This is a genomic window from Corynebacterium glutamicum ATCC 13032 (assembly GCF_000011325.1).
Lineage (GTDB): Bacteria > Actinomycetota > Actinomycetes > Mycobacteriales > Mycobacteriaceae > Corynebacterium > Corynebacterium glutamicum.
The window spans coordinates 1,381,790-1,612,475 of sequence record NC_003450.3; the positions used below are offsets into that span (position 1 = coordinate 1,381,790).

Annotated in this window: 210 protein-coding genes, 4 tRNA genes, 3 rRNA genes, 1 pseudogene and 1 riboswitch (2 of these 219 cut by a window edge); of the genes and pseudogenes, 117 read left to right on the forward strand and 101 right to left on the reverse strand. The window is 53.7% G+C overall.

Annotated elements, in window-relative coordinates; genetic code table 11:
* Together leuC and leuD are read left to right on the forward strand one after the other, a co-directional pair.
* On the forward strand, positions 1-96 hold the final stretch of the coding sequence (gene leuC, locus CGL_RS06555) for a 3-isopropylmalate dehydratase large subunit (protein WP_011014281.1). The gene continues 1,350 nt to the left of window position 1, outside the view; the window shows 96 of its 1,446 coding nt (coding positions 1,351-1,446); the start codon falls outside the window, past its left edge; the stop codon is at positions 94-96.
* Positions 97-112: 16 nt separating this feature from the next.
* Positions 113-706 (forward strand): 3-isopropylmalate dehydratase small subunit, encoded by a 594-nt coding sequence (leuD, locus tag CGL_RS06560; RefSeq protein ID WP_011014282.1) that lies wholly within the window; start codon positions 113-115, stop codon positions 704-706.
* 346 nt (positions 707-1,052) lie between these two features.
* Here leuD and CGL_RS06565 read toward each other — a convergent pair whose 3' ends face one another.
* Positions 1,053-2,063 carry an NUDIX hydrolase gene (locus CGL_RS06565; RefSeq protein ID WP_011265722.1) on the reverse strand — a complete coding sequence of 337 codons (1,011 nt, stop codon included), beginning with the start codon at positions 2,061-2,063 and terminating at the stop codon, positions 1,053-1,055.
* A 277-nt stretch (positions 2,064-2,340) separates the two neighbouring features.
* Here CGL_RS06565 and CGL_RS06570 point away from each other — a divergent pair, with 277 nt between their 5' ends.
* The gene (locus CGL_RS06570) at positions 2,341-3,339 is read left to right on the forward strand and encodes an NAD(P)H-dependent glycerol-3-phosphate dehydrogenase (protein ID WP_003858849.1); all 999 of its coding nucleotides are present in this window, start codon (positions 2,341-2,343) and stop codon (positions 3,337-3,339) included.
* A gap of 24 nt (positions 3,340-3,363) precedes the next feature.
* Positions 3,364-4,446, forward strand: a complete 1,083-nt coding sequence (locus CGL_RS06575; RefSeq protein ID WP_011014285.1) for a D-alanine--D-alanine ligase family protein — start codon at positions 3,364-3,366, stop codon at positions 4,444-4,446.
* A 54-nt stretch (positions 4,447-4,500) separates the two neighbouring features.
* On the opposite strand, the gene CGL_RS06580 is transcribed toward CGL_RS06575, so the two are convergent.
* Complete coding sequence (locus tag CGL_RS06580) at positions 4,501-5,481, reverse strand: DUF3515 domain-containing protein (RefSeq protein ID WP_011014286.1); 981 nt, start codon at positions 5,479-5,481, stop codon at positions 4,501-4,503.
* A gap of 67 nt (positions 5,482-5,548) precedes the next feature.
* Between CGL_RS06580 and CGL_RS06585 the strand changes: the two genes are divergently transcribed.
* From CGL_RS06585 to CGL_RS15640, 8 genes are all read left to right on the forward strand, one after another.
* The gene (locus CGL_RS06585) at positions 5,549-6,538 is read left to right on the forward strand and encodes a thiamine-phosphate kinase (protein WP_011014287.1); all 990 of its coding nucleotides are present in this window, start codon (positions 5,549-5,551) and stop codon (positions 6,536-6,538) included.
* The gene (locus CGL_RS06590; RefSeq protein ID WP_011014288.1) at positions 6,538-7,287 is read left to right on the forward strand and encodes a uracil-DNA glycosylase; all 750 of its coding nucleotides are present in this window, start codon (positions 6,538-6,540) and stop codon (positions 7,285-7,287) included. The genes CGL_RS06585 and CGL_RS06590 overlap by 1 nt, the downstream gene beginning before the upstream one ends.
* An 11-nt stretch (positions 7,288-7,298) precedes the next feature.
* Complete coding sequence (locus CGL_RS06595; protein ID WP_011265725.1) at positions 7,299-9,002, forward strand: DAK2 domain-containing protein; 1,704 nt, start codon at positions 7,299-7,301, stop codon at positions 9,000-9,002.
* A 4-nt stretch (positions 9,003-9,006) separates the two neighbouring features.
* Positions 9,007-11,130 (forward strand): ATP-dependent DNA helicase RecG, encoded by a 2,124-nt coding sequence (locus tag CGL_RS06600; protein WP_011014290.1) that lies wholly within the window; start codon positions 9,007-9,009, stop codon positions 11,128-11,130.
* 19 nt (positions 11,131-11,149) lie between these two features.
* On the forward strand, positions 11,150-11,365 hold the full coding sequence (locus CGL_RS06605) for an acetyl-CoA carboxylase biotin carboxyl carrier protein subunit (RefSeq protein WP_003858832.1): 216 nt from the start codon (positions 11,150-11,152) through the stop codon (positions 11,363-11,365).
* A complete protein-coding gene (gene rsmD, locus CGL_RS06610; RefSeq protein WP_003858829.1) occupies positions 11,365-11,949 on the forward strand; it encodes a 16S rRNA (guanine(966)-N(2))-methyltransferase RsmD in 585 nt (194 codons plus the stop codon). Before CGL_RS06605 ends, rsmD begins: the two co-directional genes overlap by 1 nt.
* Positions 11,950-11,952: 3 nt before the next feature.
* Complete coding sequence (coaD, locus tag CGL_RS06615) at positions 11,953-12,435, forward strand: pantetheine-phosphate adenylyltransferase (RefSeq protein WP_003858828.1); 483 nt, start codon at positions 11,953-11,955, stop codon at positions 12,433-12,435.
* Positions 12,436-12,507: 72 nt separating this feature from the next.
* Entirely contained in the window at positions 12,508-12,747 is a 240-nt protein-coding gene (locus CGL_RS15640) for a hypothetical protein (protein ID WP_074495633.1), read from the forward strand.
* Between the two features lie 260 nt (positions 12,748-13,007).
* Here CGL_RS15640 and CGL_RS06625 read toward each other — a convergent pair whose 3' ends face one another.
* Genes CGL_RS06625 through CGL_RS06635 form a run of 3 tightly spaced genes read right to left on the reverse strand, consistent with a single transcriptional unit; the run spans position 13,008 to position 15,773 of the window.
* Positions 13,008-13,772 (reverse strand): amino acid ABC transporter ATP-binding protein, encoded by a 765-nt coding sequence (locus tag CGL_RS06625; RefSeq protein ID WP_003858826.1) that lies wholly within the window; start codon positions 13,770-13,772, stop codon positions 13,008-13,010.
* A gap of 3 nt (positions 13,773-13,775) precedes the next feature.
* Positions 13,776-14,726, reverse strand: coding sequence for an amino acid ABC transporter permease (locus CGL_RS06630; RefSeq protein ID WP_003858824.1), 951 nt, complete (start codon positions 14,724-14,726; stop codon positions 13,776-13,778).
* A 42-nt stretch (positions 14,727-14,768) separates the two neighbouring features.
* Positions 14,769-15,773, reverse strand: a complete 1,005-nt coding sequence (locus tag CGL_RS06635) for an ABC transporter substrate-binding protein (protein WP_011014291.1) — start codon at positions 15,771-15,773, stop codon at positions 14,769-14,771.
* A 99-nt stretch (positions 15,774-15,872) separates the two neighbouring features.
* Here CGL_RS06635 and CGL_RS06640 point away from each other — a divergent pair, with 99 nt between their 5' ends.
* A complete protein-coding gene (locus CGL_RS06640; RefSeq protein WP_003858818.1) occupies positions 15,873-16,682 on the forward strand; it encodes a DUF1266 domain-containing protein in 810 nt (269 codons plus the stop codon).
* 82 nt (positions 16,683-16,764) lie between these two features.
* On the opposite strand, the gene CGL_RS06645 is transcribed toward CGL_RS06640, so the two are convergent.
* Together CGL_RS06645 and CGL_RS06650 are read right to left on the reverse strand one after the other, a co-directional pair.
* Positions 16,765-17,745, reverse strand: a complete 981-nt coding sequence (locus tag CGL_RS06645) for a DUF368 domain-containing protein (protein WP_011014292.1) — start codon at positions 17,743-17,745, stop codon at positions 16,765-16,767.
* Positions 17,746-18,392: 647 nt separating this feature from the next.
* Complete coding sequence (locus CGL_RS06650; protein WP_003858814.1) at positions 18,393-19,082, reverse strand: site-specific integrase; 690 nt, start codon at positions 19,080-19,082, stop codon at positions 18,393-18,395.
* Between the two features lie 461 nt (positions 19,083-19,543).
* Between CGL_RS06650 and CGL_RS06660 the strand changes: the two genes are divergently transcribed.
* From CGL_RS06660 to CGL_RS06680, 4 genes are all read left to right on the forward strand, one after another.
* Positions 19,544-20,290, forward strand: a complete 747-nt coding sequence (locus CGL_RS06660; RefSeq protein WP_003861519.1) for a hypothetical protein — start codon at positions 19,544-19,546, stop codon at positions 20,288-20,290.
* A 192-nt stretch (positions 20,291-20,482) separates the two neighbouring features.
* Positions 20,483-20,917 (forward strand): MepB family protein, encoded by a 435-nt coding sequence (locus CGL_RS06665; protein WP_003858809.1) that lies wholly within the window; start codon positions 20,483-20,485, stop codon positions 20,915-20,917.
* A gap of 421 nt (positions 20,918-21,338) precedes the next feature.
* Positions 21,339-22,205, forward strand: coding sequence for a DUF4258 domain-containing protein (locus CGL_RS06675; RefSeq protein ID WP_011014295.1), 867 nt, complete (start codon positions 21,339-21,341; stop codon positions 22,203-22,205).
* A gap of 2 nt (positions 22,206-22,207) precedes the next feature.
* Positions 22,208-22,429 (forward strand): DUF2283 domain-containing protein, encoded by a 222-nt coding sequence (locus CGL_RS06680; protein ID WP_003858801.1) that lies wholly within the window; start codon positions 22,208-22,210, stop codon positions 22,427-22,429.
* A 1,098-nt stretch (positions 22,430-23,527) separates the two neighbouring features.
* Here CGL_RS06680 and CGL_RS15645 read toward each other — a convergent pair.
* From CGL_RS15645 to CGL_RS06730, 8 genes and pseudogenes are all read right to left on the reverse strand, one after another.
* Positions 23,528-24,334 carry a DUF6973 domain-containing protein gene (locus CGL_RS15645; RefSeq protein ID WP_231838289.1) on the reverse strand — a complete coding sequence of 269 codons (807 nt, stop codon included), beginning with the start codon at positions 24,332-24,334 and terminating at the stop codon, positions 23,528-23,530.
* 740 nt (positions 24,335-25,074) lie between these two features.
* Positions 25,075-25,326 (reverse strand): annotated as a pseudogene (locus tag CGL_RS06695) (integrase core domain-containing protein); the annotation flags it as partial.
* 48 nt (positions 25,327-25,374) lie between these two features.
* Positions 25,375-25,746 (reverse strand): hypothetical protein, encoded by a 372-nt coding sequence (locus tag CGL_RS06700; protein ID WP_003858795.1) that lies wholly within the window; start codon positions 25,744-25,746, stop codon positions 25,375-25,377.
* A 20-nt stretch (positions 25,747-25,766) separates the two neighbouring features.
* Positions 25,767-26,072 carry a hypothetical protein gene (locus CGL_RS15525; RefSeq protein WP_011265729.1) on the reverse strand — a complete coding sequence of 102 codons (306 nt, stop codon included), beginning with the start codon at positions 26,070-26,072 and terminating at the stop codon, positions 25,767-25,769.
* 1,563 nt (positions 26,073-27,635) lie between these two features.
* On the reverse strand, positions 27,636-28,013 hold the full coding sequence (locus tag CGL_RS06715; RefSeq protein ID WP_003861526.1) for a hypothetical protein: 378 nt from the start codon (positions 28,011-28,013) through the stop codon (positions 27,636-27,638).
* Positions 28,014-28,271: 258 nt separating this feature from the next.
* The gene (locus tag CGL_RS06720; protein ID WP_227747764.1) at positions 28,272-29,174 is read right to left on the reverse strand and encodes a trypsin-like serine protease; all 903 of its coding nucleotides are present in this window, start codon (positions 29,172-29,174) and stop codon (positions 28,272-28,274) included.
* A gap of 152 nt (positions 29,175-29,326) precedes the next feature.
* Entirely contained in the window at positions 29,327-29,635 is a 309-nt protein-coding gene (locus CGL_RS06725) for a hypothetical protein (RefSeq protein WP_003858787.1), read from the reverse strand.
* Between the two features lie 9 nt (positions 29,636-29,644).
* Positions 29,645-30,211, reverse strand: coding sequence for a hypothetical protein (locus tag CGL_RS06730; RefSeq protein WP_003858785.1), 567 nt, complete (start codon positions 30,209-30,211; stop codon positions 29,645-29,647).
* Positions 30,212-30,570: 359 nt separating this feature from the next.
* Between CGL_RS06730 and CGL_RS06735 the strand changes: the two genes are divergently transcribed.
* Positions 30,571-30,786: a hypothetical protein gene (locus tag CGL_RS06735; RefSeq protein ID WP_208396117.1), complete on the forward strand. Its 216-nt coding sequence runs from the start codon at positions 30,571-30,573 to the stop codon at positions 30,784-30,786.
* Between the two features lie 47 nt (positions 30,787-30,833).
* On the opposite strand, the gene CGL_RS06740 is transcribed toward CGL_RS06735, so the two are convergent.
* Together CGL_RS06740 and CGL_RS06745 are read right to left on the reverse strand one after the other, a co-directional pair.
* On the reverse strand, positions 30,834-31,094 hold the full coding sequence (locus CGL_RS06740; protein WP_003858781.1) for a hypothetical protein: 261 nt from the start codon (positions 31,092-31,094) through the stop codon (positions 30,834-30,836).
* A 681-nt stretch (positions 31,095-31,775) separates the two neighbouring features.
* Positions 31,776-31,852 (reverse strand) — tRNA-Leu (locus CGL_RS06745).
* A gap of 178 nt (positions 31,853-32,030) precedes the next feature.
* Between CGL_RS06745 and polA the strand changes: the two genes are divergently transcribed.
* Positions 32,031-34,673: a DNA polymerase I gene (polA, locus tag CGL_RS06750; protein ID WP_011014298.1), complete on the forward strand. Its 2,643-nt coding sequence runs from the start codon at positions 32,031-32,033 to the stop codon at positions 34,671-34,673.
* On the opposite strand, the gene CGL_RS06755 is transcribed toward polA, so the two are convergent.
* Positions 34,670-36,070: an MFS transporter gene (locus CGL_RS06755; protein WP_011014299.1), complete on the reverse strand. Its 1,401-nt coding sequence runs from the start codon at positions 36,068-36,070 to the stop codon at positions 34,670-34,672. The two genes, polA and CGL_RS06755, sit on opposite strands and share 4 nt — an antisense overlap.
* A 36-nt stretch (positions 36,071-36,106) precedes the next feature.
* Here CGL_RS06755 and CGL_RS06760 point away from each other — a divergent pair, with 36 nt between their 5' ends.
* Together CGL_RS06760 and CGL_RS06765 are read left to right on the forward strand one after the other, a co-directional pair.
* Entirely contained in the window at positions 36,107-37,084 is a 978-nt protein-coding gene (locus tag CGL_RS06760) for a helix-turn-helix transcriptional regulator (RefSeq protein ID WP_011014300.1), read from the forward strand.
* Between the two features lie 2 nt (positions 37,085-37,086).
* Positions 37,087-37,962 (forward strand): aldo/keto reductase, encoded by an 876-nt coding sequence (locus CGL_RS06765; protein WP_011014301.1) that lies wholly within the window; start codon positions 37,087-37,089, stop codon positions 37,960-37,962.
* Positions 37,963-38,278: 316 nt separating this feature from the next.
* On the opposite strand, the gene CGL_RS06770 is transcribed toward CGL_RS06765, so the two are convergent.
* The gene (locus tag CGL_RS06770) at positions 38,279-39,058 is read right to left on the reverse strand and encodes a class I SAM-dependent methyltransferase (RefSeq protein WP_011014302.1); all 780 of its coding nucleotides are present in this window, start codon (positions 39,056-39,058) and stop codon (positions 38,279-38,281) included.
* Between the two features lie 251 nt (positions 39,059-39,309).
* On the opposite strand from CGL_RS06770, the gene rpsA reads away from it, so the two are divergent.
* From rpsA to CGL_RS06795, 4 genes are all read left to right on the forward strand, one after another.
* Positions 39,310-40,770, forward strand: a complete 1,461-nt coding sequence (rpsA, locus tag CGL_RS06780) for a 30S ribosomal protein S1 (protein WP_011014303.1) — start codon at positions 39,310-39,312, stop codon at positions 40,768-40,770.
* Positions 40,771-41,427: 657 nt separating this feature from the next.
* Positions 41,428-43,479, forward strand: coding sequence for a glucose PTS transporter subunit IIA (locus CGL_RS06785; RefSeq protein ID WP_011014304.1), 2,052 nt, complete (start codon positions 41,428-41,430; stop codon positions 43,477-43,479).
* A gap of 10 nt (positions 43,480-43,489) precedes the next feature.
* Positions 43,490-44,092 carry a dephospho-CoA kinase gene (gene coaE / locus CGL_RS06790; RefSeq protein WP_011014305.1) on the forward strand — a complete coding sequence of 201 codons (603 nt, stop codon included), beginning with the start codon at positions 43,490-43,492 and terminating at the stop codon, positions 44,090-44,092.
* A 375-nt stretch (positions 44,093-44,467) separates the two neighbouring features.
* The gene (locus tag CGL_RS06795) at positions 44,468-45,568 is read left to right on the forward strand and encodes a hypothetical protein (RefSeq protein ID WP_011014306.1); all 1,101 of its coding nucleotides are present in this window, start codon (positions 44,468-44,470) and stop codon (positions 45,566-45,568) included.
* Between the two features lie 15 nt (positions 45,569-45,583).
* Here CGL_RS06795 and CGL_RS06800 read toward each other — a convergent pair whose 3' ends face one another.
* From CGL_RS06800 to CGL_RS06825, 6 genes are all read right to left on the reverse strand, one after another.
* Positions 45,584-46,021, reverse strand: coding sequence for a hypothetical protein (locus CGL_RS06800; RefSeq protein ID WP_011014307.1), 438 nt, complete (start codon positions 46,019-46,021; stop codon positions 45,584-45,586).
* Positions 46,012-46,248, reverse strand: a complete 237-nt coding sequence (locus tag CGL_RS06805; RefSeq protein WP_003861547.1) for a hypothetical protein — start codon at positions 46,246-46,248, stop codon at positions 46,012-46,014. Before CGL_RS06805 ends, CGL_RS06800 begins: the two co-directional genes overlap by 10 nt.
* Positions 46,249-46,431: 183 nt before the next feature.
* Complete coding sequence (locus CGL_RS06810; protein ID WP_011014308.1) at positions 46,432-47,370, reverse strand: nucleoside hydrolase; 939 nt, start codon at positions 47,368-47,370, stop codon at positions 46,432-46,434.
* Between the two features lie 31 nt (positions 47,371-47,401).
* Entirely contained in the window at positions 47,402-48,853 is a 1,452-nt protein-coding gene (locus tag CGL_RS06815; RefSeq protein ID WP_011014309.1) for an MFS transporter, read from the reverse strand.
* A 13-nt stretch (positions 48,854-48,866) separates the two neighbouring features.
* Complete coding sequence (locus tag CGL_RS06820; protein WP_011014310.1) at positions 48,867-49,790, reverse strand: ribokinase; 924 nt, start codon at positions 49,788-49,790, stop codon at positions 48,867-48,869.
* Positions 49,783-50,823: a LacI family DNA-binding transcriptional regulator gene (locus CGL_RS06825; RefSeq protein ID WP_011014311.1), complete on the reverse strand. Its 1,041-nt coding sequence runs from the start codon at positions 50,821-50,823 to the stop codon at positions 49,783-49,785. Before CGL_RS06825 ends, CGL_RS06820 begins: the two co-directional genes overlap by 8 nt.
* A 278-nt stretch (positions 50,824-51,101) precedes the next feature.
* On the opposite strand from CGL_RS06825, the gene CGL_RS06830 reads away from it, so the two are divergent.
* The 4 genes from CGL_RS06830 (at position 51,102) to CGL_RS06845 (ending at position 54,989) form a co-directional block, all read left to right on the forward strand.
* Complete coding sequence (locus CGL_RS06830) at positions 51,102-51,761, forward strand: hypothetical protein (protein WP_020948571.1); 660 nt, start codon at positions 51,102-51,104, stop codon at positions 51,759-51,761.
* 49 nt (positions 51,762-51,810) lie between these two features.
* The gene (locus CGL_RS06835; RefSeq protein ID WP_011014313.1) at positions 51,811-52,143 is read left to right on the forward strand and encodes a hypothetical protein; all 333 of its coding nucleotides are present in this window, start codon (positions 51,811-51,813) and stop codon (positions 52,141-52,143) included.
* Positions 52,144-52,315: 172 nt separating this feature from the next.
* Complete coding sequence (gene uvrB / locus CGL_RS06840; RefSeq protein ID WP_020948572.1) at positions 52,316-54,415, forward strand: excinuclease ABC subunit UvrB; 2,100 nt, start codon at positions 52,316-52,318, stop codon at positions 54,413-54,415.
* Between the two features lie 130 nt (positions 54,416-54,545).
* The gene (locus CGL_RS06845) at positions 54,546-54,989 is read left to right on the forward strand and encodes a universal stress protein (protein WP_011014315.1); all 444 of its coding nucleotides are present in this window, start codon (positions 54,546-54,548) and stop codon (positions 54,987-54,989) included.
* An 87-nt stretch (positions 54,990-55,076) separates the two neighbouring features.
* On the opposite strand, the gene CGL_RS06850 is transcribed toward CGL_RS06845, so the two are convergent.
* Complete coding sequence (locus CGL_RS06850) at positions 55,077-55,460, reverse strand: winged helix-turn-helix transcriptional regulator (RefSeq protein ID WP_003861566.1); 384 nt, start codon at positions 55,458-55,460, stop codon at positions 55,077-55,079.
* Between the two features lie 106 nt (positions 55,461-55,566).
* Here CGL_RS06850 and CGL_RS06855 point away from each other — a divergent pair, with 106 nt between their 5' ends.
* Positions 55,567-56,415, forward strand: a complete 849-nt coding sequence (locus CGL_RS06855) for an SDR family oxidoreductase (RefSeq protein WP_011265735.1) — start codon at positions 55,567-55,569, stop codon at positions 56,413-56,415.
* Positions 56,416-56,419: 4 nt separating this feature from the next.
* On the opposite strand, the gene CGL_RS06860 is transcribed toward CGL_RS06855, so the two are convergent.
* The 3 genes from CGL_RS06860 to CGL_RS06870 form a co-directional block, all read right to left on the reverse strand.
* Positions 56,420-58,687, reverse strand: a complete 2,268-nt coding sequence (locus CGL_RS06860; protein ID WP_011014317.1) for a HelD family protein — start codon at positions 58,685-58,687, stop codon at positions 56,420-56,422.
* Positions 58,688-58,882: 195 nt separating this feature from the next.
* Complete coding sequence (locus CGL_RS06865) at positions 58,883-59,797, reverse strand: DoxX family protein (RefSeq protein ID WP_011014318.1); 915 nt, start codon at positions 59,795-59,797, stop codon at positions 58,883-58,885.
* 203 nt (positions 59,798-60,000) lie between these two features.
* Positions 60,001-60,603: an MBL fold metallo-hydrolase gene (locus CGL_RS06870; protein WP_003858732.1), complete on the reverse strand. Its 603-nt coding sequence runs from the start codon at positions 60,601-60,603 to the stop codon at positions 60,001-60,003.
* A gap of 94 nt (positions 60,604-60,697) precedes the next feature.
* Between CGL_RS06870 and uvrA the strand changes: the two genes are divergently transcribed.
* Entirely contained in the window at positions 60,698-63,547 is a 2,850-nt protein-coding gene (gene uvrA / locus CGL_RS06875) for an excinuclease ABC subunit UvrA (RefSeq protein WP_011014319.1), read from the forward strand.
* Here the strand turns inward: uvrA and CGL_RS06880 are convergent.
* A complete protein-coding gene (locus CGL_RS06880; RefSeq protein WP_011014320.1) occupies positions 63,531-65,657 on the reverse strand; it encodes a membrane protein in 2,127 nt (708 codons plus the stop codon). The two genes, uvrA and CGL_RS06880, sit on opposite strands and share 17 nt — an antisense overlap.
* A gap of 345 nt (positions 65,658-66,002) precedes the next feature.
* On the opposite strand from CGL_RS06880, the gene infC reads away from it, so the two are divergent.
* The 3 genes from infC to rplT are packed head-to-tail and all read left to right on the forward strand — an operon-like array spanning position 66,003 to position 67,239.
* Complete coding sequence (gene infC / locus CGL_RS06885; RefSeq protein WP_011014321.1) at positions 66,003-66,572, forward strand: translation initiation factor IF-3; 570 nt, start codon at positions 66,003-66,005, stop codon at positions 66,570-66,572.
* Between the two features lie 28 nt (positions 66,573-66,600).
* The gene (gene rpmI, locus CGL_RS06890) at positions 66,601-66,795 is read left to right on the forward strand and encodes a 50S ribosomal protein L35 (protein ID WP_003858721.1); all 195 of its coding nucleotides are present in this window, start codon (positions 66,601-66,603) and stop codon (positions 66,793-66,795) included.
* 60 nt (positions 66,796-66,855) lie between these two features.
* Positions 66,856-67,239, forward strand: a complete 384-nt coding sequence (gene rplT / locus CGL_RS06895; RefSeq protein WP_003858719.1) for a 50S ribosomal protein L20 — start codon at positions 66,856-66,858, stop codon at positions 67,237-67,239.
* An 87-nt stretch (positions 67,240-67,326) separates the two neighbouring features.
* On the opposite strand, the gene CGL_RS06900 is transcribed toward rplT, so the two are convergent.
* Positions 67,327-68,139, reverse strand: coding sequence for a GIY-YIG nuclease family protein (locus CGL_RS06900; RefSeq protein WP_011014322.1), 813 nt, complete (start codon positions 68,137-68,139; stop codon positions 67,327-67,329).
* Between the two features lie 275 nt (positions 68,140-68,414).
* On the opposite strand from CGL_RS06900, the gene CGL_RS06905 reads away from it, so the two are divergent.
* The 5 genes from CGL_RS06905 to CGL_RS06925 all read left to right on the forward strand — a co-directional run bounded on the left by CGL_RS06905 (position 68,415) and on the right by CGL_RS06925 (position 73,552).
* Positions 68,415-68,906: a DUF6508 domain-containing protein gene (locus CGL_RS06905; protein WP_011265736.1), complete on the forward strand. Its 492-nt coding sequence runs from the start codon at positions 68,415-68,417 to the stop codon at positions 68,904-68,906.
* Between the two features lie 195 nt (positions 68,907-69,101).
* Positions 69,102-70,034 (forward strand): carbohydrate ABC transporter permease, encoded by a 933-nt coding sequence (locus tag CGL_RS06910; protein WP_011265737.1) that lies wholly within the window; start codon positions 69,102-69,104, stop codon positions 70,032-70,034.
* The gene (locus CGL_RS06915; RefSeq protein ID WP_011014325.1) at positions 70,031-70,867 is read left to right on the forward strand and encodes a carbohydrate ABC transporter permease; all 837 of its coding nucleotides are present in this window, start codon (positions 70,031-70,033) and stop codon (positions 70,865-70,867) included. The genes CGL_RS06910 and CGL_RS06915 overlap by 4 nt, the downstream gene beginning before the upstream one ends.
* 101 nt (positions 70,868-70,968) lie before the next feature.
* Positions 70,969-72,285 carry an ABC transporter substrate-binding protein gene (locus CGL_RS06920; protein ID WP_011014326.1) on the forward strand — a complete coding sequence of 439 codons (1,317 nt, stop codon included), beginning with the start codon at positions 70,969-70,971 and terminating at the stop codon, positions 72,283-72,285.
* Between the two features lie 40 nt (positions 72,286-72,325).
* Positions 72,326-73,552: an ABC transporter ATP-binding protein gene (locus tag CGL_RS06925; protein ID WP_011014327.1), complete on the forward strand. Its 1,227-nt coding sequence runs from the start codon at positions 72,326-72,328 to the stop codon at positions 73,550-73,552.
* A gap of 5 nt (positions 73,553-73,557) precedes the next feature.
* Here CGL_RS06925 and CGL_RS06930 read toward each other — a convergent pair whose 3' ends face one another.
* On the reverse strand, positions 73,558-74,265 hold the full coding sequence (locus CGL_RS06930) for a glycerophosphodiester phosphodiesterase (RefSeq protein WP_011014328.1): 708 nt from the start codon (positions 74,263-74,265) through the stop codon (positions 73,558-73,560).
* A gap of 81 nt (positions 74,266-74,346) precedes the next feature.
* Between CGL_RS06930 and CGL_RS06935 the strand changes: the two genes are divergently transcribed.
* The 19 genes from CGL_RS06935 to tyrS all read left to right on the forward strand — a co-directional run bounded on the left by CGL_RS06935 (position 74,347) and on the right by tyrS (position 96,023).
* A complete protein-coding gene (locus CGL_RS06935; RefSeq protein WP_003858706.1) occupies positions 74,347-75,162 on the forward strand; it encodes a TrmH family RNA methyltransferase in 816 nt (271 codons plus the stop codon).
* Between the two features lie 56 nt (positions 75,163-75,218).
* Positions 75,219-76,280 carry a phenylalanine--tRNA ligase subunit alpha gene (gene pheS, locus CGL_RS06940; RefSeq protein WP_011897202.1) on the forward strand — a complete coding sequence of 354 codons (1,062 nt, stop codon included), beginning with the start codon at positions 75,219-75,221 and terminating at the stop codon, positions 76,278-76,280.
* A 42-nt stretch (positions 76,281-76,322) separates the two neighbouring features.
* Positions 76,323-78,830, forward strand: coding sequence for a phenylalanine--tRNA ligase subunit beta (gene pheT / locus CGL_RS06945; RefSeq protein WP_011014330.1), 2,508 nt, complete (start codon positions 76,323-76,325; stop codon positions 78,828-78,830).
* 537 nt (positions 78,831-79,367) lie between these two features.
* A complete protein-coding gene (locus tag CGL_RS06950) occupies positions 79,368-80,342 on the forward strand; it encodes an SGNH/GDSL hydrolase family protein (RefSeq protein ID WP_003858702.1) in 975 nt (324 codons plus the stop codon).
* A 2-nt stretch (positions 80,343-80,344) separates the two neighbouring features.
* Positions 80,345-81,730, forward strand: a complete 1,386-nt coding sequence (locus tag CGL_RS06955) for an acyltransferase family protein (RefSeq protein ID WP_011014331.1) — start codon at positions 80,345-80,347, stop codon at positions 81,728-81,730.
* A 13-nt stretch (positions 81,731-81,743) separates the two neighbouring features.
* On the forward strand, positions 81,744-82,148 hold the full coding sequence (locus CGL_RS06960; RefSeq protein ID WP_003861594.1) for a hypothetical protein: 405 nt from the start codon (positions 81,744-81,746) through the stop codon (positions 82,146-82,148).
* Positions 82,149-82,293: 145 nt separating this feature from the next.
* Positions 82,294-83,337, forward strand: coding sequence for an N-acetyl-gamma-glutamyl-phosphate reductase (gene argC, locus CGL_RS06965; RefSeq protein WP_003858698.1), 1,044 nt, complete (start codon positions 82,294-82,296; stop codon positions 83,335-83,337).
* A gap of 83 nt (positions 83,338-83,420) precedes the next feature.
* A complete protein-coding gene (gene argJ, locus CGL_RS06970) occupies positions 83,421-84,587 on the forward strand; it encodes a bifunctional glutamate N-acetyltransferase/amino-acid acetyltransferase ArgJ (RefSeq protein ID WP_011014333.1) in 1,167 nt (388 codons plus the stop codon).
* A gap of 45 nt (positions 84,588-84,632) precedes the next feature.
* Complete coding sequence (gene argB / locus CGL_RS06975; RefSeq protein ID WP_003858695.1) at positions 84,633-85,586, forward strand: acetylglutamate kinase; 954 nt, start codon at positions 84,633-84,635, stop codon at positions 85,584-85,586.
* Positions 85,587-86,762: an acetylornithine transaminase gene (locus tag CGL_RS06980; protein ID WP_011014334.1), complete on the forward strand. Its 1,176-nt coding sequence runs from the start codon at positions 85,587-85,589 to the stop codon at positions 86,760-86,762.
* Positions 86,763-86,775: 13 nt separating this feature from the next.
* Positions 86,776-87,735, forward strand: a complete 960-nt coding sequence (gene argF / locus CGL_RS06985; protein ID WP_011014335.1) for an ornithine carbamoyltransferase — start codon at positions 86,776-86,778, stop codon at positions 87,733-87,735.
* A gap of 3 nt (positions 87,736-87,738) precedes the next feature.
* A complete protein-coding gene (locus CGL_RS06990) occupies positions 87,739-88,254 on the forward strand; it encodes an arginine repressor (RefSeq protein WP_003858683.1) in 516 nt (171 codons plus the stop codon).
* 167 nt (positions 88,255-88,421) lie between these two features.
* Positions 88,422-89,627, forward strand: a complete 1,206-nt coding sequence (locus CGL_RS06995) for an argininosuccinate synthase (RefSeq protein ID WP_003858678.1) — start codon at positions 88,422-88,424, stop codon at positions 89,625-89,627.
* A gap of 60 nt (positions 89,628-89,687) precedes the next feature.
* Positions 89,688-91,121, forward strand: a complete 1,434-nt coding sequence (argH, locus tag CGL_RS07000; RefSeq protein ID WP_011014337.1) for an argininosuccinate lyase — start codon at positions 89,688-89,690, stop codon at positions 91,119-91,121.
* Positions 91,122-91,187: 66 nt separating this feature from the next.
* Positions 91,188-92,333: a hypothetical protein gene (locus CGL_RS07005; RefSeq protein ID WP_011014338.1), complete on the forward strand. Its 1,146-nt coding sequence runs from the start codon at positions 91,188-91,190 to the stop codon at positions 92,331-92,333.
* Positions 92,330-93,907, forward strand: a complete 1,578-nt coding sequence (locus CGL_RS07010) for a substrate-binding domain-containing protein (protein ID WP_011014339.1) — start codon at positions 92,330-92,332, stop codon at positions 93,905-93,907. Before CGL_RS07005 ends, CGL_RS07010 begins: the two co-directional genes overlap by 4 nt.
* Complete coding sequence (locus CGL_RS07015) at positions 93,894-94,508, forward strand: hypothetical protein (RefSeq protein ID WP_011014340.1); 615 nt, start codon at positions 93,894-93,896, stop codon at positions 94,506-94,508. The genes CGL_RS07010 and CGL_RS07015 overlap by 14 nt, the downstream gene beginning before the upstream one ends.
* Before the next feature lie 45 nt (positions 94,509-94,553).
* A complete protein-coding gene (locus CGL_RS07020; RefSeq protein ID WP_003861608.1) occupies positions 94,554-94,733 on the forward strand; it encodes a Trm112 family protein in 180 nt (59 codons plus the stop codon).
* 27 nt (positions 94,734-94,760) lie between these two features.
* On the forward strand, positions 94,761-96,023 hold the full coding sequence (gene tyrS, locus CGL_RS07025) for a tyrosine--tRNA ligase (protein WP_011014341.1): 1,263 nt from the start codon (positions 94,761-94,763) through the stop codon (positions 96,021-96,023).
* A 113-nt stretch (positions 96,024-96,136) separates the two neighbouring features.
* Here tyrS and CGL_RS07030 read toward each other — a convergent pair whose 3' ends face one another.
* Positions 96,137-96,604: a universal stress protein gene (locus tag CGL_RS07030; protein ID WP_011014342.1), complete on the reverse strand. Its 468-nt coding sequence runs from the start codon at positions 96,602-96,604 to the stop codon at positions 96,137-96,139.
* A 968-nt stretch (positions 96,605-97,572) separates the two neighbouring features.
* Between CGL_RS07030 and CGL_RS07040 the strand changes: the two genes are divergently transcribed.
* From CGL_RS07040 to xerD, 14 genes are all read left to right on the forward strand, one after another.
* A 16S ribosomal RNA gene (locus CGL_RS07040) occupies positions 97,573-99,096 on the forward strand.
* A 391-nt stretch (positions 99,097-99,487) separates the two neighbouring features.
* Positions 99,488-102,574: ribosomal RNA gene (locus CGL_RS07045) — 23S ribosomal RNA — on the forward strand.
* Positions 102,575-102,689: 115 nt separating this feature from the next.
* Positions 102,690-102,806 (forward strand): 5S ribosomal RNA (rrf, locus tag CGL_RS07050).
* Together the 16S, 23S and 5S rRNA genes form the textbook arrangement of a ribosomal RNA operon.
* 130 nt (positions 102,807-102,936) lie before the next feature.
* Positions 102,937-104,241: a tetratricopeptide repeat protein gene (locus tag CGL_RS07055; protein ID WP_011014343.1), complete on the forward strand. Its 1,305-nt coding sequence runs from the start codon at positions 102,937-102,939 to the stop codon at positions 104,239-104,241.
* A gap of 11 nt (positions 104,242-104,252) precedes the next feature.
* Positions 104,253-105,239, forward strand: coding sequence for an HAD-IIA family hydrolase (locus tag CGL_RS07060; RefSeq protein ID WP_011014344.1), 987 nt, complete (start codon positions 104,253-104,255; stop codon positions 105,237-105,239).
* A gap of 3 nt (positions 105,240-105,242) precedes the next feature.
* Positions 105,243-105,407 (forward strand): hypothetical protein, encoded by a 165-nt coding sequence (locus CGL_RS15440; RefSeq protein ID WP_003856298.1) that lies wholly within the window; start codon positions 105,243-105,245, stop codon positions 105,405-105,407.
* A gap of 41 nt (positions 105,408-105,448) precedes the next feature.
* Positions 105,449-106,270 (forward strand): TlyA family rRNA (cytidine-2'-O)-methyltransferase, encoded by an 822-nt coding sequence (locus tag CGL_RS07065; protein ID WP_003856296.1) that lies wholly within the window; start codon positions 105,449-105,451, stop codon positions 106,268-106,270.
* Positions 106,270-107,232 carry an NAD kinase gene (locus CGL_RS07070; RefSeq protein WP_011014345.1) on the forward strand — a complete coding sequence of 321 codons (963 nt, stop codon included), beginning with the start codon at positions 106,270-106,272 and terminating at the stop codon, positions 107,230-107,232. The genes CGL_RS07065 and CGL_RS07070 overlap by 1 nt, the downstream gene beginning before the upstream one ends.
* 81 nt (positions 107,233-107,313) lie before the next feature.
* Positions 107,314-109,095 carry a DNA repair protein RecN gene (recN, locus tag CGL_RS07075; protein ID WP_011014346.1) on the forward strand — a complete coding sequence of 594 codons (1,782 nt, stop codon included), beginning with the start codon at positions 107,314-107,316 and terminating at the stop codon, positions 109,093-109,095.
* A 59-nt stretch (positions 109,096-109,154) separates the two neighbouring features.
* Entirely contained in the window at positions 109,155-110,348 is a 1,194-nt protein-coding gene (gene steA, locus CGL_RS07080) for a putative cytokinetic ring protein SteA (RefSeq protein WP_011014347.1), read from the forward strand.
* A gap of 9 nt (positions 110,349-110,357) precedes the next feature.
* The gene (locus tag CGL_RS07085) at positions 110,358-111,323 is read left to right on the forward strand and encodes a copper transporter (protein ID WP_011014348.1); all 966 of its coding nucleotides are present in this window, start codon (positions 110,358-110,360) and stop codon (positions 111,321-111,323) included.
* A gap of 400 nt (positions 111,324-111,723) precedes the next feature.
* Positions 111,724-113,388 (forward strand): CTP synthase, encoded by a 1,665-nt coding sequence (locus CGL_RS07090; protein ID WP_003856281.1) that lies wholly within the window; start codon positions 111,724-111,726, stop codon positions 113,386-113,388.
* Positions 113,389-113,403: 15 nt separating this feature from the next.
* Positions 113,404-114,075 carry an NUDIX domain-containing protein gene (locus CGL_RS07095; protein WP_011014349.1) on the forward strand — a complete coding sequence of 224 codons (672 nt, stop codon included), beginning with the start codon at positions 113,404-113,406 and terminating at the stop codon, positions 114,073-114,075.
* Entirely contained in the window at positions 114,072-114,986 is a 915-nt protein-coding gene (gene xerD / locus CGL_RS07100) for a site-specific tyrosine recombinase XerD (RefSeq protein WP_011014350.1), read from the forward strand. Before CGL_RS07095 ends, xerD begins: the two co-directional genes overlap by 4 nt.
* A 16-nt stretch (positions 114,987-115,002) precedes the next feature.
* Here xerD and CGL_RS07105 read toward each other — a convergent pair whose 3' ends face one another.
* Positions 115,003-116,535, reverse strand: coding sequence for an ATP-binding cassette domain-containing protein (locus CGL_RS07105; protein WP_011014351.1), 1,533 nt, complete (start codon positions 116,533-116,535; stop codon positions 115,003-115,005).
* 451 nt (positions 116,536-116,986) lie between these two features.
* Between CGL_RS07105 and CGL_RS07110 the strand changes: the two genes are divergently transcribed.
* Positions 116,987-117,859 (forward strand): ParA family protein, encoded by an 873-nt coding sequence (locus CGL_RS07110; protein ID WP_011014352.1) that lies wholly within the window; start codon positions 116,987-116,989, stop codon positions 117,857-117,859.
* An 84-nt stretch (positions 117,860-117,943) separates the two neighbouring features.
* Complete coding sequence (locus CGL_RS07115) at positions 117,944-118,909, forward strand: segregation and condensation protein A (protein ID WP_003863780.1); 966 nt, start codon at positions 117,944-117,946, stop codon at positions 118,907-118,909.
* Between the two features lie 209 nt (positions 118,910-119,118).
* Here the strand turns inward: CGL_RS07115 and CGL_RS07120 are convergent, their stop codons facing one another.
* Positions 119,119-119,682 (reverse strand): GNAT family N-acetyltransferase, encoded by a 564-nt coding sequence (locus tag CGL_RS07120; RefSeq protein ID WP_011014354.1) that lies wholly within the window; start codon positions 119,680-119,682, stop codon positions 119,119-119,121.
* A 238-nt stretch (positions 119,683-119,920) separates the two neighbouring features.
* On the opposite strand from CGL_RS07120, the gene CGL_RS07125 reads away from it, so the two are divergent.
* The 5 genes from CGL_RS07125 (at position 119,921) to der (ending at position 124,787) form a co-directional block, all read left to right on the forward strand.
* Positions 119,921-120,790: a sulfurtransferase gene (locus tag CGL_RS07125; RefSeq protein ID WP_011014355.1), complete on the forward strand. Its 870-nt coding sequence runs from the start codon at positions 119,921-119,923 to the stop codon at positions 120,788-120,790.
* A 21-nt stretch (positions 120,791-120,811) separates the two neighbouring features.
* The gene (gene scpB / locus CGL_RS07130; RefSeq protein ID WP_011014356.1) at positions 120,812-121,390 is read left to right on the forward strand and encodes an SMC-Scp complex subunit ScpB; all 579 of its coding nucleotides are present in this window, start codon (positions 120,812-120,814) and stop codon (positions 121,388-121,390) included.
* A 99-nt stretch (positions 121,391-121,489) separates the two neighbouring features.
* Positions 121,490-122,452 carry a pseudouridine synthase gene (locus tag CGL_RS07135; RefSeq protein WP_003863777.1) on the forward strand — a complete coding sequence of 321 codons (963 nt, stop codon included), beginning with the start codon at positions 121,490-121,492 and terminating at the stop codon, positions 122,450-122,452.
* Positions 122,449-123,159 (forward strand): (d)CMP kinase, encoded by a 711-nt coding sequence (cmk, locus tag CGL_RS07140; protein ID WP_003863776.1) that lies wholly within the window; start codon positions 122,449-122,451, stop codon positions 123,157-123,159. The genes CGL_RS07135 and cmk overlap by 4 nt, the downstream gene beginning before the upstream one ends.
* Before the next feature lie 14 nt (positions 123,160-123,173).
* Positions 123,174-124,787, forward strand: a complete 1,614-nt coding sequence (der, locus tag CGL_RS07145) for a ribosome biogenesis GTPase Der (RefSeq protein ID WP_172769660.1) — start codon at positions 123,174-123,176, stop codon at positions 124,785-124,787.
* 82 nt (positions 124,788-124,869) lie between these two features.
* On the opposite strand, the gene CGL_RS07150 is transcribed toward der, so the two are convergent.
* From CGL_RS07150 to CGL_RS07160, 3 genes are all read right to left on the reverse strand, one after another.
* On the reverse strand, positions 124,870-125,538 hold the full coding sequence (locus tag CGL_RS07150; RefSeq protein ID WP_011014358.1) for a pentapeptide repeat-containing protein: 669 nt from the start codon (positions 125,536-125,538) through the stop codon (positions 124,870-124,872).
* A 74-nt stretch (positions 125,539-125,612) separates the two neighbouring features.
* Positions 125,613-126,113 carry a GyrI-like domain-containing protein gene (locus CGL_RS07155; RefSeq protein WP_011014359.1) on the reverse strand — a complete coding sequence of 167 codons (501 nt, stop codon included), beginning with the start codon at positions 126,111-126,113 and terminating at the stop codon, positions 125,613-125,615.
* 11 nt (positions 126,114-126,124) lie between these two features.
* Positions 126,125-126,940, reverse strand: coding sequence for a class I SAM-dependent methyltransferase (locus tag CGL_RS07160; RefSeq protein WP_011014360.1), 816 nt, complete (start codon positions 126,938-126,940; stop codon positions 126,125-126,127).
* 83 nt (positions 126,941-127,023) lie between these two features.
* On the opposite strand from CGL_RS07160, the gene CGL_RS07165 reads away from it, so the two are divergent.
* The 3 genes from CGL_RS07165 to zupT are packed head-to-tail and all read left to right on the forward strand — an operon-like array spanning position 127,024 to position 131,191.
* Positions 127,024-128,580 carry an ABC transporter transmembrane domain-containing protein gene (locus CGL_RS07165; protein WP_011265741.1) on the forward strand — a complete coding sequence of 519 codons (1,557 nt, stop codon included), beginning with the start codon at positions 127,024-127,026 and terminating at the stop codon, positions 128,578-128,580.
* Between the two features lie 20 nt (positions 128,581-128,600).
* Complete coding sequence (locus tag CGL_RS07170; protein WP_011014362.1) at positions 128,601-130,346, forward strand: ABC transporter ATP-binding protein; 1,746 nt, start codon at positions 128,601-128,603, stop codon at positions 130,344-130,346.
* Positions 130,347-130,384: 38 nt separating this feature from the next.
* Positions 130,385-131,191, forward strand: coding sequence for a zinc transporter ZupT (gene zupT, locus CGL_RS07175; RefSeq protein ID WP_011014363.1), 807 nt, complete (start codon positions 130,385-130,387; stop codon positions 131,189-131,191).
* On the opposite strand, the gene CGL_RS07180 is transcribed toward zupT, so the two are convergent.
* The 5 genes from CGL_RS07180 to CGL_RS07200 form a co-directional block, all read right to left on the reverse strand.
* Positions 131,188-132,738 (reverse strand): cation:proton antiporter, encoded by a 1,551-nt coding sequence (locus CGL_RS07180; protein ID WP_011014364.1) that lies wholly within the window; start codon positions 132,736-132,738, stop codon positions 131,188-131,190. The genes zupT and CGL_RS07180 overlap by 4 nt on opposite strands.
* Before the next feature lie 443 nt (positions 132,739-133,181).
* Entirely contained in the window at positions 133,182-133,370 is a 189-nt protein-coding gene (locus tag CGL_RS07185; RefSeq protein ID WP_003863766.1) for a hypothetical protein, read from the reverse strand.
* Positions 133,371-133,436: 66 nt separating this feature from the next.
* Positions 133,437-133,510: transfer RNA gene (locus CGL_RS07190), tRNA-Pro, on the reverse strand.
* 105 nt (positions 133,511-133,615) lie between these two features.
* Complete coding sequence (locus tag CGL_RS07195; RefSeq protein WP_011014365.1) at positions 133,616-134,005, reverse strand: YchJ family protein; 390 nt, start codon at positions 134,003-134,005, stop codon at positions 133,616-133,618.
* A 1-nt stretch (position 134,006) separates the two neighbouring features.
* Entirely contained in the window at positions 134,007-135,146 is a 1,140-nt protein-coding gene (locus CGL_RS07200; RefSeq protein WP_003863764.1) for a bifunctional alpha/beta hydrolase/OsmC family protein, read from the reverse strand.
* 234 nt (positions 135,147-135,380) lie between these two features.
* On the opposite strand from CGL_RS07200, the gene secA2 reads away from it, so the two are divergent.
* From secA2 to CGL_RS07225, 5 genes are all read left to right on the forward strand, one after another.
* Positions 135,381-137,672 carry an accessory Sec system translocase SecA2 gene (secA2, locus tag CGL_RS07205; protein WP_011014367.1) on the forward strand — a complete coding sequence of 764 codons (2,292 nt, stop codon included), beginning with the start codon at positions 135,381-135,383 and terminating at the stop codon, positions 137,670-137,672.
* 139 nt (positions 137,673-137,811) lie between these two features.
* Complete coding sequence (gene odhI, locus CGL_RS07210) at positions 137,812-138,243, forward strand: oxoglutarate dehydrogenase inhibitor Odhl (RefSeq protein WP_003856253.1); 432 nt, start codon at positions 137,812-137,814, stop codon at positions 138,241-138,243.
* 157 nt (positions 138,244-138,400) lie between these two features.
* Positions 138,401-139,159 carry a transcriptional regulator FtsR gene (locus tag CGL_RS07215; RefSeq protein ID WP_003856252.1) on the forward strand — a complete coding sequence of 253 codons (759 nt, stop codon included), beginning with the start codon at positions 138,401-138,403 and terminating at the stop codon, positions 139,157-139,159.
* An 8-nt stretch (positions 139,160-139,167) separates the two neighbouring features.
* Positions 139,168-139,803, forward strand: coding sequence for a bifunctional nuclease family protein (locus CGL_RS07220; protein WP_003863762.1), 636 nt, complete (start codon positions 139,168-139,170; stop codon positions 139,801-139,803).
* A 178-nt stretch (positions 139,804-139,981) separates the two neighbouring features.
* Entirely contained in the window at positions 139,982-140,557 is a 576-nt protein-coding gene (locus tag CGL_RS07225; RefSeq protein ID WP_003856248.1) for a MerR family transcriptional regulator, read from the forward strand.
* Between the two features lie 82 nt (positions 140,558-140,639).
* Here CGL_RS07225 and CGL_RS07230 read toward each other — a convergent pair whose 3' ends face one another.
* From CGL_RS07230 to CGL_RS07255, 6 genes are all read right to left on the reverse strand, one after another.
* Entirely contained in the window at positions 140,640-141,152 is a 513-nt protein-coding gene (locus CGL_RS07230; protein ID WP_003856246.1) for a DUF1707 SHOCT-like domain-containing protein, read from the reverse strand.
* Between the two features lie 107 nt (positions 141,153-141,259).
* Positions 141,260-142,651 (reverse strand): hypothetical protein, encoded by a 1,392-nt coding sequence (locus tag CGL_RS07235; protein WP_011014368.1) that lies wholly within the window; start codon positions 142,649-142,651, stop codon positions 141,260-141,262.
* A gap of 124 nt (positions 142,652-142,775) precedes the next feature.
* On the reverse strand, positions 142,776-143,624 hold the full coding sequence (locus CGL_RS07240; protein WP_020309556.1) for a hypothetical protein: 849 nt from the start codon (positions 143,622-143,624) through the stop codon (positions 142,776-142,778).
* A gap of 56 nt (positions 143,625-143,680) precedes the next feature.
* Positions 143,681-144,745, reverse strand: a complete 1,065-nt coding sequence (locus CGL_RS07245) for a hemolysin family protein (RefSeq protein WP_011014370.1) — start codon at positions 144,743-144,745, stop codon at positions 143,681-143,683.
* Positions 144,742-146,124 (reverse strand): hemolysin family protein, encoded by a 1,383-nt coding sequence (locus CGL_RS07250; protein WP_011014371.1) that lies wholly within the window; start codon positions 146,122-146,124, stop codon positions 144,742-144,744. The genes CGL_RS07245 and CGL_RS07250 overlap by 4 nt, the downstream gene beginning before the upstream one ends.
* A 70-nt stretch (positions 146,125-146,194) precedes the next feature.
* Entirely contained in the window at positions 146,195-147,541 is a 1,347-nt protein-coding gene (locus tag CGL_RS07255; RefSeq protein ID WP_003856236.1) for a DEAD/DEAH box helicase, read from the reverse strand.
* Between the two features lie 155 nt (positions 147,542-147,696).
* Here CGL_RS07255 and CGL_RS07260 point away from each other — a divergent pair, with 155 nt between their 5' ends.
* A complete protein-coding gene (locus CGL_RS07260) occupies positions 147,697-148,434 on the forward strand; it encodes a siderophore-interacting protein (RefSeq protein ID WP_011014372.1) in 738 nt (245 codons plus the stop codon).
* A gap of 114 nt (positions 148,435-148,548) precedes the next feature.
* On the opposite strand, the gene gndA is transcribed toward CGL_RS07260, so the two are convergent.
* Complete coding sequence (gene gndA, locus CGL_RS07265; RefSeq protein WP_003863756.1) at positions 148,549-150,003, reverse strand: NADP-dependent phosphogluconate dehydrogenase; 1,455 nt, start codon at positions 150,001-150,003, stop codon at positions 148,549-148,551.
* A 140-nt stretch (positions 150,004-150,143) separates the two neighbouring features.
* On the opposite strand from gndA, the gene CGL_RS07270 reads away from it, so the two are divergent.
* From CGL_RS07270 to CGL_RS07285, 4 genes are read left to right on the forward strand one after another with little or no spacing between them, the layout of a single operon-like run.
* A complete protein-coding gene (locus CGL_RS07270) occupies positions 150,144-150,608 on the forward strand; it encodes a PaaI family thioesterase (protein WP_011014373.1) in 465 nt (154 codons plus the stop codon).
* A gap of 17 nt (positions 150,609-150,625) precedes the next feature.
* Complete coding sequence (locus tag CGL_RS07275) at positions 150,626-151,210, forward strand: class I SAM-dependent methyltransferase (RefSeq protein WP_003856229.1); 585 nt, start codon at positions 150,626-150,628, stop codon at positions 151,208-151,210.
* Positions 151,211-151,251: 41 nt separating this feature from the next.
* Entirely contained in the window at positions 151,252-151,995 is a 744-nt protein-coding gene (locus CGL_RS07280) for an ABC transporter ATP-binding protein (protein WP_011014374.1), read from the forward strand.
* A complete protein-coding gene (locus CGL_RS07285) occupies positions 151,992-152,735 on the forward strand; it encodes an ABC transporter permease (protein WP_011014375.1) in 744 nt (247 codons plus the stop codon). The genes CGL_RS07280 and CGL_RS07285 overlap by 4 nt, the downstream gene beginning before the upstream one ends.
* Position 152,736: 1 nt before the next feature.
* On the opposite strand, the gene CGL_RS07290 is transcribed toward CGL_RS07285, so the two are convergent.
* From CGL_RS07290 to CGL_RS07330, 9 genes are all read right to left on the reverse strand, one after another.
* Complete coding sequence (locus CGL_RS07290) at positions 152,737-153,612, reverse strand: MurR/RpiR family transcriptional regulator (protein WP_011014376.1); 876 nt, start codon at positions 153,610-153,612, stop codon at positions 152,737-152,739.
* A complete protein-coding gene (gene phnE / locus CGL_RS07295; protein WP_011014377.1) occupies positions 153,590-154,438 on the reverse strand; it encodes a phosphonate ABC transporter, permease protein PhnE in 849 nt (282 codons plus the stop codon). Before phnE (CGL_RS07295) ends, CGL_RS07290 begins: the two co-directional genes overlap by 23 nt.
* Positions 154,435-155,241, reverse strand: coding sequence for a phosphonate ABC transporter, permease protein PhnE (phnE, locus tag CGL_RS07300; RefSeq protein WP_011014378.1), 807 nt, complete (start codon positions 155,239-155,241; stop codon positions 154,435-154,437). The genes phnE (CGL_RS07295) and phnE (CGL_RS07300) overlap by 4 nt, the downstream gene beginning before the upstream one ends.
* A complete protein-coding gene (gene phnC / locus CGL_RS07305) occupies positions 155,238-156,044 on the reverse strand; it encodes a phosphonate ABC transporter ATP-binding protein (protein ID WP_011014379.1) in 807 nt (268 codons plus the stop codon). Before phnC ends, phnE (CGL_RS07300) begins: the two co-directional genes overlap by 4 nt.
* Before the next feature lie 33 nt (positions 156,045-156,077).
* Positions 156,078-157,130: a phosphate/phosphite/phosphonate ABC transporter substrate-binding protein gene (gene phnD / locus CGL_RS07310; RefSeq protein WP_011014380.1), complete on the reverse strand. Its 1,053-nt coding sequence runs from the start codon at positions 157,128-157,130 to the stop codon at positions 156,078-156,080.
* A gap of 40 nt (positions 157,131-157,170) precedes the next feature.
* Entirely contained in the window at positions 157,171-157,830 is a 660-nt protein-coding gene (locus tag CGL_RS07315; protein WP_230471393.1) for an HAD family hydrolase, read from the reverse strand.
* A 197-nt stretch (positions 157,831-158,027) separates the two neighbouring features.
* Positions 158,028-160,319: a bifunctional hydroxymethylpyrimidine kinase/phosphomethylpyrimidine kinase gene (locus tag CGL_RS07320; protein WP_011014382.1), complete on the reverse strand. Its 2,292-nt coding sequence runs from the start codon at positions 160,317-160,319 to the stop codon at positions 158,028-158,030.
* A 7-nt stretch (positions 160,320-160,326) separates the two neighbouring features.
* The gene (gene thiM / locus CGL_RS07325) at positions 160,327-161,133 is read right to left on the reverse strand and encodes a hydroxyethylthiazole kinase (protein ID WP_011014383.1); all 807 of its coding nucleotides are present in this window, start codon (positions 161,131-161,133) and stop codon (positions 160,327-160,329) included.
* A riboswitch (TPP riboswitch) is annotated at positions 161,127-161,234 on the reverse strand. It overlaps the preceding gene by 7 nt.
* 127 nt (positions 161,235-161,361) lie before the next feature.
* Entirely contained in the window at positions 161,362-162,765 is a 1,404-nt protein-coding gene (locus CGL_RS07330; RefSeq protein WP_003863745.1) for an NAD(P)/FAD-dependent oxidoreductase, read from the reverse strand.
* A gap of 421 nt (positions 162,766-163,186) precedes the next feature.
* Between CGL_RS07330 and CGL_RS07335 the strand changes: the two genes are divergently transcribed.
* Entirely contained in the window at positions 163,187-164,503 is a 1,317-nt protein-coding gene (locus tag CGL_RS07335) for an SAM-dependent methyltransferase (protein WP_011014384.1), read from the forward strand.
* 11 nt (positions 164,504-164,514) lie between these two features.
* On the opposite strand, the gene CGL_RS07340 is transcribed toward CGL_RS07335, so the two are convergent.
* Both CGL_RS07340 and CGL_RS07345 read right to left on the reverse strand, forming a co-directional pair.
* Positions 164,515-165,903, reverse strand: coding sequence for an MFS transporter (locus CGL_RS07340; RefSeq protein ID WP_011014385.1), 1,389 nt, complete (start codon positions 165,901-165,903; stop codon positions 164,515-164,517).
* 271 nt (positions 165,904-166,174) lie between these two features.
* A complete protein-coding gene (locus CGL_RS07345; RefSeq protein WP_003856205.1) occupies positions 166,175-166,651 on the reverse strand; it encodes a phosphoribosyltransferase in 477 nt (158 codons plus the stop codon).
* Positions 166,652-166,990: 339 nt separating this feature from the next.
* Between CGL_RS07345 and CGL_RS07350 the strand changes: the two genes are divergently transcribed.
* The 5 genes from CGL_RS07350 to CGL_RS07370 all read left to right on the forward strand — a co-directional run bounded on the left by CGL_RS07350 (position 166,991) and on the right by CGL_RS07370 (position 172,186).
* Positions 166,991-167,563 (forward strand): manganese efflux pump MntP, encoded by a 573-nt coding sequence (locus CGL_RS07350; RefSeq protein WP_011014386.1) that lies wholly within the window; start codon positions 166,991-166,993, stop codon positions 167,561-167,563.
* 50 nt (positions 167,564-167,613) lie between these two features.
* Positions 167,614-168,612 carry an arsenic resistance protein gene (locus CGL_RS07355; protein ID WP_011014387.1) on the forward strand — a complete coding sequence of 333 codons (999 nt, stop codon included), beginning with the start codon at positions 167,614-167,616 and terminating at the stop codon, positions 168,610-168,612.
* A 67-nt stretch (positions 168,613-168,679) separates the two neighbouring features.
* Positions 168,680-169,165: a hypothetical protein gene (locus tag CGL_RS07360; RefSeq protein ID WP_003863742.1), complete on the forward strand. Its 486-nt coding sequence runs from the start codon at positions 168,680-168,682 to the stop codon at positions 169,163-169,165.
* Positions 169,166-169,785: 620 nt separating this feature from the next.
* On the forward strand, positions 169,786-170,451 hold the full coding sequence (locus CGL_RS07365) for a DNA alkylation repair protein (protein ID WP_020948576.1): 666 nt from the start codon (positions 169,786-169,788) through the stop codon (positions 170,449-170,451).
* A 346-nt stretch (positions 170,452-170,797) separates the two neighbouring features.
* On the forward strand, positions 170,798-172,186 hold the full coding sequence (locus CGL_RS07370) for a SulP family inorganic anion transporter (RefSeq protein ID WP_011014389.1): 1,389 nt from the start codon (positions 170,798-170,800) through the stop codon (positions 172,184-172,186).
* 91 nt (positions 172,187-172,277) lie between these two features.
* On the opposite strand, the gene CGL_RS07375 is transcribed toward CGL_RS07370, so the two are convergent.
* From CGL_RS07375 to CGL_RS07390, 4 genes are all read right to left on the reverse strand, one after another.
* Entirely contained in the window at positions 172,278-172,895 is a 618-nt protein-coding gene (locus tag CGL_RS07375) for a hypothetical protein (RefSeq protein WP_003856199.1), read from the reverse strand.
* Positions 172,896-173,098: 203 nt separating this feature from the next.
* The gene (locus tag CGL_RS07380; protein ID WP_003856198.1) at positions 173,099-173,290 is read right to left on the reverse strand and encodes a hypothetical protein; all 192 of its coding nucleotides are present in this window, start codon (positions 173,288-173,290) and stop codon (positions 173,099-173,101) included.
* A gap of 3 nt (positions 173,291-173,293) precedes the next feature.
* Positions 173,294-174,046 (reverse strand): YceI family protein, encoded by a 753-nt coding sequence (locus CGL_RS07385; RefSeq protein WP_003863737.1) that lies wholly within the window; start codon positions 174,044-174,046, stop codon positions 173,294-173,296.
* A complete protein-coding gene (locus tag CGL_RS07390; RefSeq protein ID WP_011265749.1) occupies positions 174,046-174,393 on the reverse strand; it encodes a hypothetical protein in 348 nt (115 codons plus the stop codon). The genes CGL_RS07385 and CGL_RS07390 overlap by 1 nt, the downstream gene beginning before the upstream one ends.
* A 193-nt stretch (positions 174,394-174,586) precedes the next feature.
* On the opposite strand from CGL_RS07390, the gene CGL_RS07395 reads away from it, so the two are divergent.
* Complete coding sequence (locus CGL_RS07395; protein ID WP_003863735.1) at positions 174,587-174,985, forward strand: RNA polymerase-binding protein RbpA; 399 nt, start codon at positions 174,587-174,589, stop codon at positions 174,983-174,985.
* A 236-nt stretch (positions 174,986-175,221) separates the two neighbouring features.
* Here the strand turns inward: CGL_RS07395 and CGL_RS07400 are convergent, their stop codons facing one another.
* From CGL_RS07400 to CGL_RS07415, 4 genes are all read right to left on the reverse strand, one after another.
* Entirely contained in the window at positions 175,222-176,034 is an 813-nt protein-coding gene (locus CGL_RS07400; RefSeq protein ID WP_003856192.1) for a polyprenol monophosphomannose synthase, read from the reverse strand.
* Positions 176,035-176,066: 32 nt separating this feature from the next.
* The gene (gene lnt, locus CGL_RS07405) at positions 176,067-177,704 is read right to left on the reverse strand and encodes an apolipoprotein N-acyltransferase (RefSeq protein ID WP_011014392.1); all 1,638 of its coding nucleotides are present in this window, start codon (positions 177,702-177,704) and stop codon (positions 176,067-176,069) included.
* The gene (locus CGL_RS07410) at positions 177,705-178,268 is read right to left on the reverse strand and encodes an FxsA family protein (protein WP_003856190.1); all 564 of its coding nucleotides are present in this window, start codon (positions 178,266-178,268) and stop codon (positions 177,705-177,707) included.
* A 376-nt stretch (positions 178,269-178,644) separates the two neighbouring features.
* Positions 178,645-179,952, reverse strand: coding sequence for a lipase family protein (locus tag CGL_RS07415; RefSeq protein WP_020948578.1), 1,308 nt, complete (start codon positions 179,950-179,952; stop codon positions 178,645-178,647).
* Positions 179,953-179,990: 38 nt separating this feature from the next.
* Between CGL_RS07415 and CGL_RS07420 the strand changes: the two genes are divergently transcribed.
* Complete coding sequence (locus CGL_RS07420; protein ID WP_011014395.1) at positions 179,991-180,767, forward strand: nitrite/sulfite reductase; 777 nt, start codon at positions 179,991-179,993, stop codon at positions 180,765-180,767.
* On the opposite strand, the gene cbiE is transcribed toward CGL_RS07420, so the two are convergent.
* Complete coding sequence (gene cbiE, locus CGL_RS07425) at positions 180,733-182,013, reverse strand: precorrin-6y C5,15-methyltransferase (decarboxylating) subunit CbiE (RefSeq protein ID WP_011014396.1); 1,281 nt, start codon at positions 182,011-182,013, stop codon at positions 180,733-180,735. The genes CGL_RS07420 and cbiE overlap by 35 nt on opposite strands.
* A gap of 75 nt (positions 182,014-182,088) precedes the next feature.
* Here cbiE and CGL_RS07430 point away from each other — a divergent pair, with 75 nt between their 5' ends.
* Both CGL_RS07430 and CGL_RS07435 read left to right on the forward strand, forming a co-directional pair.
* Positions 182,089-182,451 (forward strand): hypothetical protein, encoded by a 363-nt coding sequence (locus CGL_RS07430; RefSeq protein WP_148235595.1) that lies wholly within the window; start codon positions 182,089-182,091, stop codon positions 182,449-182,451.
* Complete coding sequence (locus CGL_RS07435; protein WP_080558828.1) at positions 182,448-182,696, forward strand: Fic family protein; 249 nt, start codon at positions 182,448-182,450, stop codon at positions 182,694-182,696. The genes CGL_RS07430 and CGL_RS07435 overlap by 4 nt, the downstream gene beginning before the upstream one ends.
* A 76-nt stretch (positions 182,697-182,772) precedes the next feature.
* On the opposite strand, the gene CGL_RS07440 is transcribed toward CGL_RS07435, so the two are convergent.
* Positions 182,773-183,513, reverse strand: a complete 741-nt coding sequence (locus CGL_RS07440) for an SDR family oxidoreductase (protein WP_011014397.1) — start codon at positions 183,511-183,513, stop codon at positions 182,773-182,775.
* The gene (locus CGL_RS07445; protein WP_011014398.1) at positions 183,510-184,649 is read right to left on the reverse strand and encodes a M24 family metallopeptidase; all 1,140 of its coding nucleotides are present in this window, start codon (positions 184,647-184,649) and stop codon (positions 183,510-183,512) included. The genes CGL_RS07440 and CGL_RS07445 overlap by 4 nt, the downstream gene beginning before the upstream one ends.
* Positions 184,650-184,678: 29 nt before the next feature.
* Here CGL_RS07445 and CGL_RS07450 point away from each other — a divergent pair, with 29 nt between their 5' ends.
* On the forward strand, positions 184,679-185,320 hold the full coding sequence (locus CGL_RS07450) for a trypsin-like serine protease (protein WP_003859992.1): 642 nt from the start codon (positions 184,679-184,681) through the stop codon (positions 185,318-185,320).
* Positions 185,321-185,324: 4 nt separating this feature from the next.
* Here CGL_RS07450 and CGL_RS07455 read toward each other — a convergent pair whose 3' ends face one another.
* The 11 genes from CGL_RS07455 to CGL_RS07505 form a co-directional block, all read right to left on the reverse strand.
* Positions 185,325-188,114 carry a DEAD/DEAH box helicase gene (locus tag CGL_RS07455; protein ID WP_011014399.1) on the reverse strand — a complete coding sequence of 930 codons (2,790 nt, stop codon included), beginning with the start codon at positions 188,112-188,114 and terminating at the stop codon, positions 185,325-185,327.
* A 25-nt stretch (positions 188,115-188,139) separates the two neighbouring features.
* On the reverse strand, positions 188,140-189,084 hold the full coding sequence (gene tatC / locus CGL_RS07460; protein WP_011014400.1) for a twin-arginine translocase subunit TatC: 945 nt from the start codon (positions 189,082-189,084) through the stop codon (positions 188,140-188,142).
* Between the two features lie 191 nt (positions 189,085-189,275).
* Positions 189,276-189,593: a Sec-independent protein translocase subunit TatA gene (gene tatA, locus CGL_RS07465; RefSeq protein ID WP_011014401.1), complete on the reverse strand. Its 318-nt coding sequence runs from the start codon at positions 189,591-189,593 to the stop codon at positions 189,276-189,278.
* A gap of 120 nt (positions 189,594-189,713) precedes the next feature.
* Positions 189,714-190,697 (reverse strand): helix-turn-helix transcriptional regulator, encoded by a 984-nt coding sequence (locus CGL_RS07470; protein ID WP_011014402.1) that lies wholly within the window; start codon positions 190,695-190,697, stop codon positions 189,714-189,716.
* A gap of 2 nt (positions 190,698-190,699) precedes the next feature.
* Positions 190,700-191,674: a helix-turn-helix transcriptional regulator gene (locus CGL_RS07475; RefSeq protein ID WP_011014403.1), complete on the reverse strand. Its 975-nt coding sequence runs from the start codon at positions 191,672-191,674 to the stop codon at positions 190,700-190,702.
* A gap of 24 nt (positions 191,675-191,698) precedes the next feature.
* On the reverse strand, positions 191,699-193,111 hold the full coding sequence (gene pafA / locus CGL_RS07480) for a Pup--protein ligase (RefSeq protein WP_227747724.1): 1,413 nt from the start codon (positions 193,109-193,111) through the stop codon (positions 191,699-191,701).
* 41 nt (positions 193,112-193,152) lie between these two features.
* Positions 193,153-193,347 carry a ubiquitin-like protein Pup gene (locus tag CGL_RS07485; protein ID WP_003856167.1) on the reverse strand — a complete coding sequence of 65 codons (195 nt, stop codon included), beginning with the start codon at positions 193,345-193,347 and terminating at the stop codon, positions 193,153-193,155.
* Between the two features lie 266 nt (positions 193,348-193,613).
* The gene (dop, locus tag CGL_RS07490; protein ID WP_011014405.1) at positions 193,614-195,158 is read right to left on the reverse strand and encodes a depupylase/deamidase Dop; all 1,545 of its coding nucleotides are present in this window, start codon (positions 195,156-195,158) and stop codon (positions 193,614-193,616) included.
* Positions 195,159-196,742, reverse strand: a complete 1,584-nt coding sequence (arc, locus tag CGL_RS07495) for a proteasome ATPase (protein WP_011265753.1) — start codon at positions 196,740-196,742, stop codon at positions 195,159-195,161. It abuts the gene before it with no gap.
* 32 nt (positions 196,743-196,774) lie between these two features.
* Positions 196,775-197,611 (reverse strand): tRNA (adenine-N1)-methyltransferase, encoded by an 837-nt coding sequence (locus tag CGL_RS07500; RefSeq protein WP_003860005.1) that lies wholly within the window; start codon positions 197,609-197,611, stop codon positions 196,775-196,777.
* A 45-nt stretch (positions 197,612-197,656) separates the two neighbouring features.
* On the reverse strand, positions 197,657-198,919 hold the full coding sequence (locus CGL_RS07505) for a M18 family aminopeptidase (protein ID WP_003860006.1): 1,263 nt from the start codon (positions 198,917-198,919) through the stop codon (positions 197,657-197,659).
* A gap of 98 nt (positions 198,920-199,017) precedes the next feature.
* Here CGL_RS07505 and CGL_RS07510 point away from each other — a divergent pair, with 98 nt between their 5' ends.
* Positions 199,018-199,854, forward strand: coding sequence for a RecB family exonuclease (locus CGL_RS07510; RefSeq protein WP_003856159.1), 837 nt, complete (start codon positions 199,018-199,020; stop codon positions 199,852-199,854).
* Between the two features lie 213 nt (positions 199,855-200,067).
* Entirely contained in the window at positions 200,068-200,328 is a 261-nt protein-coding gene (locus tag CGL_RS07515; protein WP_011265754.1) for a HigA family addiction module antitoxin, read from the forward strand.
* 152 nt (positions 200,329-200,480) lie between these two features.
* Here CGL_RS07515 and CGL_RS07520 read toward each other — a convergent pair whose 3' ends face one another.
* The 6 genes from CGL_RS07520 to metH all read right to left on the reverse strand — a co-directional run bounded on the left by CGL_RS07520 (position 200,481) and on the right by metH (position 209,446).
* Entirely contained in the window at positions 200,481-201,692 is a 1,212-nt protein-coding gene (locus tag CGL_RS07520) for an MFS transporter (RefSeq protein WP_011014408.1), read from the reverse strand.
* 428 nt (positions 201,693-202,120) lie between these two features.
* Positions 202,121-203,701, reverse strand: a complete 1,581-nt coding sequence (gene aspA / locus CGL_RS07525) for an aspartate ammonia-lyase (protein WP_011014409.1) — start codon at positions 203,699-203,701, stop codon at positions 202,121-202,123.
* 109 nt (positions 203,702-203,810) lie between these two features.
* Positions 203,811-204,656, reverse strand: a complete 846-nt coding sequence (gene hisG, locus CGL_RS07530) for an ATP phosphoribosyltransferase (protein ID WP_003856149.1) — start codon at positions 204,654-204,656, stop codon at positions 203,811-203,813.
* Between the two features lie 16 nt (positions 204,657-204,672).
* A complete protein-coding gene (locus CGL_RS07535; RefSeq protein ID WP_011897259.1) occupies positions 204,673-204,945 on the reverse strand; it encodes a phosphoribosyl-ATP diphosphatase in 273 nt (90 codons plus the stop codon).
* 74 nt (positions 204,946-205,019) lie between these two features.
* Positions 205,020-205,715 (reverse strand): HAD family hydrolase, encoded by a 696-nt coding sequence (locus CGL_RS07540; RefSeq protein WP_011014410.1) that lies wholly within the window; start codon positions 205,713-205,715, stop codon positions 205,020-205,022.
* 65 nt (positions 205,716-205,780) lie between these two features.
* The gene (metH, locus tag CGL_RS07545) at positions 205,781-209,446 is read right to left on the reverse strand and encodes a methionine synthase (RefSeq protein ID WP_011014411.1); all 3,666 of its coding nucleotides are present in this window, start codon (positions 209,444-209,446) and stop codon (positions 205,781-205,783) included.
* Positions 209,447-209,553: 107 nt separating this feature from the next.
* Between metH and CGL_RS07550 the strand changes: the two genes are divergently transcribed.
* A complete protein-coding gene (locus CGL_RS07550; protein ID WP_011014412.1) occupies positions 209,554-210,126 on the forward strand; it encodes a hypothetical protein in 573 nt (190 codons plus the stop codon).
* Positions 210,127-210,148: 22 nt separating this feature from the next.
* On the opposite strand, the gene CGL_RS07555 is transcribed toward CGL_RS07550, so the two are convergent.
* Together CGL_RS07555 and CGL_RS07560 are read right to left on the reverse strand one after the other, a co-directional pair.
* Positions 210,149-211,177, reverse strand: a complete 1,029-nt coding sequence (locus CGL_RS07555) for an ArsO family NAD(P)H-dependent flavin-containing monooxygenase (RefSeq protein WP_011014413.1) — start codon at positions 211,175-211,177, stop codon at positions 210,149-210,151.
* Positions 211,174-211,533, reverse strand: a complete 360-nt coding sequence (locus CGL_RS07560; protein ID WP_011265756.1) for an ArsR/SmtB family transcription factor — start codon at positions 211,531-211,533, stop codon at positions 211,174-211,176. The genes CGL_RS07555 and CGL_RS07560 overlap by 4 nt, the downstream gene beginning before the upstream one ends.
* A gap of 80 nt (positions 211,534-211,613) precedes the next feature.
* Here CGL_RS07560 and arsB point away from each other — a divergent pair, with 80 nt between their 5' ends.
* The 3 genes from arsB to CGL_RS07575 all read left to right on the forward strand — a co-directional run bounded on the left by arsB (position 211,614) and on the right by CGL_RS07575 (position 213,882).
* Entirely contained in the window at positions 211,614-212,726 is a 1,113-nt protein-coding gene (arsB, locus tag CGL_RS07565) for an ACR3 family arsenite efflux transporter (RefSeq protein ID WP_011265757.1), read from the forward strand.
* A 16-nt stretch (positions 212,727-212,742) separates the two neighbouring features.
* Positions 212,743-213,165, forward strand: a complete 423-nt coding sequence (locus CGL_RS07570) for a low molecular weight phosphatase family protein (protein ID WP_011014415.1) — start codon at positions 212,743-212,745, stop codon at positions 213,163-213,165.
* Positions 213,166-213,240: 75 nt separating this feature from the next.
* On the forward strand, positions 213,241-213,882 hold the full coding sequence (locus CGL_RS07575; protein WP_011014416.1) for an arsenate reductase ArsC: 642 nt from the start codon (positions 213,241-213,243) through the stop codon (positions 213,880-213,882).
* Positions 213,883-214,051: 169 nt separating this feature from the next.
* Here the strand turns inward: CGL_RS07575 and CGL_RS07580 are convergent, their stop codons facing one another.
* From CGL_RS07580 to CGL_RS07590, 3 genes are all read right to left on the reverse strand, one after another.
* Entirely contained in the window at positions 214,052-214,432 is a 381-nt protein-coding gene (locus CGL_RS07580) for a hypothetical protein (protein WP_003856129.1), read from the reverse strand.
* A 24-nt stretch (positions 214,433-214,456) separates the two neighbouring features.
* The gene (gene mshC / locus CGL_RS07585; protein WP_011014417.1) at positions 214,457-215,719 is read right to left on the reverse strand and encodes a cysteine--1-D-myo-inosityl 2-amino-2-deoxy-alpha-D-glucopyranoside ligase; all 1,263 of its coding nucleotides are present in this window, start codon (positions 215,717-215,719) and stop codon (positions 214,457-214,459) included.
* A 233-nt stretch (positions 215,720-215,952) separates the two neighbouring features.
* On the reverse strand, positions 215,953-216,834 hold the full coding sequence (locus tag CGL_RS07590; protein ID WP_003856127.1) for an undecaprenyl-diphosphate phosphatase: 882 nt from the start codon (positions 216,832-216,834) through the stop codon (positions 215,953-215,955).
* 55 nt (positions 216,835-216,889) lie between these two features.
* Here CGL_RS07590 and CGL_RS07595 point away from each other — a divergent pair, with 55 nt between their 5' ends.
* From CGL_RS07595 to CGL_RS07605, 3 genes are read left to right on the forward strand one after another with little or no spacing between them, the layout of a single operon-like run.
* The gene (locus CGL_RS07595; RefSeq protein ID WP_011265758.1) at positions 216,890-217,828 is read left to right on the forward strand and encodes an aldo/keto reductase; all 939 of its coding nucleotides are present in this window, start codon (positions 216,890-216,892) and stop codon (positions 217,826-217,828) included.
* Positions 217,829-217,865: 37 nt separating this feature from the next.
* The gene (locus tag CGL_RS07600; protein ID WP_011265759.1) at positions 217,866-218,891 is read left to right on the forward strand and encodes a hypothetical protein; all 1,026 of its coding nucleotides are present in this window, start codon (positions 217,866-217,868) and stop codon (positions 218,889-218,891) included.
* Between the two features lie 11 nt (positions 218,892-218,902).
* Positions 218,903-220,018, forward strand: coding sequence for a quinone-dependent dihydroorotate dehydrogenase (locus tag CGL_RS07605; RefSeq protein ID WP_011014420.1), 1,116 nt, complete (start codon positions 218,903-218,905; stop codon positions 220,016-220,018).
* 120 nt (positions 220,019-220,138) lie between these two features.
* On the opposite strand, the gene CGL_RS07610 is transcribed toward CGL_RS07605, so the two are convergent.
* Entirely contained in the window at positions 220,139-220,492 is a 354-nt protein-coding gene (locus CGL_RS07610; protein WP_011265760.1) for a hypothetical protein, read from the reverse strand.
* Positions 220,493-220,870: 378 nt separating this feature from the next.
* On the opposite strand from CGL_RS07610, the gene CGL_RS07615 reads away from it, so the two are divergent.
* Both CGL_RS07615 and CGL_RS07620 read left to right on the forward strand, forming a co-directional pair.
* The gene (locus CGL_RS07615; protein WP_011014422.1) at positions 220,871-221,680 is read left to right on the forward strand and encodes a hypothetical protein; all 810 of its coding nucleotides are present in this window, start codon (positions 220,871-220,873) and stop codon (positions 221,678-221,680) included.
* Between the two features lie 2 nt (positions 221,681-221,682).
* Positions 221,683-222,843: an IS3 family transposase gene (locus CGL_RS07620; protein WP_011014423.1), complete on the forward strand. Its 1,161-nt coding sequence runs from the start codon at positions 221,683-221,685 to the stop codon at positions 222,841-222,843.
* Positions 222,844-223,037: 194 nt separating this feature from the next.
* Here CGL_RS07620 and CGL_RS07625 read toward each other — a convergent pair whose 3' ends face one another.
* The 4 genes from CGL_RS07625 to CGL_RS07640 are packed head-to-tail and all read right to left on the reverse strand — an operon-like array spanning position 223,038 to position 227,479.
* Entirely contained in the window at positions 223,038-223,472 is a 435-nt protein-coding gene (locus CGL_RS07625) for a hypothetical protein (RefSeq protein ID WP_003856120.1), read from the reverse strand.
* A gap of 16 nt (positions 223,473-223,488) precedes the next feature.
* On the reverse strand, positions 223,489-224,022 hold the full coding sequence (locus CGL_RS07630) for a YbhB/YbcL family Raf kinase inhibitor-like protein (protein WP_003856119.1): 534 nt from the start codon (positions 224,020-224,022) through the stop codon (positions 223,489-223,491).
* Positions 224,023-224,068: 46 nt separating this feature from the next.
* Positions 224,069-225,868, reverse strand: a complete 1,800-nt coding sequence (locus CGL_RS07635; protein WP_011014424.1) for an ABC transporter ATP-binding protein — start codon at positions 225,866-225,868, stop codon at positions 224,069-224,071.
* Entirely contained in the window at positions 225,869-227,479 is a 1,611-nt protein-coding gene (locus tag CGL_RS07640; RefSeq protein ID WP_020948580.1) for an ABC transporter transmembrane domain-containing protein, read from the reverse strand. It lies immediately after the preceding gene.
* Between the two features lie 153 nt (positions 227,480-227,632).
* On the opposite strand from CGL_RS07640, the gene CGL_RS07645 reads away from it, so the two are divergent.
* From CGL_RS07645 to CGL_RS07655, 3 genes are all read left to right on the forward strand, one after another.
* Positions 227,633-227,718 (forward strand) — tRNA-Leu (locus tag CGL_RS07645).
* Positions 227,719-227,804: 86 nt separating this feature from the next.
* Positions 227,805-227,890: transfer RNA gene (locus CGL_RS07650), tRNA-Leu, on the forward strand.
* Positions 227,891-228,446: 556 nt separating this feature from the next.
* Positions 228,447-229,058 carry a GNAT family N-acetyltransferase gene (locus tag CGL_RS07655; RefSeq protein WP_003862331.1) on the forward strand — a complete coding sequence of 204 codons (612 nt, stop codon included), beginning with the start codon at positions 228,447-228,449 and terminating at the stop codon, positions 229,056-229,058.
* A gap of 299 nt (positions 229,059-229,357) precedes the next feature.
* Here CGL_RS07655 and meaB read toward each other — a convergent pair whose 3' ends face one another.
* Together meaB and scpA are read right to left on the reverse strand one after the other, a co-directional pair.
* Entirely contained in the window at positions 229,358-230,449 is a 1,092-nt protein-coding gene (gene meaB / locus CGL_RS07660) for a methylmalonyl Co-A mutase-associated GTPase MeaB (protein WP_011014426.1), read from the reverse strand.
* On the reverse strand, positions 230,442-230,686 hold the 3' portion of the coding sequence (scpA, locus tag CGL_RS07665) for a methylmalonyl-CoA mutase (RefSeq protein ID WP_011014427.1). Its footprint extends 1,969 nt past the window's final position; 245 of the gene's 2,214 nt are visible here — the last part of the coding sequence; its start codon lies off the right edge, out of view; the stop codon is at positions 230,442-230,444. The genes meaB and scpA overlap by 8 nt, the downstream gene beginning before the upstream one ends.

Here is a 230,686-nt window from a genome sequence, read left to right on the forward strand (position 1 = left end):
CGCCAAGGACCAGGAGGCCGCACCCACCTGGTATCCCCAGCAGTCGCAGCCGCCACCGCAATCCGCGGCACCCTGTCCTCACCTGCAGATATCTAAGGAAGGCTAGAAAACAATGGAAAAATTTACCACCTACACCGGCGTTGGCGTTCCACTGCAGCGATCCAACGTGGACACCGACCAGATCATCCCAGCCGTCTACCTCAAGCGCGTCACCCGGACCGGCTTCGAAGACGGACTGTTTTCCAACTGGCGCCAAAACGACCCCAACTTTGTCCTCAACACCGACACCTACAAGAACGGCTCCGTTCTCGTAGCAGGCCCTGACTTTGGCACCGGCTCCTCCCGCGAGCACGCCGTCTGGGCACTCATGGACTACGGCTTCCGCGCTGTCTTCTCCTCACGATTCGCCGACATCTTCCGCGGCAACTCCGGAAAAGCGGGCATGCTCACCGGCATCATGGAACAGTCCGACATCGAACTTCTGTGGAAGCTCATGGAACAAACCCCAGGCCTCGAACTGACCGTGAACCTGGAAAAGCAGATCGTCACCGCAGGCGACGTAGTGATCAGCTTCGAAGTTGACCCCTACATCCGCTGGCGTTTGATGGAAGGCCTCGACGACGCTGGCCTGACCCTGCGCAAGCTCGATGAAATTGAAGACTACGAGGCTAAGCGCCCTGCGTTTAAGCCACGCACTAACGCTTAAGTTTCAGTCTGATAGCGAAAGCACCCCGTGATCTTCCGTCGCGGGGTGCTTTTGTGCGTCTTGGTGGGCGAGTGGAGTGGGCATGTCTGGAATAGACCAAGAGGCCCTGGATTCCCTTAAGGTCTTGGTCTTTTTCGTACGTTTTGAGGCCTGGGAAGTGCATATCCAGACCAAGGGACCCCGGTAAGCCAAGACCCTTGGTTTAATATGACGCTCCGCCCCGAGCAAGCCGAAACCATTACCTAGAACGCATGAAAAGTGCCCCTCCAGAATGGGTTCTAAGCCCCTAACAGGCTCAAACCCAAGCCCATACCCACTCGCCAAACTGGAGGCCTTAAACGCGCTCCTATTTAACCGGCAGGGAACTCGCCAGGTAATCAGCGCCGGTGAACACACCGTCGTGAAAGCTCAACACCCACACGCTGCCCTTTTTCGCCTTGATCTTCTCATCGATAGGGAGGGTGCCGTTCTCGGAGAACCATTTGATCATTTCCGGAATGATGTCGCCCTGCCCAACGATCATCGGCACGCCACCTTGCGCGACCACGTCGGTGAAGCGCTTCTTGCAGGCCTCGGGATCGGTTTCCCAGGCGTCGTCGCCGAACAGTCGGTTGACGGACACGTCGAGGCCGAGCTCATCGGCAAGGGGGAGCGCGGTGGCTTGGCAGCGATCGGGCACCGCCGAGTAAATTGCGGTGGGTTTGAAGGGCAACAACATGGGTACGAGCATTTCTGCTTGTCGACGCCCCTTTTTGTCCAATGGGCGCTTATTGTCGTCGCCACCCCAGGTTTGGCGACCATGTGCATGAGCATGGCGAACATACAGCACCCGAGTGGTGGAAGGAGTGCGGAAACGCTTTGCTGCCTTGGCCAGAACTTCGGTATCTACTTGGTAGCTGAGCAACTCGCATGCTTCATCAACAGACAGCCAACGGATTTCATCAACTTCATCGTTGGGGACAAACTCTCCACCAAGAACCTGGGCAGTCCAGTAGTAGACCACTTTGGTTCGGTCGAGCACAGGGTAAGTAACCTTGCCGATCAGCTTGCCCAGACGGATGTCGTAGCCAGTTTCTTCAAGGATTTCACGGGCCGCGGTTGTCGGAATAGACTCGCCGGGATCGACTTTGCCCTTGGCCAGGGACCAGTCATCATAGTGCGGGCGGTGGATGACAGCGACCTCGATGCTGTCCGGGTTGGTGATGTCGCCGCGCCACAGTACTGCACCTGCTGCAAGAGTTGGGCGGGTGAATTCCTCAGTGGGACGCGCCGGGATCTGTTGCAGGCGACCGTTGATCAGCATGGCTGAATCTTGGTCTTTGTCCACCTCATGAGGCTTATTGTTCTTATTTGCCATTGGGTGCGATTCACCTTCCGCGTTGTGGTGCACACAGTTCTTGGTAGAAACCAGATTAAAAACGCGCACATAAGTGAATGAAAAACTACTTCCATCTATTGTTCACCAGCGACCCGCTCATTGCACATTCTGGACTCGGCGTGTGGCGACATTTTTGGATGATTCCTGGCAAATTCTGGGCAGCAGCGGCAGGTTTCCAGGAGGTTTCCATGCGGGTGGCTTGGGACATGGGCTAACCTGAGACGGTTAAATATCGTTTTCGAAAGGTGGGTTTCGCGTGGTTTCTGTAAGCGTGATGGGTGCAGGTTCCTGGGGAACCACGTTGGCCAAGGTCTTCTCTGATGCTGGCAACGCTGTGACGTTGTGGGCGAGGCGGGAAGAGTTGGCAAGCACCATCCGTGACAGCCATGAAAACCGTGATTACCTTCCGGGGATTACGTTGCCGGAGTCGCTGCAGGTCACATCATCGGCAACGGAGGCTTTAGAGGGCGCAGCCATTGTGGTGTTGGCGATTCCTTCGCAGGCGTTGCGTGGCAATTTGGCGGAGTGGAAAGAGACGATCCCGCAGGATGCGACCTTGGTGTCCTTGGCTAAAGGTATTGAAAAGGGCACGCACCTGCGGATGAGTGAAGTGATCGCGGAGGTGACGGAAGCGGATCCTTCACGCATCGCGGTGTTGTCGGGGCCAAACCTTGCTCGTGAGATCGCGGAGGGGCAGCCTGCAGCTACGGTGATTGCTTGCCCTGATGAAAACCGAGCGAAACTTGTGCAGGCTGCAGTGGCTGCGCCGTATTTCCGCCCGTACACCAACACTGATGTGGTGGGCACTGAAATCGGTGGTGCGTGTAAGAACGTCATCGCGCTGGCCTGTGGTATTTCCCATGGTTACGGCCTGGGTGAGAACACCAATGCATCGTTGATTACTCGTGGCCTTGCAGAGATCGCACGCCTCGGTGCCACATTGGGTGCGGATGCGAAGACTTTTTCTGGCCTTGCGGGAATGGGCGACTTGGTGGCTACGTGTTCATCACCGCTGTCGCGTAACCGCAGCTTCGGTGAGCGTTTGGGTCAGGGTGAATCCCTAGAGAAGGCTCGCGAGGCAACCAATGGTCAGGTTGCGGAGGGTGTTATTTCCTCGCAGTCGATTTTTGATCTTGCCACCAAGCTTGGTGTGGAGATGCCGATCACCCAGGCTGTCTACGGTGTGTGCCACCGAGATATGAAAGTAACTGACATGATTGTGGCTCTCATGGGCAGGTCTAAGAAGGCTGAGTAGTCTTAGGTTGTAAGCTTCAATGCTGTGAGCAACTCTAATTCTGGAAAAGTCCGCGTCGCAGTCGTTTATGGTGGTCGCAGTTCTGAGCACTCCGTCTCCTGCGTCTCCGCTGGTGCTATCATGGCCCATCTCGATCCTGAGAAGTACGATGTGATTCCCGTCGGCATTACTGTCGACGGCGCGTGGGTTGTTGGTGAAACCGATCCACAGAAGCTAACTCTCATCGATCGCACCATGCCTGAGGTGGAGCATCATGAAGAGGTTCGCCCAAGCCTGGATCCCGCACACCGTGGAGAGTTCCACTTTTCCGATGGCAGCTTGTATGCCACCGCTGATGTGATTTTCCCTGTGCTGCATGGTCGTTTTGGTGAAGACGGCACTGTGCAGGGTCTGTTTGCACTGTCTGATATTCCGGTCGTTGGCCCAGGTGTGCTGGCCTCTGCTGCGGGAATGGACAAGGAATACACTAAGAAGCTCATGGCAGCGGAAGGGCTGCCCGTTGGCCGTGAGGTGATTCTACGTGATCGTACCGAGCTGACCGAGGCAGAAAAGAACCTGCTGGGCCTGCCTGTATTTGTGAAGCCTGCGCGTGGTGGCTCATCGATTGGTATCTCTCGTGTTACTGCGTGGGAGGATTTTAATAAGGCTGTGGGGCTTGCTCGTGCCCATGATGAGAAGGTCATTGTGGAATCAGAGATCGTTGGCTCTGAGGTGGAGTGTGGCGTGCTGCAGTATCCAGACGGTCGTATCGTGGCGTCTGTTCCTGCGTTGCTGTCTGGCACCGAATCAGGCGCTGGTGGATTCTATGACTTTGATACCAAGTACTTGGACAACGTTGTTACTGCAGAGATCCCAGCACCGCTTGATGAGAAGACCACGGAACTGATCCAGTCTTTGGCTGTGGAATCTTTCCAGGCTCTTGCGTGTGAAGGCCTTGCTCGCGTGGACTTCTTTGTTACCGCCAATGGTCCTGTGCTCAATGAGATCAACACCATGCCAGGATTTACCCCCATTTCCATGTACCCACAGATGTTCACTGCATCAGGCGTGGCTTATGAGGAATTGTTGGATGTGTTGGTGCAGCAGGCATTGCACCGCGACAACTAGCATCAAATAAAAACAGCCCCACCTCTCAAACAAGGTGGGGCGATTTTTTATGTCTTATTCCGCAGGAACCGTGTCTTCAATGAAACCGGAGATAGTAATCAGGGAAGAGGAAGCAGCCTGAGGCAGAGACACGGCGATGTCGATCTCGCGTCCAAGGGCATACCAGGTAGACGAGGTGGTACCGGAGGCCAAAATGGTGTCCTCGAACCACGGGATGTCATCGATCTGCTGCAACATGGCACCGGCTGCGTAGTTCTCAGAAGGCTCCACGCCGCAACGGATCACAATGGGTTCTAATCCCGGCGTGTCCCACGCGACTGCGTCGTCGGAGTATCCGGCGGCCTGCATGCGGTCCTCCTCGATGCGTTCGTACGTTGTGCCGTCGTCGCCGCCGACTTCGAGTTGGCGGGGGAGGGCGTCGAAAAGCGAAGTGCATGTGGTGCCGGCTGAGCTCAAGCCGGTAAGTGGGGCGTCGAAGGGCTGGCCGTCGCGCTTTTCTAGCTTGTCGACGGCGCTGCTGAAGGGGGCGACGGGGTTGTCGGCGCTGTCGGTGCTGATGTCATCGGCGGTGATGGCGACGACGGGGAAGCGGTTGACGGAGTACCAGGTCTCCAGGGAGGAGCCGGGGGTCATGTCGGAGACAGGTAGCCAGGTGGTGCCGTCGACGTCGACGGTGTTGGCGAGCGCGGTGTACTGGAATGGCATATCGACGCCACAACGCAGCGTCACACGCTCGAGGTCTGAGGTGGACCAGGCGGCAGCGCCCGGTGGAACAGGATCCATGATTTCTGCACGGGTGTGCCCGAAGGCCTCGCCGGGGAGATCCTCGAGTAATGCGGCGCACTCAGCAGATTCTGCGTCTGGGGCGGGAAGCCCACTCATGGCTATCTGTTGCTGGCCGGCGGGGCCAAGGAGGACTCGGGCGCCGAACAGCACCGCCAAAACCAACACAATAGATAACACTAGGGCAATAATCATGGGGGTTTTGTTAATTCCCCCGTTGGCTGGGCGACCAGCACTGTTCACGGCACTCATGTGTCCTGAGCCTACCTGTGGGGCGATAGACTAGAAAAATACTGACACTTGAACCAAGGAGTTGACTTTGGCGCACTCACTTTCATTCCCGGATTCGCTTCGCGACGGGCCAACCGTTGGAGACCTCGGGGAATTTGAAGTGATTCGGGTAATCACGGAGCAAGCTGGATCATCTCTCAACGGCGATGACGCAGCTGTGCTTCGGCATGCATCACCCAATTCCAGGGCTGTTGTCACCACCGACATGTTGGTTGCGGGTAGGCATTTCCAATTGGATTGGTCCACCCCGGAACAAATAGGGCAGAAGGCGATTGTGCAGAACTTTGCTGATATTGAGGCGATGGGTGCACGTCCAGTAGCCGCATTGTTGGCGATTTCCGCCCCCACACACACCCCCGTGGAGTTTGTCCGAGGCTTAGCCCGTGGCATGAATCAACGCTTGGAGGAGTACTCCGCGGAACTTGTTGGCGGAGACATCACCAGCGGGGACTCCTTGGTTATTGCTGTAACTGCAATTGGTCAACTGGGTGGATCCTTGCCAGAGCTGACGTTGGGACGTGCCCGACCAGGACAGACCCTGGTGGCCCACGGAAAGATCGGTTACTCCGCAGCAGGCCTTGCTCTACTGCAGCACTTTGGTCCAGACAACGTTCCAGAGCACCTTCGCCCCTTGGTGGATGCACACTGCGCACCAGTTCTCACCCCAGGCCGAGGCATGGTGGCACGCGCTGCTGGAGCGACCGCCATGACTGATAACTCGGACGGACTGATTGTGGATCTTAACCAAATGGCCATGAAGTCTGGTGTGCGCATCGATGTGGATTCCTCTAGCATCAGCCCCGATGAACTCCTTAGCGAAGCCGCTTCCGTACTCGGAACAGACGCCTGGCGATGGATCTTAAGCGGCGGGGAAGACCACACCCTGCTCTCTACGACGTTTGGCGATGCCCCCTCTGGATTCCGCACCATCGGCCAAGTCACCAAAACACGCCACGAAGACCTCGTCACCGTAGATAAGAAAACCCCCGCATTTTCCGATGGATGGAGAAGCTTCTAATGACCAACACCCTATGGAATTCAGTAGACGAACTCCCCATCCACGACTCCTGGAAACCAGTACTCAAACCAGTCGAAGACGCCATCCGAAAACTCGGTGTATTCCTCGCGGAAGAAGAATTCCTTCCACCAGTAGATGACGTATTCAGAGCATTTAGCTACCCCTTTGACGCAGTAAAAGTACTGATCATGGGACAAGACCCATATCCCACCCCAGGACATGCCATGGGACTGAGCTTTTCCACCCAACCAGACGTACGACCACTGCCACGGAGCCTGAACAATATCTTCAAAGAGCTGGTGAGTGATGTCGGCTCTTTAGGCGATTCGGCGTCAGAGCAGGGGGCCTTGGACTTAGGTATTAACGCGCCGGGCTCTGTCGCTGGCACACAAGTTGCCTTGCCCGCGGACGGCGACCTCCGTGCATGGAGCAACCAAGGCGTCGCATTGTTCAACCGCGTACTCACCGTCCACCCAGGCCAGGCCGGAAGCCACAAGGGTAAAGGCTGGGAAGCGGTAACCGAACAGGCGATTAAAGCCTTGGCGGAGCGGGATCAACCCTTGGTGGCAATCCTGTGGGGTAAACAAGCCCAAGAGGTACAGAAATTCCTTGGAGATACGCCGTGTATCTGCTCAGTGCACCCATCACCGCTGTCGGCGTCGAGAGGCTTTTTTGGCTCTAAGCCTTTTAGTCGTGCGAACGAAATCTTAAGCAGCCTCGGTGCCACCGAGATCGATTGGTCGCTGTAAGGTATCTGATTATGTCCAGTTCCGAAAGCTCGCGTTCCGAAGGCTCGCAGCCAGCACCGTCTGTACAGCCTGAACGCCGTGCTGATTCAACGGGGGCTCCTGCGGCAGCTTCCAAGGAAGCTTCCCAACAAATGGACGCTGCCGGAGTTCTTGAGTGGGCCAGGACCGCTGTCGAGCAGCTTTCTGAACGTCGTGCAGAGATCAATGCACTGAATGTCTTTCCTGTTCCAGATGCAGACACTGGATCAAACATGACCTACACCATGACAGCTGCGTTGGATGAAGCGCTGAAACTGGGGGAGTTGGGTGATGTCGCAAGGATTACTGAGGCTTTGGCTGTTGGTTCTGTGCGTGGAGCCCGAGGAAATTCTGGAGTAGTCCTTAGTCAGGTCCTTCGCGCTATTGCTCAGGCAGCTGCTGACGGGGTTATTGATGGCCACACAATCCAAGAAGCGCTATCCATTGCTCGCTCCCTAGTTGATCGCGCAATTACAGATCCTGTGGAGGGCACTGTTGTCACTGTGTTGCGTTCTGCAGCTATTGAAGTAGAACACCTCGTGGAGGCAGGACACGCCGCGTTGCCCGATGTCGTCAACGCAGCAGTGAAAGCAGCACGCACCGCGCTTGCCAGGACGCCATCCCAACTAGCTGTTCTCCGAGAAGCCGGAGTTGTTGATGCCGGGGGACAGGGCCTAGTTATTCTCCTGGAGTCCCTGGCCGAACAAATCAACGGAAACCCACCTCACCATCCATCGCACCACAGTGAACCAGCCGAAGAACCCTCCTTCCACGGCAAAACCGGCGACCTAGAAGTGATGTTTTACATTGCATGCGACTCCGCGCAAACACTCGATGCTCTCCACAACGAACTTGAAACACTAGGCGACAGCCTGCTCATCGCCCGAGAAACCAATACCCGCGGCACCGTTCACATCCATTCGCGCCGGGCAGGCGAGGTCATCCAAAAAGCATTTGCCGCAGGAGACGTCAGCGAACTCCGCCTTGAAATCCTCCCCGATACTTCCGGCAGCTTCACGGAAGAACCACGCCGGGTCCTCATGGCTGTCGCACCTGACGGCCTGGTGGCGGAGCTGTACCGCAGCGCTGGAGTGAAGGTGGTGGCCCGCAACATCGCGCAATCCAAGTCTGATGATGTGGTGGCAAAGATCGTTTCCATCGCGCGCAAGTCTGGTGCCGATGAGGTGATCTTGCTGCCCAACGGTCTTTTGACCAAGCGTGAGCTGGTTTCCATTGAGCGTTCCAGCCATGCTTTTGAGCAAAGTGTGGTTATTTTGCCTACTGCCACGTTGGTTGCAGGTCTTGCAGCGGTGTCCGTTCATGAGCCAGCGCAACCCCTGGCGGTGGATTCCTATGCCATGGCAGAGGCCGCCGGTTCCATGCGCACGGCCACGATCCGCGCCGCCACCAGCGCCGCGCTCACCCAGGCCGGCGCATGCTCCAAGGGTGATCTATTAAGCTTCATCGGCCCGGAGATAGCTCTGGTCTCCGAGGAGCTCAACGACGCGCTATCGCGCACCGCTTTAAGGCTTCTCGACGGCTCCAGCGAGCAAATTACCCTTCTCATAGCGCAAGACCGTCAGTCCGCCTTCGACGAAGATGTTTTCCGCCGTGGCCTGGGAACTCACACGGATGTGGAGATCACGGTCTATCCTGCTACTGGAATGGAGAATCTGGTAGAGATCGGAGTGGAGTAGCCACATGTTGGGTTGGCATGACGAGCGTTTGCTCAAAGACATCCTTCCGGCAAAGGAAGCCACAGCGATTAAAAAGGCGCTGGGCTACACCACTGCGGAAGAGTTGCTCCGCCACCATGTGCGCAAATACTCCCACCACGGCTCTGGCGTGGGAATTGGTGATGCCACTGAGGGCGATCTTGTTACCATCGTGGGTCAGGTCGCCTTTGCCAAGCAGTCCTATACCCAGTCCGGCAAGATGCTGTACAAGGTTACAGTCTTGACTGAGACGGAACGCATCGGCATTTCCTTCTTCGGAGCCAAGCACATTCCGCGTCTTCTCCCAGAAGGCACTCGTGCGCTTTTTACCGGCAAGGTGAAGTTTTTTCGCAACGAACCTCAGCTATCTCATCCAGAGTTCATTGTGATCCCAGATCCTGGATCAGGCCGCCGACTCACCGCCACTGGCGGTATGAAATCTCTGGCTGCCTACGGCGATGTGGAAGAAGTGGCACTTCGTTTGGTGGATCGCGAATACATCCCGATCTATGCCGGCACCGCCACCATGACTACCTGGCGGATCATGGCTGCAGTGCAACGGGTACTGGAAACCATGCCGGTGATCAAAGAACCACTGAGCGTGGTGCCCGAAGGCATGCCCAGTTTCGACGAGGCCATCCGCGGCATTCACGATCCAGGCCATGAATCTCCCAGCACGTTTATCAACCGTCTGAAATACAACGAAGCACTATCGCTGGCCACGGTGATGGCGATCCGGCGTGCCGATACCAAGAACCGCAAAGCACCACCCATGCCGCGCGCACTCAAAGGGCATCAGCACATGCTCATCGATGCACTCAACTTTCAGCTCACAGTGGGACAGAAGCAAGTGATCCGTGAGATCAGCGCGGACATTGAACAACGCGTTCCCATGTCTCGTCTGCTCCAAGGTGAGGTTGGTTCGGGTAAAACCATCGTGTCGTTGATCGCGATGCTGCAGGCAATTGATTCCGGTAGGCAGTGCGCCATGCTCGCCCCGACGGAAGTGTTGGCCACCCAGCATGCCCGCAGCCTGAGCAAAACTCTCGACGACGCAGGCCTTGATATCAATGTTGTGCTCTTGACTGGCTCGATGCCCACGGGAGCCAAGAAGGAGGCTCTGCTGGAAATCATCTCCGGTGACGCAGACATTGTGGTCGGCACGCATGCGCTGATCCAGGACACCGTGGAGTTCTTCGACCTTGGCCTCGTGGTGGTGGATGAGCAGCACCGTTTCGGCGTGGAGCAACGCGATCAACTGCGGACCAAGGGCAGGGAAGGCCTGACCCCGCACCTATTGGTTATGACTGCGACCCCAATTCCGCGCACCATCGCCATGACGGTGTTCGGCGACTTGGCGGTGTCCACGTTGCGTGAACTTCCAGGCGGGCGCCGGCCGATTCAAACCTCGGTGATACCCGATCACAAACCTGGCTGGGTTAAACGCGGTTGGGAACGCATCGGTGAGGAAGTCCTCGCCGGACGCCAAGCCTATGTGGTGTGTCCGCGCATTGAAGGCGAAGGCGGCGTGCTGGAAATCCACGCCTATCTTTCCGAACAGGTATATCCAGGATTGAATGTTGGAATGCTGCACGGTCGCATGGACACGGATCTCAAAGATTCGGTCATGCAGGAATTCGCCCAAGGTGAGATCGATATTTTGGTCGCCACCACGGTCATTGAGGTCGGTATTGACGTTGCCAACGCCACCGTCATGCTCATCCGCGAGGCGGAACGCTTCGGCGTTTCCCAGATCCACCAGCTGCGCGGCCGTGTTGGCCGTGGGCAGCACGATTCCCTCTGCCTGCTGCACACCACCTTCGACGAGGACTCCCCACAAGGCCAACGCCTCGCCGCAATTTCCACCACAACCGACGGTTTTCAACTCTCTGAACTTGATTTGCAGGTACGCCAAGAAGGCGACGTGTTGGGCACCCGCCAGTCCGGCAGCGACACCAAACTCCGTCACCTCTCGTTTATCAGCGACCAAAAAATCATCGAGCGTGCGCTTATCGACGCCACCGAGCTGGTTGCCGCCAGCCGTTCCAGGGCGCTTGAGCTGGTCAGCGACATCGCAATGATCAACCAGGAATACCTGGAAAAGAGCTGATATTGATAGGGTTTAAGTCATGAAGATCTACGCACCTTTTGCTGGAATCGTCCACTATTTTGTCGATGAAGGCGATCCCGTGGAAACCGGCATGCAACTGGGAACGGTAGAAACCATCAAACTCGAGGCACCAATCATGGCACCGGGACCTGGCATCGTAGCTAAGGTTTCTTTTGATGATTTCTCCGACGTCACCGGCGGCGATGAACTCCTCGAATTGGAGGCAAAGAACTAATGGGTCAAACCCGCATCATTTCCGGCGACGCACGCGGCCGCAAGATCGAAGTACCACCAGCAGGTACCCGCCCCACCTCTGACCGCGCACGCGAAGGTCTCTTCTCCTCACTGCAGGTCCGTTTCGGATTTGAGGGCCAGCGCGTCCTCGACATTTTTGCCGGCTCCGGCGCACTCGGATTGGAAGCTGCCTCCAGGGGTGCCGATGAGGTAGTTCTGGTCGAGTCGAATCCTAAGGCCGTAGAGGTAATTCGACGGAATGTGGACGTCGTAAAGCATCCTCGCGTAACCGTCGCAGAGATGAAAGCATCCACCTACCTTGCGTCCGCACCCGATAAGTTTTTCACGATGGTGCTCGCCGACCCGCCCTATGAGCTTGCCGACGACGCCGTCACCGAGATGCTCACCGCATTGACGCCTAAGCTTCTCGACGGCGCCGCCGTGGTCGTGGAACGCCACGTAGACTCGCCAGAAACCGCATGGCCCGCCTGGCTGGTACCCACCACCCAGAAACTTAAAAAACGAACCTACGGCATAGCACGCATGGACATGGCCGTTTTCGACGAATCTCTGCTTCAGGAGTAACCAATGAAAGCTGTTTGCCCAGGATCATTCGACCCCATCACCCTCGGCCACCTCGACATCGTGACCCGCGCCGCCGCGCAATTTAGCGAAGTCACCATCTTGGTCACCGCCAACCCCAACAAAAACTCAGGACTGTTCACCGTCGCAGAACGCATGGATCTCATCCGCGAATCCACCGCACACCTCGACAACGTAAAAGTAGACACCTGGGCCTCACTGCTCGTGGATTACACCACCGAACATGGCATCGGCGCCCTAGTCAAAGGCCTGCGAAGCTCCCTCGACTACGAATACGAGCTCCCCATGGCACAGATGAACAGGCGACTCACGGGCGTAGACACCTTCTTCCTCCTCACCGACGAGAAATACGGCTACGTCAGCTCCACACTGTGCAAAGAAGTTGCCCGCTTCGGTGGCGATGTCTCCGGCCTCCTACCTGAGGTAGTGGCAAAAGCCGTGACAGAAAAATACAGCAACCAGCACTAGTTTCTTTTGCATCAAGCGTCTAGACTATGGAACCGACTTATCACAGACACGTGAAATAAGGAGGTGACAGCGATGGGTGTGGACCGACGGATGTGGAAAATGAGTCCTGAACGACTTCAGGAACATCTGCAACTGAAAAACCGCGCACGACAAATCCCGGACAAGAAGAAGCAACAAAACAAAAGGGCCTGCCGAGACAATTCTCGGCGGGCCTCCCGCAATTCTGGGGTATTTCCACGTGGTCGCTTGTTGCCTTCACCCTGTTGGGTGGGGCAGCTTTCCGCAACCGTCAGAATTAGGCCAAATCCCTAAGTGACTGAGCGTCCCTTGGTCTGAAAATCGCGTTTACAGGCTGAAATACTGCAGATCGAGACCAAAACCTCGTCGGCAGTAAGCTCCCTTGGTCTCGATGGGACGGTTAATGGATTCAAAAACCCGTCCAGTGTGAGTTCGAGTCTCACCAGGGGCGCCAGTATCAGTGGGATGCCTTCATTTCCGAGTTCTTGGGTTATCTTGAACGCAAAAACCTGCGAGCCGATAATGACTCGCAGGTTTTTTAAGACCCGAAAAGGTTAGAGCAGAGAAGACAGGAAGTCTTTGGTGCGCTGTTCCTTTGGATTGTCCAGAACTTGTTCGGGGGTTCCGGCTTCAACGACAACTCCATCGGCCATGAACACGACCTGGTCGGCGACTTCGTGGGCGAAGCCCATTTCGTGGGTGACAACAAGCATGGTCATGCCGTCGTCGGCGAGCTGTTTCATCACTCGCAGGACTTCACCGACGAGTTCAGGGTCCAAAGCGCTGGTGGGTTCGTCGAAAAGCATGAGCTTTGGCTCCATGGCGACGGCGCGGGCAATTGCAACGCGCTGCTGCTGACCACCCGACAGTTGGACGGGGTAGGCGTCCGCCTTGTGGGCGAGGCCGACCTGCTCAAGCAGCTCCATGGCACGTGCGCGGGCCTTGCTTTCGGGCTGCTTCTTCACGTGGATGGGAGCTTCGATGATGTTCTCGATCACCGTGCGGTGGGGGAAGAGGTTGAAGTTCTGGAACACCATGCCGATATCGGAGCGCTGCTTGGCGGCGTCCTTCTCAGAGATTTCGTACAGCACGCCATCGCGCTCGCGGTAGCCAATGAGATCGCCATCGACATACAAGCGACCCGCGTTGACCTTTTCCAGGTGGTTAACGCAGCGCAGCATGGTGGATTTACCGGAACCAGAAGGACCGATCAAGCAGGTGACGGTACCTTTAGGAACCTGCAAGTCAATGCCCTTGAGCACTTCCAAGCGTCCGTAGTTTTTGCAGACCTGCTGAGCATCAATCATCAGTTGCGACATTTGCTAGTTCTCCTTGGAAGTTTCAGGAACAACGGTGACATTGCCCGGGATTGCGCCTTCAGCATCAGCCAACGCAGCGAGCTGACGTGCGGTCAGGGTGCGGGTGCTGCCCTTTTCGAAGTGCTTCTCCAGGTAGTACTGACCAACCATAAGAATAGAGGTGATGACCAAGTACCAGCTCGCAGCAACCAGAAGCATTGGAACTGGCTCGAAGAGGGAGTACGCAATATCCATGCTGCGGCCGTACAGCTCGAGAGAATAAGGAATCGCAACAACCAGAGAGGTGGTCTTGAGCATGGAGATCAGTTCATTGCCGGTTGGCGGAATGATGATGCGCATGGCCTGCGGCAAGATGGTGCGACGCATGGTCATTGACCAGTTCATACCCAAAGCTTTCGACGCCTCCATCTGGCCCTCAGGCACCGCTTGGATGCCCGAGCGCACGATTTCCGCCATGTACGCAGCCTCGTTGAGACCCAGACCGATCACCGCGAGCAGGAACATATTAGACAGCAAGCTTTGCAGATCGATCTCTGCGAAACCGAGGTTGATCGACTGGTACAAGGAACCCAGCAGGCCCCAGAACACCAACTGCACATAAATTGGGGTGCCGCGGAAAATCCACAGGTACAGCCACGCTACGCCCTGCATGACAGGGTTGCCGGACATACGCATGACGGCCAAGATTGCGCCGAGAACCACACCCAAGATCATGGACAGCAAGGTCAGCGCAATGGTGTGAAGTGCCGCGGTGGCAATGCGGGTGTCAAAAAGATACGAGCGGTAGGTATCCCAACCGTAGGCCTCATTGTTGAGCGCGCTGATGATAAACCATGCGAGCAGTGCCACGATGATAGCGGCTGCGACCCACCGGCCAGGGTGGCGTAGTGGCTTGGCTTCAATCGGTTTCGGTTGGGCCGTTGAAGCTCCAGGCCCTTGATTAAGATCTGACATCTGTGAAGTAATCCTTTAATTGTTTTTAGTTGCTGGAAGGCTCTAGTTGAGTGGCTGTTCGTTGATCAGGGCCTCATCAAGAAGGCCTTCTTCAATGCCCCATTGCGCCATGATGCGCTGGTAATCGCCGGTGTCAATCAAGTGTTGGAACGCCGCAGCTGCTGCTGGGGTGAGGTCAGATTCCAACGGGAATGCGAAACCAAATGGCGCAGCCAAGTACATATCGCCCACAACTTCGATGCGGCCTTCGGAGCGCTCTGCAGCCCAAGCTGAAACAGGGGAGTCCGCAGCAAGTGCGTCTGCGCGTCCCAGGATCAATGCGGTAGCTGCAGTATCTGCGGTTTCATAAGACAAAATGGTGATCGGCTCTTTGCCTTCGGCTTCACATTGAGCTGAGCGAGGACGGACATCGTCGGTCTCTGCCACGGTTGTGCGCTGTACAGCAACGGTGAGACCACAGGCGTTTTCCGGATCGATTGGGGTTTCACGATCAGTTGCCTGCGCCCACTGCACACCTGCGAAGAGGAAATCGATGAAATCAAAGTTCTCGCGGCGTTCCTCGTTGTCAGTGAAGCCAGAGGCTCCGATATCAAGGGTGCCAGCTTGAACCGATGGAAGGATGAGGGAGAAATCCTGCTCCTGAGGGCTGAACTCCAAGCCCATCACCCCCGCCATTGCACGCACGAGGTCCATTTCCACACCGATAATCTGACCATCGGAATCTTTAAACTCAAACGGTGGGAAAGGTGGGTTGGCACCGGCGGTGAGCACACCGCGCTGAGCCAGAGCTTCGGGAACCATCGCCTGAATCTCCGGTACAGGATCTGGAACGATCTGCTCCCAGCCATCTGGGTTGCCCTGCTCCTCATTGGTGACACAAGAAGCCAAGGTGAATGAGGTTGCCACGATGCCGACGGTCGCCGCTACAGCGCGCTTGGGGATTTTGGGGAAACGCAAAGTGCTATGCAGTAGCCGTTTCAGAGGCGGTGTCTGCGAAATTCGCAATCGGGTGAAACTCTCAATCATGGGCAAAATACTACCTGCCATGGTGCAATAACCTTAAGTGAGGCTGGATTTTGCGTTGGCAGGCGCTCGGGTTTTGTTTTATCCGGCATGGGCTCGGGAGGGACTTTAAAATAAACAGCTATGTCGAGCCAACAAACGATCTTCATCATTTTGCTCTTTGCCGCAGTGATTCTCATTTCCATAGTAATGATTACAGCTGCCTTCAAAACCCGGAAAAAGCGCTTTGCCGCGCGGGCTGAAGGAATGGCCAACCCTACAATTCCTGCGCCAACTGTGCCGTGGCAGCGCTTCGCCGGAGCACTTGCAGCCTTGTACGCTAGGCCTGAATGGCACAAGACCCGCGGAGCGAAACGAGTGTACTCAGCTGAACAGACTTATTTTGGGTTTGTCTCAGCAATGCCACTGGGGATGGTGCAAAACATGCTGCAAACAGACTGGGGTGTGAAAAAGTCTGAGCATGCAGTTGATCAGCTTTCTAAAGGAGTGGAAGTGATCGTTGGGGTAGCCGCAGGCAACTGGCGTAAAAACGGAGTATCACCCGCACAAGTGGAAGAGGCAGGCCAGCGGTTAGCAGCTGAAGGATTGGCTCATCCACACTTTGTTGTATTCCAAAAGCAGCTTCAACAGGCAGATCCAAATGCAGAATATGATCTCGATGTGCTCGCATTTGATATCGCACGCGTAGCCAACCTCCTTCGCTGGGCTGCTTATACAGATCTGTTGCTCCCTGCAGAAGCCCGTTGGTTCCAAGACCAGCTGGGAATTGCGGCTGCTGTGTCCTTTGGGAGCTGGGAAGAATACGGAGAGCGATACGTCCGTGGACTACAGAAGAACTTCAAGGGCGGAAACAAGCCATATATCGAAGGAGAACGCTGGCTCAACACTGAGGCTGAAAGTCCATGGAAGACCCAAAAGTGGATTAGCGCCTAACTGCTCATGAGCTAAGCGGCAAAAAGCCCCGAGTCTGCCTTCAAACGGCAGATTCGGGGCGATTTCTTTGTGGAGTTCTTATTTAGCGCGGGTGCTCTTCTGCCACGGTCTCAGAATCAATGTTCTTGGAAGACACACGCTCAGCAAACATCAAAGCAGCGACAATCGCGCCACCAAGAATGATGATGCTGAAAATCATCACGGCGTTATCGCCAGGAGCAAGTAGATTAGCGTCACCGTCCTGCCAAGGCCACAGCGCACGAAGTGAACCCAGCATGAGACCAGCCATGATGGTCAGCGTGATGGTGCGGTGGTGCTCGAGAACATAAGACAAAACCTTCACAAACAAGATCACACCGGTGAGCGCGCCAAGCAAGAACACGCCGATGACCGACAAGTCACGGTTGGACAGAGATTCCATGATTGGCGCGTACATACCGACCGCCAGCAAGAAGAATGATCCTGAAACACCAGGAAGAACAAGAGCACACACAGCGATCGCAGCACAGATGAAGACAAAGATCAGTGAAGGATCGGTGCGAGGCGCACTAGTGAAGGATGTTCCAAAGAATCCCAGCATGGCGCAGATTATAAATAGCGGGATGACGATTGCGAGGCGCTTCTTGGCATCCCGCATATCCATCATTCCCAACGGAACAAGGATAGACACGGCAACCATTCCAAGGAACAGACCGCGAGTGATCTCTGGGTAGTCCTCAACAACTGTATGCAAAATCGATGACATCGAGAAGACCATCACGACCATGCCAACGCCGATAGCGCCGAGGAACCACCAGTCGATTTTCGCCGCAGCTTCCTTAACCTTCGAGCGGTCCTTGATCAACACCTTGATCAGATCAATGAGGAGATCACCGTTGTGCAGTGCGCGCTCATAAATTCCAAGAACCAAAGCGACAGTTCCGCCGGAAATTCCTGGCACCAACTCCGCCATTCCAATCAAACCACCGCTAATGATGTTGAAAATCACCGCAAGTGGAGTCTTTTTCGTCTTGATGGGATAGACGTGCTGCACGTCTAGGGCATCAGGGTTGGTGGCGCTCATAGGTAATCCAATTATCTTTCTTTGGCGTCTGGCAAAACGCCTCCCACTATACGTGTTACGAAACTAAGTCGGTAGCTGGCAAAGGGTGATCTGTGCTGAAAACTGGGCGTAGGGTGCAGAAAGTTGGGTCTCTCAACTCAGACGCATTTGTGGCCAATTTGAAGGCTCTAATGCTTCGCACGGGCAAATAGTCGGGGAGAGGTTTTACAGGCCGTTAGATTGGATTCTGTGGCCTCATGATTTTTCGGCATCGAAGCATCAACTCGGGCAGACCAGACTGGTTATAAGTGGTCGAAACCAGCCAGGGGTGACAAGAGAAGGCCGAAATCCAAAGTTTTGTCACGTGTGTCCGGTTTGGGGAGATTGCACTAGTCGATCTTGAAACTACCCCCAAGTTTCTGGGCGATTTTTGTCGAGTTACCCCAAAAATGAAGAAATCCCACTGCTTTAACCGCAGTGGGATTTGATTTCTAGAACATCTTGGCCGAAATCACTTCTCCAAGTCGGAGTTTCCGCTGGTAGTGGTGCCCCTGGTGAGACTCGAACTCACACTGGACGGGAGTGAGACCAGATCATTTCTGTCATGTAATTGAGTGTTTATTGCTGTTGTTGCAGCTCGATGTTAACTAAAAATGCAACTATTGCGTCTATTCTTCTTCTTTAGCTTCTTTATTTGGAGACTTTTTGGAGACTTTTCGTGCCTCTTTGAGCGCTTGGTTGACGACATCACCAATCGGAACGTCTTTGTCAGTTTTAGCGATGTAGACCCGTTCTGTGAGTCGTGAGTCAGCATGGCCGAGTACGTCTGATGCGGCCTTGGAATCAAGGTTCTCAGAGACAATTGATGCAAGGGTTTTCCTGATGCTGTGCACGGTCACCCAATCATATGCAGTACCCTTTCGGTGTTTTCGCAACAATTTGTTGAAATTGGACTCATAAATATATGTGCCTCTAGCGGAAGGGAACACCATTTCGAGATGTTCGGCGTAGAGTGCATGTCTTTTGCGTAAGACGTCTGAGGCAATTTCTGGCAACTGAATGACACGCCTACTGCTGGTCGTTTTTGTTTTATCTTGTCTGTGGTTACCTTTTTCTTTGTTGTAGACAATGGTGCCTCGGATAAAGATTCTTGGATGCTCCTCGTCAAGCACCACGTCTACCCATCGCAGGCTCAGTGCTTCCCATGCTCGCAACACTGTTCCAAGGCAGACATCGACAACGTCGATGAGAGTCAATTGTTTTGAGGCCGCAATAACAGCGTGAAAGGGTTGAATGTCAGCAACCTGCAGTGCTTGGGGCTCGTTGGTTTGTGCTTTTACAGGTCGCACTTCAGCCATAGGGTTAACATGTACAAGCCCGTAGGGGGTTTCCCCACCGAGTTCAGATTTGTCGTGAGAAAAGGGCATTATGACCGTTACAGGAATGAAGGCTGGGGATATTTAAAAAACTATTGCAAACACAACTTCGCCAACCACGCTATGGCTGAGGCCGTAGTAGATAAAGCGGTGATTGATTATGGCTCATCGCCAGGAACCAGCTATTACAAGTTCGAGAAAACGGTGTACTTTCTAGATTGCAGAACTTATACATTCAATAAGAACTCAGGATGTAAAGAAATGCACGCTCCGCAATGGGTGACTATTATTTACAATCCTCATACTTTCACTGGAGCAAATTCGAACAGACCCAAGGGGGTAATTTCAGCATGGTGTAACTCAACCCCACCTGGTGGAATCGAACACGAGCCGGAAATTTCCCAATGTCCTGATCATGTGAATCTTTATAATAAGCTTCGCATATGACAGAACCCCATCAACTGTGCATCTACACTAAAGGCCATAAAACTTCCGGATTTCGCTTTATCGGGCCATCGCTAAGTCTAGATTTTCTACTCATCAACATCATGGGAAAGTGGAATGCATTTTCTAGAGTGACAAAAAGGGACGGTAGTTCATTACCTTTCCCAGGTAATGTATTTACTAATCAGCGCATAGTCGGAGCTGTTCGGCAGTGTCTTTTTCAAGCGATCGTTGCTGAAAAATGGTCACTTTTCTCGTCCAATATAAGATCCTTAGTAGCTGATCTACCGGATGTGCTCACTGTATCTGAGTTACAGGAATGGTTAGAGTTCTTTGTGCAGCACACCGGAATTGGTGTCAAGGTTGGGCGTGCGCTGATTGTTGATCCTGATCAGGAGTGGACGCAGCTAGCTGGACGTTGTGAGCTTGTGGGATATTGTGCACTGAGTCCTGGTTGGCCCAGTCCTATTAGCTCGGTTTTCGAAAAGACAGATCTTGAATTGTGGGAGTCAGCATTAGCGACGAGTTGGATGATGCTGGGGCCTTTTATAGCTGAACGTTATACCTATCAAATGCCGGTTGAGGAGTTTTATTGGCGTCATGATGCGGAGTTGCGGTGGTGGGAGAGCTTTGTCAACGGCTGTTTTGACGATTTAACAAGTTTGCAGAAGCTTTTGAGTCTGTTACTGGCTAAACACTATTTATCGAGAGATTACCTAATGGTGCGCGTTTTCACAATTGATTAGTGCGCCGGGTCAAAGATAATAGTCGCAAGCGCCGTCGTTTAAAAGTATTGTCGTTCAGTAGCCGGATATACCCTCCGACTGCTGACGGTTAAACAAGAGCTGAGGTGAGTTCCCCAACGAGAGTGGAGAGTGAAGCTTGAAAAGAGGCAGGAGAGGTAGGCTTCCTGCGGCTGAAGTTGATAAGTTGAGCTCATGGGATTTAGCGCGTTGGAGCTGTGGTCGACCGAGCTAGGCATAACTGTTTCGGTCACGCCTGAGCCACAGAACAGTGATTATGAATCAGGATTAGCACAGGTTGAAGGCCATGAGTGGCATGTCCGGACTGCACGGAACACGCCGTCGAAGCCGGGTGCCTTTGTTGCCTTTTGGCAGCGAGGCGTAGGAGGACAGACCCAGCCGTTTAGTGACGACGGGATGAATGCCGGTCTTCTTGTCTTTGTGAGGAACGATGTTCGGCGCGGAGTGTTTAGGTTTTCCGCTGGTCATCTTGCAGAATTGGGGATTACCGCAGCAGACGGACAGCCGGGCAAACGTGGATTTCGCGTTTACCCCTCCTGGTGCGAAGGGCTCAATTCGCAGGCGAGGGCCACGCAGCGAGCACAATCTAGCGCATTCGAGGAGTATTGAGATCACGTCGTGCTCACCCCCAGTGGAGGGTGGCGACGATGTTGTGACTCTGGAGGTTTTTCTGCAAGAACTGCTGACATCGTTAGTAAACTTAGGTCTGTTCTGCCGGTGGGCTATCTGAGGTTTATATAGCAGGAAACAACGCGCTGAGCACAGCCCAGATTTCATTGGCGATCACGTCTCACTGCATGCACATGAGCGTTTAGTGCAGGAACTCCAAAACTTTTGGTCACACACTCTAGCGTTTTTGGGCACGGTATTGTTGTGCGGTATGAACAACGCGAGTTAATACACGGAAAGCTCCTGAGAATAGTTCTTTCTCAGGGCTTGAAGCTTGAGGGCTTGAAGCTTGAGGGCTTCTAGAAAGCAGGTATGAGGAAAGTACTTTCCCACATGAATCAGAAGAAAGGCATGGACTGGGATGAACAAGGCTGATGAAATATTCCTTTGCGAAGGCGATATTTTTGCTCCCTTGATTGCGGGTTTAAGTAGCGTTAACAGCGCGATCCGCTCTGCCGCAGTTCATCATGCGTTTAGATCTATGGATCGCGCTGCAGCAACGGGTACAACTTATGGAGCGAGTATCGTTCAGTCACTGTGTGACATTGTTGTTACGCATATGTATGTCGAATCAGATTCTCAAGTTTCAATTGATTCTGGGGTTGTAAGTGCATTGACGATTGACGGGAAAGAAGTCTCTCTCGATCTCCCCAATAAGGAACTTGAATCATTAGGGTTAGATGAATACTCAACCTCGCCTAGCGGTGCTTCCATTGCAGTTACGAATGAAGGAGGGGGAGCTTTCCGATCTCTAATTCATATTCCTAACCTGGAATCAAATGGTGAGTTCGAATTTTCATTTTCTAATGATATGACTCTTAGTTCCTTGCCTGATGGCGGAGTCACAGTTCGAGATAATAAGGGGGATATCTTAGGCACCCTTGATGCACCTTGGGCTATAGATGCGACAGGGGCCTCGGTTAAAACATGGTATGAAATTCGTCAAAGCACGATAGTTCAACATGTCGCACCAACTTCTTCAACGCAATTTCCCGTCGTAGCAGATCCCTTCTGGATCCCATTCTTAGGTATCATGGGTGGCCATCTCACGCGTCATGCGTTAACCCAGATGGCTAAGCGAAAGATCACTAAAGAGCTAGTTGAGCACGTTATAAAAACAGGCAGAGGAAGCAAGGGCAACGGGAATACTACAGTATTTAACGGCAACGGGATTCGAGTTATTGTCGATAATGTGAGCGGAAATGTGATTACTGTTACGAAAGGCTAATTATGAATTTTGAGTATGACCCAGAAGCTGATGCAGCCTATCTAACCCTAACGCAGTCGGGTGTCCTTCCAGAACAGCAGATATCAGCAATAACTACAGAAGGAATGGAAGGAGAAATAGAGATAGACGTTGATGAAAATGGCAAAGTTATTGGTATTGAGTTCGTGAATGCTTCTTTGATTCTTCCTTCAGATTTCCTCAAAAAATCAAACCGGATATCATAATCCCATCTAAAGGGTTGCCACCAGACAGAAGATCTGTCCCCTGCTCAGGTTACTGTAAAAAATAGCGTGGAATCACGACACGGCCATAGTAGTGGACGAAGCTGGTATGGGTTCTGGCCCTTATTTATGGAGTTACAACACCCATAAATAAGGGCCAGAACCCATTACTGCCTGTATAAAGAGCACTACAAAGCCACAGACTAACCCGGCTTACAGGCCCATCCCATGATCATGGCTACGGCTCGGATTCATCCTGAATTGCTGATCCGCACTCCGACCAGCACCCAATGACTTAGAATCTGACGACGCATTCACATTAAACGTCCTCGGCTGTAGCTCTTCCGTAAACGCCACCGTTGTCCGTGCACAGACGTGCTTCCCGTTCTTCACGCGGCGTAAGGAACCAACTTCCTGATAGTGGACACAAGGGTCTAATTAGGTAGCAGATTTCAGGATAGCAGGACCGCGCTCCTCAAAACACTGCTGGTGCGAGATATTTACACCAGGAATGTCGGCGTACCGTGTTGTAACGGGTACACCAGCGCAAGGCGTCCGGGCAGCGGATCGACCGGGGAACCAAAAGCAGCACGTTTAAAGCCCTGCGCTGGTTTAAACCAGTGCGGGGCTTGATGTGTTGAATGCTTAAAGCTAGTTGGTAGGTTCCCAAACATTGTTTTTCAGGTTGAAGACAAAATCGAGCGTAGAGTCCGTGGGTCGAAATGATATGTCGTAGTCAGACAGCACAGGGCAAAGATCAACAATGTGGGTCCTTTTGAAACTAATCCACTCGGTATTACTGCTAGTGGATTTCAGAACAAGTATGCTTTGCGTCTCATCAAATCCAAATCTAGGTACAGGCGTGTCTTCTAACTGAAGTTCTGCCTCGACAGTATCTTTTGGCGCATATGGGCAGACTATAGCGAATTCAACCCATTCATCGCCATAAATACTTCTAAGATTGAGAGACTGATGGGACGACTGATCTGCTGAGCTTAGATGACTCTCCAGGGCATTTTCTGTGCTGCAACTAGCGAGGGTCAGAGCTGTTAAGGGGATGATGACTGCTAGTCGCTTTTTTAGCATCAGAGGGCACCTTGCTTATTTTAGAGTTTTTAGTCTACCGAGATTTGTCCACAGCGCGCATATCGCGAGCGCGCTAGTTTCATCCTTACTATTAATGAATCCGGCTCCGATCTGTCGGCCTTGTGCATTATTGAATAGGTCCATTGCATTTTCATCGGCCGGACCGTCCCCGATTGTCTCGTGGTTTGTTGCAATTCTTTCAGCTCCATTGCTCCCGATTCGTATCGTCATCAGAGCGTTCCATGAGCAATGCCGAAATGCATCGCCTTTGCCGTTGCGAAGGGAATCGCCTGGGTATCGTGCGACAGCCTCATTATTTGCTTTGGTTGCTGCTTGGTTTGCAATCCCGCATGATACAACATCAACTAGATTGATGCATGAAAGCATTTCGAGGCCTGATATGTAAATTTTGTAGGGGTCGGACTGTGCCGCGAGACGGGTTTCTTGGCGTTGTTGGAGTGAACTCGGATCCCGTTTAAGCGCTGCTATTATTGAACGCTGTTCGATGTCGGTGAGGGTATCGAAGTACTCGTAGGGGTCATGAGAATCGTACATAGTTGTGATTTCATCTTGAGCACCAAGGATCTGTTCAGCTGAAATGTCGCTTGTGTTTACGTGAATCTCGGCGTTGAGGTCGATTGCAGATTCAGGTAAAGGGGTGATCTGTTCGAGGCTTTGTGCAGTGGAAGTAGGGCTTAGTATTGTGGTTAAGCCGATGCATAGTGTGATTGCAGAAGCGCCTGCAATACGACTGACTCTGTTTAACAAAAAGAGCTCCTGATCATGTAGGTGTCCTGAAACGCGATTAGATTGTTTCAGCACAGACGCTAACACCGATTTCGTTCGGAATCTATTATTAAATTCATATTTCAATATTTATCTAAGGGTTTTTCCAATGTGCAACTTCCGGAAGCCTGTGGTGTAGTGAAATAGATCTTCTAGTTAATGGCGCATGACTAAAGAACTCAAAAATACGTATTTCGCTATGGAAAAAAATGACGCTTAAAGTGCTTATTCGATGCTGTTTAAAAGCAACATAATAGTGCCTTAAACACCGCTAGTCAGGCTTACTAAAAGGCCAGAAACGAGCACGTAGGGGACACTAGAGTTTATGGCGTATCGCACCTTAGCAAAAGAATTTCCAAGCTCACCGCACGATAGTGCGCAATCTCGTGTTGATGCGCTTTATGAGCAGAGGCTGCAGCATGTCAGCACTATTAATACAGGCATTGATGTTGGTGGTTATCCAGTATTTTGCGTTGTTGATGCAGAAGTGACCTCTCGGTATACGCGCAAGCCCCGCACGTCGAGGGCGGGGAGGATGTCAAGCAACGCCATTCGTGATCGGTGTACTGGAACTTATGCGCGATTTTCTAGTAGGGGGCTCAGAGAATCCACCTAGCTGGATTTCATGGAAGGAAGTGAAAAAACCATTTGTTTCTGCAGTATGTCCGCACTCGCTTAGTTGATGTCATCCAATGTGGAGAAGTTCAAAAGCTGAAGCGGGGGAGCGCAGTTCTACTTCGAGCCCGACCCCCGGAGAGTAGACACAGGGGATTTAATCAGGAAGCAGATTTCAGGATAGCAGGACCACGCTCCTCAAACACCGCAGGCGCAAGATATTTACACCAGCAATCTCGGCGCACCGTGTTATAGCGGGTACACTAGCGGAAAACATCCCGGCGGCAGATCAACTAGTTCGCAAAAGTCTTAGAATCTTGGAGGACTTCCCGCCTGAGTGCGGCGTTGAACGACTCCGCTAACGCGTTGTCAGCACTGGTGCCAATTGATCCCAATGACTGCCTCATTCCGAGGCTGTCTATATAATATTTGTAGGGTTATATTTGTTGTCTATTTCCCTTCTAAAACAGCACCTGTTCGAAAGCGTCGACGCGACTGGGGAAAGCATCAACGCTTACGTCTCGGTCATCCATGATCAAGAGTTCAGCAGCTTCTTCAAATTTCTCTATGTCATTTAGAATGACCACAGTGTAAACATCGCACAGTATATGGTTTTCTGGATATTTACCGTTATGCTCCATCTGATATTGGTCGGAAAGTGACTCCCATCCATAAGCTTTTTCAGCCTGCTGAAGGTTTTTAGAAACTGAAATTACATCAACACCGTCCAGAGCCAATAGATTCTGAACTCGTTCGCGATATCTGCTGTAAGCGTTACTTTCATTGCCGTTTTCTACAATAAATTGAGTTAGAAAAACATAAGTCTTTCGCATGAGTTGATTCGCCTAGTCCTTTAACTTCGGTTAAGACCTTCAAACGGAAAGCGGTCAATAGGTACCGGAAGGCAATGGCGTTTAGTATGACCAAATGGGACGAAGGTATTGGCCCTTTTTTCAGCCTCAACCTTAGAATAGGCATGACCAACTACGACCCAACCGTCATAGTTGTTCAAGCTTGGAACCGACCAAATTTTGTGGACATTGCACTTTACTGCAATTCGATCCATGGCTTGAGGCGCGATTATTTCATTCGCCTGAATAGTAGGGGTGATTGCAAGTGATAATGCTATTGCAATACCAATCGAAGCTAGTTTCCTCATGTCACATTCCAATCGGTGTGGTGAGTGTGTGGAGTTGGCAAGTTGCGGAACGATCTTGCCTGATTTCTACTGTTGCATATATTTTCGCGAAATGAGCCTTAACCTATAAAATCCCCTAATTGTTATAGGAATGATATTGTTTTATTTTGTTTTGGCATTGTTTCGTCTTATTAATCCATGCTTGCAATTGGTTAGATTCGGGTCGTGGCTAACCTAAGTGAGGTTGTGTAGATTTACTGGGTTATTCAATAATGAGTGTTTGGTGGTTGAGTGGCTTATCCCTTAATAATTCTCCTTGCAGCCTATAAGCGTTAGGCTTTACCTACACACCCGGAACACCCTTACACCAGCGCGAGCTACAGAAGATTCACAGATTGGGAGCCCTTCGATGAGATTCTATGTGACCAATAGGGACACCGATCCTCCCATGGGATCGAGGGGAACCTGGGTTAATCTACTCCGGGACAATTGGGATGACTATGGGTTCAAAACTTCTTTTCATGTAAAACTATATCGGGACAATGGCGAGACAATACAGCTCGGAATGGTGAAGATCCTGCGTGCCGGACAAATTGAGTTTTTACTGACCTAGGGGACCGACTGAGGAAGTCGCACAGTGCCTTTTGTCATGCAGGGCGCTGAAGAATAAATTTGTTTACAATTTTAGTGTAGGAAATGCGCGCGAACAGCGTCGAAGGTATGCTCATTTACGTATCCTTGCCCTCGTAGCCATCCCCCGAGCGCTATGCCTGAGGCAGGGGCACGTCTGGTTTCTGCTCAAGAATTTTTCGTAGCATTCCATAGTTGCGTCAGATGGAAGCTGGCGTTGCTGAGTTAGTCAGTCGAAGGGGAAAGGTTCAATCGTCCAGTTTGATGTGGAGATATTACCGTCATATGGAATCCAGCGTTCATCATCCCACGGTGCAGCTGAAGGGGGTTCCGGGCTGTCCCATCTCCACTGCTGCCAGTCAATAGGTAGTCCCGATCCCAAGCGTCGTGAACCTGCAGCTAGATGATGCCCTGAGGGAGTGCTATAGGACCACCAGTAGGAAGTCGAATCGGCTGCTCCCCGGGTAAAATTGCTGCGACTTAGGTTCCGTTGTTCTATGAATTCGAAAGCCTTTTTCTGCCATGCGTCCGGTTGTGAAGTCGGAAAAATCACTTGGGAATGGATGAAACTGTCGAGGTCCGCAGCCAGAAAGTAGAGTTGGTCAAGGTGCCTATCGTCTCTTAGGCGTCCTTCTTCGTTAGTTCCGGTTAGTTTCGAGACTTCGAGCTCATGCTTTCTGCGATGTCGCTTGGCTACTTGTGCTGCGCGTTCCTCAAGATATTCGACGAGGGCGCCGAGAAGGACGAGCGTTTTCGTCGAATTGGTCTGCGTACCGAAAGAGAGGTCACGTCCGTGAGCCGCGCCGTGTCTTGAGAGCTTGCCGTAAAACCCGGTGGCGTTGATGGCCTCTTTGAACAGGTCGCGAACAATCGGCAGATTCGAAGCTATACCTGCGAGAGTCGAATCGTCCAGATATGGGTCATTAGACGAATTAGAGAAGAATGTTGCTCCGGTTATATCTCGGGTAAGCCCATCGATTTGGGAAAAGTCAGAAGGATAGCGGCTGCGTAATTACCATTCTCATGACACTTCACTGCCTGGTCGATGAGATTTCCTCGTTGAAATTGAAGTCGCTGAAAGCTGTAATCAATACCTCGGCCATAACGCCGAAGTGGAATGGCTACATGGTGAAGAAAGGATTCACTGGTATTGTTCCACTGTTGTGTAACAAGGGCATCGATCTCCGCGCTGTCAGTACCACGGCGAGCAAGCTCCACAATCTGCTCAGTGCCGCGCCGATGCCACAGCCCGTATGACGCCCATCCAAGAGGTGCAAGGATTTCTACTGCAGGTCCGATGAGGTTGTCTCGGTTTAGTGCAAAGTATTTCATTTACTCATCCTCCCAGTTTTGACCAAAGTGTGCACCTACTGGTGCCACTGGAAGAGCGCCGGAGAGGAAGGGCTAAGTGGCTATCCGATGCTACTGTGTACTATCACCCACAAAATATCAAGGATCTTGTTGCACTGGCATAATGCGACGGGGTATGGCTGCACCCAAGGATTAACGAGATCGCCCATGGTTAGCAACCATGATAGAGCCCTCTAATCTTGATGATAAACCTCAGGGATTGCTCCTGAGGCAATTGGATTAGGAACTGAGAGGGGATAAAGAACTCGAAAAAGTTGCCGAAGGTTGATCCTCAGCGATTCGGTATCGAGATCGAAATCCCTCGAACGCTCGTTGTTCTTCTTCTACAGAAGTACTATTTTCCGAACTCATAATTTGATGTATCCATGCAGTGTGGGGCGAAATAGCAGAATGCCACATTTTTTTACCTTCCCCCGGTGAGCAGTCAAAATTGATCGCTCCGGCTGTATGTACTGCATGAATCGTATTCCCTGCAAAGACTGCTCCTCCGGAATCACCGTTACAGCTTCTAGAATCAGTTAAAGAAACAGTTTCCAGTACATCCAAATAATAGGTACTGAAACCTACATTGAATTTATCTAAGTGCGCTACTGACTCAACTCTCGCAATTGAAGAAAAATCGTTGCTACCGCCGTACCCAATGAGCGTCAGAACTTTTCCTATAGCGATCTTTTCTTCGGGGAGATCAAAAGTTTGAGCAGAAATACCTCTCCCCACCTTGATTAAAGCTAAATCATGGTGCTCTGAAATTGTGTAGGTATTTTCAACACCTGCGACTTCACCATCGGATTGCTCCAGGTATCCAAGGAAGTCTTTCTCGGAGGTAACGCAGTGCCGTGCGGTTATCCAAAATTTTCCCTCGATGTGATTAGCAGTACAAGAACGAACAACCTTTTTGGTATCTTCGGCCTCAGGATCGAACTGCCACAGCGCGGCGATTCTATTGTCCACTACAGGATGAGTGCTAGTGGCTTCCAGATTAATATTTGAAAGATTAAAAGGAGGATATGCCTCCGGGTTCTGCTGCAATTCGCGGTATTCAGAAATAGTATTCGGCCATTTTCCACCACTATCCTGCTCTTTCGTTATCTCTTGCGCATGTACCGGAATGGTGAACGGCATCAGCCCTATCAACAGAGCTCCGACAAAAGAGAAAAAGCGACTACACATACAACGTGCTCAATTCGACTACATTATGGGATGAAAACCGCCATGACCTCTAGAGGAAAATGTCAGAGGTCATGGCAGCTAAGGAATGGATCTCGCTAGGGGATTTAACCGTTTTGAGGCGGGGAGAGTTCGTCTTTCGTCTTTTCACGCTGAGCCTCAATTTTTCTTTGAAGCTGAACGAAAACTGGCTGCATCAAGATCGTAAGTATTACTAATGCGATGAGAGAGCCGGTAATTCCTATGGAATCAGACTGTAAAGCTCCAGAGAAAATCACAACCGAGAGCACAATGATCGTTGTCACTGCAAGAGCTGTGTACGCTTTCACATTAAGAGTCTGCTTGTTGCCCCGCGCTAGTAACTGGACCCCAAAAAAGAGAACCACCGCTACTGCCAGCATGATTACAATTCCCATTATTTCTCCTTAGCAGTTGGCGACAGCGCCAGTGCCATATCCAGCAAGTCCCCCTGCTGCAAGCACAGCAAACCCCGTGCCACCTGTGGCAACTCCCAAAGCGGCGAGAGCTAGACCAGTTGCCACCACACCTGCTACCCCGCCTGACAAAGCGCCGACTCCGCATCGCCAGTCCTGTAAATCTGGCACCTCATCTGGATTCATGGTCAACAAAGCAGTATGGGAATCGACTTTCTCGATTGAGAAGCCTGGTTGGGCTTGAAGTTCAGCTGTCAAATTCTCCAGAAGAGTGCCCTTATTATCTTTCATTAAGATTTCGCCGTTAACATCTTCGACGACGGCGTTAGAAAGCTTAATAAGTAGTTGGTTTTCTGCCACGTAAAGCAGGTCTGCGGTAGCTTCACTGGTGTTTGCTTCTGCGTCTGCTTCTGGAGCCGATGATGAAGAGAATGCAGGTGTAATCGCTTGAAAGCTAGTTGGAGATTCAGCTGCAGTAGCTACGGATGTGAGAATAGATGCTGAAACGGTAATGCCAGCAATTAAAGCAATAGGACGATAAAACCCGAAGAACTTCATAAGTATTCCTTTGAGCTAGATAAGCGGAGATTACACGAGCCGGAACTTCTGTGACCGGTGTGTTACTAACTTCAGGTGAACCGGAAGATAGCCTAGTGATTCTTTTATGTCGATCTTCAGTGTGGTCGAGAACAAATAAGAATGTTTTTATGCTAGCAGTATGTACGTATTCAGGTATTAAGTGGATATGCTTAAGCTCTGGTTCACTTATGGTGCGCCCTTTTAGATAAAGGTTGGAAAGGGTGCTGGTGTAATTATCCCAGCAGGCGGAGAGAAGATAGACAGTGAGCTCATTGTGAGTTGAGGGTTTCACAGCTATTGCTGCATGTGCCAGGATTTAGCACGGTACAGTGCTAAAAATGGACGGACTGTTTACCCCGTTTTCAGATGCGTCATTAAACAACACGGTAAAAACTGATGGAGATTCAGTACCTGGTCAAGACTTACCTATTACGAAGATCTCTGAGGATCGATTCGAGCGTTCTGCGTATGCAGCCCAGCTAGCGAAGATCACGTGCGATGTGGCCTCTCAGGGAGAGTACACAGTTTTCGGTCTCACTGGTCAGTGGTGTTAATTATGGTGTTCATGTTCTGCTTCTTTGCGTTGTCGGAGGTGCTGAACTTAGCCACGGCGCTCTGAATCCCGGATCTCTCGGATAGCCCAGATAGTGCTGCCGGTGATAAGAACTGCCTGCAGTAGCATCGCAATAAGGAAGCGGGTAGTAGTATCCGCTGTTTCTGGCCAGGATGGTACTGCTACAAGCCAGAGCATGGTCTCGGCTAGCACATCTCCGCCCAAGGTTATTGAGATAACTGTCCACAGCACGGTTGCAGCGATAGCTACCCCTGATCCGAAGCGGATTCGTAGGGCGGTAGAGACCATAGCCAGTAAGATTCCGGTCAACACCCACAACACCAGTCGGGCAGTTTGAGTGACATCACCACCGGCCAGCAGATAGGCACCACCTGTACCTAGCGCAAGTAGTAAGAGAACAATCGCCTGCCAGGTAAGATATATGCCTCTGATACGGTGATTCTCGATGACAGTAATAAGCTAAGTGTCAAGCCCGTGTACTGCTTATATTGTACGGAACTGATTCCGTCCGTATAGCTCAGACACGTGAACGAGTTAGTAATTTTTTTATGCTTTTTTGTACTGCCGGGTGGTTATCTCGCAGTGGAATATAAATTCGATTGCGAGTTTTTTTCAGGCTCTCAGAATTGCCCCCATGTGGGCGGAAAAAAGGTGAATAAATTCCCTTTTTTACCCCAGAATTTTCAGCCACAAGAGGGGTGCGGATTGGGGTCAAGAATCATATTTCAGTCACAGCTGCGGGTGTAAAAAAATGGCTCATGTCCGGTGATGGAGCTACGAAACCGGGGTAGCGGTGGCGTTCTAAAATGTGATGCAAATCATAATAATACCCCCGTAACATGAAGATGTTACGGGGGTATTATTGCGCTTAATGCCCATTATCGCTGATTATCATGCGATTAATATTTAGACACTTTTTGGACACCTAAGCCCTATTTGATCTTATATTGTCAGCGTTTCCGCTGGTAGTGGTGCCCCTGGTGAGACTCGAACTCACACTGGACGGGTTTTGAATCCGTTGCCTCTGCCAATTGGGCTACAAGGGCATCAATCAATTGCAGAACTAACCCGGTTGTTTCCGAGCCAGTCTGAATGACTGAAAGCAATATTAGACCATCAATGATTAGGAATGGAAATTAGGGGTCTGGTTTGGGTGAATGTGTCGCTAATTTTTCCACTCGCCTACACTCGGGAGGCGTGACTGAGAAGACTGACCAGACCTTAATGCTTATCGACGGCCACTCGATGGCTTTCCGCGCATTCTTTGCTTTGCCGGCTGAGAATTTCTCCACGTCGGGCGGGCAGGCCACCAATGCTGTCTATGGCTTTCTCTCGATGCTGTCCACGTTGTTGAAGGATGAGCAGCCTACTCATGTGGCGGTGGCTTTCGATGTGGGGCGTAAGACGTTCCGTACCGATATGTTCCCGGCGTATAAGGCGCAGCGTGAAGCAACGCCACCTGAGTTTAAGGGCCAGGTGGAAATCCTCAAGGAGGTGTTGTCCACTTTGGGAATTACGACTATTGAGAAAATCGATTTTGAGGCTGATGATGTGATCGCCACGTTGTCTGTGGCGGCGAAACCTTTAGGCTTTAAGACGCTGATTGTTACGGGTGACCGTGATTCCTTCCAGTTGGTCAATGACACCACCACGGTGTTGTATCCGATGAAGGGCGTGTCTGTGCTGCACCGTTTCACGCCGGAAGCAGTGGAGGAGAAGTATGGACTGACACCGAGGCAGTATCCGGAGTTTGCAGCGCTGCGTGGTGATCCTTCCGATAACTTGCCTAATATTCCTGGCGTGGGCGAGAAGACTGCTACCAAGTGGATTGCCCAGTATGAAACTTTGGATAATTTGCTTGATCACGCTGATGAGATCAAGGGCAAGGTTGGCGCCAGCCTGCGTGAGCGCATTGAGCAGGTCCGGATGAACCGCAAGCTCACGGAGATGGTGAAGGATCTGGAGCTGCCGCTTGGTCCGGACGATTTTGAGATGAAGCCTGTGCAGGTTGCGGAGGTTGCGGCGAAGTTTGACGATCTGGAGTTTGGTACCAATTTGCGTGAGCGGGTGCTGGCGGTGGTGAAGGCCGAGGGTTCCGCTGCCCCCGTGGAGGAAGTGGAAGCGGAACAGGTTGTCGTCGATACGCAATCTTTGGCGCAATGGCTGCCTGCTAGGGCTGGCCAGGCGCTTGCTTTAGCGCTGGCTGGAGTGGCTAAACCTGCTGCTGGCGACACGTATGCGCTAGCGATTGCGGATACCAAGCGCCATGCGGTGTTGGTTGATGTGGCTGATATTTCAGCGGAGGATGAAAAGGCGCTGGCCACGTGGTTGGCGTCGGAAGATCCAAAGATGCTGCACGGCGCTAAGGCCGCCTATCATATGCTCGCTGGGCGCGGTTTTGAGCTGCACGGCGTGGTGCATGACACGGCGATCGCGGCATACTTGCTGCGTCCGGGCCAACGCACCTATGAGCTTGCCGACGTCTACCAGCGGCATCTTCAACGACAGTTGTCTACAAACGACAATGGCGGCCAGCTCACGCTGCTCGACGCAGCTGATGACCAATCGCTTGTTGATGATGTCATTGCAATCCTTGAGCTGTCTGAAGAATTGACCAAACAGCTTCAGGAGATTCAAGCTTTTGAGCTTTACCATGACCTGGAAATTCCGCTGTCGGGAATTCTGGCGCGCATGGAGGCCATCGGTATCGCTGTTGATGTTGCCACTTTGGAAGAGCAGTTGAAGACTTTCATTGGTCAGGTTGCTCAGGAAGAGGAAGCAGCTCGCGAGCTCGCTGAGGATCCAACCCTGAATCTCTCGAGCCCGAAGCAGCTGCAAGTGGTGCTTTTTGAGACGTTCGGAATGCCGAAAACCAAGAAAACCAAGACCGGCTACTCTACGGCTGCCGCGGAAATTGAAGCCCTAGCGATCAAGAATCCGCACCCATTCCTAGATCACCTGTTGGCACACCGTCAGTACCAAAAGATGAAGACCACTCTGGAAGGTCTCATCCGTGAGGTGGCTCCTGATGGCCGTATTCACACCACCTTCAACCAGACGGTGGCGTCTACGGGACGTTTGTCATCCACTGATCCCAACCTGCAAAACATTCCTGTGCGCACTGAGGCTGGCCGAAAGATTCGTTCGGGATTCGTCGTAGGCGAGGGGTATGAAACCTTGCTGACTGCCGACTATTCGCAGATTGAAATGCGCGTGATGGCTCACCTTTCCCAGGACCCAGGCTTGATTGAGGCGTACCGCGAAGGCGAAGACCTGCACAATTACGTGGGTTCCAAGGTGTTTAATGTGCCCATCGATGGCGTGACCCCTGAGCTGCGTCGCCAGGTCAAGGCCATGTCTTACGGTCTGGTGTACGGCTTGTCCGCGTTTGGTTTGTCTCAGCAGCTGAGCATTCCTGCTGGCGAAGCGAAGCAGATCATGGAGTCCTACTTCGAGCGCTTCGGCGGAGTACAGCGCTACCTCCGGGAGATCGTGGAGGAGGCTCGAAAAGCTGGCTACACGGAAACGCTGTTTGGGCGTCGTCGCTACCTGCCGGAACTGACCTCGGATAACCGTGTCGCTCGTGAAAACGCTGAACGTGCCGCACTGAACGCCCCGATTCAGGGAACTGCCGCAGACATCATCAAGGTGGCCATGATCCGGGTGGACCGTTCACTCAAGGAAGCTGCCGTGAAATCTCGCGTGCTGCTTCAGGTGCATGATGAATTGGTCGTGGAAGTAGCGGCCGGTGAGTTGGAACAAGTCCGTGAGATTCTGGAACGCGAAATGGATAACGCCATCAAGCTGTCCGTTCCTTTGGAAGTTTCAGCTGGTGATGGCGTTAACTGGGATGCTGCAGCGCACTAAGAGGTAACTGCCTTTTCGTCGACGAGCTGGGTTGGGCGCTCGCTACTCTTTCGGGTTTCGTGGCGCTTCAGCAGTGTGACCGCAAAGATGGTGGCCAGCGTCAGCGTCACGGTGGAGAGCAAGAATCCGAAGTGTGCGCGGTCGCTGATCATCTCTGATGTTGCATCATGTCCGATGACAGCGACAGCCAAGGAGGAGAACACACCCAAACCGAAGGTGCCGCCGATTTGGTGAAGGGAATTCACCAGGCCAGAAACGGCGCCGGATTGGTCCTTCGGTGCACCTTGAACTGCCAGAGCTGTCATTGGTCCGAAAGCGAAGCCTTGGCCAAATCCCACCAAAACTATTGGTAGGATCAGCGCGATCATCGTGTTTGGTACAAATGCGAGGCCTGCCATGCCGATGACCATGATGGCGAAACCGATGACGGTGAGCATGGAATCAGATACGCCTGCTCGGGAAAGCCGTGGCACCATCGCGGCGCTGGCAAACTGCAGCAGAGATAGCGGCATGAACGCAAGGCCTGCCTGGAGAGCATTCATTCCCATGGTGTCCTGGAACAGCTGGGTGGCAAAGAAGAAGAATGACATCACGGAGCCAACCAGAAGAAAGCGGCTGGCCAAGATGGTGTTTCGCCTGCGGTTTTTAAAGAGCCCCAGGGGCAGAAGTGGTTCTTTGGCTGAGGATTCATGGCGCAGGAACCAGATGAACACTGCGATGCCCAGCACGAGGGAAATCAACACAAACGGATCTGTCCAGCTGTAATCGGCGCTGCGGACAATTGCGTAGAGCACCGCGGCGATACCTGCCGTGGAGGTAATTGCTCCGAAGATGTCGAGTGATCCAGGCCTGCTGAAGGTTGCGGGAATGGCTTTGTGCACTATGTAGGCCAACACTGCGGCGATGGGGACGTTGATAAAGAAGCCGATGCGCCACGACAAAAGATCAGCAAATACGCCGCCGATCACTAGGCCTGCTGCCACACCGATGCCGGCAACAGCACCATAAGCAGAGGTAGCACGAAGGCGAGCTGGGCCTTCGGGGAAGAACTCAGTAATCAACGCAAGTGTCGCTGGAGCGATAATCGCAGCTCCCGCGCCTTGAACTACGCGTGCTCCAATGAGGACCGCAGCATTTGGAGAAAGCGCAATTGCCAACGATGAAGCCGCAAACAACGCGAGACCAATGTAGAGCACTTTCTTTCGGCCGAAGATATCACCGGCACGAGCTCCCAGCAGAAGAAGTGCGCCGAAGACTAATGTGTAGGAACTCTGCACCCATGACAGGTGCACGGGATCGATGCCAAGTTCACTGCCGATGGCAGGTAGACCCGTAATGACGATGGAGGTGTCAAGCAGAATCATGAAGTAGCCCAAAAGGACGATGCTTAAAATCATGTGACTAATTTTTGATGGCAGCAAGAAAACGCAACAGTGATCGCTTATGCCGGTACTACTGGTACCTGTTTAAAAGTCAGCCCCAACGCCTATGTTGAAGATATGGATGTACACGCAGATACTCGAGAATTCCTCACTGCGCGCCGCAATCGTCTCACTCCAAAAGACGCCGGATTGCCTATTTACCAAGGCAAAAGGCGAGTTCCGGGGCTTCGACGTGAAGAAGTGGCCATGTTGGCTGGCGTGAGCGTGGACTATTACACACGTCTTGAACGAGGCAACTTGAGTGGTGTGTCAGAACAGGTGTTAAGCGCGTTAGCTACTGCCTTACAGCTGGATGATGCGGAGACGCAGCATCTGTTTGATCTGGCCAAGCTCAGTAATTCACCGGCGTCACGGCGTAAGCGTACCCCTGCACCGAAGTCTGTGCTGCGCCCTGAGGTGCTGCGAATTCTCAATTCGATGCACGATATTCCAGCATATATTCGTTCTGAAAGCCGTGACCTTCTGGCAGCCAACACTTTTGGTCGTGCGCTATATGCACCGTTGTATGAAAGCACGGTCTCCGATGGAATTAGTGGGGAACCGGGGTCAATCAATGTTGCACGCTTTACATTCCTCGATCCAGCAGCGCGCGAATTTTTCCCTGAGTGGGAGAGAACTTCGGCAGATTTGGTAGCCAGCTTGCGCACCGTTGCAGCACAGCGGCCCAACGACACGTTGTTTAGCAATTTGATCGGTGAGCTGGTGACCAAGTCAGAAGTCTTCGCGCAAATGTGGGCCGACCATAATGTCCGCATGCATCGAACAGGTTCCAAGAAGATCGTGCACCCGTTGGTGGGGGAGATGGAGCTGGATTTTGAAACGCTTGATCTTCCAGCAGATCCCGATATTGCCCTCGTGGTGTACTCCGCTGCGGAAGGTTCGACATCTGCAATGAACCTTCAACTTCTGGCCAATTGGACAGGTAATGACAGCCCCTCCCTCAGCACAGAACTTGGTGACACTATTTAATTATGACTTTCACACTGAACAACGGACTCGCCATTCCCGACATTGGATTTGGTGTATTCCAAACCCCACCCGATGAAACCCGAAACTCCGTTAACGCTGCTCTTGAAGCCGGCTATCGCCACATCGACACCGCCGCCGCATACGGCAATGAACGTGAAGTCGGTGAAGCAATCGCAGCATCCGGCATTGGCCGCGACGAGATCACCATCGAAACCAAAATCTGGGTGACCGACTACGGCTTCGAGGAAACTCTCCACGCATTCGACAAGGCCACAGGCAAGCTTGGTGTCGATACACTGGACATTTTGATCTTGCACCAGGCAGTGCCAAGCAGCTTTGATCGCACCATCGCCGCCTACAAGGCGCTAGAGAAGCTGCTTTTCGACGGCGCGGTGCGGGCAATCGGAGTCAGTAATTTCATGCCAGAGCACCTGGACAAACTCCTTTTGGAAACCTCCATTGTCCCAGCTCTGAACCAAATCGAATGCCACCCCTACTTCCAGCAGCGTGACGTGCTTGCCCGCAATGAGCAGCTTGGCATTTTGACTCAGGCGTGGTCACCAATCGGTGGCATCACCTTCTACCGCGACGGACAGCTTCCAAGCACTCTAGAAAATGAGGTCATCGCTGGAATCGCCGCAGAAGTTGGCAAAACACCAGCTCAAGTAATGCTGCGCTGGCACCTACAGCGTAGACGTCACGCAATTCCAAAGTCTGTGACCCCATCACGCATTGTGGAAAACTTTGAGATCTTTGATTTCGAACTCTCCGATGAGCAACTACAGCAAATCGATGCCCTCAACACCGATCTGCGCGGTGGCCCAGAACCAGAGAACATCACCATGGAAAACTACTACCGAGAAATCCCAGAAGCCTAAAGGCCCTTAGAGGCGAATGTAGGCCTATGTATTTTATGCCTATTCCGGCGGGATTTAGACCTGACCAGAACATGTGGCCAATGAGAGGGGTAAAGGGGAGCTGTCGGCCATATGGGATGGTTACTAGTCGTCGAAACCAGACCATATGGCCAGCGACCTCTCAATTTCGACTTCATTGGTCACCTGGTTTGGTCGGTCCATCCAGAGACCAAAAGCTCGGAAATTAGGGGAGCGCTTGGTCTGATTCGACAGTTTTGAGCACCAAAAACGTGCATTCGAGACCAACAGCAGCTTAAAAATGAGCGCCGTTGGTTTTTTAGGGGCGGTACGTGGCGAGGAAGATTGCTGTCCCGGGGAAGAGCTTTCCTCGAAGTGGTGACCATTGGCCCCAGTTTTCTTCCAACTCATCTGGCCATTCTGGTTCGATGAGGTGATCTAAGTGGAGGGAGGCGTCGATAAGCTCATTGATCCGCGCGCCCATGGTGCGGTGCTGTTCCGCATAGCTTAAAGCACCGGTTTCCTCGTCTTCTTCGACGTAGCCGCGCTGGTCGAAGTAGCTGGTGATCGCGGTGAGGCCTGCGGGGCCGGGATCGTCGAGGAAAATCCAGCGCATCGGGTGGGTGATGGAGAAAATGAGGCGTCCGCCGGGTTTGAGGACGCGCGCGATTTCCTTCATGAGTGCGGCGGAATCCTCCACAAAGGGGATGGCGCCGAAAACGGAAAAGACCACGTCAAAGGAACTGTCGGCGTAGGGGAGTGACATTGCATCGGCCTGTACGAGGTGTACGTTATGGTCGTGACCTGCGTATTTGAGCATTTGTGAAGAAATGTCGAAAGCGGTGACAAAGGCATTCGGAACATCATTGGCCAGCCACCGAGCACACGGTGCCGAGCCGCAACCGATCTCTAAAATTTTCTTGCCGGAGAGTGCTGCGGGAGTGCCAAGAAGACGTACATCTTTTTCATGCAGCATCTCGGGGCACCAGTAGAACTCGCCGTGAGCGGAATCCGTGCCTAAATAAGAAGGGTGGCGTTCGTGATAGTCGGCCGCGTCCACATCCCACCAGTATCGGTTTGCTTGAGAGAACTGGCTCAATTGGTGGCTTGAGGTTTTCCCATTGGTCCCATCAGTATCGTATGTGCCCATTTTTGCCATTCTATTTGCTCTAGCTGCGCAAACGGCGTACTGTTTATTAGGCGTGTCGTTGCGTCATGTATCGGTGTGTTCATGTAGGAAAGCACATTGAGCCTGAACGTGAGATCAAAACCCCGTCTATACAGGGCATTTGAAAGATACTGCATCCTGTCCATTATCTAATTTCCTATCCATTTCGGAGCAATTTACATATGCCCACCAACAATGCACCTCAGGTAGCCATCAACGACATTGGCTCTGCTGAGGACTTCCTTGCAGCAATCGACGCAACCATCAAGTACTTCAACGATGGCGATATCGTTGAAGGCACCGTGGTAAAGGTCGATCGTGACGAGGTACTTCTCGACATCGGATACAAGACCGAGGGTGTCATCCCATCCCGCGAGCTGTCCATCAAGCACGATGTCGATCCAGACGAGGTCGTCGAAGTCGGCGACCAAATTGACGCACTTGTCCTCACCAAGGAAGACAAAGAAGGTCGTCTGATCCTTTCCAAGAAGCGTGCTCAGTACGAGCGTGCTTGGGGCGCCATCGAGGAGCTCAAGGAAAAGGACGAGCCAGTTACCGGTACCGTCATCGAGGTCGTCAAGGGTGGCCTCATCATCGACATCGGTCTCCGTGGCTTCCTGCCTGCATCCCTCGTTGAGATGCGTCGCGTCCGCGACCTGGATCCGTACATCGGCCAGGAGCTCGAAGCTAAGATCATCGAGCTGGACAAGAACCGCAACAACGTCGTTCTGTCCCGTCGCGCATTCCTCGAGCAGACCCAGTCTGAGGTCCGCTCCGAGTTCCTGCACCAGCTCCAGAAGGGCCAGGTCCGCAAGGGCGTCGTCTCTTCCATCGTCAACTTCGGCGCATTCGTCGATCTCGGCGGTGTCGACGGACTGGTTCACGTTTCCGAGCTGTCCTGGAAGCACATCGACCACCCATCTGAGGTTGTCACCGTCGGCGACGAAGTCACCGTTGAGGTTCTCGAGGTCGATCTCGACCGCGAGCGCGTCTCCCTGTCCCTGAAGGCTACCCAGGAAGACCCATGGCGCGTCTTCGCTCGCACTCACGCTGTGGGCCAGATCGTTCCAGGCAAGGTCACCAAGCTGGTTCCATTCGGTGCGTTCGTTCGCGTCGAAGAGGGCATCGAAGGCCTCGTCCACATCTCCGAGCTGGCTCAGCGCCACGTCGAGGTTCCGGACCAGGTTGTCGCAGTTGGCGAAGAGGTCATGGTCAAGGTCATCGACATCGATCTCGAGCGTCGTCGTATCTCCCTGTCCCTCAAGCAGGCTGACGAGGACTACACCGAAGAGTTCGACCCATCCAAGTACGGAATGGCTGACTCCTACGACGAGCAGGGTAACTACATCTTCCCTGAGGGCTTCGACGCCGAGACCAACGAATGGCTCGAAGGCTTCGATGAGCAGCGTCAGGCTTGGGAAGCTCGCTACGCCGAGTCCGAGCGTCGCTTCACCGCTCACACCGCTCAGATCGAGCGTCGTCGTCAGCAGGCTGAAGAGGCAGCTGCCGAGGCTCCGGCCGGCAACTACTCCACTGATTCTGCAGAAGATGCACCTGCAGCAGAAGCAGTTGAAGAGTCCGCTGGCTCCCTCGCTTCCGATGAGCAGCTCGCTGCTCTTCGCGAGAAGCTCGCAGGTAACTAATAGTTCCTGCACCTCTTAAGAGGGCTCACTGACGTTGACAGTGAACCCTCCCAAAGAGTTTGCTCCGCATAAACACCCCGCACTTTTTAACCTTCACGGTTTGGGAAGTGCGGGGTGTTTTGTTGTGAGGCTTGGTTTTCGTACGGTGTGGTTAAGCTTTTGGCGGGCGCTTCGGCGAAAATACATGGGCCTACAACGCCGTCTAAGCGTGAAACTGGGGGATGGGGATACCTGGAATCATTCGGGGACGTGATGCGGTGGAGGGGTGGTGCGGGCATAATCTGACAGTGTGTCCGTTTTCATTTTCAAAAAATGCAGGTCGGACATATTCAAAAGTATTACCTTTTTGGTTTGTCTGTATTCAGCTTGTTTTGGGTGGGTTTCCGGCTTATCATGATGGGTGACTTACCGCTTAATTGGAAAAAAGTGTGATCCACCACAAATCTATTGCGGGGGAGCCTGGGAAACTAGGTAAAAATTTTTGCCAAATTGTGCAATCGTTTTCACAACCTGAGAATGTCACAACACATTAAGTGGTAGGCGCTGAGGAATCGAATCCGATTCTTTTTCGGCCCAATTCGTAACGGCGATCCTCTTAAGTGGACAAGAAAGTCTCTTGCCCGCGGGAGACAGACCCTACGTTTAGAAAGGTTTGACATGGCGTCCAAACTGACGACGACATCGCAACATATTCTGGAAAACCTTGGTGGACCAGACAATATTACTTCGATGACTCACTGTGCGACTCGCCTTCGCTTCCAAGTGAAGGATCAATCCATTGTTGATCAACAAGAAATTGACTCCGACCCATCAGTTCTTGGCGTAGTACCCCAAGGATCCACCGGTATGCAGGTGGTGATGGGTGGATCTGTTGCAAACTATTACCAAGAAATCCTCAAACTTGATGGAATGAAGCACTTCGCCGACGGTGAAGCTACAGAGAGTTCATCCAAGAAGGAATACGGCGGAGTCCGTGGCAAGTACTCGTGGATTGACTACGCCTTCGAGTTCTTGTCTGATACTTTCCGACCAATCCTGTGGGCCCTGCTTGGTGCCTCACTGATTATTACCTTGTTGGTTCTTGCGGATACTTTCGGTTTGCAAGACTTCCGCGCTCCAATGGATGAGCAGCCTGATACTTATGTATTCCTGCACTCCATGTGGCGCTCGGTCTTCTACTTCCTGCCAATTATGGTTGGTGCCACCGCAGCTCGAAAGCTCGGCGCAAACGAGTGGATTGGTGCAGCTATTCCAGCCGCACTTCTTACTCCAGAATTCTTGGCACTGGGTTCTGCCGGCGATACCGTCACAGTCTTTGGCCTGCCAATGGTTCTGAATGACTACTCCGGACAGGTATTCCCACCGCTGATTGCAGCAATTGGTCTGTACTGGGTGGAAAAGGGACTGAAGAAGATCATCCCTGAAGCAGTCCAAATGGTGTTCGTCCCATTCTTCTCCCTGCTGATTATGATCCCAGCGACCGCATTCCTGCTTGGACCTTTCGGCATCGGTGTTGGTAACGGAATTTCCAACCTGCTTGAAGCGATTAACAACTTCAGCCCATTTATTCTTTCCATCGTTATCCCATTGCTCTACCCATTCTTGGTTCCACTTGGATTGCACTGGCCACTAAACGCCATCATGATCCAGAACATCAACACCCTGGGTTACGACTTCATTCAGGGACCAATGGGTGCCTGGAACTTCGCCTGCTTCGGCCTGGTCACCGGCGTGTTCTTGCTCTCCATTAAGGAACGAAACAAGGCCATGCGTCAGGTTTCCCTGGGTGGCATGTTGGCTGGTTTGCTCGGCGGCATTTCCGAGCCTTCCCTCTACGGTGTTCTGCTCCGATTCAAGAAGACCTACTTCCGCCTCCTGCCGGGTTGTTTGGCAGGCGGTATCGTGATGGGCATCTTCGACATCAAGGCGTACGCTTTCGTGTTCACCTCCTTGCTTACCATCCCAGCAATGGACCCATGGTTGGGCTACACCATTGGTATCGCAGTTGCATTCTTCGTTTCCATGTTCCTTGTTCTCGCACTGGACTACCGTTCCAACGAAGAGCGCGATGAGGCACGTGCAAAGGTTGCTGCTGACAAGCAGGCAGAAGAAGATCTGAAGGCAGAAGCTAATGCAACTCCTGCAGCTCCAGTAGCTGCTGCAGGTGCGGGAGCCGGTGCAGGTGCAGGAGCCGCTGCTGGCGCTGCAACCGCCGTGGCAGCTAAGCCGAAGCTGGCCGCTGGGGAAGTAGTGGACATTGTTTCCCCACTCGAAGGCAAGGCAATTCCACTTTCTGAAGTACCTGACCCAATCTTTGCAGCAGGCAAGCTTGGACCAGGCATTGCAATCCAACCAACTGGAAACACCGTTGTTGCTCCAGCAGACGCTACTGTCATCCTTGTCCAGAAATCTGGACACGCAGTGGCATTGCGCTTAGATAGCGGAGTTGAAATCCTTGTCCACGTTGGATTGGACACCGTGCAATTGGGCGGCGAAGGCTTCACCGTTCACGTTGAGCGCAGGCAGCAAGTCAAGGCGGGGGATCCACTGATCACTTTTGACGCTGACTTCATTCGATCCAAGGATCTACCTTTGATCACCCCAGTTGTGGTGTCTAACGCCGCGAAATTCGGTGAAATTGAAGGTATTCCTGCAGATCAGGCAAATTCTTCCACGACTGTGATCAAGGTCAACGGCAAGAACGAGTAACCTGGGATCCATGTTGCGCATTGGACTAACAGGAGGGATCGGCAGCGGTAAATCTACCGTTGCCGATCTTTTGTCATCTGAAGGATTTCTCATCGTCGACGCGGACCAAGTTGCCCGCGATATCGTCGAACCCGGACAACCGGCATTAGCAGAGCTAGCTGAAGCTTTTGGCCAAGACATCTTAAAACCCGACGGCACTCTAGACCGCGCGGGATTAGCAGCCAAAGCATTTGTCAGCGAAGAACAAACAGCGCTGCTCAATGCCATTACCCACCCTCGTATCGCCGAAGAGTCAGCTCGTCGATTCAACGAAGCCGAAGATCAAGGCGCCAAAGTTGCGGTTTATGACATGCCTTTGCTTGTAGAAAAAGGCCTTGACCGCAAGATGGACCTTGTCGTCGTAGTTGATGTTGACGTAGAGGAACGCGTCCGCAGACTTGTGGAAAAACGTGGCCTCACAGAGGACGACGTGCGGCGTCGAATCGCTTCTCAAGTGCCCGACGACGTCAGACTTAAAGCCGCTGACATCGTTGTGGACAATAACGGCACGCTAGAGGACCTTCATGCTGAAGCAAGCAAGCTGATTGCTGAGATTCTTAGTCGCGTGAATTAGCACTAAAACATCGTCAAAGTCGATCTACCAAGAAAGCCCTCGGAACAATGCAATTACATCAGTTCCGAGGGCTTTTTCGTTTGAGTGCTGGTGATGAACGAGTGATGAGCGAGGGCAGTACCCATTTCCTCAGTTTCAACCAATCGCGGAAGTAAGGGGCTGGGGGATTCCTCAGGATAGTTTTATCTTGAAGCTGGGAGATCCGTGGCTTGAAAAGGTAACTTGACCCGTTTACTCACAAGGGGAACCGGATTACATACCAGAAGATTAATACTTGAAAGTAGGGTTAACCGCGCTCTGATCTGGTACTTCTGAGATAGTCAGCAAATCTGATATAGGAAAACTCCTTATCAGAGGAAGTATAGATTGTGAATTTTGAAGGATTACGCGGTGCATACTCGTGGGTTAGTTTCTCTCTTAAGTCTTATTTTTCTTTTCGTTCTTTCAGGGTGTGGAGGGAATGCCACTACCGCTGATGAAGCTGCTGAAAGTGACGTTGTTACTTCAAGTAGCGCACCTCCAAGTAAACGAGCTCTAGATGTTGGAGAAGCAGTAGAGATCCCAGGGGTCGTGCTCACGGTAAACAGCGTCACACAGTCCGATCAGCTCATGTTGTACTCAGAAGGCAGTGCGCGTGGATCTGAGCCGAGAGAACAGCGGAATGCTGCGTCCGGAGAAAAGTTTGTTTCGGTGGACACTACCGTGAAGAATTCGAGCTCTGATCCTTGGGATCTTTCATGTGGTCACGTATTACAGACATGGCTCCTCGAGGACGAACTAGATGATCAACAAGGTGACCAAGAAAAGAAATTTAGCCCTATCGACAATCTTGATCAGATTTCTGGTAATCCGGAGTGTGGTGTGCTTTTAGAAGTGGGTACAGAAATTGAAATGACGTGGTCTTTTACTATTCCAGATGACATAGAAATCACTCACTTTGGTTTTTCTCTTTCGGATAGCACTTCCAATGACTTGGCCATTATCAGCCTTGGGGGTGCAATAGAGACATCGTCGGCCATCACAACAACTGAAGTTATAGCACCGGAAAATGACACGGAAACGCTGCTAGAGATAACTCCGGTTGACTGTCAGGTCGGCCTTGGCCCCATCGTTACTTCTTGGTCGGATGGAACGGTCGGAGGTTGGTCTCAGCACTGTCAGGACGTGCATGATGAGGTACTTGCCGGTGAAGTCGCAGCGAATACCCCAGTATGTGACGGAGTTGTATGCACTTACCCCAGTGGCGCCACAATGCCGGATCCAAATGCACCTCAAATCCCTTCAGATACGAGTGGTGCAGTGTGCGATGAAAATCAGTGTGTTTACCCTAACGGTTATATCGCCCGAATTGGGGATCCGAATGTTCCGAACTATCTCAAGCCTGGCAACTCTCCGTGGGTACAAGGACAGATTGATTTTCAGAATTGCCTAGACAGTGGGAAAACTATTGAGCAATGCCGTGAAGAACTGAACTAGGTCAGTCTTAAGAAATCACCCAGCCCGAAGCTCAGCAGTATGCGATTGCAGTCTTACCTGAATCGCACTGATGAGGGTTGCGTGGTGTTGATTGCAGATCTCAATCTCATGAGCCAGGTCCGTAAGATCCACCTGAGCAGAGGCTTTGATACGCTGTTCCACTTCGAGTGCTTTATCGCGGACCTGCTCCAATTGGAGCCCAAGTTCAGCGGAGGAACGCAAAATGTCGGAGTTATCGCTGTTGGAGGTGAGGAATTCTGACCAAGTTCCCAACACAGTGGTTAGGTGATTTTGCTCTTTGAGTACGGAGTTTCGGAGTTTTTCCAAGTCTTGATGAATAGCGTGGGCGTCAGTAGAGGTCGGGACAGTAAAGGCCCGCGGTACGATGTCTTCCCGGCTGAGGTCACTGTGTTTTTTATCTGCAAGCTGGTGCAAAAGTGAAGTCAAGGCCATGTGGGTGACTGGCGCCCAACGTTTTTCAACGCTGCGCTGGTGAAATCGACCAATAAATACCGTCGTGAGCAAAAAGTGACTAAACCAGCGGCAAGTCCGGACAGAATCACGATTTCTTGCCAGAATCCTGTGGAGATATCGATCCACAAAATGATGACAATGAGCGCCAGCGCGCCAATCACCGTGACAACGTGCAGAGCGGAAGCCTTGCTCAGGAGAGTACGCATCGATTGCCTCATTTCAATTTGTGCCAGCTAGCAGGAATGACCTCGACCATATCCGACTTGGCCCGGGTGCGAGCGCAAAAGATTTTTGCTTTTCGACGTCCACTAGCAGCGATATCCACAAAAGGAGGGCGTACCCTCACCAATCAGGTGCGGATACGCCCTCTAACAACCTTGTGAACAGGTCTATCCGATGCGCTTTACTGCATCGATCACCATGTTCCAGAATTTATCAAAGTCCAGGTCAACAGCTACTTGGGTGGTGCAATCTGCTGGAGCCGGTGCGCGGAAATCAGCAACGGTCATGCCTGTGGTGAGTGCGCCGTACAGCTCCACATCGAGTGGTGCTTTGCGGGTGGTGAATACGGTTGGGTCAACAAGGTATGCAACAGCACAAGGGTCGTGTACTGGTGGGTTATCAAAACCCTGTGCGTCCTGGTAATTCTTGCGGAAAGCGTCGAAAAGCGCGACGACGAAGTCGGCGACGTCGGTGCCCAGCTCGTTGAACTTGGCTTCGATCTCAGGTGTTGCGAGCGCCTGGTGGGTAAGGTCGAGGCCGACCATAGTCAGTGGCCACTTTTCGTTGAATACGATGTGGGCTGCTTCGGGGTCGATCTTGATGTTGAATTCAGCTACGGCGGTCCAGTTTCCTACGTGGTAGCCCCCGCCCATGAGGACAACTTCCTTGACTCGCTCGGCGATGCGTGGTTCTTTCCGGACTGCCAGCGCGATGTTGGTCAGTGGTCCGGTGGGAACCAGCGCTACGCTGCCGGGCTCGTTATTCATGATGGTATCGATGATGAAATCCACCGCGTGGGTGTCTTCTACCTGCTTGGTTGGTTCAGGCAGTTCGTACTTGTGGATTTCCATGCCGGTATCGCCGTGGATATCTTCGGCTACCTCAACGGGGCGCACCAATGGTCGGGTGACACCGCGGTAGATGGGCGCATTGATATCAGCGATGGTGGCTACGACCTGCGTATTGTGGGTGACCTTGTCCAAGGTCTGGTTGCCGCCGACCGTGGTGATTCCAAGCAGTTCAATTTCTGGGCTGCCGGCTGCGAGCAGCATGGCTACAGCGTCGTCGTGTCCTGGATCGCAGTCGAGGATGATCTTGGTGGTCATAGGGTAAAACTCCTTAGTTCAGTTTGTGGATTTAGCTGGCGGCTTGAGCGGCTTCTTCAGCCTGGACTTTGGCTGCCACTGTATCGGTGATTGATTCTGGGCGTGGGATCAGCAGGGAGCAGAGGAAGGCTAGGACCAAGATGATCACGCCAGCCCACATGCCTGCGGCGTATCCTCCGCCGTTGTCACTGAATGCCGTGGAAACTGCGAAGAGGATGGCGAAGGAAATACCTGCACCTAGGTTGAAGGCACCTGCGTTCATGCCAGGCAGATAGCCTTGGTTGTTAGCAGGGGAGAGCACGATGCCCAGGCCGTTGAGCATGATGTTGGCAATACCTGCATAGGTAATACCCACGAAGATGGAGATGCCGAGGTACGCGAGATGCGAGGTGCTTCCGACTAAGAAGGTGGCTCCGGCAACGCCGATGATGGTGGCAGCGATACCAATTTGCAGGACGATCTTGTATCCAAATTTTCCGGCGAGAATTCCGGCGATTGGACCGAATACCAAGCCAGCCAGCGCATATGGGGTAAGTGTCCACCAGGACACCACGCTCGCTGACATGCCGGCACCGTTGGCAGCATCCTGCGCAAGGTTGGGCAGCAGACCATTCATTACGGCGAATACACCGGTCATTGTGAGAAGGGTGCTCAGCAGCAATGCCCAGGTGCGTCGTTGACCGAGGTATTCAACACTGACCAGCGGGTGCTTAACGCGCTTTTCAATGTTGTAGAAGAAGATGACTCCGGCGATACCGATGATGAACAGCACAACCACCAGAATCCAGTTCGCGGCACCGAGTTTGCCGGCCTCGTTGAAAGCCATGAGCAAAGATCCAATGGACACCGCCAGTGGCAGCACACCAAGCCAGTCCATCTTCGGGGTTTCTTCAGCGGTGGATTCCTTCACGCTGAAAGGCAGTGCGAGGGCAGCGACAGCGCAGAAAGCAGCCATGACCCAGAAGATGGAACGGAAACCAAGTGTTTCAGCCAACCAGCCACCAGCAAGCGCGTCCACGCCGCCGATACCACCGTTGACAGAGGTAACAATTCCGAGAAGTAGCGCATATTGCTTTTCATTGGTTACCTGCTGGCGCAGAATGATCAGACACAGTGGCACGGTTGGGCCAGCAACACCTTGAATCAGGCGGCCCAGGAAGAGGATGGTCACATTCGGAGCAAAGGCAGCGACAACACATCCAATACCGGTGACAATCATCATGCCGACCAGCACTTTGCGGCGACCAATCAGATCGCCCCAACGTGGCAGGAACAGGGAAAACAGCGCCGCCGCGGTGAAGAAAGCAGTCTGCGTCATGCCGATTTGGGCAGCTGTTGCATTAAGTTCAGTTTCCATGGTGGCCAGTGCCGGCGCCAGCATGGAGGCGTTGAGCTGGAAGGCGAATACCGCGACCAGCAGGGCGATCATCAATGGTATGACTGTGGCGGCCGAGGTTTTACTCGGCTGAACAGGAAGTGACATCAGTGTTCTCTTTTCAGTGAGTGGTTGAGGGGAGGTCAGTGGTCAGGGTGGGGTAGGAGGCTTGAGCGCCCGGCCTCGTGGCGGCATAAGCGCCAACGCGCGCAGCAAAAGTTGCCGCCTCAATAAGGCCAGCGCCTTCAGAGAGCTTTGCGACGAGTGCCCCCGCAAACGCGTCTCCACTTCCGGTTGTGTCGACTGCCTGGATCTTTGGGGTAGGAATTGCCGTGAGTTGGCCCGGCGTGCCAACCAGAGCACCTTCGGCACCAAGTGTCATCACCACGGAAGTAAAACCCTGCTCCAGCAATTCAGTGACCAAACTTTGGGGATCAGACGTGGTCGCTGGAGTTCCAAGCATGTCCAGCACCAGAGCGCCTTCGTGTTCGTTGACCAGCAATGGATCGGCACGACGCAGCTGATCATGTCCCACGGGCACAACTGGAGCCAGATTGATCACCACACGTCCTTGTGAAAGATCAACGGCACGCTCGAAACCATCGGCAGGGATCTCACCCTGAAGCAACACAATGCCGGCGTTCTCAATGAGTTGGGAGTGTTTATCAACAAATTCCGCGGTGACAGAAGCGTTAGCGCCAGGGATAACGATGATGGTGTTTTCCCCATCGTCAGACACAGTGATGATGGCAAGACCAGTGGGACCGTCCACAGTGGCAATCGCGGACATATCTGCTCCTGATTGACGCAAATGTGTCAGCGCCTCGCCAGCCATTTGATCGGTTCCGACCGCACCGATCATGGTGACTTTGGCACCTAATTGCGCTGCCGCCACAGCTTGGTTGGCGCCTTTGCCACCAGCACTCACTGTGCCGCCGCTACCCAGGAGGGTTTCTCCAGGTTCAGGGTGGCGTTGAACTTTTGCGGTGAGATCGGCATTGATGGATCCGACAACGACAATGTCGGTACCGGTTGAGTTACTCATTGGGGAGTCCATCCTTCTTCCTTAAAGTGGAGTTGATGATTGATTCACGATGAATAAGGGCAGTGGGGATCGTAGTTTTCGTCACGCTAGGTACCGTGCCTGCAATTAATTCGGTGAGGATAGACACTGCTCGTTGGGCTAGTTGTTCTACATTTTGATCAATCACTGTCAACGGATGAGGTTGCAGGGCAAAAAGCGGATGTGTATCAAAACCAATCACGCTGACATCCTTGCCGATAACCAAACCAGCCTTATGGCAGGCTTCAATGACACCGATCGTCATCATAGAATCGCCGGCAAAAAGAGTTTTAGCTCCTTGATCGAGCAATTTCGTAGCGCCTTCAAATCCAACGCTTTGTTCGTACCCACCCAGAAAAACGAGCTGTTCGCCAATTTTGGAGTTGGCGCAGGCTGCTTTGAAATCCTCTAATCGCTCTCTACCTGTTGAGGTGTCCATGGGACCTGAGAGGTAACCAATCGGCAACGCGTTGTTGTGAGCCAGGAGTTCTACTGCTGCGGCGATTCCTGGTTGGGGGTTAGAGGTCGCCGTTGGGATGGTGGAGTCTCCTGGAAGCTCTCGGTCAACCAACACCACTGGCATTCCTTGCTTCTGCAAGTCCTCTAGTTGATTCGCGCATTCCTCATTAGGTACGCAGATGATTCCATCGACACCATGCGAGGTGAGAAACTCCAAAGACCCAGACATAGTGGTCGCATCTTCATTGCTGTTGGTGATAATCGTGGCAAGTCCAGCTTTGCTGGCGGTGCTTTGAATTTCAGTAACCATTGCGGCGAAGTAATGGTTAATCAAACTGGGAACAATCACACCAATGGTGTTGCTGCGAGAACTGCGAAGCGCACGAGCTTGAGCATTGGCCCGGTAACCCAGATCAGAGGCTAATTGTTGGATTCTTTCACGAGTCGATGCAGCAACCGCCGGATTATCCGCTAGTGCTCGTGATGCTGTGGCGATGGAGACACCTGCTTGACGAGCGACATCTTTAAGAGTCGGTCGGAATTTTTCCGTCGCCATAGCGCCTCGCTTTATCTCATTATCTACCTTTATGTAATCGATTGCTGCAAACGATTACATTCACTTGTGTTTTAACCTATTACGTGCAAGGCGATGTTGGCAACAGGGGTAGGAAGTGGGGGTGGTGATCCCGGGAAGTGAATAAGAAGGCTAATGATTTAAAACCGCACTTCATGAGACGTCGGGCAAAGTATGGGGTACTTATGGAGTCTCACGGGGTAGGTTCATCCACAACCCTTGCGAGACTTCACATTCCGCTAATGACAGGAGCCGGAAACATGCCATTTGATCCAGTGGGCGAATGGGTAGCTAAATCCATTAACCGTGAACTTGATGAGTATCCGATGACAGAGGCCGAAGTGCTAGAAATCTGTTTTAGGCAAGGGCAGTACAACCTGAAGATGGAATACCGGATTTCAGGACGAAAGTTTCATGTAGATCGTGGATCTGCCGAATATTCACTACGTTTTAATCCTTGGACTTTAGCTCAAAGCGAAACCAGTACAGATGCTAATGGGGAAGAAACTACCTTTACGATGTCCCCGAAGTTGACCGCGGATGGTTGGTTCGAACCAGGGGAGGCGGTATCAAAGTCCATTTTTATGGGCAGTCCTCAACTACTGCCTAGGTGGACGCAATTTGTCACCAACAAATTGTATTCGCGACTAGGGGAGGACCCGCTCAAGATCACGATGCTCGACTCCAGGTACCTGAAAATTGTTCAAGCAGCAACGGAAGAGGATCCAGGGTGGGGTCTCTTTGTTGATTGGGTTCATGATTGCGGGCTTTATTTTTGTCGATACGGCCTGAATCGGGAGATGTATCAGGAGGTGGAGGCAACGTCTGTGCATCAATGGTTATCCGGCGAGACTAGTTTTCGTGAACTTGAGAGGGATGAAATTGGTGAGCTACAGATTGTGAATTCATCTACTGACTAGCTAAAGGTGGCTAGATCAGGAAAAGGAATGTGCGTACTTGAGGAGGAATATGATGTCGAAACTTCGAAAGACCATCCAGCTAAATCCTAACTATGGGTCGCCATTCGGACTGTGGTCAAGCCATCCCATTCGCCCTCCGTATCAGGGTGCCTTTTTAACGCCGGACAGCTTTCTCTTAAGTGAGGATCTGAAGGATCGAATGGCTGCGTGGCTGAAATTATGGCGAGAAAATTATGCGAATGTTGTTGAAGAAGAGTCAAACCAATGGACACTAGGTTTCGATCAACATGCTTGGGCGGAAGAGGGGCACGTTATTGCCGACTTGATTGAGGAGGAAGCTCCTGGTTATGAAGTTGTGAGAGGCTTTCTTTCCTACTTATAGAAAAACACAGTTGCATCGAGTCCGCGGGTTTCGCACGCTTGATCTAAATTCTTGAGGGTTTTCCGGCCGTTGTTTGCGCTAAACGTAGGGGTCAAGCGTCGAAAAGCGCTTGCTTGCACGCTGTTTTGCTGCGGGCCGCAACGTGTCCACCCTGTGGCGTATCCTAGAATGCATGGCTTTTGCTGCTGAACATCCTGTCCTGTCCCACTCTGAGCACCGCCCGGTTGGTGAAATCGAGCGTAGCGATGACAAATTTGTTGTCGTTAGTGAATTTGAGCCTGCGGGTGACCAGCCTGCGGCTATTAAAGAGCTCGATGAGCGCTTGGATCGCGGTGAGCGGGACGTCGTTTTGATGGGTGCTACTGGTACGGGTAAGTCCGCGACTGCGGCGTGGTTGATCGAAAAGCAGCAGCGCCCCGCTTTGGTGATGGCGCCGAATAAGACGCTGGCTGCGCAGTTGGCTAATGAATTGCGGCAGCTGTTGCCCAATAACGCGGTGGAGTATTTCGTGTCTTATTACGATTACTACCAGCCAGAAGCGTATATCGCGCAGACTGATACCTATATTGAAAAGGACTCCTCGATTAATGAGGATGTGGAGCGTCTGCGTCACTCGGCGACGTCGTCTTTGCTGAGTAGGCGAGACGTCGTGGTTGTTAGTTCGGTGTCGTGTATTTATGGCTTGGGCACTCCACAGTCTTATCTTGACCGTTCCGTTGTGTTGAACGTGGGGGAGGAGATCGACCGCGATCGCTTTTTGCGCCTATTGGTAGATATTCAATACGAACGCAATGATGTGGGCTTTACTCGTGGTGCTTTCCGCGTGAAGGGCGATACCGTGGACATCATCCCGGCCTATGAGGAATTGGCGGTGCGCATTGAGTTTTTCGGTGATGAAATTGATGCGTTGTACTACATCCATCCCCTGACTGGTGACACCATCCGGCAGGTGAATGAGATCCGTATTTTCCCAGCTACGCACTATGTTGCGGGACCTGAGCGGATGGAAAAGGCAGTCGCTGATATTAAGGCGGAGTTGGAAGTGCGCCTGGCTGATTTGGAGAACCGTGGCAAGTTATTGGAAGCGCAGCGTCTTAGGATGCGTACTGAATATGACTTAGAAATGATCGAGCAGGTTGGTTTCTGTTCGGGCATTGAGAACTATTCTCGCCACATTGATGGACGTGGGGAGGGAACCGCACCGGCCACGCTGATTGACTATTTCCCAGAGGATTTCCTCACCATCATCGATGAGTCTCACGTGACAGTCCCGCAGATCGGCGGCATGTTTGAGGGCGATATGTCCCGTAAACGTAACCTCGTAGAATTCGGTTTCCGCCTGCCATCCGCGATGGATAACCGCCCATTGACCTGGGAGGAGTTCGATGAACGCCGTGGCCAAACGGTGTTCATGTCTGCAACTCCAGGCAAGTTTGAGATCGCTGCTGCTGATGGTGAGTTTGTGGAGCAGGTCATTCGCCCAACAGGTCTGGTGGATCCAAAGGTCACCGTCAAGCCAACGAAGGGGCAGATTGATGATCTGATCCATGAAATTCGCCAACGCACCGATAAAGATGAGCGCGTTTTGGTCACCACATTGACCAAGAAAATGGCTGAGGATCTTACTGATTACCTGCTGGAAAACGGCATCCGCGTGCGCTACCTGCACTCAGATATTGATACCTTGCAGCGTGTGGAATTGCTGCGTCAGCTTCGCCTGGGCGAATACGATGTGTTGGTAGGTATTAACCTGCTGCGTGAGGGCCTTGACCTGCCAGAAGTCTCTCTGGTTGCGATTCTCGACGCCGACAAGGAAGGCTTCCTGCGCTCCACCACCTCACTGATTCAGACCATTGGCCGCGCCGCCCGAAATGTGTCCGGCGAGGTCATCATGTACGCCGACAAGATCACTGATTCGATGCAGTATGCCATCGAGGAAACCGATCGACGCCGTGAAAAGCAGGTCGCTTATAACAAGGAACACGGCATCGATCCGCAGCCGCTTCGAAAGAAAATCGCGGACATCCTCGACCAGGTCTATGACAATTCCGCTGATGGAGCAGGACCTTCTGCCTCTGGCGATGCGGCAGTCGTGGCTAAACCTGACGTGTCTAGCATGCCCGCCAAAGAAGTGCAAAAGCTTATCGACGACCTCAGCGCTCAGATGGCTGCGGCCGCGCGGGAGCTCAAGTTCGAGCTGGCAGGGCGTCTGCGAGATGAGATCTTCGAGCTCAAGAAGGAACTGAGAGGTATCAAGGATGCCGGCATCTAAGTCAGCTTGCTCACTTAAAGCTTCGAAATAAGCCCTTAAACTCTCATTCTTTTGTTAGACTTGTTCACTAATTACAGACATCCAGGGGCTTAGATTTTTAACCCCTGTCATAAGTTTTTGGGAAGGTCACATGAGCGAGAATTACAGCAAGATTGTCGTTGGCACTGATGGATCTAAGTCGTCCCTTCTAGCAGTTGAACGAGCTGCCCGAATCGCCGCAGCTTTCGACGCCACTTTGATCATCGGATGTGCATACTACGAAAGCAAGGAAGACGCTTCAGAGACTTTGCGCCAGGATTCTGTAACAATCCTCGGCGATGATCCTGCTCGTGAAAACCTGGACAAGGCAGCAGATGCAGCACGCGCTGTCGGCGCAACCTCCATCGAGACTGAGGTTCGTACTGGCACTCCAGTTGAGGCTTTGATGGCAATCGTTAATGATCACCAAGCTGACCTTCTTGTGGTTGGTAACCGTGGAATCAACTCTTTGACCGGCCGTTTGTTGGGTTCAGTTCCAGCTGATGTTGCACGCCAATCAGACTGCGATGTCATGATTGTTCACACCGTGAGCTAAAAAAACCAAACCAAAACCGGTGTTTCCCTCCTTTTGCATTGAGGGGAACACCGGTTTTGTGTTTCTCGAGGAAAGTGCTCGGGAGTGTTAGTGCTGCTTATCGTAGATTTCTTGCGCCCTAACTACCTGATCCAATTCAGCTTCCACAGTGCTGACTAGCAGGACTAAAGCGTCCGCGAGCTTAGTGCCCAAAGGTGTCAGTGTGTAGTCCACGTGTGGGGGAATGGAGCTGTGGACTGTTCGATCAACCATGCCGTCACGTTCTAGTTGGGCCAATGTCTGCGACAGCATGCGATCACTAATGCCCTCAACTTTTCGGCGAATTTCAGCGAAACGCATCGGTTCATCACTGCGTTTGAGCGCCACCATTGTCAAAGACCCCCATCGACCAGTGACATGCTGCAACGCGCCACGTGAAGAACACATGGAGGAGAACACATTTGCCGGTTGCTGAATAGGGGAAATATCCATGGCGATAATCCTATCCCTAAAAAGTTTCTAACAAAAGTATTGCACTTACTTTTTGATAGTGCTATCTTCAGTTGTGTACTTGAAACACACACGAATGGAGCAAGAAATGCGTATTGCAGTAACTGGAGCAACGGGATCTTTGGGTGGACATGTTGTGGATAGTCTTCTAAACAAGGGCGTCGCAGCATCAGACATCGTTGCCATTGTTCGAAATGAAGAAAAGGCAGCAGACCTCAAAGCCCGTGGAATCGCTCTTGGTGTGGCTACTTTTGAAGACGAAGCGGCACTGACTGCAGCTCTTGAAGGTGTGGATCGCCTTGTGTTTATCTCTGGCAGCGAAGTGGGGCAGCGCGTTGCGCAGCACACCAATGTCATCAATGCCGCTAAAGCAGCTGGCGTGACATTCATTGCATACACCAGCTTGCTCAACCTTGGTACCTCAAAGCTTGCACTTGCTCCAGAGCACATTGCAACGGAAAAGCTCCTGGCAGAAAGCGGCATTGACCACGCGCTGCTGCGCAATGGTTGGTACTGGGAGAACTACGAATCTTCAATTGGCGCAGCGAAGGCCACCGGGAAGGTATTCGGCGCAGCTGAAGGCGCACGCGTTTCCGCAGCCGCACGTAAGGACTACGCAGAGGCAGCTGCTGTTGTCATCACCAGCGACAACCAGGCAGGCAAGGTCTATGAGCTCGCAGGCGCACCAGCTTTGACCTACCCAGAGATCGCAGCTGGCATTGGTGAGGTCATTGGTTCTGAGGCAGAATACGTCAACCTCTCCGTGGAGGAGTACCAAAATGCGCTGGAGCAGGCTGGCGTTCCAGCTGAATTTGCAGCACTTCTCGCAGGCATGGATCCCATCATTGCAGAGGGCGCGCTGTACTCCGACAGCACCGACCTACAGGATCTCATCGGACGCCCGAGCACCTCAATCGTTGAGGCCCTGAGCTCATAACCTGCTACTCACCTAAAATGGTGAGGCTCTGCGTTGCACGAGTGACCGCAACGTAGAGGTCTTGCAATCCCTGGGGGGATTCTTCAACGATTCCCGCAGGATCCACCACGATGACGTGGTCAAACTCTAAGCCCTTGATGTCATCGACCAGGTAGAAATCGCTTTCGTGGTGGCGGCGCGAAGAAATCACCGCGATGGTGCGCTGTGAATCCTCCTCACGCAAACTATCCATCACTGCCGACAAATCGGCATCAAGCGGCAAGTTCACTACCTCTCGACCAGATTCGCGGATCGCCATTGCCGGCGCAATATCAGGATTGATCTGCGTCAAAAGCTCATTGGCCACCGACATGATCTCGGCCGGGGTGCGGTAGTTAACGGTGAGCTCGTGGTGCCTGAAACGCTTTTCGACGAAGGGCCACAGTGATTCTGCCCAATCGTCAACGCCGGCAGGCGAACCAGTTTGAGCAATATCGCCCACAAGGGTCATCCATCGCGAAGGGCTACGGCGAAACACCATGCGCCATTCCATCGGACTGAGCTCCTGAGCTTCATCTACAATCACGTGACCATACGCCCACTTATGATCCGCCTGTGCACGTTCCGCAGTGGTGCGATTATCCGTGACAGTTTGGCGTTGTGCCAAAGTTTCCGCATCGATGACGTCGAAAGCGGAGAGAACTTCAGCTTCCGTGACATCATCAATATCCGATGACTGTGATGAACTAAGAACGTCCAGGACTTCCTGAGCGTCATCGATCTGCTCGCGCCATTTGGCCTCAGCCTTCTCCCGTGCCTCCTCTGGATCGGGAAGACCGATGAGCAGGGCTAACTCATCAAGCAATGCAGCGTCCGATGGTGCCCACGGATCGAGTTCACCACGCAGCAAAGCAGACTTAGTTTCCTCGTCATACCCCGCGGCAGCAACATTAATGCGCTCTTCGGAAATCAACAGATCATGCAGGACGTCCTGAGGCCGGAGCTCCGGCCAGAAATCGTCGATGACGGACTGGAGGGCCGCGTCGTCAAGCAAATCATCGTGCAGCTGATCGATGTCGGCGGCTGACAGCAGGTTTTTGCCGCCCAGCGGATCCGCGCCGATCGTTTGAGCCATTTGGTGCGCGAGTTGTTCGACTAAATGCTCGCGGAAAATTGGGCGTGCGGAATTGTGCGACTGCCTGGCACGACGAGCTCGGGTGCGGGATTTTGCCACCGTTTTCTCATCAATGGAAATCTCGATGCCATCAACAGAGACCACGATGGTCTTCTCTGGCAGCACTTGATACGCCTTGACTGCCTCGGCCAAAATGCTGGCCATTTCCTCGCTGCCCTTAATTTCCCTGGTCAAAGTGTCCTCGGAACCCGTTGGGACGATACCGGGGAACAGCTCACCGACGGTGGACAACACCACGCCAGTCTCGCCGAGTTCAGGCAAAACGTGAGAAATATACTCCAAAAATGTCTTGTTCGGGCCAATGATCAACACGCCAGACTTAGCCAGCTGATCGCGCCAGGTATAAAGCAGATAAGCCACACGGTGCAACGCGACCGCAGTTTTACCTGTTCCAGGGCCACCTTGAACAACCATGACACCGCGGGTGGTATCGCGGATGATCTCATCCTGCTCGCGCTGAATTGTTTCAACGATGTTGCGCATGTGGCCGCTGCGGGCCTGTTCCAACGCCTGGTGCAGCACAGATTCAGAGCCGACACCACCCTGCTCGATAACATCGGCCATCTCACCGGTCAATACCTCATCATCAACACCCGTGACAACGCGCCCACGGGTGCGAATGTGCCGGCGGATATGCACGCCCTCCGGTGAAACGGTGGTGGCCAGATAAAACGGGCGCGCCATGGGGGAGCGCCAATCCAACAGCAACGTGCGGTAATTATCTTCACGCACATCAAGACCCATGCGACCGATATAACGACGATCCAAATCAGGGTGGCCCGGGACCGGGTTCTCAGCGTCCTCAGCTTCAGACTCCACATCGATTCGACCGAAGACCAACCCGAGTTGAGCCAAATTAAGCCGGTCCAACTTCTCATTCAGGCCGTGATACTCAGTTTCACGACGAACAAGTGCTTCCGGATCAGGGTTTGAGGGGTCGACGTCTTTCATCACCTCAGAAAGACGCTGATTAGACCTGGCTACCTCATCATCGAGGCGACCGAAAAGTACATCAACATAAGCCTGTTCTTGGCTAATTGCTGTGGTGAGGGCGTTATGGACATCTGATTCTGAATCAGATTGCCGAATGGTGGTCACTCCGGGAGACCTCCTGTTTCCTGATGTGGAGCAGTGAGAAAAAGTGTTTGAACTGGAATAGATACAACACTTGGGAGCTATCAATCATTCCAGATAGCGGTTAAAGCGGGAACAATGGGTGAAAAACCGCCACGTTACCCCGGCAATTCCAGGGATAACGTGGCGGAAATTTTTTCTCAATCAGGAAGAAGTTACTTAAAGTTCGATGCCCTTCAGCTTCTTCTGTGCACGATCGATGGCCTTATCAGCCTGCTTCTGAAGCTTGTCGTAGCTCTTAGTTGCCTTCTTGTTGGCGCGACCAGAGGTTTCCTCTGCGACCTGAAGAGCAAAGTTAGCCTTTTCCTGAGCCTTGCCGGCAGCCTTCACTGCAGACTTACGAGCAGTCTTGGCGTTAGCCTGCGCAGCCTCAAGCCAGTCACCGCTGTTCTCCTCAAGGTAAGAGGTAGCCTTGTGAGCGTAATCGCTCACAGTATCAGCGACCTTGTGAGCAGTCTCGGTTGCGGACTTGATCCAGTCATCCTTGTTCTCACCGACAAAATCCTGAGCGGTGTACGCGTACTCGGTGACCTTGTCAGAAGTATCGTTGAACCAATCAGAGGCCTTCTCACCGAACTTTTCAGTCTCAGATTTGGTTGGAAGTGCCTGCTGCAGCTGCTTCTTGCCACGCTTTGTAGCATTGGTTGCACGCCACTTCACGCCAGGCTTGCCCTCAGTATCAACAGAAGTGATAAACAGGCCACCAAGCAGGGCAATGTTGGTGAGGAAACCGTTGCGGCGGTTACGCTTTTCATCCGCATCCTGGGTTTCCCAGAACGCATTGCGAGCCAGGATGTTAGGGATAGTCAGGATTGCGAGGGTAGCTGCAGAGGTGCGTGGTGCACGACCAATAGCTAGCAAAGAACCCGCACCGACTTTGGTGCCGCCAATGACGCGGGTGACCAATTCTGGATCTCTGGAAATGCGCTTTGCGTACTTACGGGGCAGCACATAACGGATACGATCCAGAACTACCTGAGTGCCTTCGACGTGTGCGCTGGTGTTCAATACTGTTTCTGCGCCATCTGCGACGTAGACCGATGCAAGCATTGGTCGAGCAAGTTTGCGGATCATTATGGTGATGCTCCAATCAAAATACTGTTGTCCAGTTTTATAAGCCGAGGTGGGCCACTGGATTGTTTTCAGATTTTTTCTCCTCGTCCGATCGTACCTAGGTATTGGCGACGAGGTTGGCAGGTTTCCATCTTTTGCAGGAAATTCTCAGGAAAGCACGTTGTCGGTGCGCTGCTCGAACAGTGCCTGGTTGAGAAAAGCGCTTACCAGCGACGCTCCCACCAGATTTCCAGCTGTGGACGCTCGGCTCCAAGGGTGGTTTCCTTGCCGTGACCTGGCCACACGATGCTGTCATCGTCGTAGGTGTCAAAGATGCGCTCTTTGACATCGTTGAACAGTCGGACGAAGTCGCCTTCGCTGCTGGTTTTGCCCAAACCGCCGGGGAAGAGGCTGTCACCCACGAAAAGGTGAGTTTTACCGTCGATCTCAGCGGTGAGTACTGCACCGCCTGGGGTGTGGCCGCGCAGAATGCTGATAGGGAATACATGACCCTCAAATTCAATTGAATCACCATGATGCAGTTCCACATCAACAGCGGAGGGCAAAGCTGGCACCTCAAGGAAAGGCGCGTAGTGAGTTGCTCCGGTCTTCTGGAGAACCTCCGGCAATGCACGGACGTGGTCTGCGTGGCGGTGGGTGGTCAACACTTTGGTGATGGTCACACCGGCATCTTCGGCTAATTTAAGTAGTGCAGCTGCGTCATCTGCAGCATCAATGAGTAAACCGTTGCCATTTGCGGCCAAAAGGTAGCAATTGTTGTCCATTTGGGACACGGAAATATGGTGAAGAGTGAGCTCGTTAGTCATGTGGTTCAGACTAGCGGAAACACCTTGTTCGATGCTATGTTCGAAGGTGTATTTTTTGAAGCGACAAAAATCGATTTTGAAGGGCAGTTGAGCATTGGCTGATCGCCTCGTAGTGCGCGGAGCGCGTGAACATAACCTAAAAGGCGTGGATATTGATTTGCCACGCGACTCGATGGTGGTGTTCACCGGCCTGTCAGGTTCCGGTAAATCATCACTGGCCTTTGACACCATCTTTGCGGAAGGCCAGCGCCGTTACGTGGAGTCGTTGTCCAGTTACGCCCGCATGTTCTTGGGGCAGATGGACAAGCCGGACGTGGATTTGATTGATGGATTATCCCCAGCGGTCTCCATTGACCAAAAATCCACCAACCGCAACCCTCGGTCCACAGTCGGTACCATCACGGAAGTCTATGACTACCTGCGTCTTCTGTACGCCCGCGCTGGTACCGCACACTGCCCAGTGTGTGATGCCCGCGTGGAGCGTCAAACCCCCCAGCAGATGGTGGACCAAATCCTTGGCATGGAGGAGGGACTGAAGTTCCAAATCCTTGCGCCTGTGGTGCGTACCCGTAAAGGTGAGTTCGTTGATCTTTTCGCAGATCTTGCATCCCAAGGTTATTCCCGCGTGCGGGTTGATGGGGAAGTGCACCAGCTCTCGGATCCTCCAAAGCTAGAAAAGCAGATCAAGCACGATATTGATGTTGTGGTTGACCGTCTGCAGGTAAAAGCCAGCCAAAAGCAGCGCCTGACAGACTCTATGGAAACCGCACTTCGCCTGGCCGATGGCGTGGCTGTGCTGGAGTTCGTTGGCCTGGAGGAAGATGATCCGAATAGGCTTCGTCGATTCTCTGAAAAGATGAGCTGCCCTAACGGTCACGCGTTGACGGTTGATGAGCTGGAGCCTCGTGCTTTTTCCTTCAACTCTCCTTATGGCGCGTGTCCTGCCTGTGATGGCTTGGGTGTGCGCACCGAAGTTGATATTGATCTGATCATCCCAGATCCAGATGCACCTGCAACTAAAGCGGTTCAGCCCTGGAACTCCAGCCCAAACCACTCTTACTTTGAAAAGCTCATTGAAGGCCTGGCGAAAGCCCTCGGATTTGATCCGGAAACTCCGTACAGTGAGCTCACCGCAGCTCAAAAGAAGGCTCTGGTCTATGGATCGAAGGAAGAAGTAAGCGTTCGATACAAGAACCGCTACGGACGCGTGCGTTCTTGGACTGCGCCTTTTGAAGGTGTCATGGGCTACTTTGATCGCAAGTTGGAGCAGACTGATTCCGAAACCCAAAAAGACCGACTGTTGGGCTACACCCGTGAAGTGCCCTGCCCAACCTGTAAAGGCGCACGCCTCAAGCCGGAAATCTTGGCCGTTCGCCTAGACTCCGGAAGCCATGGAGCGTTGTCCATTGCTGGACTAACCGCGCTGTCGGTGCATGAAGCATTCGAGTTTTTGGATAACCTCACACTGGGCAAGCGCGAGGAAATGATCGCGGGAGCTGTGCTGAAGGAAATTCACGCCCGCCTGAAATTCCTGCTTGACGTGGGCCTTTCCTACCTCACCCTTGATCGCGCCGCAGGCACCCTGTCTGGTGGTGAAGCGCAGCGTATCCGCCTGGCTACTCAAATTGGTTCCGGTCTGGCTGGTGTGCTCTACGTCTTGGATGAGCCATCCATTGGTCTGCACCAACGTGACAACCAGCGCTTGATCACTACCCTTGAGCATCTCCGAGATATCGGAAACACGCTCATTGTTGTGGAACACGATGAAGACACCATCAGGCGCGCAGATTGGCTCGTGGATATTGGTCCTCGAGCTGGTGAATTTGGTGGCGAAGTGGTCTACCAAGGTGAGCCGAAGGGCATTTTGGACTGCGAAGAATCCCTCACAGGTGCTTACTTGTCTGGTCGTCGAACCCTGGGTGTTCCTGATACTCGCCGTGAGATCGACAAAGAGCGACAGCTCAAGGTGGTTGGTGCTAGGGAAAATAACCTGCAGGGCATCGATGTGAAAATCCCACTGGGTGTGCTGTGCTGCATCACTGGTGTGTCGGGATCTGGTAAATCCACGCTGGTCAATCAGATTTTGGCCAAGGTTCTGGCCAACAAACTCAACCGCGCACGCCAAGTGCCTGGTCGCGCAAAGCGGGTGGAAGGCCTCGAGCACTTGGATAAGTTGGTCCAAGTGGATCAGTCGCCAATTGGTCGTACTCCACGTTCAAACCCAGCGACGTACACGGGTGTGTTTGATAAAGTCCGTAACCTTTTTGCCGAGACCACTGAAGCGAAGGTCCGCGGTTACAAGCCTGGCCGCTTCTCCTTCAATATTAAGGGTGGACGCTGCGAAGCATGTCAGGGCGATGGCACGCTGAAGATCGAAATGAACTTCCTGCCCGACGTGTATGTTCCGTGTGAAGTCTGTGATGGTCAGCGCTACAACCGCGAGACCCTCGAGGTGAAGTACAAGGGCAAAAACATCGCTGAAGTATTGGGCATGCCGATCTCTGAGGCTGCGGACTTCTTTGAGCCCATCACCTCAATTCACCGATACCTAGCAACGCTGGTTGATGTCGGCCTTGGCTATGTCCGTTTGGGCCAGGCAGCAACAACCTTGTCTGGTGGTGAAGCCCAGCGTGTGAAACTTGCCGCTGAGCTGCAGAAGCGTTCCAACGGTCGCACCGTTTACATCCTCGATGAGCCAACTACTGGTTTGCACTTTGAAGATATTCGCAAACTCATGATGGTGATCGAAGGCCTGGTGGACAAGGGTAACTCCGTGATCATCATCGAGCACAACCTCGACGTGATCAAGGCTGCCGACTGGATCGTGGACATGGGTCCAGAGGGCGGAAGCGGCGGTGGAACCGTGGTCGCTGAAGGAACCCCAGAGCAAGTTGCTGAAGTTGCGGGTTCCTACACCGGCCAATTCCTTAAAGAGTTGTTGTAGGAGAAGATGAGGGGCTTTCATGGGAAGGCTCCTCATTTTTATGGCTAGTCGCCCCATGTCTAGCCACCTGAGGTCTAGCTACGTCGGCCTTGTTTTCTGAGGTTCTCCGGCCCCTCATAGCAGCGATTGTCAGCAGTGCGATACCGGAGAGCAGGAAGGCAATTGCGCGGGGAACTCCGGACAGCGCGACCAGGTCAAAGAACACCAGCTTGAAGGTGCCCGCAACCGCCAAGCCAACGCCGGTCCAAAGGGCGCCGGGCGCGTCGAGAAGCTTCCTATTAAGCATCAGTGCTGCGGCGATGACCATCCACAGGATAGAAACCGTGGCGTGGCCGATGAGGAATCCGAGCATCATGCCGGCATTTCCTGCGATGAGGCGACCGATGAAGGTTGTGATGGTCACGATGGAAATTGCGGACAGCGTGAGAAGCGTCAAGCCGACCAAAATTTGCAGCCACAGTTTGTGTCCGTAGAAGCTGCGGCGGACTTGGATTGTGGCGGCAATGAACACCAAGATCAGCAATGCTTGGATGAGCGCTTGGGTATCGGTGAGCCACAGTGGAGAAATTGAAACGACATTGCGCAGTAGCACGCCGGTCATCGCCACGGCGGCAATCAGCCAAGCGACCCATGGGACGACACCTAATTGACGCTGCGGTGGAAGCATCCGCAACCACATAAATAGTGCAGCTCCGGCGATGAGGAACACCATGACGAGAAGCGGGTTGGTGGGGAGATCGCCGTAGAACAGCTGGACAAAAGTTTCAGCAATCAACGCAAGGCCAACAACAGCAATGAGGCGAGACATGCGTTGATTTTCAATGGACGCGGTGTCTGATGAGCGCAGCGCGAAAATTCCGAGAGCTGCCACCGCACACGCTGGTATCAGGGCAAGCCATGGCCAGTCGACTGCAATGAACATGCTGGTGGTGATGAACACGATGAGCACCGGAGAAACAGCACCCACCCACGTGGAAACAGGGTTGGTTTCAAAGCTGCGCCAGTATTCCTCCAACGCGATGTCGTGGCTGTCGGTGGCGGTGATCTTAAACGGATCCCACAATGTCAAGGCTACGAGTAGGACTGCAGTAATTGTGCCGACGATTGTTGCTGGCCATTCCATGGTTTGCCAGGATGCCGACAAAACAAACTGCAGAATGACCGCGAATGCCGCCATGCTCGCTCGGATGATATTCGTGGAGATGCGGTACGACAGCAACAATGCCGCAACAATGGAGAAAATTGGCCACCAGGCATCGGCGGAGAGCGCGAAGAGTATCGCGGAGAATCCTGAAACGGCGATGGCTCCCACAAATACTGTGTGGCCTTCGGCCGCGGACTTCTCGGTTTTGGATAGGCTCCACAATCGACCAACGATTAAGAACCCAATATTGCCTATTAATGCCACCAGCGAGCCCAATCCAGGCGGCCACCATTCCAAAATGAAGATGATTGCACTCGTTGTGGCAAGAAACGCAATCTGGGAGGTAACCGTCAACGCAACGAGTGCTTCCACACGGGTTCCGCGCTTGCGCACATAATGTGCGGCGCCAAGAAGCAGCACCGCCAGCAGGTACGCACCAATCACACGACCCAGCGGACCAAGCCAACCGCGTTGAATCGCCACCGACACCAGCAAAATCACGCCGGCCACGGTGATCACACCACCGCCGATCGCCACGCCACGCATGATCTTTTCCTCCGACGTCATCGGCGGCTTTGCCGGACGAGCTGGCCGGACGGGGTGCGGGTACGCAGGAGCCTGCACTTTTTGCTTCTCGACGCCAAGTGGCCAGCCTTCGCTCGCTGGATCCAGGGCGCGATGCCGAACGAAACGTGGAATACGGTTGGTCCCGGAAACATCCGCCAGTGCAGGCGCCGTTGAGGCGGTTGCATACACCAGTGGTTGGGGCTCAAGCTGAGCCTCGGGTGGGGCAGTGGGCGCTGGGGTGGGAGCCGGGTTTGCGTCGATAAGCGACATCTCTTGGGCATCAAGGCGTGCAACGAGATCTTTGATGTCATTGCTCGCTGACGCCATGGCGGTAGCCGATGCCGACAATTTCTCTAACGCGGTGCGTAGAGCCAATCGGTCAGAAGAGTTCATGTCCATTACATAAGATTATGTTGGTGTGAAGAACTAAACAGCCCGATTATTCTAGTGACGCTAATTCGTTATACTGTCGACCCCCGCGGAAGTCCTCTGAACAGCGATTTTGTGTTTAGCGGGGGAGGGTGTTAGAGTTTATACCACTACCGCCCGACATCAGGTTTTCCTGGTGTGGGTCGCAAGAGGAGATCTTCCCACCTAAGGCCGCCAAGTAAAATTGGTTGGATACAGGTAAAGCAAGTAGTGATGACACGGACTAGTGCCCGTGTATAACTCTTGAAAGTCAGATCTCCCGTTCATCCTAGATGATGAACGGGTTTTTGGTCTGCATAGGGGCAATCACCTCAAGTGGTTCGGTACGTCAAATTTTCCCGCACTGCTAACAGAGGAGTCCACATCAGCGCTGAAGCTCGCATTAATGAGCGCATCCGAGTTCCCGAAGTCCGCCTTGTCGGACCTAACGGTGAGCAAGTAGGCATCGTCCGTATCGAAGATGCCCGCAAGCTCGCATTCGACGCAGACCTAGACCTGGTCGAGGTCGCACCCAACGCCAAACCTCCAGTCTGCAAGATCATGGACTACGGAAAGTTCAAGTACGAAGCGGCCCAAAAGGCTCGTGAGTCACGCAAGAATCAGCAGCAGACCGTGGTCAAAGAGCAAAAGCTTCGTCCCAAGATCGATGATCATGATTATGAGACGAAGAAGAACAATGTGATCCGATTCCTTGAAAAGGGATCAAAGGTCAAAGTCACGATCATGTTCCGTGGTCGTGAGCAGGCTCGCCCAGAGCTTGGCTACAGGCTCCTCGAGCGACTGGCAAACGATGTCGTAGATTTTGGCATCGTGGAAACCCGCGCAAAGCAGGACGGACGAAACATGACAATGGTTCTCGGTCCGGTGCGCAAGGGCAAGAAATAATCACGAATAGGGTTTAAGGACAACTTTCATGAAGAACAAGACCCACAAGGGCACCGCAAAGCGCGTTAAGGTGACTGGCTCCGGCAAGCTCGTTCGCGAGCAGGCAAACCGCCGCCACCTTCTCGAGGGCAAGTCATCTACCCGCACTCGTCGCCTGAAGGGCATCGTTGAGGTTGACAAGGCCGACACCAAGCGCATGAAGCGCCTGCTCGGCAAGGCTTAAGTTTAAAACCTTCGCCTAAACCCCTCCACCTTTCAAGACAAGATTTAAGGAAGTACCACCGTGGCACGTGTCAAGCGGTCCGTTAACGCAAAGAAGAAGCGTCGCGAAATTCTGAAGTCCGCAAAGGGCTACCGCGGCCAGCGCTCACGCCTTTACCGTAAGGCTAAGGAGCAGTGGCTGCACTCCATGACTTACTCTTACCGCGATCGTCGCGCCCGTAAGAGCGAGTTCCGTAAGCTGTGGATCCAGCGTATCAACGCTGCTGCACGTATGAACGGCATCACCTACAACCGTCTCATCCAGGGCCTTCGCCTTGCTGAGATCGAGGTCGACCGCAAGATCCTCGCTGATCTCGCAGTCAACGACTTTGCAACCTTCTCCGCAATCTGCGAGGCTGCAAAGGCTGCACTTCCTGAGGACGTTAACGCTCCAAAGGCTGCTTAAGCTTACAAACGAATTGACCTGTGTCCTGTCACCTTCACGGTGGCGGGGGACAGGTCTTTTTCTATTTTTGGGGTTGGGGAGCTGCGATTAGTTTGCGTTTAATCCGTGCTTGATCGTGTCGAGAGCAATTTTAAAGTGGCTTTCAGCAGCGTTAATAATGCTAGTTGGAGTTGCGGGATCAAAGACCCGAAGCAACGAAAAACGAAATGTGTCGGGCTTAAGCTGTTTGAGTTTTACGTTTCCGCCATGTCCATTGGTGGCGTAGCTGTTCCAGCGTTGGCGTATGTTTTCTAGTCCTTCAGCTTTGCCGACATAGTGGCGGCCAGTACGGGTATCGGTAATGAGGTAAATACCTTTGACAGCACCAAGAGCTGTGCGCCACGAAGCATAGGCAGGTTCACGCATCACTTCTTGAAGAAATGGGTAGCTCAGGACAAGATTGTCGAAACCTGGAAACGGAATAGGCTCCGCATCGGCAATAGTATCCACGGTGTATAGGGCAGCAGTAGTGCCCTTAATCCACCACTTGCGTGGTGAATTCCAACGAATAACGAGTCTGCCTGCAAGGTCATCCATGAGTTCAATCTCAGTAAGGTTGAAGACTCTGCGTACGCCATCATTGGTGACTTCGCCGTGGTTTTCCACCACTTTCCATAGTCGAGCCTGCGAGCCACCTTCTCGGATGAACACCATCCAGAAGCGTGGCGGATTCAGTGGGAATCTACGCGGATCACTTGACTGGCTAGCTGTGTAGGCGAGAATCTCTTCGTCTTTAGATTCACGGGTAATACCATTGGAATTGGTGTCCTCGTGGATCGAAATAAATACATGACGCATTGCTAACGCATCTTCAGGATTGATTCCCGCAGCCTGCAAAATTGGCTTCAAGAGCAATGTCATGGTCGATCTCACAATTCATTAATGAAGGCGGGTTTGGCCTGTAGGTTGAACTATTAACAGGCCGTAGATAGTTATTTTTCCTTGTTGCTAAAGTACACCGAGTCTTATCCATTTGGTGCGAAGGATTCCGATTCAGTCACTGCATAGATTCACATTTGCGCTGGCGCACTTCGCCTTGCGACTAGATTGGAAACTATGTGCCAATGATCAATCCCCGTGTCCACCCCAGGAGATATGGTTCCAGGAGTTACTGCACCAACCCATGGGGAGGAATCATGAGAGTGAACAGGGAATTTGGCTGGGAAGAAGTCGGCCCAAGCCAAGAAGGGGAACGATTCACTTTTAGTGATGAAGCAGTCAGACACATGGTTGATATCAATGAGCGATTCAAGGCGCTTCAAGCCGAGCATCCTGTTGTCCAGCGGTTTCTGGAACATGACTCGGAAAAAGATCAGGTTTTAGATGAGATCTACAAGTCATTGGCGTCGGAGGTTATCTACTTTTCGTCGCAGTCTGGGTTGATGATTTCTTTTGATTGGATGGGCTGGGAAGAAGCAAACTACTGGCTATTTTCCGAAAGATCCAATAAAGGGGAGTCAGTGAACATGGAGACTGTAATGGATGTGGAGACTGCGAGAAAGTTGATAACCGCATTGGTCCGTTCTGAGTATTTTGGCTACTACACACCAACTGGTTTTCTTAAAAACGGTAACTTTTTGTTTATTTTTGACCGCTTAACCGGGATGATTGCACGCGGTGAACGTTGAGCCCTAGGGGAGTGGTCGGCACGCATGCGCGCGCGATAGTACATAGACTGGGAGCAGGCTTCCAAGGAAATGAAGCTGAGAAACAGGTTAATTCACTTAAACGTCACCTTATTTATGCATTATGTTGGTTTCAGACTCGAACAATTCAATTAGAAAACACTAATCGGACATTTAGGTCACATAACATTTCCGCTCGTGTCCACATTAATTTCTGAACCCGAGGTGGATAAGCTACGTAAACGTGCCAAGAGATCAAGGCGGACAGAATGGTGGCTTGCCGCCGCACTTCTTGCCCCAAACTTGCTTCTCTTGGCCATCTTTACGTATCGGCCACTGTTAGATAACTTCCGGTTGTCCTTTTTCAACTGGAACATTTCCTCGCCCACATCAACCTTCATTGGGTTTGATAACTACGTTGAGTTCTTCACTCGTAGTGACACTCTCCAAGTTGTTTTAAACACCGTCATCTTCACGGCATGTGCTGTGATCGGATCGATGGTGCTCGGTTTGCTCCTGGCCATGTTGTTGGATCAGAAGCTTTTCGGCCGTAACTTTGTGCGTTCCATGGTGTTTGCCCCGTTTGTGATTTCCGGTGCTGCCATTGGTGTTGCTTTCCAGTTCGTTTTTGACCCTAATTTTGGTTTGGTTCAGGACTTGCTGGGACGCATCGGCGTTGATTCGCCACAGTTCTACCAAAACCCTAACTGGGCATTGTTCATGGTGACGTTCACTTTCGTGTGGAAGAACTTGGGCTACTCCTTTGTTATCTACCTGGCTGCATTGCAGGGGCTAAACAAGGATTTGTCTGAGGCCGCAGCGGTGGATGGCGCGAGCGCGTGGACACGTTTTTGGAAGGTTACTCTTCCGCAGCTTCGCCCAACCACGTTCTTCCTTTCTATTACTGTCACGCTGAACTCGGTTCAGGTCTTCGACATCATTCACACCATGACTCGTGGTGGCCCCTTGGGTAACGGTACGACCACCTTGGTTTACCAGGTGTACACCGAGACTTTCACCAACTATCGCGCGGGATATGGTGCAACAATCGCAACGATTTTGTTCCTGTTGCTGCTGATTATCACTGTTATCCAGGTTCGATACATGGATAAGGAGAACAAGCAGAAATGATCTCGACTGATAGAAACGTTTTGGTCAAAATCATGGGCTATGTCGGCATGGTTCTTGCCATCTTGTTCATTGGCCTTCCGCTGGTATTTATTGTGCTGACTAGCTTCAAGCAGCAGTCAGAGATTTACACCCAGCCGGTCACGTGGTTCCCTTCGGAATTTAATTTCGATAACTATGCAAATGTTTTCGAGCGGGTTCCGTTCCTGAACTACTTCCGCAACTCGATCATCATCACGGTTATTTTGTGTCTGGTGAAGATTATCTTGGGTGTGATCTCTGCATATGCGTTGTCGATTTTGCGCTTCCCGGGTCGAAACCTTGTGTTCTTGCTGGTTATCTCCGCGCTGATGGTGCCTTCCGAAGTGACTGTTATTTCCAACTATGCGTTGGTCAGTCAGCTTGGTTGGCGCGATACCTACCAGGGCATCATCGTTCCGCTAGCGGGTATTGCTTTCGGAACGTTCCTCATGCGTAACCACTTCATGTCTATTCCTTCTGAGCTCATTGAAGCTGCGCGAATGGATCACTGTGGACACTTCAGGTTGCTCTGGAAGGTTTTGCTTCCAATCTCTATGCCTACGTTGGTGGCGTTCTCCATGATCACCGTGGTGAATGAATGGAACCAATACCTGTGGCCTTTCCTGATGGCAGAAACCGATAATTCAGCAACTCTGCCCATTGGTTTGACCATGCTTCAAAACAATGAGGGTGTCTCCAACTGGGGACCTGTCATGGCCGCAACGATCATGACCATGTTGCCTGTGCTTGTGATGTTCTTGGCACTGCAGCAGTACATGATCAAGGGACTTATCTCCGGCGCCGTCAAGGGCTAAAAACTTCTCGCTAAAAACTTCTCGCTAAAGGCTTCTCCTAGAAGCTTCTCCATGGGTTAACACAACCCATATCCCTCCCACTACATATATAAGGACTGAAAATGGCTCAGATTTCTCGTCGTCACTTCCTGGCTGCAGCAACTGTTGCAGGCGCAGGCGCAACTTTGGCAGCATGTGCGGGTACCGGTGGAAGCACTTCTTCCTCCAGCGATTCTGGTTCAGAGAGTGACACCAACACCATCGTTTGGTGGTCTAACCACCCAGCGAACTCCAAGGACGTTGAGCTGGAGCTGATTTCCCGCTTCGAGGCTGAAAACCCAGATCTGAAGGTTCAGCTGGTTGATGCTGGAGCTAACTACGCTGAGGTTTCCCAGAAGTTCAATGCCGCTCTTTCTGGCGGCGACCTTCCTGACCTCGTGGTTCTTTCTGACACCGAGTGGTTTAACTTCGCCATCAACGGCGCAACCGTGAACATCGATGAGGTTGCAAAGCGCAACAACATCGACACCTCCACCTACGTTGACTCCCTGTTCAATGACTACTCACACGAGGGTGGCCACTATGGTTTGCCTTTCGCTCGCTCCACTGTCCTCTTCTACTACAACAAGGATCTGTGGGCTAAGGCTGGCCTGGAAGATCGTGGCCCAGAGTCATGGGAAGAGTTCTCCGAGTGGGGTCCAAAGCTGCAGGAAGCGATGGACAGTGGTTTCGCACACGGTTGGGGAGATGCAACCAACTACCTTTCTTGGACTTTCGAAGGCCCAATGTGGTCCCTCGGCGGCAACTACTCTGAAGGTTGGGAGTCCCGTCTGACTACCCCAGAGACCATCCGTGCAGTTGAGTGGCTCAAGTCCACCGTTGATGAAGGTTTCGCAACCGTCTCCACCGACGTCACCAACGAGTTCGCAACCGGCCTGATCGGTTCATGCATCCAGTCCACCGGTGATCTGTCTTCGGTTGCCGGCGCTGCAAGCTTCGACTGGGGCGTAGCAGCACTTCCTAACCCAACCGGCGAGGGCGCTTGCCCAACCGGTGGCGCAGGCCTGGGAATCCCATCTGGCATCTCTGAGCAGCGTCAGGACAACGCCCTGAAGTTCATCGACTTCCTCACCAACGCCGCGAACACTGGCTACTGGTCCCGCGAGACCGGTTATGTTCCAGTTCGTAAGGATGCTGCATCTGATCCAGATCACGCAGCATTCCTCGAGGAGAACCCTGCATACAACGTTGCAGTGGAGCAGCTTCCTGATACCCGTTCCCAGGACAACTTCCGCGTGCTGCTGCCAAACGGTGACCGCACCATCGGTGACGCACTGGAGAAGATCTGCCTGACTGGTGCAGACATCGATGTCACCCTGGCTGAGGTTGAGACCAAGCTGAACACCATCTACACCCGCGACATCGAACCACTTATTTAATCCGAGCACTTCAGCTACACCTATTTAAGGAGGCTGTGACATGGCGTCAATCGTCTTTGAAAACGTCACACGCAAATACTCTCCGGGCGCACGCCCGGCCGTCGACAAGCTTAATTTGGAAATCGCCGACGGCGAGTTCCTAGTTCTCGTTGGACCCTCAGGCTGTGGAAAGTCCACTTCTTTGCGCATGCTGGCTGGTCTTGAGCCTATCGACGAGGGACGTCTACTCATTGATGGTAAAGACGCCACGGAACTGCGTCCGCAGGATCGTGACATCGCTATGGTCTTCCAGAGCTACGCGCTGTACCCGAATATGACTGTTCGGGACAACATGGGCTTTGCGCTGAAGAATCAGAAGGTGGCTAAGGCTGAGATCGAAAAGCGTGTTGCTGAAGCCTCACGCATTCTGCAGCTGGATCCGTATCTTGATCGTAAGCCTGCAGCTTTGTCTGGTGGTCAGCGCCAGCGCGTGGCCATGGGCCGTGCAATTGTGCGTGAGCCATCGGTGTTCTGCATGGATGAGCCACTGTCCAACCTAGATGCGAAGCTGCGTGTGTCTACGCGTGCGGAGATCTCTGGTTTGCAGCGTCGCATGGGCGTGACCACGGTGTATGTGACTCACGATCAGGTCGAGGCCATGACCATGGGTGATCGCGTCGCTGTGCTTTTGCTCGGTGTGCTGCAGCAAGTAGACACCCCGCAGAACCTGTACGACTACCCAGCAAATGCGTTCGTCGCCAGCTTCATTGGTTCCCCTTCCATGAACTTGATTGAGGGCACCATCCGTGGCGATAAGGTCACTTTGGGTACTGGAATTCAGATTTCAGTTCCTGATGAGGTGGCAGCAGAGGTTCGCAACAACCCGGATCGCTTTGAGGGTCGTCCAGTCATTGTTGGTGCTCGTCCCGAGCACATGTATTTGACCACGGCGAATGAGAGTGGTGCTGTATTGGGCGAAGTCAGCCACATTGATGAGCTCGGCGCGGATTCAATGGTCTACGTATTGGCGTCTGGTGTGAAGAACCCGAATACTGATCTTTTGGGTGAGGGCATTCCAGAGGATATGCGCGTGACCGTTGTCGGTGCTGAAGAGACCGATAAGGCCCGGCTGGGTATTCGTGTTGAGCGCCATCACGGTCTGAAGGCCGGCGATAAGGTGCACGTTGTTGCTGCACCGAAGGATGTTCACCTCTTCGACGGTCTTGATGGCCGTCGAATCGGTGCAACGGTTCTAGCTCCAGCCCATACAGTCCAGGCTGGTCACTAGATTATTTACCAGTGCAACTCCCCAGCAGGGGAGGGCGCGAGGAAACGAGAGGGATCGCTAACAGTGGCGTAATCAACGCCAGCTTGTTGTGCGATCCCAAACGCATTTTCATCCCGAATTGTCCAGCAGCCAACCTTGATTCCCTTGGTATGTAGATCAGCAATTGACGCCACGTTTAGTGCTTTCCACGAGGGCAAGATCGCGCCCACATTTTTTAGCGGGATGTAATCAAGAATGCGCAGATCATCCATGGACGCATCGCGCAAGATTCCCACGCGAGCTTCTGGCAGTCGATCCACGATTTCCACCAGTGCTGCATCGATGAAACTGATGAACAGCAGGCGCTCCAGGTGCTCTGGGTATTTCTGCAATAATGCTGCGGCTGCTGGAACTGCACCGGCAGATTTGATTTCCACTTGGATCGGCAGGCTCGTCTGGAGTAGAACTTCCTCCAGGGTTGGTACGGGGGATCCGTCGATAAGCGTTATCTCCTTGATTTGCGCGGCGCTTAAGCGCGCAACCGGGGTGTCGCGGTGCAGGGAATCTGGCGCGGCAACACGCGCTGCGGTGCGGTCGTGGATAACGATGACCTGATTGTCAGCGGTGGCGTGGATATCCAGCTCAAAAGCGTCAGCGGGCGCGGCAGCCTGGAAAGCGGTCATGGTGTTTTCGAGGTGCAGATCTTCCGCACCGCGATGGGCAACAATGTGCATATTCTTATACATCCTTTTCTGTGGGCTTTTTAAGGATAGGGAGCAAAGTTGACCGCACGGTTAACTGTTAGTGTTATGAGCATGGCATTGGACTTTAATGAGGCGTTTACCGAACGCACCCCGCGCATCGTCAACGCAGCTAAACTGCATCGCGCCGCGCAGCGCAAAAAAGATAAGCGTTTTCTAGTTGAAGGCGAAAATTCCGTTGAAGCAGCTGTCGCTACCGGCGCAGCAACTGACCTCTTTGTCACTGAATCCGCTGCGGAGCGCTTCGAGGAAATCGTCCGCACCGCCGGTTACATGAATGTCTACACCCACGCGATCACGGACAAGGCCGCGAAGCATCTTAGCGACACCGTCACCACCACGGGCATTTTTGCGCTTTGCGACGACGTCCTGTGGTCAGTCGGCAAGGCGATCACCGGCCAGCCACGTCTAGTGAGCGTGCCGGTTGAGACCCGCGAGCCCGGTAATGCCGGAACCTTGATTCGCGTATCCGACGCGGTCGGCGCCGACGCCGTCGTCTTCGCTGGTGAATCAGTAGATCCACTTGGCGCAAAAGCTGTGCGCTCCTCAGCGGGATCGCTGTTTCACATTCCAGTGGCACGCAACAACAACATCGCAGATGTCTTGGGGCAGCTTCGTTCCAAGGGTCTGCAGATCCTTGCGACCTCAGCCGATGGGGAAGTAGACCTCGATGACGCCGATGAGCTGCTAGCCAAGCCAACCGCATGGCTTTTTGGTAATGAAGCTCACGGACTTGATGAGAGCCTGCTTGCTCAGGCTGATCACCGCGTGCGTATTCCGATCCGCGGCCGCGCAGAATCACTCAATTTGGCCACAGCAGCGTCAATTTGTCTGTACGAATCCTCCAAGGCACTATTCGCCGGTGAGTAAACCCCAATTCATGCCCAGCGGGTATGATGGCGGGGTTAGTTGACTTAACAATAAACATGAGGGAAGGGCTGGACTACACGGTGTCCGAAATTCAGTTGACCGAAGCCAGTTTGAACGAGGCGGCCGACGCCGCGATCAAGGCTTTCGACGGTGCACAAAACCTAGATGAACTCGCAGCACTACGCCGCGATCACTTGGGTGATGCCGCACCTATTCCGCAGGCACGACGCTCATTGGGAACTATTCCTAAAGATCAGCGCAAGGATGCGGGCCGCTTTGTCAACATGGCACTTGGTCGCGCAGAAAAGCACTTTGCTCAGGTCAAGGTTGTTTTGGAAGAAAAGCGCAACGCAGAAGTCCTAGAGCTTGAGCGCGTTGACGTCACCGTTCCAACCACCCGCGAGCAGGTTGGTGCGCTGCACCCCATCACGATCCTCAACGAGCAGATCGCAGACATCTTCGTGGGCATGGGCTGGGAAATCGCCGAGGGCCCAGAGGTGGAAGCAGAATACTTCAACTTCGACGCACTGAACTTCCTGCCTGATCACCCAGCTCGTACACTGCAGGACACCTTCCACATTGCGCCGGAAGGCTCCCGCCAGGTGCTGCGTACCCACACCTCACCAGTTCAGGTGCGCACCATGCTCAACCGTGAAGTTCCGATCTACATCGCATGCCCTGGCCGTGTGTTCCGTACCGACGAACTCGATGCAACACACACCCCTGTGTTCCACCAGATCGAAGGCCTTGCAGTTGATAAGGGTCTGACTATGGCTCACCTGCGCGGCACCTTGGATCACCTGGCCAAGGAACTCTTCGGCCCAGAGACCAAGACTCGTATGCGCTCCAACTACTTCCCATTCACCGAGCCTTCCGCTGAGGTTGATGTGTGGTTCCCTAACAAGAAGGGTGGTGCAGGCTGGATCGAGTGGGGTGGCTGTGGCATGGTCAACCCAAACGTGCTTCGTGCCGTGGGTGTTGACCCAGAGGAGTACACCGGATTCGCGTTCGGCATGGGCATTGAACGTACCCTGCAGTTCCGCAACGGCCTGAGCGATATGCGCGACATGGTTGAGGGCGATATTCGCTTCACCCTCCCATTCGGCATTCAGGCATAACTCATCCCGCACACGACTTATATATAGGAGCAAAATTCCACCATGTTGATTGCACAAAACTGGGTGACGGGACTGCTGGGCCACGCAAACGAAGGCTGGAAGGTGCCATCGTCTGATTTGGACTCAGGTTATGTCCGCGTCGGCTTTGAAACCGAAGGCTACTGGCCAATCCCTGAAACCACCGGACCACTCGTTTTCGGCCGCGTGGAAACCATCGAAGAGCTCACCGAGTTCAAGAAGCCCATCCGCCACTGCCACGTCAATGTTGGCGACGCCAACGGAACCGGCGAACTGCAGTCCATCGTTTGTGGCGCCCGCAACTTCAAGGAAGGCGACACCGTTGTCGTGTCCCTTCCTGGCGCTGTGCTGCCTGGCGATTTCGCGATCTCTGCTCGTGAAACTTACGGACGCATGTCTGCAGGCATGATCTGTTCTGCCTCTGAGCTGGGTCTTGCTGATAAGCAGAACTCCGGCATCATCACCCTGGATCCTTCTTACGGCGAGCCTGGCGAAGACGCACGTCAAGCACTGGGACTTGAAGATACCGTTTTCGATGTCAACGTCACCCCAGACCGCGGTTACGCACTGTCTGCTCGTGGCCTGACCCGCGAACTGGCATCGGCTTTCAGCCTGACCTTCACCGACCCTGCGATCGAGCCAGCTGTAGCAGGCATTGAGGTCAAGGTCCCAGCAGTTGAAGGTTCCTTGATTAACGTGGAGCTGCGTGAAGAGACCAAGGCAATCCGTTTCGGTCTGCGTAAAGTCTCTGGCATTGATCCAGCAGCAGAATCCCCATTCTGGATGCAGCGTGAACTCATGCTCTCTGGTCAGCGACCAGTCAACGCCGCCACCGACGTCACCAACTACGTCATGTTGCTGCTCGGCCAGCCGATGCATGCTTTCGACGCAGCCAAGGTTACTGGCGATCTTGTTGTCCGCAACGCAACTGCAGGCGAGAAGTTCGAAACCCTCGATCACGTCAAGCGCACCCTCAATGAGGAAGACGTTGTGATCACCGATGACAACGGCATTCAGTCTTTGGCTGGCGTTATGGGTGGTCTCACCTCCGAGATCTCTGACACCACCACCGATGTCTACTTCGAGGCCGCAACCTGGGACACCATCACCGTTGCGCGCACCTCACGTCGCCACAAGTTGAGCTCCGAAGCTTCTCGACGTTTCGAGCGTGGCGTTGACCCTGCGATCGTGGAAATCGCCCTCGATATCGCAGCAACCCTTCTCGTGGAGATCGCAGGCGGCACCGTCGATGCGGGTCGCACCCTCGTTGGTGATGTCCCTGCCATGCAACCCATCACCATGAAGGTCACTCGACCTTCCGAGCTCGCAGGCGTGGATTATTCCGCAGAAACTGTGATCGCTCGTCTGGAAGAGGTCGGATGCACCGTCGCTGTTTCCGGCGACACCTTGGAAGTAACCCCTCCAACCTGGCGCGGTGACCTCACCATGTCCGCTGACCTCGTGGAAGAAGTACTCCGCCTCGAAGGTTTGGAAGCAATTCCAACCATCATCCCAACCGCACCAGCAGGCCGTGGACTAACCGATGCACAGAAGCGCCGCCGCGCCGTTGGCCACGCTTTGGCTTACGCTGGCTACGCCGAAATCATCCCAAGCCCATTCATGGACCCAGAGGTCTTCGATGTATGGGGACTCGCAGCAGACGACGAGCGCCGCAAGACCGTTTCCGTTCTCAACCCACTTGAGGCAGAACGCAACGTCCTGAGCACCTCCTTGCTGCCCTCCATGCTCGATGCTGTCAAGCGCAACGTTGCACGTGGACACAACGATTTCTCCCTGTTCGGCCTGCAGCAGGTCGCCTTCGAGCACGGATCCGGCGTTTCCCCAATGCCATCTGTTGCTTCACGCCCTGAAGAGTCTGTCGTGGCAGAACTGGTGGATTCACTGCCAAACCAGCCACTGCATGTCGCAACCGTGGGCACCGGCAACATCGAGTTCGAAGGCCCATGGGGCAAGGGCCGCGCCTACACCTTCGCCGACGCGATTGAATCCGCGCGCGCAGTCGCCCGCGCTGCTGGCGTCACCTTGGAGCTGGCCAACGCCGACGCGCTTCCTTGGCACCCAGGTCGTTGCGCCGCATTGCTTATCGACGGTACCCCCGTCGGTTACGCTGGCGAACTTCACCCACAGATCCTGGAAAAGGCCGGTCTACCAGCACGCACCTGTGCAATGGAACTGGATCTCAGCGCACTGCCACTGGTAGAAAACCTCCCAGCGCCAGTCCTGTCCTCCTTCCCAGCACTGCACCAAGACATCGCCCTAGTTGTGGATGAGACCATCCCGGCCGAAGATGTCCGCGCAGTTGTCGAAGCCGGCGCCGGCGAACTGATCGAAACGGTCGAGCTTTTCGACGTCTACCGCTCCGAACAGCTCGGCGAGAACAAGAAATCCCTCGCGTTCTCCCTGCGTTTCCGCGCAACCGACCGCACCCTCACCGATGAGGAAGCCAACGAAGCACGACTTCAGGCAGCAGAGCTAGCAAAGGAGAAATTCAACGCTGAAATGCGTGGCTAGTTTCACATAGGTTCTATAGGCGCCCTGGTGGTTAATCCCACCGGGGCGTCTTTTGCTGTGCTGTGAACTGCGACACCGACTTCACGTGGTCGACTTCAGTGTGATTTTCCGGCTTTTCCTCGTGAAGTCGTGCGGTGAGAAGTTGAGTACGTGAAGTCGTGGGATGTGAAGTCGCCCCTTAAGTTCGATACCTTGCGCTCAATTTTGCATACTCAATTTCTTAAGGGCAATTTCAATAGGTTCTTGATGATTTTCCTAGCAGTATTGTAGGTAAGAAATCGCCCCCGAGAACCCGCTGATGTGAAATTGCTGCCGTGAAATCGAAGTTTCGGGTTGTGGCGGTGGGGGAGCTGAGGAAACAGTTAGTTTTTGCTTAAACACCCAAAATACAGTAACTGGTGTTACTGTTGTGACTGAAGTTAATTGATTGGCAGGCAAATGCATTGAAATCGTGATCGCCTGTTATTGTTTTGTACGTCGAATAACAGTCCCACAACAGTTCCCCAAAAGGTGCGAGCGGGAAAAGGAGAAGCAAACATGGCTCAGCGAAAACTGGCCTCTGTGATCGGTGCAGCATTGGCAGCATCTGCTGTACTGGTTGGATTAATGACACCCGCAACAGCACAAAGTAGTGGCAGCTCATCAACAGACATCACTCGAGCACTCACCTCAAGTGGTGGTGTGGCTGATAGCCGTGCTCCTGAAGGTGGCGCAAAGGTCGTTGTTTTCGGTGACTCCCACACCTCTGGCACCAATGCTCCATTCCGTACCGATGAGCGTGGCTGCCTCAAGGGTGCAAACAACTGGGCAGATCAGCTGCAGTCTCAGCTGGGACTTGGCGCGGGAGACCTCATTGATGTCTCCTGCTCCGGTGCATCGATCAACTCTGATGGATTCCACTTCTCTGATGAAGTCCGCCATGCTGAAGCTCGTGGCGCAATCGGCCCAAACACCACCGATATTTTTGTTCAGTTGGGCAAGAATGATCAGTGGGGCCTTTCCAATGTGAACCTTCTGCAGTCTGTTCAGACCTGCTTGACTGATGTGTTCGCTGGTTGTGGCGATGCTGCGGTTGCTGCTGGCAAGATGCAGGATCCAAATGCAGTTACTGCTGAAAACTATGCAGAGCGCATGAAGCCAGTCATTGACTACTTGAAGTACTACGCACCAAACGCAGAGATCACCTTGGTTGGTTACCAGGAATACACCGCTCGCAGCGGAAGTCAGGTATGTGTTCGCCTTGGTGGAACCCCACTGGTGAAAAATGATGCACCTGCGCTGGTTTCGTTCATGAACAAGTTGGACATGGCGATTGATGGTGCTGCTGGAATCCTCGGCGTCAGCCACGTTGATCTGCGTAGCGCGACTGAAGGGCACGACAGCTGCTCCAACGATCCTTGGGTCAACGGTGTCTTTGATGCACGTGCAGAAATCGTCGGCGGTCCGTGGCACCCATCTGTTAAGGGAGACTCGGTTACTGCAGGGATCCTGCGAGATCGAGTAAACGCCTAAAGATGACGTCGAAAAGCATTAGCGGCAAGCGCCCGAATCTGCCGTCGCTCACTGGAGCGCGGTGGCTCGCGGCGCTCGCTGTTTATTTTTTGCATGCGTTGGTGTTTTTGTCGGTGTATCCGTTCCAGCAGTCGGAACTGTTTGCCACAATCCATAAATTTGTCCCCATGCAGCTGGGTTCAGCTGGTGTAACCTTCTTCTTTATCTTGTCCGGATTTTTGATCTATTGGTCAAATAGCCAGCTCAAGGGCATGAAGAATGTGCTGTATTACTGCAAGCGCCGCATCACCAAGATTTATCCCATGCACTTGATTGCGTTGGCGATGTTTATTGTGGCGTCGGCGAAGTTCACGACTACAGGCATTACCTGGGTGCTGGATTTTGCGCGAGTAGAGCTGTGGCTGCCGAATGCGCTGCTCATCCACACGTGGAATCCTGATTGGGTGACGCTGGGTGGATTGAATGTACCATCGTGGTCGCTGGGCGCGGAAATGCTGTTCTACCTGACGTTCCCGCTGTTTATTCCGTTAGTGCGCAAAGTGAAGGGCGTGGGCAACTGGTGGGCATTTGGCATCACCTTTGCCGTGAGCCTGGCGCTGATTACAGTGATTCACTTTTATGCGGACGGACCAAAGGGGATTGAGAACTTCTTTGTTCCTCGCCTGTGGGACACCAATGTGTCACCGGTCGCGGAAGTTCACGCCGATCCAGTGTGGTTTATGCAGGAAGAAATTCCCGTGCTGGAATCTTACTGGCTGTCTTACTACTTCCCGCTGACCAGACTCATCGAGTTCTACCTCGGTGTGTTTGGCGCGAAGCTGGTTGCTGAAGGCATGTTTAAAAACACCAACATCACCATCCCGCTGATCGCACTGGCTGTTTCTTTTGTTGCTACTTGGTTTGTGCCACTGGCATTCAAGATGTCTGTCATCATGTCCCTGCCAATGGCTTTTGTTGTGGCAACGCTTGCGGTGAGAGACATTGAAGGCAAGAGTGGGGAAATCGCCTCGCCTCGCGCAGTTTTGTTGGGTAATATTTCCTTTGCCTTCTACATGGTGCAATTCCCCGTCATGGTGTTTGTGCAGCGCTATTTCATTGCTGGCAAAGAATACGGCTTCCTTGGCTGGGCATTCTATGCAGTGGTGTGTTTCATCGTGTCGGTCATTCTCGCGTGGGTGCTGTTTACCTTCGTTGATGATCCTTTGATGAAGGCCACGGCGCGCAAGAAGGGGAGTAGGCGCTTGAAGCAGTCCAATATTTTGGTCCGTGACCTGAAAGTTCTCTTCGGCAAAAGCCCCGAAAAGCCGTTAAAAGTTGAGACTCGCGCTGAGAATCTCACAGAAAACTCCGAAGCTCCCGCTAAGGTAGCTACCGGAATCAAATCTTAGGGAAGGAAAACATATGGCTATTTACCGTAAGCTTGCGGCTTCCGCTGCAGCACTGGCCCTGTCCGCATCACTGGTCGCTTGTGGCGACTCTGAGGACACCACCGAAGAAACCTCAACCACCTCTTCTTCGACCACTTCCAGCTCCTCCAGCAGCTCTAGCTCCAGCACCGCGGCTACTTCCGAGGAATCTTCCGCAGTTGAAGAGCCAGCAGTGGAAGCTCCTGTGGAAGAGGCTCCAGTCGAGGCACCTGTTGAGCAGGCACCTGTCGTGGAGCAAGCTCCAGTTGAGCAGGCTCCGGCACCGGTTCAGGAAGCACCTGCACCAGTCGAGCAGGCTCCAGCTCCAGTTCAGGAAGCACCTGCAGCTGACGCGCCACCTGCACTTCCAGGTGGTGGCGGCGGACACGCTGGCTACTAAAAATTCATGCTTTTACCCACTTGCAGTTTTAGCTGTAGGTGGGTTTTTGCATGTCTAACCCGTCTTTTATGCACACCCCCGCAATGAATCAAAAATTTATGCATGAATAATTTGCATGATCATGCATAACGTGTATGGTGTAACTATGACAATCAAGGTTGCAATCGCAGGAGCCAGTGGATATGCCGGCGGAGAAATCCTTCGTCTCCTTTTAGGCCATCCAGCTTATGCATCTGGTGAACTAGAAATCGGAGCACTCACCGCGGCATCAACCGCAGGCAGCACGCTCGGTGAATTGATGCCACACATTCCGCAGTTGGCGGATCGTGTTATTCAAGACACCACAGCTGAAACTCTAGCCGGTCATGATGTCGTATTTCTAGGACTTCCACACGGATTCTCTGCAGAAATTGCACTTCAGCTCGGACCAGATGTCACAGTGATTGACTGTGCAGCTGACTTTCGTCTGCAAAATGCTGCAGATTGGGAGAAGTTCTACGGCTCAGAGCACCAGGGAACATGGCCTTATGGCATTCCAGAAATGCCAGGACACCGCGAGGCTCTTCGTGGTGCTAAGCGTGTAGCAGTGCCAGGATGTTTCCCAACCGGTGCAACCTTGGCTCTTCTTCCTGCGGTTCAAGCGGGACTTATCGAGCCAGATGTTTCCGTAGTGTCCATCACCGGCGTATCAGGTGCAGGTAAGAAAGCATCTGTTGCACTACTTGGCTCGGAAACCATGGGTTCACTCAAGGCGTACAACACCTCCGGAAAGCACCGCCACACCCCGGAAATTGCCCAGAACCTCGGCGAAGTCAGCGACAAGCCAGTCAAGGTGAGCTTCACCCCAGTGCTTGCACCGTTACCTCGCGGAATTCTCACCACTGCAACCGCACCTTTGAAAGAAGGCGTTACCGCAGAACAGGCTCGCGCAGTATATGAAGAGTTCTATGCACAGGAAACCTTCGTGCATGTTCTTCCAGAAGGTGCACAGCCACAAACCCAAGCAGTTCTTGGCTCCAACATGTGCCACGTGCAGGTAGAAATTGATGAGGAAGCAGGCAAAGTCCTTGTTACCTCCGCAATCGATAACCTCACCAAGGGAACTGCCGGCGCCGCTGTTCAGTGCATGAACTTAAGCGTTGGTTTTGATGAGGCAGCAGGCCTGCCACAGGTCGGCGTCGCACCTTAAAGTAGCGCCTTAAAGCGGCGCTTCAAACCAAGCGCCCTAACCAGCAAACACAACAAACACATCTAATTCAGTAGGAGTTCCACATGGCAGAAAAAGGCATTACCGCGCCGAAAGGCTTCGTTGCTTCTGCAACGACCGCGGGTATTAAAGCTTCTGGCAATCCTGACATGGCGTTGGTGGTTAACCAGGGTCCAGAGTTTTCCGCAGCGGCCGTGTTTACACGTAACCGAGTTTTCGCAGCGCCTGTGAAGGTGAGCCGAGAGAACGTTGCTGATGGCCAGATCAGGGCTGTTTTGTACAACGCTGGTAATGCTAATGCGTGTAATGGTCTGCAGGGTGAGAAGGATGCTCGTGAGTCTGTTTCTCATCTAGCTCAAAATTTGGGCTTGGAGGATTCCGATATTGGTGTGTGTTCCACTGGTCTTATTGGTGAGTTGCTTCCGATGGATAAGCTCAATGCAGGTATTGATCAGCTGACCGCTGAGGGCGCTTTGGGTGACAATGGTGCAGCTGCTGCCAAGGCGATCATGACCACTGACACGGTGGATAAGGAAACCGTCGTGTTTGCTGATGGTTGGACTGTCGGCGGAATGGGCAAGGGCGTGGGCATGATGGCGCCGTCTCTTGCCACCATGCTGGTCTGCTTGACCACTGATGCATCCGTTACTCAGGAAATGGCTCAGATCGCGCTGGCTAATGCTACGGCCGTTACGTTTGACACCCTGGATATTGATGGATCAACCTCCACCAATGACACCGTGTTCCTGCTGGCATCTGGCGCTAGCGGAATCACCCCAACTCAGGATGAACTCAACGATGCGGTGTACGCAGCTTGTTCTGATATCGCAGCGAAGCTTCAGGCTGATGCAGAGGGTGTGACCAAGCGCGTTGCTGTGACAGTGGTGGGAACCACCAACAACGAGCAGGCGATTAATGCGGCTCGCACTGTTGCTCGTGACAATTTGTTCAAGTGCGCAATGTTTGGATCTGATCCAAACTGGGGTCGCGTGTTGGCTGCAGTCGGCATGGCTGATGCTGATATGGAACCAGAGAAGATTTCTGTGTTCTTCAATGGTCAAGCAGTATGCCTTGATTCCACTGGCGCTCCTGGTGCTCGTGAGGTGGATCTTTCCGGCGCTGACATTGATGTCCGAATTGATTTGGGCACCAGTGGGGAAGGCCAGGCAACAGTTCGAACCACTGACCTGAGCTTCTCCTACGTGGAGATCAACTCCGCGTACAGCTCTTAAAAAGAAACAGCACTCCAACTAACAAGCAGGGAAAAGGGCACAGGCATGAATGACTTGATCAAAGATTTAGGCTCTGAGGTGCGCGCAAATGTCCTCGCTGAGGCGTTGCCATGGTTGCAGCACTTCCGCGACAAGATTGTTGTCGTGAAATATGGCGGAAACGCCATGGTGGATGATGATCTCAAGGCTGCTTTTGCTGCCGACATGGTCTTCTTGCGCACCGTGGGCGCAAAACCAGTGGTGGTGCACGGTGGTGGACCTCAGATTTCTGAGATGCTAAACCGTGTGGGTCTCCAGGGCGAGTTCAAGGGTGGTTTCCGTGTGACCACTCCTGAGGTCATGGACATTGTGCGCATGGTGCTCTTTGGTCAGGTCGGTCGCGATTTAGTTGGTTTGATCAACTCTCATGGCCCTTACGCTGTGGGAACCTCCGGTGAGGATGCCGGCCTGTTTACCGCGCAGAAGCGCATGGTCAACATCGATGGCGTACCCACTGATATTGGTTTGGTCGGAGACATCATTAATGTCGATGCCTCTTCCTTGATGGATATCATCGAGGCCGGTCGCATTCCTGTGGTCTCTACGATTGCTCCAGGCGAAGACGGCCAGATTTACAACATTAACGCCGATACCGCAGCAGGTGCTTTGGCTGCAGCGATTGGTGCAGAACGCCTGCTGGTTCTCACCAATGTGGAAGGTCTGTACACCGATTGGCCTGATAAGAGCTCACTGGTGTCCAAGATCAAGGCCACCGAGCTGGAGGCCATTCTTCCGGGACTTGATTCCGGCATGATTCCAAAGATGGAGTCTTGCTTGAACGCGGTGCGTGGGGGAGTAAGCGCTGCTCATGTCATTGACGGCCGCATCGCGCACTCGGTGTTGCTGGAGCTTTTGACCATGGGTGGAATTGGCACGATGGTGCTGCCGGATGTTTTTGATCGGGAGAATTATCCTGAAGGCACCGTTTTTAGAAAAGACGACAAGGATGGGGAACTGTAAATGAGCACGCTGGAAACTTGGCCACAGGTCATTATTAATACGTACGGCACCCCACCAGTTGAGCTGGTGTCCGGCAAGGGCGCAACCGTCACTGATGACCAGGGCAATGTCTACATCGACTTGCTCGCGGGCATCGCAGTCAACGCGTTGGGCCACGCCCACCCGGCGATCATCGAGGCGGTCACCAACCAGATCGGCCAACTTGGTCACGTCTCAAACTTGTTCGCATCCAGGCCCGTCGTCGAGGTCGCCGAGGAGCTCATCAAGCGTTTTTCGCTTGACGACGCCACCCTCGCCGCGCAAACCCGGGTTTTCTTCTGCAACTCGGGCGCCGAAGCAAACGAGGCTGCTTTCAAGATTGCACGCTTGACTGGTCGTTCCCGGATTCTGGCTGCAGTTCATGGTTTCCACGGCCGCACCATGGGTTCCCTCGCGCTGACTGGCCAGCCAGACAAGCGTGAAGCGTTCCTGCCAATGCCAAGCGGTGTGGAGTTCTACCCTTACGGCGACACCGATTACTTGCGCAAAATGGTAGAAACCAACCCAACGGATGTGGCTGCTATCTTCCTCGAGCCAATCCAGGGTGAAACGGGCGTTGTTCCAGCACCTGAAGGATTCCTCAAGGCAGTGCGCGAGCTGTGCGATGAGTACGGCATCTTGATGATCACCGATGAAGTCCAGACTGGCGTTGGCCGTACCGGCGATTTCTTTGCACATCAGCACGATGGCGTTGTTCCCGATGTGGTGACCATGGCCAAGGGACTTGGCGGCGGTCTTCCCATCGGTGCTTGTTTGGCCACTGGCCGTGCAGCTGAATTGATGACCCCAGGCAAGCACGGCACCACTTTCGGTGGCAACCCAGTTGCTTGTGCAGCTGCCAAGGCAGTGCTGTCTGTTGTCGATGACGCTTTCTGCGCAGAAGTTGCCCGCAAGGGCGAGCTGTTCAAGGAACTTCTTGCCAAGGTTGACGGCGTTGTAGACGTCCGTGGCAGGGGCTTGATGTTGGGCGTGGTGCTGGAGCGCGACGTCGCAAAGCAAGCTGTTCTTGATGGTTTTAAGCACGGCGTTATTTTGAATGCACCGGCGGACAACATTATCCGTTTGACCCCGCCGCTGGTGATCACCGACGAAGAAATCGCAGACGCAGTCAAGGCTATTGCCGAGACAATCGCATAAAGGACTCAAACTTATGACTTCACAACCACAGGTTCGCCATTTTCTGGCTGATGATGATCTCACCCCTGCAGAGCAGGCAGAGGTTTTGACCCTAGCCGCAAAGCTCAAGGCAGCGCCGTTTTCGGAGCGTCCACTCGAGGGACCAAAGTCCGTTGCAGTTCTTTTTGATAAGACTTCAACTCGTACTCGCTTCTCCTTCGACGCGGGCATCGCTCATTTGGGTGGACACGCCATCGTCGTGGATTCCGGTAGCTCACAGATGGGTAAGGGCGAGTCCCTGCAGGACACCGCAGCTGTATTGTCCCGCTACGTGGAAGCAATTGTGTGGCGCACCTACGCACACAGCAATTTCCACGCCATGGCGGAGACGTCCACTGTGCCGCTGGTGAACTCCTTGTCCGATGATCTGCACCCATGCCAGATTCTGGCTGATCTGCAGACTATCGTGGAAAACCTCAGCCCTGAAGAAGGCCCAGCAGGCCTTAAGGGTAAGAAGGCTGTGTACCTGGGCGATGGCGACAACAACATGGCCAACTCCTACATGATTGGCTTTGCCACCGCGGGCATGGATATTTCCATCATCGCTCCTGAAGGGTTCCAGCCTCGTGCGGAATTCGTGGAGCGCGCGGAAAAGCGTGGCCAGGAAACCGGCGCGAAGGTTGTTGTCACCGACAGCCTCGACGAGGTTGCCGGCGCCGATGTTGTCATCACCGATACCTGGGTATCCATGGGTATGGAAAACGACGGCATCGATCGCACCACACCTTTCGTTCCTTACCAGGTCAACGATGAGGTCATGGCGAAAGCTAACGACGGCGCCATCTTCCTGCACTGCCTTCCTGCCTACCGTGGCAAAGAAGTGGCAGCCTCCGTGATTGATGGACCAGCGTCCAAAGTTTTCGATGAAGCAGAAAACCGCCTCCACGCTCAGAAAGCACTGCTGGTGTGGCTGCTGGCCAACCAGCCGAGGTAAGACATGTCCCTTGGCTCAACCCCGTCAACACCGGAAAACTTAAATCCCGTGACTCGCACTGCACGCCAAGCTCTCATTTTGCAGATTTTGGACAAACAAAAAGTCACCAGCCAGGTACAACTGTCTGAATTGCTGCTGGATGAAGGCATCGATATCACCCAGGCCACCTTGTCCCGAGATCTCGATGAACTCGGTGCACGCAAGGTTCGCCCCGATGGGGGACGCGCCTACTACGCGGTCGGCCCAGTAGATAGCATCGCCCGCGAAGATCTCCGGGGTCCGTCGGAGAAGCTGCGCCGCATGCTTGATGAACTGCTGGTTTCTACAGATCATTCCGGCAACATCGCGATGCTGCGCACCCCGCCGGGAGCTGCCCAGTACCTGGCAAGTTTCATCGATAGGGTGGGGCTGAAAGAAGTCGTTGGCACCATCGCTGGTGATGACACCGTTTTCGTTCTCGCCCGTGATCCGCTCACAGGTAAAGAACTAGGTGAATTACTCAGCGGGCGCACCACTTAAAGCGCCCCTAGTTCAAGGCTTGTTAATCGCTTGTTAATGCAGGCAGGTAAGGTATAACCCGAGTGTTTTTTCGAGGAATACCAACCCTTTCAACACAATAATTTTCTTTAAACATCCTTGCTGTCCACCACGGCTGGCAAGGAACTTAAAATGAAGGAGCACACCTCATGACTAACCGCATCGTTCTTGCATACTCCGGCGGTCTGGACACCACTGTGGCAATTCCATACCTGAAGAAGATGATTGATGGTGAAGTCATCGCAGTTTCCCTCGACCTGGGCCAGGGTGGAGAGAACATGGACAACGTTCGCCAGCGTGCATTGGATGCCGGTGCAGCTGAGTCCATCGTTGTTGATGCAAAGGATGAGTTCGCTGAGGAGTACTGCCTGCCAACCATCAAGGCAAACGGCATGTACATGAAGCAGTACCCACTGGTTTCTGCAATCTCCCGCCCACTGATCGTCAAGCACCTCGTTGAGGCTGGCAAGCAGTTCAACGGTACCCACGTTGCACACGGCTGCACTGGTAAGGGCAACGACCAGGTTCGTTTCGAGGTCGGCTTCATGGACACCGATCCAAACCTGGAGATCATTGCACCTGCTCGTGACTTCGCATGGACCCGCGACAAGGCTATCGCCTTCGCCGAGGAGAACAACGTTCCAATCGAGCAGTCCGTGAAGTCCCCATTCTCCATCGACCAGAACGTCTGGGGCCGCGCTATTGAGACCGGTTACCTGGAAGATCTGTGGAATGCTCCAACCAAGGACATCTACGCATACACCGAGGATCCAGCTCTGGGTAACGCTCCAGATGAGGTCATCATCTCCTTCGAGGGTGGCAAGCCAGTCTCCATCGATGGCCGTCCAGTCTCCGTACTGCAGGCTATTGAAGAGCTGAACCGTCGTGCAGGCGCACAGGGCGTTGGCCGCCTTGACATGGTTGAGGACCGTCTCGTGGGCATCAAGTCCCGCGAAATCTACGAAGCACCAGGCGCAATCGCACTGATTAAGGCTCACGAGGCTTTGGAAGATGTCACCATCGAGCGCGAACTGGCTCGCTACAAGCGCGGCGTTGACGCACGTTGGGCTGAGGAAGTATACGACGGCCTGTGGTTCGGACCTCTGAAGCGCTCCCTGGACGCGTTCATTGATTCCACCCAGGAGCACGTCACCGGCGATATCCGCATGGTTCTGCACGCAGGTTCCATCACCATCAATGGTCGTCGTTCCAGCCACTCCCTGTACGACTTCAACCTGGCTACCTACGACACCGGCGACACCTTCGACCAGACCCTGGCTAAGGGCTTTGTCCAGCTGCACGGTCTGTCCTCCAAGATCGCTAACAAGCGCGATCGCGAAGCTGGCAACAACTAAGCCACCTTTTCAAGCATCCAGACTAGAACTTCAAGTATTTAGAAAGTAGAAGAACACCACATGGAACAGCACGGAACCAATGAAGGTGCGCTGTGGGGCGGCCGCTTCTCCGGTGGACCCTCCGAGGCCATGTTCGCCTTGAGTGTCTCCACTCATTTCGACTGGGTTTTGGCCCCTTATGATGTGTTGGCCTCCAAGGCACACGCCAAGGTTTTGCACCAAGCAGATCTACTTTCTGATGAAGATCTAGCCACCATGCTGGCTGGGCTTGATCAGCTGGGCAAGGATGTCGCCGACGGAACCTTCGGTCCGCTGCCTTCTGATGAGGATGTGCACGGCGCGATGGAACGCGGTCTGATTGACCGCGTTGGTCCTGAGGTGGGCGGCCGTCTGCGCGCTGGTCGTTCCCGCAACGACCAGGTGGCAACCCTGTTCCGCATGTGGGTCCGCGACGCAGTGCGCGACATCGCGCTGGGAACAACCGAGCTTGTCGACGCCCTCAGCGCCCAAGCTAAGGCACATGCAGGCGCGATCATGCCAGGCAAGACCCACTTCCAGGCAGCTCAGCCGGTCCTTCTGGCACACCAGCTGCTGGCACACGCACAGCCTTTGCTGCGCGATATTGATCGTATCCGTGACCTGGACAAGCGTCTTGCGGTGTCTCCTTACGGTTCCGGCGCACTTGCTGGTTCCTCTTTGAAGCTCAACCCTGAAGCAATCGCTGAAGAACTCGGCTTTGATTCCGCAGCAGATAACTCCATTGATGCCACCAGCTCCCGCGATTTCGCATCTGAAACCGCCTTCGTGCTGGCGCAGCTTGCAGTGGATATGTCCCGCTTGGCTGAAGAAATCATCGCATGGTGCACCCCAGAATTTGGTTACATCACCTTGTCTGATTCCTGGTCCACAGGCAGCTCAATCATGCCGCAGAAGAAGAACCCTGACGTGGCAGAGCTGACCCGTGGCAAGTCTGGTCGCTTGATCGGTAACCTCACCGGTCTGCTGGCTACCCTGAAGGCACAGCCTTTAGCGTACAACCGCGACCTGCAGGAAGATAAGGAACCAATCGTAGATTCCGTGGCGCAGCTCAACCTGCTGCTCCCTGCAATGACTGGTTTGGTTTCCACCTTGACCTTCAACACCGAGCGCATGCGTGAACTTGCACCAGCAGGTTTCACCCTTGCCACCGACTTGGCTGAGTGGATGGTGCGCCAGGGCGTTCCATTCCGTGAGGCACACGAAGCATCCGGCGCTTGCGTGCGGATCGCGGAGTCCAGGGGAGTGGACCTTATCGATCTCACTGATGAAGAACTCAGTGGCGTTGATGCACGTCTGACCCCAGAGGTACGGGAAGTGCTCACCATTGATGGTGCAGTGGCTTCCCGTGCAACGCGCGGTGGAACCGCGGGCGTGCGGGTTGCGGAGCAACGCGCACGTGTCGATGCCGCAAGTACCGCTCACGCGGAGTGGGCACGTGCGGGGGTACGTCGATAAGCATTAGTTTATGGCCTGTGCTGCTTTCCGATTGCGGGAGTTGCACAGGCCATTTATTATCAATTCATGAATGGTTCCCCTGATTACTCAAGAAAATCTCGAGGCAGGGGATTTTCCGTATTTTTAGGCATCATCCTGCTGGTCATCGCGGTATTAGCGGTCTTGGTGGGCCGCGGAACCATCGCCATGCCAAAGCTCTTCGGATCAAGTAACTTGACCGAGGTCAGAGCAGTAATTGGCTCGGAAAAGAAGGAATTCTTCGAAGATCCAGAAGTCGTTGAAGCCTTCGCCGACCACGGCTTTGAAGTTAACGTGGACACCGCAGGATCTCGTCGGATCGCCACTGATGTGGACTTGAGCCCGTACGATTTCGCGTTCCCATCCTCTGCACCAGCTGCGCAGAAGATCTCCGAAGCCAACACCACGACGGGCCGATTCACCCCATTCTATTCGCCTATGGCGGTAGCAACATTCGGAACCATCACCGACATGTTGGAAACCAAGGGGATCGTGAGCAATGTAGGCGGCACCGACACCATCGATTTGGGCGCGTTGTTGAATGAAACCCAAGCCGGAACCCGCTGGAGCGAACTTAGCCCCAACTATCAGTCCAACCGCGTCGTGCAGATTTCTACCACCGATGTGCGCACCTCTAACTCGGCGGCCATGTACCTATCAATGATGTCCTGGGTGAAAAATGGCGGAAAAACGGTGAGCAGCACTGCGGAAGCCGATGCCATCATCCCAGAGCTTAGCCAACTGTTCGTGGGCCAGGGCTATACCGAAAGCACCTCCGCCGGCCCGTTTGATGAATACCTCTCCCAAGGAATGGGTTCTAAACCAATGGTGATGATCTACGAAGCCCAGTTCCTCGCGGAACAAAACAAGGAAAACTCACGGATTTCCGGCGATATGGAACTAGTGTATCCAAGCCCCACCGTGTACAGCACGCATACGGTGGTTAGCTTGAGTGACGTCGGCGCGGAGATCGGCGAACTCCTAGAAACCGACGAAACCCTGCAGCAGTTGGCAGTCAAACACGGTTTTAGGCCAAAGAACTCCGCAATGATCGCCGATGCTGGCATGACCGACCGCATGCCCAACAACCTCAATGTCATTGATCCGCCGGACTATGACTTCCTAGAACGACTCATTGATGGCGTGGGCGCATCGTACAGTGCCACCCCAGCAGAAGAGGACACAGATCTATGAAAAATCTTGTAAAAGGTACAGCGCTGGGCTTGAGCTTGGTGCTTCTGGCAGGTTGTTCAACTGTTTCGGATTCTATCGATAGCCTCGGCGGGGGCCTGGGTGGTTCCTCTGAGACTTTGAAGATTGTGGCCGCCACAGAGCTGGAAGATCTGCAGCCCGCGATCGAGCAAGCCTCCGACGACTTGGGTTTTGATATTGAACTGAGCTTTCCAGGCGGCACACTCAGCAACAGCCAAGCCCTCATGGATGGCGCTTTTGACCAGGACTATGATGCCACCTGGTTTGCCACCAACCGTTACGTCGATCTGATCGGCGCTTCCAACAAGCTGGGGGAGACCACCAAAATCGCGACCTCTCCCGTGGCGTTCGGTGTGAAAACTTCCATGGCCCAGGAGCTCGGCTGGGATCAGCGCCAGCCAACCTGGGAAGAGCTGGGCCAGGCCTCGCAGACCCAAGATTTCACCTTCGGTATGACCGATCCGGCCACTTCCAACTCCGGATTTTCCGCGCTCGTTGCCATGGCCACGGCATATGCTGATACCGGCCAGGCCTTAACAACCAACGACATCCCCGCGATCGCCGAGCCGATGTCCACATCCCTTTCCGGCCAAACCATCACCTCCGGTTCCTCTGGCTGGCTCAAAGACACTTTCCTGGAACAGCCTGACCGCGCGAATGCGATCATCAACTACGAGTCCGTCCTGCACACCATGATCAGCGAAGACGGCGCCGATATCACCGTCGTGGTGCCCGCCGATGGCGTGGTCAGCGCCGATTACCCGCTCTCTACGATCACGGGCTCCGACCAGGGCGAGCATGTAGCAGAGCTGGCCGGCTGGTTCGCTGAGCACCCCGACGCTTTAACAGATACTTATCGACGTCCGACCACCGCGAACGCAACGCTCCCAGCGGAGCTTAGCTCGCAGACCATCATCGAAGCTCCCTTCCCAGGGAGCAAGACGGTCACCGACGCGCTTATCGACGCCTACACCAATCAATTCCGCGTCCCAGGCGAAACCACCTTTGTGCTCGACGTTTCCGGATCCATGCTGGGCCAGCGCATCACCTTGCTCAAAGACACCATGTCAGACCTGATCAGCGGCGGCGCGACCACTGACCTTGCCAACGTGTCCCTGCGCGACCGCGAAAAAGTATCGATCATTCCTTTCAGCTTCGGGCCACACGAAGTAATCAGCGAAACCCTCGGTGCGGTGGGCAGCCCAAGCCGCACCGATCTGCAGCAGCGCGTTGAAGCCTTGCAAGCAGACGGCGGAACCGGAATTTACGACGCAGTGCTCGCCGCCTACGCAGAGTCCGCTGGTGGCGACTACATCCCATCCATCGTGCTCATGACCGACGGCGAACTCACCGCAGGACGAACCTACGATCAATTCCTCACCGAATGGAACGCGCTTCCTAGCAATATCCGATCAATTCCAGTGTTTGTCATCCTTTACGGTGAAGCCAATGTTGCGGATATGGAACAATTGGCAGCAACAACCGGCGGTGAGACCTTTGACGCCATCAACGGTGACCTAGACGAAGCATTTAAGGAGATTCGTGCCTACCAATAATGGAGGATCCTTCTTTTTCTCCCGCAAGAATCTCGCGGGTATCGCTATTGCAACGCTGATTATCGCGCTGCACTTAGTGATCGGACTCGGAGCATTTTGGCCTGTTGTCGCCATCGCCGGATACGGCGCTGCGGTGGCACTTACACCTAAAAACCCTCCGAAGAAGGAACTCCCTCCGGTTCAGGCAACTCCCGAATTAGATAGCCCGGGTCTGCTTGCAGCCAGGTCTCAAGAACTCGTGAGAACTATGTATAGCCACGGTGCTGCAGCACCAGTGATCGAAGCGATTAAGAGGCTAGACAGCTCACTGCAATTGGTCATTGGTAACTGGACAAGCCTGACCAATTTTCCCGAGCACCAAGTCACCATTCGCTCAATTATCAACCAGTACATCCCAGGCATTATCGACGCTTACCTGAAGATCCCCACCCGCAACGATCCTCGGGCAGTCGAAGACCTCATTGAATCCTTCGACCTCCTGAACTCCGAGACGATGAAGATCTTCAATGCGATCCAAGAACAAGGCCTTAATAACCTTGAAGATCACGGTCGCGCACTGCGCATGCAATTTGGTCAACTGCCAGAAGAATTCCGGGAATAGCCACTCAATGCAGTTAAGTTTTTCCTGCCCGGTAGGATGGTCCGTATGAGTCTTGATCCACAGCTTCTTGAAGTCCTGGCCTGCCCAAAGGACAAGGGCCCACTTCGATATCTGGAGAGCGAACAGCTCTTGGTCAACGAACGCCTCAACCTGGCCTATCGCATTGACGACGGAATTCCGGTGCTTCTCATCGACGAAGCCACCGAGTGGACCCCCAACAACTAGAAGTACATCAAGGACATTTTTAACACCATGAACATCATTGACGAACTCTCCTGGCGCGGACTCATCAACCAGTCCACCGACCTTGAGGCCCTTCGCGAGGAAGCTTCAACCCCCATCACCTTGTACTGCGGATTCGACCCAACCGGTCCATCCCTCCACGCAGGACACCTCGTTCCACTGCTCATGCTGCGCCGTTTCCAGCAAGCAGGACACAACCCAATCGTGCTCGCAGGTGGCGCAACCGGCATGATCGGCGACCCCCGCGATGTCGGCGAGCGCACCATGAACTCCGCAGACACCGTCTCTGATTGGGCAGAACGCATCTCCGGTCAGCTCAGCCGCTTCGTTGATTTCGACGGCGAGCACGCAGCCCGTCTGGTCAACAACGCCGAGTGGACCAACGAAATGTCCGTAGTGACCTTCCTCCGTGATGTAGGAAAGCACTTCTCCCTCAACACCATGCTCGCCCGCGACACCGTCAAGCGTCGCCTCGAGTCCGACGGCATTTCCTACACCGAGTTCTCCTACATGCTGCTACAGGCCAACGACTACGTTGAACTGAACAAGCGCTTCGGCTGCACCCTGCAGGTAGGTGGCGGTGACCAGTGGGGCAACATCGTTTCTGGCGTTGACCTCAACCGTCGCGTCAACGGCACCTCTGTCCACGCAGTGACCGTACCTTTGGTTACCGATTCCGACGGCAAGAAGTTCGGCAAGTCCACCGGCGGCGGAAGCCTCTGGTTGGATCCGGAAATGACCAGCCCATACGCTTGGTACCAGTACTTCATCAACGCATCCGACGCTGACGTGATCCGTTACCTCCGCTGGTTCACCTTCCTCACCCAGGAAGAACTTGCTGAGTTGGAAGTTGAAGTTGCAGAGCGCCCATTCAAGCGCGAAGCACAGCGTCGTCTTGCACGCGAAATGACCAACTTGGTTCACGGAACCGAAGCAACCGAAGCAGTCGAGCTTGCTGCTCAAGCACTGTTCGGCCGCGCAGAACTCCGCGACCTAGACGAAAAAACTCTCGCTGCATCCGTTTCTGAAACTGCAGTTGCAGAAATCAAGGCAGGGGAGCCACGCACCATCATAGATCTGCTCGTGGCCAGCGGACTTGCTGATTCCAAGGGCGCAGCAAAGCGTGCAGTCAAGGAAGGCGGTGCGTACGTAAACAACGAACGCATCGAATCGGATGATTGGGAGCCTTTCGCTGAAGATCTTCTTCACGGTTCATGGCTAGTACTGCGCCGTGGCAAGAAGAACTTCGCAGGAGTTCAGATCCTCGGCTAATAATCGCTGAAATGATTGCGGTTTTTCATTTGTCTGACTTCTGGAAAACCAAAAGGAGGGGTGAGCACCAAATTCTGGTGCTCACCCCTCCTTTTAGCAATTAATCCCTCGTATTAATCCCTCGTGGTGTTCACGATGTAGAGATCGCAGTTAGCTGCTGCCGCGACATTACGGGAGATGCTTCCGAGAATGCGTTGCAAGCCCTGGGCCTTCTTGTTCCCCACAACAATTGCATCAGCATTGAGGTGCTCCGCCTGCTGAACCAAAACTTCAGCAGGCTGTCCCTCAACAGCAATCGCCTTGACCTGGAGTGTTGGCCAAGAGTTGCGCAAAATAGCAGCCACAGATTCTGCAGCTTCCTGAGCAGCTGCAGCCTGACCATCGGCCAGACGCTGGTAAGCATCGGAAGTCTTAACTGCCATGTTTCCGCTCTTAGCGGTCTGCATCGCTACAACAGAGCTGATGCTGTACGCAGAAAATACGTAAAGTTCTGCGTCAAAGCTGGCCGCGAGCTCGGCAGCCTTCTCTGCTGCGGCAAGCGCAGTCTGGCTTGAATCAACGCCAGTAATGATTGTCTTCATGGTGCGGTATCTACCTTCCAGGTTGAATAAGGATGGAAACTGAGTTTCAGCTCACATCTTACTATTGTCCGAATGTCTAGTCATAGTCTTCGGTTCAAAAATGCTCTCAGAAGAATACTTCTAGTTTCTCGAGCGTTTGACTGGAAGCCTCTTTTTTGGGGGTTGGCGACGCGTATATCCCAGTAATGATGGGACGGATTCCAACCTTGGTATTGATCATCCCATATCTTTTGAGCGCATATGGGCGATTGATATGATCATTTAAATGATTGCATCGGCATAACGCTGTCGACGCCTGGATGAGTAGGATTCGAAATCTTTGGGGCATGTTCAATCTAAATTTGGCCGACTTTTGCTGTCTCATGATCATGCGCGTGCAGGGGTCTGCGTTGAAATCGTGTTTAACCTGCAGGTTTGTTCTTGCGTGAGGGGCTGTGTAGATTAATTCGAGTCGCCAGGACAGCGCAGGAACTTCTACACGGAAGGGAAAGCACATCAAGGTGACACGGAGATTAATTCGAAGTTGACTTCAAATTTTGAATGAACTACGATGAATCTTCAGCTGCTAGGGGAGCAAGAACAAACATTGTATCTTGTTTTCAGAGTGTGCGTATGTTGTTTGAGAACTCAATAGTGTGCCATTTATTATTTTTGTCACTACCACAACCACTTAGGTTGTGGTGGGTCATGCCGGGTGGTGGATCGCCAATATTATCCATCACTGTAAACAATAATCTTATTGTTGGCATGATTTTGTGGGTCTGCTTGTTCCCCGTCAAGGGATTCAGGCCCACGTTGAAGACACGATGATCCTTATGTGGGTTGTGGTGTTTTTTTAGAATCATTATTTTTTGATAATGCCAGTAACACCCCATTGTCCAACTGTCACCTTTGTGTGGTTGGTGGGGGTGTTGTTGTTTTTGTCAGGTGTTGGGCTTTTCACGGCCTAAACAATCTATTTATTGTTTTTTGTGGAGAGTTTGATCCTGGCTCAGGACGAACGCTGGCGGCGTGCTTAACACATGCAAGTCGAACGCTGAAACCGGAGCTTGCTTTGGTGGATGAGTGGCGAACGGGTGAGTAACACGTGGGTGATCTGCCCTACACTTTGGGATAAGCCTGGGAAACTGGGTCTAATACCGAATATTCACACCACCGTAGGGGTGGTGTGGAAAGCTTTATGCGGTGTGGGATGAGCCTGCGGCCTATCAGCTTGTTGGTGGGGTAATGGCCTACCAAGGCGTCGACGGGTAGCCGGCCTGAGAGGGTGTACGGCCACATTGGGACTGAGACACGGCCCAGACTCCTACGGGAGGCAGCAGTGGGGAATATTGCACAATGGGCGCAAGCCTGATGCAGCGACGCCGCGTGGGGGATGAAGGCCTTCGGGTTGTAAACTCCTTTCGCTAGGGACGAAGCCTTATGGTGACGGTACCTGGAGAAGAAGCACCGGCTAACTACGTGCCAGCAGCCGCGGTAATACGTAGGGTGCGAGCGTTGTCCGGAATTACTGGGCGTAAAGAGCTCGTAGGTGGTTTGTCGCGTCGTCTGTGAAATCCCGGGGCTTAACTTCGGGCGTGCAGGCGATACGGGCATAACTTGAGTGCTGTAGGGGAGACTGGAATTCCTGGTGTAGCGGTGAAATGCGCAGATATCAGGAGGAACACCAATGGCGAAGGCAGGTCTCTGGGCAGTAACTGACGCTGAGGAGCGAAAGCATGGGTAGCGAACAGGATTAGATACCCTGGTAGTCCATGCCGTAAACGGTGGGCGCTAGGTGTAGGGGTCTTCCACGACTTCTGTGCCGCAGCTAACGCATTAAGCGCCCCGCCTGGGGAGTACGGCCGCAAGGCTAAAACTCAAAGGAATTGACGGGGGCCCGCACAAGCGGCGGAGCATGTGGATTAATTCGATGCAACGCGAAGAACCTTACCTGGGCTTGACATGGACCGGATCGGCGTAGAGATACGTTTTCCCTTGTGGTCGGTTCACAGGTGGTGCATGGTTGTCGTCAGCTCGTGTCGTGAGATGTTGGGTTAAGTCCCGCAACGAGCGCAACCCTTGTCTTATGTTGCCAGCACATTATGGTGGGTACTCATGAGAGACTGCCGGGGTTAACTCGGAGGAAGGTGGGGATGACGTCAAATCATCATGCCCCTTATGTCCAGGGCTTCACACATGCTACAATGGTCGGTACAGCGAGTTGCCACACCGTGAGGTGGAGCTAATCTCTTAAAGCCGGCCTCAGTTCGGATTGGGGTCTGCAACTCGACCCCATGAAGTCGGAGTCGCTAGTAATCGCAGATCAGCAACGCTGCGGTGAATACGTTCCCGGGCCTTGTACACACCGCCCGTCACGTCATGAAAGTTGGTAACACCCGAAGCCAGTGGCCCAACCTTTTAGGGGGGAGCTGTCGAAGGTGGGATCGGCGATTGGGACGAAGTCGTAACAAGGTAGCCGTACCGGAAGGTGCGGCTGGATCACCTCCTTTCTAAGGAGCTTTATTAACCCACATCAGACTGTGTCTGGTTGGTGGGTTGTTGGTGTTGGAACCCGTATGTGGTTGCCATCAACATATTTTTAATCGGGTGGAGATGACCCCTAGGGTGACAACAACAAGACCACATGGTCTTGAACAATGAGTGGCATGCTGTTGGGTGTCTGGAATGACATCGCAAGCATCACCTTTTTGGTGGTGTGTGTGGGTTGTTTCTAACATCGAGCATCGTCAACACGGGTAGAGAATGTTGTGTTCTTTGGTTGTGGTGGGGGTGGTGTGTTGTGTGAGAACTGTATAGTGGACGCGAGCATCTTTATTTTTTTGTTTTTTGTTGTGTGATACCGAACGCGCTCGCACTTTGTGTGTGGGTTATAGTATTTTGTTTGTTGTTTTGTAGGGCACACGGTGGATGCCTTGGCATATCAAGCCGATGAAGGACGTGAGAGGCTGCGTTATGCCTCGGGGAGTTGCCAACTAAGCGTTGATCCGAGGATGTCCGAATGGGGAAACCCAGCCGCAGTGATGTGTGGTTACCTGCCAGTGAATGTATAGCTGGTGTGGAGGTTTACACGGGGAAGTGAAACATCTCAGTACCCGTAGGAGAAGAAAACAATTGTGATTCCGTTAGTAGTGGCGAGCGAACGTGGATGATGGCTAAAACTTATGTGTGTGATACCCGGCAGGGGTTGCATGTAGGTGGTTGTGGGGCAATAACATCCATATTCTGCCGGATGTGGGCATGTGCTGCGTGGTTAGTGGAAGTGGTGTGGAAACACCTGCCGTAGAAGGTGAGAGTCCTGTACACGAAGATCATGGTGGTGTGTGTGGTTGTTGATACCCCGAGTAGCAGCGGGCTCGTGGAATCTGCTGTGAATTAGCCGGGACCACCCGGTAAGCCTGAATACTTGATATGACCGATAGCGGATTAGTACCGTGAGGGAATGGTGAAAAGTACCCCGGGAGGGGAGTGAAATAGTACCTGAAACCGTGTGCTGTCAATCCGTCAGAGCATCCTTTGTGGTGTGATGGCGTGCCTTTTGAAGAATGAGCCTGCGAGTCAGCGGCATGTCGCGAGGTTAACCCGTGTGGGGTAGCCGTAGGGAAACCGAATCCTAACGAGGGTGTTTTAGTGGCATGTCTTGGACCCGAAGCGGAGTGATCTACCCATGGCCAGTGTGAAGCAGCTGTAAGAGGTTGTGGAGGCGCGAACCCACTTAGGTTGAAAACTGAGGGGATGAGTTGTGGGTAGGGGTGAAAGGCCAATCAAACTCCGTGATAGCTGGTTCTCCCCGAAATGCATTTAGGTGCAGCGTCGTGTGTTTCTTGCCGGAGGTAGAGCTACTGGATGGTTTAGCGGGACCAACATCTTAGCGACATCAGCCAAACTCCGAATGCCGGTAAGTGAGAGCACGGCAGTGAGACTGCGGGGGATAAGCTTCGTAGTCGAGAGGGAAACAGCCCAGATCGCCGGCTAAGGCCCCTAAGGGTGTGCTAAGTGGAAAAGGAGGTGGGGTCGCGAAGACAGCCAGGAGGTTGGCTTAGAAGCAGCCATCCTTGAAAGAGTGCGTAATAGCTCACTGGTCGAGTGATTCCGCGCCGACAATGTAGTGGGGCTTAAGTACACCGCCGAAGCCGCGGCAATGATCTTTATAGGATTGTTGGGTAGGGGAGCGTCGTGCATGCGTTGAAGCTTTGGGGTGACCTTGGGTGGAGTGTGTGCGAGTGAGAATGCAGGCATGAGTAACGAATGATGCGTGAGAAACGTATCCGCCGGATGACTAAGGGTTCCTGGGTCAAGTTAATCTTCCCAGGGTGAGTCGGGGCCTAAGGCGAGGCCGACAGGCGTAGTCGATGGATAACGGGTTGATATTCCCGTACCCGAGTATGAGCGACCATGGTGAATCAGTGATACTAACCACCCATAAGCACCCGCGAAAAGGCTTTGCTTTTTTGTGGTGTGTGGTTGCGTGGGACCTGATCTGGTAGTAGCTAAGTGATGGGGTGACGCAGGGAGGTAGCTCAGCCACTTATTGGATTGTGGTGTAAGCGTGTGGCACGCAGTGTTGGTAAATCCGCACTGTTTTTGTGTGAGGCGTGATGCGGAGCCCGTAAAGGGTGAAGTGGGTGATCCTGTGCTGTCGAGAAAAGCCTCTAGCGATGTTGATATTCGGCCCGTACCCTAAACCGACACAGGTAGTCAGGTAGAGAATACTAAGGCGTTCGGGTGAACTGTGGTTAAGGAACTCGGCAAAATGCCCCCGTAACTTCGGGAGAAGGGGGGCCACGGCGTGTGAACAACTTTTCGTTGGGAGCGTGTTGTGGTCGCAGAGAATAGAGGGAAGCGACTGTTTACTAAAAACACAGGTCCGTGCGAAGACGTTTAAGTTGATGTATACGGACTGACGCCTGCCCGGTGCTGGAAGGTTAAGAGGACCGGTTAGGAAAACTTGTTTTTTCGAAGCTGAGAATTTAAGCCCCAGTAAACGGCGGTGGTAACTATAACCATCCTAAGGTAGCGAAATTCCTTGTCGGGTAAGTTCCGACCTGCACGAATGGCGTAACGACTTCCCTGCTGTCTCAACCACAGGCCCGGTGAAATTGCAGTACGAGTAAAGATGCTCGTTACGCGCGGCAGGACGAAAAGACCCCGGGACCTTCACTATAGCTTGGTATTGGTGTTTGATTCGGTTTGTGTAGGATAGGTGGGAGACTTCGATCATATGACGCTAGTTGTGTGTGAGTCGTTGGTGAAATACCACTCTGATCGGATTGGATGTCTTAACCTTGGCCCATGATCTGGGTTGGGGACAGTGCCTGGTGGGTAGTTTAACTGGGGCGGTTGCCTCCTAAAATGTAACGGAGGCGCCCAAAGGTTTCCTCAGCTTGGTTGGTAATCAGGTGGTGAGTGTAAGTGCACAAGGGAGCTTGACTGTGACACTGACAGGTGGAGCAGGGACGAAAGTCGGGACTAGTGATCCGGCACCTACTTGTGGTTGTGGTGTCGCTCAACGGATAAAAGGTACCCCGGGGATAACAGGCTGATCTTCCCCAAGAGTCCATATCGACGGGATGGTTTGGCACCTCGATGTCGGCTCGTCGCATCCTGGGGCTGGAGTAGGTCCCAAGGGTTGGGCTGTTCGCCCATTAAAGCGGCACGCGAGCTGGGTTTAGAACGTCGTGAGACAGTTCGGTCTCTATCCGCCGCGCGCGTTGAAACTTGAAGGAAGGCTGTCCCTAGTACGAGAGGACCGGGACGGACGTACCTCTGGTGTGCCAGTTGTTCCGCCAGGAGCAGGGCTGGTTGGCTACGTACGGGAGGGATAACCGCTGAAAGCATCTAAGCGGGAAGCCTGTTTCGAGATGAGGTTTCTTTTGAGGTTCCCTAGAGATTATGGGGTTGATAGGCCAGATCTGGAAGCACTGTGAGGTGTGGAGGTGACTGGTACTAATTTACCGATAACAACAAACCACTTATGGTTTGGTGTAACGCAACGTAACGAAAACAGAACAGTATGTGTTCGCGTCCATTATGCAGTGTCTGACACAGCACAACCAACCTGTTGGTTGGTGTGGTGTGTGGTTGTGTCGGTGGTGATAGTAGCAGGGAAACGCCCGGTCCCTTTCCGAACCCGGAAGCTAAGCCTGGTTACGCTGATGGTACTGCACTCGGGAGGGTGTGGGAGAGTAGGTTACCGCCGACCAAAAACTTAAAAGTGAAATAGAAAGAGTGTGATTCAATGGTAGAGGTATTTCATTTCCTCCCATTGGATCACACTCTTTTTGTCGTTCTATAATAAAGTCTTTACCCGGTTCTCAACATCAAGGAACAACATGGCTGATAACTTCGACCGCTCTCGTGACAACGATCGCTCAAGCGACCGCACTCCTCGTGGAGACCGCGGCGATCGCGGTGGCTACCGAAACTCCCGCGGCAACGATGACCGCGGAAACTACCGTCAAAACCGAGATGGTGAATCACGAGATCGCGGCGGATACCGCGGTGACCGTCGCGACAACCGCTCAGGTGAATATCGTCAACGTGACGATAGGCGTGACGATCGTAGGGACAACCGAAGCGATGACCGCCGCGGTGGTTACCGCTCCGATCGCAACTTTGACGATCGCAACAGCAACATGCGTGATGATCGTCGCGGCGGCGACCGTTCATACAGCCGTAATGATCGCTCCGATCGTGGCTATCGTAGCAATGACCGCTACGACCGTAATGATCGTCGCGATGACAACAGGGACACCAGGGGTGGCGATCGCGGAGACCGTCGCTACGACAGGCGCGATGACCGACGTGATGATCGTCGCGATGATCGTCGTGGCGGACAGGGCCAGGGGCGTCCAGGTGGAGATCGTCGACATGCGAACCGTGCAGGTGCAGGTCGCGATCAGCAGCGTGATTCGCTGCATCCACAGCGCGCTGGTTTCCGTGAAGAGCGCTTGAACACTCGTCTCAATGAGCCTGATTTGCCGGGCGATATTGATATCAAGGACTTGGATCCTTTGGTCCTGCAGGATTTGAAGGTTTTGTCTAAGGACAACGCAGATGCCGTCGCAAAGCATATGATCATGGCTGCGACCTGGCTGGCCGACGATCCTCAATTGGCACTGCGCCACGCCCGTGCTGCGAAGGATCGCGCGGGACGCGTGTCCGTCGTGCGTGAGACGAACGGCATTGCTGCTTACCATGCTGGTGAGTGGAAGGAAGCTCTTTCGGAGCTTCGTGCTGCGCGCCGCATGTCGGGTGGTCCTGGTTTGATTGCTGTGATGGCTGACTGTGAGCGTGGCTTGGGTCGTCCTGAGAAGGCGATTGAGCTGGCTCGAGAAGAGGATTTGAGCTCTTTGGATCAGGATAACCTGATCGAGTTAGCGATTGTTGTTGCTGGAGCACGCCATGATTTGGGTCAGCATGACTCTGCGATTGTGGAATTGCAGAAGGTTAATCCAAGCTTGAAGAGCACCGGTTTCACCCATTCTCGTTTGTCTTACGCTTACGCCGATGCGCTTGTTTTGGCTGGTCGTGGCGATGAAGCACGTGAGTGGTTCCAGCACGCTGCCACCTTGGATGAGGACGGCTACCTCGATGCAGAGGAGCGTATCGAGCAGCTCGATAATGGGAACAACTAGACTATTGGTCTATGAGTGTAATCACGGAATATGACAGCCTTCTTCTTGATCTAGATGGAACCGTCTACGAGGGCGGCCGAGCCATTGAGCACGTAGTTTCTGCGCTCTCTGGCGCCGGCCTACCCGTCATGTATGTCACCAATAATGCCTCCCGTGCTCCGGAGGTGGTGGCTGCGCAACTCCGTGAGATTGGCCTTGCCGACACCACTGCGGACAATGTGATGACATCTGCTCAAGCTGCCTGCAAGATGGCGGCGGAGAAGATTCCCGCTGGATCCAAGGTGTATGTTTTGGGTTCAGAATCCTTCCGCGAGCTAGCTACTGAAGCTGGTTTTGTGGTGGTTGATTCGGCTGATGATAAACCTGTGGCTGTGCTTCACGGCCACAACCCTGAGACCGGTTGGGCTCAGTTGAGCGAGGCTGCGCTGTCAATTAATGCTGGCGCGCAGTATTTTGCATCAAATTTGGATTCCACCCTTCCCATGGAACGCGGTCGTCACATTGGCAACGGTTCCATGGTGGCTGCCGTGGTCAACGCGACTGGCGTAAAGCCTCTTTCCGCAGGTAAGCCAGGCCCCGCGATGTTCTATGCGGGGGCTAAAACTCTTAATTCTTCAAAGCCTTTGGCTGTCGGCGATCGTCTCGATACTGATATTGCAGGCGGAAACGCTGCAGGCATGGACACATTCCAGGTCCTGACCGGCGTCAGCGGCTACTACGATTTGGTGCGCGCCATTCCAGAGCAGCGCCCCACCTATATCGCCACCTCGATGCAGGATCTCTACAGCGATCCGGGCGAGCTCAAGCCAGGTGCCCAGGGCGGTTTTTCAGCGCTTATCGACGGCGACACCCTGGTCATTTCCGGCGGCGATGCCGGCGCAACTCCGGTTGCAGCACTCCGCACTGCGTTGGATGTGGCCTGGGCGGCCACAGAGCCAGTCACCGAGGTACGCGCTGATTCAGAGGTAGCTGCTACTGCATTGCAGAGCTGGTGGTAAACGGTGAATTCACCAAAGCCTCATGATCCTCGTGCAGCTCATGTGACCAACCCGGAAGAAATTGCGGGAAAAGTCAATGAGGTTTTAAGCCGCGAAGCAGAGACACTGCGAGATGAAGCCCTCAACCTTGAGGAAGCCCACCGCATCCTCAACGACGCATTGTCTTAAACACTATTTTTTAACCACTCACGAAAGAAGAACACCTCCAGATGGTTGCACGCAGAAGACTGGACGCAGAACTTGTTCGTCGAAAGATCGCACGATCAAGGGAACACGCGGTTGAAATGATCCGCGGTCGGCGCGTCTTTGTTGCAGGAATGCTTGCTTTAAAGCCCGCAACAGTCGTGGAACCAGAGGTGTCTATTCGTGTGGAAGAAGATGCTAGTGAAGATTGGGCATCCCGCGGTGCGCACAAGCTTCTTGGTGCGCTGGAATCTTTTGAGCCCTTGGGGCTCAAGGTCAAGGGCCGTCGCGTGCTAGATGCCGGCGCTTCGACAGGCGGATTTACGGACGTGTTGCTACGTCGAGAAGCGTCTGAAGTAGTGGCAGTAGACGTGGGCTACGGACAGCTTATTTGGCGCCTGCAAAACGACGACCGCGTGCGCGTGGTGGACCGCACCAACATCAGATACATGACGCTGGAAGACACCGGCGGAGAATGCGACATGATGGTGGGCGATCTCTCATTTATTTCGCTTAAACTCACGTTGCCGGCGATCGCCAAGGTCCTAAGCGACGGCGCTGATCTATTACCCATGGTCAAGCCACAATTTGAAGTCGGAAAAGACCGATTGGGCAGTGGCGGCGTGGTGCGCTCACCAGAGTTGCGCGCAGAAGTTACCGCGGATGTCGCGAAATTTGCGGCCACTTTGGGCCTGAGCTTGAAGCATGTTGTTGCATCCCCGCTGCCCGGCCCGTCAGGCAACGTAGAATACTTCCTGTGGCTGGTTAAAGATGGTGGCGCTTCAATGCCGGATGACCAGCAATTGTCGGCAATGATTGACACGGCTGTAAAGGAAGGTCCGCAATAATGACTGCACCCACGAACGCTGGGGAACTCAGGCGAGTTTTGCTGGTTCCACACACCGGGCGTTCTTCCAATATTGAATCCGCCATCTTGGCAGCCAAGCTGCTCGACGATGCTGGAATCGATGTGAGGGTGCTGATCAATGATGCAGATGATCCAATTGCAGAGCACTCCGTTTTAGGCCGTTTCACCCATGTCAGGCACGCTGCAGACGCCGCTGACGGCGCAGAACTAGTTCTGGTGCTGGGTGGAGATGGCACCTTCCTCCGCGCAGCAGATATGGCCCACGCTGTTGATTTGCCTGTTCTGGGCATCAACCTAGGCCATGTGGGATTCTTGGCTGAATGGGAGTCTGACTCACTTGAAGAGGCACTCAAACGTGTGATCGACCGCGATTACCGTATTGAAGATCGCATGACCTTAACTGTCGTTGTCCTAGACGGCGGTGGAGAAGAAATCGGCCGAGGCTGGGCTCTCAATGAGGTCAGTATTGAAAACTTAAACCGCAGGGGAGTGCTCGATGCAACCCTCGAGGTAGATGCACGACCAGTTGCTTCCTTTGGTTGCGATGGCGTGCTGATTTCCACCCCAACCGGCTCCACCGCTTATGCATTTTCCGCCGGTGGTCCTGTACTGTGGCCAGAACTCGATGCCATCTTGGTGGTTCCTAATAACGCCCACGCGCTGTTTACCAAACCGCTGGTTGTGAGCCCAAAATCCACCGTAGCTGTGGAATCCAATTCAGATACTTCAGCAGCGATGGCCGTCATGGATGGTTTCCGTCCCATTCCTATGCCTCCAGGATCCCGTGTTGAGGTCACCAGGGGTGAGCGTCCCGTGCGTTGGGTGAGGCTTGATTCTTCACCGTTTACCGACCGACTTGTGAGCAAATTAAGGCTCCCCGTTACCGGTTGGCGGGGTCCGCAAAAACAGGCGGAAAATAAAGATCCCAGGTCAGCGGGGTAATTCGAAAACCATTCGAACAATTTTCGAGGATTTAGAAAAAACGTTCGCATAAATTGTTAGAACTGATGTACACTTTGAGGCATGCTCGTAGACATTGCTATTGAGAACCTCGGAGTTATTCCAGCGGCCTCAGCTGAGTTCAGCTCAGGTTTAACAGTGCTCACCGGTGAGACCGGCGCCGGAAAGACCATGGTAGTGACAGGTTTACGCCTGTTATCCGGCGGTCGCGCCGACGCTTCACGCGTGCGCACAGGATCCCCTCAAGCTGTTGTGGAGGGGCGCTTTGTTACGCAAGGCGTGCCCTGCGACATTGTCGAACGTGCAACCGGAATCGTTTCGAACGCCGGAGGTGCCGCAGATGAAAATGGAGAGTTTTTAGCTGTCCGTTCCGTCGGCGCCAACGGCCGTTCAAAAGCTCATCTCGGTGGTCGCTCCGTACCTGCGGCAACGCTGTCCGAGTTCTCTGATGAGCTGTTGACCATCCACGGTCAAAATGACCAACTCCGGTTGCTCTCCCCAGAACGCCAACTAGAGGCGCTTGATCGTTTTGATCCAGAGCTGGCCCAACTGCGCAAAAACTACAACGCCAAGTACCTCACTTGGAAGTCCTTGGATAAAGATCTGCAGAAGCGCCTGAGTAGTAGGCGAGAGCTGGCTCAAGAAGTCGATCGCCTGCAATTCGCGATTAATGAGATCGAGGAAGTCTCGCCACAGCCAGGCGAAGACGCCGAACTGGTTGAGCAGATCCGCAGGCTCCAGGACGTGGACACCCTGCGGGAGCAAGCTGCAACCGCATTGGCTGCGATTGATGGTGCCGGCTCTCTCAGCGACGCCATGGGTGGTTCCGGCGGCTTTGATGAATCCCAGGAGTCAGCCTCTGACCAGCTCGGCCAGGCGGAGTCCGCGCTGGCAGGCAGTGATGACTCAAAGCTGAAAGATATTGCCGTTCAGCTTGCGGAAATCACCAGCCAGCTCAGCCAAGTGTCCATGGAATTGGGCGGGTTCCTCTCTGATCTCCCCGCAGACCCCCAAGCACTCGATGACATGCTCACCCGCCAACAGCAATTGAAACTGCTCACGCGTAAATACGCTGCAGATATTGACGGCGTGATTGAGTGGCAGCGGAAAGCCCAAATCCGCCTAGACAGCATTGACATTTCCTCCGAAGCGCTTGACAAGCTGAAAGAAGACGCGAAAAAGGCGCAGGCCTCCATGATGCGTGCCGCTAAGAAGCTTTCAGCTGTCCGTGCAAAGGCAGCAACCAAGTTGGGGACAACTGTCACCGAGGAGCTTCAGGGCCTGGCCATGCAAAAAGCCCGCTTTGAGGTTGCTTTGACCTCCATTGAGGCGTGCGCCAGCGGTATCGACCAGGTGGAATTCCAGCTCGCAGCAAATGCCTTTGCACAGCCTCGTCCACTTGCATCCTCTGCGTCTGGTGGTGAACTTTCCCGCGTTATGTTGGCGCTCGAGGTGATCTTGGCTGCTGGAACCACGGGCACCACCTTGGTGTTCGACGAGGTTGATGCAGGTGTGGGCGGACGCGCAGCGGTGGAAATCGGTCGCCGCCTGGCCCGCCTTGCCACCAAAAACCAAGTCATCGTGGTCACCCATCTCCCACAGGTCGCTGCTTACGCCGACACGCACCTGCACGTTGCCAAGAATGTAGGAGAAGCCTCCGTGACCTCAGGAGTGGAGTCACTGACCTTCGACCGACGCGTGGAAGAGCTCTCCCGCATGCTCGCTGGCCTCGACGACACCGCCACCGGCCGAGCCCACGCAACGGAGCTGCTCGAGCGTGCACAGCGTGAAAAGGAAGATATTAACGAGGAGCGAGTAGAACCACTTCTCGCCGCCAGTGCATAAGAGTTTTCTTGGAATTTTTTAGGCGCGCCTCCACCAAAGGTTGAGACTTTGGTTCCACAATGGGCTGCATGAGTCTGTTCAACCGCAAAGCCGACCTGCCCGGCCTGCAAGGTGCCACCCGAATCTGCACCCCGCAGGGCAAAGGGCTAAAGCGCCTGTCCGAAGGCGATCTCGCAATCATTGATGCACCAGATCTATCCAGGACCTTCGCCCAACGATTGCTAGCAGCAAAACCCGCCGCAGTCCTCAACGTTTCCCGGTTCACCACCGGATCGGTGCCCAACTTTGGACCGCAAATGCTTATCGACGGCGGCATCCAGCTCGTGGAAGGCTTTGGCCAGGAGCTGCTCGACGGCACCAAAGACGGTAAGAAAGGTCGCCTGACAGAAGATGGACAGCTCTTCTACGGCGAACGACTGATCTCTAACGGCAGTGTTCTCAGTGGACCTGCGGCTGAAAATGCATTTGCAGACGCCCAGCAATCACTGCTGGACCGCATGGAAGCCTATTTCGGCAACACCATTCAGTTCATTCACTCAGAAGCACCGCTCCTGATCGATGGCCTCGGCATTCCCGATACCGGAAATGCCATTGAAGGCCGCAAAGTTCTCATTGCCTCACCAGGGGATAACCACCGCAGCAGGCTCAAAGAACTCCGCAGCTTCATCCGCGAATACGATCCAGTACTCATCGGTGTCGATGGGGCAGCAGACACCTTGGTGGAATTGGGGTACAAGCCCGCGCTGATCGTCGGCAATCCCACTGGTATCGGCGCAGATGCGCTGCGCAGTGGCGCCAACGTAATTTTGCCAGCTGATCCAGACGGCCACGCTGTTGGTCTGGAGCGCATCCAGGATCTTGGCATCGGTGCGATGACCTTCCCATCCTCAGTAAATTCCTCCACGGATCTGGCGCTCCTGCTTGCGGATTTCCACAACCCGCAGATGATCGTCAACGTCGGCGGTCCTGTCACCCTTGATGGTGTTTTTGAAAACCGCGAAGATTCCGATCCCGCGGCGCTTTTGACGCGCGCCAAGCTAGGCACCAAGCTTGTCGACGGATCCGTCATCGCAAGTCTTTACACAGTGCGCAGCTCCAGCAACCTTGGATGGATGTGGGCACTGTTAGCCATTTTGGTGGTTCTTGCAGTCGTGATTGTTATCGCTGGCACCGCAGGATCAGGCTCTTTTACCGACAACCTCATTGACACCTGGAACAGCTTCGCGCTGACAGTCCAGGGTTGGTTCAAATAGGAAGGCAACATGGCTAAACGACGTGGAAGAGGCGCCGCAACCTTCGCCGCACTGGGATTTGGTGCAGCAGCCGGCATTGCCTTTGGAACTTATGTGCTTGCACCCAACCTTCCTGAAAACATTGACCCAAATGCACCAACATCAGCTGAATTAGTCGAGGCAGAGACCTTGGCTGAGGTTAATGCGGTGCAGGCCGATCAAGCAGACAGCATCATTGACCACATCGTGGAAGACGTGGTGGCTGGCACACTGACCGATCGCCCCGTACTGGTGATGCGCACCGCTGACGCTGAAGAATCAGACGTTGCCGATGTGTCATGGCTGTTGCAGCAAGCAGGAGCTATTAATGCTGGATCCATTACACTTGAGGAGAATTTCTTCTCCCAAGACGGCGCGGACCAGCTGAAATCAATCGTGGCAAATACGTTGCCTGCAGGCGCTCAGCTTTCTGAAACCCAACTGGATCCAGGAACTCACGCTGGCGAGGCACTTGGTGCCGCTTTGCTGCTCAACCCTGAAACTGGTGAACCACTAGCCAGCACTGCAGAGCGCGGACTATTGCTCAACGTGCTGCGCGACAACGGTTACATCTCGTACGAAGACGGCACCATTTTGCCAGGCCAGGTCATCGTGATGATTACTGGCGATAGCGACGGCTCAGGTGATGGTGCCTTCGCTGCAGAAACACAATCGCTGTTTGCTCGCGCACTTGACGCCCAAGGATCAGGCGTGGTGGTTGCAGGACGTATTCACACTGCTGCTGATACTGGAGTTATTGGACGGCTTCGTGCCAACCCTGATGCTGCAGAAAACGTCTCTACAATTGATTCCGTGAATCGTACTTGGGGCAAGATGGCTACCGTGCTATCAGTTCGTGAGGAACTAGCCGGTAGGTCTGGAGCGTTTGGTTCCGCTGCCTCCGCAGACGCGGCAAGTCCGTCTCTCGATGGAACTGCAGCAGCGCCAGCGCAGTAGGTTTTCCAAGCCTTTAAAACGGAGTGTCTAGGCAAATGGATGCTCCGTTTTCTTTTACCGCGAATCATCTGTTGATCTATAGATAGATACCAGAAAAAGGGTCTCTGAACTGGCATTATTTTTAACCCCAATTGCTGTGTTATGCTGGGGTTCCGTAGGTTTGAAAAGTCGGAAACTTCTCCGAGCTTTCCCTGCGGTTTTTTGTTTCCCCTTTAGGCGAATCCACGTCAGTTTTGGGCAGACAATTAAAGCGGAGAAAGCCACGGAGGGGACCGTGGCCACGTGCCGGCAATTTGAACACACCGAACGTTTAAGTTTTCCGCACCGCCTGACTCGAAAAGATCTTTTTTAAAGAGCTGTTCGATGTTTAGGTTCAACCAGGAAGGTCGTCTCAGACATCATGACCTCTAGTCGAAAAGTCCGTCCCACCAAACACATTTTCGTCACCGGTGGAGTTGTTTCCTCACTCGGCAAAGGCCTGACCGCAGCAAGCCTTGGTCAATTGCTGATTGCACGGGGACTGTCGGTGACCATGCAGAAGCTGGATCCATACCTCAATGTTGATCCGGGCACCATGAATCCTTTTGAACACGGTGAAGTCTTTGTCACCGAAGACGGGGCAGAAACAGACCTGGATTTGGGCCACTACGAGCGTTTCCTCGATCGCAACCTGGGGCTCAACGCCAATGTCACCACCGGCAAGGTGTATTCCACTGTGATCGCCAAGGAGCGCAGGGGAGAGTACCTGGGTAAAACTGTGCAGGTCATCCCACACATCACTGATGAGATCAAAGCTCGTATTTTGAGCATGGGCGAACCAGATGCTCATGGTAACGCCCCAGACGTGGTGATCTCTGAGGTCGGTGGCACCGTCGGTGACATTGAATCCCAGCCATTCCTTGAAGCAGCTCGCCAGGTACGCCATGAAATTGGTCGTGAAAACTGCTTCTTCATCCACTGTTCTTTGGTGCCATACTTGGCTACCTCAGGTGAGCTGAAGACCAAACCCACCCAGCATTCTGTCGCAGAGCTGCGCGGCATCGGTATTTTGCCGGATGCTCTCGTGCTTCGTTGCGATCGGGAGGTCCCTCAAGGTCTGAAAGATAAGATCGCGATGATGTGCGATGTTGATTATGAAGGCGTTGTATCTTGCCCTGATTCCAGTTCTATTTACAACATTCCAGATGTCCTCTACCGCGAGCACCTGGACACCTTCATTATTCGTCGCCTGGGCCTTCCGTTCCGTGATGTTGACTGGAGCACCTGGCACGATCTGCTGGAACGGGTGAACAACCCACGCCATGAGCTCACCGTCGGCATCGTGGGCAAGTACATTGATCTTCCCGATGCTTATCTCTCAGTGGTGGAAGCTGTTCGCGCTGCAGGCTACGCCAATTGGACGCGCACCAATATCAAGTGGATTACCTCAGATGATTGCGAAACCCCATCTGGCGCCATGAAAGCGCTCAGCGGTTTGGATGCCATCGTGGTTCCCGGAGGTTTCGGTATCCGAGGTATCGAAGGCAAAATCGGTGCGATTACGTTTGCACGTGAGCACAAGATCCCGCTTCTTGGCCTATGCCTTGGCCTGCAGTGCACCGTCATCGAGGCAGCACGCCAGGCAGGACTGGAGCAGGCATCATCCACTGAGTTTGACCCAGCTGCAACGCAGCCAGTGATCGCCACCATGGAAGAGCAGAAAGCTGCTGTGTCGGGTGAAGCTGATCTGGGTGGCACCATGCGTCTTGGCGCATATCCTGCAACCCTGGAGGAAGGCTCCTTAGTAGCGGAACTGTATGGCACAACGGAAGTCTCCGAGCGCCACCGTCACCGCTATGAGGTCAATAATGCCTACCGCGCCCAGATTGCTGAAGGTTCAGATTTGGTCTTCTCCGGAACCTCACCTGATGGACATTTGGTGGAGTTCGTGGAGTACCCCAAAGAGGTGCATCCTTATCTGGTGGCAACCCAGGCGCACCCTGAGTACAAATCTCGTCCAACCCATGCTCATCCACTGTTTTACGGCCTGGTGAAGACCGCTTTGGAGCTGCGTGTCCACCCTTAGATCTACAATGTGATCATGGTTTCGAAGATGCACATTCCCGGTACCCATGAGTTCACGGTGACAGATACTGAACTGTTGTTAGAGTCCCCAATTTTGGGCGTTCGTCGAGATTCATTGATCATGCCGGGTGGTTCCACTGCCCGCCGTGAAGTGGTTGAACACTTTGGGGCGGTCGCAGTGGTTGCCTTTGATGGTGAAAACATTGCGATGGTCAAGCAGTACCGTCGCAGCGTGGGGGATTCCTTGTGGGAGCTGCCTGCAGGTTTGTTGGATATTGCTGATGAGGATGAACTCACGGGCGCGCAGCGCGAGCTCATGGAGGAGGCTGGTTTGGAGGCCAGTGAGTGGTCCGTGCTCACTGATTTGATTACCTCGCCTGGTTTCTGCGATGAAGCGGTGCGTGTCTTTCTAGCCCGAGGCCTCACAAAGGTTGAGCGCCCGAAGGTTATGGGCGATGAAGAAGCGGACATGATTAACCAGTGGGTTCCGCTACATGAGGCAGTGGGAATGGTGTTTAGTGGCCAGTTGGTTAACTCCATTGCCATTGCGGGTGTCATGGCTGCTGATGCTGTGATTGCGGGTCGTGCGTCTGCGCGTGCCGTCACCGCGCCGTTTACCTATCGCCCTACGGCGTTGGCGCAGCGTCGAAAAGCGCACGGCATTGTTCCTGACATGAAAAAACTATGAAGGCTCGCGTTTTAGCGAAAACATGGCTGACACATTTGGCCGTGGAGCGTGGCTTGTCGGCAAATACGCTGAGTAATTATCGGCGCGATGTGGAACGCTATTGCGACTGGCTCGAGGCAGCTGGGCTGGATGATATTCGTGATATCACCACCGCGCATGTGGAAAGTTATGTCAAAGACCTGCGCCGCGGGATTGATGGACAACAAGCGTTGTCTGCGTCCTCGGCAGGTCGCGCGCTCATCGTCGCGCGCGGGTTGCACAAGTTTGCATTGATGGAGGGCGAGGTGGCTGCGGACGTTGCGGCTGATGTGTCGCCACCGGCCATGGGCCGGCATTTACCTGACACGCTCAGCATCAACGAGGTAGCCCTGCTTATCGACGCGATCCCACATTCAGATATCGCCACTCCCGTTGATCTCCGTGACCGAGCGCTGGTGGAATTACTTTATGGAACTGGCGCGCGTATCTCTGAGGCGATTGGGCTGGCAGTTGATGATGTGTCGGAAATGCCTGAAGTTCTTCGCATCACGGGCAAAGGTTCCAAACAACGGATCGTGCCTTTTGGTTCGATGGCACAACAAGCGGTCCGGGAATATTTGGTCAGAGCCAGACCCGCGTTGAGTAAGGGGAAAAGCCATGCGCTTTTTCTCAACCAACGCGGCGGTCCGCTATCTCGGCAATCTGCGTGGGCAGTGCTGAAGAAAACGGTTGAGCGCGCAGGTTTAGATAAAGATATTTCTCCCCACACCCTGCGGCACAGCTTTGCCACCCATCTCCTCGAAGGTGGCGCCGATGTCCGTGTGGTGCAGGAACTCCTGGGTCATTCTTCTGTGACGACCACTCAGATTTACACGCACATCACAGCCGATAGCTTGCGGGAAGTGTGGCGCGGGGCTCATCCTCGTGCGTGAAAGCCCTTGCGAATTCTTAAGATTTCAACTCGATGTGCCTCCAATGAGCCGTATCGCGGAGTAGCTGTCGATCATGCGTTACCATGATCACTGCAGCCGCGGTCGTGTCCAGCCACTCTGTAAGTGCGGAAACCAAGTGCATAGACAGATGGTTCGAAGGTTCATCGAGAAGCAACAGTTCAGGATTGCCAGCTAACGACATGGCCAAATCTAGTCTTCTGCGTTGACCAATTGAGAATTCCTGTAGGGCAAATCGGCTCTCCTCAACACTTAAAAGTCCCCACTTAACTGCGTGATCTCGTGCTATTGATGGCACCTCGCCGACAAGTGATTCTTGGCCGAGAACCCCAGTTCGGGCATGGTTTGCAACCGAACCACTTGCCGGAGTCAAAACCCCAGACAAGACTTCGATGAGCGTTGATTTGCCAGCGCCGTTGTCACCAGTGATCACTATTTTGTCACCTGATACCACTGAATGTGAGCCTGGCAGACGCAAGCGGTGGGGTACAAAAAGGTCCGAAAAGTCCACCATGGGTTTATCTGGTCGCACTTTCAAGGTAGGCAGAAGCAATGGGGCCGGAGCCGGGGGAACGTCCAACGCTTTGCTATCCAACGCATCCTGTGCTCGCTTTAAGGCCTGCACCACTCCGGGAGCCCGAGATGCGCGAGTGTGTTTTCCCGTTCCTTTTGGAGGTTTCCACGAAGAATTCACCCGCTGGCGTGCGTGCTCTAGATCCTCCTGCAATTGCTGTTGCACAGTTTGTGCAGCGGCATAATCCTGCCTCCAAGTTTCAAGAAGCGCACTCCTTTGGCGTCGATAAGAATCAAAACCCTCATGATAGATCCGTGGTAGGCCGTCTGGGGTTGAATCAATATCGATGATGAAATCCGCGACATCTTTGATCAGTGCTTGATCATGAGAAACAACAAGTACCACACCTTTGTGGGAGGTTATGGCTTCGGTGAGATAGTTAAGCGCGCCCCGGTCAAGATGATTGGTGGGTTCATCGAGAAGCAAAATATCAGCATCGCCACCGATGAGGCAGGCCAGCCGTACCCGATACCTTTGCCCGATCGATAGCTCACTGAGTGCACGGGATCTATCGGTGATCGCGCCAAAGCTGCGCAGAGCTTTTTCTAATCGATGTTCAGCGTTCCATGCGTCAAGCACTTCAGCGGCATCAAGGGCTTGTTGATATCCATCAAGTGCGTGCGCAGTGTTTGTCTCAAGTAGAGCTCCAGCTCTCTCAAGCTCTTCGAGAGCATTCTTTGAATCACGAATTGCCTCATCACAGATCTCTCCGACGGACAGATCACCTGCAGGCATGTGTTGATGAGCAATTGCTACCGTGCCATGAGTGAGAATCTCACCTGCAGATGGCGGGAATTCTCGAGCCAGTGCTCGCAGAAGTGTGGTTTTACCTCGACCATTCTCACCAACAATCACTGCGCACTGTCCAGAAGAAACAGTGATATTGAGCTTCGTAATTAACGGGGTTGAGGTGTATGACAGGGAAAGGTCCTGTAACCGAATATGGGTTTTAGCCATTAAAAAATTCCTTTAAAAGTGCTAGAAAGTCGCCCTGCGACCAGTCGTGGCAGGGGAAAATCAACGTGCAGAGACGGCACTGGGAGGCATGTGGCCTGCAGTGCGAACTGTGCAGCAGCAACATTTAAAGGAAATACAAATGCATTCCGCTTACTTTAATAAAGTGGCAAAGATAAAGCAATGACGGTAGGCAACGCTCAATTTGCAGAGCTGGTCAAGTTAAAAAACTTGACTCACTATTAGAGTTTGCATGAAACGGCGTGTGGGGCAACAGAATGAGTTAGACATCTATATCCTGAATGTATTGTGGTCGCGGAGACTAATGACAGTGCGATAATTTCAGGACTGTTAGTCGAGAGCTGTAAAGTCAAGGCTATATACTTCTCAAGTCGCGCCGAAATTTGTTAAATGACTATAAAAGGCAGTCCTAGTCAAGGAAGAAGGTTTGACTGTGAGTGATGCAGGGAAGAAGGACTCTTCCAAGGTGGAGATCGGACTGACCGGTCGACCCCTGCGCGAGTTGCCTGAGCCATCTCCTTTGGAAAAACATGGCCCAGCAACGATCATTGCCATGGCGAATCAAAAAGGTGGCGTTGGTAAAACCACGTCCACCATCAACCTCGGAGCATGCCTTGCAGAGGCGGGACGTAAAGTCCTGCTCGTTGACTTGGATCCGCAAGGTGCGTTGACTGCTGGTTTGGGAATCCACTACGACGACGTGGATATCACCGTGTATGACCTCATGGTGGACAACAATTCCACCATTGATCAGGCGATCCACCACACTGGTCTTCCTGATCTGGATGTCGTTCCTGCAAATATTGACTTGTCCGCTGCAGAAATTCAGCTGGTCAATGAAGTTGGTCGTGAACAAACACTTGCCAGGGCGCTGCGTCCTGTCATGAAGGACTACGACTTCATCATCCTTGATTGTCAGCCATCACTTGGTCTTTTGACGGTGAACGCTTTGGCGTGCGCGCACGGGGTTATCATCCCGATGGAGTGCGAGTACTTCTCACTGCGTGGCCTCGCATTGCTCACAGACACCGTGGAAAAAGTTGCCGATCGGTTGAACTTCGATCTGGAAATCCTCGGCATCTTGGTCACTATGTTTGACCGACGCACCTCTCACGCCAGGGAAGTGATGTCACGAGTTGTTGAGGTTTTCGATGAGAAAGTGTTCGATACGGTAATCACCCGAACCGTCAGGTTCCCCGAAACCTCTGTTGCCGGTGAGCCGATCATCACATGGGCACCAACATCACAAGGTGCGGAGCAGTACCGTTCCTTGGCGCGTGAAGTTATCAGCCGCGTCAACGACTAGGTTGTTTTTCTAAAAACCACGCCTCCTTGTGCGGGCCTGTCAGTAACTGTTATCGCAGGTTCATGCGTTAAGGTGTGGAAGACCATGACAAAAGTAGCGGAGCTGGACCAAGAGTGGTCCGAAGTAGATGACGCGGAATTAGACGCGCAAAGCGCTGGCACTTCTGATAGTTCCAGCACAGACGACTTCGCTGACGCAGAAAACACTTCTGAAAATCTGGGACCCATCGGCCCAGAACCACTCCCTGAACCAGATGGGGATGTTCCGGCATCGGGTTTCCAAGTGCAGCTCGATAATTTTGAAGGTCCTTTTGACCTTCTCCTGCAGCTGATTACCAAGAAGAAACTTGATGTCACTGAAGTTGCCTTGGCCCAGGTGACCGACGAGTTTATTGCTTACACCCGAAAACTGGGCGAAACCAGCGATTTGGATGAGACCACAGAGTTCTTAGTGGTGGCCGCAACGCTGTTGGATCTTAAAACAGCTCGCCTGCTCCCGCGTGGTGAAGTCGACGATGAAGATGATCTCGAATTGCTCGAAATAAAGGATCTCCTTTTCGCCAGGTTGTTGCAGTATCGCGCTTACAAGCAAGTTGCGGAAATGTTTGCGCAATGGCAGCGAGATGCTCGACGCAGGTACCCGCGCGCTGTCTCATTAGAAACTCAGTTTGCCAACCTCTTGCCGCCCGTTTCCTTGGGTCATTCCTTAAAAAGTTTCAGCGAGTTGGCTGCTGTGGTGTTTCGTCCGAAACCCCCAGAGACGGTGAAAACAGATCACGTGCACCAAGTTGCGGTGTCAGTTCCAGAGCAAGCGGGCAGGATTCTTAACACGTTGAAACTTGCCGGAATTGATCATTATTTGAGCTTTCAGCTGCTCACACGTGATTGTACCGCGTCAATGGAAGTGATTGGCCGCTTCCTTGCCTTGCTGGAATTGTATAAGGCACGCGCTATTGAAACCTTGCAAGAAGAGCCACTCGGCGAGCTTAAAGTTTCGTGGACTGGCATTGATGTCGATCCAGCAGTCGTCGCGGCGAGTGACTGGGAGTAATCAGTTTTTCTTAAGGAAACGTTGCTGAATTAGTTTTAGTGACCTAAGCTACAAGAGCTGGTTTGCTGAAAAATGGATGACCTCGCAGTTTAACTGCGTTGTGTCATCTACGGCATGGAAAGGCTCCCACAGCATCTGTTTTGGAGAGGGCGGATGGTGTGGGAGCTTTTTGTAGCATCTCACCCCATGAAGGGGTGAGATTTTCTGGTCTATGGTCGTTGCTTGAGCATTTCAAGAATTTCATCCGATAGCGGACGGTCAGAATAAATTCTCACATCAGGCTCGTTGGGGTCATCTTCCGTTCCGACTCGTCGGCCTTCCCATACGGGGGTGAGTCCCAGTTTTTCCAAAATACGGAATGAGGCAGGGTGGTTGGTAGTCACCCTGGCCGTGAGTGGGAGGCTGTCGTCGATACGCTTGGTGGCCAGTGTTGCGGCGTTGGAGATTTCCGTGGCGTATCCATTGCCCCATAGGTCGGGGCGGAGGCGGTACTTGAGGTCCCATACTTTTCCGTCGATGAGTTCAACGCCACCAACGCCAACGAATTCCGATGGGCGGTCACGGAGGTAAACACCCCAGGGGCCAAGGTCTTTCTTGCCCCAGCTTTCATTGGTGCGCTTGATGATGTCGCGCGTGACACGCACGTTGGTGTGACGCGCCTGGGGGCGGTGTTCCCAGATTCGAGAATCAGAGTAAATCTGGTGGGCCTCGTCTTCGAGCTCAACAGTGAGCGGTACGAGGATCAGTCTGTCGGTGCGTGTAATCGTAGCCATGAAGAAATGTTAGATCATGAGATGTCTTATATGTGATGGTTCTCACGACTGAAATCATTTTGTGACCTAACTTGTATTTTTTTTGACAGCTTGATTGACGGACGATGGGTTAAAGTGCACAGGTTGAGCCCTATTGAGGGTGGGAGAGTGCTACTATCTGCGGTTTTGTGAATTAAATGCTGTGAACTACCGCGAACTCCTCCCATTCAAGTGGTGTTAAGCACTAAGATGGCAGGTTATGACTTCTCTTAAAGTAACTTCGTCCGCAGATGCAACCAATAACAATGATGCCCATTTTCCTGAAGGTCCAGTGGTAACCGTTGACTGGTTGTCACACAACCTTGACCGGGATGATGTCATCGTGTTGTGTGCCACAATGGAGGATGATGAAATTGCACGTCAAGCGGGAATTCCGGGGGCATTTCTCGCTGACTTGGAAGGAGATTTCTCAGATCCACATTCCGAGCTTCCACACACCGCGCCACCAAATTTGGTGGGTTTGCTAGAAAGCTACGGCATTAGCACCGATTCCACGGTGGTTGTTTATGATCTGCACGGCCTCATGGTTGCACCGCGGGTGTGGTGGCTTCTCCGTGTTGCTGGATTAAGCAGCATTGGCGTGCTTGATGGCGGATTGCCAGCCTGGGTTGATGCTGGCCTTCCAACGGAACCGCTGTCGCTACCTACAAGTGGTGGAAGGATCAGCGCAGAACCACAGCCAGATTTACTCGTTGGTGCCTCCGGCGTTGAACGGGCGATCGCGCGCTCAAGCAAGGCAGTGATTGATGCTCGTAATGCGAGCCGATTCGCTGGCGTTGAAGAAGAGCCCCGTCCAGGCCTTCGAAAAGGGTCGATCCCTGGAAGCGTCAACATTCCCTTCACTGACATTTCTGATGAGCATGGTTTTGTCCGGCCAGCAGAAGAACTGAAGGAATTGATCTTCAGCCGCACAAATGGAGCGCAGTCGTTGGTCTTTAGCTGTGGCTCCGGAGTCACGGCATGTGTTGATGCCTACGCTGCAGTTATCGCAGGTTATGACGACGTTGTAGTGTATGAAGGCTCTTGGGCGGAGTGGGGCAACCCGGCAAACCAAAAGCCGATTGCTTAACGCCCGCTATGATAACCACTCATGAATGATTTCGATCCAGCATTGATTTCCGCGATGAGCCTTATCCCTCAGACGAGGTCTCGGATGGAATCAATCTTGTTGGTGGTCGATACCCCAGTTTCAGCACGCACGCTGGCTGGGGTGTTGGGCATTGACGTGCCTGCAACAGAGGCAATTTTGAAGGAAATGGCCTTTGAGCTTTCTGAACGGGGCAGCGGCATTGATCTGCGGGAAACGGCAGAAGGATGGCGCTATTACACCCGCCCGGAAAATGCGGACATCGTCGAGCAATTCCTCCTCGATGGAAACCAAACCAGACTGTCCCGTGCAGCATTGGAAACACTCGCGGTGGTGGCATATCGGCAGCCGGTCACACGCTCCCAGATTTCAGCAGTGCGCGGAGTAAATGTCGACGGCGTCATGAGAACCTTGCAGCTTCGAGGCCTAGTCAAAGAAGTCGATGTGGACGAATCAACGGGCGCACACCGCTATGGCACAACGGAATTGCTGCTTGAGCTGTTGGGTATTGATTCTTTGGATAAATTACCAGATCTAGCACCGCTTTTGCCGGATGTTGACTCCATTGATGAAGACTTCTAAAGCATCAGTTAAAGCCCCGACTATTAAAATCTCCTAAAATAGGCTAGAATTCACGGGATTCAATTTCATACGTTTTCTCTCAAGATTAAGGACACTTACGTGACCCCACCCGCTCGCCGAGATGGCACACCGGACAAGAAGCAGAGCAATCGCTCTGGCGGATACCGGTCTTCAGTTCGTGGCTACAAGCCAGGATCATCCCGCCCAAACACACGCCAGCAGCCTCAGAAGAAGGATGAGATTCTTCTCTCCAACGCTAAGCCTGCCAAGAAGCAAAACGTAAAATCCGACGACGATTGGTCGATGGGTTTCTTAAACCGCAATGACTCTGACGGAGTTCGCCTGCAGAAGGTGCTTGCCCAAGCAGGTGTGGCATCACGTCGACACGCAGAAATCCTGATTGATCAGGGCCGTGTGGAGGTCAACGATCGTATCGTGACCACCCAGGGCGTGCGCGTGGATCCAAACAACGATGTCATCCGTGTTGACGGCGTCCGCATCCACATCAACGAGGACCTCGAGTACTTCGTGCTCAACAAGCCTCGTGGCATGCACTCCACCATGAGCGATGAACTTGGTCGCCCATGCGTGGGTGATCTGGTCAGTGAGAAGACTGCATCTGGACAGCGTCTGTTCCACGTCGGTCGCCTCGACGCGGACACCGAAGGTTTGCTGCTGCTCACCAACGATGGTGAGTTGGCTAACCGCCTCATGCACCCTAAGTACGAAGTGTCCAAGACTTACCTTGCTACCGTTCGCGGTGAAGCAACCAATAAGCTAGTCAGCGCTCTTCGTGATGGCGTGGAGTTGGAAGATGGCCCTGCCAAGGCTGACTTTGCGCAGATTATCGACGTATTCCAGGGCAAGTCCTTGTTGCGCATCGAAATCCACGAAGGCCGCAAGCACATTGTGCGACGCCTCTTCGATGAGCTCGGTTTCCCAGTCGAGCGCCTCGTGCGCACCAAGCTGCACACCGTTCAGCTTGGTGATCAGAAGCCAGGTTCCCTTCGTGCACTGAACTCCTCTGAGCTGACCAGCTTATACAAGGTGGTCCAACTGTGACGGAAATTTCCAACATGCCTGCCGGTGGCCTCATCGTAGCCATCGACGGGCCGTCTGGCACCGGAAAATCCACCACATCCCGCGCGCTCGCAACCCGTCTCTCGGCCAAGTACCTAGATACTGGTGCGATGTACCGCGTCGCAACGCTTCATGTGCTTAACCAGGGGATTGACCCTGCAGATAGCGCAGCCGTGATCGCTGCAACCGCTGTATTGCCGTTGTCGATTTCTGACGATCCCGCCTCCACTGAGGTGTTGCTCGCGGGCGTCGATGTGCAAAAGGACATCCGCGGACCAGAAGTCACCCAAAATGTCTCCGCAGTGTCCGCGATCCCTGAGGTTCGTGAAAACTTGGTGGCGTTGCAGCGCGCACTCGCCGCCAAAGCACATCGCTGCGTCGTCGAAGGCAGAGACATCGGAACGGCAGTGCTTGTCGACGCGCCCATCAAGGCGTTTCTCACCGCCTCAGCGGAAGTCCGCGCCCAGCGACGCTTTGACCAAGACACCGCAGCAGGTCGCGACGTAGATTTCGACGCTGTGCTGGCAGATGTTGTTCGCCGCGATGAACTAGATTCCACCCGTGCCGCCTCACCGCTGAAACCAGCAGATGATGCACACATCGTGGACACCTCTGATATGACCATGGATCAAGTACTTGATCACCTCATCCACCTAGTGGAAGCCTCCGCTGAAAGGAGCAACCAGTGACTGATAAACACACCATGCCTGGTGAAGAGGACGACACCGTATTCGTCTACCACACCCACAAAGGCGAAATGGACGTCGAAGGTGCGTTTGCTGACGAAGAAGAACTAGCACCACACGGCGGTTGGGCTTCCGCAGATTTCGACCCAGCAGAATTCGGCTACGAAGACTCTGACGATGACTTCGATGCAGAGGACTTTGACGAAACAGAGTTCTCCAACCCTGATTTCGGCGAAGACTACTCTGATGAAGACTGGGAAGAAATCGAGACCGCATTCGGATTCGACCCAAGCCACCTTGAAGAAGCTCTCTGCACGGTCGCTATCGTCGGACGCCCAAATGTTGGTAAATCAACCTTGGTGAACCGCTTTATTGGACGTCGAGAAGCAGTCGTGGAAGATTTCCCCGGCGTAACCCGTGACCGCATCTCCTACATCTCTGACTGGGGTGGACACCGTTTCTGGGTTCAGGACACAGGCGGATGGGATCCTAACGTCAAGGGCATCCACGCATCGATCGCACAGCAAGCAGAAGTTGCTATGAGCACTGCCGATGTCATCGTATTCGTCGTGGACACCAAGGTGGGCATCACCGAAACTGACTCAGTGATGGCAGCAAAACTGTTGCGCTCGGAAGTGCCAGTGATCTTGGTTGCGAACAAATTCGACTCCGACAGCCAGTGGGCTGACATGGCTGAGTTCTACAGCCTCGGCCTTGGCGATCCATACCCAGTTTCAGCCCAGCATGGACGTGGTGGCGCTGACGTTTTGGACAAAGTCCTTGAACTCTTCCCAGAAGAGCCTCGCTCCAAGTCCATCGTGGAAGGCCCTCGTCGTGTCGCCCTTGTGGGTAAGCCAAACGTGGGTAAGTCTTCACTGCTCAACAAGTTTGCTGGCGAGACCCGCTCTGTCGTGGACAATGTTGCAGGAACCACCGTTGACCCCGTTGACTCCCTGATTCAGCTGGATCAAAAACTGTGGAAATTCGTGGATACTGCTGGTCTTCGCAAAAAGGTCAAGACTGCATCTGGCCACGAGTACTACGCATCACTGCGTACCCACGGTGCCATCGATGCAGCTGAGCTGTGTGTTTTGCTTATCGATTCCTCCGAACCCATCACCGAGCAGGATCAGCGCGTGCTCGCAATGATCACCGATGCCGGTAAGGCACTGGTTATTGCGTTCAACAAGTGGGATCTCATGGATGAAGATCGCCGCATCGATTTGGATCGCGAACTTGATCTCCAGTTGGCACACGTGCCTTGGGCAAAGCGCATCAACATCTCCGCCAAAACCGGTCGTGCACTGCAGCGCCTCGAGCCAGCAATGTTGGAAGCGCTCGACAACTGGGATCGCCGTATCTCCACTGGTCAGCTGAACACCTGGCTGCGTGAAGCAATTGCTGCGAACCCACCACCAATGCGTGGCGGACGTTTGCCTCGAGTGCTGTTTGCCACCCAGGCATCTACTCAGCCACCAGTGATCGTACTGTTCACCACCGGCTTCCTCGAAGCAGGTTACCGACGATACCTGGAGCGCAAGTTCCGTGAACGTTTCGGCTTTGAAGGCACTCCAGTGCGAATCGCTGTGCGTGTTCGCGAGCGCCGCGGCAAGGGCGGAAACAAGCAGTAAAGCTTGATTTTCCCTAAAAGCACTTATCCCCACGTTGAAAATGACGTGGGGATAAGTGCTTTTTGTTCAAAAGAGCGGATTTCTAATCGTTTACAGTAATTCCTAAATGCCGTGCAAATGCTCCCGACAGGTCAGCAGCCTGCAGGGATGAGATCACGGTTCCGGACATGGACTCCACGCCACTGATGCGCTCGATATCTAAACCGCGAAGATCCACATTGCTGAGCACGGCATGATCAAAGGTGAGCGAATGCACCGTGCAGTCTTTAAAAGCGATGCGTTCTGCTCTGGCTTGGCCAAGATCAAGCTCGTCGATGACACAGTTCTCAAAGAGCACATCCCGTAACGATGCACCCCGCAGATTGACAAACGACAGCTTAGAATCAGAGATTTTCAAAGCTTGGACGGTTGCTTCATACATTTCGACGGCACCAAAGCGGGAGTCGGAAATCGTTGCGTTGCGCCAGATGGAGCGGGCTGCCTTAAAAGATGGAGCATTGGCTCTTTCGATGCGTGTTTCCACGAATTGAGCCCGGCGTAGCTCGGTTTCGTGTGCTTCCAGCCCAAGGAATTCACATTCAATGAAACCAGCACCAGAAAGATCGCGTTCGGAAAGCTCGGCCTCGTTAAAACGGCATGACTCTATCTGCTCATTCGATTCGATGTCTTGAGGGTCAGCGTTGTCAAGGCCTGTTAGGCGAAGTTCTTTGATGCGTGGTGCTGCAACCTGTGGGCGGCGCGGTGATGCCATGTTTTATAAGTTCCTTGAATCTGGAGTGCTGGTCTTCGACCACCATACTCAAGGAACTTGACCAGAAAGCTTCTCTACTTCAACAGGACGTATAGATCAGTTTGGAGTGTTGCGGGATCCATGTCGGGGGAAGGCTCGGTGACATAGACCTCCCAACAAGGCATATCGATCTCATGGCCTGCAGATTCAAGAGCTTCCACGAATGAACCCCATGCTTGGCTCAGTCCGTCGAATGAGCCGATGTGGCTGATTCGCGCAATTTTTCCGGCAGGGACCACTGAGTTTTTCAGCACGATGCCGTTGGCGGCTGAAACATCTCCCTCAAGTGGTTGGCTGACTGGGATGCCCACTTCAAAGCTGACGGTGTCAGTTGGTTCGGAGGTGTACAGAGCAAATCCGGGGCCAATTGGCGCGATGCCCTTGGCACCCAAGGTGGGGAAGAGCACTTGGTAGGTTTGATCGAATGCTGCGGGCATGTCGTTCATGGGGTGGTTGTCAAAGACAGCGACGACGGTCGGAATCTCGTTGACAGTGAGGATCTCGGGTTCAGTGACTGGTGGATTCAACAGGTACATGGCGAGGGCTCCTAAAGATTGGAAGATCTGCCTGCCAGGGTACCGGAACGTGAAAGTAAAAATGCATCACAGCGATAGGGAAGTTCCACTGGATTGTCGGGACTGAAACCCAAATGCTCGTAGAGATACCACTGAAGGTTCTGATCAACACGCTCTTTGATTTTCTCTGACGCGTTTAACCAGTAGGACCTCGTGTGAGCGAGCTGGATGATTTCTTCAGGGGTGAGGTGCTGATTCCACGTGGTGCGAATTTCTCGATCAATTATCCAGGGAGCTGCGGTTTCTGGGGTGAATCCCGGCTTGAGTACATCGCCGGCATGCATAATGCGACTGAGTCGGTGTACCCACGCGATGGAGGTGTCCAGGTTATTCCACACGAGCAGGACTGCACCCTCAGGTGCAATCACCCGATCAAATTCCGCTGAGGCAGCCGTCACGTCAACCCAATGCCACGTTTGTGCGCACGTAATCAGATCAACCGCGTTGTCACGTATTCCTGTGTGTTCTGCTGTCGCTTGCCAGCAGGGAACCGCCGGAAGCGCGGAGCGAAACACCCGCAACATGTCCATGCTTGGATCAAGGGCTAGGACCTGATCAGCTGTTAGCTCACTGGTTAGTTTTCCGGTACCTGCACCGACATCCAGGACTCGGCCAAACCCACGGGCTAACTCCACGGCCTCAGCCGGATATCCAGGTCGGACATCGTGATAAGTCGTGCTGCCTTGGGTAAAAGCGCTGGCGCTGGTTGCTCGATGTTGAAGATCGCTAAACGCCGGAGCGTCTCGTTTTGATACTGGTGGAATTGGGGGATGAGCTGGATCATTCATATCAGATGTTAATCCTAGCGGGCTACCACCACCTTCACTAGCGATATATCGCTTAACGTGCTCATGAGATACAGTATCTCCTTGTGCAACAAACGAAATCCACACCTTTAGATAGGTATAAAAACCTCCCCGGGCCCGGCGCGCGACCGTCCAAGATGCCGGCGTTGGATGCCAAATTATGGACTCTCAAAGTGGCGTTGTCGCAGCGGCCGTGGAGCTTTGTGGCGTCTGCTGGCATGGCGGCGTCTTTTATCTGCAATGGGTTAACGCCTGTGATTGTGGGTAAGGCGGTGGATGAGGCTATTGGCACGAGCGATCTGCAGCGATTGTGGTTCTGGATTGCCATGTTGGCGGTTCTTTTCTTAACGGCGATGACGGTGAACTGGATTGCTCGGTACATGTTGGTGCGGAGCCAGCAGTTGGTCAGCCATGATTTGCGCATGTTGGTGACTGATCGGATTCAAGATCCGCGTGGTTTTGCTGGAAAAGAGCGCACTGCGGGTGGATTGTTGTCGATTGCGTCATCGGATACGCAGCGGGTGGGCGATATCGTCATGATGACGGTGTTCCCGGTGGCGGAATTGGCGTCGATTATTTATGGCGCCGTGGTGATGTACAGCATTAATCCGTGGTTGAGTGTGGCTGTGCTGATTGGTGGACCGCTGCTGGTTGTGGTGGCTATTCAGGTCTCAAAGCCGTTGCAGAAGCGTTCGGGTGCTCGTCAGCAGGCGGTGGCACAGGCTGCGGCTACTGCAACTGATGTGGTGCAGGGCTTGAGAATTTTGAAGGGTTTGGGCGCGATTGTCACGGTGCGCCGTCGGTACGAGGCGATTTCTGGTGAGGCTTATCGGAAGACGGTTCATGCGGATGCTGCGGAAGCTCGCTTGAATGGTGTCACCGATGCGGCGGGCGCCATCTTTGTGTCCGCGTTGGGTATTGGAGCAGGATTTTTGGCGCTGCAAGGTCAGATGAGTATTGGTGATTTGATCACGGTTGTGGGACTCACACAGTTTTTGATCATGCCGATGACCATGCTTGGTCGAAATGTGGCATCGCGCTGGGCATCGGCGGAGGCGTCGGCAAAGCGTATTAGGGGAGTGCTCGGTGCTGATTTTGAGAGAGTGTCTGCGCATGATGCGGACAAGGCTGAGGAGATTATCCAACAACTTGCCAAAGGTTTGACGGTTATTCGAGGCACTGATGAGCAGCTCGTTGAGGTATTAGAGCAGTTGCCACGTACTCGGGTGATTGTGGCTCCTCATGCGGCGGATCTTTTTGATCAAAGTGTCAGGGACAATGTGCATCCCGTGGCAGAGGTCGCGGAGAAAGCCATTGAAGTTGCCTCCTGTGACGATATTCCAGGTGGTAGTTCCAAGATTGTGGGCGAGGGTGGACGGTTGCTCTCGGGTGGTCAGCGTCAGCGCGTTGCACTGGCTCGGGCGATTGCTTTTGATCCAGAGGTGTTGGTGCTTCAAGATCCCACAACGGCAGTGGATTCTGTGACGGAGCAAAACATTGCTCAGCAAGTGGCAGCACACCGTGCAGGAAAAGTGACCATTGTGTTTAGTGAGGCACCCGCGTGGAGTGCGGTGGCTGATCAACACGTTGAGGCAGCTGCTTTGCGGGAGGTTATGAAATGAGTGGGGAGACGTCGAAAAGCATGCGCTTTCCGTTGGCCAGCCTGCCGCAAGTGCGGCGCGAGGTGGCCCGGCAGGTGGGTCGTATTCCGCGGGCGAAGTGGTGGTTTTTAGGCGCGCTGGTGTTGCTGAGTGCGGGCGCTTATGCGTCGGTGCTGGTGCCGCAGGTGCTGGGGCGGATTGTGGATCTGGTGTCCGATGGCGCGCAGATGCGTGATTTTGTTGAGCTCAGTGTGATTCTCATTGCGGTGGCAATTGCCGGCGCGGTGCTCAGTGCGTGCGGGTTCTATGTGGTGTCGCGGATTTCTGAGAAGATTATCGCCAATTTGAGGGAAGATATGGTGGGCACCGCGCTTGGGTTGCCCACGCACCAGGTGGAAGATGCGGGCTCTGGCGATTTGGTGAGCCGCTCCACCGATGATGTCTCCGAGCTATCCGCAGCGGTGACAGAGACCGTCCCGATTTTAAGTTCCTCACTGTTTACCATTGCCGCGACGATCATTGCGCTGTTTTCTTTGGACTGGCAATTTGTGCTCATTCCTGTCGTGGTGGCGCCGGTGTACTACTTCGCGTCCAAGCACTATTTGAGCAAGGCGCCGGATCGGTATGCGGCAGAACGCGCGGCGATGGCGGAGCGTGCGCGAAAGGTACTTGAGGCTATTCGCGGGCGTGCAACTGTGCGGGCGTATTCCATGGAAGATGCCATGCATAATCAGATTGATCAGGCGTCGTGGTCTGTGGTGGTCAAGGGTATTCGTGCGCGCACCACCATGTTGATTTTGAACATGTGGATGCTGTTTGCGGAATTCCTCATGCTCGCGGTCGCGTTGGTGATCGGCTACAAGCTGGTCATTGATGATGCGCTGACGATCGGCGCGGTTACCGGTGCCGTGCTGATGATTATTCGTCTGCGTGGCCCGATGAATATGTTCATGCGCGTGCTCGACACCATTCAATCCGGCTATGCGTCGCTGGCGCGCATCGTGGGAGTTGTTGCGGATCCGCCGATTCCTGTGCCCGACAGCGGTGTGAAAGCACCTCAGGGCAAAGTGGAATTGCGCAACGTCAGCTTTAGCTATGGCGATTCCTGGGCGGTGAAAGACATCGACATCACGATCAATTCCGGCGAAACTGTCGCGCTCGTGGGCGCATCTGGCGCAGGTAAGACGACGGTCGCCGCCTTGCTGGCGGGCTTGCGGGTGCCAGATCAAGGGCAAGTGCTTGTCGACGACTTCCCCGTCTCTCACCTCTCTGACCGCGAGCGTATCGCCCGCTTGGCCATGGTCAGCCAGGAGGTTCATGTTTTCTCCGGCACGCTGCGCCAGGATCTCACCTTGGCTAAACCAGATGCCTCCGATGAGGAATTAGCGCATGCTCTTGGGCAAGTTAATGCCCTTGACTGGTTGGAGAGTCTTCCAGAAGGACTGGACACGGTCGTTGGTGCGCGAGGAATCCAGCTAGAACCAGTGGTGGCTCAGCAGTTGGCGTTGGCCCGGGTGTTGTTGCTCAATCCGGCGATCGTCATCATGGATGAAGCCACGGCAGAAGCAGGATCGGCGGGTGCCAGCGCACTGGAAGAGGCTGCAGATGCAGTGAGCAAGAACCGTTCCGCATTGGTGGTGGCGCACCGGTTGGATCAGGCATCGCGGGCTGATCAGATTCTGGTGATGGATAAGGGGGAGGTTGTGGAATCCGGTACTCACCAGGAGTTATTGGATCACGGGGGTATTTATCAGCGTCTGTGGACTGCGTGGAGTGTCGGAAGATAGTTGACTGTTCAATGCGTTGAACATTAGTATTCATCCCTATGGATACCTCGACTGTGTTGTTCGCATTTGGACTCACCCTATTTGCCGGTCTTGCCACCGGCATCGGCGGTCTCATCGCCGTAGCGCGCAAAACCGTCACCGAAGGATTCCTCGCAGGATCACTCGGCTTCTCTGTCGGCGTGATGCTGTACGTATCCTTTGTGGAAATTCTACCCGGCGCCTTTGATGAATTAACCAGTGTTTGGGGAGAAAAAGGCGGAAGTTGGGCCGCTGTTATCGGCTTCTTCGGTGGCATCGCGCTGATCGCCATCATCGACCGCTTAGTCCCCACGGCGATTAACCCCCACGAGCCCTCCACCGTGGGAGGCGCCGTTGAAGGATTCGAGCGCCGCAACCGCATGATGAAAATGGGTGTGCTCACTGCGCTGGCCATCGCGATCCACAACTTTCCCGAAGGTTTCGCTACATTCTTGGCCGGATTGTCCGATCCAATGATCGCGATCCCTGTGGCCGTGGCAATTGCCATTCACAATATTCCAGAGGGCATTGCGGTGGCGGTGCCACTGAGGGAAGCTACAGGGTCACGTCGAAAAGCATTAGGTTGGGCGACCCTCTCCGGCCTTGCTGAGCCCGCCGGCGCCCTCATCGGATTCCTGCTGCTCATGCCCTTTATCGGACCAGAAGCACTCGGCCTGTGCTTCGCCGCAGTTGCCGGCGTGATGGTGTTCATCAGCGTCGATGAACTACTGCCCACTGCCATCTCCAGCGGCAAACACCACACCGCCATCTACGGACTCATCGCTGGCATGGCAGTCATGGCGATCAGCCTGCTGCTGTTTATCTAGCGTTCAGCCGCAACAAGCATCCGGTCAATGTTGGTCAACACCTCATCAACATAGGCCGGATTAACGCCGCGCTCCCGCCGCGCCTTCAACAGCTCCTCCTGGGCCGCCTTAATTGCCCCGACACGCGCATGATGCGCGCGCTGATGCAGCTTATCGACGTTCTCCTGCAGTTCATCAGCGTCAATTTCTTGCGAGAACCAATTCTTGATCGCCACCATCTGCTCCATCGGCAACTCCGTGGTATCCACCAAATACGTTGTTGCGGCCTTGTGAGCCCTCTCTGTCAGCGCGGCGATACTCTCATCGCCCGCAGCATCGGGACCCTTATCCAAGCTGAGCTTCCGCATCAGCCACGGCAACGTCAAACCAGGGCCCACCATGGTGATTAAGAGAACGACCAGCGCAATGACCTGCAACTCGTGGTGATACGGGAAAATATCCTCCGGAATAGACAGCACCAGCGCCAACGTCACCAAACCGCGCATGCCCGCCCACGTCATCAGCAACGATTCCTGCAGTCGAAGAGGCGCCCGCAATGAACTATTGGTCGCACCCTTCTTATCGATCTTGAAACGATTGCGCTTATACGCCGCGAACATCCACACACCACGGACAACGATCGCCACCACCGAGAGCACAATGCCCACGACCACGGCATGCCACAGCTCAGATCCAACTTCATCAATCGCAGCGCGCACATTCAGGCCGATCAAACCAAAGGCAACGCCAGTAAACAGCACCTCAATGGTTCCCCAGAACGCAGAACCCGTTAGACGATCCTCCGCACCAATCGACGCCCTCGAATTCATCTCCACTGCAGCGATCACAATGGCGATAACGCCCGAACCGCCGATTTCTTCCGCCACCACATAAATGGCAAACGGCAGCACCCACGTAAACGCATTTCGAGCCTCAACGGAACTCACGTGATCGGTAAACCACGCAGCCGCCCGGCCAATAACCAAGCCCAAAATAACGGCAGCAAGACACGACCACAAGAATTCCAAAACACCCGTTGACCAGGACAAATCCTCACCAGCGACCAGGGCAGCTAAAGCCACATGGAACGCCACGATGCTGGCTGCATCATTAAACAGACCCTCCGTCTGCAAAGTGGTGGTGATGCGCTTCGGGATTCCCGCAGGTTCCGCCACTGCATCAACAGCAACAGGATCCGGTGGAGCAATAGCCGCAGCCAACATGATCGCACCAGCAAGACCAATGCCAGGAAGCAACAGCATGGATGCACCCGTGAGTGCCGCGATGGTCACGAACACCAACAACACCGACATCGTGATGATGGTAGACATCTGCGACCTAATCACCGCCCACGATGACTTCCTCGCCAGCGCCCACAGCAGCGGCGGAATGAAAATAGGCAACATCAGATCGGCCGGGATAGTAAATTCCGGCAAAAATGGCAACAACGCTCCACCTGCGGCGACAATAGTCATCAAAGCAGGCCAGGGGAGTCCGGTTTTATCGCCGATGGCCACCACAATCACGGTGGCGAGCAGCAATGTAATGAGCATGAACAATATCGTCATGAATAAGGTCTCTTCGGGTCAGGTCTGTCAGGTTTGTCAGTTTTTCAGTAAACAGTTCCTATTTTTCCCTGATTATGCTGCTGCATGGGAGAGCGCACACCAATTGAAAGCAACTTCACAGGAAGTGTTCAGTTGTGAGTTTTTGGGGTGTCGTGTGGCGCCCGTTTAAGGGGTCGAATTTCTGCAATGGGTTCGAGTGTGGGTGCGCTCTGTTCAGGCATTTGTAGGCGATTCTGGAGCGTCGATTTTTTCGGGTTCGGGGTGGCATTTTTAGACGAGTGGAGCCATGTGTCCGTTTGAGACCAAGGAACGAGTTTCGCCCTGTCTGTTTGGTTTAATACGCACGTTTTGACGCGCAAGAACTGCAGATCGAGACCAAAGAGAGGTAGATTTTTGAGGTCTTTGGTCTCGATCTGCAGTCTTTGATTTTGCCCTAGCCAGATCTACTTTTCAGCCGTGATCTTGATGGTTCCTACCTCTGCGTCATAGGTTGAGTTCATCAACGCATGTTCCGCCTCGGCCGAAAGATCCATTTGGGATAGCGCACCTGCCCAATATCTTAAAATCCGTCCCGCTTCACCGGCAGGATCATCCGCAATAGCATCAAGATCGATATCAATGGTGAGTTTCATGTTTTATCCAGCCTGACAAATAGAGAAAACCTAGGGGAGAAAATACATCCTCACCTAGGCTAATTGTCGGACTAACAGGATTTGAACCTGCGACCCCTACACCCCCAGTGTAGTGCGCTACCAAGCTGCGCCATAGTCCGCCGTTGTGTTCTTAACCCTCGGGCTGAGCCAACGTGAATAGGTTACATCAGTGTGATCTGGAAAGTGAAATCCGCTGGTCATAACCTATTGCACGTGTGGGGAAACTAGTCGACATCTCCTGTGGAATAGACCCACGCGCCGTTGACCTTGCGGAATGTGGAGTCTTCTTCTTGGACGCCGGAGGCGAGCCCCTTGTAGAAGGCTTGGAATTTTACGGTGCCGGTGGAATCGAAGGGTCCACCGCCGGTGGTCTCGAGGATGTCGAGGCGGTAGAAATCAATTCCCATATCGAGGCCGAGTTCGCTTGGCCGGGTTTCTGGATCCCAAGTGTCAAGAAGGTACTGGGAATTTCCAACAGCAAAGGCGGTGAACCGAGATCGCATGAGCGCTTCAGCGGTGGGGGCCACCCATTCGCCGGAGTGAAAGCGGTAGCAGCACTCACCGTAGGTAAGGCCAGTTCCGCAGGGGCAGCGTTTACCCAACTCAAAATCCACGCTAGTTCACCTCGTCGTCGATGACGATTCCCTGCGCGAGCAGTTGGGTAATCGAGCAGGAATTAGATGCGGCCCGAAGTGAAGCACTGTCAGCATCGCTGAGGTTGCCGATCAAAGAGATCTTTCGGCGGAGTTTGATCTGGCCGTGGTCGGCTGATTGTTCCTGGGAGATCGTCACTTTGACATCGTCAAGGCCTTTGATGCGGTTGTCGATGGCTGCTTGTTTGATCGTTTGAGAGTTTGCAGCAGCAAGCGCGGAAACCAGCAGGGAAGTAGGGGTGAAGCCGAGGTTTTTGCCACCCTGGGATTTGTCGCGGTCGGTGATGAAATTGTGACCACCGGTGCGGATGGCTGCGCCGTATTTGCTGGCTTTGATGGTTGAGGCTTCGGCGACAAACTCCGGAAGATCCTCACAGACGTTTTCTGGAACCAGGTAGGGCTCGACCCAGTTCGCGATGATCCGGGCTGCACGCTGTGCGGTGCCATCTTTGGTGAGCAGGTGATCTGCCTTGTCCAAAGTCATCAAGGATTTAGGGTAGCGAGTGACTCTGAAGATGAGCTGCGCGTTGTCCACGCCGACGGTTTGGTCGGTGGGGGAATGCAGTAAAAGCAGTGGTTTGCGGAGCCTGCGGAGGTGATCTTCGGGGTTGACCTCTGCAAGGTCTTCGAGGAATTCGCGGGAAATGGTGACATCCCGGCCTCCGAGCTGCAGAGTGACAGCACCTTGATCATCTACATCACATATGCGATCAGCAAAGTGCAGGACTGCGTGCGCAGGATCAAAAGGTGCACCTATCGTTGCTACTGCTTTGAGGCAGGAGATTTTGGTGGCAGCTTTCAGTGATGCTGCACCACCCAAGGAGTGTCCAATGAGCAACTGTGGAGCGGAGTAGTGTTCCGTCAACCACTGCGAGGCCGCCACGATATCGTCCACATTGGAGTTGAAGGTGGTTTTGGAGAAGTCACCTTCTGATTGGCTCAGTCCTGGGAAATCGAAACGCAGGCAGGCGACGCCGGATTCTGCGAGTGTTTTACTGACTCGCGCGGCGGCTGGCGTGAACCGTGAGCCGGTGAAACAGTGGGCAAACATTGCATAGGCAATGGGATCTGTATCTGGAAGATCTAACGTCGCGGCCATCATCAACCCTTGTGATGATGGCACCTTCACGCTAACTGAATGCACCGGGAGCAAACCTTTCGACAAAGCTATTTCATCATCACTTTATGCATATCTTTCGCGCAGGTCACCATGCGTGCGGTATGTCGTTGCACAACTCTTACCCACCAGTGCAATGTAGGTCACGTCGTATCACGTCTGAGGGTGATTGAGTAGGGTTAAACAGATGAATTCATTTAGCTCACCGGAGGTATAACCGTGGCCGGTTTTGATTGGTTTTGGAAGGCCCTTGGCGGCAAATCGGGCAGAAACCAAAAACGTAGCGTGGCAATTGTCAATCAGGTAGAAAACCATGCAGCGGAATTAGACGCGCTGGATGATGTTGCATTGGCGCAGCGTGCCAAGGATCTAGCCAGTGGTGGACGCATTGACAATCATGCGGAATTCCTCGCCATTTTGGGTGTGGCATCGCAGCGGACATTGGGGCTGAAGCCGTATCCGGTGCAATCACAGGCGGTGTTGCGTCTCATTGAAGGCGATGTGGTGCACATGGCTACCGGTGAGGGCAAGACTTTGGTGGGCGCGATGGCGGCCACCGGTCTGGGGTTGATGGGCAAGCGAGTCCATTCGATTACCGTCAATGATTATTTGGCGGTGCGCGATGCCGAATGGATGCGGCCATTGGTCGAATTTTTCGGTCTGAGCGTGGCGAGCATCAGCGAGAAGATGGATGCAGGGGAGCGTCGACAAGCATATAAAGCCGCAATTGTCTACGGACCTGTCAATGAAATCGGCTTTGACGTGCTGCGTGATCAGCTAATTACCCGGCGCGAAGACGCCGTGCAGCATGGCGCCGACGTCGCGATTATCGATGAGGCCGATTCCGTGCTTGTCGACGAGGCCCTGGTGCCACTCGTCCTCGCCGGCAACCAGCCCGGCCATGCGCCGCGCGGCAAAATCACCGATGTGGTGCGCTCGTTGAAAGAAAACGACGATTACACCATCGACGATGATCGTCGCAACGTCTTCCTCACCGACAAGGGTGCCGCCAAATTAGAGCAGCAGCTGGGCATCAGCAGCCTCTACGACGATGAGCACGTCGGCTCGACGCTCGTGCAGGTCAACCTCGCCCTCCACGCGCAGGCACTGCTCATCCGCGACATCCACTACATCGTCCGCGACAGCAAGGTCTTGCTTATCGACGCCTCCCGCGGCCGTGTCGCCGACCTGCAGCGCTGGCCCGACGGCCTGCAAGCAGCAGTGGAGGCCAAGGAAGGTCTCGCGGTTTCTGAAGGCGGCAAGATCCTTGACACCATCACACTTCAGGCGTTGATTGGTCGCTACCCAATGGCATGCGGCATGACAGGTACCGCCGTGGAGGCAACCGATCAGCTACGCACCTTCTATGACTTGCATGTTTCTGTCATTGAGCGCAATCATCCGCTGAAGCGCTTTGATGAAGCTGACCGTATCTACGCCACCATGGCGGAGAAAAACCGCGCCATCATCGATGAAATCGCACTCCTTCACAGCACGGGGCAGCCAGTCCTGGTGGGTACCCACGATGTGGCAGAGTCGGAAGAACTCGCCACTGCACTGCGTGAACTCAACATCGAAGTAAGCGTTCTCAACGCCAAGAATGATGCCGAAGAAGCCCAGATCATCGCAGAGGCTGGCGATATTGGACGAGTGACCGTTTCCACTCAGATGGCCGGCCGCGGTACCGATATTCGCCTCGGTGGCGCCGATGAAGCCGACTACGATGAAGTGGTGAAACTCGGTGGACTCGCCGTTATCGGCACCGCCCGCCACCGTTCTCAGCGCCTGGACAACCAGCTGCGCGGACGTGCGGGACGACAAGGAGATCCAGGCCTGAGCCTTTTCTTTGTCTCCCTCGATGATGATGTGGTGGTCTCAGGCGGGTCAGGGGAGAGCGTGAGCGCGCAACCCGATGCCACCGGGCTGATTGACTCAGATCGCATCCGCGATTGGGTCGGACACTGCCAGCGCGTCACCGAAGGACAGCTGCTGGAAATCCACTCCCAGAGCTGGAATTACAACAAGCTCCTTGCCGATCAACGCGTGATCATTGACGAGCGCCGCGAACGCCTCCTCGACACCGCCTTAGCGTGGGAGGAACTGGCACAGCATGCACCAGCGCGGGCTGCAGAGCTTGAAGACCTTGATCAGTCCGTGAGGGAACAGGCAGCACGAGACATCATGCTGTACCACCTCGATTACAACTGGTCAGAGCACCTCGCGTTGATGGATGATGTCCGCGAATCCATTCACCTGCGCGCCATCGCCAGGGAAACCCCCCTTGATGAATACCACCGCATCGCTGTGCGTGAATTCAAGGATTTGGCACAACGCGCTGTCGATGATGCGGTGTCCACGTTCAAGTCTGTGACCATCGATCACGAGGGTGCCCATTTGGATGATGAGGGCTTGGCGCGTCCATCAGCAACGTGGACCTACATGGTCTCTGACAACCCACTTGCGGGTAGTGGTAACTCAGTGATCAGTGGCATAGGAAATATCTTTAGATAACCTGAGAACTATGAAATTCCAGCTCACGGCGTTTTTTCAGGAAATTCTAGGATCTTACGGAGGGTAACTCCGCACTCAACATCTAGACAAAGGCTATGATGAAAATCGTTAAGAATAATGTCGACACGGAGGAAGTTTAATGAGCGACAACAACGGCACCCCGGAGCCACAGGTCGAGACCACCTCAGTATTCCGCGCTGATCTACTGAAGGAAATGGAGTCGAGCACCGGTACTGCTCCAGCCTCCACAGGAGCTGAAAACCTTCCTGCAGGATCTGCTCTTCTTGTAGTCAAGCGTGGACCAAATGCAGGCGCTCGATTCCTTCTGGACCAGCCAACCACGACCGCTGGTCGTCACCCAGAAAGTGACATCTTCCTTGATGATGTCACCGTTTCACGTCGCCACGCAGAGTTCCGCATCAATGAAGGTGAATTTGAAGTCGTGGACGTAGGGTCCCTCAACGGAACCTACGTTAACCGCGAGCCACGCAACGCTCAGGTCATGCAGACCGGTGATGAGATCCAGATTGGCAAGTTCCGCCTGGTTTTCCTCGCAGGCCCTGCTGAGTAAAAACACTTCCTAGGAAAGTTCTTTGCAGTGTTTCACTGCAAACAGTGCGGTTGCAGGATACATACCTATCTTGCAACCGTTTTGTGTATAGAATGCCTAAAATAGTGGTACAAGTCCCTGTCCGCCCATTTAATTCACAGCAGGTAGCAGCAACATCGTGAGTGCACTCCGTAAAACATCCCCAAACGGCTCCATCGGCGCATCCGCCACCAGAACCGTTCCGGTGAAACCAACCAAGACTATGTCAATTGGTGTGGTACTTGAACGTCTAAACGCAGAGTTCCCCGATGTCACTGTGTCCAAAATTCGCTTCCTCGAATCAGAGGGGCTGATTACCCCTGAGCGAACCGCATCTGGATACCGCCGTTTTACGGAATCAGATGTGGAACGCCTCCGCTACATCCTGGTCACCCAGCGTGACAACTACCTTCCGCTGAAGGTCATCAGGGAACAGCTGGAAGCCATGGACAACGGCTCTGTCACCGCCATCCTTGGTTCCTCCTCGGAGCCTTTGGTCAGCCCGGAGAAGTTTCAGGCACCTGCGATTACTCGCCTCACTGACTCTGATGTGGCCGAAAAGGCTGGCGTCAACGTCGAATTGGTTGTTGATTTAGTCAACGCCCGATTGATTAAGCCGGACGCCGCCGGATTTTTCACCAACGATGACGTGGCGATCGCCAGCACCGCAGCTAGCCTGAAAGCAATGGGCTTTGATCTCCGTCGACTGAAATCCCTGGGAAATGCGGCATCGCGCCAGGCAGATCTTATTTCCCAAGTGGCATCTCCGATTGCGCAGGGAAAAAGCGATGTTGCCCGCCAGCAAGCTGAAGAAATGGCACAACAAATGTGCTCCCTAGTTGTGTCAATGCACGCCTCCTTGGTGAAAAACGCAACTCGCGAGCAGCTTGGATACTGATAGAAAAAATGAGTTTTGTTGAACTTGAATTCCATGGCATTCACACCATGGAACCAGATGGCTTTACCTGCGCGCTGTTCCGATGGGATGAAGGGAACAAAATCCTTCCCATCTGGATCGACGTTGATGACGCCCTAAAAATCCAGGCATATCTCGCTGGATTCAACCCACGAAGGCCAACGGCACATGAATTGCTCGCGGAAGCATTCCAGCGCCTCACTCCGTGGGTAGCCAGCCTGCAGATCGTCTCCCACTTTGAAGGCGTTTACATGGCTACCATCACTACCTCTGAAGATGAGCAATTTGATGCCCGCCCAAGCGATGTGATCATGCTGTCACAGCTGCTCGAGGTGCCAATTTCTATCGATGAGGAAATTCTGCAGCAAACTGCCTTCTATATCAATGATGAGGATATGGAGTCCATCTTTGACATCGTCATTGATCGCAGCAAGGCATCCGGACATCCTGATGGGGAATCTGCTTCAGGCGACGCTCAAGCAGATGCTGATTTCCAACAGTTGATGCAGAGCCTCGGCGTTTTTGAAGATGATCTCTTCAGCGCACCGGATTCTCCAGGCGACGGACTTGATGGCGACTTCGGCGAGGAAGGCCCCTCATCGGAAGAAAAGCCAGAGAATTCCTAAAATGTGACTAATCACACCCTCAGATTTCAACTTGCTGGGGGTGTTTTTGGCGTGTTAGCAGATTTTAGCTTGACTCTGGTCTAGGGTAGAGACCAGACTTATAGCTAAGTTGCATGCTTAGAATTAACACGCATGTTGTTTTGAATAAAACATGGGTGCTGAATAATCGGAGAAACTAGTGTACGAAGACAAGAACTACCAGGGAGAAATCTTCAACGGTGTCCCTGTTCAGGAGACCTTATTTGAGGTCGGCCCTGACGAACAGGTCGGCTACCGCGTCCCAACAGCCTGCCAAGTTGCGGGGATCACCTACCGCCAGCTGGATTACTGGGCACGCACCAAACTTGTCGTGCCAACCATTCGTGGTGCACGCGGATCAGGCTCTCAGCGCCTGTACTCCTTCAAGGACATCCTTGTTCTGAAGATTGTTAAGCGGCTGCTGGACACCGGTATTTCTCTGCAGAACATTCGCCTCGCCGTGGATAAGCTCCGCGACATGGGCACCAACGACCTGGCAGAGATCACCCTGGTTTCTGACGGCACCACCGTCTACGAGTGCCGATCCAACGAAGAGGTCATCGACTTGCTCGGTGGTGGACAGGGTGTATTCGGCATTGCAGTTCCAGGCATCATGAAGGAACTCACCGGCGATATTTCTTCCTTCCCATCTGAGCGCATCGATGAGGAATTTCAGGCAGAGACCATCAACTTTCAAGATGAGCTCGCAGCCCGCCGGAGCCGACGCACCTCCTAAAAACTCAGCGCAGTAAATCTTCAAGCCCGTGCACCGTAGGTCTCTCCGAACCTATGGCGCACGGGCTTGATAGCTTTTGTGGCTATTGTTCCAACTCGCGTCGACGTTGTGCCGCAATGCGTAGGCGTGCTTCGCGTTCGCTTTGTTCCTTGCTGTGGAGTTCCTCAAAGAGTTTTTCATCGGCGTCATCTACTTTGAGCAAGAATCGCGCACCCGCGGAGGCCGCTCCGCCAAGGATGAACACAACCCAGAAATATGGCACGTTGAAAACAAACAAGCCTAGGAAGAACGAGACCATCACGACAGCCCAAATGGCGGAGTCGATCTGCTTGAGCTTCTTTCCTCGCTGTAGGACCAGGTCTAATTCTTTCTCGGTATCGTCTTGCACGGGTGTCACGGCGGTGCTTGCCTGTTGTTCGGGAAGATCTGTGAACAAGACATCTATTTCACCGGCTGTGCGTGCGATTGCTGCGGCGCCGGTTCGGGTATCGAATTCGTCGATGTCGAGGTATCCGTCTGCAAAATATGACCCAAGTCGGTCGAGGGCTTGGGATCGCTCGATGTCGCCTATTCGTTGGTGAGCCCTGTCGTTCATAGTTCAAGTATAAACACGTTTTCGAGTGCTGCCGGTGGTGCGAAAATCCAAAACTCCCATTTTGACAAGTGTTCATTGTCCAAATGGGAGTTTTTTCAGCGGTCGGCTTAGAGTCCGAATGCCTCGCGGAGAGCTGCATCGATCTGCTCGGTGGTTGTTGCCTGCGTAGCGGTGCCGTTGTGGCTGGTGGCGAAATCACTGAGCACGGAATCCACTGGATCGTGGCCTACATGAACAACGTGGAGTGAGATGTTGTCTGCGAATGCGGCGCTGAGATCATTCAAGAATGCTTCGTCGGTGTATTCACCAGCTGAGCCTGAGGTCACGATGACAACGCGCATTGGCTGTCCATCGGGGGAGCCTTCCTTGGCGATCTGGGTTGCAGCAACGACAGAAGCGCGGGTCAGCGGAACGCCACCGGTGCCGAGGCGAACAACTGCGCCGGCAGAGTTTTCTCCACTGGAGGAATCAGGGAAGGAAACGTTTGCGCGCCATCCCTTGGTGACTCCTGGGTTGAGTGGGGAAGAGTAGTTGTTTAGTGCTACCTGGTTGCCCTGTGCACCAGTTTCGCGGGCGAGGTTGGCCAGAGTCCGGGAAGTAACCGTGTGGTAGGTTTCCTGGCTGCCGTCAACAACTCGATCCATGTTGGATGAGGTATCCAGGTTGATGATGGTATCGGATGGGGAAGCAGCGGCGGGCTCGACCGGGGTCTCGCTTGGTTGCGCCTCAGTAGTTTCTGCCGCGGATTCGCTTGAAGCTTGGGTGAGAACACTTTCAAGCGCGGAGTTATCGGCGTTGCCGGTGTCGAAGCTGAAGCTACTGAAATCAGAGGCGGCGCGGGCTTGGTCTTCAGAGATACCGTTTCCAGCGTTGATGGCAACAGCCCACACAGGTACTTCTGCGCTGTCTACTGCTTCAAAGGTGTAGCCCTCTGGAAGTTCTGCTCCTTCAACGGTGGCAAACGCAGGGGAGTCGGCAGCTCCAGTTGCGGTGACATCGGCGTCACGGTTGAGCGCAGCAGCGGCAGCTTCTGGGGTTTCAGCCAGCGCCAGCGCTACGGCTGCGGATGCTCCGGAGTTAGTGGCAACGGGAAGAGCTACCTGGTCAAGGGTGATTGTTGAGGCGTCGGTGCCTGAAGCAGCTGCGAGGCCTGCCTGTGCGGAGCCAACCTGGGGCCAAGAGCTTTCAGAGCTGCTTGCTACGGCACCGGTTTCAGCAAGTGCGGTGGCAGCATCAGAACGAGAACCAGCGAACAGGTACGTGGCAGCGGGGACGTTGCCGTCCACAGCTTCCGCCTCAACACAGAAATCACGGCTGACAGGTGATGAGTCATTAAATTTGTTCACTAATTCTTCGGCTGCGGTGGAATCGCCACCAACGGGCAGACTCAAGTTTCCGGAGATGCACTCTTGTGAGGTGGTCGTGGTGGAGCCAGAATCATCTGAACGGTTAAAAAGCCACACCACAAGTGCCACGATGAGAGCGACGATGGCAATCAACGCAATGGTTAGCGATTTAGATAACCTTAAGTTTGAATTCCCACTTGAATGGCGTGCCACGTTTCTCCCTCGCTGTATTCCCCGAAAATCCGGACCAGAAACCTACATTGACAAGTCTAATTTTCTAAATACTAGCCTGTAGAGCTTGTTTAGTAATGGAGACAAGCCGGTCACGGATGGGTTTTGCTCGTTCAGACAGCTCGCGTTGTCTACTGACATATTCGGCTTTGCCCTCGGCGGTCTCAATGGGGACGTAGCCAAAGCCGTATCCGCGGACGTCGTAAGGCGAAGCCTCCATGTCCAAGATGCGGGTGTCGCGGGCTAGTTCAAACGCGTCCAAGAAAAGATCACCTGGCACAAGAGGGCCAAGCTTTGCGGACCATTTGTATAGATCCATCGTGGCATGCAGACAACCACATTGATCGTTGCGTGGCTGATCTTCGCGGGTTAACACCGTGAGGTTCAACGGGATGGCTGGTGTGGTGAAGAATCGGTAGGCATCAAAGTGGGTGCATTTGATGTTGTGGCTTTCCACCACACGGTCGGTTTCCGATGGGGTAAGGCGCAGGGGAAGGTCATGGCGGAGATCGTTTGATTTGTACACCATTGCCCATTCGTGCAGACCAAAACAATCAAATTGGGCGTGGTTGTCGCGGGTGGCGGACAACAGTTCGTGGATGTAGCGCACAGAGGACCCACGGCGTTGCATATAGGAGGCCAGGTCAAGCTGGACGCCGGCTGCGTGATGGAGGGAGGCGTCGACAAGCAAAAAATCGCGCATGGTGGCATGCGGCGGTGTGCCTTCTAGAAACACGCCGATGCCGGGGTGCCAGGTTTTTAGGTGCGCGACGCGCACGGGGTAGTACTCGAAGAGGAAGTCGAAGACGGGGTGCTTGATATGCGCTTGTCGACGCTTCAAGTGGTCTTTGGTGAATGAATCAGCCCGCGCGTGGTGGGCGCGGGCTAGTTCCATCCACTCATCCTCGCTCAATACGCGGAGGTGAAAAGTGTCCAACACAGTTACTATTTCTAGTCGTCGGAGCTTTCGTGAGTCCAATCGTTGACGGTGCCCACGTATTCTTCGATGAGATCCTCCAGCGTAATCACGCCGAGAAGCTCACCTTTGAGGCGAACCTGAGCCATGTGCGCGGAGCGGTAGTGCATAAAATCCAAGACGTCATCCATGAGGCCGTCGGCATCCACATTGCTCAAAGGGCGCAGTGCAGAACGCGGAATGGTCTCGGAGGGATCCATCTCAGGATCAGCCAGACGAGGCAAAATATCCTTGATGTGGATATAACCCAAGTAGGATCCATCGCGGCCGGTGACAGGGAAGCGGGAGAAACCGGTCTCGCGGACTGCTTCCTCCAACTGGTGCAAGGTCGGGCCAGATTTACCGAACGCCAGCGTGCGCACGTCCTCATCCTTAATCACCAGTTCCTTGATGGAACGCTGCTCAGAGCGCAGCGCCTTGGACAGGCGGGCGTGCTCTTCAGCATCAAGGAGGCCTTCGGAACGGGACTCGGAAATCATTGATGCCAGCTGCTCTGGGTCCACGGTGGAATCCAGCTCGTTTTTTTGCTCCACACCAAAGGCGCGAAGGGTCAGACGGGCGATCCAGTTCATGAACTCGATCAACGGGCGGGTAATCTTCACAAACGCAATGAGCACTGGAGCAAGCCACATGCCTAAGGTTTCAGGGCCAGCAATAGCGATGTTCTTTGGCACCATTTCACCAAAGAGAATGTGCAACCAGGTGATGATCGCCAGTGCGATGACGAAGGAAATTGGGTGGATCAAATCATTTGGAACACCCCAGGAGGTGAAAGGCACCTCAATGAAGTGGGCGATCGCAGGTTCTGCGACTTTACCCAGAATCAGAGAACAGACCGTAATACCGAACTGAGCGCCCGCCAACATGATGGAGAGGTGCTCGGTTGCGTAGAGAACCTTTTCAGCTCCCTTTTTACCCTGGGATACCAGGGAATCCAGGCGGTCCCGGCGCGAGGAAATCAGTGCGAACTCCGCGGCCACGAAGAAGGCGTTGGCGGAAAGAAGGACGATAATTAGAAGGACAGTTGCCCAAATACTCACTTTTCGTACTCCTTTGCTTCTTCATGGGTGATGGGGGTGAGAACGGCTTTGTCGATGCGTCGATCTTCCATGACCGTTACTCGTGCGATCCAGCGTCCGGAGAAGCCGGATTCGAATTCATCCATGGTTGGGGTATCGGTCAGTGGGAGTAGGGCGACATCGCCGACGCGAGGAATGGCGCCGACTGTGTACATGATCAAGCCGCCGAGGGTTTCGTAGGGGCCGTCAGGGGAGACGTACCCGACGCGTTTTTCGAGTTCATCGATGCGGACCAGGCCGGAGACTTCCCAGCTGGCGCCGAATTGTTGGAAATCGCGTTCGGCGTCGGAGTCGTCGTGCTCATCGTGGATTTCGCCGAGGATTTCCTCCACGACGTCTTCGATGGTGACCATGCCTGCGGTTCCGCCGTATTCATCGGCAACCAAAATAACTTGGGAGCCGGCGGAGCGGACAGCGTTGAGGACAGAGTCGCCGTCAAGGCTGGCTGGTACCACAGGAATTTTGCGGGCTAGATCGCGCACCATGGTGGTGGCGCGTTCTGCCTGCACTACAGAGAATGCGTCCTTGATGTGGACCATGCCGATGGTTTCATCCAAGTCGCCTTCGGTGACTGGGAAGCGGGAGTGACCCGTTTCCAGGGCAAGCTCGATCAAATCATTGACGGTGTCTGTGGCACGCAATGATTCAATGGTGGAGCGAGGTGTCATGAATTCATCAGCGGTGGCGTCACCGAACTGCAGGGATCGGTTGATCACCGCTGCGGTGTTTTGATCCAGTCCGCCGCTTTCCGCGGAGCTGCGTACCAAGGCGGTGAGCTCTTGGGAGGAACGGGCAGAGGCAAGCTCTTCGGCTGGTTCAATACCAAGTTTGCGGACAATAAAGTTTGCAGACTTGTTCATGCCGTTAATAAACGGCTTGAGAACCATGTTGAACCAATTGACAGGGTGGACAACAAAACGTGCCACGCCCAACGGGTTGGTGATCGCCCAGTTTTTGGGAACCAACTCACCAAAAACCATGGAGAGGGTAGTTGCCACCAACAGTGCGATGATGAGGGCTACTGCGGAGCTTGCTGATTCATTTAATCCCACCAGCTCAAGTGCTGGGGTGAAGAATTTGGCCAAAACCGGCTCTGCGAGGAAGCCTGTGGCAAGTGTCGTGATCGTGATGCCCAGCTGGGCACCAGAGAGCACGAACGACAGATTTTGATGATCCCTCTGCACTGCGCGGGCGCTGCTGTCGCCTTTTTGCTTCACATGTGTTTCTACAGTGGATTTTTCTAAGCCGGTGAGTGCGAACTCAATGGCCACGAATAGTCCGGTGCTCGCGGTAAGAAGCACGAAGCCTAGCAGTGAGAGGATGCTTATGAGTATGTCCATTAGCGTGGTTTAAGCTGTTGCCCTTAGAAGCGGTGAAAGCCTGTTCAGCTTCGCGTGCCGTGGGGGAGTTTTAGCTCTTGGGACCGTCTTTCCTTGAAGTCTGACGCCTCGGGTTGGAGCGGCCCGTTGATCTGGATCCGCTTTGTCCGCGCCTGCGTGGATTCCGGCTGGAACCTCTGGAATCAGAACGATTATGGGTATTTTTTTGTTCCCGCTTTGGCTGCTGCTGTCCAGGTGCTGGAAGAGCAACGCCTGACGGGCGTCGTGCACCAGTAATTTTAGCCAATTCAGGTGAGTTTTCGTTGACTTTTACCTCAGCGGCTGTCACGCCTGCTTTTTGGAAAAGTTCACGGACTTCCTTGATTTGTTCGTCCATTACTAGAGTCACAACTGTACCGGAAGTTCCGGCTCGTGCAGTACGACCAGCGCGGTGCAAATACGCTTTGTGTTCTGCTGGGGGATCAACGTGCACAACAAGCGAGACGTCATCCACGTCAATGCCACGGGCGGCGATATCGGTGGCCACCAAGACGGGGATTGATCCATCGGCGAAACCAGCCAAAGCGTTGGTGCGGGTGGACTGACCTTTATCGCCGTGAATACCCACTGCGTTGACACCCACGCGGCGCAGTTTCTTCACCTGTCGATCCACACCGTGCTTGGTGCGCATGAACATGATGGTTTTGCCTTCACGTGCAGCGATGCTCAAGACAACGGAATTGCGAGGATCGCGTCCGCCAACCAGAAGTCGGTAGTGTTCCATGGTGTCCACTGCTGCCTGAACAGGAGCGGTGGAGTGTGTGATGGGGTTGTGGAGGTAGCGATCGACCAATTTGCTCACATCGCCGTCCAACGTTGCCGAAAACAGCAGACGTTGACCATTTTTAGGGGTTAGGTCCATGAGCTTTTTTACCTGTGGCAAAAAGCCCATGTCGGCCATCTGATCGGCTTCATCCAACGCTGTCACGGAAACATCAGCGAGGGAGAGCTTCTTCTGGTTGATCAAATCTTGGGCGCGGCCAGGGGTGGCAACCAAGATATCCACTGGTGTGGCAAGTGCGGTGATGTTGCGGTTGATGTTGACGCCACCGACCACCTCGAGGACGCGCAGACCCATAACGCGGGCGGGATCGTCGAGGCGTTCACGCACCTGAGCTGCTAGTTCACGGGTGGGAACCAGGACAAGCCCGCGGGGGCGACCTGGTTTGGAGGCGCCCGAGCGCGCGAGTCGGGTGATCATGGGAAGCCCAAAGGTGAAGGTTTTACCAGAGCCGGTGGGTCCACGGCCGAGGACATCTTTGCCAGCGAGCGCATCGGGGATGGCTGCTTCTTGGATGGGGAATGCCTCGGTGATTCCCTGACTGCGAAGTTCGCGCACAATCTCGTCGGGAAGCTTGAGTTCTAGAAAGGTAGTCATTGCCCACTAACTCTAGTCGGTGCTGGTTGAAAAGTGATCATGGGAACTTTTAATCGCTGAGCTAGTGCTTTTGCGACACACCTCTTGCGAATGTTGATTAGGTTAGGCAAGCCATATTTACAGGGTGTTGTGAAAGCATAAGGGAGCAAGGAAACATGGGCAAGGGATTTACCGGCGCTATTTTGACCGTCATGGGCGTGAAATCGCATATCGCCACCACCACGGGAAAAACCGTGATCAATGACCGCATGGTGACCATTCATTTTCATTCCGAGACGCTGCTCAACACGGAAGGTGAAGTCCCCGGCGATTGGCTGCGTCTGTGGTTCCCGCACGAGAGCCGACCTGGAAAGCTCTACCAACGCGCCTACACCTTGACCAACGTGGATGCCGATGCCGGTACCTTTGACCTGGCTTTTGTGCTGCACGAGCCGCTGGGGCCCGCCTCGGCGTGGGCGACGCGCTGCGAGGCCGGGGAAAGCCTGGAAGTCATGCGCTACCCAGGAATTCCGTTCGCCATCCCAGATCCAGCGCCGCGTGGCTTCCTTTTCTTAGGCGATCTCACCTCTTACCCAGCGATCTGCTCGATTCTGGAGACCTTGGACGGTGAAATCCCTGCGACCGCGTATCTTATCGCCCACGATCCACTTGATTACACCTTCGATTTTCCCCAGGGCGAGCACATCACCGCGCAGTGGATTTCCAACGAACAATCCTTCATTGATCACATCGCTGACACGGATTACACCGATTTTTATACCTGGATCGGCGCGGAATCCTCCGAAACCCGTGCGGCCAAGAAGCATCTGCAGACCCACGCCGGCATGCCCAAGACGCACATGAACGCGCAAGGTTATTGGAACAAGGGCAGAGCCATGGGTAAAAGCAATTAAAAGATTTTTGCTTATCGACGCCCACCTCCGGCGAATCCCTGGCAGCACGCGAAAAACCCCTCACAATCTAAGGTGACTGTGAGGGGTTTTGGCGTTGTGTTAAAAGGAGAGCCTTTAAGCTTCAACCTCGGAGCGGTCGCCGGACCACTCGGTGTGGAAGGAGCCATCCTTGTCGATGCGCTTGTAGGTGTGCGCACCGAAGAAGTCGCGCTGTCCTTGGATCAGGGCTGCTGGCAGACGCTCTGCACGCAGGCTGTCGTAGTAGGACAGGGAGGAAGCGAACACTGGGATTGGCAGGCCAAGCTGGGTGGCGGTGACAATCACGCGACGCCATGAATCGATGAGGTCGCCGAGCTCGCTCTTGAAGTAAGGATCGAGCAGCAGGGACTCAAGTTCAGCGTTTGCATCGTATGCTTCGACGATGCGGTTGAGGAACTTAGCGCGAATGATGCAGCCGCCGCGCCAGATGGTAGCGAGGTCGCGAGGGTCAACGTCCCAGTTGTTCTCGTCGGAGCCAGCCTTGATCTCGTCGAAGCCCTGTGCGTAAGCAACAAGCTTGGATGCGTACAGTGCACGGCGAACGTCTTCGACGAACTGTGCCTTGTCCACGCCAAGTGCTTCCAGATCGGTGAGGACACCTGCAGGTAGGTTGCCCTGTGCTGCAGCGCGCTGGCTGGTTGCGCCGGAGAGTGCACGTGCGAAAACAGCTTCGCCGATGCCGGTGGTAGCAATACCCAGATCAAGAGCAGCCTTGACGGTCCAACGTCCGGTGCCCTTCTGACCTGCAGCGTCAACGATGACGTCGATTAGTGGCTTGCCGGTTTCAGCATCCACCTGGGAGAGAACCTCTGCGGTGATTTCGATGAGGTAGGAATCCAGGTCGCCTGCGTTCCATTCCTTGAAAACCTCAGCGATTTCAGCTGGCTGCATGCCTGCTGCGTAGCGGAGAAGGTGGTATGCCTCGCCGATGACCTGCATGTCGGCGTACTCGATGCCGTTGTGGACCATCTTGACGAAGTGGCCGGCGCCGTCTGGGCCGATGTGGGTGACACATGGGGTGCCGTCAACGTTGGCAGCGATGGACTCAAGCAGTGGTCCGAGGGACTCGTAGGACTTTGCTGGGCCACCAGGCATGATGGATGGGCCGTTGAGTGCGCCTTCTTCGCCGCCGGAGATACCAGCACCGACGAAGTGGAGACCGCGTGCGGAGATTTCCTTCTCGCGACGAATGGTGTCGGTGTAGAGGGCGTTGCCGCCGTCGATGATGATGTCGCCTTCGTCCATGGCATCTGCCAGCTGGTTGATGACTGCGTCGGTGGCGTTACCAGCCTGAACCATGATGATGGCGCGGCGTGGCTTTTCCAGGGATGCTACGAACTCTTCGACGGTTGCAGAAGGGATGAAGTTGCCTTCGGAGCCGTGATCGGCGATGAGCTTGTCGGTTTTGTCAGTGCTGCGGTTGTAGACAGCGACAGTGTTGCCGTTGCGGGCGAAGTTGCGGGCGAGGTTTGAGCCCATTACTGCTAGGCCTACAACGCCGATCTGTGCGAGATTATCTCCATTAGTCATGTTATTGATCGTACTTGACGGCATAGCCCGGTGTCAGCAAAATCGGCCTAAAAGGTGTGACCATTTGGGGGTAGTGGCGATTTTACCAGGTCACAGGAGGTGAAAATCCAACCATTTTAGGCCGACTAGAGTAATTAATTATGACTTCCCGCGATGATCAACCCCAAGATCTGCTTTCGCTTGCAGAACTTGCCGCCACCAGAGCTTTAACCACAGACGAACTTGAAGCACTCAACAACGCCAATTATGGCCTCGACCGCAATCTGGGGCTGCGCTACACCACCATCGAGCCCGGCCGGGTGGTCAGCGAACTTCACGTGGCATCCAAGCACCTGCAAGTGGTGGGCTTGGTCAACGGTGGTGTCTACGCCGCCATCGCCGAATCCACTGGATCAGTCGCCAGCATGATTTCCGCCCCTGGAAAAATGGTCGTCGGCATCAACAACAACACCGACTTCATTTCTGCTGTGAGCTCCGGTGTCATCGTGGCCGAAGCAACGCCGATTCAGCTAGGTGGCCGCACCCATCTGTGGCAGATCGAATGCACCCACCGCGGAGAAGTCGTCGCACGAACCACACTGCGCACCATGGTGCTGAACAAGTAGCCCTATACTCGGGCACCATGACTACATGGAAAGAGCTCACAGATAACAACCCAGCGCACTCAGAAAACTACGCGCAGCGCTGGCGAAACCTCGCCGCAGCAGGCAATGATATTTACGGCGAAGCCCGCCTCATTGATGCCATGGCACCCAGGGGAGCGAAAATCTTGGATGCTGGCTGCGGCCAGGGACGCATCGGTGGCTACCTGTCCAAGCAAGGCCACGATGTTCTAGGCACAGACCTTGATCCCATCCTGATTGATTACGCCAAGCAGGACTTTCCAGAAGCTCGCTGGGTGGTGGGAGATCTCTCTGTTGATCAGATCTCAGAGACTGATTTTGATCTCATTGTCTCCGCCGGCAACGTCATGGGCTTTCTCGCTGAGGATGGTCGCGAACCTGCACTAGCCAACATTCACCGCGCACTGGGCGCCGATGGCCGCGCTGTCATCGGTTTCGGCGCAGGACGTGGATGGGTCTTTGGAGACTTCCTCGAAGTCGCAGAACGCGTGGGCCTCGAGTTGGAAAATGCTTTTGAGTCTTGGGATCTTAAGCCTTTTGTCCAAGGCTCTGAGTTCTTAGTGGCGGTATTTACCAAGAAGTAACACCTCTATCTTGCACCTGATCTGGCGTAGACTCATAAGTTATGAGCACCGTAACGGCAGTGCAGGTCAACGGCCTAAAAGTTTCCATATCGTCCGGTTTTTCACGCAAGAAAACAAAAACGATCTTGCATGATCTCGATTTCACCGTAGAGACCGGAAAGATCACGGGATTGCTGGGGCCATCGGGCAGCGGCAAGACAACTTTGATGCGCGCGATTGTGGGAGTGCAAAACTTCGACGGCACCCTTGAGGTGTTTGATCAGCCCGCAGGTGCTGCCTCTCTGCGCGGGAAAATCGGCTATGTCACCCAAAACGCCAGCGTATATCACGATCTGTCGGTGATAGAAAACCTCAAGTATTTCGGGGCTCTGGCTAAAGGAACCTCCACTCCACGCACCCCGGAAAAGATTCTGGAGGTCTTAGACATCGCAGATCTTGCTCAACGCCAAGTATCAACACTATCTGGTGGGCAGCGCGGCCGAGTCTCCCTTGGATGTGCGCTTATTGCCTCACCAGAACTCTTGGTGATGGATGAGCCAACCGTGGGTTTGGATCCCATTACCCGGCAAGCACTGTGGGAAGAGTTCACCACCATCGCAAAAGCAGGTGCTGGAGTGGTTATCTCCAGTCACGTGTTGGAGGAAGCCGCGCGGTGCGACAACCTCATTTTGTTGCGTGATGGTCGGATCATCTGGAGGGGAACACCCACACGCCTTCTAGAAGATACAGGCAAAAGCTCATACGAAGATGCTTTCTTGGCTGCCATTGACGGGGTAAGGTCATGAACCCTCACTATCTGCTTGCCACGGTCAAACGAGTCCTGCTGCAGCTGAAAGCCGATAAACGTTCCATCGCGCTGATTCTTCTAGCACCCGTGGCGTTGATGTCGCTGTTTTATTACATGTATTCCTCCACACCGGCAGGCACCCAGCTGTTTAAGACCATTTCCACGGTCATGATCGCAGTGTTCCCCTTGATGCTCATGTTTTTGATGACGTCGGTGACGATGCAAAGAGAACGCAACGCTGGAACGCTCGAGCGCTTGTGGACCACGAACATTCACCGCGTTGATTTGATCGGTGGCTACGGGGTGGCCTTCGGCATCATGGCGGTGGCGCAATCTTTGCTCATGGTGCTCACCCTTCGGTATCTCCTGGGTGTGGAAACCGAATCGGAGTGGTGGATTTCTACGCTCATTGCTGCGATCACCGGTCTTATCGGAGTGTCTCTTGGCCTGTTGAGCTCTGCGTTTGCCAGCACTGAGTTCCAAGCTATCCAAACGCTGCCGTTGCTTATTTTGCCCCAGTTCCTATTGTGCGGTTTGCTGATCCCACGGGATGATCTGCCGGATGTGTTGCGCTGGGTTTCTAATGTGTTGCCGCTGTCCTATGCAGTTGATGCAGCGCTTGAGGCCTCACGGACGGGAATCGGACAGCAAGTAGTGGTCAACATTGCCATCTGCGCCGCGTTTGCCGTGAGCTTCCTGCTGGTGGCGGCGCTATCGATGCCGAGAATGACCCGCTAGATTACTCTTCCAGCGAGGTGCCAATCATCGACATCGATGTGGCCCTCGCCTGAGCGGCTGCCTGGCCACGGTGAGTGATGAGCAGCTCGATTAATTGCTCAGAGACCAACATCAGCGCGGCCCGTGACGTTCGGGTGAGCTCATCTTGGAATGAGGCTGTCATCGGGGGAACGATCAAGGACACATCAGCGGCCACATCGATGGCGGAATGCGCAAAACATGTCATCGCCATAATGGTTGCCCCACCTGCACGTGCTGCTTCGATGGTCGCAAGCGTTGCTTTGCTGGCACCTGAACCAGAAATCGCGAAGCAGACAGAACCTTCACCTAATTGACGAGCCACAATCTGCTCCGACATGGAATCAGAATGCACTTCAGCTGAACGACCCATCGAGTTCAAACGCTGCGAAAAATCCAAACCCAACGGCGCGGACAGCCCATGAGAGGCCACGAGTACCCGGCGCGCAGAATCCAGCCCCTCAATACAGCGCGTGAGATCATCTTCGGTCAACGCAGAGGCCACCGTGCCCAACGACGCTTGAAAATCAGAGATCCCCGCCTGCAAATGACCAAGCAACGAGGAGCTTAACGCTCCTTCAACCATGCTTCTCGACGCGCCCTGCGCCAGTGCCAGTTCCTGCGCCAGGGCGACGCGCAGCTGCGGGAATCCGTCGTAGCCTAAGGACTGGGCGGTGCGGATGACGGTGGCACGCCCAACCCCCACGCGATCTGCAAGGCCCTGAGCGGTCAGTTCGACGATGCTGGGGGCGTCGACAAGCATGACTTCGGCGACTTTGCGCTGATTAGGCTGCAGCGATGGCGCAAGCGTGGTGATGCGGATGCTTGGTGGAGCGTCAGTTGCTTGGTGCCACGACACGGTCACTAGCCCCCTTCATGATGCGGCGGCGGATGGTGCCGGAGATGAGATCGACGATCATCGTTGCGACAACCACGACGATGAGCAGCATGCCCACGGTGTCCCACTGCCTGTAGTTGGTGTAATTGGCAAGCATACTACCGATACCACCTGCACCAACGATGCCCAATACCGCAGAGGTACGGATGTTGATCTCAAAGCGGTACAGGGCAAAAGATGCAATGGATGGCGCAACCTGTGGCCACAACGCCCACCGCAGAACCTCCGGCGTAGTTCCACCCGCTGCACGCACTGCCTCTGACGGGCCGGTGGGAGTGGACTCAATGGCTTCATAGGTCCACTTTGCCTGTTGTCCAATACCGGAGATACCCAATGCGAGCGCACCAGTAAAAGGAGTTAGGCCGGTGACAGTTAGCAAAATAATTGCGATAACCACTTCGGGGAACGCACGAATCACCGCGAACACGAACCGTAAAACGGTACGCAGCCAATAAGGTCCCACCCCGCGGGCAGCCAACATTCCCAGAGGGACAGAGACCACCACGCATAAAATGGCACCCAACCACGCCATGGCGATGGAACGCCACATTTCCTGGACGGCGCGGCCAAACTTCGACCAATCGGGATCGCTAAACATCAGCTCTAAGTAATGCCACACCTGCGCGGGCATCTGCGGAAGCTCATTCCACTCGATCTTGAGCGTGCCGGTAGCTATAAGGACAATCAGCGCAGCGACAATTGCAACGATATTGCGCGCCAGTTTGTTGGGGCGCGCCGGGGGAGAGCTGGGGGCCGGTACTGTGCGGTGAGAGGTTAAGGTGCTCATACCAGCCTCTTTCGAAGTGCGTTGGAGATTACTTCAATGACAATCACCACGATGAGGATTTCCAGAATGATCACGGAAACATCCGCGTAGGCATAGAAAGCTCGGCGTTCATCAAGCAGCCTGCCGATGCCACCTGCGCCCACGATGCCAAGGATGGCGGAGATGCGTACATTCAGCTCTAGGGTGTAGAGCCATTGGTTGGCAAAGAGCGGCATGACTTCAGGAAGCGCGGAGACTCGGTTGATTTGGAACTGTGATCCACCTGCTGCGCGTCCTGCTTCCATATAGGGATGCTCAGTGGAATCAATGGCCTCAGAGACAAGCTTGACCACGATGCCCAGGTTGAACAGAAACAGCGTCAAAATGCCAGGTAATGCGCCGACACCAACCATGGCGACCAAGATGGTGGCATACACCAAGTCGGGGACAGAGCGCACCACGTTAATGATGGTGCGGACAATGCCACGACCAATCGCACTGGTGTTGGTTGCCTGCGCTGCCCACAACGTCAAAGGCACCGATACGGCAGCAGACAAGACAGCTCCAACAAGCGCCATCTGCAGGGTTTCCAACATGGGAAGCCACGTACGAGGCAAGAACGCAAAGTTGGGCTGCAGCATTTGCAGGAGTTTGTTGGCACCATTGCGCCAATTCGCAGCAATGGAAGCGAAATCAAGCTCAATGCCACCTAGCGCTGGGGTTGCTGTTGCCACGGTGAAGACAACGATGGCGCCGATGATGAGATAGGTCTTTACCCCAGCCCGAGGCTTTTGTGGGATAAGTGGAGAAGAAGGCGTGGTCATGCGCGATCACCTAGCAGGTCTTTAGCCTGGATGGGGCGACCATAGATAGCTTCAAAGTCTTTATCGGTGGCCTCAGAGATAGGACCGTCATAGACCAGCTTGCCGGCACGCAAACCCACAAGCCTTGTGGTGTATTGACGAGCCAAATCAATCAAGTGCAAGTTCACCAACACGGTGAGGCCTTCCACGTTGTTGATGTTTTCTAGATCGCGCATCACGGAATGCGCGGTTGGCGGATCAAGGCTTGCCACAGGCTCATCTGCCAGCATGACAGACGGATCTTGCGATAAGGCGCGCGCAATAGCAACGCGCTGTTTCTGTCCACCCGACAAAGCACCAGCTCGGGTCCACACTTTGTCCAAAATGCCCACGGACTCCAACGCGTGAAAAGCAATCTGCTTGTCGTGCTCCGTGGGAAACCCGAGGAGGTTACGCCACCACGCTGTGTGCGCGAAGCGGCCCACCAAAACATTCTGGAACACACTGCTGCGTTCCGACAGGTTGAACCCCTGGAAAATCATGCCGATCTGCCCACGGGCATCACGCAGTGCTTTCCCCTTCAAGGTGTTGATCTGATGCGGCCCCACCGTCACGGTGCCTTCCGTAGCGCGGACAAGACCGTTGATCGTGCGAATCAGCGTGGATTTACCCGATCCTGACAGACCCACGATGGCAACCATCTCACCGGGATTGATGGTGAGGGAAACATCATCGAGGGCTTTCGTCCCATTGGGATACGTCACCGACACATGGTCGAAGTTGATAGCCCAGGAGTTGGTGGTAGCCGAAGCATCAGAATTCATATGCGCACACCTTGAGTATTGGAAACAGGGAAATTAGTTGGAGAACTTCTTCAGGATCTCGCCGTAACGAGTGATTTCATCCTGTGCGGTATCAGCAGTCCAGTCAGATAGACCAACCATGTCGAACATGACATCCTTGGCTTCCTCGGAGGAATCTGCGTAATCATCCATCAACTCGGTGAGCTTTTCCACCAGGTCGGATGGAAGGGACTTGGACGCTGCGACGCCACCGTTAGGGATCATCTCGGTGTAGGCAAACGCTACGACATCCTCAGCTGCGTTAGGAGCCTCAGACAGCACGGTGGAACGCGCATCCCAGAAACCGAAGGACACTTCCGCGTCACCGTTCAGGACAGACAGCACAGCGTTGTTGTTGCCCTCTACTGGAACCTGAACAAAAGCGGAATCGGTATCCATGCCCAGATCCTGCATAGCGACGATAGGGTACTGGTAACCCGCAGGAGAGGTTGCAGCCTGCAGCGCTACCTTGTCACCGGACTCGATCTTTTCCAGCGCATCAAGAGCTGCTGGGCCCTCACCGGTAGCAGCCTGGCCCTCAGTTTCAATACCGTTGCAGTAAAGCATGTCTACATCGGACGCAGCATAAGACGCAGCCACTGGGGCATCGTCGCAGTACTTATCAGGATTGTTGGTGTACGCCACAGCAGAGTACGAGGTGGCACCGAAACGCACATCACGCAGAATCAGCTGCGCATCGTACTGCTCAATCGCGTTATACAGGGAACCCGCATCAGTGATGATCACCTGAGCCTGATCAGCACCCAAAGCCTCAACGGTTGCAGCGTAATCAGACGCCACCACACCATTGACCTCAATACCAAGGTTCTCAGACAGGTAATCAGTCAAAGGAGCCAACGCTTCAGCCAAATCCTCACCCTCAGTAGAAGGAACAAGAGACAAAGTAATGGACTCAGGCCACTGGCTTGCAGCATCCGAAGAAGAAGACGCAGATGATGAGGAAGAAGACTCATCGGAAGAGGAACAACCAACTAGAGCAAGGGTAGAGATCGCAAGCGTAGAAACAGCAACACGCATGGACTTGGATGGCTTAGAGAGCTTGAACATGAGATCTTTAAAAACCTTTCAGCGACATGAGACAAGAAAGTTAAGAAGATGAGACCCGGGAAGAAACCCAGGCAAGGAGAGGGAGATCAGCGATAGAATCTCCACGCATGGAGACCTTCGCTTCAGAAATGGTTGCTGTAGCTCCAACCAGAGCCGTATCTGCACCTAACTGCGCTGCAGGACTCAGATCGAATTCATAAATATCGCCCACCGCAAGCACCGGACCATCAAGCTGCAAATCAGAAATGATCGAAATCAACCCTGCAGGCTTACCCACCACAAAATGCAACTGATCAAACAAATCAGCAACACCCCACTGACGCAGCAAATCATGCACGCCATTTTCCGGGGCATTGGTAGCTAAAACCAACCGAGCATGACCTTTCAACGAGGACAAAATATCCTTAATACCCCGCACATGCTCAACAGGCGCTAAATCCGAACCAAGCAACTTCCGGCTCTCGCCATAAGCGACAGACATCGTGCCATCATCAATCCCCAATTCCGACGCCAACTTAGCCACAATGTCATACCCATCACGGTAAATACTCTGACCATCGTCATAGCGCCGAAGCTCCCTGCGCACACGCTCCAGAAAGTCCTTGGAACCCTCCGGTGCAACACACAATGCATACGCAAGGACAGGGCCATGGCCAATGGCAAGCGTGCCATCGAAATCAAAAACAATACTGGGTGTCACAAAAAGATCCTTGAATCGGGAAGAAATGGACGATGCGTTCATCATAAAAGTTATTCATGAACACAACGTCCAACCTTGAGTGAACGATCAATGACACCTACATGAACACTTGCCCCCAGCCCAACCCCACAGCTGCAAAAGCGCGCCGGGCCATCTCCTAATTGACAGAGATGGCCCGGCGCGCAGTGAGATCAGGTTTAGCTAGATCCAACCATTGTCCAACCATGGCGAGTTGCCTGATCAAAGAACTCGCGTTCATGAACAGAGGCGCTCAAGAATGCTCGAGCAGCATCGACGCGTTGTTCAGCACCCGCATTTTCTAGAGCCTTTTCTAGACGTGCGATAGCCGCACGGGTTCCAGCGATGAATTCTTCACCGGAGTAAGTGTTGAGCCAGTCCTTGTAGGGGTGCTCGTCGTGGTTTTGTTCAGCCAGCATCAATCCGATCTCTGCGTAGAGCCAGTAGCACGGCAGTACGGCCGCCACACCGCAGACGTAGTCCTCAGTGTAGGTGCGTGCGATGAGGAAGTCGGTATAGGCCATCGTGATGTGTGATGGTGCGGAGACTTCTTTCCCTGCCATATAAGAGCGGTGCAGTTCGGCTTCCACGACCAGGCATTCTGCAGCGCTTTGAGCCCATTCGATTTGTGCGTGTGAATCAGGTGCGATCGAAGAGAGTCGTGCCAATGCTCGGGAATATTGGGCGAGGTATTGGGCGTCTTGGTCGATGTAGAAATCGAACTCTGGGCGCCGGAGGGTGCCGTCGCCAAGCATGGTGATGAAGTCAGAACTGTTGATGCCCGCGATGATATCGCCACTTGCCTCCCACAGCGCGCGCGTGAAAGGCCCGGCAGGTTCGATGCGTGGAGCTGGGCTTTTTACCGTGGAGGGTGTGGTGAAACTTGCCGCGGTGGCGCCGTCTAGGCGCGGAGCCCGAAGGTGTGCCCAGGGAGTGGTTTCCGCCGCGTGGGTCATGCGTCGTGCCAGGTGACCGTGGTCGACAGGGCCGTTTCCAGTACCTACAGCCAAGTGATCGGCGTGGCGGAGCGCCTCGTTGAGCCAACGCGTGGACCACTCGAGGGCTTTTTCCACGCTTTCGCCGGCGGCGATCTTGGTGGCAAGTGACGCAGAGAGCGAACAGCCTGTGCCATGGGAGTTGGTGGTGTTGACACGCAGGTTTTCCACCTGGAACACCGAGCCGTCGGGGCGCACGACAGCGTTATCAGCAAGCGCGCCAGTCAGATGTCCACCCTTGACAATGACGATGGTGTCATGAGTCCGCGCAAATCCCTGAGCCTGAGCAATGGCCTCATCCATGGTGATGGCAGGAGCACTGTCGCACAACACGGCAAGTTCGGGGATATTCGGGGTGACCACATCGACGTGCACGGCCAGGCGGCGCAGCGATTCTTCAGCGCTCGCATCCAGTAGGCGATCACCGCTGGTGGCGATCATGACGGGATCAAGCACCACGGGACCGTGCTCGTGGGAACCAAGCCATGAAGCCACCAGATCGACGGTGTCGGCAGAGCCCAACATGCCGAGCTTGATGGCATCGACGGTGACATCGGAAAAGACCGCTTCCAGCTGTTCTTCCAAAAAGGTCAAGGGTGGGGTGTGGATCGTGTTGACGCCGTGGGTGTTTTGCGCGACCAGCGAGGTCACAACGCACATGCCGTAGCCGCCACCTGCTGCAATGGACTTCAGATCAGCCTGAATACCTGCACCACCTGTGGGATCAGTGCCTGCAATAGACAACACACGTGGGGCAGAAGGCGAATTCACGAAGGCTCCTTGGAGTTCTGTTTGAGAGAGTTCAGTTTGAGTTTCAGGCGAGAAAGTAGGTTGAAAAGCAGTCCGCAGGCGAGTTGCCGCAGCTGCTGGATTGGCGGCGGTCATGATTTCAGAGACCACGCACAGACCGTCGATGGGCGTAGCAGCGAGTTCGGCCGCGTTGCGTAGACCAACGCCTCCAATAGCTACTGATGCGATGCCGTGGTCTTGAGCTACAGCGGCGATCTCAGCGATGCCCTCCACACCCAATGCGGGTGCCGCATCTGGTTTGGTCGCAGTAGAGGCCACCGGACCAATGCCAATCACATCGGGCAATGCCACACCAGTCTCGGCGCACTGCGCGATCACAGCATGCAATTGATCCAGGTTTTCAATGCTCAAACCCAATTCAAGATGAGCTGGAAGCAGCTCCCGTGCTTGCGTATAAGGTGTATCGCCTTGACCAATGTGCAGGTGAAGACCCAGCTCAACGGCGATATCTAAGTAATCGTTGACAACAAGCGCCACCCCGCGAGCATCGCAGAGTTCTTTCAGCTCCTTTGCTGCCGCACGAACATCTTCCACGCCTGAGTTCTTATCGCGCAGCTGCACCACAGAAACTCCGCCGGAAATTGCGCTGTCAACAATTCCAGCTACTTTTTCTGGCCCGCCACCCAAAACGGGATCGGTGACCAGATACAAAGAAAAATCAGTCACGTACTTTTCAGGCCTCTCGCACATCAACCAACGAGGCCACAGCCTGGGCATCCACGTCATAAAGCGCATCAATAAACGCCACCGCAAAGCTGCCTGGCGCCGATGCCTTCTGTGCTGCAATCTGGCCAGCAGCACCCACATGGGCATGCGCAGCCAACACAGCATCGTGCGCGGAAATATCTGAGTCAACCGTGGCGCCTAGATATGCAGCTGTCAGCGCGCCCAAAGAGCATCCAGTGCCAATCACCAGCTGCAACATCGGATCCCCCGAACGCAACCACGTCACCCGATCCGCAGACACAATCAAGTCCTCCGCACCAGAGACAGCCACGACGCCACCAGTGCGCTTGGCCAACAATTGCGCCGCCTCCAACGCCACTTCCACGGAATCGGTCGCGTCTACGCCGCGCCCACCGGCACCGAGCCCCGCAAGCGCCACGACCTCTGAGGCGTTTCCACGAATTGCGGCAGGCTGCTTATCGACGATTCCCTCCGCATACTTGGTCCTCTCCGACAACCCACCCACAGCAACTGGGTCTAACACCCATGGTGTGCCAGCTTTTCGTGCACCCTCAATGGCCTTGGTCATGCCTTGGTATTGCTCCGCAGAAGGAGTTCCCGCATTGATGAGCACTCCATTGGCCACAGCGGCGAATTCTGCCGATTCAGCTGGAGTATCCACCATCGCAGGGGTCGCACCCGCGGCAAGCAACACATTGGCCGTGAATTGCATGACCACAGAGTTGGTCAAACACTGAACAAGGGGAGTGTTTTGTCGAACAAGAGTTAAAGAATCCAAAAACGAGTTAGCCACGTTAAGGCCATCCCTTCGCTAGTACGAGCTAGAGCAGGTTCAACGGGTGTTTTCTCAGCCTCCGGAATTTTTCCATCCGGTTGGCACCCCGTGCCTAGTATTCAGCCTAGCAAAGCGGAATTCACCTGCCGTACATCACACGTCCAAGAATGCGGGCAGAATCAAAAAAGCGTGACTCCCGAGAATGTGGGGAGTCACGCTTTTTAACTACGCAGCGTCGTAAGAAAATTACTTTCCGCTGAAACGCTGGTTGTCGCGCAGCTCGATTGGAAGATCAGAAGATGCTTCCTCAAGCTCGTGAGCGAACTTGGACAGCGTGGTGCGTGAGTGGAGCTGCTGGCGGGTGGTTGCCAGGTTCCAACGCTTGCGGGACAGTGCGTTCAGGCCCCAGCTGATTGCGGAGACGAAACGGTTGCGGAAGCCAACCAGGAACATGATGTGAACAGCCAACCACAGAACCCAACCGATGAAGCCGGTGACCTCAACCTTGCCCATCTTCACCACTGCGGAGAAGCGGGAAATGGTAGCCATGGAGCCCTTGTCGAAGTAATCGAAAGCTTCGCGCTCGGTGTTGGAGCGGCCTTCAACCTCAGCTTCGATCTGCTCAGCAACGTACTCACCACTCTGGATTGCTACCTGAGCAACACCAGGGAGGTTGTTGTAGTTCATCATGTCGCCAACAACGAAGACGTTCTTCTGATCGCCAACAGACAGGTCATCGTTAACCATGACGCGGCCTGCGCGGTCGGTCTCAACACCGGTCTGCTCTGCGACGAGCTTGCCCAGTGGGGATGCCGCAACACCAGCGGACCAAATCTTGCAGAAAGATTCGATGGTGTGCTCTTCGCCGTCCTTGGTCTTGTAGGTGACCGAGGTAGCGTCAACGTTGGTGACCATAGCGTTCAGGCGAACGTTGACACCCATCTTTTCCAGGGTGCGCTGTGCGTTGCGGCCTAGGCGCTTACCGAATGGAGGAAGAACCTGTGGAGCACCATCAAGCAGGATGATCTTTGCGGAGTTGGTGTTGAAGTTCTTGTACTCACCAGCAAGGGTGCGGTGAGCCATCTCAGCCAACTGGCCAGCAAGCTCAACACCGGTTGGGCCAGCGCCAACAACGACGAAGGTGAGCAGGCGTTCGCGCTCAGCTGGATCCTCGCAGATCTCAGCGCGCTCGAAAGCACCGATGATGCGTGCACGAATCTCCAGTGCATCGTCGATGGACTTCATGCCAGGTGCGAACTCAGCGAAGTGATCATTGCCGAAGTAGGACTGACCTGCGCCAGCACCAACGACCAAGGAATCGTACTCAAAAACGCGGGTGAACTCGCCCAGGGAGGCGGTCACAGTCTGGGACTCGACGTTGATGTCGGTGACTTCGCCCTTGATGACGTTGACGTTTTCCTGGGAGCCCAGGATCTGTCGAGTGGAAGGTGCGATTTCACCGGAGGAGAGGATACCGGTTGCCACTTGGTACAGCAGTGGCTGGAAGAGGTGGTGGTTGGTGCGGTCAATCAGAGTGACATCGACGTCTGCCTTGGCCAGGTTCTTGGCAGCAAAAAGGCCACCAAAACCAGAACCGATGACGACGACGTGGTGACGGCCGCCTTCGGGGCGGGTTGGGTTAACTGACATATTTGTCAAAGTCTCCTGATCGTGGATCTTAAAGCTTGTGCGGTCTGCCGTGTTACGCGTGCAGCCGTTTAAGCGTTGTCGTGTTGAGCACGTGTACGCGTTAAACAATAGTACTTCCTACGGAAACAAACAGGATCGGGTCATGCTTTTCTGTCCGTTCGGAGAAAATCTTGCGAAATTCGCGCCCACTTTGAATAAGTATGCACGTTGGTATGGCATATGTCACGTCAAATGTCAGAACTTTTTATCCGTGCTGGATTAAAGGCGAAATATCGCCGGATTAAACCCACTTCGACGCGCCTTCACTCCCGAATCGTCATGCGCACGTACACTACTTTTAGCAGTTAACCCGCCGAACTTTCTTGATTAAGTATTCATTGAGCGTTCTTGGCATAAATCCCACTGGAGGTGCATCAAACGTATGGCAGAGGCACGTTTGCGCCATCTTGAACCCATTGATGTGGAAGAGTGGCCTGGGGTGGCGTCAGTGCCCAACCTAGCGTTTGCTGGTGCACGCGCACGGCAAGCAGAATATCGATTTGCCAAGGCCTGCAGCAACGCAGGTTTAGTTCTGCTAGGAAATGACCCGGATCTCATTATTGATCATGAGGAATTATTCTCACGTTTGGCCGCATCGGGCTGGCTGGGGCTCGCTGAGAGCTACATGGCAGGCGAGTGGCGCAGCGAGAGGCTTGCCGACGTCTTGACCGCTTTGTTGGGAACTGGGTTTAAACCCCGCGGCAAACTATCTGGATCGTTCACCCTGCCAGGGCAAGCTGTGGATGCCGGAGGCGCACTACCCAATGAACTCATTCGTTTAAGTTCAGGTGATGGCATGAGCGCATTTGGTGGAGTTTTTGCCTCCGGTGTTCCAACCACTTTACGTACCGCAGTGAAAAGCCATGTGCCGGGAGCTGGTCGCAATAGGGAGCCCGCATCTCACTTTGTGGATATCACCAAGATCTCGGAGCCTGTGGCCGTGGAGCGTGAAGACCTCGGCGAGGCTCAGCGCCGAGCAGCGTCCTTTTTGCTTGACGGCGCCAAAGTTAAAGCCGGAAGCCATGTGTTGGAGTTTCCCAGCAGTGGTGGAGCTTTAGCTATTTTGGCTGCTCGACGCCAGGGAACTGTTGACGCTTTAACGGCTGATCCCGCGCAAGTTTCAAGCCTGGAGGAGACGTTTGTGCTCGCCGGTGTGGAGGAGGATATTCACATCGAGGTCATTCCCCAGGCGATTCCCTCGCCACGCGAATGGGGTGGCGCCTACGATTCGATAGTCGCCATGGAGAAGCTAGAAGTGGTGGGCAAGCACGGTTCCAAGCGGTTTATTAAAGCTATCGACAGAATGCTCACCACCGGCGGCAACGTAGCCATGCAATCCTTGGTAGCTACTGACCAATGGAGTCCTGTGTGTTCTGAAGCGATTTCTTTGCTCAAGGCCTATATTTGGCCTGCGCTGCATTACCCAACTGTTGATGAAGTTCATCAGCTTGTTGATAGGGATTCTTCTCTGCGCGTGGTGAAGGAAACACACTTTGCGGGCCATTACCTAAAAAGCGTGCAGTTGCAACGTGAAGTGTTTGAAGGCCAGATACGCGAAGCGGCGGCAGATGGCTTTGATGCCGTCTACCGCCGCATGTGGGTGTATCACTACGCGCTTATTGAAGCCCTGTTACGCCTGGGATGTCTCAATGCAGTGCAATTTGCGTTGACGACAAGAAACAGAAGGGGGCGTCGATAAGCAAAAATCTTTTAGACCTCTCGGAGGTCGTGGTTTTTGTTTTCCTTCATCGTCAGCACCGCAACAAAGGTAATTGCGGTGACGATGATGAGGTAATAGCCGACGTACGCCACTGAAAACTCGGACACCAGCCACGTTGCGATGAACGGTGCAATAGCTGCACCGAGGATCGAGGAGACATTGTAGGCGATTCCGGAGCCCGTGTAGCGGACGTTGGTGGGGAAGAGCTCCGGCAAAATTGCCGACATGGGTCCAAAGATCAGACCCATGATGCTCATGCCCACGAACAAGAAGATGAACACGGTGGTCTTGGTGGCGGTCTCTGGATCGAGAAGCAGATTAAACGTCAGACCAAAGCCGAGAAGCAGCACAGAAGCCAAGGTCAGGGTGTTTTTACGACCCCACACATCAGCCAACCAGCCTGACACAGGGATCATGATGGCGAAGAACACGATGGTGGCCAGCTGCAACTGCAAGAACTCAAAGTACGGAATAGACAGGCCGTTTCCGGTGCTGCGATTACCGATGCCATACGACAGAATCCACGTGGTAACCAGGTAGAACAAGGTATAAGTGGACAGCATGATCAAAGTAGCCTGCACAACAGGGCCAGGGGAAGTCTTGAACAGCTCCTTGAGCGGAGACTTCACCTTCTTGCCCTGATCAACAGCCTGCTTGAACACTGGAGTTTCCTCCAGTGAGAAACGCACCCACAGGCCAACTGCGATCATGATCGCCGAAGACAGGAATGGCAGACGCCAACCCCAGGTCATGAACGCGCCGTGAAGATCGCCGTCCTGATGGGCAAGCACACCGACCAGAATGAGCATGAAACCATTGGCCAAGAAGAAACCAAACGGTGCACCCAGCTGTGGCCACATTGCAGCACGAGCGCGGTGAGTGTTTTCCGCGTTTTCACCAGCCAGCAACGCAGCGCCAGACCATTCACCGCCAAGGCCCAGGCCCTGGCAGAAACGCATGAGCGCCAACAGCGCCGGTGCAATGATTCCGACCTGACCATAAGTAGGCAGCAGGCCGATCAAGATGGTGGCAATGCCCATGGTCAGCAGTGAACCGATCAAGGTAGCTTTGCGTCCCACACGGTCACCGAAGTGCCCGAAAATGATTGAACCGAGTGGACGAGCAACGAACGCAAGACCAAAGGTGGCAAACGATGCCAACAGGTTCACGGTTGGGTTGTCATTGGCAGGGAAAAACAGACTTGGGAAAACAACGACAGCTGCCGCAGCGTACGCATAAAAATCGTAGAACTCGATGGTTGTGCCGATGGTGGAGGCTGCTGCAACCCGACGTTTAGTTTTCTTGTCAATCACTAGGGTTGCCGTCTGCCCACCTGGATCAGAAGGATTCAACTCCGTGGAGTGATCAGTTGTGGTCACGAGTTATCGCCTCACACAATAATAGATTCCAATAATTACCCTTGCGATGTTTCCACAGGAGATTATTAGAGTCAATCCCATACAATGAGATGTTAGGCGCTATGGTTTCATATATTGAGATTTTGGGAGGGGAGTCTGTGATGGAGCTTGGAACAGTTGTCTTTGTTGGATGATCGCGGGAAAAGTATGGGTAGATCTTTGGAATTTTTGGTAGAAATTGGAAAAAGTGCTGCTCACAGGATTTGCGAGCAGCACTTTCACGGGTGAAAAATTACTTAGAAGGCTCCACTGGAGGCAGGGTAGACCATGGGAAGTTAATCCACTTATCAGTCTCACGCCACACATACTCCGGCTTAAACACACTGTTTGGCTTGTGATAGATCACTGCAGTGCGCACTTCGACAACTTGGTCACCCAGGAAGTCCCTGACCAACTCAAGAGTCTTTCCGGTATCCGCGACATCGTCAGCGACGAGCACACGCATTCCCGAGAGATCAACAGCTTTTGGAGTTGGAGGCAGCATCATTGGCTCCTCCAAGTGCTCTCCAATATCGGTGTAGAACTCCACATTGATCACCGATACATTCTTGATACCCAGCGCATAACCAAGTGCGCCACCGATTAGAAGACCACCACGCGCAATGGACAGCACGCAATCTGGCTGGTAGTCATCAATAATTTCTTGGGCCAGCTCCCGCATTGCTGTTCCGAACATCTCATAGGTCAGAATCTCGCGTTCCTCTGTCATGTCTACATATCCTAGTCAATGATGCTTCAACGTTCTGCAATGAGATGAATGCTCACTTGATTTCTAGGGAAGTATATATAGAATCGTTAACGCCCAAGCAACGAAAAACTTGGCGCAACCACTTCCATTTCGAAGGGGAGTAGTTCCACACAAAGGCGATCTGACTCGTTTTTGTTTGAGGTATGTTCGACATACTGGAGCAAGTTCACCTTGCACCCGGCATACCACCTGAACAAGGCCTTAAAAAGGGGCTTTATCGGTTCAGGCGAGCGAGACCTTCGGCGTTCACACTTCGCCGGGGTCTATTTTTTATGCCCAGGCACGGCTCATAGGAGAACCATGCCCTTTCTACAAATCTCTCTGCTTTCCATCGGTGTCGCCGCCGATGCGTTTGCTTGTTCCGTTGTCCGCGGCACCGCCATTCAAGTCAACCTTTTCAAACGCGCACTTGTTCTCGCGGGCATCTTTGGTGTCTTCCAAGCGGCAATGCCTTTAATCGGCTGGTTCATTGGCCGTTTCTTTGCTGGAATCACCTTCATCGCTGAAATTGATCACTGGATCGCTTTTGCACTATTGGGTATTGTCGGCACCAAAATGATCTGGGATGCCTTCCAACCTGAAGATGATGAAACCATTGTCGATGACGGCCGCGTTCAATTTAGACCAGCAATTATCCTGGGGCTAGCCACCAGCATTGACGCATTAGCCGTAGGCATGGGCCTGGCATTCGTGGAAGTTTCCATCCTCAAAGTGGCACTGTCCATGGGCAGCATCACCTTCGCACTTTCGCTTGCTGGCGCCTGGATCGGACACCATGGTGGAGGAAAGTTTGGCAAGTGGGCTACGATTCTTGGCGGAATAATCTTGATCGGAATCGGCGCAAACATCGTCTACGAACACCTCAGCGCGTAACCCTCGGCGCATTATCCTCAGACAGCTTTTAGCGCAAACAAGGAGCATCATTGAAACGGGTCGTTGAAGCGTGGGATAGATTTCAAATCCCACTGTATATCACGGCTCTTATCGCCGGAGCACTGGTGGGTTTGCAGTGGCCAGGCTCTACAGGGGGTTTCGAAAGCGCCATTAACCCAGCGTTAATGGCGCTGCTTTATGCCACTTTTCTCGGTATTCCGATCACTCGGATTGGTGCAGCGCTGAAAGATCTGAGATTTCTCATAGTGCTCATGTCCGTCAATTTTGTTGCAGTGCCTCTGGTGGCTTTTGCGTTGAGCAGATTCATTGCGGGTGATGAGGCGCTTCTAATCGGATTTTTACTGGTGATTCTCGCGCCGTGCATTGATTACGTCATTGTCTTTGCTGGTTTGGCCAGGGCCGCCCAAGACAAGCTCCTTGCCGCCACGCCAATATTAATGCTTGTCCAAATCCTGCTGATCCCCGTCTTCCTGGCTGTTTTTGTGGGTTCAGATGCCCTTGGCTCAATCTCTTTCGGCCCATTTGTAGAAGCATTTTTCCTCCTGATTCTCATTCCACTTGTTGCTGCTGCGGGAACTCAGCAAGTGGCAAGAAAGTGGCAGGTAGGACGTACAATTATGGCTGCTGCAGAAGCAATCATGGTGCCTTTAATGATGCTGACGTTGTTCGCTGTCATCGCATCGCAAGTGGAAGCTGTGAGTGGTCAATTCACCGATATCGCCACAGTAGTGCCACTATATGTCGCCTTTTTGATGGTGATGATTCCAATTGGTGGCGGGATATCCAAACTCGGTGGCTTAGGTTTCAAAGAGCAACGAGCCATCGTTTTTAGCGGAGCAACCCGTAACTCTTTGGTCGTTTTACCTTTAGCGTTAGCACTTCCCGCAGGCCTGGAAATAGCGGCCGTCGTAGTTGTCACTCAAACCCTCGTGGAACTGATTGGCATGGTTGTCTACGTGCGCATCATCCCTTTAATTTTCCATGAAAAGCAGACATACAGGAAACTTTCAGGCATAGGGGAGTCATGAAACAGAACGGCAAGCTAAGGTGACATAGTCACTTAAACTAAACAAGAAGGGTGGAGGACCCAAGCACGTGAGTCTTTCAAACAAAGCTAAAGGAATCGTTGCAGTAATCATCGTCGCCTGGATCGTCGCGATGGCTGGCATGGTCGCATACGCGTCAAGCAATAATGCTGATAAGACATTTCCAACTGCAGGTGCGCTAGAACAAACCGTCGCAGCATTTGATAGGCAAGGCCTTCAGGTCTCTGCAGTCGCACTGGCAGACATCTACGGCGATGAATACGTCTCCGCGGCGATTCTGTGCGAAGGAACTCCAACCGCAACACTCGAGCAGTCACTGGGCGTAGACCTGTCTGAGCTGAACCTGGACGAGTCTGGTGTTCCTTCGGGCGTGTCCTACTTGGCTCTGTCCAATCAGGATGGGGAAGTTGTCTACGACAAGATTGATCGTGCCAACGTTGATCTCTGCGCAACGCCACTCAATGGTGCTTTCAGCGCTTATTCATTGATGCCAGTTGCCAAGGTTGGCGAGAACTCCTGGGCGATCGCCGCTTAGGGTTTTAAGGGTCAATCCGCCACACATATAGCCCGAGACGATAATGAACGTTATCCGATCGGGCTTTTTGCTGCCTATTTACGGGGAGAGTTTTGTCAATGTGACGTTAATGAGGTGAGTATGGATATGGGTTGAAAACAGGGAAAAACGGCTAAAAGTGCGAGAAATGGGCTATTCGAACAAAAACAGCGGTTTCACCAAGGTTTCGTCACATTCGCACATTCGTCACAAGGGCGGTTACGTCACGGAGGTCAATTTGTCATAGGACTCGATTCGTCACAGCCGTCTTTACGTCACTGGAGCCATTACGTCACACCGGGACCTCAAATTCGCTCAAACGATATTCCGCACCCGGCAACTGTCGGTCGGGTGGCGCCACAAGAGTTGCCTCGCGAAGAATCTAAAAAGCTCTGCCACAAAATTTGGAAGCAACGATTCCTGCCGGAGGAAAATTCTCAAGCGGCGGACAAGGTGCAGAGCGCAATGATGCGTAGAAATTTTCCATGCAGAGGAAAGCCGATAATGGGGCAGAACCCCTTCCCGCCAAAATGACATAATGTACATTATCGGACAATTATCCATATCTGGCCATGTCGCAGGCCGCTGGTAAGTTTAAGCCCATGACTTCAACGCTCGCCGAATCAACACTTACATCCCTTAAAGAACTTGAGGATCCAAAGATCCTTTCCGTCAATGAACGCCACGGCGATGATCACGCAGTGAACCTCACCAAGCTTCGCGCCGTTGCCAAAGAGCTGAAAAAGAACCAGCCGCTGGCTCGTGAGCTTTGGGCAACCGACGATACAGCCGCACGTTTGGTGGCGTTGCTTATTTGCCGACCCAAGGAATTTGATCAGTCTGAACTCGACTCGATGATCCATGAGGCTCGCACGCCGAAGGTTCTTGATTGGTTGATCAATTATGTGGTCAAGAAGAATCCTCATTGGAACGATCTCCGTGTGCTCTGGCTTGAAGATCCCGCCGAGAATGTTGCGGCCGCCGGCTGGGCTCTCAACACTCATGCCGTTATCACAAAGCCGGACGCATTGGACGATTCCGAAATCCTTGACACCATTGAAGCTCAGATGAAAACTGCCGAGCCTCGCGTACAGTGGTCAATGAATGAATGTTTGGCGCAAATCGGCATCCATCGTCCAGAGCTTCGTGATCGTGCCATTGCCATTGGTGAGCGCCTGGAAGTTCTCAAAGATTATCCGACCCCTCCAAATTGCACCTCGCCTTTTGCTCCGATTTGGATCGAAGAGATGGTTCGCAGGAAAAAATAACCGACCTGTTCCCTATCTTTATTTCGTCACTCTGACATTAAACCTGATAATTTGTGACCCACCAAAACACCAGCTACCCTTATGTTTTCCCCCGCCTAAGGACCGCCTTGTTCCAAGTCGCCTGAAAGGCGCCAGCAAAGCTTTCGCGCTTGGTGGCTAGGCGCGTCGACAAGCGCCTAAATTTTTCTAGACTACCCAGATTAAGTGAGATTCTTTCGTGTCTTCGACAACTTCGACAACTTCGGCCACCCGACAAGAGCCGTTGAGCCCGACGGGTGTGCTTGCCTCGTTTAGGTTCGCGTTTAGTAGCCCGCGGAGGTTTCGCACCGAGGTTTTAGCTGGCCTCGTGGTGGCGCTCGCGCTGATTCCGGAGTCGATTGCGTTTTCCGTATTAGCTGGCGTGGATCCTAAGATGGGTCTTTTTGCGTCGTGCACCATGGCAATGACCATTGCGCTTACAGGTGGACGCCCTGCGATGATTTCCGCGGCGACAGGCGCTGTGGCGCTGGTGATTGCACCGGTGGTTCGGGATCATGGCGTGGAATATTTCCTGGCCACGGTAATTTTGGCGGGCATTATTCAGATTGCGTTGTCGTTGCTGGGTGTAGCCAAGCTGATGCGGTTCATTCCGCGTTCCGTTATGCTCGGATTTGTTAATGCGCTGGCGTGCTTGGTGTTTTTTGCGCAGCTGCCGCACCTGATCGATGTTCCGTGGATGGTGTATCCGCTGTTCGCGCTGGGTATTGGCATCATGCTGTTTTGGCCGAAGCTGACCTCGGTGATTCCGGCTCCGCTGATTGTTATCGTGGCCTTGACTGCGATCGTGTGGGTTTTCGGAATCAACATTCCAAACGTCTCTGACCAGGGCGAACTCCCCTCTTCCCTACCAGAATTCCTCATTCCCAACGTTCCGCTTACTCTTGAGACTCTAAAAATTATTGGGCCGTATGCGCTTGGAATGTCGCTTGTTGGGTTGATGGAATCGCTGCTGACCGCCAAGCTGGTCGATGATATTACGGAGGTTCACTCCAATAAATCCCGCGAAGCTGCAGGTCAGGGCATCGCAAACATTATCACCGCGTTTTTGGGCGGCATGGGTGGCTGCGCGATGATCGGCCAGACCATGATCAACGTGAAAAACTCAGGAGCCCGCACTCGCCTATCCACCTTCTTGGCCGGCGGCTTCCTGCTGCTCCTGGTGGTTTTGCTGGGCGATGTCGTGGGCAAAATCCCCATGGCGGCGCTCGTGGCAGTCATGATTATCGTCTCCATCGACACCGCCGACTGGCATTCGCTGAACCCGCGCACCCTCAAATTCATGCCGCTGAGTGAAACGATCGTCATGTTTATAACGATCATCGCGACCCTCGTCACCGGAAACCTGGCGATCGGCGTCATCCTCGGAGTGCTCACCGCCATGGTCATGTTTGCTCGCCGCGTGGCCCACCTCGTGTCTGTGGAGCGCACCACCGACAACAACATCAGCACCTATACCGTCAAGGGCCAGCTATTTTGGGCGTCCTCGAACGATATGGTGTACTCCTTCGACTACTCCGACGAGGCCGAGCAGATCATCATCGATCTCACCGCCGCAGAAATCTGGGACGCCTCCACGGTAGCCACGCTGGACAGCATCATCCACAAATACGCCGCGCGCGGCAAGAGCGTGGAGATCATCGGGCTCGACGGCCCCAGCCGCGATAGGCTTGAGCGCCTATCAGGCAAGCTGGGCTAAAAATTTGCTTATCGACGCGCCCCTCCACCTGCGCAATCCTTAGTTGCAGGGAAATTTCTCACCTTGCCAAAGGAGGCCAGGTGAGATTCCCTTAAGCAGGTTCAACAGAAGCTGCGAACTGTCCTGATCCATCATCAAGCCAGCTAATTACTCCAGATGTGAACTGTTGAGTCCAACCATTTGTTGTTGCTTCTTCAGGCCCAGTTGGGAGACCCACTGCCGCGGATAGTCCGCCTTCGCCGATCCAGGTTTCACCGATCATGCCGACCAGTGCTTGTGCACCACCTTCTGCAGAGTTAACAATGTAGCCTTCAGGGAACGTCACCAATGACTCACCATTCGGGCCTTCTTCCACGGATTCCGGGGTACTGAATCCTGCAGCATTTGCAGCGGTGACGACGGCAGTTGGGATGCTGATGGTGGACCCATCGGCGCTTTCTACTTCAGTGGTGTCTCCTCCAGCAGAGTCAGACCCGGAGTCGGATCCAGAGGTTCCGGAAGGCTCTGTGGTGGATGCGCTGGAAGTGCCGGTGGCATCGTTAATTGCAGATCCCGCGGCGGAGGTTGCAGAGTTGGCAGCATCTGTTGCGCTATCCACAGCATCTTCTGCGTTTGAGCAAGACGCAACACCAAGTGACAGTGCGACGGCAGCGGTGCCTGCGAAAATGCGAGTACGCAGTTTCTTGTTTGGAAGAGTGCTCACGTGCATTGGCCTTTCTCGAATTGGGTATCAACAAAGTCCATTGTGGGTAAATCACTTGAGGAAATTCCACCACTCGGTGTGATCTTTAATACATAGAAACAGATCTGTTACCCTTATGAAATCTAAGAATCGCGCCACCTGCATAAACAAAAACTCCCCACTACCGCCTGACTAAGGCGATAATGGGGAGTTTGAAACTCACAGGTGTCTTAAGTGTTGCGTTGTTTTTCTACTTCATCGCGAGTTTTATACGCGGTCCACAGTTGCCAACCACTCACTGCAATGAGCAAGAGCCCAATGAGGACGAAGATCCACATGGATTCCCACAGTACAAAGCCGGTGAATCCGATGAGCACGATGAGTCTGAACCACAGAGCTGGGATCATCCGTGATGCCATCATGGTTTATTTCTCCAATACGATTCGGACGTTGATCTCGCCGGTCTCATTGATCTTTGCGGCGATGAACTCTGGGGTTTCTACACCGAAGTCGAGGCGGTTGATTTCGATATCGGAAGCCACGATAACTTGGTCACCAGTACGAAGTACATCAAAGGTAGGCTCCACAGCCTTGGTTTCACCGTGGATGGTCAACTCGCCTGGGATGACAACCTGAGCAATGGATCCGGTGTCTGGGAGCGCAGAAAGATCAACGGAATCGGTAACCTCAAAGGTTGCTTCTGGGTACTGATCGGTGTGGAAGAGCTTAGTGCGCACGTTGATGTCGCGCTTTTCCTGATCGGTGGTGATGTGAGTCATGTTGACGGTAATCAGACCAGAGATCAGGGAGTTATCCTCGATGACCACTTCGCCAGTGACACCAGTGGTTGAGCCGGAGGTGATCTTTTCTTCGCCTGGCAGGATCTCAGCGAAGGTGAATCCAGCTGAGGTGGTGTTTGGAATACTCCCTGGGGCAACATCCCAGGTGCCGTTCATGTCGGTGGACGCAGGTGCTGCGCCATCAGCCTGGATTCCTTCGGTTTTCACACCAGGTCCCATGATGAGCTGGTACACGACAGGTCCCACTGCAATAGATGCCAAACCAACGATCAAGATGACAAAGATGACGATAATCAATGTCCGGAACTTGATCAGTGGGCTCTCCGCACGACTCGCGCCGCTAGATTTCTTGGAATCGTTTCCCTGCATGTTGCTCATTACCTCAACTTCTCAATATTCCGAGCTAATTCCACCATCTCCTGGCACAGCTTCGCGATATCGCGAGCCTCTTCCTCTTCATTAACAGCGGTTGCGATATCTTCGGCGGCGCACCGGAGCTCAAAGAGCGAATCTTTGAGTTCGCTTGCCCGATCTGGGGACATAATCACTGCTTCTGCGGGAATACTTGTGCCAGAGACATTGTTGCGTTGTTCGTAGGCTCGTTGCCTACAAGCTTGGCTGCAGTATTTCCTTGGACGTCCCCTGCCTGTTGAGGCGACGTCTTTACCGCACCAGGAGCACTTTGTAGTCTGCTGGTTTGGTCTTAATTTCTGCACCTTTAACACCTTAGTCGATTGCCTCCCATACAACGATTCGGGGGTTTTGGCTATACTTATAGGTCTGATCACATTTCAAGGGCAGCTGTTGTGACTGGCAGCGTGTCGTTTTATTTGCACACTAGCAGGTAAACTGTGTGAGACGAATTCTTTTGCGGCAACTTGGAGGCCGCATTCTAGTAGGCAAAGGACTGATACCTAGATGGCAGATCGCGTTCTTCGTGGCAGCCGCATGGGCGCCGTGAGCTATGAGACGGATAGGGACCACGATCTGGCTCCTCGCCAGCTCGTGAAGTACAAGACCGCAGACGGGGAAATCTATGAGGTTCCCTTCGCTGATGATGCGGAAATCCCCGAGGAGTGGATGTGCAAGAACGGTAAGCTAGGCATCCTCATGGAAGGTGAGGGAGTCGAGTCCAAGCCGGTCAAGCCTCCACGTACTCACTGGGATATGTTGCGTGAGCGTCGCTCAATTGAAGAGCTGGATGTGCTGCTGGAAGAGCGCATCGAGGCACTTCGTAAGCGTCGTCGCAATGCAGCGAAACTGCTGAAGGCTCAGCAAGAGGCTGAAGAAGCAGAAAAGGCAGCTGAAGAGGTTTAATCTTCCTGCCTAAGTTAGAAAAACTCGGTGTGATTTTCACACCGAGTTTTTCTATTTGCACGTGAGGCATTTATTGCTCGTCTAAGACCTCGAAAACCTCTTAGAAGCGCCTCTGCGGAGGTATGACTTTTGATGTGTGGAGCCAAAACCTAAGCCCAATCAAACCACACTGCCCACGGACCTCAACAATCGGTTCCGTGGGCAGTGTGCTTTGGTTTCACTAACCGGCAAGCAGTTTAGAGCCAGGTGTTGCGCTTTTTGAAGTGCTTCCACTCATAGTTCAGCAGGCCGACCATTTCCTTGGACAGTTCCTTGGCCTGGCCACCGCGGTGCTTGAGGCCCCACTTGGTTACCTCGAGCAGGGAATCCTTGACAAAGCTGCCGTCCAGCTTGGATTCGCCGATCTCACGCTCGGTGAAAGTGATGGGAACTTCACGAACATCGAATCCGGCTTCAACTGCACGGTAGGCAATCTCAACTTGGAAAATGTACCCAGCGTTGGAGAGCTCATCAAGCGGCAGTGCTTCTAGCACTTCACGTCGAAAAGCGCGGTACCCTGCGGTCATATCGGTCAAGCCGGCGCCGAGCGCGACGCTGATGTAGACGTTGCCGCCCTTGGACAAGAGCCAACGGTTCTTGGGCCAGTTGACTACGCGGCCGCCTGGCACGTAGCGCGAGCCGATGACCAGGTCAGCGCCATTGGTGATCTCAGCGAGCAGCAGGTGCAGCTGTTCTGGTGCGTGGGAGCCGTCGGCGTCCATTTCGCACAGGACCTGGTAGTCGCGCTCCAGGCCCCACTGGAAGCCAGCCATGTACGCTGCGCACAGGCCGCCTTTGCCTTCGCGGTGGAGGACAAAAATGTGGTCGTCGTCAGCAGCAAGCTTGTCTGCGCGCTCGCCGGTGCCGTCTGGGCTGTTGTCGTCCACGATGAGTACGTGAACGTCAGGGGTTGCGGTGCGCACGCGATCCACGATGAGTGGAAGGTTTTCCAGCTCGTTGTACGTTGGAATAATCACCAGCGTCGTAGCATCTACTGCCTCACTGCTCATGGTGTTGTCCTCCTCGTCCCTTCGGGACGTTTTTATTTTACTTTTCGACGATTAGTTGCTGCCTTTTTCGCAGGCACCTTCTTAACCCGAACTTGTGCGGGCCGAGCGGAACCTTTCGCAGACTTTGAACGGCTATTCATTCGAATGGCGAATAGTCCAGCTAATACACCAATGATAACCAACAGTAATTCAACATAGAAACCAACCCGCGCTGCGATGGTGACAGTGTCCTTGAGTGGAATGGATTCCGTCAAGGTGGCGGCCTCAAAAATTCGGGTGTTTTGGGAAATGCTTCCATCAGGGTTGACGATAGCCGAAACACCCGATGTAGCTGCAACAACCACCGCCCTATCAAATTCGATGGCACGCATCCTGCTCATTGCTAATTGCTGATACGTCATGTCCGTGAATCCGAAGGTGGCGTTGTTGGTGGGCGTGGTCAAAAATTCAGCCCCATTGGCGATGGCGTCGCGGCCAGCACGGTCGAAGATGACCTCGTAACACGTCATCACGCCCACTGTCACAGCGCGGCCTAAGTTCGCAGCATTCATCTCCACTACGCCGGTGCCATCACCGGGCTGGAAGTTTCCAGCGGAATCAACGTAGGGCGAGAAAATTCTCAGGAATTCGCGAAACGGCATGTATTCACCAAACGGCTGCAAGAACTTCTTATTGTGGTACTCCGCGGCACCTTCAACAGGATCAAATACCTGCATGGTGTTGCGTGGACCAACCTCATCGACGGTGATCGTGCCCACCAAAATAGGTGCCTGAACATGTTCCACTGCTCCATCGATAATGGCTCTTGCTTGTGCATCGGAAAATGGGTTGACGTCTGAGGAATTCTCCGGCCAGATCACCAAATCCACTTGTTCATCCAGCTTGAGGGTTTCCCGTGCGTGATTCGCCAGCACCGCGCGGCGCTGTGCATTGAAGTCCAATCCCATCCGAGGCACATTGCCCTGAATTGCGGCTACTTCGATGCTTTCATCGCTCGTGCCATTGCGGTCAACGTACAGGGATGACACCGCGCCGATAGCAATCACACTCGCGGTGATGATTGCGCCGGCCAGTCGCTTCTTGGAAATAATCACCATGGCCACACCCACGGCAGCCAGCACCGTGGAAAAAGTGACAAACGCTACCCCACCAAGCGCTGCGAGATTAGCCAACGGACCGTTAATTTGACCCCATGCCAGGCGAACCCACGCGAATCCATCAAATGGCCACGAGCTTCTTAGATACTCCACAGCCACATACATCGCCGGAAACAGGAGAACCTTCCAGTCCCTCCAACGCGCAATGAGCACGCCGAAAGCACCAAGAGCAATGGAATAAAGCGCCTCGACAACTGACAACGCGACATAAGGCAGTGAGCCAACAAACTCACCGATCCACGGCAACAGCTGCAAATATGTCACCAGGCCATGGACAAAACCTAAAAGCATGCCCTGTACAACAGTTGGGCCCGTGGACATCTGTTGCAAAAATGGGACTGGCTCATTCTTCTTCCGCCGCTTTTGGGGAACTCCCAGATCCCACGGCGCAAGGGAGATAAAAAATAATGCAGTGCCAACAATTCCCGCGACAAACCAGCCGATCGGTTCATTGGAAGCAAAGACAAAAAGCCCGCCCACAGCAGCAAGGGCGAGCCGAACAAACAGTGTCACTTATTTCTCACCGTCGGATTCATCTTTACCTTTGGTGAAATCTTCAGGTTTGAGATCAGAAGTCCAGGCTTGGATCTCGTCTTCATCAATCACGATCGGCTCATTTGATGGTTGTTGCGCACCACCATTGAATGCCGCTCCGAAGTTTCCGTAGGATGCCTGGGTGCGGTAACCATTAACGGCTTCAAAACCACGCACACCTAGGTTCTCGATGGCACTGCGCATGCGCTTGGCCAAAACCTTGCGGAACAGCGCCCTGGTTGGTGCAAAAATGAACAACAAACCGATAATCGAAGACACAAACCCCGGCATGGCCACCAAAATGGCACCAGCTGCGGTCAGCCCAATGTTTCCGGCGATCGCTCCCGCACTTCCCTGGCCCGAAGCCTGATGAATGGCGGCACTCTTACTAATGCGACGAAGCTCCACGCCGGCTAGAAGAAGTCCACCGACGAAGAACAATACGAGGAGACCCAAAGCCCAGCCGAAACCGAGCCACATGACGACACCAATGAAGGCGAGGATCTCAATAATGAAATATGGGATTGCTATTGCTGCAGGCACATGCCCCACCATACCTTTCGACAAGGACCAAATGGCTAATGGATCCCTGTGACCTAGAAAACTGTTGGGTGGAGACTTCCTGGCAGCTGCAGATGTGCAATGTGAGTGGTCTAGTTTCCTCAAACGTGCATTTGAGACCAAACGCAATACTCGATGAGAGCTGCTTGGTCTGAAACGCACGTTTCTGGGGTCAGGTCGTGCATTATTAGGCCAAACGGAGCTGCAGTTTTGAGGTTCTTGGTCTGGAAATCACCTAGCGCCGAAACTTAGCTCCCGGACCTAAAATTCGACCCCCTCTAGAATCGCTTCTCCAGGCTTAAAAGCGCGCACCCCACACCAGTGGACATCGAGAGAATCCGAGCCTTTAAAACGGCACTCAGACAAGATGATCTATGAGCCATCCCGAGTACTTTTCCAGGTTTCTAAAATAGGGCCCGAAATGGTTGAGACCTGTGCGTCCTGGCACACGCGGCGCTTGGGATTCATGCCAGGTCAATGGCGTACCCTTGTCCGCCCAGCTATCACGCAATTCCCTAATGGGATCAATGGGAATGACATCATCATTTTTAGAGCCCCACAACAGCACTGGGATTTCTGGCGCCACACGACCCAGCTTTTGCTTCCCAAACTCAGCGACAACAAGTGGCAGATCGTCCAGAATGTCTGCCAGCGGCGTGCCCTGATGTGTCCACCCGCGGGAAGACGAGTAGCCACTGGCCAACAAGGAACCTCCCGCGCAGCTGGTGATATTTTTCAGCACATCACTGACTCCGCGTTCATTTAACACCGACATGATTTCCTCAAACATCTCTGAAGAGTTCACTGCAAGTCCCGCGATGGCGTAGGCAATCACTCCGGTGAGCAATCCGCCGTCGACAGTGTCCAAGACGCGGAAGAGATCCACTGGTGGAGCGCCCACGACCGCTGCCTTTGGGCGGACATCAGGTGCGTAATCCTGCAATTGTGCAGCCCAGCCAGTGGCGCCGCCTCCTTGGGAGAATCCCCACAGGCCAAGCGGTGCTTCCGGTGAAAGGCCGAGTTGTCTGGAGGCGAGGACGGCGTCGAGAAGCGATTTAGCTGCAGCGATGGAATCGCAATAGTATTGGACGCCGGTTGCGGGGTCGCGGGGGTAATCGATGAACACAACGTCAAGTCCGTGAGCTAGAAACCAGAGGATGACGGGGAGTTCGTAAGCAATGATTGCGTCGAAGGGTTTGTCATAGAATGCGTTGAGTCCGATGGCGCAGGTGTGGGAGGGATCGCAGTGCTGTGCGACGCCTTGGGTGGATGGAGCCATGGCGATCGCGGGACGCGGGCCGGTTGTCCAGGGGCGTGTGGAAAAGAGGACAGCGCCGGTCGCAGTGATGGCTCGACCTGCGGAATCACCGGTGATGTATTCAAAACGGTACGAACTCGCGGGGTTGGGCTCGCCCCGTGCGCCCAAAACTTTCAAGGGTGCAGCATTGACCAACGTGCCGTGTTTTAGACCGGGAACTCGAACAGCTGCGCCGAAATGTGGGACATCGTCAAAGCCAGGTTTCCGATCAGGACGCCGCGAGAGACCCATGATGCGCCGAAAGACTGCCTCACTTCCCTGCTGCACTAGCGGAGACATCGTGCGCCACCAGGCATCACATGACCCGGCGCGCAAGACCCGTGTGTCGTTGAGGTTGGTGTAGCCCATATCGGCCACATTAGTGTGCGCGGGTTAGGATTACGCGCATGTCGAGCGATGTTGTTTTTCAGTCTGTTTCTGTTAATTCTGGTGTGTCTGTGGGTACGGTTTCTTTTCCTGCGGGGCGTGTGGGTGCGTCTGAGTGGGAGATGTTGGCGGATGTTGCGGAGTCGCAGGGGGATGGTGCGATTTATGTGACGTCGTTGGCGCAGTGTCAGGTGCGTGGGGGTTCGTATTCTCATGCGGAGCCGTGTGCGACGGTGGTGGCGACTCCGGGGCATTTTGTTGCGCTCGCGCGGGAGATTGCGGGCGCGGTGCGCCGCGAGTTGACGGTGGGGTTGGATGCTGGTGACGGTGCGATTTTAAGGCAGAGCTTTGATGTTGGTTTTTTGCTTGTCGACGCCTCCTTCCACATTCATATCAATGGCGTGTCTACTGGGCAGTCGGTTGCGCCGGATGATGTAGTTGAGGTGGTGCGTGGTTTGGCTGATGCTTCGGAGTTGTCCGTGGAAAGTGTTGCTGAGTTGTGTACTCCCGTGGCACCGGTTTCATTATCTGAGGCACAGGGGAATCCTGCGCCTATTGGGTGGTTGGAGCATGATGGCGTGGTGTCGTTGGGTGCGGGTATTCCAGGGGGGCGGGTGGAGGCTCGTTTAGCGCGTTTTATTGCGGTGATTGAGGCGGAGACCACTATTACCCCATGGAATTCGTTGATCATTCATGATTTGTATGAGGGTGTTGCAGAACAGGTGGTGAAGGTTCTGGCTCCCATGGGGTTGGTTTTTGATGCTAATTCACCGCTTCTGGAGTCACCGGCTTTGTAACTCGCCATTGGTGCACGTCTGTGTCGTCGATGCGGATGTGTTTGATGATTCCGCCGTGTTGTTCTTGGAGTGTGTGAAGCTTTGCGATGTTGTCTTCTGTGGAGGCTTGCGCAATGAGCTTTCCTCCAGGCCGCAGCATCATCCATGCGGTTTCAGGAACTAGATCGATGCCTAGGCCTTTGTTCATGAAGATGGCATGTGGGCTTGCTGATTCTGGTCCTTGTACATAGCGGATATCTTTGAGCGTTTTGGGTGACAGGGTCTCTTTCACACTGAGGGTGGATACACCTAGTTTGCGAGCATTCCTTTGGCTTTGCTCAACCATGGAGGCAAAACTAATGGCGTGCGCCTTGTTGCCGGCTGCGCGTAGCCAATCGCAGGCAAGTGCTGCTCCAATATCCCCGAAGGTCCACAGCATTTGTCCCTGGGTGGGTTCTAGAGCTGCCACGGTCAGTGCCCGAAGGTCTTCGTTTGATACGTCGCCTTCAAAGTGGGGTTTCGGCATTGCGGTGCGAGCTCCCACAGCAATCACGTTGAGAACAGACACTGCAGCTGGTGGATGTGAAGCTGTGCCTTGGGTGATCTCCTCATCAGTACTGCCCAAATCGCTGAGCACAGTCAGTGGAGTCTCCCCCAGTCCGAGTTCATTCAACAACGTGGCAACTTGAGCTGTACTGAATTCATCTTTACCCAAGACGAGGAATTGAGCGCCTGATTCAATAATCGGGATGAGTGTCTCAATGGGTTCTTGTCCTAGGTACACCACCCGTGTGCGGTTGACTGTCCAACCCAAGCGGGCGCAAGCAAGCGACGCGGATGATGGTCCCGGAATAACCGTGAGTCTATCCATCCCCAGCACATGGACCATTGCGGTGCCCACGCCGTAAAACAGTGGATCGCCAGAGGCCAGAACAGCAACATGCCGACCGAGGAACTCTTTAAACAAGGCATCTAAATCAGGATGCTTGGTATTACCCGGCCATGGGCGACGCTCTGCCTTAATGGCATCAGGTACGAGATTGAGCTGGCGCCATGATCCAATCACCACAGAGGCACGTTGTAATGCTTGCTGTGCCTTGAGTCCGAGCCCCTCAAACCCATCGGTACCAATACCAATCAAAGTAATTGATTCTGCTGGCGCTCTAGGAGCTGTTGCCTGTGCTGGATCCTGGGAGTCACCGACTACCGCAAAATGGGTGCGTTCATGACCGCGCTCTGTTCCTGGAGCGGAGTCGGGTGCTGACATCGGTTGGCTCATAACCACTAATTGTAGACAAATCCCCACGATATACATGGTGAATCCTGCATAGAATAAGTGACTGTGAAACCCCGACAACCACTGACTCTTATAGATCTCTGCGATGTCATCTATTCAGCAGGGCACGTATTCGATGATTTACAGTGCACGCGGGAAGACACCGCTGAGTTTCTTAAAGTCGGTTCGGTAAACGCCATTAGACATAACGTCATTGGGCATAGCGGCGATGTGGCCTTGCTGCAGGACCTTCGTGATGTAGCAGCGTTTATTATCAACCAGCCGTGCGCGGAGTTAGACGCAGCATACCTCTGTGCTCTTAACTCCACGATCACCCGTAGTGGGCCGCTATATCCAGGGCGTTTACGCTCACCACACCAACACATTGGAGTGAGCACCAACTACGGGCGCCATGAACCCCGGCGTTGAACACCAGGCAACTAGATGCAGTGTGTAGACGGCGCGCTCTTCCCGGTAATACGGTGGAAAACCGTGCCATCTCACTATTTATCGACTTAGCCCGAGCACAGCCGTTTGAAGACGGTAACAAGCGAACCGCGCTCTTTGTCGCCAACTCCATGCTGATTGCTTCCGCCTCGCCGTATCTACTTATTGCGCCAGTAGATGAGAAGGATTCATCGATAGCCAGAAGCTTCAATGACCATCTTGCATAGGCTTATCTTTCTGGAGAAGACGCGCCTGTAGCAACCGATCTCAGAGAGCATGGGCTTGTGAGGGCTGAACGGGTATCTAGCGTGGCATCTTCCGCCACACCGGACGAGGAACCATCCGCATAATCCAGGCGAGAACCCGCAGACGTCCCGGAATCCACAAGGTCGTGCTCCTCTTCTTAGAGGTATAAGCACTAACAACAGCTGCGGCAACATCTCGTGGATACACCGACATCGGAGCAGGCTTCATCCCCGTGGTCATAGAACCAATAACAAAGCCAGGACGCGCAATAATCAATCGCACGTGTGTCCCATGCAGGCTATCTGCAAGCCCTTGGCAAAATGCATCGAGACCAGCCTTGGTGGATCCATAGACATAGTTAGCCCGGCGCGCCCGCCACCCAGCAATCGAGGAAAACGCCACGATCGCTGCTGGAGTAGTTTGTGCGCGGAGCTCATCAGCAAGCACAGTGAGCATGGAGACCTGAGCGGTGTAATCCACGGTGGCGATCTCTACCGCATGGGTCTCATCGGTTTCTGCGCGTTCTTGGTCTCCCAAGATGCCAAAAGCAACCACGGCAAGGGAAATCTCGCCAGCTAGCTCTTGTGTTTTCTTCACAAGTTCTCGGTGCGTGTCTAGTACTTGGGCGTCAAAGCTCAAAACATGAACAGATGTGGCACCGCGCTGTCGAAGATCTTCCGCTAAGCCCTGTGCAGCCTCTGGTCGACGAGCAGCCAAAACAACGTCTTCGCCGTGACACGTCAACGTGGCAATCTCACCGGCAATGTCAGAGGTTCCGCCTAGGAGAAGAATGCTCAACGCAGTTCCTTGGGCTGGTTGTTGAGGGTTTCACAACCGTCTTCATTCACCACAACGATGTCTTCGATGCGCGCTCCGTGGATTCCTTCAATGTAGATGCCAGGCTCAATGGAAAAGGCCATTCCGGCTTCCAACACGAGTGAGTTACCCGCCATGATGAATGGCTCCTCATGGGTGGATAGACCAATGCCGTGTCCTGTGCGGTGAATGAAGTATTCGCCGTATCCAGCCGCAGCAATGTGATCGCGAGCAACAGCGTCCACTGATTCTGCAGTAACGCCAGGGCGAACATGCGCAACGGCTGCGAGCTGTGCTTCGTAGAGCACTTGGTAGAACTTAGCGAACTCTGGATCCGCATCGTCAGGGTTTCCGCCCACAATGTAGGTGCGTGTGCAGTCAGAGTGGTAACCAGGGCCGAAGGTGCCTCCTATATCAACCACCACGATGTCGCCATTGCGGAGGACTCGGTCAGAGAAACCGTGGTGAGGGTTCGCGCCGTTTTCAGCGGATCCCACAATCACGAAGTCCACCTCAGAGTGCTCTTCCAAGATGAGATCGTTGAGCTGTGCTGCAACCTCTGCTTCGGTGCGTCCGTCTTGAAGAAGCTCCGGGACTTTGGCGTGGACACGGTCAATGGCTGCACCTGCGCCGCGAAGCTGCTCGATCTCTGCTTCGTCTTTAGAGACAAACAATTCTTTCAGCACTTGAACTGCCAACTCCATGCGGCAGGTGGAGCCCACCAGGTTCTGGATAGGAATCAGGTGATCTGCCGTGATGGAGGAACCAATACCCAATGCTTCGAACTCTGAAACACCGAGAGCATCTACGGCCAACTCATGGGCATTATCGCCATCAACCCATCCGGCCACATTGATGTCTAGTCCTGGAATAGCAGACAGTGCTAAGTCTCCGCGGTCTACAGCGGGAAGAACAATGGTTGCGGTTCCTTCGCTGGGGATCACCAAAGCGGTTAGACGCTCATGGGTGGAGATCCAGCTGCCGGTTAGATACGCAAGTTCTGCGCCTGTACCGATGATCAAACCGTTCAAGCCAGCCTTGCGTGCGCCTTCTTGTGCATCCGCAAGACGCTGTGCATATACCGATGTGGGGAAATTGTTTGTTGAAGGATCACTCATAGTCTCCAACCCTAGTAGCCTAGGCAGGTGTGCGATCAAACCACACTGTCAGAATCAAATCTGCTGGACGCTATGCCAGCGGATTGTTGATCACGAAAAAGCATGTCACAGACACCTTTGTGCCTTCTGTAGCATCCATCTCAGAGCGCGCCACGTTTATTCTCACCGCCGATCACTTTTTGCGCAGCTGCTCGAAAGTAATTTATGTCCGGGGCGAAAATTTCACCGCCACAGCAACCACCAGCCTGTCTGTATTTGGCACAGATCTGGGTTTGATCAAATTAGACGGCAAAGCCCCCACCATGCCACTTCCACTTTTCGCAGATAAGCCACTTCGCGTGGGCATGAAAACCACCACGTTCGGATTCGGCGGTCTGCCATCAGCCACCGTTGCTAAAGAAATCCACGGGCGCGTTATCTCTGCCATCCCCCATGGCGTATCAAGAAACCGCATCACCCGAGTCCATCACGGTGCCTTGATCTTTAACTCCCCAGAAAAGGCAGTAAAGGGAGACTCCGGCGGACCTGTGCTGGTTAATGGACGAGTAGCCGGAATCCAATCAATGATCTCTGACCCCGGTGGATTTAACACCGGGGTCGCCACTGCCGCATCCCTTATCCAGCACATGCCTGCCCTAGCTCAAGCGCTTGAACTGCTCGAACATAGCTAGCTCGCTAGGAACCGATCGCCACAACTCCACGCCTAATCGCATCAATAGCCTGACGAGCATTCCGTGTGGTCTCATCAAAGTAGGCAGTCTTAGCAACCTGCTCTAGAAGATCGATGACTTGACGGCACCAGCGCACGAAGTCACCAGGGGTCAACTCCGCGCCGTTTTCCGCTGCCGCAGCCATGCAATATCCCAGCGGAGCACCTGAAGCCCACTGGTGGATCGCGGTGGCAAAACCTGCTTCCGGCTGGCGAGTAATTGGCAGACGGTGACGGCGCTCATCTTCAACCAGCTCACCCCAAATACGTTCCACGCTATTCATGGAATCAGCCATGGCCTCTGTGACAGCTTGAGCCTCACCACCGGTTTCGCGACGATTTTCAAACGTGCACATACTCACCACACCGGCGAGCTCTGCGGGATCAAGGTTGTCCCAAATGCCACGCTTGAGGCACTGAGCAACCAACAGGTCTGCCTCACTGTGGATTTTCGCCAAACGCTCACCTTCATCAGTGATCACTGGATTATCTGGATTAGAGTAATCCACATAGTCCATTTCACTGAGCAGCGACAAAATGCGCTCAAACGTCCTACCGAGGGTTTCCCTGGCTTTATCCACATTGCCGGTCAACTTAGCCAGATCACGTTCTTTACGGATCATACGCTCCGCGGTGCGAGCCAAGTGCTCCCGATCAGGCCAATGATGCGCCTCATGATCCCGAATAGCATTACGCAGTTTGGTCACTGCCTCATTGGGACGAACCCGAGCAAACTCCCGCATCTTGTTGGGTCGCTTGAAGTGCTCACGCCTAAACAGTTCCTGGACGCGCCGGGCATTGCGGCGAGGCTCTTCAATAGCTTGGCGAGGCAGACGCATATGCCCAATGGTGATCGGCGGATTAGTAAAGGATTCCGCATCCACACGACCTGACCAACCAGATTCGGTGGTCACCCATGGGCGGGGATCTCTGCTCTGATTAGCAGGCGTCATCACTACTGCGAGAACTGGTCGTTTTCTACCAGGCATGGCAATGACATCACCGATTTGCAGCTTGGACAGCACACGGACTGTTTCTACGTTGCGATCTTCGATGCTTTGCTTGCGATTGAGTTTTTCTTCCTCATTGAGCTCACGGCGAAGCTCCATGTAGTCGATAAACACCTCCACTGCGTCTTGATCTTCACGCACCGCAGGGTTGGTGGCAGCAATCTCTTTGTTCAGCTGGGCACGCAATTCTGCCACCTTGGCTTCTGCACGTTCAATTTCACGCACATCGCCCACGACGGAACCATCGGCTTGGAACTGTGCAAAAGATTTTTCCAAAAGGCGCAGCGAAGGCTCATAACCAATGGTTTTCAGCAGGTTAACCGACATGTTGTAGCCCGGCTGGAACGTAGAGATCAGCGGGTAGGTACGCGTAGAGGCAAGACCTGCCACCCATCGTGGATCAAGTGCTGGTGACCACTGCACCACAGCATTACCCAACACATCGATGCCACGTCGACCAGCACGACCGGTCAGCTGCGTGTATTGGCCAGGGGTGAGATCAACGTGGCCTTCGCCGTCAAATTTGACCATCTTTTCCAACACCACGGTGCGCGCTGGCATGTTGATTCCCAATGCCAGGGTTTCCGTGGCAAACACCGCGCGGACAAGACCTTTAACAAAGAGCTCTTCCACGATGTGCCTAAACGCTGGAAGCATACCCGCGTGGTGGGCTGCGAAACCGCGCATCAGTGCAGCACGCCACTGCTTAAAGTTCAGTACTTGAAGGTCTTCCTCGGGGATCCCCACCACGCCGGCGTCGACAATGCGTGCAATCTCTTCTGATTCTGCTTGATCCGTCAAGACCAACTTAGAACGCAAGCATTGGTACAGCGCACCATCACAGCCCGCGCGGGAGAAGATAAACGTAATCGCTGGCAGCATGTTGATGCCCTTGAGGATGCTGAGCACTTCAGGCCGACCCAGTGGCCTGTGGCGGTCTTGTTCCCGTGGCTTACCAGTGCGAGAATCCTGCTTATCGCCTTTGCTGCGTGCACGGAAGCCTTCACCAGAGCGGTATGCCGCACGGCCTTGTTCGCTTTGCTTGCTGTTGAGGCGATCAATCGTTGCCTCTAACTCCTTGTTCACGCGTCCATCGGTGCCAGGCTCAAACAGTGGCATCACTTTGCGCTGCACCATCATGTACTGATCAAGCGGAACGGGGCGGTGATCAGTAACAATCACACGGGTATCGCCGCGAACAGTGGTCAGCCACTCACCAAACTCCTCTGAGTTGGACACCGTGGCAGATAGACCGATGATGTTGACGGAATCATCCAAGTTGAGGATCACTTCTTCCCACACCGCGCCACGGGAGGCATCAGCAAGGAAGTGGATCTCATCCATGACCACGTGGCTTAAGCGCTCAAGCGCAAAAGAGCCCGCGTAAATCATGTTGCGCAGCACTTCGGTGGTCATGACCACGATGTCAGCATCATGGTTAATGGAAACATCACCGGTGAGCAGACCAACGGCATCGGAGCCGTGTTTAGCCACCAAATCGTGGTACTTCTGGTTGCTCAGCGCTTTGATGGGGGTGGTGTAGAAACACTTTGTCCCCCGCGATAATGCGAGGGACACTGCGAATTCACCAACAATTGTTTTGCCCGCGCCGGTGGGCGCACATACTAAAACACCGTGGTCTTCTTCCACAGCGTGGCAGCCTTTGATTTGGAACTCGTCCAGATCAAAGCCCAGGTCTGCTATGAACTCTGAAAGGTGGGTGCCCTTTTCGGCAGAAAAACTCATGCCTCTAAGGGTACCTGGCTAGGCCCTAGAGCACGTCACCGAAGTCGGCGCGCCCGGGTTTATAGCTTATCGACGCCTCCCCACTTGGGTTCAGCATCCGCGAAGGCTCCACCGCCTCTGGGGTTTCGACTGGGCTTGGAGCATCTTCTCCACCAGCAGAAGTATCCAGTGGTGATGCAGAGAGGTCATCGCCATCAAGCCATTCTGGGCGCTTCTTGTCCCGGCGTTTGTCGTTGAAACGACAGAACTGCAGGGCAAGCTCTACCAGAACGGTGAGTGAAAGCGCCAACACCAACATGGTGAAAGGATCCTGGCCGGGTGTCATGAAAGCAGCGAACACGAACAAAATCATGATGATCATGCGTCGCTTATCTTTAATGGCATCGTAAGGCAAGATACCCACAATGTTGAGCATGCCGATCACCAGTGGAACTTCGAAGCTCACGCCGAAAATCGCCAACAACGCGAGCAAGAATCCGAAGTACTTATCACCAGTCAGGGCCGCTGCCTGGGTGTCTCCACCAATGGTAAGGAGGAACTCCAAACCATATGCAACGACGAAGTACGCAAGAACAGCACCGCCGACAAACAGCACAACAGCAATCGTGACGAAGATTGCGGTGTAACGGCGCTCATTCTTCATCAAACCTGGGGTGATAAAGCCCCACAGCTGGCTCAGCCACACGGGTGAGCCAAGAACCATACCCACCAACGCCGCTACTTTAAGGCGAAGCATGAATGGATCAAACGGGCCGGTTGCGAGCAGTCGACATTCCTCTGAGTCGCTCATGGCCCAGCGGGATTCAGCAGGCAGAGAACAGTACGGATCCCTCAGCAGCTCGCCCAAAGTGGGGATCTGCCAAAATGAGAAATCGTACCAAATAAAGCCGATAATGGTGCCCACGAGGATGCCCGCCAGAGCGATAAGAAGTCGGCGTCGAAACTCTTTGATGTGCTCAACAATGGACATCTCTCCCGTAGGAGACTTCTTCTTCTTTTTTGAGATAACTCGCCGAGGGCGCTTAACCACCTTGGCGCTTGTTGATTCAGCCAATTCCTTGAACGTCCTACCTGCGTTTATGTACAGACTACGACGCACCGCAACAAAAGGTAGCTGTTACGGTGCGATGACTTTATTTTTTAGATGCAAACTGCCCAACTTTAAGAGGTGCGGTTTGGATCCTCGTAGTTCTGACGGTAGTCAGGGGTCTGAGGGTTCTGAGGCTGCTGAACCTGCTGTCCCTGGTAGTGCTGCTCAAAGTTTGGCTGAGGAGCCTCGATCTGGTTGGGCGCAATCTGCTGCTGAGGCTGCTGCTGTTGTTCTGGGGTATCGCCGTCCTTGTTCATTTCTTTGACTTCAGACTTGAAGATGCGCATGGAACGGCCGATGGAACGAGCTGCATCAGGCAGCTTCTTCGCGCCGAACAGCACGATGATCAGCAGGACAATGATTCCAATTTCCCATGGTCCGAGGGACATGTGGTCTACTCCAAATTCACATTAAACAAGCTTGTTCATGACTGGTGAATGTGGGGTGACCACGATTTCCAGAAATGAAACCCTTGCACATTGATTGATGTTGCGTCTTACTCTTGGGTGTTACTCTACGTGATGATCATACGCTGACAAACCACTAAAAGCCTTTTGCTTTATGCATTTCCGAAGATCTTCGGGACTAGTTACTTTCAAATGCTCAGCATGGCCAATCGCGAATCGGACGAACCAATCCCTAGAAAGCAGCGGAAAGTGGACTGTGTGCCAGCTGAATCCGTCGCTATCGCGAATCGGTTCCACCGTTTCATCCACCTCCATGGCCATGTAATTGCCTAACCACATTGCGTCCTCACGCAGCAATAACGTGGCAATATCGGAAGATTTTGCGAACTCAAAAGGATCGTCCGTGGATACTGAAACCCCTCGCGCCGGGTGCACTGCTTTGCTGTCAAGAAGCACAATGCTTCGGATGCGATCAAGCCTAAACGTCCGCCATTGGTTCACAGCTTCTTCCCAGGCTTTGATGTAGGTTTCGCCTTCATGGGTGAAGATATGAGCAGGGCTGACTTGCCTCAGGCTGGTGTTGTCTGATCTGTGCGAGTGGTATTCAAAACTGACCTGCTGGTGTAAATCCATGGCGTCGCGGATGATCTCTAGAACTTCAGCATCGAGGTCTTCTCCAGTGGAGTCGAAAACAGTCGAGGAATACTCCCCCATGATGGCGCGTAGCTTGTTCGCAGCAGATACGACCGCTTCCTGTTTCGCAATACCGGGGAGGGATTCCAGGGATTCAAGTGTCAGCAGCAAAACACCGGCTTCAGTTGGTGTGAGGCGCAAGGGTTTATCCATGCCTTGAGCATTGTGGATTTTTACTTCCTTAAAGGAATGATCAAGCTCCACCAAGTCACCTGGAAGAAGTCCTGGCAGACCACACATCCATAATCTGTTGAGGTCTTCCATGATTTGGGAGGAGGGTTGGCCAAGATCGCGCGCTGCTTCCATGACGGTACGGCCTTTATACCTGGTGAAATACGGCAACAGATTAAGCTGGCGGGCAAGGTCGCTGATTTTGTTGGATGATTTCGGCATGTTTACACCACCTCGTTTTCGACTTTGCGCAGCAAGGCTATGACATCGTCAATGACGTCCTTGGGTTCTATAACGAGAGCTTCTGGCGCATGGGCTGCTGCGGTGCGCACCAGCCAATCTCGGTCAACGTCTTCTAAAAACCATGCCCCATCGGAGGTTTCTACCCCTGCGGCGCGCAGTTCCACTGCGCGGCCGGGTGTGATGCGCAGGGTGGCGTCGATAAGCACACTCTTTCTGCGTAGTTGGGCGCGCACCATGTCTTGGAGGTTGGTGCCTGCGGGCATGGGGTGGGTGGCGTCGGCGCCGAGGTTGATGTTGCGGACGCGGGTGATGCGGAAGGTGCGTGCTTCTTGGCGGTCGAGGTCGAATCCGACCAGGTAGATGCGGTCGCGCTCAGGGACCAGACCCCAAGGATCCATGTGTCGAAGCGAGGGGGCGTCTTTGGGGGCGCGCCGGTATTCGAAGCTGATTTGCTTGCCCAATTGGCGGGCTTTGATGATCGCATCGAGGGTTTTTGCAGACAAGGAACCTAAATCGCCCGCATTGGTCAAGGCTGTGGACGTGGACAGATCACGCTGCGCGCCGCCGGCCGCCAATTTGGTCCACCCCGAACGCGCGAAGGCGCCGAGTTCCTGATTATGGCCCATCTCCCCTGCCATGCCCAGCACGGCGGCCTCATCTGGGGTGAATTCGACCTCGGGGAGCTTATAAGAATCCTGGGCCAGACGGTACGCCTGCTGGCCTTCAGCTATGCCTGAGGTGACCGTGAACTGCTCAATCGGAACGCCAACTCTGCGCAGGTAGGCAAGATCGCGCTGCAGCTTCTTACGGAACGCCGTATCGGTAAGGCCTTTATAATCGCCGACATTGTCTCGAATCCACACCTGGGTCAAAAACTTCCGGGAATAGGAATTGGCGCTTAAAAACGCGAAAGTCAGATTAATCTGACGCTCGAGATCTTCCTTCCGATCCGACATCAAGGCCTCCGAAGTGCGAGCGGACTAACTGCGATAGCTCTCCGCATGAACGGTCATATACTCAATCAACTGATCAACCTCGGAATTCACTGCGGAAAAAGGATCCCCCAATTCCACCGATTGTGGCTCCGGTCGGTTGACCTTGTGACGCATCCAATCGACAGTCACAGGTACTCCCAGAGTATCCGCCGCTTTAAGGATTCGCCCGCGCAAATGAGCACGTGTTGTATCAGGAGCGGTATCCACCGCAGCTAAAATCGCCTCATCAGTAGTCCACCGTTTGATCATGCCGCGGCTTTGCAGCACGCTAAATAGGCCTCTACCTGGCCTAATATCGTGATAAGTCAAGTCCACTTGGGCAAGTTTTGGATCATCCAACCCAAGGTTGCCGCGCTGAATGAAACGATCAATGAGCTTCTTTTTGATCACCCAGTCAATTTCTGTATCCACTTCGCTGAAATCACCGGACTCAATCGCTTTCAACATGCGACCCCACAGATCCAGCACGCGGGCCATCTCTGTGTTGGAGGTGCCAGAAAATTCTGGTTCGGGGCGCTGCTCCAACCACTTCGAGGCATGCTCAAAGACCACCTGCTGGATCTGCAAGGCAGTCATGGTGGTGCCATCTTTCAGGGACAACAGTGTGGATCCTGTTGCATCGCGGGAGATTTCCCTAATTGAGGCAATATCATTGGCAAGCTCTAAGCTGGGCAAACCGAAATCTGCCTCAATCATTTCCAGAACCAGCAACGTGGAGCCGACCTTCAACGCGATGCTGGGCTCTGCCATGTTGGCATCACCCACAATCACGTGCAGCCTGCGGTAAGAATGGGAATCCGCATGTGGCTCATCACGGGTGTTGATAATGGGGCGTGATCTAGTGGTGGCACTTGATACGCCCTCCCACACGTGGTCAGAGCGCTGGGATATGCAGTAGCCCAAGGGGAAGGATTCGCCTTTATCCAAAGGATTGGGGTGATGGATCCTGCCGGCGCCGCAGATGAGCTGGCGGGTAATCAGAAACGGCATCAGCCTTTTACCCAACGCCTTCAACGGCATGGAGCGACCCACAAGGTAGTTTTCGTGGCAGCCATAAGAATTGCCCACGGAATCGACATTGTTTTTAAACAGGTACACCTGCCCAGCAATGTCTTCTTTCGCCAGCGACTCTTCGGCATCTACAGCCATGCGATCTGCAATAACATCGCCAGCTTTTTCAAAATTGATCAGCTGGGTCAAATTATCACACTCGGCGGTGGCGTACTCCGGGTGGGAACCCACATCAAGATACAACCGGGAACCATTGGGTATGAAGATATTAGAGCTGGAATATTTCTCCACGATGGGACGAAACATCCTTCGAGCTATCTCATCTGGGCGAAGCTTTTTGGAATCACCATCAACAAAGGTGAGGCCATACTCCGTTTCAATGCCCATGATCCTGCGGGTCAATGCGGATTCCACGGTACTCACAGTGACTATTCGCCACCCTTTTGTACATAGGAACGAACGAATTCCTCGGCGTTGTTTTCCAACAGTCCGTCGATTTCATCCAGCAAGCTGTCCACACCTTCGGTGTTGATCTGAACCTGTCCAGATGCCTGTGCGGAATCCTCGGCGTTGTCCTCGTCACGTCCGCCGCCACCCATAATTTGGGTTTGCTTTGCGTTCACTACACTCACTCTCCTGCCGTAAATCGGTATTTCTTAGTTCTTCAGCCCACGTATTTAGACCTGGCCATTTAAGCCTGGTTGTTTAGGCCCAGTTTTTTAGGCGTGCGCCCTAAAACCTAAGCTGAGAACCATCCACACTATGTAACAAACTTATTGTTAACGTTAATCCATCACACGTTAGCGCCGTCACATGGGTTAGTTGAAGGGGTTTGGCTCACCCCTGAGGTGATTCTAGGGACATCCCCTAACCACCTATTCAGGGTACCCTAAATAGCTTGGATGGCCGTGAGCGGGGTCAAGTTTTCCTTTTCAAGACCCTCAATTAACTCATCGATTGTGGCGGATTTCTCCACCAACTCCCCTGCTTCCTCTCGGGTCAAGGTATCTAAACCGCTGGTGTGCACGCGGTATTCCTTAGCGCTGGAGGTAGCAACAATCAGCGATTCCCAGTTGGCTGCGAGCACTGATTCGCCAAATTTATCCATCACACGCCCGCGGAAGTATGCCCGCGAGTCCTGCGGTGGAGTGGCCGCTGCATCTGCAATGTCCTGCGCACTGCACAGTGTTTTCATCCGCCCCTTGGATACCAGTGCGTGATACAGACTCTTCTGTGGATCAATATCGCTGTACTGCAGGTCAATGAGGTACATCTTGGGATCGTTAATGGACAGCCCACGCGCCTCAAAAGACTTGATCAGGGCAAGTTTTGCAGTCCAATCAAGGAGATGGCTGGTGGAGAGCAGATCATTCTCCAGGAGCCCCAGCACTTCACCCCACAGCGCAGTGACACGCTGTTCCACTGGGGTTTCTGCAAACGGCTGCACCTTGTCCAAATAGCGGCGCAGAATATCAATAGCGGTGAGCTCTGAACCATCCGCCAATCGCAGCTGGTGGGTAAGGGAAAGATCATGGGAGACCTTTGCTACTTCACTCACTGCGTTCTTCAGCTTGAGTTCAGAGAAATCCACCCCAGCCTCAATGGCATCCAGCACTAGGGAGGTCATGCCGAATTTGAGGAAATTCGCAGTCTGCGACATGTTGGCATCGCCGATGATCACGTGCAGGCGACCCCAGTGATCAGCGTCGGTGTGTGGTTCATCGCGGGTGTTGATAATGCCGCGGTTGAGTGTGGTTTCCAGTGAAATTTCTTGCTCAATGTAGTCAGCTCGCTGACTGACCTGGAATCCCGGCTTATCGCCCTGAGGGCCCAATCCCACACGTCCGGCACCGATGATGACCTGGCGGCACACAAAAAATGGGATCAATGCCTGAGCCAGCACATCAAAATCCGTCTCACGTGAGTAGAGGTAATTCTCGTGGGACCCGTAGCTAGCACCCTTACCGTCGACATTGTTTTTGTAGATTTTCAAAGCTGGACACGGATCATGGCCGTCCAACACAGACCTATTCTGGCTGGTGAAACTCGCAACATCAGAGACGGCCTGCATGAGGATGTGGTCACCAGCGGCGTCGTAAACCATGGCATCCCACGCATTGGTGACCTCTGGGGAGGAGTATTCCGGGTGCGCGTGATCGACATAAAACCTGGCACCATTGGGCACAAACACGTTGGCCACACCAATGGCGTGCGGATCCACCACAGGGGCCTGGTGGTATCGGCGCAGATCAAAGCCACGAGTATCGCGCAGTGGGGACTCTTGCGCATAGTCCCAACGCACCCGGTGCTCACCAAATCCACGCGCGGTGGAATACGCCACCACCGCGTGCGTGGAAGTAACGATCGGGCTTAAAAACGGTGCAGACGGTGTGGAAATGCCGTATTCGGTTTCCGATCCCATAAAACGCGCCATTTAGATAACCACCTCTGCGTGAGTAACCTGCTTGCCCTGGCGTCCAGTGATCCTGGACCATTCATCCGGGTTGGAGGTGTTTGGCAGGTCTTCGCTCTGCTGGTTTTCATCATCAATCGCCTGGATGAGCTGCTCGGCGGTTAGGCCAACGCCGGTGCCGTCGATATGCGCCTTAATAGCTGATTTTTTAGCACGGTCAACAATGTTGGCGATCATCGCACCAGAGACAAAGTCGTGGTAGTTCAGTGTTTCCACCGAACCATCGATCAGCGTCAAACGCACATAAGGGCGCGGGGTGTACAGGTGATCCACGGCGCGATCAATGAGATCCTCGGCAGGTTCGGCCAGCGGAATCGAATCATTGATGTAGCGGGTGAAAATGTCATGTGCGCCCTGCTTGTTGGGGCGGTTGATGCGAATCTTGATGTCCAGGCGACCCGGGCGCAAAATGGCCGGGTCGATCAGCTCTTCACGGTTGGTAGCGCCCACCACGATGACATTGGACAGATCCTCCACACCGTCAAGCTCTGCCAAAAGCTGTGGCACCACGGTGGTTTCCATATCAGAACTCACACCTGAACCACGGGTACGGAAAATCGATTCCATTTCATCAAAGAAAATGATCACGGGGCGGCCATCGCCGGCAAGCTCACGGGCGCGCTCAAAAATCACTCGGATCTGTCGCTCTGTCTCACCGACGTACTTGTTCAGCAGCTCTGGGCCCTTGACGTTGATGAAGTACGAGGTGCCAGTCTCACCGATGCGGTTGGCCAAAGAATTAGCCACAGCCTTAGCAATCAGCGTCTTTCCACAGCCGGGAGGGCCGTACAGCAGCACGCCCTTTGGTGGATGCAGGTTGTAGGCGCGGTACATCTCCGGGTGCAAAAATGGCAGCTCAACGGCATCTTGAATCAATTCAATCTGATCATCCAAGCCACCAATATCCTGATAAGACACATCTGGCGCCTCTTCCAGCGCAAGCCTCGAAATTTCCGTCTTGGCAATCGCCTCAAAAGCGTAGCCCGCTTTGCGGTCAACAAGCAGGGTGTCACCGGGGCGCGGCAGCTTTGCGGTGCGATCCATCAACGGACCAGCAAGCTTGACGACGCGCTCCTCCCCCGAGCGATCTGAAACCAAAGCACGATCCCGGCCAATCATTTCCATCAACGTGGCTAATTCACCGGTTTGTTCAAAATCACAGGCCTCAAGAACTTGATTGCCTTCACCCAAACGAACCTGCACACCCGGCATCAAATCCGCGGCACACAGCATAGGAGAAACAGCCACACGCATGCGACGTCCACCAGCAAAGATCTCCGCATTAGAACCGTCTTTCGCGGTTTCCAAGAAAGTGCCATACACCGATGGCGGCTGAGCCATATCCTCCAACTGAGAAAACAGCACAGACAATTTATCCCGAGACGACTTCAGCATCTCCGCGAGCTTGGCATTACGTGCCCCAAGATCAGAGTTGGTGCGCTTGAGCTGGCGCACCTCATCAGATAACCGGGACTGTTCCTCCCGGTTGAAGTCGCTAAAAGAATTAGAGGGCGAAGAATCAGTTGGTGAACTCATGGTCACCACTCTAACCCTTTACGCCCTCCAACTAGGTCTTTTTATCGACGTGCCTTACGCTGCGGACGAGGAGGCTCCACGCCATCAGCCAAACGCCTGGTCAACACCAAGAACGCGGTGTGGGCATTCATGCGGTGCTCAGGGCGTGTTGCCAAGCCCTCCACCTTCCAATCACGAACCAAAGATTCCCACGCGCGTGGCTCCGTGAAGCATTTTTGCTCGCGGATGCCTTCCATGACCTTCATCAGCTGTGGCACGGTCGCCACATACGTCATAAACACACCACCAGGGATGAGAAGATCCTTGCAGGTCTCCAGCATTTCCCACGGCTCAAGCATATCCAAGATGATGCGGTCAACAGGTCCGCCGAGATCCTCAACGGTGACTTCTTTCAGGTCACCAAGACGTGGATCCCAGGTTGCTGGACGCTCACCGAAGTACTCCTCCACGTTGGAGACTGCGTACTCCAGGTGATCCTCACGGATTTCGTAGGAGATGACATTGCCCTTTTCACCCACTGCACGAAGCAGCGCCATGGACAGTGCACCGGAACCAGCGCCAGCTTCCAGAACTCGGGCGCCAGGGAAAATATCGCCCTCGACCAGAATCTGTGCAGAGTCCTTTGGATAAATAACTGCAGCGCCACGAGGCATGCTCAGCACGTGATCAACCATGAGGTGACGGAAGCACAAGTAATCAGAGCCCATGGTGGAGTGGACAACAGTGCCCTCATCGGCGCCGATGATGTCATCGTGTGCGATTTGTCCACGGTGGGTGTGGTAGGTGGTTCCTGGTTCCAAAATGATGGTGAAATGGCGGCGTTTAGCGTCGGTGAGCTGAACGCGGTCGCCTGCTTGGAACGGACCTGAGTAGGGCATGAGCCCTCACTTTCTTCTGTGTGCTTGTCTTGATTGAACTCGGCGTTAATTTACCAGATAGGCTTCCAGGGCTTGTTCAAACCACATCAGATCCTTCACTCCGGCCATTTCGCGTGCGGAGTGCATGGACAGCAATGGAATACCGACATCGACAGAATCGATACCCAGGCGAGTCGCACTGATCGGGCCGATGGTGGAACCACACGGCACATCGTTGTTGCCGGCAAACACCTGGTGTGGCACACCGGCAATCTGACATGCCCTGATCCACATGCCTGAAGTGACTGCATCGGAGGTGTAGCGCTGGTTGGCGTTGACCTTCAATACAGGACCTTTACCAATGATGGGGTAATTAGCTTGATCATGCTTCTCGGGGAAGTTGGGGTGAATGGAGTGTGCCGCGTCAGCTGAGACCATGGTGGAACGGTTAAACATCCGGCGTCGCTCATCTTCATCTGCACCCAACGCACGAGCAGTACGGTTGAGCACATCCTCCAACAGGGGGCCCCCGGCACCCGAGGTGGAATTACTTCCCACTTCTTCATGATCGAATGCAGCAAGAACCAAAATATCCGAACCAGTATCGTCAGATTGCGAAGCCGCAATCAATGCAGTCATGGATGGATGCACGCTGCTCAGGTTATCCAGGCGACCAGACGCCAAGAAATCCCCATGTGCGCCAAATACTTCAGCATCTTGGGTAGCCACCGTGATCAGATCATGGCTGACAATATCTGCAGGATCCACTACCGCAGCACCAGCAATGACATCCAGAATTGATACGTCGGGCTCACCAACAGCAAACACAGGCTGCAGGTGACGCTGTGGATTAAGGGTGAGTTGGGAATTAACAGTACGGTCCAAATGAATAGCCACGTGCGGGATGCGCAGAATCGGGCCGGTGTTGACAAGCTTGACGGACCCGTCGGCAAGCACAATGCGGCCTGCTAAGGCCAGCTCGCGATCCAGCCAGCTTGGCAGGATCGGTCCGCCGTAAACCTCGACGCCGGCCTGCTGCCAACCGTGTGAGGAAAGATCCCCACGGGGCTTTAACTTGAAACCCGGTGAATCAGTATGTGACCCAATGATGCGGAACCCGGAATCTGGCGAAGCATCCTCAGGCACCCACCACGCCACTACTGCTCCCCCACGCACCGTCACATGCCCACCAGGGCGGGCATCCCATTCATCGGTATCTTCCTGACGAATGAACCCCTCATGGAGCAACCTGCGCTCCACCGCCGCGGCCGCGTGATAGGAACTTGGGCTTAGGGCAATAAAACTTAAGAAATCGTCAGTTACATGCATAGAACAAGGGTAGCCAAATTCTTGGAAACAGCGCGGGCCCCCGAATCCACAATGCGAATCCACAATGTCACCTGAAGCCGTTAAAGTAGGTGATCATTATGACCAGCCCAGTTGAAAACGTTAAGAAAAAGCCACGCCCATTGGCGCTGTCACCGTCGCGCGCCGGGGATTACCAGCAGTGTCCCCTGTTGTATCGCTTCCGCGCGATTGATCGCCTGCCAGAGCCTAAGACCGTCGCCCAGGTCAAAGGCACGTTGGTGCACGCTGTGTTGGAATATATGCACAAGTTGCCGCGTGAAGAACGCGAATATCCAGCCATGGTGAAGCAACTCAAGCCCACCTGGGCGCAGATGTGTGAAGAAGACGCAGAGCTCAAAGAGCTTGTTCCAGAAGATGAGCTTTATGATTTCCTCGTGGATTCCCGCACCCTGCTGCGTGGCTACTTTGAAATGGAAAATCCTCAAGGTTTCGACGCCACCGAATGCGAAATGTACGTGGACACTGTGCTGCCCAACGGCGTTCCTGTTCGTGGTTTTATCGACCGTGTGGATACCGCCCCCACCGGCCAAGTCCGAGTTATCGACTACAAGACTGGCAAGAAACCAAAGCCGCAGTGGAGCCAGCAAGCGCAGTTCCAGATGCTGTTCTATGCACTGGTCTACTGGCGCATGTTCAATGAAATCCCAGCTCAGCTTCGTTTAATGTACCTCAAAGTCAACGATTCAATGTTCCTCAACCCATCACGGGAGCAGCTGGAATTCTTCGAACGCGATCTGGGTGATCTGTGGGCAAAGATTGAAATGGACGGCAAAGCAGGCCATTTTCGAACGAAGACCTCCAAGCTGTGTGGCTGGTGCCCACACCAATCACTGTGTCCGGAGTATGGTGGGGTTCCACCCGAGTACCCCGGTTGGCCTGGCAGTACAGCAGACTAGCCTAGTCGTGAGTCAGTCTAAAGTTTGATATTTTGATGGTTAACAAAACGACTAGGGAAAATGCAGGTTAGGGACGCTTTACCTGCGTTGCGCGGGATTCAAACATGGATATCATTTTTAACAAGAACCTTTTTCAAACATTCTTTTTATAAGTTTTTTCCATATTGGTTGATCCCCCACCATCGGGATCCCTGATCCACGAAAGGAGTGTTCGTGGTAGCTCCGCAGTCCCGGAAACCGCAGCACCCTGGTGAGATTTTGAGTGAACGTTTCCTCGAACCCCGAGGAATCAGCCACTACGATCTCGCCAAAACCCTCCACATCACCGAAGCAACCATCGCCAATTTCGTTGAAGGTCGCACCGACCTCACCATCGGACTTGCAGTACGCCTCTCCCGCTCATTCGATTTGAGCACACAGGAATGGATCGCACTGCAGCGCACCTTTGATCAGGCTCATCGTCGATCTGCTTAAAAGTTTTTAGCTTCATCGAAACACCCGCACTTGCCGGCTATAACGCCAGGAAGTGCGGGTGTTTTGCTCTTGATGAATTTCATAAAACGACAAAGCACCTCCATCCTCCGAGTTCGCCTTGGGGATGCAGGTGCTCAATAAAATGCTCTAACTTAGTGGCTAGCTTTCCTACCCAAAGCAACCAGGTAGAGCACGCCCGCCACAACAATCACTGCGGCCAAAGCTGCGTACATGACGTTGTATCCGGTCGCTGCAACCAATCCACCCAGCAGGATTGGGCCTAAGCCAATGCCGATGTCGGTGAACAGGAAAAGCGTAGAAATACCGGAACCAACCTGAGTGCTTGGAACTGAATCGACAGCAATGGCTTGTGCGGCCGGCATGATGGTGCCATAGCCCAAACCGGTGAGTGCGCCAGCGAGAACAATGTGCCAGTCTTCAGTCGCCAAAGCCATAAGCCCCAGCGCGAGGGCGAAGCTGATCAAACCGAAGTAAATAACCGGGTTGTCACCATGTTTGTCCTGAATGCGTCCAAGGAAGAAACGCATGACCAGCATCGCAACCGCATAAGCGATAAAGAAAAGACCCGCTCCGGCGGTGAGGCCAGTGTCTTGCGCGAAGCCGTTGAGGAAGGTGATCACGCCTGCGTAAGCCAGTCCGACAGCGAGCATGAAGAATCCAATGAGCATGACCGATGGGTGCACAACAGTCTTGATAGACCAGACTGGCTTTACTCTGCCGTGTTCCGCATTCTTAATGAACTCCGGCTTGCGGATCAAAACGGTGAGGATCAGGCCGAAAACACTGGTCGCAGTGGTAATCCAGAACAGGGTGTTGTAGTTGAAGTCATCGATAACAAACAGCGCAATTGCTGGGCCGAAAGCTGTAGCCAGTGTGGATCCGAGCGCGAAGTAGCCGGTGCCCTCTGCCCTACGGCTTGCAGGAATCACGGACTGCACAAGTGCCATCACAGCGGTGGAAGCAAGAGAATAAGAAAAACCGTGAACAAAACGCACAGCAACCAGCGCTGGTAGTGAGGCAGCTGGAATATAGAATAGTGATGCTACCGTTCCCAAGCCGACAAAGATGAGCAGGATCTGCTTCTTACCAAAACGGTCGGCCGCCCATCCCGCGAACACACGAGCCACGGTTGCGCCGATAACAAAGGAGCTGGCCGCAAATCCGCCAGCGGCCTCTGAAACGGCGAAGCTTTCCATCGCATACAGCGCCATGACTGTGATCAGGAAGTAGAAGCTCAAGTACTGGGTCAAGTTGACGAGCCAGCCCAAAATAAACACTGGAGTGAACAGTGCCGTTGGTTGCGATGGGTGTGGTTTTATGTCCGTTCTTGCGGTGACCGCCACGCAGTCCTCCTATGTTGTTGATTGGCCAAATTGCAAAAATTCAATAGATACTTTAAGTATTATCCTATTGCATTGTACAAAAGTGCAGGTTAAAAGGCCATTCAATGTCTTTAGAAACCTAATCGCATCCAAAATAGATTCATGTCACAAAACGCTTTTTGCTTTTCGACGGCTGCGCCCGACCAAAACAACCTCAACGTGTTGCCCCACCCCCTTCGCACCGTCCCATATGACCGAAAATCGATTGACTGGGAAGCTTCGGCCATATAGTCTGCTCCGCGTGTAGTCGCGTAAAAAATCTCGCCGACTCATCCAGCGATATCAATCTCTTAAACAGGCGCCTGCTGAATTCACCCACGAAAAAACCTGGGCAACCAGGTGAGATGAACTCTCAACCTAATTGCCCAGGTATCAGACGAGATCTTGGATTAGTTCTCCAAGTAGAGCCTTCCGCGGAACATTGGGTGCATGAGGTTCTCCTTGGACAGGACTGCCTCGAGCGTCTTTTCATCCATGAGCTTCTTTTCCAGGATGAGTTCACGCACTGGTCGACCAGTTTCGGCTGCTTCCTTACCGATCTGATCTCCAATGTCGTGGCCCAGGAATGGGTTCAGGTAAGTGATAATCCCGATGGAGTTATCAACGTAAGCACGGCAAACATCAGCGTTGGCGGTGATTCCTACGACGCACTTCTCACGCAAAGTCTTGGCTGCATTGCCCAGGATGCGCAGTGACTGGAAGAGGGATTCGCCAATGACTGGCTCCATGACGTTGAGCTGCAACTGGCCAGCTTCCGCAGCCATGGTGACGGTGAGATCGTTACCGAAGACCTTGAAGCAGACCTGGTTGACCACTTCTGGGATCACTGGGTTGACCTTGGCTGGCATGATGGAGGAACCAGCCTGGCGTGGTGGCAGGTTGATTTCGTTCAAGCCAGCACGAGGACCAGAAGACAGCAGACGTAGATCGTTACAGATCTTGGACAGTTTCATGGCTGCACGCTTGATTGCGGAGTGCGCATGAACATATGCACCGGTGTCAGAGGTAGCCTCGATGAGATCACGTGCGGACTTTAGTTCCAGTCCGGTGACCTCAGACAGAGCAGCGACAACCTGGTGGCGGTAGCCTGCTGGAGTGTTCACACCAGTACCGATTGCGGTTGCACCAAGATTGACCTCGAGGAGACGGTTGGCAGCTTCACGCAGCACGGTCTGCTCTTCTGCGAGGTTGTGCGCGAATGCTCGGAACTCTTCGCCCAAGCTCATGGGAACAGCATCCTGCAACTGGGTGCGGCCCATCTTGATGATGTCGACAAACTCATTGCCCTTGTGGCGGAACGCAACCTGAAGCTCATCAATTTCAGCGATGAGGGTCTGCAGTCCAGCGTAAATGCCCAGGCGGAAACCAGTTGGGTAGGAATCGTTGGTGGACTGGGACATGTTCACATCATCCATGGGGTGCAGGATGTGGTACTCGCCCTTTTCATGGCCTAAGAACTCAAGTGCAAGGTTGGCAACAACCTCGTTGGTGTTCATGTTCAGTGAGGTACCTGCGCCACCCTGGAACACATCGATGGGGAACTGATCCATACAGCGTTCCTCAATGAGGATCTGATCACAAGCCCAGACAATTGCTTCTGCTTTTTGTGCTGGAAGTGTGTGCAGTCGGCGGTTTGCTAAAGCTGCGGCCTTTTTCACCTGGACCATGCCGCGAATGAAATCTGGGACGTGGTTGATGGTGGTTCGTGAGATTTGGAAGTTGTCCACCGCACGAAGGGTGTGCACCCCGTAATATGCGTGGGATGGGATCTGAAGTTCACCAAGCAGATCCGATTCGATTCGGAACTTTTTCTGAACCGTGGTTTTTGGTTCGACGACACGTTCCGAAACTGCAGCGCTGTCTGAAGACTGCGACTCATTCGTGGCGATTTGGTTCTCGCCGTTCACAATGTCTTCGGCTTTTGCGTCATTCTTTGAGTCTGCTGAAGACTTGTTGCTCGTCTTAGACATGTACTGCCTCTCACAAGTTGAAGGAAATCACAATGGTGCTGTGGATTATCCTACGTACTTGTAAGAGGCAGTGTGGAACTACCCACTACATTTTCGGGGGTAGTTAAAACTAGATGCGGGCGATGCGGATTTCAGAAGCCAGGATGGCTTCAGCGCCGAGTCCAGCAAGCTTATCCATGATGGCGTTAGCTGACCTGCGTGGCACCATGGCGCGTACAGCAACCCAGTTGTCGCGTGCCAGTGGGGATACCGTTGGGCCGGATAAGCCTGGGGTTACTGCAGTGGCAGCGTCCAGGTTGTCGCGGTCGACGTTGTAATCCAGCATGAGGAAGTTCTGCGCGTGCAAAATTCCCTGGATGCGGCGAAGCAGGATCTGCTGCTCTGGGGTGACCTTTTCATCCTTGCGGCCAACAATGACAGCCTCAGAGGTGCACAGAACCTCGCCGAAAGGTGCAAGACCTTGCTGACGCAGCGTGCGGCCGGTGGATACAACATCGGCGATGGCATCTGCGACACCAAGCTTGATGGATACCTCTACTGCACCGTCGAGGCGGAGCACCTCAGCGGAAAGCCCACGTGCTGCGAGGTCATCGCGAACAAGGTTGGGGTAAGAGGTAGCGATGCGCTTGCCGTCGAGCTTTTCGATGCTCCACTCTTCATCAGCTGGTGCTGCGTAACGGAAAGTGGAGGAACCGAAGCCGAGGGAAAGAACTTCGTGGACATCAGCCTGGGAATCGCGAGCAAGGTCGCGGCCGGTGATACCCAAATCGAGCTGGCCACCAGCAACGTAGATGGCGATATCTTTAGGGCGAAGGAAGAAGAATTCAACGTTGTTTGCTTCATCAAAAACGTTGAGGGATTTGGAATCTCCACGGCCTGCGTAGCCTGCTTCGGCGAGGATTTCCATGGCGCGCTCGGACAGCGAGCCTTTGTTTGGGACAGCGATTTTCAACATGATTGCTTTAAAACTCCTACAGGTTCTTGTAGATATCTTCTGGCTTCAGGCCGCGAGCAACCATGATGACCTGGGTCCAATAAATGAGCTGGGAGATTTCTCCGGCTAGCTCTTCATCGGTCTCATACTCGGCTGCAATCCAGACCTCTCCGGCTTCTTCGATGACCTTCTTACCTAGATGATGGATGCCTTTATCCAAGGCGGCCACGGTTCCAGACCCTTCAGGGCGGGTCTGAGCACGGTTAAGAAGTTCTTCGTACAGCGAGTCAAATGTCTTCACTCGGTACATTCTTCCACACAACAGTTATCAATGTGTGTTTGGGGGAGGATATTAGTCGAATAATTTCACTCCCCCACCTGGTTTTATTTTGCGACACCTGCCGGCTCGATCTGGTGGTACCAGGCAGTGACCATCTCAGCGGTGACACCTTCGAAAGAGTTTTTACCGTGGAGGGAACGCAAAGGCACTACACCTTCTGGCGCTTGGACTTCTTCTGGGTGCAGACCAATGACGCGGCAACCTGCAGTAACAGCGCCCAGCATGCCGTTGTAGGAATCTTCGAACACGAGGCACTCTGATGGGTCAAAGCCCACACGTCGTGCTGCTTCGAGGTACATGTCGGGGGCTGGCTTTGCTGTTGGGACTTCATCACCAGCGATAGAACCGATGAAGAACTCATTTCCCACGGCTGCGACTGAACGGGTCGCGAGATCGCGCTCTGTGTTGGTGGTGACCAACATGGGGATCTCGAGGGCCTTCAACTCTGTCAGGAGTTCGGTGACGCCTGGATTTGGGACGAGGGATTCGTCGAAAAGCTCATGGACCCGGGCGAACATGCCAGCCCGGTAGCGCTCGTAGTCCGCGTCGCTCAATGTAATGCCTGCGTGCTCTGCGCATAAGCGCATGGTGCGCGGCAGGCTCGAGCCGACGGTGAGTTCCCGGAGCTCCGGGGTGAGGCGGCGGCCCATGGCTTCGCTGAGCTCGTAGGTAGCAATGCCCCACTGTGGCTCAGAGTCCACCATCGTGCCGTCCATGTCCCAGAAAATCGCCTTAATCATGCCGTCAACCTTAGTTAAAGTGGCACGATCTGCAATGTGCGGGAAAGTTTTCCCTCTCAAAGGTGTTAGACGTTAAAGTACTTTGCCTCTGGGTGGTAGAGCACAAACGCGTCTGTGGACTGCTCTGGGTGCAGCTGGAGTTCCTCGGACAACTCCACGCCGATACGGCCTGGCTCGAGCAATTCCACCAGCTTTGCGCGGTCTTCCAGATCAGGGCAAGAACCGTAACCAAAGGAGAAGCGGGCGCCGCGGTAATCCAGGTCGAAGAACTTGGTCTTGTCTTCTGGATCAAAATCAGCGACAGATCCACCGTCGTTCAGCTTGAGTTCGCTGCGCACTCGGGAGTGCCAGTACTCGGCCAATGCTTCGGTGAGCTGCACGCCGATGCCGTGAACTTCCAAGTACTCGCGGTATTCATTGGCTGCGAACAACTCGTTGGCGAAATCAGCAATAGGATTACCCATGGTGACCAGCTGGAATGGCATGACGTCCACTTGGCCGTCCTTGACAGCTTGCTCGCGTGGGCGAATGAAATCCGCGATGCACAAGAACCTGCCGCGCTGCTGGCGTGGGAAGCTAAAGCGCATGCGTTCGGCTGCGTGTGGATCCGGGGATTCCAAGATCACCACGTCATCGCCTTCCGCGACCGCTGGGAAGTAGCCATACACCAAGGCCACGTGGTCCAAAATGCCCTCAGACTTCAGGCGATCCAGCCAGTAGCGCAGGCGTGGTCGGCCTTCAGTTTCCACCAAATCCTCATAGCTTGGACCCTCGTTGCCGCGGGTGGATTTCAGACCCCACTGCCCCATGAACAAGGCGCGCTCATCAAGGTTGCCCAAGAACTCCGCCAAGGGCAGACCCTTGACAATGCGGGTTCCCCAGAACGGTGGTGCCGCGGTTGGAGTATCGGTGGAGACATCAGAACGCTCCGGAACAATCACGGGAGCCGCATTAGCTTTACGCTCCGCGGCAATCTTGCGGGAACGCTCATTACGAGCCTTACGTTCCGCCTTCTTCTTCGCCTGCTCAATAGCTTCTGGTGAGTTGGGATCAAGTCCTTCACCACGCTTTTCTGCCATCACCTCATCCATCAGGCGCAGGCCCTCGAAAGCATCACGGGCGTAGTACACCTCACCGGTGTACACCTCGTTGAGATCGTTTTCCACGTAGGTACGCGTCAGCGCAGCGCCACCCAAAATGACTGGGTAATTGGATGCGCCGGCGTTGTTCATCTCCTCAAGGTTTTCCTTCATCACCACGGTGGACTTCACAAGAAGTCCCGACATGCCGATGACGTCTGCTTTGTGTTCTTCCGCTGCTTCCAACATGGCGGACAGTGGCTGCTTGATGCCCAAGTTCACCACGTCGTAACCGTTGTTGGACAAAATGATGTCCACCAAGTTCTTGCCGATATCGTGCACGTCACCCTTGACGGTGGCCACGACGATTTTGCCCTTGCCCTCTGCCTGCGCAGATCCGGTAGCTTCTGCTTCCTCTTCCATGAACGGTTCCAAATAGGCCACCGCAGTTTTCATGGTTTCTGCCGATTGCAGCACGAATGGCAGCTGCATCTGTCCGGAACCAAACAGCTCACCCACGGTCTTCATGCCGTTGAGAAGGTCCTCGTTGATGATCGCAATAGGAGACTTCTCCTTCATGCCTGCTTCCAGATCATCCTCAAGGCCATTCTTATCGCCGTCGATGATGCGCTGTGCCAAACGCTCAAACAAAGGCATAGCGGCCAGCTGTTCAGCGCGAGCATCCTTGGCATCGGCAGCAGAAACGCCCTCAAACAGCTGCATGAATTCCTGCAGCGGATCGTAATCCTCGGTGCGGCGATCATAGACCATATCCAACGCCACTTCGCGCTGGCGATCATCAATGCGGTTCATCGGCAAAATCTTGGAGCTGTGCGCAATCGCAGAGTCCAGACCAGCCTCAATGCACTCATTGAGGAACACAGAGTTAAGAACCTGGCGTGCAGCAGGGTTCAGGCCGAAGGAAATATTGGACAGACCCAGGGTGGTGTGGATTTCTGGGTAGAGCTTCTTCAGCTCGCGGATGGCTTCGATGGTTTCAATGCCATCTCGCCTGGTTTCTTCCTGGCCAGTAGAGATCGGGAAGGTCAGGCAGTCCACAACGATGTCTTTGATATCCAGGCCGTAGCTGCCGGTGATATCGTCAATCAGTCGTTTAGCAATGCGCACCTTGTGCTCAGCGGTACGTGCCTGGCCTTCCTCATCAATGGTCAGCGCAACCACGGCCGCACCGTGCTGCTTTACCAGTTTCATGATGCGCTGGTAGCGGGACTCAGGGCCATCGCCGTCTTCAAAGTTGACGGAGTTAACGATGCTTCGTCCACCCAAGTGCTCAAGGCCTGTGCGAATAACCTCTGGCTCGGTGGAGTCAATCATGATTGGCAAAGTGGAGCTGGTAGCAAGAAGTGCTGCCAAGGTCGCCATATCGGCGGTGCCGTCTCGTCCCACGTAATCCACACAAAGATCCAGCATGTGTGCACCATCGCGGGTTTGCTGCTTGGCAATATCCACACACTTTTCCCAATCGCCAGACAGCATTGCCTCACGGAATGCCTTGGAACCGTTGGAGTTGGTGCGCTCACCGATCATGGAAATGCCGGTTTCCTGGGACAATGGCACCGAGGTGTACAGCGACGCGACGGAGTCCTCTTTCTCCACCTCGCGGGAGGCCTGCTCAACAGGGCCTGCAGGGATCTTGGTCAGTGTGGAGGTTTCCTGCTCTGGAACACCAACCACCGCATCGCGGACCGCACGGATGTGCTCAGGTGTGGTGCCACAACAACCACCCACCATGGACAGGCCATATTCGGAGACGAATCCAGCCAGCGCCTGCGCCAAATCCTCAGCCTCAAGTGGGTATTCTGCACCGTTTTTACCCAGGACAGGAAGACCTGCGTTAGGCATCACCGACACAGGAATATCGGCGTGCTTGGACAGGTAACGCAGGTGCTCGCTCATCTCATCTGGGCCGGTGGCGCAGTTCAGACCAATCATGTCGATACCCAGTGGCTGCAGCGCTGTCAACGCGGCACCGATCTCAGAACCCATGAGCATGGTGCCGGTGGTCTCTACGGTGACGTGGCAAATAATGGGCAAGAATGTATCAAGTTCAGCCATGGCATCTTGAACGCCGTGAACCGCAGCCTTGACCTGAAGCAAGTCCTGAGCAGTCTCAATCAAAAAGGCATCGCCACCACCGTCGATGATGCCAAGCGCTGCTTCCTTGTAGTGCCCACGCAAATCTGCATACGGTGCATGGCCCAGCGATGGAAGCTTCGTTCCAGGTCCCAGGGAACCAACCACGAAACGCCGCATGCCGTTTCGGCCCGGCCCCATCTCATCAGCCACTTCCCTAGCCACTGCAGTGCCCTTGTAGGCAAGCTCACGGCAACGATCAGCGATGTCATAATCCGCCAAGTTCGGCAGGTTGCAACCAAAAGTATTGGTCTCAACCAAGTCAGCTCCCGCCTCAAAGTAGGCGCGGTGAATCTGCCTCAACACATCAGGGCGGGTGTCGTTGAGAATCTCATTACACCCCTCCAGATCAAGGAAATCCTTTTCCACGTCCAGGTCAAAGCCTTGGAGCTGGGTGCCCATGGCGCCGTCGCCGATCAACACATGGTTTGCCAACGCATCCAAAAATTCGGAGGAATGTGCGTTGTTGTGGGCTGGTGAAGTAACTGAAGTAGACATTGTGTAGACAGCTTAGTACGGATTAGACAATTCCCGAACTTTTCATTCGTAGTTCATTTTCAACGCCGCCTAAGCAACACAGGCAAAGCGCCACTAGTCTCGGTCGCATGACTGACTCCACTCCGCAAGGCTCAACACCAGGCATGTCCCCTGAAGCTATCCTCAACGGCACCGGAAAGCCGTGGGAAGAGTGGCTAAAATTGCTTGACGACGTAAAAGCCACCTCTTGGACTCACACCCACATCGCAAAGCACATCGTGGACAACTTTGATGTCAGTGGCTGGTGGGCTCAAGGCATCGCGATTGGTTATGAATACGAACGTGGCATGCGCAAACCCGGGATGACCAGCGATGGGTTCGCGGCCAATGCCTCCAAAACCCTTAACCTGCCGGTCGAAAAAGTGTGGAAGCTCTTCGGAGACGATGACCTGCGGGCGCAGTGGCTCGATCCCGCACTAATTGAGAAAACCTCCGCCTCCGAACCTAGAACATTCAATGCCAAATGGTTGGCCGATGATTCTCGAGTGAGCGTCAACTTCACCTCCAAAGGCGACAATAAATCCAGCTTCGGCATCCAGCACAGACGCCTGCCTGATCAAGACAGCATCCCTGTCATGAAAGCATTCTGGAAAGAACGCATCGCTGCATTAGTTGAGGTGTCAAAACAATTTTCGCTTTAACATTAAGTTCTTAGCCTTCAAACTATTTAACGACTTTGCCGACTGACGCGGCAATCTCTTTGGCTGCTCGCTTGGCATAAAGCCCGACCCCTGTGATAGTCGCAGACCCAGGTCCCGTCCAATCTCCGTAGCCTACTAAATAAAGACCAGGAACCTTTGGTTGTCCGTGTTTGAGAAGTTGACGAACTGGCCTAATCGCCGGCCGAAACCCTGTGCACCAAATTAGGTGATCAGCACGTATCTCGTCGAGTGACCCAAACATCGGAGTGGCAAATAGCTTTCCGGAGTCTCGAGCCCTGCGCACCTCCGGAAGCATGACAATGTCGCCGAGCTCGGAATCTGGCCCTGGGTCACGTTCACCTCGTTGAATAGCAAGAGCTCTCAAACGGTTACGCCTAAACAATTCCCTACCATCAACGTCATCTGGCATCCACCGTGGTTTATCGCGGGTGAACCATGTCACCTCACTCACTTCACTCAGCTCTGCTGCAATTTGAGCTCCGGAATTTGCACCTCCAACGATTGCAATGCGTTGACCTACGAAGGGGTGAACGCCCGGATAATTTGAAGAGTGCCAATGAGTTCCAGAGAATTTTCCCGGAAAAGTTGGGACAAATGGCGCCGACCAAGTACCGGTAGCGGCAACCACGTTTTTAGCTATCCAGGATCGAGTTCCAGATTGTAAATGAAAGGCACCATTTACAAAATCAACCTTATCTACAGAAACTGATCGACTAACTGGAATTTCATAACGCCGTTCATATTCTGTCAGGTAATCTACGACATGAGACGATGTTGGAAACCCGTCAAATTTGGGCATCGGCCAACCTGGAAGATTAGAAAAATCTGAAGTCGAAAACAAATGCAGCGAAGGCCACACATGCAGCCATGCACCTCCGGAGGCAGGTTGGTCATCCAAAATCAGAGTCTGCACTCCTGCGCGCATGAGATAATAAGCGGTAGCCAGGCCAGCTTGGCCTCCACCAATTATTACAGCTTCGTAATGGTCATGATCGTTTCCGGCGCCTTCAGTTTGCAAACGACTCATCATAATTCCATTGAGCCGATCTGCAATACCGTTCGCAATTCCGCAAATAATTCCGGCCGTACTCGATGCAACACCACACGACCTTCAGGCACTCGATCCAAAAATCCTGCTTCAGTCATCTTTTTAAGATGATGTGAGATTGTTGGTTGGCTAAGACCCATTAAGTCCGTGAGTTCATTAACACTTACAGGCCCGCACCCTCCCGCAGCCAGCTGAGACAGAATCCGTAGACGGACTGGGTCGCCCAACACCTTAAACAGATCGGCATAGTGTTCAGATTCATCACTGGACAGGGGTCCCGTAGCAAGGGTGCAACACTCGGTTGGATTGGCTAATTGAATTGTGTGGAGAGTGGTCATAAATCCACTATATATTGACGAATGTCGATATTGAAAGTATTTTGAATATCGACAGGTATCAATATACCGAAAGGTGTCGCATGACAAACTCAACTCAGACGCGGGCCAAGCCAGCCCGAATCTCATTTCTTGATAAATACATTCCACTTTGGATTATTTTGGCGATGGCGTTTGGGCTATTTTTAGGCCGGAGCGTTTCGGGACTCTCAGGCTTTCTAGGCGCAATGGAAGTCGGAGGGATCTCCTTGCCAATCGCTTTAGGCCTCCTTGTAATGATGTACCCACCGTTGGCCAAAGTTCGGTATGACAAAACTAAACAAATTGCCACTGATAAGCATTTGATGGGCGTGTCACTCATTCTCAATTGGGTGGTGGGTCCTGCCTTAATGTTCGCGCTAGCTTGGTTGTTCCTCCCAGACCAACCGGAATTACGAACCGGCCTGATTATTGTAGGACTCGCACGATGTATTGCGATGGTCTTGGTTTGGTCTGATATGTCCTGTGGAGACCGCGAGGCTACAGCAGTTCTCGTAGCCATTAATTCAGTTTTTCAAGTCGCAATGTTTGGTGCACTTGGCTGGTTCTATCTGCAAGTTTTACCATCCTGGCTAGGATTACCAACTACCACCGCTCAATTCTCTTTCTGGTCAATTGTGACTTCGGTTTTGGTGTTCCTCGGAATACCTCTACTTGCTGGAGTTTTCTCGCGAATTATTGGCGAAAAGATCAAGGGACGTGAGTGGTATGAACAAAAGTTCCTTCCGGCAATCTCTCCATTTGCACTAATCGGTCTGCTTTATACGATCGTCTTGTTGTTTTCATTGCAAGGTGATCAGATCGTCTCTCAACCATGGGCTGTAGTTCGTCTCGCGATACCATTGGTTATCTATTTCGTTGGAATGTTTTTCATTTCACTCATTGCGTCAAAACTATCTGGCATGAACTATGCAAAGTCTGCATCCGTCTCTTTCACTGCAGCTGGCAACAATTTTGAACTTGCGATTGCGGTGTCGATCGGAACGTTTGGCGCAACTTCTGCACAGGCTATGGCAGGAACGATTGGTCCCTTGATTGAAATTCCAGTACTTGTCGGCTTGGTCTACGCCATGCTGTGGCTAGGCCCCAAGTTGTTCCCAAATGACCCCACGCTGCCATCATCAGCTCGTTCTACCAGCCAAATCATCAACTCATAGCGAAGGAATCAACTTCATGAATAATCAACCATCAGTACTTTTCGTTTGCGTCGGCAATGGTGGAAAATCTCAAATGGCCGCAGCGCTAGCCAAAAAACATGCCGGGGACGCTCTCAAAGTTTATTCAGCTGGCACAAAGCCAGGTACGAAATTAAATCAACAGTCCCTTGATTCCATTGCTGAAGTTGGCGCAGATATGTCTCAAGGGTTTCCAAAGGGCATTGACCAGGAGTTAATTAAGCGAGTAGACCGCGTGGTCATTCTTGGTGCCGAAGCTCAACTAGAAATGCCTATCGATGCAAACGGCATACTACAGCGCTGGGTAACTGACGAACCCTCTGAACGTGGAATTGAAGGTATGGAACGCATGCGCCTGGTCCGAGATGATATTGACGCCCGAGTCCAAAACCTCGTCGCTGAACTAACCCAAAACGCATAGCAGTTTTCTAATCTCACACATCTTCAACACCGTTAAATCTATTGGTTTCCCCGTAAAATCTTCGAAAGGAAGAACATGACCGGGCAAGCTGCACCAAACTTGCATACCAATATTTTGAACCGTATCGCAAATGAACTGGCGTTGACCTATCAAGGAGTTTTCTCTGCAGAGACTATCAACCGCTATATTTTTGAATCGTATGTGTCGTTGGCGAGAACAGCAAAAATCCATACGCACCTGCCAATTTTGGCAGAAGGTTTTGCTAAAGACCGGCTGCACGCACTTGCGGTAGCTGAAGGTAAGGTGGCTTCACCTGTGCCTCAGGTCCTATTTATTTGCGTCCACAACGCAGGTCGTTCACAAATTGCTTCGGCGTTGTTGTCTCACTATGCCGGTAGTTCTGTAGAGGTACGTTCTGCAGGTTCTTTACCTGCTTCTGAAATTCACCCACTGGTGTTGGAAATTTTGTCAGAGCGAGGAGTGAACATTTCTGATGCATTTCCGAAACCGCTAACCGATGATGTTATTCGCGCATCTGACTATGTCATAACAATGGGATGTGGAGATGTGTGCCCAATGTATCCAGGAAAGCACTATCTTGATTGGGAGCTCGCTGATCCGTCAGATGAAGGTGAGGACAAGATACAGGAAATAATTGAGGAAATTGACGGTCGAATCCGCGAGCTTTGGAAAAGCATTCAATTATCGCAAAACTAGGCAGTCAAAGGTCTGGCACCCCCATTGCCCTGTTGAAACTGATATCGAGCCTCACATAGGGAAACTACGCGAGGCTCGATTGCTCGTTGGTTAAGCAAAAAGTGAATCCTCCAACAAAAGCGCCATCCCAGCCTCAACCGGAATGGCGCTAAAAAACTTCTACTGAAATTTACTCAAACTCAGGGAAAGCCTCTGCAGAAAGATCATCTGCACCAGTCTGCTTTGCAGCATCAAACATCAATTTAGTGATCTCTTCTTTTTCTTCAGGCTCAACAACAGCACCGTGGTGCTTTGTGTTGAACTTCTCCAGCTCATCAAGGGTGGACTGAGCGGAGGCGTTAACAGCATCAAGGTCTGGTGCTTCACCGAGCTTATCTAGGGAATCAAGGTAGTTTTCCAAGATGAAACGAAGATCTGGAAGTGCCTTGACATCGAAAGGTTCGTCCCAGAATTCCTTTTCGTCCTCTTTAAGGTATGAACCTGTTGCAAACTCTTCGAGAGTGGAGATGAATTCATCTACGGAAGGCTGGAAAGTGGCGCGAATGGTCATGAGATGTATTGTTCCTGAAATTTCCTAGAGCTGCACGCCCAGGAGGGCATCAATGGCTGCGACCACGATGTTTCCTACCTCGGTGAACTCTTTTGAATCGGTCGTGGTGTCGATACCCGCTGCCCAATTATCTACCGCGGCGAGCGCGCCGGGAGTATCAAGGTCAGCAGATAGGTGTGCACGAAGCTGCTCGACAACTGCAATGGCATCTTCCCTATTGGTTGCAGCTCGTGCTGCTTCACGCCAGGTTGCTAGACGCTGTTCTGCGGTGGCGAGGCTCTCTGCGTTCCAATCACGGTTGCCACGGTAATGGTTGGCAAAAACACCGAGGCGGATCGCGCCGGGCTCGTGGCCTGCAGCGGTGAGGCGGGAAACAAATTCCAGGTTGCCCAAAGACTTGGACATTTTCACGCCATCTTGGGATATCATGCCAGCGTGGACGTAGTGCTTAGCCATGCGCTCGACACCGTGAGCTGCTTCGGCGTGCGCTGCGGAGAACTCGTGGTGAGGGAAGATCAGGTCAGAGCCGCCACCTTGGATATCAAAGCTGTGTCCTAGGCGGTTGGTAGCGATTGCTGAACACTCGATGTGCCAGCCAGGACGACCTGCGCCGAATGGGGATTCCCAGCTTGGTTCACCTTCGCGGGCTGCGCGCCACAGGAGGGCATCCATGGGGTTTTTCTTGCCGGGACGCTCTGGGTCGCCGCCGCGTTCTGCGAAGAACTCAGCCATGGTCGCTGCGTCGTAATTGGACTCGTAGCCAAATTTGTCTGTGGCGTTGATTGATGCGTAGACATCTGGATATTCGGCGTCCTCGACGATGTACGCGGCGCCTTCGTCGAGAAGCGTCTTGACCATCTCAATGACTTCGTCGATGGACTCAATCGCACCGATGTAGTCCTTCGGCGGAATGATGCTCAGGGCTTCCATATCGCTGCGGAAGAGGTTGATTTGGCTGGTGCCGAGGTCGCGCCAGTCGACGCCGTCGCGGGCTGCGCGTTCAAACAGAGGGTCATCGACATCGGTGATGTTTTGGACGTAGTGGACATCGTGATCATTGTCCAGCAGGATGCGGTAGATCAGATCGAAAGCGAGGTATGTCGCCGCGTGCCCCAAGTGTGTGGAGTCGTAGGGAGTGATGCCACAGACGTACATGCCAACCGGTGTGTCGGATCCGGCAGGTGGGGTTTCAACCAGGCGTACTTCCTGATCTGCAGTGTCGAACAATTCCAAAGGCACAGGCGTGCCAGCGAGAGCAGGTACTTCAGGTGTAGGCCAAGATTGCATGGGTTTTACTCTATCTTCTTTCCGTAATTATTTCCGCGACAAGCTATTTGCAAGCTATGTGCAGGCTCATTGCACAAGTTCAGCGCGGAGACACGTCCTAAAAAATACTTATGAAATTATGTTCGACACCGAAATGTCACCTGAAACTTCAACCAAGCCGCCAGTGCACCTATTCCACAAACCAAAAAATCCGCCAACACGAATGCGGCGGATTTTTAAGATGTACAGGAATTTTATGGGTTGAGCATGCCCAGTGCGAGCAGCAGCATCACGAGCAGACCTGCAGGAATACGGTATGCAGCAAACCAGCTGAAGGAGTGGTTTGCCACGAACTTCATCAGCCACGCAATGGAAATGTAGCCAACTACGAAGGCAACCAGGGTACCCACGGTGAGCTGTAGGCCGGAGGCAGCTTGTCCGGAGCTTGGCGCAAAAGCGTCAGGCAGGGAGTACAAACCGGAGCCAAGCACTGCAGGGATTGCCAGCAGGAAGGAGAACTTGGTGGCTACTTCACGCTTGAGACCAAGGAACAAACCAGCAGAGATGGTGCCGCCGGAGCGAGACACGCCAGGGATCAGCGCAAGACACTGTGCAAGACCCATGATGATGGCATCTTTCATGGTCAGTTTGTCGTAGTCGCGTTCCTTCTTGCCCATCTTCTCGGCCAAAATGAACACCAGGGAGAACAGGATCAGCACGGATGCAGTGATCCACATATTTCGCAGCGCCTCACGGATCAGGTCCTTGCCCAACACACCCAAGATCACGACGGGAATGGTGGCAACAATGATCATCCAGCCCATGCGGTATTCAAATCCGCGGCGTTCCTTATTGAATACGCCAGCGAACCAACCTGTGATGATTTGCCAGATTTCCTTGGCAAAAAACACCAGCACTGCGGCTTCGGTACCAAGCTGAACCACGGCGGTAAAGGACGCGCCGGCATCGGCACCCCAGAACAGCTCAGAGATGATTCGGAGGTGTCCGCTGGAGCTGATCGGCAGGAACTCTGTGAGGCCTTGAACGATGGAGAGCACAATGGTTTGTACCCAGCCAATATTTTCAGTTGCGGCAGGATCTGCTGCTGCGGCTAGGAGGGTTATCTCTTCATTCACCCGATCTACCGTACTACCTTATGACCTCAGTAGTGTGGTGGGCGTGAAACAGCGAATGGTCGGTTCAAGTGGTTTGCGGGTATCCAGGCTCGGTTTGGGCACCTCAACATGGGGCTCGGGCACCGAGCTGGCTGAGGCAGGCGATATCTTTAAGGCGTTCATCAATTCTGGTGGCACGCTTATCGACGTCTCCCCCAACTACACCACCGGCGTCGCGGAAGAAATGCTCGGCACGATGTTGGATGCGGAAGTCTCTCGTTCGGCTGTCGTCATTTCCTCCAGCGCAGGTGTCAACCCCGCTCTGCCGCTCGGCCGACGTGTGGATTGCTCCCGCCGCAATTTGATTGCCCAATTAGATGTCACCCTGCGGGCATTAAACACTGACTATTTGGATTTGTGGTCTGTGGGCTATTGGGATGAGGGCACCCCACCGCATGAGGTGGCCGATACTTTGGATTACGCCGTGCGCACCGGCCGAGTCCGATATGCCGGTGTCCGAGGATATTCCGGTTGGCAGTTAGCGGTCACCCACGCTGCATCCAATCATGCAGCGGCCTCCGCCCGCCCCGTGGTCGTTGCACAAAATGAATACAGCCTGCTGGAACGCCGCGCAGAACAAGAACTCCTCCCTGCCACCCAACACCTAGGTGTCGGATTCTTTGCTGGCGCTCCGCTGGGGCAAGGCGTGCTGACTGCTAAATACCGCTCCGAAATTCCCCATGATTCCAGAGCTGCATCCACAGGACGCGACGCAGAAGTCCAAAGCTACCTAGATAATCGAGGCCGCATCATTGTCGATGCTCTTGATACTGCAGCCAAAGGATTAGGCATTAGCCCCGCTGTCACAGCCACCACCTGGGTGCGTGATCGTCCCGGAGTGACAGCTGTCATCGTGGGCGCTCGCACACATGAACAGCTGTCACATCTTCTCAAGGCGGAATCGGTGACTTTGCCAACACCAATCACACAAGCCCTTGATGATGTCTCCCTGTGACTTGGTCCAATTACATTCACTGGTAATCTGAAACCTTGTGAATATGCGCCGTCGATCCCGTGTGTCCCGTTTGCTTCCCGCCACAGCTTTGCTGGCCTCAACTGCACTTCTTTTAAGTGCATGTACGCAAGGGGTAACGGACTCCCCGGATATGGGCAAGGCAACTCCCGCTGTCTCCCCCGCAGCAAGCAACCCGGATGGCCAAGTAATTGAGTTCGGCAACATCACTGACATGGAAGTCACTGATGGTGACATCCTCGGTGTACGCACCGAAGACGCACTCGCTATTGGTACAGTCTCCGACTTCGAAGCGGGTAGCCAGGTGGAACTGGACGTCGATAAGCAATGCGGCGACCTGACCGCAACCGGCGGCACTTTCGTGCTCCCCTGCGCCGATGGCGTTTATTTGATTGATGCCAAGGACCCGGATCTGGATGAGTTGCGTGCAACTGACAAGCCAGTCACGGTGGCAGCCTTGACCAGCGATGATCAGCTTCTGGTGGGCAATGGTGAAGATGAAGAACTCACCATCTACCGCGAGGGCGAAGAGCCAGAAACCTTCACCGTCGCGGGTCCCAATACCCAGCTCATCGCCGTTCCTGTCATTGATCGCCACGACGCCGTTGTGCGCACCTGGAACGAAAACACCACGATTCAAGATGTGGACTACCCCAACGACCGTGAAGGCGCGACCCTTCGCGTGGGACTCGGCGTTGGTCAAATGGCTGGTGGCGAAGACGGCCTGCTGGTGGTCTCTGATGAAATGGGTGGCCAAATTGCCATCTACAACGCTGATGATGTCATCCGACTTCAAATGACCGCCCCCACCGACGAGAACCCATGGGCCGTTGCCTGGGATTCTTCCAACGCGCTCGCCTGGATCACCTCACTGACCGAAAACACCCTGGTCGGATACAAAATCTCTGAAGGCGTGCCTGAGGAAGAACAGCGCTTAAACACCATCGCAGACGCGCAAAACCTCGTGGTATTAAGCGATTCCACCCTCGTCGTAGCATCCGCAACCGGCGACGGCATCCAAATCATCGACAACCCAGCATCTTAAAAAGGACACCCATGAGCAAGCAATCCCCCACCCGCAAGCTGCGTCAAACCGTCTACGATGCCAGCCTCAAAGTGATGTTCACCCTGCGCCCCGAACGCATCCACGGGATAATGAACAAAGCACTCGGAGTCGTCGACGGCGTCGCACCTCTAAACCGCACCATGGAAAAAATCATCGCAGTGCACGATGATTCCCTCTCCCAGGAAGTCTTCGGCGTCACCTTCCCACGACCACTAGGCCTCGCCGCAGGTTTCGACAAAAACGCATCAATGGCTGATGCCTGGGGTGCCGTTGGATTCGGATACGCCGAACTTGGCACCGTCACCGCCTCCCCACAGCCAGGAAACCCCACCCCGCGCCTTTTCCGCCTGCCTGCCGACAAAGCTATCTTGAACCGCATGGGATTCAACAACCTGGGTGCAGCAGAAGTCGCAAAAAACCTGCGCAACCGGAAATCCACCGATGTCATCGGCATCAACATCGGTAAAACCAAAGTGGTTCCCGCTGAACACGCAGTAGATGACTACCGCCGTTCTGCATCTTTGTTAGGTGATCTTGCTGATTACCTGGTTGTCAACGTTTCCTCCCCCAACACTCCGGGTCTCCGCGATCTGCAGGCTGTGGAATCTTTGCGACCAATCCTCGCCGCAGTGCAGGAATCCACCACCGTCCCAGTCTTGGTGAAAATCGCACCAGACCTCTCCGACGAAGACATCGACGCCGTAGCTGACCTGGCAGTTGAGCTCAAACTCGCCGGAATCGTAGCCACCAATACCACCATTTCCCGCGAAGGCCTCAACACTCCTTCAGGTGAAGTCGAAGCCATGGGTGCTGGCGGAATCTCCGGTGCTCCAGTAGCAGCCCGATCTTTGGAGGTACTCAAGCGCCTCTACGCACGGGTAGGCAAAGAGATGGTGTTGATCTCTGTCGGTGGCATCAGCACCCCTGAGCAAGCCTGGGAACGCATCACCTCCGGCGCAACCCTTCTGCAGGGATACACCCCATTCATCTACGGTGGCCCCGATTGGATCAGAGATATCCACCTTGGTATCGCCAAGCAGCTGAAAGCTCACGGTCTGCGCAACATCGCTGACGCTGTGGGCAGCGAATTGGAGTGGAAGAACTAAACAGACCAAACACACGTGCCAGGATCTTGCTGAAACAGCGGATCTTGGCACGTGTGTCTGTCTTTTGTCTGTTCTGGTGCCTCACATGCCGCTTTGGACTTACAACTTCAAAGACGTACTTTATTGCACAAAACGAACATTGAGTCCATAAAATCTCCATTTTGAGAACACCGCAAAATCAGGCAATTCTGCACGGAGCGCGCTTTCAATAATGTCACCTTGCGCTACCCACGACTCAACATCAGATCCAGCTTTCCACTGCGGACGCCCTTTGGGAGCATCTTCGACATCAACAAAATTTGCTAACCAGTAGCGAGTCCACAGCTGGATTTTTTCACTCAACTCGTTCGATAAACCTAATTCATCAGGATACGTCACAAACCGTACCCCTTTCCTCGGAAATGGCACCTTGTCCGCCCACAGCGAGTTTCGGATTCCATATTCGAGATTTAAATATAGAGTTGGCTTCTTCATTGTGAATCATCCCCTAAGCGTGAACCACAGGCATTCCAGTCACCTGATTCTGGCTCATCACCAGCTCACGCAGTAACAACAGTATTCATCGACGAAACCACCTCAACGCTACTAGTCGATCAAAGGCTTTTTAACGGGTCGAGATTCTGGGTTAGGTGTTTGTATGGCGTTGTGGGTTTGAGGCCCTCAGAGACGATTCTGGAAGGCCACTTTCTTTTGATCCTGGCGGCGATTTTTCGGTGCTTGGTAGCGGAATGTCAATCGAGACCAAGCGTCCCCCGGCGGGTCGATTTTTTGGTCTCGAATGACAGTTTCGCTCTCTGGAAACTCTCAGTGTCAGGTCAGTGGTGAACCACCATCCTTAGCAAGGAGTTCATCATGTCCATCCCCTTCTCAGTCCTTCAGGACTACCTGGATCTGATCAGTCCCGAAGCCTTACCCCAGATCCCACAGCCCCCGGCCCCTGCCCCCACAGCACCCCAGCTACCACCGGCGCCGGACCCACACAGCATCGAGTGGCCGATCTTCCCACCAGATCGAATCTCCGCCAACGGGCGACGCTACTACGAGCCACAAACACGACTCGAGTTCATGCGGATCTACACCACCCTGCCGCACGGCTACCGCCAGCCCTTCCTTAAAGCCAACAACATCGGCCACTGCACCGTTCGAACCTGGCTAGCAGCAATAAGCACCTTCAGCCGACTTCCCCATGCTTTTGATGATGCCCACCGCTTCGGGATCGAACGCACCACCCCAGTCGACGATGTCACCACACTAACGGCTGATGACAAACGTGACCTGGTCATAGGATACTTAGCTCAACCACACGGTCAGGGCCAGCAATTCCTCACGTTTTACCAACTCCGTAAGCACACCATCATGGCCTGGTGCGCCGCTATGACCGACGGGGACTTAGACGCTGATATCTCACCCCGCCAGATCGGGTTGATGACCACCCGAACCGTGGTCGAAATCGTTCGACTACGCCACATGATTGCCCAACAACTAGAAAGAGCCACGATCATGGAAAACGAGTACCTCAAAGAAATCGCAGCGCTGAAGAAAGAACTCGCGCACTACAAGCAAAAAGACCATCAGAATCAAATGGTGATCGATATCTTGGGAAAAGCTATTGGGACCAGGCCCAATCCTGGCGAGGGCTTAGACGAGGAGGACGCCACCTAAACGTGGATGAGCAACGCGCCTTTGATCAAGGACTCAAGGAAGAAAACACCTTGATCACAGATCTCACCACCTGTGCCAGGCTGAGCCATAACAAGGCATTACGGCTGATCAAGCTGTCGAAATCAACGGCGTATTACCGCAACAAGCCGCGTCCCCGTCCTGCACCGAAACCTGTCCTGCAGGCCGTGCCAGCACCAACAGCACCTGGTGTGGAACCCACACCAGAGCCTTGGCAGGGGAAGGAGCCAGCAGTGTCGTCGGTGCGTCAAGCGTTGGCAGAACACGAACGCCAGTTCATTGTTGATGCGATCACCGCGTACCCACAACTGAGCGTTAGTGGGGTGTTTAACATGTTGTTTAACAAAGGCATCTACCGCGCATCACTACGTACATGGTGGCGTGTTGCCAAGCAGCACAAGTTGTTACACAAAGACCGAGTCAGTGCCCTGTCCCCGGGGAAACGATCACCAACGCCACGGGTTAAGCCGAGGTTGGAAGCAACACAGCCTGGTCAGGTGGTGTGTTGGGATGTGACGTTCTTGCCGTCGCTGGTACGTGGTAAGACCTATGCGTTGCATCTGGCGATTGATTTGTTTTCCCGCAAGATTGTTGGGGCGAAGGTCGCGCCGACGGAAAATACCTCCACCGCGGTGGAGTTGTTAACGCAGGTGTTAGCGGATAATCCGGGTGTGGTGACGGTGCATTCGGATAATGGGTCGGCGATGACATCGACGAGGGTGCGGCGGTTGTTAGCGGATCATGGTGTGGCGTTGTCGTTGATTCGGCCGCGGGTGAGTGATGATAATGCGTTTGTGGAGTCGGTGTTTCATACGTTGAAGTATCGGCCGTTTTATCCGAAGGTGTTTGCATCGATGGATCAGGCCCGGGTGTGGGTGGAGGAGTTTGTGGTGTATTACAACACGGTTCATCCGCATTCTGGTGTGGCTGGGCATACTCCGCAGTCGGTGTTTGATGGTAGTTGGAGGGCGGCTCATAGGTTGCGTGTGCAGGCGTTGGATGCCCATTACCGGCAGTTCCCGCAGCGGTATGTGGGGCGGCCGGTGGTTCAGGAAGTTGCTGGTGTGGTGCGTCTTAATGGTGCGCGTGATGATGGGTCTGTACAGGAGAGGGTTGGTGGTGTAGCGTCGCTGTTAAGTGCTTGAGTTAGCATGTGTTCTTATCGCCCCCCTGGTTCACAAACCCCTGGCAGCGAGCGGAAAAGTGCATTTTTAGGCCAAGGGCCCTCGGATCTTCGAGCGCTTTGGTCTCTTTTGCACGTCTGACCGAACCAGATCACCTAGAAACGCCAAAGGCCCCGCAAGTATCAAACCTGCGGGGCCTTTGAGGTACCTGTTTCCTATTTTGTTGACTTAGGAAGCTGCGCACGGCGGATAACCAAACCGCACAGCAAGGCAGCCACTCCCCACGCGGTGAGCCAGAACTGCTCCACGACATAAACCTGAATAGTTGGAAGCAAACGACTTACGATCACCAGGGCTACAGCGATGCTCAAAGAAATGATCTGTGTCTTTGAGCTTGGCTCGTACTTGCTGGTGGTAGCGAATGCGCCGAGAATGATCGAGGCAACGAGGATCAGAAGGAATCCTGGAGTGATCACAAATGGGCTCAGCATGCCGGCGGTAAACAGCTCAATTGCTGCAAACACCAACAAAACCAGACCTAAGGCTACGAAAGCTCCACCGATGCGGATTGCTGCCGGAACTTTACGCCAGCTGGCACGGCCTTCGAGGCTGGTGAGCTTTTTTAATGATCTTCCCGATGCTGAACTCATAATGTGACATACCCTACTAGTTCTCGTACCATCCCCACACAATTGACCTGCCAAGAGTGTGGAAATACAGGTTGAAGCCTAGAACAGTGGGGGTAGCGTCGGGGGCGATGTCGAGTTTTTCCACATCAAGTGCATGAACTGCGAAGAGGTAACGGTGCGGTGCGTGGCCAGCTGGAGGTTGCGCTCCGTAGAAGCCACGCTTGCCGGAATCACCCTTGAGGGAAACTACGCCTTCGATGCCGCCGAGGGTTTCATCGCCAGCACCGGTGGGGATCTCCGTGACAGTTGTGGGGATGTTAAACACTGCCCAGTGCCAGAAACCAGCGCCGGTTGGGGCATCTGGGTCGAGGCAGGTGATCGCGAGGGATTTGGTGCCTTCTGGAAGATCTGACCAGGACAGCTGTGGGGAAATATCGGTGCCACCGAGTTGGGCTTCGGCCAGCTTTGCACCGTTTTCCAAGTCGGTGGAGGTGAGGGTAAAGCTTGGCTTTTCACCAAGCGGTGCGTAGGGGTCTGGGCCTGGGAAACGATCGTCTTGGTAGGTGCTCATGTCTTCGTTTCTACCCCAAATCTCTAGAGTTTGTGGTGGATTTGAACTATTGAGCACTCCATCGTTGATACAGCTGCGCGTAGCGGCCCTCAAAAGCAAGTAATTCCTGGTGAGTGCCGTCTTCGGTGATTGTGCCTTGTTCCATCACGATGATGCGATCTGCGACAACTGCTTGGTCAAGGCGGTGCGCAACAACCAAGGTGGTGCGGTTTCGTGCGATTTCTGTGGCGGCTTTTTCCAACATGCGGGCATCATCGCTGCCGGCTTCACTGGTGGCTTCATCCATGATCAACACAGGTGGATTGCGGAGCACGATGCGGGCAAGAGAGATTTGCTGTTGGATTTCAGGGGTGAGTTCTTCTGCGCCGGCGCCAATTTTGGTGTCTAATCCGGATGGAAAGAAACGTCGAAAAGCAGTTGTCATTTGCCCGAGCCCGACCGACTCGAGCGCTGCGTGGAGCTGCGCGTCGGTGGCGTGCGCATTGGCCATGCGAAGATCCTCTGCCAGAGTGCCTGCGAAAAGGTGGACTTCCTGGCTGATCAGCGCAACCTGGCGGGTAGTCCACGTGTCGGTGACGGTGGCGGTGTTGATGCCCCCGACCAAAACGGCGCCGGAATCAGGGCGCTGCAGCCCCGCAATGACGCCCGCGAGCGTGGATTTTCCCGCACCAGAAGTACCGACCAGCGCTGTGGTTGTTCCTGCTTCCAAGACCAGATTGAAATCCTCCAAAATGGCCACGCCGCCGGGATATTTAAACGTCACGTCCTGCACAGTCACGGAGGGTGGTTCTGTGCAATCGGCAGACTCAGACAGCTGTTCGGTGCGACGAGCCATCTGGGCAAGGGACACCGCGCGACCAAGAGAAGTAGACGCACTCTGAATTTCCGATGCGAAGAACAGCACGTTGAACACGTGAATTTCCATGCGCACAACCACGAAAACTGCTGCCGTTGCCGCTCCAATGCTCATCGCATCCTGGGCAACCCAAAACGCACTGAGCCCAAACACGCCAATTAGCAGCAGGCCATAAGCAATCGAACCAAGGGCGAGCAGACGAGTGAAAATCGGCGCGCGATCAGCTGTTGCTTGCACCGCAGTCCACGACGCTTGGCGCATCCGCTGCACACCCCACGCACCGAGCTTGAGCACACGCAGTGTTTCAATGCCACGGATCGTATCGAGGAGCAGATTGTTTCGACGCGCCTCCGTACTGGACACAATATTTGTTGCCGAAGGAATAGCTCGCACGGCTTTCCGACCGCTGGGAATCAGCACCACAATCACTGCGATGAACAGGATCACAAAGGTCCAGTGAATGGTCATCAACGCGAACAAGGAGCTGGGCAGAATCAAAATGGTGATCACCAAACGCACACCTACCATGCCGACGATGCGCACAGTGTTATCGATGTCTTGCGTCAGGCGGCTAATCACGTTTCCCGTGCCCAATTCCATGACATCAGGAACCGGTGCACGCAACGCCGAAGACAGCGCAGCTTTCCGCAGATCCACCGACAGGCGACGTGCCAAGGTGTTGATCACCAATTGCAGCAGCGCGCGACCGGCAGTTTCTGCTAAAATTCCAGCGCCCACCAAACCAAGCAACCAGATCATTGCGGTCGATCCTGAACCGATCAGCGGCAACGACTGCCCATTGATCAGATCAACGGAATAGCCCAACAAGTTGGACGTGCCGACCATCGCCACGACCGTGACCACGCTAATAACCACGAAACTCACATACCACCAGGCCTTGGGCCCCGAAGGCATCGTTTTCAGCTCACGCCACGACTCCGCCAACGACGCCGGCTGCAGCGCATCCGCAACGCGCTCATGCTGCGCCATCTACTTCACCCCTTCCGAAAAATCAGATTGCATCTGCTTTGCGACGCCGTGCCACGTCGGGTTCGACGTAATGACGACGGTTTTCCGGCCTCGACGAAGCTTTTCGACGCGATGTGCCACTTCATCCAGGGTCACCGCATCCAACCCCGTGGTCGGTTCATCCAAAATGAGCACCTCAGGATCAACAGCCAAGAATCGTGCCAAAGCAATCCTCTGGCGTTGGCCACCGGAGAGATTCAATCCGGCCTCGCCGATCAAGGTATCTGGAAGCTCAAACTCCCCCGGCATGTTCAGATCAGCACCCAATCGGCTCAAGATGTCCTCACAACTTGCAGCATGAAGAGCAGCGCGCAGCATCTCCGGTGCGATAGTGCCCATCGGATTCAAATTATCCTTCAGCACACCTTCAAACACGCTGACGCGGTGAGGAGCCACAATGACATCTTCACGAACCTGAAGCGCCTCCAACTCCCGATCAATCACATCGCGTGCCTCAGGTGTCGAAGGATCCCACACCGTGATCCCCTCTTCAAATTCAAAGGTGGCAGGCTGAGGTCGTGGCTCAGCGGCCGCCTTATCCAGTTCAGTGACTAAGTTTTGGACCCTTTTTGTCGAAGCCTGTCCCCTAGCCCAAATCTCTGTCATCATGCCAAGCGACACACCCAACACAGTCAACGAAGGTGGCACCAGCAACGTCACCGAGATCATCTCACCACCAGTTATGTCACCGTCAAAAGCCAACAGTGACGCATAAGCCAAAAGACCCACAGAAAACACCGCTGGGACAAGTTGGCGCACAAAAGTCAGCAACGACTGCAGACGAACTTCCTTCAACATGATTGCCAAGGCTTCATCAGCCGCTGCGCCAAAGCGCTCCTCAGTTTGAGAAACAGCGCCCAAACCTTTCACCACCCTGGATCCCTGCGCCACATCGGTAGCCAAAGACACCGACTTCGATTCCGCCTCACGGCGTTTCGCGGAAATCTTAGTCAACGGAGTTGCCGTGAAATAGGAAGCCAACGCGGTAAACACTCCACCCACCACGAGTAACACCGCAATCAGCGGAGAAATCGGCGCAATAGAAATAGTGGAACCCAACAAATAGCCCACCATCATGATGGGAAAGTTCAGCACCTGCTTCAACCCACCAATTTGAACCGAGTCCTGATCGACCGTATTCAACATCTCACCAGGAGTCAGCGAATTACGTGGCGTAGTAACCAACTTGCCCGAAAGCTCAAGGCGCAAGTTGTGCACTACCCTGGCACTCGCTAAATCAGTCAATGCATCAGCCGAGCCCTCCAGGATGTAGATCACCCACAACAGCACAGCCAGCGCCACCGATACCACCAGTACTGGCATCAACTCACCTGAGCCAAACGCCCATTCCGAGCCACGCCCAACCACCAGCGACACCACAGCACCAAACATGCTGGACACCAACATGCCGAATACCAACAGCCACGTAGCAGCAGGAAACGCCCACAGTAACGCCCAAGCACTTTTAACTGGCGTGGAGTTCTCCAACTTGGGAAGCAAGGGTGTGCCCTCATCTGGAGAATCCGGAACAAACCAGGACCATGTGCGCATCCTGGGGAATTCATTTGTCATGGCGAAAACACTACCGCAGCTTTATACGGACAGTACTTACAAAGCTGTAAGTACAACTTTGTCTTTTTAGCTAATGACCTGCAGATTTGTGTTCAAGGAAAGATTCGGGCTATTGTTTATCTCGTGCCAAGGGCAATAAGCCCTAAACACCCAGCCCGGGTGGCGGAATGGCAGACGCGCTAGCTTGAGGTGCTAGTGTCCTATTAACGGACGTGGGGGTTCAAGTCCCCCCCCGGGCACACTGTGTTGAGACAGTATTTAAGACTCTGAACTTTATTCAAGTCCAGAGTCTTACCTTATGCCTTATGTTTTACTCACACACCCAGCCCGGGTGGCGGAATGGCAGACGCGCTAGCTTGAGGTGCTAGTGTCCTATTAACGGACGTGGGGGTTCAAGTCCCCCCCCGGGCACAAATTAGTTAAATCACCCTGTACAAGATTACTTCTTGTACAGGGTGATTTTCTGTTTCTCCTACGGCTGCTCAAAAATGCATTGTATACTGCGACCACTACAGCTGTTTTGACTGCTTTGTTTTGGGAAATCCAGTTATCTTATTTCTTTTTTGACGCCTACCATTGTTCCAATATGTCTTTGCGCGGACGCGATTGTGTCTCACGCCAAAAATCTAACCTGATCTGACACGGCAATGAATCCCAACTGCGTCCTGAATTTCGATATTCCCGAGTTCCAACGCTGCTCGGATGACCGAGACCCGCGTACTCCCTCCAACCTTCAGAACGCGAATACCCACGTTCGCGATACTTGCCAGGAGCTAACTCCCAGGAATACAGCTGTTCGCCAGGAAAGAAAAAAGCATCACGATCACCTGATGATTCGACACCAAAATAGGCTGGTTCAGTCCCGAAGAACTCAATTCCCTGAGCTGTAATGAAAGGACATTGGTATGGGGTTGCCTCTGACATCGTTTGAGCTCTCCATCCTTTTCATTTCGCTATTCTGGTATCCATGAGTCCCACCGTTTTGCCTGCTACACAAGCTGACTTCCCTAAGATCGTCGATGTTCTGGTTGAAGCATTCGCCAACGATCCAGCATTTTTACGATGGATCCCGCAGCCGGACCCCGGTTCAGCAAAGCTTCGAGCACTTTTCGAACTGCAGATTGAGAAGCAGTATGCAGTGGCGGGAAATATTGATGTCGCGCGTGATTCTGAGGGAGAAATCGTCGGCGTCGCGTTATGGGATCGGCCAGATGGTAATCACAGTGCCAAAGATCAAGCAGCGATGCTCCCCCGGCTCGTCTCCATTTTCGGGATCAAGGCTGCGCAGGTGGCGTGGACGGATTTGAGTTCGGCTCGTTTCCACCCCAAATTCCCCCATTGGTACCTCTACACCGTGGCAACATCTAGTTCTGCCCGTGGAACGGGTGTTGGCAGTGCGCTTCTTAATCACGGAATCGCTCGCGCGGGTGATGAAGCTATCTATTTGGAGGCGACGTCGACTCGTGCGGCTCAACTATATAACCGTCTGGGATTTGTGCCCTTGGGTTATATCCCCTCAGATGATGATGGCACTCCTGAACTGGCGATGTGGAAACCGCCAGCGATGCCAACTGTTTAACCCTGAAGGCGATTTAAGGGGTCGAGGATCTCAGAGTAGGCCACGGTGTGGGTGAGGCCTTTTCAAGGTCGCAGAAGCGATTCTGGACGGTCTCAATTTTGGGACTCATGGGTCAGATGTGATTCCTGCCAATTCACTGATCAAGAGCTCACCACAAGCAAACCCCAGAATCCAAAATCGAATGGATTTTTGCATAATAGCGACCCGGAAGCGCAAAAATCTACCACAGACTGCAAGTTTTCAGCATTCTGTGGTAGATTTTCGCATATTTGTTCGCCCACCATCCAAATGGTGCCTTATTAGGCTTTGTCGAACGCCTCCAGGATGTTTTGGGCAGCCAACGTCGGGGTGGTGGAACCTTTGCGGAGGGCTCGTTCCATGTCTTGGCTCACTACTTGAACACCGGGATCGTTTTCGAGACGCATGCGGATAGTTTCATGGACCATCGACCAAGTCCATCCCACTTGTTGGTCGCGTCGTCGCCTGTCGAACTCCCCCGCCTCCACCATGGTTTTGTGGTGGTTTTGGACATGATGCCAAAAGGTGTCCACACCAGTGCCTTCGACAGCTGACATGGTGATTGTTGGTGGATGCCAGAGTTCATCGGGGCTGCGAACCATGCGGAGTGCAGAAGCGAGGTCGCGGGCTGCTCGTTTTGCTGGTTTTTCGTTGGGGCCGTCGGCTTTGTTGATGGCCACCAACTCTGCCATTTCTAAGACACCTTTTTTGATGCCTTGGAGTTGGTCGCCAGCGCCGGACAGCGCCAGGAAGGTGAAGATATCCACCATGTGCGATACGGCGACTTCGCTTTGGCCGACGCCGACGGTTTCGACGATGATGATGTCGTAACCTGCAGCTTCGAAAACCACCATGGCTTCACGCGTTGCTTTGGCCACACCGCCAAGTGTTCCGGCAGAAGGTGACGGCCTGATGAAGGCGTTTTCTGCGTTGGAAAGCTTGGACATGCGGGTTTTATCGCCAAGGATCGAGCCGCGAGTTTTGGTCGAGGACGGGTCGATCGCTACTACTGCCACCTTGTGTCCCTGTTCAATCAGGTGCAGGCCGAAGGCTTCGATGAAGGTTGATTTACCAACACCGGGGACTCCTGTGATGCCGATGCGCAGGGCGTTTCCAGAATGCGGCAGCAGCTTGACCAGGAGTTCTTGGGCCAAGGCGCGATGGGCTGGCGCAGTGGATTCCAACAGGGTTATGGCACGCGCCATGAGGGTGCGGTCGTGTTGGAGGACGGCGTCGTAAAGCAATTGGACGTCGATGCGCTGCCTGGCGCGCTTGAGCGCCTCCGGAGCCACTGCGGTGCTGCGCCCTAAATCAGTGCCTCCGGTGGTGGTGAGGGTACCTAGGTTGTCTTCTAGGAAACCGTGATCACTCATTCACATCCACATCCAGGTCAAAGCCCAGGTGTGCGGCGAGTCGGGTGATCAGATCGATCGCCGACTCCGCGATGACGGTTCCTGGAGGGTAAATCGCGGCGGCACCCATATCGTAGAGATCCTGGAAATCGCCCGGCGGAATGACGCCGCCCACGGTGACCAGAATGTCATCGCGGCCAAGAGCTGCAAGTTCTTTCTTCAGCTCGGGCAGCAAGGTGAGGTGGCCTGCTGCCAGCG

What these genes read in the sequence shown, in the direction of transcription:
- leuD (WP_011014282.1), top strand. Translation starts at nt 113, where the DNA reads ATGGAAAAATTTACCACCTACACCGGCGTTGGCGTTCCACTGCAGCGA.
- CGL_RS06565 (WP_011265722.1), bottom strand. Translation starts at nt 2,063, where the DNA reads ATGGCAAATAAGAACAATAAGCCTCATGAGGTGGACAAAGACCAAGAT.
- CGL_RS06580 (WP_011014286.1), bottom strand. Translation starts at nt 5,481, where the DNA reads ATGAGTGCCGTGAACAGTGCTGGTCGCCCAGCCAACGGGGGAATTAAC.
- CGL_RS06590 (WP_011014288.1), top strand. Translation starts at nt 6,538, where the DNA reads ATGACCAACACCCTATGGAATTCAGTAGACGAACTCCCCATCCACGAC.
- CGL_RS06595 (WP_011265725.1), top strand. Translation starts at nt 7,299, where the DNA reads ATGTCCAGTTCCGAAAGCTCGCGTTCCGAAGGCTCGCAGCCAGCACCG.
- CGL_RS06600 (WP_011014290.1), top strand. Translation starts at nt 9,007, where the DNA reads ATGTTGGGTTGGCATGACGAGCGTTTGCTCAAAGACATCCTTCCGGCA.
- CGL_RS06605 (WP_003858832.1), top strand. Translation starts at nt 11,150, where the DNA reads ATGAAGATCTACGCACCTTTTGCTGGAATCGTCCACTATTTTGTCGAT.
- rsmD (WP_003858829.1), top strand. Translation starts at nt 11,365, where the DNA reads ATGGGTCAAACCCGCATCATTTCCGGCGACGCACGCGGCCGCAAGATC.
- coaD (WP_003858828.1), top strand. Translation starts at nt 11,953, where the DNA reads ATGAAAGCTGTTTGCCCAGGATCATTCGACCCCATCACCCTCGGCCAC.
- CGL_RS15640 (WP_074495633.1), top strand. Translation starts at nt 12,508, where the DNA reads ATGGGTGTGGACCGACGGATGTGGAAAATGAGTCCTGAACGACTTCAG.
- CGL_RS06625 (WP_003858826.1), bottom strand. Translation starts at nt 13,772, where the DNA reads ATGTCGCAACTGATGATTGATGCTCAGCAGGTCTGCAAAAACTACGGA.
- CGL_RS06630 (WP_003858824.1), bottom strand. Translation starts at nt 14,726, where the DNA reads ATGTCAGATCTTAATCAAGGGCCTGGAGCTTCAACGGCCCAACCGAAA.
- CGL_RS06635 (WP_011014291.1), bottom strand. Translation starts at nt 15,773, where the DNA reads ATGGCAGGTAGTATTTTGCCCATGATTGAGAGTTTCACCCGATTGCGA.
- CGL_RS06640 (WP_003858818.1), top strand. Translation starts at nt 15,873, where the DNA reads ATGTCGAGCCAACAAACGATCTTCATCATTTTGCTCTTTGCCGCAGTG.
- CGL_RS06645 (WP_011014292.1), bottom strand. Translation starts at nt 17,745, where the DNA reads ATGAGCGCCACCAACCCTGATGCCCTAGACGTGCAGCACGTCTATCCC.
- CGL_RS06650 (WP_003858814.1), bottom strand. Translation starts at nt 19,082, where the DNA reads ATGGCTGAAGTGCGACCTGTAAAAGCACAAACCAACGAGCCCCAAGCA.
- CGL_RS06660 (WP_003861519.1), top strand. Translation starts at nt 19,544, where the DNA reads ATGACAGAACCCCATCAACTGTGCATCTACACTAAAGGCCATAAAACT.
- CGL_RS06665 (WP_003858809.1), top strand. Translation starts at nt 20,483, where the DNA reads ATGGGATTTAGCGCGTTGGAGCTGTGGTCGACCGAGCTAGGCATAACT.
- CGL_RS06675 (WP_011014295.1), top strand. Translation starts at nt 21,339, where the DNA reads ATGAACAAGGCTGATGAAATATTCCTTTGCGAAGGCGATATTTTTGCT.
- CGL_RS06680 (WP_003858801.1), top strand. Translation starts at nt 22,208, where the DNA reads ATGAATTTTGAGTATGACCCAGAAGCTGATGCAGCCTATCTAACCCTA.
- CGL_RS06700 (WP_003858795.1), bottom strand. Translation starts at nt 25,746, where the DNA reads ATGCGAAAGACTTATGTTTTTCTAACTCAATTTATTGTAGAAAACGGC.
- CGL_RS15525 (WP_011265729.1), bottom strand. Translation starts at nt 26,072, where the DNA reads ATGAGGAAACTAGCTTCGATTGGTATTGCAATAGCATTATCACTTGCA.
- CGL_RS06715 (WP_003861526.1), bottom strand. Translation starts at nt 28,013, where the DNA reads ATGAAATACTTTGCACTAAACCGAGACAACCTCATCGGACCTGCAGTA.
- CGL_RS06720 (WP_227747764.1), bottom strand. Translation starts at nt 29,174, where the DNA reads ATGCCGTTCACCATTCCGGTACATGCGCAAGAGATAACGAAAGAGCAG.
- CGL_RS06725 (WP_003858787.1), bottom strand. Translation starts at nt 29,635, where the DNA reads ATGGGAATTGTAATCATGCTGGCAGTAGCGGTGGTTCTCTTTTTTGGG.
- CGL_RS06730 (WP_003858785.1), bottom strand. Translation starts at nt 30,211, where the DNA reads ATGAAGTTCTTCGGGTTTTATCGTCCTATTGCTTTAATTGCTGGCATT.
- CGL_RS06735 (WP_208396117.1), top strand. Translation starts at nt 30,571, where the DNA reads ATGGACGGACTGTTTACCCCGTTTTCAGATGCGTCATTAAACAACACG.
- CGL_RS06740 (WP_003858781.1), bottom strand. Translation starts at nt 31,094, where the DNA reads ATGGTCTCTACCGCCCTACGAATCCGCTTCGGATCAGGGGTAGCTATC.
- polA (WP_011014298.1), top strand. Translation starts at nt 32,031, where the DNA reads ATGCTTATCGACGGCCACTCGATGGCTTTCCGCGCATTCTTTGCTTTG.
- CGL_RS06755 (WP_011014299.1), bottom strand. Translation starts at nt 36,070, where the DNA reads ATGATTTTAAGCATCGTCCTTTTGGGCTACTTCATGATTCTGCTTGAC.
- CGL_RS06765 (WP_011014301.1), top strand. Translation starts at nt 37,087, where the DNA reads ATGACTTTCACACTGAACAACGGACTCGCCATTCCCGACATTGGATTT.
- rpsA (WP_011014303.1), top strand. Translation starts at nt 39,310, where the DNA reads ATGCCCACCAACAATGCACCTCAGGTAGCCATCAACGACATTGGCTCT.
- CGL_RS06785 (WP_011014304.1), top strand. Translation starts at nt 41,428, where the DNA reads ATGGCGTCCAAACTGACGACGACATCGCAACATATTCTGGAAAACCTT.
- coaE (WP_011014305.1), top strand. Translation starts at nt 43,490, where the DNA reads ATGTTGCGCATTGGACTAACAGGAGGGATCGGCAGCGGTAAATCTACC.
- CGL_RS06800 (WP_011014307.1), bottom strand. Translation starts at nt 46,021, where the DNA reads ATGGCCTTGACTTCACTTTTGCACCAGCTTGCAGATAAAAAACACAGT.
- CGL_RS06805 (WP_003861547.1), bottom strand. Translation starts at nt 46,248, where the DNA reads ATGCGTACTCTCCTGAGCAAGGCTTCCGCTCTGCACGTTGTCACGGTG.
- CGL_RS06810 (WP_011014308.1), bottom strand. Translation starts at nt 47,370, where the DNA reads ATGACCACCAAGATCATCCTCGACTGCGATCCAGGACACGACGACGCT.
- CGL_RS06815 (WP_011014309.1), bottom strand. Translation starts at nt 48,853, where the DNA reads ATGTCACTTCCTGTTCAGCCGAGTAAAACCTCGGCCGCCACAGTCATA.
- CGL_RS06820 (WP_011014310.1), bottom strand. Translation starts at nt 49,790, where the DNA reads ATGAGTAACTCAACCGGTACCGACATTGTCGTTGTCGGATCCATCAAT.
- CGL_RS06825 (WP_011014311.1), bottom strand. Translation starts at nt 50,823, where the DNA reads ATGGCGACGGAAAAATTCCGACCGACTCTTAAAGATGTCGCTCGTCAA.
- CGL_RS06830 (WP_020948571.1), top strand. Translation starts at nt 51,102, where the DNA reads ATGCCATTTGATCCAGTGGGCGAATGGGTAGCTAAATCCATTAACCGT.
- CGL_RS06835 (WP_011014313.1), top strand. Translation starts at nt 51,811, where the DNA reads ATGATGTCGAAACTTCGAAAGACCATCCAGCTAAATCCTAACTATGGG.
- uvrB (WP_020948572.1), top strand. Translation starts at nt 52,316, where the DNA reads ATGGCTTTTGCTGCTGAACATCCTGTCCTGTCCCACTCTGAGCACCGC.
- CGL_RS06845 (WP_011014315.1), top strand. Translation starts at nt 54,546, where the DNA reads ATGAGCGAGAATTACAGCAAGATTGTCGTTGGCACTGATGGATCTAAG.
- CGL_RS06850 (WP_003861566.1), bottom strand. Translation starts at nt 55,460, where the DNA reads ATGGATATTTCCCCTATTCAGCAACCGGCAAATGTGTTCTCCTCCATG.
- CGL_RS06855 (WP_011265735.1), top strand. Translation starts at nt 55,567, where the DNA reads ATGCGTATTGCAGTAACTGGAGCAACGGGATCTTTGGGTGGACATGTT.
- CGL_RS06865 (WP_011014318.1), bottom strand. Translation starts at nt 59,797, where the DNA reads ATGATCCGCAAACTTGCTCGACCAATGCTTGCATCGGTCTACGTCGCA.
- CGL_RS06870 (WP_003858732.1), bottom strand. Translation starts at nt 60,603, where the DNA reads ATGACTAACGAGCTCACTCTTCACCATATTTCCGTGTCCCAAATGGAC.
- CGL_RS06880 (WP_011014320.1), bottom strand. Translation starts at nt 65,657, where the DNA reads ATGGACATGAACTCTTCTGACCGATTGGCTCTACGCACCGCGTTAGAG.
- rpmI (WP_003858721.1), top strand. Translation starts at nt 66,601, where the DNA reads ATGAAGAACAAGACCCACAAGGGCACCGCAAAGCGCGTTAAGGTGACT.
- CGL_RS06900 (WP_011014322.1), bottom strand. Translation starts at nt 68,139, where the DNA reads ATGACATTGCTCTTGAAGCCAATTTTGCAGGCTGCGGGAATCAATCCT.
- CGL_RS06905 (WP_011265736.1), top strand. Translation starts at nt 68,415, where the DNA reads ATGAGAGTGAACAGGGAATTTGGCTGGGAAGAAGTCGGCCCAAGCCAA.
- CGL_RS06915 (WP_011014325.1), top strand. Translation starts at nt 70,031, where the DNA reads ATGATCTCGACTGATAGAAACGTTTTGGTCAAAATCATGGGCTATGTC.
- CGL_RS06920 (WP_011014326.1), top strand. Translation starts at nt 70,969, where the DNA reads ATGGCTCAGATTTCTCGTCGTCACTTCCTGGCTGCAGCAACTGTTGCA.
- CGL_RS06925 (WP_011014327.1), top strand. Translation starts at nt 72,326, where the DNA reads ATGGCGTCAATCGTCTTTGAAAACGTCACACGCAAATACTCTCCGGGC.
- CGL_RS06930 (WP_011014328.1), bottom strand. Translation starts at nt 74,265, where the DNA reads ATGCACATTGTTGCCCATCGCGGTGCGGAAGATCTGCACCTCGAAAAC.
- CGL_RS06935 (WP_003858706.1), top strand. Translation starts at nt 74,347, where the DNA reads ATGGCATTGGACTTTAATGAGGCGTTTACCGAACGCACCCCGCGCATC.
- pheS (WP_011897202.1), top strand. Translation starts at nt 75,219, where the DNA reads ATGAGGGAAGGGCTGGACTACACGGTGTCCGAAATTCAGTTGACCGAA.
- pheT (WP_011014330.1), top strand. Translation starts at nt 76,323, where the DNA reads ATGTTGATTGCACAAAACTGGGTGACGGGACTGCTGGGCCACGCAAAC.
- CGL_RS06950 (WP_003858702.1), top strand. Translation starts at nt 79,368, where the DNA reads ATGGCTCAGCGAAAACTGGCCTCTGTGATCGGTGCAGCATTGGCAGCA.
- CGL_RS06955 (WP_011014331.1), top strand. Translation starts at nt 80,345, where the DNA reads ATGACGTCGAAAAGCATTAGCGGCAAGCGCCCGAATCTGCCGTCGCTC.
- CGL_RS06960 (WP_003861594.1), top strand. Translation starts at nt 81,744, where the DNA reads ATGGCTATTTACCGTAAGCTTGCGGCTTCCGCTGCAGCACTGGCCCTG.
- argC (WP_003858698.1), top strand. Translation starts at nt 82,294, where the DNA reads ATGACAATCAAGGTTGCAATCGCAGGAGCCAGTGGATATGCCGGCGGA.
- argJ (WP_011014333.1), top strand. Translation starts at nt 83,421, where the DNA reads ATGGCAGAAAAAGGCATTACCGCGCCGAAAGGCTTCGTTGCTTCTGCA.
- argB (WP_003858695.1), top strand. Translation starts at nt 84,633, where the DNA reads ATGAATGACTTGATCAAAGATTTAGGCTCTGAGGTGCGCGCAAATGTC.
- CGL_RS06980 (WP_011014334.1), top strand. Translation starts at nt 85,587, where the DNA reads ATGAGCACGCTGGAAACTTGGCCACAGGTCATTATTAATACGTACGGC.
- argF (WP_011014335.1), top strand. Translation starts at nt 86,776, where the DNA reads ATGACTTCACAACCACAGGTTCGCCATTTTCTGGCTGATGATGATCTC.
- CGL_RS06990 (WP_003858683.1), top strand. Translation starts at nt 87,739, where the DNA reads ATGTCCCTTGGCTCAACCCCGTCAACACCGGAAAACTTAAATCCCGTG.
- CGL_RS06995 (WP_003858678.1), top strand. Translation starts at nt 88,422, where the DNA reads ATGACTAACCGCATCGTTCTTGCATACTCCGGCGGTCTGGACACCACT.
- argH (WP_011014337.1), top strand. Translation starts at nt 89,688, where the DNA reads ATGGAACAGCACGGAACCAATGAAGGTGCGCTGTGGGGCGGCCGCTTC.
- CGL_RS07005 (WP_011014338.1), top strand. Translation starts at nt 91,188, where the DNA reads ATGAATGGTTCCCCTGATTACTCAAGAAAATCTCGAGGCAGGGGATTT.
- CGL_RS07010 (WP_011014339.1), top strand. Translation starts at nt 92,330, where the DNA reads ATGAAAAATCTTGTAAAAGGTACAGCGCTGGGCTTGAGCTTGGTGCTT.
- CGL_RS07020 (WP_003861608.1), top strand. Translation starts at nt 94,554, where the DNA reads ATGAGTCTTGATCCACAGCTTCTTGAAGTCCTGGCCTGCCCAAAGGAC.
- tyrS (WP_011014341.1), top strand. Translation starts at nt 94,761, where the DNA reads ATGAACATCATTGACGAACTCTCCTGGCGCGGACTCATCAACCAGTCC.
- CGL_RS07030 (WP_011014342.1), bottom strand. Translation starts at nt 96,604, where the DNA reads ATGAAGACAATCATTACTGGCGTTGATTCAAGCCAGACTGCGCTTGCC.
- CGL_RS07055 (WP_011014343.1), top strand. Translation starts at nt 102,937, where the DNA reads ATGGCTGATAACTTCGACCGCTCTCGTGACAACGATCGCTCAAGCGAC.
- CGL_RS07060 (WP_011014344.1), top strand. Translation starts at nt 104,253, where the DNA reads ATGAGTGTAATCACGGAATATGACAGCCTTCTTCTTGATCTAGATGGA.
- CGL_RS07065 (WP_003856296.1), top strand. Translation starts at nt 105,449, where the DNA reads ATGGTTGCACGCAGAAGACTGGACGCAGAACTTGTTCGTCGAAAGATC.
- CGL_RS07070 (WP_011014345.1), top strand. Translation starts at nt 106,270, where the DNA reads ATGACTGCACCCACGAACGCTGGGGAACTCAGGCGAGTTTTGCTGGTT.
- recN (WP_011014346.1), top strand. Translation starts at nt 107,314, where the DNA reads ATGCTCGTAGACATTGCTATTGAGAACCTCGGAGTTATTCCAGCGGCC.
- steA (WP_011014347.1), top strand. Translation starts at nt 109,155, where the DNA reads ATGGGCTGCATGAGTCTGTTCAACCGCAAAGCCGACCTGCCCGGCCTG.
- CGL_RS07085 (WP_011014348.1), top strand. Translation starts at nt 110,358, where the DNA reads ATGGCTAAACGACGTGGAAGAGGCGCCGCAACCTTCGCCGCACTGGGA.
- CGL_RS07090 (WP_003856281.1), top strand. Translation starts at nt 111,724, where the DNA reads ATGACCTCTAGTCGAAAAGTCCGTCCCACCAAACACATTTTCGTCACC.
- CGL_RS07095 (WP_011014349.1), top strand. Translation starts at nt 113,404, where the DNA reads ATGGTTTCGAAGATGCACATTCCCGGTACCCATGAGTTCACGGTGACA.
- xerD (WP_011014350.1), top strand. Translation starts at nt 114,072, where the DNA reads ATGAAGGCTCGCGTTTTAGCGAAAACATGGCTGACACATTTGGCCGTG.
- CGL_RS07105 (WP_011014351.1), bottom strand. Translation starts at nt 116,535, where the DNA reads ATGGCTAAAACCCATATTCGGTTACAGGACCTTTCCCTGTCATACACC.
- CGL_RS07115 (WP_003863780.1), top strand. Translation starts at nt 117,944, where the DNA reads ATGACAAAAGTAGCGGAGCTGGACCAAGAGTGGTCCGAAGTAGATGAC.
- CGL_RS07120 (WP_011014354.1), bottom strand. Translation starts at nt 119,682, where the DNA reads ATGGCTACGATTACACGCACCGACAGACTGATCCTCGTACCGCTCACT.
- CGL_RS07125 (WP_011014355.1), top strand. Translation starts at nt 119,921, where the DNA reads ATGACTTCTCTTAAAGTAACTTCGTCCGCAGATGCAACCAATAACAAT.
- scpB (WP_011014356.1), top strand. Translation starts at nt 120,812, where the DNA reads ATGAATGATTTCGATCCAGCATTGATTTCCGCGATGAGCCTTATCCCT.
- der (WP_172769660.1), top strand. Translation starts at nt 123,174, where the DNA reads ATGCCTGGTGAAGAGGACGACACCGTATTCGTCTACCACACCCACAAA.
- CGL_RS07150 (WP_011014358.1), bottom strand. Translation starts at nt 125,538, where the DNA reads ATGGCATCACCGCGCCGCCCACAGGTTGCAGCACCACGCATCAAAGAA.
- CGL_RS07155 (WP_011014359.1), bottom strand. Translation starts at nt 126,113, where the DNA reads ATGTACCTGTTGAATCCACCAGTCACTGAACCCGAGATCCTCACTGTC.
- CGL_RS07160 (WP_011014360.1), bottom strand. Translation starts at nt 126,940, where the DNA reads ATGAATGATCCAGCTCATCCCCCAATTCCACCAGTATCAAAACGAGAC.
- CGL_RS07170 (WP_011014362.1), top strand. Translation starts at nt 128,601, where the DNA reads ATGCGCTTTCCGTTGGCCAGCCTGCCGCAAGTGCGGCGCGAGGTGGCC.
- zupT (WP_011014363.1), top strand. Translation starts at nt 130,385, where the DNA reads ATGGATACCTCGACTGTGTTGTTCGCATTTGGACTCACCCTATTTGCC.
- CGL_RS07180 (WP_011014364.1), bottom strand. Translation starts at nt 132,738, where the DNA reads ATGACGATATTGTTCATGCTCATTACATTGCTGCTCGCCACCGTGATT.
- CGL_RS07185 (WP_003863766.1), bottom strand. Translation starts at nt 133,370, where the DNA reads ATGAAACTCACCATTGATATCGATCTTGATGCTATTGCGGATGATCCT.
- CGL_RS07200 (WP_003863764.1), bottom strand. Translation starts at nt 135,146, where the DNA reads ATGATGGCCGCGACGTTAGATCTTCCAGATACAGATCCCATTGCCTAT.
- odhI (WP_003856253.1), top strand. Translation starts at nt 137,812, where the DNA reads ATGAGCGACAACAACGGCACCCCGGAGCCACAGGTCGAGACCACCTCA.
- CGL_RS07220 (WP_003863762.1), top strand. Translation starts at nt 139,168, where the DNA reads ATGAGTTTTGTTGAACTTGAATTCCATGGCATTCACACCATGGAACCA.
- CGL_RS07230 (WP_003856246.1), bottom strand. Translation starts at nt 141,152, where the DNA reads ATGAACGACAGGGCTCACCAACGAATAGGCGACATCGAGCGATCCCAA.
- CGL_RS07240 (WP_020309556.1), bottom strand. Translation starts at nt 143,624, where the DNA reads ATGGAACTAGCCCGCGCCCACCACGCGCGGGCTGATTCATTCACCAAA.
- CGL_RS07250 (WP_011014371.1), bottom strand. Translation starts at nt 146,124, where the DNA reads ATGGACATACTCATAAGCATCCTCTCACTGCTAGGCTTCGTGCTTCTT.
- CGL_RS07255 (WP_003856236.1), bottom strand. Translation starts at nt 147,541, where the DNA reads ATGACTACCTTTCTAGAACTCAAGCTTCCCGACGAGATTGTGCGCGAA.
- CGL_RS07260 (WP_011014372.1), top strand. Translation starts at nt 147,697, where the DNA reads ATGGGCAAGGGATTTACCGGCGCTATTTTGACCGTCATGGGCGTGAAA.
- gndA (WP_003863756.1), bottom strand. Translation starts at nt 150,003, where the DNA reads ATGACTAATGGAGATAATCTCGCACAGATCGGCGTTGTAGGCCTAGCA.
- CGL_RS07270 (WP_011014373.1), top strand. Translation starts at nt 150,144, where the DNA reads ATGACTTCCCGCGATGATCAACCCCAAGATCTGCTTTCGCTTGCAGAA.
- CGL_RS07275 (WP_003856229.1), top strand. Translation starts at nt 150,626, where the DNA reads ATGACTACATGGAAAGAGCTCACAGATAACAACCCAGCGCACTCAGAA.
- CGL_RS07280 (WP_011014374.1), top strand. Translation starts at nt 151,252, where the DNA reads ATGAGCACCGTAACGGCAGTGCAGGTCAACGGCCTAAAAGTTTCCATA.
- CGL_RS07285 (WP_011014375.1), top strand. Translation starts at nt 151,992, where the DNA reads ATGAACCCTCACTATCTGCTTGCCACGGTCAAACGAGTCCTGCTGCAG.
- phnE (WP_011014377.1), bottom strand. Translation starts at nt 154,438, where the DNA reads ATGAGCACCTTAACCTCTCACCGCACAGTACCGGCCCCCAGCTCTCCC.
- phnE (WP_011014378.1), bottom strand. Translation starts at nt 155,241, where the DNA reads ATGACCACGCCTTCTTCTCCACTTATCCCACAAAAGCCTCGGGCTGGG.
- phnC (WP_011014379.1), bottom strand. Translation starts at nt 156,044, where the DNA reads ATGAATTCTGATGCTTCGGCTACCACCAACTCCTGGGCTATCAACTTC.
- phnD (WP_011014380.1), bottom strand. Translation starts at nt 157,130, where the DNA reads ATGTTCAAGCTCTCTAAGCCATCCAAGTCCATGCGTGTTGCTGTTTCT.
- CGL_RS07330 (WP_003863745.1), bottom strand. Translation starts at nt 162,765, where the DNA reads ATGTCAGTTAACCCAACCCGCCCCGAAGGCGGCCGTCACCACGTCGTC.
- CGL_RS07335 (WP_011014384.1), top strand. Translation starts at nt 163,187, where the DNA reads ATGGCAGAGGCACGTTTGCGCCATCTTGAACCCATTGATGTGGAAGAG.
- CGL_RS07345 (WP_003856205.1), bottom strand. Translation starts at nt 166,651, where the DNA reads ATGACAGAGGAACGCGAGATTCTGACCTATGAGATGTTCGGAACAGCA.
- CGL_RS07350 (WP_011014386.1), top strand. Translation starts at nt 166,991, where the DNA reads ATGCCCTTTCTACAAATCTCTCTGCTTTCCATCGGTGTCGCCGCCGAT.
- CGL_RS07365 (WP_020948576.1), top strand. Translation starts at nt 169,786, where the DNA reads ATGACTTCAACGCTCGCCGAATCAACACTTACATCCCTTAAAGAACTT.
- CGL_RS07375 (WP_003856199.1), bottom strand. Translation starts at nt 172,895, where the DNA reads ATGCACGTGAGCACTCTTCCAAACAAGAAACTGCGTACTCGCATTTTC.
- CGL_RS07380 (WP_003856198.1), bottom strand. Translation starts at nt 173,290, where the DNA reads ATGATGGCATCACGGATGATCCCAGCTCTGTGGTTCAGACTCATCGTG.
- CGL_RS07385 (WP_003863737.1), bottom strand. Translation starts at nt 174,046, where the DNA reads ATGAGCAACATGCAGGGAAACGATTCCAAGAAATCTAGCGGCGCGAGT.
- CGL_RS07395 (WP_003863735.1), top strand. Translation starts at nt 174,587, where the DNA reads ATGGCAGATCGCGTTCTTCGTGGCAGCCGCATGGGCGCCGTGAGCTAT.
- CGL_RS07400 (WP_003856192.1), bottom strand. Translation starts at nt 176,034, where the DNA reads ATGAGCAGTGAGGCAGTAGATGCTACGACGCTGGTGATTATTCCAACG.
- CGL_RS07415 (WP_020948578.1), bottom strand. Translation starts at nt 179,952, where the DNA reads ATGGGCTACACCAACCTCAACGACACACGGGTCTTGCGCGCCGGGTCA.
- CGL_RS07420 (WP_011014395.1), top strand. Translation starts at nt 179,991, where the DNA reads ATGTCGAGCGATGTTGTTTTTCAGTCTGTTTCTGTTAATTCTGGTGTG.
- cbiE (WP_011014396.1), bottom strand. Translation starts at nt 182,013, where the DNA reads ATGTCAGCACCCGACTCCGCTCCAGGAACAGAGCGCGGTCATGAACGC.
- CGL_RS07445 (WP_011014398.1), bottom strand. Translation starts at nt 184,649, where the DNA reads ATGAGTGATCCTTCAACAAACAATTTCCCCACATCGGTATATGCACAG.
- CGL_RS07455 (WP_011014399.1), bottom strand. Translation starts at nt 188,114, where the DNA reads ATGAGTTTTTCTGCCGAAAAGGGCACCCACCTTTCAGAGTTCATAGCA.
- tatC (WP_011014400.1), bottom strand. Translation starts at nt 189,084, where the DNA reads ATGTCCATTGTTGAGCACATCAAAGAGTTTCGACGCCGACTTCTTATC.
- tatA (WP_011014401.1), bottom strand. Translation starts at nt 189,593, where the DNA reads ATGTCCCTCGGACCATGGGAAATTGGAATCATTGTCCTGCTGATCATC.
- CGL_RS07470 (WP_011014402.1), bottom strand. Translation starts at nt 190,697, where the DNA reads ATGCCGAAATCATCCAACAAAATCAGCGACCTTGCCCGCCAGCTTAAT.
- CGL_RS07475 (WP_011014403.1), bottom strand. Translation starts at nt 191,674, where the DNA reads ATGTCGGATCGGAAGGAAGATCTCGAGCGTCAGATTAATCTGACTTTC.
- pafA (WP_227747724.1), bottom strand. Translation starts at nt 193,111, where the DNA reads ATGGGCATTGAAACGGAGTATGGCCTCACCTTTGTTGATGGTGATTCC.
- dop (WP_011014405.1), bottom strand. Translation starts at nt 195,158, where the DNA reads ATGGCGCGTTTTATGGGATCGGAAACCGAATACGGCATTTCCACACCG.
- CGL_RS07500 (WP_003860005.1), bottom strand. Translation starts at nt 197,611, where the DNA reads ATGCCCTACTCAGGTCCGTTCCAAGCAGGCGACCGCGTTCAGCTCACC.
- CGL_RS07505 (WP_003860006.1), bottom strand. Translation starts at nt 198,919, where the DNA reads ATGCATGTAACTGACGATTTCTTAAGTTTTATTGCCCTAAGCCCAAGT.
- CGL_RS07510 (WP_003856159.1), top strand. Translation starts at nt 199,018, where the DNA reads ATGACCAGCCCAGTTGAAAACGTTAAGAAAAAGCCACGCCCATTGGCG.
- aspA (WP_011014409.1), bottom strand. Translation starts at nt 203,701, where the DNA reads ATGTCTAAGACGAGCAACAAGTCTTCAGCAGACTCAAAGAATGACGCA.
- hisG (WP_003856149.1), bottom strand. Translation starts at nt 204,656, where the DNA reads ATGTTGAAAATCGCTGTCCCAAACAAAGGCTCGCTGTCCGAGCGCGCC.
- CGL_RS07535 (WP_011897259.1), bottom strand. Translation starts at nt 204,945, where the DNA reads ATGTACCGAGTGAAGACATTTGACTCGCTGTACGAAGAACTTCTTAAC.
- CGL_RS07540 (WP_011014410.1), bottom strand. Translation starts at nt 205,715, where the DNA reads ATGATTAAGGCGATTTTCTGGGACATGGACGGCACGATGGTGGACTCT.
- metH (WP_011014411.1), bottom strand. Translation starts at nt 209,446, where the DNA reads ATGTCTACTTCAGTTACTTCACCAGCCCACAACAACGCACATTCCTCC.
- CGL_RS07550 (WP_011014412.1), top strand. Translation starts at nt 209,554, where the DNA reads ATGACTGACTCCACTCCGCAAGGCTCAACACCAGGCATGTCCCCTGAA.
- CGL_RS07555 (WP_011014413.1), bottom strand. Translation starts at nt 211,177, where the DNA reads ATGATGAGTCGTTTGCAAACTGAAGGCGCCGGAAACGATCATGACCAT.
- CGL_RS07560 (WP_011265756.1), bottom strand. Translation starts at nt 211,533, where the DNA reads ATGACCACTCTCCACACAATTCAATTAGCCAATCCAACCGAGTGTTGC.
- arsB (WP_011265757.1), top strand. Translation starts at nt 211,614, where the DNA reads ATGACAAACTCAACTCAGACGCGGGCCAAGCCAGCCCGAATCTCATTT.
- CGL_RS07570 (WP_011014415.1), top strand. Translation starts at nt 212,743, where the DNA reads ATGAATAATCAACCATCAGTACTTTTCGTTTGCGTCGGCAATGGTGGA.
- CGL_RS07575 (WP_011014416.1), top strand. Translation starts at nt 213,241, where the DNA reads ATGACCGGGCAAGCTGCACCAAACTTGCATACCAATATTTTGAACCGT.
- CGL_RS07580 (WP_003856129.1), bottom strand. Translation starts at nt 214,432, where the DNA reads ATGACCATTCGCGCCACTTTCCAGCCTTCCGTAGATGAATTCATCTCC.
- mshC (WP_011014417.1), bottom strand. Translation starts at nt 215,719, where the DNA reads ATGCAATCTTGGCCTACACCTGAAGTACCTGCTCTCGCTGGCACGCCT.
- CGL_RS07595 (WP_011265758.1), top strand. Translation starts at nt 216,890, where the DNA reads ATGGTCGGTTCAAGTGGTTTGCGGGTATCCAGGCTCGGTTTGGGCACC.
- CGL_RS07605 (WP_011014420.1), top strand. Translation starts at nt 218,903, where the DNA reads ATGAGCAAGCAATCCCCCACCCGCAAGCTGCGTCAAACCGTCTACGAT.
- CGL_RS07610 (WP_011265760.1), bottom strand. Translation starts at nt 220,492, where the DNA reads ATGAAGAAGCCAACTCTATATTTAAATCTCGAATATGGAATCCGAAAC.
- CGL_RS07615 (WP_011014422.1), top strand. Translation starts at nt 220,871, where the DNA reads ATGTCCATCCCCTTCTCAGTCCTTCAGGACTACCTGGATCTGATCAGT.
- CGL_RS07625 (WP_003856120.1), bottom strand. Translation starts at nt 223,472, where the DNA reads ATGAGTTCAGCATCGGGAAGATCATTAAAAAAGCTCACCAGCCTCGAA.
- CGL_RS07630 (WP_003856119.1), bottom strand. Translation starts at nt 224,022, where the DNA reads ATGAGCACCTACCAAGACGATCGTTTCCCAGGCCCAGACCCCTACGCA.
- CGL_RS07635 (WP_011014424.1), bottom strand. Translation starts at nt 225,868, where the DNA reads ATGGCGCAGCATGAGCGCGTTGCGGATGCGCTGCAGCCGGCGTCGTTG.
- CGL_RS07640 (WP_020948580.1), bottom strand. Translation starts at nt 227,479, where the DNA reads ATGACAAATGAATTCCCCAGGATGCGCACATGGTCCTGGTTTGTTCCG.
- CGL_RS07655 (WP_003862331.1), top strand. Translation starts at nt 228,447, where the DNA reads ATGAGTCCCACCGTTTTGCCTGCTACACAAGCTGACTTCCCTAAGATC.
- meaB (WP_011014426.1), bottom strand. Translation starts at nt 230,449, where the DNA reads ATGAGTGATCACGGTTTCCTAGAAGACAACCTAGGTACCCTCACCACC.